General features: G+C 35.0%; 217 protein-coding genes, 2 rRNA genes, 1 other RNA gene, 1 pseudogene and 2 riboswitches (2 of these 223 cut by a window edge). Of the genes and pseudogenes, 47 read left to right on the top strand and 174 right to left on the bottom strand.

All coding sequences use genetic code 11. The features are described 5' to 3' along the window. Together MKY04_RS08720 and MKY04_RS08715 are read right to left on the bottom strand one after the other, a co-directional pair. Positions 1-551, bottom strand: the start of a protein-coding gene (locus MKY04_RS08720) for an HD-GYP domain-containing protein (RefSeq protein ID WP_126295109.1). Its footprint begins 1126 nt before the window's first position; the window shows 551 of its 1677 coding nt (coding positions 1-551); it begins with the start codon at positions 549-551; the stop codon falls past the left edge of the window. A gap of 44 nt (positions 552-595) precedes the next feature. Further along, positions 596-793 (bottom strand): helix-turn-helix transcriptional regulator, encoded by a 198-nt coding sequence (locus MKY04_RS08715; protein ID WP_126295108.1) that lies wholly within the window; start codon positions 791-793, stop codon positions 596-598. 141 nt (positions 794-934) lie between these two features. On the opposite strand from MKY04_RS08715, the gene MKY04_RS08710 reads away from it, so the two are divergent. Then, positions 935-1549, top strand: a complete 615-nt coding sequence (locus MKY04_RS08710) for a LexA family protein (protein WP_126295107.1) — start codon at positions 935-937, stop codon at positions 1547-1549. 78 nt (positions 1550-1627) lie between these two features. Here MKY04_RS08710 and MKY04_RS08705 read toward each other — a convergent pair whose 3' ends face one another. The 7 genes from MKY04_RS08705 to rpmG all read right to left on the bottom strand — a co-directional run bounded on the left by MKY04_RS08705 (position 1628) and on the right by rpmG (position 7734). Beyond that, the gene (locus MKY04_RS08705; protein ID WP_126295106.1) at positions 1628-2806 is read right to left on the bottom strand and encodes a GTP-binding protein; all 1179 of its coding nucleotides are present in this window, start codon (positions 2804-2806) and stop codon (positions 1628-1630) included. After that, positions 2799-3626, bottom strand: a complete 828-nt coding sequence (locus MKY04_RS08700) for a metal ABC transporter permease (RefSeq protein ID WP_346235651.1) — start codon at positions 3624-3626, stop codon at positions 2799-2801. The genes MKY04_RS08705 and MKY04_RS08700 overlap by 8 nt, the downstream gene beginning before the upstream one ends. Next, positions 3614-4258, bottom strand: a complete 645-nt coding sequence (locus MKY04_RS08695) for a metal ABC transporter ATP-binding protein (protein ID WP_126295105.1) — start codon at positions 4256-4258, stop codon at positions 3614-3616. The genes MKY04_RS08700 and MKY04_RS08695 overlap by 13 nt, the downstream gene beginning before the upstream one ends. Before the next feature lie 14 nt (positions 4259-4272). Then, a complete protein-coding gene (locus MKY04_RS08690; protein ID WP_126295104.1) occupies positions 4273-5382 on the bottom strand; it encodes a metal ABC transporter substrate-binding protein in 1110 nt (369 codons plus the stop codon). Between the two features lie 24 nt (positions 5383-5406). Beyond that, the gene (locus tag MKY04_RS08685; RefSeq protein ID WP_346235650.1) at positions 5407-6327 is read right to left on the bottom strand and encodes a GTP-binding protein; all 921 of its coding nucleotides are present in this window, start codon (positions 6325-6327) and stop codon (positions 5407-5409) included. 2 nt (positions 6328-6329) lie between these two features. Then, a complete protein-coding gene (locus MKY04_RS08680; RefSeq protein ID WP_126295100.1) occupies positions 6330-7523 on the bottom strand; it encodes a GTP-binding protein in 1194 nt (397 codons plus the stop codon). A gap of 61 nt (positions 7524-7584) precedes the next feature. Then, complete coding sequence (gene rpmG / locus MKY04_RS08675; RefSeq protein ID WP_126295099.1) at positions 7585-7734, bottom strand: 50S ribosomal protein L33; 150 nt, start codon at positions 7732-7734, stop codon at positions 7585-7587. 244 nt (positions 7735-7978) lie between these two features. Between rpmG and MKY04_RS08670 the strand changes: the two genes are divergently transcribed. Continuing rightward, entirely contained in the window at positions 7979-8872 is an 894-nt protein-coding gene (locus tag MKY04_RS08670) for a DMT family transporter (protein ID WP_126295097.1), read from the top strand. A 140-nt stretch (positions 8873-9012) separates the two neighbouring features. Here MKY04_RS08670 and MKY04_RS08665 read toward each other — a convergent pair whose 3' ends face one another. From MKY04_RS08665 to MKY04_RS08655, 3 genes are all read right to left on the bottom strand, one after another. After that, positions 9013-10125 (bottom strand): conserved virulence factor C family protein, encoded by a 1113-nt coding sequence (locus tag MKY04_RS08665; protein ID WP_126294462.1) that lies wholly within the window; start codon positions 10123-10125, stop codon positions 9013-9015. Positions 10126-10135: 10 nt separating this feature from the next. After that, a complete protein-coding gene (locus MKY04_RS08660; protein ID WP_126294463.1) occupies positions 10136-12022 on the bottom strand; it encodes an ABC-F family ATP-binding cassette domain-containing protein in 1887 nt (628 codons plus the stop codon). 343 nt (positions 12023-12365) lie between these two features. After that, complete coding sequence (locus MKY04_RS08655; protein WP_126294464.1) at positions 12366-12803, bottom strand: Lrp/AsnC family transcriptional regulator; 438 nt, start codon at positions 12801-12803, stop codon at positions 12366-12368. A 156-nt stretch (positions 12804-12959) separates the two neighbouring features. Between MKY04_RS08655 and MKY04_RS08650 the strand changes: the two genes are divergently transcribed. After that, entirely contained in the window at positions 12960-14012 is a 1053-nt protein-coding gene (locus tag MKY04_RS08650; RefSeq protein WP_346235649.1) for an alkene reductase, read from the top strand. Positions 14013-14142: 130 nt separating this feature from the next. On the opposite strand, the gene MKY04_RS08645 is transcribed toward MKY04_RS08650, so the two are convergent. Together MKY04_RS08645 and MKY04_RS08640 are read right to left on the bottom strand one after the other, a co-directional pair. Continuing rightward, positions 14143-14604 carry a GNAT family N-acetyltransferase gene (locus tag MKY04_RS08645; protein ID WP_346235648.1) on the bottom strand — a complete coding sequence of 154 codons (462 nt, stop codon included), beginning with the start codon at positions 14602-14604 and terminating at the stop codon, positions 14143-14145. 125 nt (positions 14605-14729) lie between these two features. Next, on the bottom strand, positions 14730-15581 hold the full coding sequence (locus tag MKY04_RS08640; RefSeq protein WP_126294467.1) for a helix-turn-helix transcriptional regulator: 852 nt from the start codon (positions 15579-15581) through the stop codon (positions 14730-14732). A 123-nt stretch (positions 15582-15704) separates the two neighbouring features. Here MKY04_RS08640 and fabF point away from each other — a divergent pair, with 123 nt between their 5' ends. Next, the gene (fabF, locus tag MKY04_RS08635) at positions 15705-16937 is read left to right on the top strand and encodes a beta-ketoacyl-ACP synthase II (protein ID WP_346235647.1); all 1233 of its coding nucleotides are present in this window, start codon (positions 15705-15707) and stop codon (positions 16935-16937) included. Between the two features lie 449 nt (positions 16938-17386). On the opposite strand, the gene MKY04_RS08630 is transcribed toward fabF, so the two are convergent. The 6 genes from MKY04_RS08630 to MKY04_RS08605 all read right to left on the bottom strand — a co-directional run bounded on the left by MKY04_RS08630 (position 17387) and on the right by MKY04_RS08605 (position 21558). Continuing rightward, on the bottom strand, positions 17387-17815 hold the full coding sequence (locus tag MKY04_RS08630; RefSeq protein ID WP_346235646.1) for an OsmC family protein: 429 nt from the start codon (positions 17813-17815) through the stop codon (positions 17387-17389). A 57-nt stretch (positions 17816-17872) separates the two neighbouring features. Then, positions 17873-18619, bottom strand: coding sequence for an amino acid ABC transporter ATP-binding protein (locus tag MKY04_RS08625; RefSeq protein ID WP_126294469.1), 747 nt, complete (start codon positions 18617-18619; stop codon positions 17873-17875). A 16-nt stretch (positions 18620-18635) separates the two neighbouring features. After that, a complete protein-coding gene (locus MKY04_RS08620; RefSeq protein WP_126294470.1) occupies positions 18636-19277 on the bottom strand; it encodes an amino acid ABC transporter permease in 642 nt (213 codons plus the stop codon). A gap of 17 nt (positions 19278-19294) precedes the next feature. Further along, on the bottom strand, positions 19295-20116 hold the full coding sequence (locus tag MKY04_RS08615; RefSeq protein WP_126294471.1) for a transporter substrate-binding domain-containing protein: 822 nt from the start codon (positions 20114-20116) through the stop codon (positions 19295-19297). Between the two features lie 18 nt (positions 20117-20134). Next, the gene (locus MKY04_RS08610; RefSeq protein ID WP_126294472.1) at positions 20135-20761 is read right to left on the bottom strand and encodes a TetR/AcrR family transcriptional regulator; all 627 of its coding nucleotides are present in this window, start codon (positions 20759-20761) and stop codon (positions 20135-20137) included. A gap of 173 nt (positions 20762-20934) precedes the next feature. After that, the gene (locus MKY04_RS08605; protein ID WP_126294473.1) at positions 20935-21558 is read right to left on the bottom strand and encodes an HD domain-containing protein; all 624 of its coding nucleotides are present in this window, start codon (positions 21556-21558) and stop codon (positions 20935-20937) included. Between the two features lie 134 nt (positions 21559-21692). Between MKY04_RS08605 and MKY04_RS08600 the strand changes: the two genes are divergently transcribed. Then, the gene (locus MKY04_RS08600) at positions 21693-22136 is read left to right on the top strand and encodes a DoxX family protein (protein ID WP_346235645.1); all 444 of its coding nucleotides are present in this window, start codon (positions 21693-21695) and stop codon (positions 22134-22136) included. A 45-nt stretch (positions 22137-22181) separates the two neighbouring features. Here the strand turns inward: MKY04_RS08600 and rbsB are convergent, their stop codons facing one another. From rbsB to MKY04_RS08550, 10 genes are all read right to left on the bottom strand, one after another. Further along, positions 22182-23105 carry a ribose ABC transporter substrate-binding protein RbsB gene (gene rbsB / locus MKY04_RS08595; protein WP_126294474.1) on the bottom strand — a complete coding sequence of 308 codons (924 nt, stop codon included), beginning with the start codon at positions 23103-23105 and terminating at the stop codon, positions 22182-22184. A 12-nt stretch (positions 23106-23117) separates the two neighbouring features. Continuing rightward, a complete protein-coding gene (gene rbsC, locus MKY04_RS08590; RefSeq protein ID WP_281274610.1) occupies positions 23118-24035 on the bottom strand; it encodes a ribose ABC transporter permease in 918 nt (305 codons plus the stop codon). 10 nt (positions 24036-24045) lie between these two features. Further along, positions 24046-25539: a sugar ABC transporter ATP-binding protein gene (locus tag MKY04_RS08585; protein ID WP_126294476.1), complete on the bottom strand. Its 1494-nt coding sequence runs from the start codon at positions 25537-25539 to the stop codon at positions 24046-24048. 56 nt (positions 25540-25595) lie between these two features. Continuing rightward, the gene (rbsD, locus tag MKY04_RS08580; protein WP_126294477.1) at positions 25596-25985 is read right to left on the bottom strand and encodes a D-ribose pyranase; all 390 of its coding nucleotides are present in this window, start codon (positions 25983-25985) and stop codon (positions 25596-25598) included. Next, positions 25982-26860, bottom strand: a complete 879-nt coding sequence (gene rbsK, locus MKY04_RS08575) for a ribokinase (RefSeq protein ID WP_126294478.1) — start codon at positions 26858-26860, stop codon at positions 25982-25984. Before rbsK ends, rbsD begins: the two co-directional genes overlap by 4 nt. After that, a complete protein-coding gene (locus MKY04_RS08570; protein ID WP_126294479.1) occupies positions 26860-27843 on the bottom strand; it encodes a LacI family DNA-binding transcriptional regulator in 984 nt (327 codons plus the stop codon). Before MKY04_RS08570 ends, rbsK begins: the two co-directional genes overlap by 1 nt. A 1025-nt stretch (positions 27844-28868) precedes the next feature. After that, positions 28869-29351, bottom strand: a complete 483-nt coding sequence (locus MKY04_RS08565) for a DUF4306 domain-containing protein (RefSeq protein ID WP_346235644.1) — start codon at positions 29349-29351, stop codon at positions 28869-28871. Positions 29352-29480: 129 nt separating this feature from the next. After that, on the bottom strand, positions 29481-29855 hold the full coding sequence (locus tag MKY04_RS08560; RefSeq protein ID WP_126294481.1) for a DUF192 domain-containing protein: 375 nt from the start codon (positions 29853-29855) through the stop codon (positions 29481-29483). 69 nt (positions 29856-29924) lie between these two features. Next, positions 29925-30644: a UDP-N-acetylmuramyl pentapeptide phosphotransferase gene (locus MKY04_RS08555; RefSeq protein WP_346235643.1), complete on the bottom strand. Its 720-nt coding sequence runs from the start codon at positions 30642-30644 to the stop codon at positions 29925-29927. A 34-nt stretch (positions 30645-30678) separates the two neighbouring features. Beyond that, on the bottom strand, positions 30679-30927 hold the full coding sequence (locus MKY04_RS08550; RefSeq protein ID WP_346235642.1) for a hypothetical protein: 249 nt from the start codon (positions 30925-30927) through the stop codon (positions 30679-30681). 1139 nt (positions 30928-32066) lie between these two features. Between MKY04_RS08550 and MKY04_RS22265 the strand changes: the two genes are divergently transcribed. Then, positions 32067-32171: a hypothetical protein gene (locus MKY04_RS22265; RefSeq protein ID WP_126294485.1), complete on the top strand. Its 105-nt coding sequence runs from the start codon at positions 32067-32069 to the stop codon at positions 32169-32171. A gap of 135 nt (positions 32172-32306) precedes the next feature. Here the strand turns inward: MKY04_RS22265 and MKY04_RS08545 are convergent, their stop codons facing one another. The 3 genes from MKY04_RS08545 to MKY04_RS08535 form a co-directional block, all read right to left on the bottom strand. Beyond that, complete coding sequence (locus MKY04_RS08545; RefSeq protein ID WP_126294486.1) at positions 32307-32600, bottom strand: DUF3784 domain-containing protein; 294 nt, start codon at positions 32598-32600, stop codon at positions 32307-32309. 158 nt (positions 32601-32758) lie between these two features. Continuing rightward, positions 32759-33859: a DUF4362 domain-containing protein gene (locus MKY04_RS08540; protein WP_346235641.1), complete on the bottom strand. Its 1101-nt coding sequence runs from the start codon at positions 33857-33859 to the stop codon at positions 32759-32761. Positions 33860-34111: 252 nt separating this feature from the next. After that, positions 34112-35785 (bottom strand): formate--tetrahydrofolate ligase, encoded by a 1674-nt coding sequence (locus tag MKY04_RS08535; protein ID WP_126294488.1) that lies wholly within the window; start codon positions 35783-35785, stop codon positions 34112-34114. Between the two features lie 183 nt (positions 35786-35968). On the opposite strand from MKY04_RS08535, the gene MKY04_RS08530 reads away from it, so the two are divergent. Further along, entirely contained in the window at positions 35969-36169 is a 201-nt protein-coding gene (locus MKY04_RS08530; protein WP_126294489.1) for a cold-shock protein, read from the top strand. Between the two features lie 135 nt (positions 36170-36304). Here the strand turns inward: MKY04_RS08530 and MKY04_RS08525 are convergent, their stop codons facing one another. From MKY04_RS08525 to MKY04_RS08510, 4 genes are all read right to left on the bottom strand, one after another. Next, the gene (locus MKY04_RS08525; RefSeq protein ID WP_346235640.1) at positions 36305-37453 is read right to left on the bottom strand and encodes a PstS family phosphate ABC transporter substrate-binding protein; all 1149 of its coding nucleotides are present in this window, start codon (positions 37451-37453) and stop codon (positions 36305-36307) included. Between the two features lie 57 nt (positions 37454-37510). Next, a complete protein-coding gene (locus MKY04_RS08520) occupies positions 37511-38278 on the bottom strand; it encodes a VOC family protein (protein WP_346235639.1) in 768 nt (255 codons plus the stop codon). Between the two features lie 18 nt (positions 38279-38296). After that, positions 38297-38818, bottom strand: coding sequence for a YbaK/EbsC family protein (locus tag MKY04_RS08515; RefSeq protein WP_346235638.1), 522 nt, complete (start codon positions 38816-38818; stop codon positions 38297-38299). Positions 38819-39015: 197 nt separating this feature from the next. Beyond that, positions 39016-40011, bottom strand: coding sequence for a zinc-dependent alcohol dehydrogenase family protein (locus MKY04_RS08510; RefSeq protein ID WP_346235637.1), 996 nt, complete (start codon positions 40009-40011; stop codon positions 39016-39018). A gap of 468 nt (positions 40012-40479) precedes the next feature. Between MKY04_RS08510 and MKY04_RS08505 the strand changes: the two genes are divergently transcribed. From MKY04_RS08505 to MKY04_RS08490, 4 genes are all read left to right on the top strand, one after another. Continuing rightward, a complete protein-coding gene (locus MKY04_RS08505; RefSeq protein WP_346235636.1) occupies positions 40480-41823 on the top strand; it encodes a spore germination protein in 1344 nt (447 codons plus the stop codon). Then, positions 41820-42935, top strand: coding sequence for a GerAB/ArcD/ProY family transporter (locus MKY04_RS08500; RefSeq protein WP_346235635.1), 1116 nt, complete (start codon positions 41820-41822; stop codon positions 42933-42935). The genes MKY04_RS08505 and MKY04_RS08500 overlap by 4 nt, the downstream gene beginning before the upstream one ends. Then, positions 42910-44037 carry a Ger(x)C family spore germination protein gene (locus MKY04_RS08495; RefSeq protein ID WP_126294496.1) on the top strand — a complete coding sequence of 376 codons (1128 nt, stop codon included), beginning with the start codon at positions 42910-42912 and terminating at the stop codon, positions 44035-44037. The genes MKY04_RS08500 and MKY04_RS08495 overlap by 26 nt, the downstream gene beginning before the upstream one ends. Positions 44038-44314: 277 nt before the next feature. Next, entirely contained in the window at positions 44315-44977 is a 663-nt protein-coding gene (locus MKY04_RS08490; protein ID WP_346235634.1) for a hypothetical protein, read from the top strand. A 130-nt stretch (positions 44978-45107) separates the two neighbouring features. Here MKY04_RS08490 and MKY04_RS08485 read toward each other — a convergent pair whose 3' ends face one another. Then, the gene (locus MKY04_RS08485; RefSeq protein ID WP_346235633.1) at positions 45108-45788 is read right to left on the bottom strand and encodes a phosphopantothenoylcysteine decarboxylase; all 681 of its coding nucleotides are present in this window, start codon (positions 45786-45788) and stop codon (positions 45108-45110) included. A gap of 37 nt (positions 45789-45825) precedes the next feature. Continuing rightward, on the bottom strand, positions 45826-46707 hold the full coding sequence (locus MKY04_RS08480) for a LysR family transcriptional regulator (RefSeq protein ID WP_346235632.1): 882 nt from the start codon (positions 46705-46707) through the stop codon (positions 45826-45828). A gap of 135 nt (positions 46708-46842) precedes the next feature. On the opposite strand from MKY04_RS08480, the gene MKY04_RS08475 reads away from it, so the two are divergent. Both MKY04_RS08475 and MKY04_RS08470 read left to right on the top strand, forming a co-directional pair. After that, positions 46843-47736, top strand: a complete 894-nt coding sequence (locus MKY04_RS08475) for a DMT family transporter (RefSeq protein ID WP_346235631.1) — start codon at positions 46843-46845, stop codon at positions 47734-47736. A 432-nt stretch (positions 47737-48168) separates the two neighbouring features. After that, positions 48169-49152, top strand: a complete 984-nt coding sequence (locus tag MKY04_RS08470; RefSeq protein ID WP_346235630.1) for an SEC-C metal-binding domain-containing protein — start codon at positions 48169-48171, stop codon at positions 49150-49152. Between the two features lie 318 nt (positions 49153-49470). Here the strand turns inward: MKY04_RS08470 and MKY04_RS08465 are convergent, their stop codons facing one another. Then, a complete protein-coding gene (locus MKY04_RS08465) occupies positions 49471-49662 on the bottom strand; it encodes a zinc-finger domain-containing protein (protein ID WP_346235629.1) in 192 nt (63 codons plus the stop codon). A gap of 167 nt (positions 49663-49829) precedes the next feature. Here MKY04_RS08465 and MKY04_RS08460 point away from each other — a divergent pair, with 167 nt between their 5' ends. After that, positions 49830-50222 (top strand): ribonuclease HI family protein, encoded by a 393-nt coding sequence (locus tag MKY04_RS08460; RefSeq protein WP_346235628.1) that lies wholly within the window; start codon positions 49830-49832, stop codon positions 50220-50222. Between the two features lie 52 nt (positions 50223-50274). On the opposite strand, the gene coaW is transcribed toward MKY04_RS08460, so the two are convergent. Both coaW and MKY04_RS08450 read right to left on the bottom strand, forming a co-directional pair. Beyond that, positions 50275-51129, bottom strand: a complete 855-nt coding sequence (coaW, locus tag MKY04_RS08455) for a type II pantothenate kinase (RefSeq protein ID WP_346235627.1) — start codon at positions 51127-51129, stop codon at positions 50275-50277. 133 nt (positions 51130-51262) lie between these two features. Next, positions 51263-52321, bottom strand: a complete 1059-nt coding sequence (locus MKY04_RS08450) for a 3'-5' exonuclease (RefSeq protein WP_346235626.1) — start codon at positions 52319-52321, stop codon at positions 51263-51265. A 279-nt stretch (positions 52322-52600) separates the two neighbouring features. On the opposite strand from MKY04_RS08450, the gene MKY04_RS08445 reads away from it, so the two are divergent. Then, complete coding sequence (locus MKY04_RS08445; protein ID WP_126294508.1) at positions 52601-53428, top strand: squalene/phytoene synthase family protein; 828 nt, start codon at positions 52601-52603, stop codon at positions 53426-53428. Between the two features lie 466 nt (positions 53429-53894). On the opposite strand, the gene MKY04_RS08440 is transcribed toward MKY04_RS08445, so the two are convergent. The 3 genes from MKY04_RS08440 to MKY04_RS08430 all read right to left on the bottom strand — a co-directional run bounded on the left by MKY04_RS08440 (position 53895) and on the right by MKY04_RS08430 (position 55908). After that, positions 53895-54029, bottom strand: a complete 135-nt coding sequence (locus MKY04_RS08440; protein ID WP_281274609.1) for a hypothetical protein — start codon at positions 54027-54029, stop codon at positions 53895-53897. A 133-nt stretch (positions 54030-54162) separates the two neighbouring features. Next, positions 54163-55488: a D-serine ammonia-lyase gene (locus tag MKY04_RS08435; protein ID WP_126294509.1), complete on the bottom strand. Its 1326-nt coding sequence runs from the start codon at positions 55486-55488 to the stop codon at positions 54163-54165. Positions 55489-55494: 6 nt separating this feature from the next. Then, entirely contained in the window at positions 55495-55908 is a 414-nt protein-coding gene (locus MKY04_RS08430) for a DUF188 domain-containing protein (RefSeq protein WP_342774111.1), read from the bottom strand. A 216-nt stretch (positions 55909-56124) separates the two neighbouring features. Between MKY04_RS08430 and gdhA the strand changes: the two genes are divergently transcribed. The 3 genes from gdhA to pepF all read left to right on the top strand — a co-directional run bounded on the left by gdhA (position 56125) and on the right by pepF (position 60576). Beyond that, positions 56125-57501 (top strand): NADP-specific glutamate dehydrogenase, encoded by a 1377-nt coding sequence (gene gdhA / locus MKY04_RS08425; RefSeq protein WP_400194480.1) that lies wholly within the window; start codon positions 56125-56127, stop codon positions 57499-57501. Between the two features lie 460 nt (positions 57502-57961). Beyond that, the gene (locus MKY04_RS08420; RefSeq protein WP_346235625.1) at positions 57962-58582 is read left to right on the top strand and encodes a YIP1 family protein; all 621 of its coding nucleotides are present in this window, start codon (positions 57962-57964) and stop codon (positions 58580-58582) included. 194 nt (positions 58583-58776) lie between these two features. Further along, positions 58777-60576, top strand: a complete 1800-nt coding sequence (pepF, locus tag MKY04_RS08415) for an oligoendopeptidase F (RefSeq protein ID WP_346235624.1) — start codon at positions 58777-58779, stop codon at positions 60574-60576. 86 nt (positions 60577-60662) lie between these two features. Here pepF and MKY04_RS08410 read toward each other — a convergent pair whose 3' ends face one another. From MKY04_RS08410 to MKY04_RS08365, 10 genes are all read right to left on the bottom strand, one after another. Next, on the bottom strand, positions 60663-61418 hold the full coding sequence (locus MKY04_RS08410) for an alpha/beta hydrolase (protein ID WP_346235623.1): 756 nt from the start codon (positions 61416-61418) through the stop codon (positions 60663-60665). 10 nt (positions 61419-61428) lie between these two features. Further along, positions 61429-62235, bottom strand: a complete 807-nt coding sequence (locus MKY04_RS08405) for an ABC transporter ATP-binding protein (RefSeq protein WP_346235622.1) — start codon at positions 62233-62235, stop codon at positions 61429-61431. Positions 62236-62245: 10 nt separating this feature from the next. Next, positions 62246-63277, bottom strand: coding sequence for an iron ABC transporter permease (locus tag MKY04_RS08400; RefSeq protein ID WP_346235621.1), 1032 nt, complete (start codon positions 63275-63277; stop codon positions 62246-62248). Further along, complete coding sequence (locus MKY04_RS08395) at positions 63270-64277, bottom strand: iron ABC transporter permease (protein WP_346235620.1); 1008 nt, start codon at positions 64275-64277, stop codon at positions 63270-63272. Before MKY04_RS08395 ends, MKY04_RS08400 begins: the two co-directional genes overlap by 8 nt. A 190-nt stretch (positions 64278-64467) precedes the next feature. Then, positions 64468-65448, bottom strand: a complete 981-nt coding sequence (locus tag MKY04_RS08390; RefSeq protein WP_126296177.1) for an ABC transporter substrate-binding protein — start codon at positions 65446-65448, stop codon at positions 64468-64470. Between the two features lie 252 nt (positions 65449-65700). Then, entirely contained in the window at positions 65701-66900 is a 1200-nt protein-coding gene (locus tag MKY04_RS08385) for an NAD(P)-dependent malic enzyme (protein ID WP_346235619.1), read from the bottom strand. 284 nt (positions 66901-67184) lie between these two features. Further along, positions 67185-68081, bottom strand: coding sequence for a stalk domain-containing protein (locus MKY04_RS08380; protein ID WP_346235618.1), 897 nt, complete (start codon positions 68079-68081; stop codon positions 67185-67187). 94 nt (positions 68082-68175) lie between these two features. Next, positions 68176-68997 carry an MBL fold metallo-hydrolase gene (locus MKY04_RS08375; protein WP_346235617.1) on the bottom strand — a complete coding sequence of 274 codons (822 nt, stop codon included), beginning with the start codon at positions 68995-68997 and terminating at the stop codon, positions 68176-68178. A gap of 229 nt (positions 68998-69226) precedes the next feature. Beyond that, a complete protein-coding gene (locus MKY04_RS08370) occupies positions 69227-70033 on the bottom strand; it encodes a sulfurtransferase (protein ID WP_126294143.1) in 807 nt (268 codons plus the stop codon). Positions 70034-70036: 3 nt separating this feature from the next. Further along, positions 70037-73657 carry a dynamin family protein gene (locus tag MKY04_RS08365; protein ID WP_346235616.1) on the bottom strand — a complete coding sequence of 1207 codons (3621 nt, stop codon included), beginning with the start codon at positions 73655-73657 and terminating at the stop codon, positions 70037-70039. A 434-nt stretch (positions 73658-74091) separates the two neighbouring features. Between MKY04_RS08365 and MKY04_RS08360 the strand changes: the two genes are divergently transcribed. The 4 genes from MKY04_RS08360 (at position 74092) to MKY04_RS08345 (ending at position 77196) form a co-directional block, all read left to right on the top strand. Further along, positions 74092-74550: a chemotaxis protein CheX gene (locus MKY04_RS08360; protein WP_126294145.1), complete on the top strand. Its 459-nt coding sequence runs from the start codon at positions 74092-74094 to the stop codon at positions 74548-74550. Positions 74551-74855: 305 nt separating this feature from the next. Beyond that, positions 74856-74978 (top strand): hypothetical protein, encoded by a 123-nt coding sequence (locus MKY04_RS08355; protein WP_281274602.1) that lies wholly within the window; start codon positions 74856-74858, stop codon positions 74976-74978. Between the two features lie 27 nt (positions 74979-75005). After that, positions 75006-75503 (top strand): cytochrome c oxidase subunit II, encoded by a 498-nt coding sequence (locus MKY04_RS08350; protein WP_126294146.1) that lies wholly within the window; start codon positions 75006-75008, stop codon positions 75501-75503. Then, positions 75484-77196, top strand: coding sequence for a b(o/a)3-type cytochrome-c oxidase subunit 1 (locus MKY04_RS08345; protein WP_185807692.1), 1713 nt, complete (start codon positions 75484-75486; stop codon positions 77194-77196). Before MKY04_RS08350 ends, MKY04_RS08345 begins: the two co-directional genes overlap by 20 nt. Positions 77197-77454: 258 nt before the next feature. Here MKY04_RS08345 and MKY04_RS08340 read toward each other — a convergent pair whose 3' ends face one another. The 9 genes from MKY04_RS08340 to MKY04_RS08300 all read right to left on the bottom strand — a co-directional run bounded on the left by MKY04_RS08340 (position 77455) and on the right by MKY04_RS08300 (position 87589). Next, the gene (locus MKY04_RS08340) at positions 77455-79356 is read right to left on the bottom strand and encodes an ATP-dependent DNA helicase (RefSeq protein ID WP_346235615.1); all 1902 of its coding nucleotides are present in this window, start codon (positions 79354-79356) and stop codon (positions 77455-77457) included. A 112-nt stretch (positions 79357-79468) separates the two neighbouring features. Further along, the gene (locus tag MKY04_RS08335) at positions 79469-80596 is read right to left on the bottom strand and encodes a THUMP domain-containing class I SAM-dependent RNA methyltransferase (RefSeq protein ID WP_126294148.1); all 1128 of its coding nucleotides are present in this window, start codon (positions 80594-80596) and stop codon (positions 79469-79471) included. Continuing rightward, entirely contained in the window at positions 80596-82335 is a 1740-nt protein-coding gene (locus MKY04_RS08330; protein ID WP_126294149.1) for a sensor domain-containing protein, read from the bottom strand. The genes MKY04_RS08335 and MKY04_RS08330 overlap by 1 nt, the downstream gene beginning before the upstream one ends. Before the next feature lie 182 nt (positions 82336-82517). After that, positions 82518-82902, bottom strand: an RNA gene (gene rnpB / locus MKY04_RS08325) — RNase P RNA component class B. A gap of 58 nt (positions 82903-82960) precedes the next feature. Beyond that, the gene (gpsB, locus tag MKY04_RS08320; protein ID WP_126294150.1) at positions 82961-83257 is read right to left on the bottom strand and encodes a cell division regulator GpsB; all 297 of its coding nucleotides are present in this window, start codon (positions 83255-83257) and stop codon (positions 82961-82963) included. A gap of 200 nt (positions 83258-83457) precedes the next feature. Then, a complete protein-coding gene (locus tag MKY04_RS08315) occupies positions 83458-84705 on the bottom strand; it encodes a ribonuclease H-like domain-containing protein (RefSeq protein WP_126294151.1) in 1248 nt (415 codons plus the stop codon). A 4-nt stretch (positions 84706-84709) separates the two neighbouring features. Then, positions 84710-86986, bottom strand: a complete 2277-nt coding sequence (locus tag MKY04_RS08310; RefSeq protein WP_126294202.1) for a DEAD/DEAH box helicase — start codon at positions 86984-86986, stop codon at positions 84710-84712. After that, a complete protein-coding gene (locus MKY04_RS08305) occupies positions 86976-87344 on the bottom strand; it encodes a YppE family protein (protein WP_126294152.1) in 369 nt (122 codons plus the stop codon). The genes MKY04_RS08310 and MKY04_RS08305 overlap by 11 nt, the downstream gene beginning before the upstream one ends. Positions 87345-87391: 47 nt before the next feature. After that, the gene (locus MKY04_RS08300) at positions 87392-87589 is read right to left on the bottom strand and encodes an endonuclease (protein WP_126294153.1); all 198 of its coding nucleotides are present in this window, start codon (positions 87587-87589) and stop codon (positions 87392-87394) included. 384 nt (positions 87590-87973) lie between these two features. Between MKY04_RS08300 and recU the strand changes: the two genes are divergently transcribed. Together recU and MKY04_RS08290 are read left to right on the top strand one after the other, a co-directional pair. Next, the gene (recU, locus tag MKY04_RS08295) at positions 87974-88609 is read left to right on the top strand and encodes a Holliday junction resolvase RecU (protein WP_126294203.1); all 636 of its coding nucleotides are present in this window, start codon (positions 87974-87976) and stop codon (positions 88607-88609) included. Between the two features lie 23 nt (positions 88610-88632). Then, entirely contained in the window at positions 88633-91266 is a 2634-nt protein-coding gene (locus MKY04_RS08290; RefSeq protein WP_346235614.1) for a PBP1A family penicillin-binding protein, read from the top strand. A 128-nt stretch (positions 91267-91394) separates the two neighbouring features. Here the strand turns inward: MKY04_RS08290 and MKY04_RS08285 are convergent, their stop codons facing one another. The 8 genes from MKY04_RS08285 to MKY04_RS08250 form a co-directional block, all read right to left on the bottom strand. Further along, positions 91395-91748, bottom strand: coding sequence for a YpoC family protein (locus MKY04_RS08285; protein WP_126294155.1), 354 nt, complete (start codon positions 91746-91748; stop codon positions 91395-91397). Continuing rightward, positions 91729-92403 carry an endonuclease III gene (gene nth, locus MKY04_RS08280; RefSeq protein WP_126294156.1) on the bottom strand — a complete coding sequence of 225 codons (675 nt, stop codon included), beginning with the start codon at positions 92401-92403 and terminating at the stop codon, positions 91729-91731. The genes MKY04_RS08285 and nth overlap by 20 nt, the downstream gene beginning before the upstream one ends. A gap of 11 nt (positions 92404-92414) precedes the next feature. Beyond that, entirely contained in the window at positions 92415-93134 is a 720-nt protein-coding gene (locus tag MKY04_RS08275; protein ID WP_126294157.1) for a DnaD domain-containing protein, read from the bottom strand. A 156-nt stretch (positions 93135-93290) separates the two neighbouring features. After that, the gene (gene asnS / locus MKY04_RS08270; RefSeq protein WP_346235613.1) at positions 93291-94586 is read right to left on the bottom strand and encodes an asparagine--tRNA ligase; all 1296 of its coding nucleotides are present in this window, start codon (positions 94584-94586) and stop codon (positions 93291-93293) included. Between the two features lie 88 nt (positions 94587-94674). Then, positions 94675-95868 (bottom strand): pyridoxal phosphate-dependent aminotransferase, encoded by a 1194-nt coding sequence (locus MKY04_RS08265; RefSeq protein ID WP_126294159.1) that lies wholly within the window; start codon positions 95866-95868, stop codon positions 94675-94677. 14 nt (positions 95869-95882) lie between these two features. Next, the gene (locus MKY04_RS08260; RefSeq protein ID WP_126294160.1) at positions 95883-96365 is read right to left on the bottom strand and encodes a DUF5590 domain-containing protein; all 483 of its coding nucleotides are present in this window, start codon (positions 96363-96365) and stop codon (positions 95883-95885) included. 27 nt (positions 96366-96392) lie between these two features. Beyond that, positions 96393-99209, bottom strand: a complete 2817-nt coding sequence (dinG, locus tag MKY04_RS08255; RefSeq protein ID WP_126294161.1) for an ATP-dependent DNA helicase DinG — start codon at positions 99207-99209, stop codon at positions 96393-96395. Positions 99210-99578: 369 nt separating this feature from the next. After that, the gene (locus tag MKY04_RS08250) at positions 99579-100856 is read right to left on the bottom strand and encodes a uracil/xanthine transporter (RefSeq protein WP_346235612.1); all 1278 of its coding nucleotides are present in this window, start codon (positions 100854-100856) and stop codon (positions 99579-99581) included. Between the two features lie 399 nt (positions 100857-101255). Between MKY04_RS08250 and MKY04_RS08245 the strand changes: the two genes are divergently transcribed. Continuing rightward, positions 101256-102569 (top strand): ISL3 family transposase, encoded by a 1314-nt coding sequence (locus MKY04_RS08245; protein WP_346235611.1) that lies wholly within the window; start codon positions 101256-101258, stop codon positions 102567-102569. A 274-nt stretch (positions 102570-102843) separates the two neighbouring features. Here MKY04_RS08245 and MKY04_RS08240 read toward each other — a convergent pair whose 3' ends face one another. The 10 genes from MKY04_RS08240 to MKY04_RS08195 form a co-directional block, all read right to left on the bottom strand. Next, complete coding sequence (locus tag MKY04_RS08240) at positions 102844-104058, bottom strand: ISL3 family transposase (protein WP_346234469.1); 1215 nt, start codon at positions 104056-104058, stop codon at positions 102844-102846. A gap of 267 nt (positions 104059-104325) precedes the next feature. Continuing rightward, complete coding sequence (panD, locus tag MKY04_RS08235) at positions 104326-104709, bottom strand: aspartate 1-decarboxylase (RefSeq protein ID WP_126294163.1); 384 nt, start codon at positions 104707-104709, stop codon at positions 104326-104328. Then, on the bottom strand, positions 104709-105563 hold the full coding sequence (panC, locus tag MKY04_RS08230; RefSeq protein ID WP_126294164.1) for a pantoate--beta-alanine ligase: 855 nt from the start codon (positions 105561-105563) through the stop codon (positions 104709-104711). Before panC ends, panD begins: the two co-directional genes overlap by 1 nt. After that, positions 105560-106399: a 3-methyl-2-oxobutanoate hydroxymethyltransferase gene (gene panB, locus MKY04_RS08225; RefSeq protein ID WP_126294165.1), complete on the bottom strand. Its 840-nt coding sequence runs from the start codon at positions 106397-106399 to the stop codon at positions 105560-105562. The genes panC and panB overlap by 4 nt, the downstream gene beginning before the upstream one ends. 632 nt (positions 106400-107031) lie before the next feature. Continuing rightward, a complete protein-coding gene (locus MKY04_RS08220; protein WP_346235610.1) occupies positions 107032-108015 on the bottom strand; it encodes a biotin--[acetyl-CoA-carboxylase] ligase in 984 nt (327 codons plus the stop codon). After that, a complete protein-coding gene (locus MKY04_RS08215; RefSeq protein ID WP_126294167.1) occupies positions 107993-109177 on the bottom strand; it encodes a CCA tRNA nucleotidyltransferase in 1185 nt (394 codons plus the stop codon). Before MKY04_RS08215 ends, MKY04_RS08220 begins: the two co-directional genes overlap by 23 nt. Further along, positions 109174-110310, bottom strand: coding sequence for an N-acetyl-alpha-D-glucosaminyl L-malate synthase BshA (gene bshA / locus MKY04_RS08210; RefSeq protein WP_126294168.1), 1137 nt, complete (start codon positions 110308-110310; stop codon positions 109174-109176). Before bshA ends, MKY04_RS08215 begins: the two co-directional genes overlap by 4 nt. A gap of 186 nt (positions 110311-110496) precedes the next feature. Further along, positions 110497-110901 carry a methylglyoxal synthase gene (gene mgsA, locus MKY04_RS08205; RefSeq protein WP_126294169.1) on the bottom strand — a complete coding sequence of 135 codons (405 nt, stop codon included), beginning with the start codon at positions 110899-110901 and terminating at the stop codon, positions 110497-110499. A 15-nt stretch (positions 110902-110916) separates the two neighbouring features. Continuing rightward, positions 110917-111714, bottom strand: coding sequence for a 4-hydroxy-tetrahydrodipicolinate reductase (gene dapB, locus MKY04_RS08200; RefSeq protein WP_126294170.1), 798 nt, complete (start codon positions 111712-111714; stop codon positions 110917-110919). Continuing rightward, on the bottom strand, positions 111711-112049 hold the full coding sequence (locus MKY04_RS08195) for a nucleotide pyrophosphohydrolase (protein WP_126294171.1): 339 nt from the start codon (positions 112047-112049) through the stop codon (positions 111711-111713). The genes dapB and MKY04_RS08195 overlap by 4 nt, the downstream gene beginning before the upstream one ends. Before the next feature lie 134 nt (positions 112050-112183). On the opposite strand from MKY04_RS08195, the gene MKY04_RS08190 reads away from it, so the two are divergent. Then, a complete protein-coding gene (locus MKY04_RS08190) occupies positions 112184-113032 on the top strand; it encodes a YitT family protein (RefSeq protein WP_126294172.1) in 849 nt (282 codons plus the stop codon). Positions 113033-113216: 184 nt separating this feature from the next. Here the strand turns inward: MKY04_RS08190 and MKY04_RS08185 are convergent, their stop codons facing one another. From MKY04_RS08185 to MKY04_RS08145, 9 genes are all read right to left on the bottom strand, one after another. Next, positions 113217-115409, bottom strand: coding sequence for a PQQ-binding-like beta-propeller repeat protein (locus MKY04_RS08185; RefSeq protein ID WP_346235609.1), 2193 nt, complete (start codon positions 115407-115409; stop codon positions 113217-113219). Between the two features lie 441 nt (positions 115410-115850). Further along, positions 115851-116525 carry a zinc metallopeptidase gene (locus tag MKY04_RS08180; RefSeq protein ID WP_346235874.1) on the bottom strand — a complete coding sequence of 225 codons (675 nt, stop codon included), beginning with the start codon at positions 116523-116525 and terminating at the stop codon, positions 115851-115853. Between the two features lie 59 nt (positions 116526-116584). Then, positions 116585-117187: a DUF1405 domain-containing protein gene (locus MKY04_RS08175; RefSeq protein WP_126294175.1), complete on the bottom strand. Its 603-nt coding sequence runs from the start codon at positions 117185-117187 to the stop codon at positions 116585-116587. Positions 117188-117459: 272 nt separating this feature from the next. Next, a complete protein-coding gene (locus MKY04_RS08170) occupies positions 117460-118251 on the bottom strand; it encodes a menaquinol-cytochrome c reductase cytochrome b/c subunit (protein ID WP_346235608.1) in 792 nt (263 codons plus the stop codon). Between the two features lie 43 nt (positions 118252-118294). Then, the gene (qcrB, locus tag MKY04_RS08165) at positions 118295-118969 is read right to left on the bottom strand and encodes a menaquinol-cytochrome c reductase cytochrome b subunit (RefSeq protein ID WP_346235607.1); all 675 of its coding nucleotides are present in this window, start codon (positions 118967-118969) and stop codon (positions 118295-118297) included. Positions 118970-118990: 21 nt separating this feature from the next. After that, the gene (locus MKY04_RS08160) at positions 118991-119494 is read right to left on the bottom strand and encodes a ubiquinol-cytochrome c reductase iron-sulfur subunit (protein ID WP_346235606.1); all 504 of its coding nucleotides are present in this window, start codon (positions 119492-119494) and stop codon (positions 118991-118993) included. A gap of 153 nt (positions 119495-119647) precedes the next feature. After that, positions 119648-120097 carry a YpiF family protein gene (locus MKY04_RS08155; RefSeq protein WP_346235605.1) on the bottom strand — a complete coding sequence of 150 codons (450 nt, stop codon included), beginning with the start codon at positions 120095-120097 and terminating at the stop codon, positions 119648-119650. A 187-nt stretch (positions 120098-120284) separates the two neighbouring features. Further along, positions 120285-120842: a ReoY family proteolytic degradation factor gene (locus MKY04_RS08150; protein ID WP_126294180.1), complete on the bottom strand. Its 558-nt coding sequence runs from the start codon at positions 120840-120842 to the stop codon at positions 120285-120287. 135 nt (positions 120843-120977) lie between these two features. Further along, positions 120978-122261, bottom strand: coding sequence for a tetratricopeptide repeat protein (locus MKY04_RS08145; RefSeq protein WP_346235604.1), 1284 nt, complete (start codon positions 122259-122261; stop codon positions 120978-120980). Positions 122262-122476: 215 nt separating this feature from the next. Between MKY04_RS08145 and MKY04_RS08140 the strand changes: the two genes are divergently transcribed. Both MKY04_RS08140 and MKY04_RS08135 read left to right on the top strand, forming a co-directional pair. Further along, a complete protein-coding gene (locus MKY04_RS08140) occupies positions 122477-122692 on the top strand; it encodes a helix-turn-helix transcriptional regulator (protein ID WP_281274604.1) in 216 nt (71 codons plus the stop codon). 19 nt (positions 122693-122711) lie between these two features. After that, complete coding sequence (locus MKY04_RS08135; protein WP_126294181.1) at positions 122712-123116, top strand: hypothetical protein; 405 nt, start codon at positions 122712-122714, stop codon at positions 123114-123116. 312 nt (positions 123117-123428) lie between these two features. On the opposite strand, the gene aroA is transcribed toward MKY04_RS08135, so the two are convergent. The 26 genes from aroA to prsW form a co-directional block, all read right to left on the bottom strand. Continuing rightward, positions 123429-124724 carry a 3-phosphoshikimate 1-carboxyvinyltransferase gene (gene aroA, locus MKY04_RS08130; RefSeq protein WP_126294182.1) on the bottom strand — a complete coding sequence of 432 codons (1296 nt, stop codon included), beginning with the start codon at positions 124722-124724 and terminating at the stop codon, positions 123429-123431. A gap of 43 nt (positions 124725-124767) precedes the next feature. Continuing rightward, on the bottom strand, positions 124768-125865 hold the full coding sequence (locus MKY04_RS08125) for a prephenate dehydrogenase (RefSeq protein WP_126294183.1): 1098 nt from the start codon (positions 125863-125865) through the stop codon (positions 124768-124770). Then, on the bottom strand, positions 125862-126962 hold the full coding sequence (gene hisC, locus MKY04_RS08120) for a histidinol-phosphate transaminase (RefSeq protein WP_126294184.1): 1101 nt from the start codon (positions 126960-126962) through the stop codon (positions 125862-125864). Before hisC ends, MKY04_RS08125 begins: the two co-directional genes overlap by 4 nt. 31 nt (positions 126963-126993) lie before the next feature. After that, the gene (aroH, locus tag MKY04_RS08115) at positions 126994-127356 is read right to left on the bottom strand and encodes a chorismate mutase (protein WP_126294185.1); all 363 of its coding nucleotides are present in this window, start codon (positions 127354-127356) and stop codon (positions 126994-126996) included. Then, the gene (gene aroB, locus MKY04_RS08110; RefSeq protein WP_126294186.1) at positions 127353-128444 is read right to left on the bottom strand and encodes a 3-dehydroquinate synthase; all 1092 of its coding nucleotides are present in this window, start codon (positions 128442-128444) and stop codon (positions 127353-127355) included. The genes aroH and aroB overlap by 4 nt, the downstream gene beginning before the upstream one ends. 1 nt (position 128445) lies before the next feature. Further along, positions 128446-129627 carry a chorismate synthase gene (gene aroC / locus MKY04_RS08105; RefSeq protein ID WP_126294187.1) on the bottom strand — a complete coding sequence of 394 codons (1182 nt, stop codon included), beginning with the start codon at positions 129625-129627 and terminating at the stop codon, positions 128446-128448. Positions 129628-129901: 274 nt separating this feature from the next. Continuing rightward, positions 129902-130672 carry a CheR family methyltransferase gene (locus MKY04_RS08100; protein ID WP_126294188.1) on the bottom strand — a complete coding sequence of 257 codons (771 nt, stop codon included), beginning with the start codon at positions 130670-130672 and terminating at the stop codon, positions 129902-129904. Between the two features lie 458 nt (positions 130673-131130). Next, on the bottom strand, positions 131131-131547 hold the full coding sequence (gene ndk / locus MKY04_RS08095; protein ID WP_126294189.1) for a nucleoside-diphosphate kinase: 417 nt from the start codon (positions 131545-131547) through the stop codon (positions 131131-131133). A 100-nt stretch (positions 131548-131647) separates the two neighbouring features. Next, positions 131648-132622 (bottom strand): heptaprenyl diphosphate synthase component II, encoded by a 975-nt coding sequence (hepT, locus tag MKY04_RS08090; protein ID WP_126294190.1) that lies wholly within the window; start codon positions 132620-132622, stop codon positions 131648-131650. Between the two features lie 18 nt (positions 132623-132640). Continuing rightward, positions 132641-133345, bottom strand: a complete 705-nt coding sequence (locus tag MKY04_RS08085) for a demethylmenaquinone methyltransferase (protein WP_126294191.1) — start codon at positions 133343-133345, stop codon at positions 132641-132643. A gap of 23 nt (positions 133346-133368) precedes the next feature. Further along, entirely contained in the window at positions 133369-134115 is a 747-nt protein-coding gene (locus tag MKY04_RS08080) for a heptaprenyl diphosphate synthase component 1 (protein WP_346235603.1), read from the bottom strand. 55 nt (positions 134116-134170) lie between these two features. Beyond that, on the bottom strand, positions 134171-134392 hold the full coding sequence (mtrB, locus tag MKY04_RS08075; RefSeq protein WP_126294193.1) for a trp RNA-binding attenuation protein MtrB: 222 nt from the start codon (positions 134390-134392) through the stop codon (positions 134171-134173). A 216-nt stretch (positions 134393-134608) separates the two neighbouring features. Then, a complete protein-coding gene (folE, locus tag MKY04_RS08070) occupies positions 134609-135178 on the bottom strand; it encodes a GTP cyclohydrolase I FolE (protein WP_126294194.1) in 570 nt (189 codons plus the stop codon). A gap of 354 nt (positions 135179-135532) precedes the next feature. After that, positions 135533-135805: an HU family DNA-binding protein gene (locus MKY04_RS08065; RefSeq protein WP_004232618.1), complete on the bottom strand. Its 273-nt coding sequence runs from the start codon at positions 135803-135805 to the stop codon at positions 135533-135535. 205 nt (positions 135806-136010) lie between these two features. After that, complete coding sequence (gene spoIVA, locus MKY04_RS08060) at positions 136011-137489, bottom strand: stage IV sporulation protein A (protein WP_126294195.1); 1479 nt, start codon at positions 137487-137489, stop codon at positions 136011-136013. Positions 137490-137852: 363 nt separating this feature from the next. Then, positions 137853-139067 carry an ISL3 family transposase gene (locus MKY04_RS08055; protein WP_346234469.1) on the bottom strand — a complete coding sequence of 405 codons (1215 nt, stop codon included), beginning with the start codon at positions 139065-139067 and terminating at the stop codon, positions 137853-137855. A gap of 202 nt (positions 139068-139269) precedes the next feature. Continuing rightward, positions 139270-139995, bottom strand: coding sequence for a hypothetical protein (locus tag MKY04_RS08050; protein WP_126294196.1), 726 nt, complete (start codon positions 139993-139995; stop codon positions 139270-139272). Between the two features lie 65 nt (positions 139996-140060). Beyond that, the gene (locus MKY04_RS08045) at positions 140061-140321 is read right to left on the bottom strand and encodes a DUF2768 domain-containing protein (RefSeq protein WP_246020280.1); all 261 of its coding nucleotides are present in this window, start codon (positions 140319-140321) and stop codon (positions 140061-140063) included. Between the two features lie 180 nt (positions 140322-140501). Then, positions 140502-141515, bottom strand: coding sequence for an NAD(P)H-dependent glycerol-3-phosphate dehydrogenase (locus tag MKY04_RS08040; protein ID WP_126294197.1), 1014 nt, complete (start codon positions 141513-141515; stop codon positions 140502-140504). 22 nt (positions 141516-141537) lie between these two features. After that, on the bottom strand, positions 141538-142848 hold the full coding sequence (der, locus tag MKY04_RS08035) for a ribosome biogenesis GTPase Der (protein WP_126294198.1): 1311 nt from the start codon (positions 142846-142848) through the stop codon (positions 141538-141540). 495 nt (positions 142849-143343) lie between these two features. Further along, on the bottom strand, positions 143344-144489 hold the full coding sequence (gene rpsA, locus MKY04_RS08030; RefSeq protein WP_126294199.1) for a 30S ribosomal protein S1: 1146 nt from the start codon (positions 144487-144489) through the stop codon (positions 143344-143346). A 123-nt stretch (positions 144490-144612) separates the two neighbouring features. Continuing rightward, complete coding sequence (cmk, locus tag MKY04_RS08025) at positions 144613-145287, bottom strand: (d)CMP kinase (RefSeq protein ID WP_126294200.1); 675 nt, start codon at positions 145285-145287, stop codon at positions 144613-144615. Between the two features lie 261 nt (positions 145288-145548). Then, positions 145549-146202 carry a flagellar brake protein gene (locus MKY04_RS08020; RefSeq protein WP_126295165.1) on the bottom strand — a complete coding sequence of 218 codons (654 nt, stop codon included), beginning with the start codon at positions 146200-146202 and terminating at the stop codon, positions 145549-145551. Between the two features lie 82 nt (positions 146203-146284). Beyond that, entirely contained in the window at positions 146285-147574 is a 1290-nt protein-coding gene (locus MKY04_RS08015; protein WP_126295166.1) for a PepSY1/2 domain-containing protein, read from the bottom strand. Positions 147575-147586: 12 nt separating this feature from the next. Beyond that, positions 147587-148399, bottom strand: a complete 813-nt coding sequence (gene sleB, locus MKY04_RS08010; RefSeq protein ID WP_126295167.1) for a spore cortex-lytic enzyme — start codon at positions 148397-148399, stop codon at positions 147587-147589. Positions 148400-148568: 169 nt separating this feature from the next. After that, positions 148569-149243, bottom strand: coding sequence for a glutamic-type intramembrane protease PrsW (prsW, locus tag MKY04_RS08005; RefSeq protein ID WP_126295168.1), 675 nt, complete (start codon positions 149241-149243; stop codon positions 148569-148571). An 83-nt stretch (positions 149244-149326) separates the two neighbouring features. Between prsW and MKY04_RS08000 the strand changes: the two genes are divergently transcribed. Together MKY04_RS08000 and MKY04_RS07995 are read left to right on the top strand one after the other, a co-directional pair. Further along, positions 149327-150298, top strand: a complete 972-nt coding sequence (locus tag MKY04_RS08000; RefSeq protein WP_126295169.1) for an asparaginase — start codon at positions 149327-149329, stop codon at positions 150296-150298. A gap of 609 nt (positions 150299-150907) precedes the next feature. Continuing rightward, positions 150908-151732 (top strand): methyl-accepting chemotaxis protein, encoded by an 825-nt coding sequence (locus MKY04_RS07995; protein ID WP_346235602.1) that lies wholly within the window; start codon positions 150908-150910, stop codon positions 151730-151732. Between the two features lie 108 nt (positions 151733-151840). Here MKY04_RS07995 and MKY04_RS07990 read toward each other — a convergent pair. Then, positions 151841-152988, bottom strand: a protein-coding gene (locus tag MKY04_RS07990; RefSeq protein WP_346234690.1) for an IS3 family transposase whose coding sequence is annotated in 2 segments (ribosomal slippage) — positions 151841-152715 and positions 152715-152988 — 1149 coding nt in all. Because the reading frame shifts where the segments join, the coding sequence is not laid out codon by codon here. Between the two features lie 386 nt (positions 152989-153374). Between MKY04_RS07990 and MKY04_RS07985 the strand changes: the two genes are divergently transcribed. Beyond that, positions 153375-154319: a polysaccharide deacetylase family protein gene (locus MKY04_RS07985; protein WP_428833903.1), complete on the top strand. Its 945-nt coding sequence runs from the start codon at positions 153375-153377 to the stop codon at positions 154317-154319. Between the two features lie 256 nt (positions 154320-154575). On the opposite strand, the gene MKY04_RS07980 is transcribed toward MKY04_RS07985, so the two are convergent. From MKY04_RS07980 to MKY04_RS07960, 5 genes are all read right to left on the bottom strand, one after another. Further along, positions 154576-155379 carry an ABC transporter ATP-binding protein gene (locus MKY04_RS07980; RefSeq protein ID WP_346235600.1) on the bottom strand — a complete coding sequence of 268 codons (804 nt, stop codon included), beginning with the start codon at positions 155377-155379 and terminating at the stop codon, positions 154576-154578. Beyond that, entirely contained in the window at positions 155379-156416 is a 1038-nt protein-coding gene (locus MKY04_RS07975; RefSeq protein ID WP_346235599.1) for a FecCD family ABC transporter permease, read from the bottom strand. Before MKY04_RS07975 ends, MKY04_RS07980 begins: the two co-directional genes overlap by 1 nt. Continuing rightward, entirely contained in the window at positions 156413-157456 is a 1044-nt protein-coding gene (locus MKY04_RS07970; protein ID WP_126295195.1) for a FecCD family ABC transporter permease, read from the bottom strand. Before MKY04_RS07970 ends, MKY04_RS07975 begins: the two co-directional genes overlap by 4 nt. Next, positions 157446-158504, bottom strand: a complete 1059-nt coding sequence (locus tag MKY04_RS07965) for an iron-siderophore ABC transporter substrate-binding protein (protein WP_126295174.1) — start codon at positions 158502-158504, stop codon at positions 157446-157448. Before MKY04_RS07965 ends, MKY04_RS07970 begins: the two co-directional genes overlap by 11 nt. A gap of 167 nt (positions 158505-158671) precedes the next feature. Beyond that, positions 158672-159133: a GNAT family N-acetyltransferase gene (locus MKY04_RS07960; protein ID WP_126295175.1), complete on the bottom strand. Its 462-nt coding sequence runs from the start codon at positions 159131-159133 to the stop codon at positions 158672-158674. A 227-nt stretch (positions 159134-159360) separates the two neighbouring features. Between MKY04_RS07960 and MKY04_RS07955 the strand changes: the two genes are divergently transcribed. Continuing rightward, a complete protein-coding gene (locus MKY04_RS07955; RefSeq protein WP_126295177.1) occupies positions 159361-159990 on the top strand; it encodes a LysE family translocator in 630 nt (209 codons plus the stop codon). Between the two features lie 311 nt (positions 159991-160301). On the opposite strand, the gene ltrA (MKY04_RS07950) is transcribed toward MKY04_RS07955, so the two are convergent. The 6 genes from ltrA (MKY04_RS07950) to MKY04_RS07925 form a co-directional block, all read right to left on the bottom strand. Further along, complete coding sequence (gene ltrA, locus MKY04_RS07950) at positions 160302-161576, bottom strand: group II intron reverse transcriptase/maturase (RefSeq protein WP_346235040.1); 1275 nt, start codon at positions 161574-161576, stop codon at positions 160302-160304. 1305 nt (positions 161577-162881) lie between these two features. Next, positions 162882-163853, bottom strand: a complete 972-nt coding sequence (locus tag MKY04_RS07945) for a YpdA family putative bacillithiol disulfide reductase (RefSeq protein ID WP_346235598.1) — start codon at positions 163851-163853, stop codon at positions 162882-162884. Between the two features lie 181 nt (positions 163854-164034). After that, entirely contained in the window at positions 164035-164790 is a 756-nt protein-coding gene (locus MKY04_RS07940) for a metallophosphoesterase (RefSeq protein ID WP_126295179.1), read from the bottom strand. Between the two features lie 226 nt (positions 164791-165016). Then, on the bottom strand, positions 165017-165631 hold the full coding sequence (locus MKY04_RS07935) for a LysM peptidoglycan-binding domain-containing protein (RefSeq protein WP_126295180.1): 615 nt from the start codon (positions 165629-165631) through the stop codon (positions 165017-165019). 117 nt (positions 165632-165748) lie between these two features. Further along, entirely contained in the window at positions 165749-167194 is a 1446-nt protein-coding gene (locus MKY04_RS07930) for a RecQ family ATP-dependent DNA helicase (protein WP_126295181.1), read from the bottom strand. Beyond that, positions 167194-168219 (bottom strand): helix-turn-helix domain-containing protein, encoded by a 1026-nt coding sequence (locus MKY04_RS07925; RefSeq protein ID WP_126295182.1) that lies wholly within the window; start codon positions 168217-168219, stop codon positions 167194-167196. Before MKY04_RS07925 ends, MKY04_RS07930 begins: the two co-directional genes overlap by 1 nt. A gap of 105 nt (positions 168220-168324) precedes the next feature. Between MKY04_RS07925 and MKY04_RS07920 the strand changes: the two genes are divergently transcribed. Further along, a complete protein-coding gene (locus MKY04_RS07920; protein ID WP_126295183.1) occupies positions 168325-168573 on the top strand; it encodes a ferredoxin in 249 nt (82 codons plus the stop codon). 422 nt (positions 168574-168995) lie between these two features. Here MKY04_RS07920 and MKY04_RS07915 read toward each other — a convergent pair whose 3' ends face one another. From MKY04_RS07915 to MKY04_RS07890, 6 genes are all read right to left on the bottom strand, one after another. After that, complete coding sequence (locus tag MKY04_RS07915) at positions 168996-169463, bottom strand: hypothetical protein (protein WP_126295184.1); 468 nt, start codon at positions 169461-169463, stop codon at positions 168996-168998. 83 nt (positions 169464-169546) lie between these two features. After that, positions 169547-169909, bottom strand: coding sequence for a DUF2294 domain-containing protein (locus tag MKY04_RS07910; protein WP_126295185.1), 363 nt, complete (start codon positions 169907-169909; stop codon positions 169547-169549). A gap of 140 nt (positions 169910-170049) precedes the next feature. Next, complete coding sequence (locus MKY04_RS07905; protein ID WP_126295186.1) at positions 170050-172671, bottom strand: DUF2309 domain-containing protein; 2622 nt, start codon at positions 172669-172671, stop codon at positions 170050-170052. Next, positions 172668-174203: an NADH dehydrogenase subunit 5 gene (locus tag MKY04_RS07900; protein ID WP_126295187.1), complete on the bottom strand. Its 1536-nt coding sequence runs from the start codon at positions 174201-174203 to the stop codon at positions 172668-172670. Before MKY04_RS07900 ends, MKY04_RS07905 begins: the two co-directional genes overlap by 4 nt. Before the next feature lie 416 nt (positions 174204-174619). Next, the gene (locus MKY04_RS07895) at positions 174620-175291 is read right to left on the bottom strand and encodes a DUF1129 family protein (RefSeq protein ID WP_126295188.1); all 672 of its coding nucleotides are present in this window, start codon (positions 175289-175291) and stop codon (positions 174620-174622) included. Then, positions 175288-175617, bottom strand: coding sequence for a PadR family transcriptional regulator (locus MKY04_RS07890; RefSeq protein WP_126295189.1), 330 nt, complete (start codon positions 175615-175617; stop codon positions 175288-175290). The genes MKY04_RS07895 and MKY04_RS07890 overlap by 4 nt, the downstream gene beginning before the upstream one ends. 223 nt (positions 175618-175840) lie before the next feature. Between MKY04_RS07890 and MKY04_RS07885 the strand changes: the two genes are divergently transcribed. Further along, positions 175841-176617, top strand: a complete 777-nt coding sequence (locus MKY04_RS07885; RefSeq protein WP_126295190.1) for an enoyl-ACP reductase FabI — start codon at positions 175841-175843, stop codon at positions 176615-176617. Between the two features lie 100 nt (positions 176618-176717). Here MKY04_RS07885 and MKY04_RS07880 read toward each other — a convergent pair whose 3' ends face one another. The 4 genes from MKY04_RS07880 to MKY04_RS07865 all read right to left on the bottom strand — a co-directional run bounded on the left by MKY04_RS07880 (position 176718) and on the right by MKY04_RS07865 (position 179514). Then, positions 176718-177326 carry an ABC-2 transporter permease gene (locus MKY04_RS07880; protein ID WP_126295191.1) on the bottom strand — a complete coding sequence of 203 codons (609 nt, stop codon included), beginning with the start codon at positions 177324-177326 and terminating at the stop codon, positions 176718-176720. Next, a complete protein-coding gene (locus tag MKY04_RS07875; RefSeq protein ID WP_126295192.1) occupies positions 177307-178188 on the bottom strand; it encodes an ABC transporter ATP-binding protein in 882 nt (293 codons plus the stop codon). The genes MKY04_RS07880 and MKY04_RS07875 overlap by 20 nt, the downstream gene beginning before the upstream one ends. Beyond that, the gene (locus MKY04_RS07870) at positions 178188-178565 is read right to left on the bottom strand and encodes a GntR family transcriptional regulator (protein WP_126295193.1); all 378 of its coding nucleotides are present in this window, start codon (positions 178563-178565) and stop codon (positions 178188-178190) included. Before MKY04_RS07870 ends, MKY04_RS07875 begins: the two co-directional genes overlap by 1 nt. 256 nt (positions 178566-178821) lie before the next feature. Continuing rightward, positions 178822-179514: a TlpA family protein disulfide reductase gene (locus tag MKY04_RS07865; RefSeq protein WP_126295194.1), complete on the bottom strand. Its 693-nt coding sequence runs from the start codon at positions 179512-179514 to the stop codon at positions 178822-178824. Between the two features lie 325 nt (positions 179515-179839). Here MKY04_RS07865 and MKY04_RS07860 point away from each other — a divergent pair, with 325 nt between their 5' ends. Next, complete coding sequence (locus MKY04_RS07860; protein ID WP_346234614.1) at positions 179840-180979, top strand: IS110 family transposase; 1140 nt, start codon at positions 179840-179842, stop codon at positions 180977-180979. Between the two features lie 269 nt (positions 180980-181248). Here the strand turns inward: MKY04_RS07860 and glnA are convergent, their stop codons facing one another. From glnA to MKY04_RS07790, 14 genes are all read right to left on the bottom strand, one after another. Then, entirely contained in the window at positions 181249-182583 is a 1335-nt protein-coding gene (gene glnA, locus MKY04_RS07855; RefSeq protein ID WP_126295435.1) for a type I glutamate--ammonia ligase, read from the bottom strand. A gap of 38 nt (positions 182584-182621) precedes the next feature. After that, positions 182622-183017 carry a MerR family transcriptional regulator gene (locus MKY04_RS07850; protein WP_126295436.1) on the bottom strand — a complete coding sequence of 132 codons (396 nt, stop codon included), beginning with the start codon at positions 183015-183017 and terminating at the stop codon, positions 182622-182624. A 289-nt stretch (positions 183018-183306) separates the two neighbouring features. After that, positions 183307-183885 carry an ECF transporter S component gene (locus MKY04_RS07845; RefSeq protein ID WP_126295437.1) on the bottom strand — a complete coding sequence of 193 codons (579 nt, stop codon included), beginning with the start codon at positions 183883-183885 and terminating at the stop codon, positions 183307-183309. Between the two features lie 257 nt (positions 183886-184142). Further along, a riboswitch (FMN riboswitch) is annotated at positions 184143-184318 on the bottom strand. A 106-nt stretch (positions 184319-184424) separates the two neighbouring features. Continuing rightward, the gene (locus MKY04_RS07840) at positions 184425-185645 is read right to left on the bottom strand and encodes a GerMN domain-containing protein (protein ID WP_126295438.1); all 1221 of its coding nucleotides are present in this window, start codon (positions 185643-185645) and stop codon (positions 184425-184427) included. Next, complete coding sequence (locus tag MKY04_RS07835) at positions 185635-186183, bottom strand: RNA polymerase sigma factor SigX (RefSeq protein ID WP_342774123.1); 549 nt, start codon at positions 186181-186183, stop codon at positions 185635-185637. Before MKY04_RS07835 ends, MKY04_RS07840 begins: the two co-directional genes overlap by 11 nt. A 255-nt stretch (positions 186184-186438) precedes the next feature. Next, positions 186439-188214 (bottom strand): ATP-binding protein, encoded by a 1776-nt coding sequence (locus tag MKY04_RS07830; protein WP_126295440.1) that lies wholly within the window; start codon positions 188212-188214, stop codon positions 186439-186441. Then, the gene (locus MKY04_RS07825) at positions 188207-188923 is read right to left on the bottom strand and encodes a response regulator transcription factor (protein ID WP_126295441.1); all 717 of its coding nucleotides are present in this window, start codon (positions 188921-188923) and stop codon (positions 188207-188209) included. The genes MKY04_RS07830 and MKY04_RS07825 overlap by 8 nt, the downstream gene beginning before the upstream one ends. A gap of 219 nt (positions 188924-189142) precedes the next feature. After that, positions 189143-190330, bottom strand: coding sequence for a c-type cytochrome biogenesis protein CcsB (gene ccsB, locus MKY04_RS07820; protein WP_126295442.1), 1188 nt, complete (start codon positions 190328-190330; stop codon positions 189143-189145). After that, the gene (locus MKY04_RS07815) at positions 190327-191988 is read right to left on the bottom strand and encodes a cytochrome c biogenesis protein ResB (RefSeq protein WP_126295443.1); all 1662 of its coding nucleotides are present in this window, start codon (positions 191986-191988) and stop codon (positions 190327-190329) included. The genes ccsB and MKY04_RS07815 overlap by 4 nt, the downstream gene beginning before the upstream one ends. Before the next feature lie 12 nt (positions 191989-192000). Then, entirely contained in the window at positions 192001-192540 is a 540-nt protein-coding gene (gene resA / locus MKY04_RS07810) for a thiol-disulfide oxidoreductase ResA (protein ID WP_126295444.1), read from the bottom strand. 113 nt (positions 192541-192653) lie between these two features. Continuing rightward, on the bottom strand, positions 192654-193388 hold the full coding sequence (locus tag MKY04_RS07805; RefSeq protein ID WP_126295445.1) for a pseudouridine synthase: 735 nt from the start codon (positions 193386-193388) through the stop codon (positions 192654-192656). A gap of 385 nt (positions 193389-193773) precedes the next feature. Beyond that, a complete protein-coding gene (locus MKY04_RS07800) occupies positions 193774-194772 on the bottom strand; it encodes a D-alanyl-D-alanine carboxypeptidase family protein (RefSeq protein WP_425462053.1) in 999 nt (332 codons plus the stop codon). 226 nt (positions 194773-194998) lie between these two features. After that, entirely contained in the window at positions 194999-195589 is a 591-nt protein-coding gene (gene scpB / locus MKY04_RS07795; RefSeq protein ID WP_126295447.1) for an SMC-Scp complex subunit ScpB, read from the bottom strand. Continuing rightward, positions 195564-196337 carry a segregation/condensation protein A gene (locus MKY04_RS07790; protein ID WP_126295448.1) on the bottom strand — a complete coding sequence of 258 codons (774 nt, stop codon included), beginning with the start codon at positions 196335-196337 and terminating at the stop codon, positions 195564-195566. The genes scpB and MKY04_RS07790 overlap by 26 nt, the downstream gene beginning before the upstream one ends. A 115-nt stretch (positions 196338-196452) precedes the next feature. Here MKY04_RS07790 and MKY04_RS07785 point away from each other — a divergent pair, with 115 nt between their 5' ends. Beyond that, a complete protein-coding gene (locus tag MKY04_RS07785; protein ID WP_126295449.1) occupies positions 196453-196956 on the top strand; it encodes a DUF309 domain-containing protein in 504 nt (167 codons plus the stop codon). Here the strand turns inward: MKY04_RS07785 and MKY04_RS07780 are convergent. The 14 genes from MKY04_RS07780 to MKY04_RS07715 all read right to left on the bottom strand — a co-directional run bounded on the left by MKY04_RS07780 (position 196953) and on the right by MKY04_RS07715 (position 211956). After that, positions 196953-197324, bottom strand: a complete 372-nt coding sequence (locus tag MKY04_RS07780; protein WP_126295456.1) for a GNAT family N-acetyltransferase — start codon at positions 197322-197324, stop codon at positions 196953-196955. The genes MKY04_RS07785 and MKY04_RS07780 overlap by 4 nt on opposite strands. A 293-nt stretch (positions 197325-197617) precedes the next feature. Next, positions 197618-198937 carry a diaminopimelate decarboxylase gene (gene lysA, locus MKY04_RS07775; RefSeq protein WP_346235597.1) on the bottom strand — a complete coding sequence of 440 codons (1320 nt, stop codon included), beginning with the start codon at positions 198935-198937 and terminating at the stop codon, positions 197618-197620. Positions 198938-199036: 99 nt separating this feature from the next. Then, on the bottom strand, positions 199037-200494 hold the full coding sequence (locus tag MKY04_RS07770) for a spore germination protein (RefSeq protein ID WP_126295451.1): 1458 nt from the start codon (positions 200492-200494) through the stop codon (positions 199037-199039). After that, complete coding sequence (locus tag MKY04_RS07765; RefSeq protein WP_126295452.1) at positions 200491-201279, bottom strand: SigF/SigG family RNA polymerase sporulation sigma factor; 789 nt, start codon at positions 201277-201279, stop codon at positions 200491-200493. Before MKY04_RS07765 ends, MKY04_RS07770 begins: the two co-directional genes overlap by 4 nt. A gap of 115 nt (positions 201280-201394) precedes the next feature. Beyond that, positions 201395-201838: an anti-sigma F factor gene (gene spoIIAB / locus MKY04_RS07760; RefSeq protein ID WP_126295453.1), complete on the bottom strand. Its 444-nt coding sequence runs from the start codon at positions 201836-201838 to the stop codon at positions 201395-201397. Next, positions 201831-202184, bottom strand: a complete 354-nt coding sequence (locus MKY04_RS07755) for an STAS domain-containing protein (protein ID WP_126295454.1) — start codon at positions 202182-202184, stop codon at positions 201831-201833. The genes spoIIAB and MKY04_RS07755 overlap by 8 nt, the downstream gene beginning before the upstream one ends. A gap of 446 nt (positions 202185-202630) precedes the next feature. Next, positions 202631-204355 carry a SulP family inorganic anion transporter gene (locus MKY04_RS07750; protein WP_126295455.1) on the bottom strand — a complete coding sequence of 575 codons (1725 nt, stop codon included), beginning with the start codon at positions 204353-204355 and terminating at the stop codon, positions 202631-202633. 250 nt (positions 204356-204605) lie between these two features. Continuing rightward, on the bottom strand, positions 204606-205880 hold the full coding sequence (ltrA, locus tag MKY04_RS07745) for a group II intron reverse transcriptase/maturase (protein ID WP_346235040.1): 1275 nt from the start codon (positions 205878-205880) through the stop codon (positions 204606-204608). A 674-nt stretch (positions 205881-206554) separates the two neighbouring features. After that, positions 206555-207859 (bottom strand): pyrimidine-nucleoside phosphorylase, encoded by a 1305-nt coding sequence (locus MKY04_RS07740; RefSeq protein WP_126295654.1) that lies wholly within the window; start codon positions 207857-207859, stop codon positions 206555-206557. A gap of 12 nt (positions 207860-207871) precedes the next feature. Next, the gene (deoB, locus tag MKY04_RS07735) at positions 207872-209050 is read right to left on the bottom strand and encodes a phosphopentomutase (RefSeq protein WP_126295655.1); all 1179 of its coding nucleotides are present in this window, start codon (positions 209048-209050) and stop codon (positions 207872-207874) included. A 179-nt stretch (positions 209051-209229) separates the two neighbouring features. Continuing rightward, positions 209230-210132 (bottom strand): site-specific tyrosine recombinase XerD, encoded by a 903-nt coding sequence (xerD, locus tag MKY04_RS07730; protein WP_126295656.1) that lies wholly within the window; start codon positions 210130-210132, stop codon positions 209230-209232. Positions 210133-210272: 140 nt separating this feature from the next. Then, complete coding sequence (locus MKY04_RS07725) at positions 210273-210728, bottom strand: Fur family transcriptional regulator (RefSeq protein ID WP_126295657.1); 456 nt, start codon at positions 210726-210728, stop codon at positions 210273-210275. 66 nt (positions 210729-210794) lie between these two features. After that, a complete protein-coding gene (locus tag MKY04_RS07720; RefSeq protein ID WP_126295658.1) occupies positions 210795-211304 on the bottom strand; it encodes a hypothetical protein in 510 nt (169 codons plus the stop codon). A 109-nt stretch (positions 211305-211413) separates the two neighbouring features. Further along, positions 211414-211956, bottom strand: coding sequence for an NUDIX hydrolase (locus MKY04_RS07715; protein ID WP_126295659.1), 543 nt, complete (start codon positions 211954-211956; stop codon positions 211414-211416). Between the two features lie 85 nt (positions 211957-212041). Between MKY04_RS07715 and MKY04_RS07710 the strand changes: the two genes are divergently transcribed. The 3 genes from MKY04_RS07710 to MKY04_RS07700 all read left to right on the top strand — a co-directional run bounded on the left by MKY04_RS07710 (position 212042) and on the right by MKY04_RS07700 (position 214500). Continuing rightward, a complete protein-coding gene (locus tag MKY04_RS07710; RefSeq protein WP_126295660.1) occupies positions 212042-212941 on the top strand; it encodes an aldo/keto reductase in 900 nt (299 codons plus the stop codon). Then, complete coding sequence (locus MKY04_RS07705) at positions 212938-213426, top strand: VanZ family protein (protein ID WP_246020447.1); 489 nt, start codon at positions 212938-212940, stop codon at positions 213424-213426. The genes MKY04_RS07710 and MKY04_RS07705 overlap by 4 nt, the downstream gene beginning before the upstream one ends. Positions 213427-213867: 441 nt before the next feature. Next, positions 213868-214500, top strand: a complete 633-nt coding sequence (locus MKY04_RS07700) for a hypothetical protein (protein WP_126295661.1) — start codon at positions 213868-213870, stop codon at positions 214498-214500. A gap of 253 nt (positions 214501-214753) precedes the next feature. Here MKY04_RS07700 and MKY04_RS07695 read toward each other — a convergent pair whose 3' ends face one another. Beyond that, on the bottom strand, positions 214754-217963 hold the full coding sequence (locus tag MKY04_RS07695; RefSeq protein ID WP_126295662.1) for a DEAD/DEAH box helicase: 3210 nt from the start codon (positions 217961-217963) through the stop codon (positions 214754-214756). Between the two features lie 471 nt (positions 217964-218434). Continuing rightward, positions 218435-218511, top strand: a riboswitch (glycine riboswitch). 530 nt (positions 218512-219041) lie between these two features. Here MKY04_RS07695 and MKY04_RS07690 point away from each other — a divergent pair. Continuing rightward, positions 219042-220391, top strand: a complete 1350-nt coding sequence (locus MKY04_RS07690) for an amino acid permease (RefSeq protein WP_126295663.1) — start codon at positions 219042-219044, stop codon at positions 220389-220391. 154 nt (positions 220392-220545) lie between these two features. Here MKY04_RS07690 and MKY04_RS07685 read toward each other — a convergent pair whose 3' ends face one another. Continuing rightward, complete coding sequence (locus tag MKY04_RS07685) at positions 220546-220794, bottom strand: YqkE family protein (protein ID WP_126295664.1); 249 nt, start codon at positions 220792-220794, stop codon at positions 220546-220548. A 254-nt stretch (positions 220795-221048) separates the two neighbouring features. Between MKY04_RS07685 and MKY04_RS07680 the strand changes: the two genes are divergently transcribed. Next, entirely contained in the window at positions 221049-222008 is a 960-nt protein-coding gene (locus MKY04_RS07680; RefSeq protein WP_126295665.1) for an alpha/beta hydrolase, read from the top strand. A gap of 228 nt (positions 222009-222236) precedes the next feature. Here the strand turns inward: MKY04_RS07680 and MKY04_RS07675 are convergent, their stop codons facing one another. Then, positions 222237-222458 carry a YneF family protein gene (locus MKY04_RS07675; RefSeq protein WP_126295666.1) on the bottom strand — a complete coding sequence of 74 codons (222 nt, stop codon included), beginning with the start codon at positions 222456-222458 and terminating at the stop codon, positions 222237-222239. 134 nt (positions 222459-222592) lie between these two features. Beyond that, positions 222593-223021, bottom strand: a complete 429-nt coding sequence (sirA, locus tag MKY04_RS07670) for a sporulation inhibitor of replication protein SirA (protein ID WP_185807795.1) — start codon at positions 223019-223021, stop codon at positions 222593-222595. Positions 223022-223252: 231 nt separating this feature from the next. Between sirA and MKY04_RS07665 the strand changes: the two genes are divergently transcribed. From MKY04_RS07665 to MKY04_RS07645, 5 genes are all read left to right on the top strand, one after another. Further along, positions 223253-223606 carry an ABC transporter permease gene (locus MKY04_RS07665; protein WP_126295668.1) on the top strand — a complete coding sequence of 118 codons (354 nt, stop codon included), beginning with the start codon at positions 223253-223255 and terminating at the stop codon, positions 223604-223606. A gap of 12 nt (positions 223607-223618) precedes the next feature. Beyond that, a complete protein-coding gene (locus tag MKY04_RS07660; RefSeq protein ID WP_126295669.1) occupies positions 223619-224269 on the top strand; it encodes a PspA/IM30 family protein in 651 nt (216 codons plus the stop codon). Between the two features lie 117 nt (positions 224270-224386). Continuing rightward, positions 224387-225070, top strand: coding sequence for a cell wall-active antibiotics response protein LiaF (liaF, locus tag MKY04_RS07655; protein WP_126295670.1), 684 nt, complete (start codon positions 224387-224389; stop codon positions 225068-225070). Then, on the top strand, positions 225067-226176 hold the full coding sequence (locus MKY04_RS07650) for a sensor histidine kinase (RefSeq protein WP_126295671.1): 1110 nt from the start codon (positions 225067-225069) through the stop codon (positions 226174-226176). Before liaF ends, MKY04_RS07650 begins: the two co-directional genes overlap by 4 nt. Positions 226177-226185: 9 nt before the next feature. Beyond that, positions 226186-226818, top strand: coding sequence for a response regulator (locus MKY04_RS07645; RefSeq protein ID WP_126295672.1), 633 nt, complete (start codon positions 226186-226188; stop codon positions 226816-226818). 239 nt (positions 226819-227057) lie between these two features. Here the strand turns inward: MKY04_RS07645 and MKY04_RS07640 are convergent, their stop codons facing one another. After that, positions 227058-227678 (bottom strand): CoA pyrophosphatase, encoded by a 621-nt coding sequence (locus MKY04_RS07640; RefSeq protein ID WP_346235596.1) that lies wholly within the window; start codon positions 227676-227678, stop codon positions 227058-227060. Positions 227679-227868: 190 nt separating this feature from the next. On the opposite strand from MKY04_RS07640, the pseudogene MKY04_RS07635 reads away from it, so the two are divergent. Next, positions 227869-228188: pseudogene (locus MKY04_RS07635) on the top strand (YbjQ family protein). A gap of 566 nt (positions 228189-228754) precedes the next feature. Here MKY04_RS07635 and rrf read toward each other — a convergent pair. Together rrf and MKY04_RS07625 are read right to left on the bottom strand one after the other, a co-directional pair. Continuing rightward, positions 228755-228870: ribosomal RNA gene (gene rrf / locus MKY04_RS07630) — 5S ribosomal RNA — on the bottom strand. A gap of 125 nt (positions 228871-228995) precedes the next feature. Continuing rightward, positions 228996-230686: ribosomal RNA gene (locus MKY04_RS07625) — 23S ribosomal RNA — on the bottom strand; it runs 1231 nt beyond the window's last position.

Raw genomic sequence — 230686 nt, 5'->3', positions numbered from 1 at the left:
ATGTCATGAAATAAAAAGCCTACTGCGATGTCATCAATATTTGAAATGCCTTCTTTCTTAGAAAATAAAGTACAAAGAGTAAAAACATCTATCATATGACGGTAAGTGTCCTCGTCAAAATCTTTTAACTTCAACAAATAATAAGAAAAAATCGGATTCTTCATATAGTTTAAAAATAAATTATTCACGTAGCTAATATCTTCTATATTTTTTAGAACCTTACCATAACGCGTTTCGCAACTTAGATAACCGAGTAGAATATCAAACTCCTCTTGTATTACTTTTAATCTATTTGTTAACTTCTTTTCTGAAGAAATAGCATTTGTATATGTTGCCTCAGCATCAAAAATAATCGGTTGTATTCTCTGTTTTTCAATACAAACTGATTGAATATTCCGATTTTCCAATTTGGAAATAATCCGATTTGTAAGAATAGCCCCTTTTTTTAGTAATACTTTATTTTCTACAATTAAATCTTTATATAGAATTTGCCCTTTTCTTAAATCTTTGATGGGACAATACTCAAAATTTTCATGTTTTATTATTTTCATATTACATCCCCCGGTTCAAAAAGCACTGTAATGGTGGAGAAAAATTAGGATGGAACCTTAATATTATCAATTTCAACACGATATAACTTAGCTAATGCATAAATGACAAGACCGTTGATCAAGTCACCGTTCTCCCATCTATTCACGGTTTGCACACTTACACCCAGCCTATCTGCAACATCTTGCTGCGTCATACCAATATTATTTCGTAAAGTAGAAAGCGATAATTGTACATCTTCCATCTTTTTAACACCTCCACTATCAGTATATTTAACTTAAAGTTAAAAATCAATCATATAGTTTGAAAAAATATACAATTATGTTTCTAATTATTTATTTTTTTAACTAATAGTTATATAATATTTACAATGGGGGTGAGTTGATTGAAAAGTGCTAGAGAAATACTTGGAGAAAACTTACAGAAGTTAATCGACTATAAGGGGATTGATCAATCTGAGTTGGCTGATTATCTTGGTGTCAGCAATGCTTCTGTATCTTATTGGATAAGCGGTGAAAAGTATCCTCGAATTGATAAAATTCAAAAGATTGCAGATTTTTTCAATGTACCAAAGTCTCATTTAACAGAAGAACAGCCGTCAAAAATACAACCAAATGTTATGAAAGTACCCATTCTCGGAACAATTAGAAATAGCAATCCAATTTTAGTGGAAGAAAATTTTTATGGATATAAATATGAACTGGTCGATTCTTTGCCTAACAGCAACGTATTCTATTTTCAAGCAAAAGAAGATTCGATGGAGCCAACGATCCCTAATAATAGTTTTGTACTTATAAAAGAACAGAAAGAGGTAAAAAATGGGGAAATTGCTGCAGTTCGTATAAACGGTAATTCAGAAATTACATTAAAACGGGTAAAATACCAAGGCAATGTATTATTCCTAATCCCGGATAACCCTAAATATGAACCAATTATTATTAATAAAGATAATCAAGTTACTATTCTTGGTAAAGCGATTAAGTATACATTGGACTTATAAAATCAATATCCATCTAATTTATATATTACATAAAAAACCTGAGTACACATCTAGTACTCAGGGAAAATCAATTAATTTTCAGTGAACAATAAATTTAGGAATTGGATCGCTGAATTTAGACCAATCTTCATTCATTTCAATATCAGTTAATAAACATTGGTCCAAATCATGCTCAATTTGTTCTTTGTCTAATTCGATTCCGATCCAAATAATCTCTGTCTGGCGATCTCCGTAGATAGGATCCCATCTATCTTTTAATGCAGGATCTTGACGCAATTCTATTTCTTGTTCTTCAGGTGATAGACTGGCTATCCATTCTCCGGCTCCTTGGATTTGAATAGAGGCACCAGCTTGAGAAATTATTCCCGGCATATTGCGTGTTGCTAACCAGAAGAACCCTTTAGCTCTTACTATTTCAGAAGGTAAATTTTCCAGCCATTCATACCATCTTTGGGGATGAAATGGACGCTTTCTTCGATATACAAATGAGGAAATACCATACTCCTCTGTTTCAGGTGTATGTTCTTGATTAAGTTCTTTGATCCATCCGGCACCTGTGCTTGCTTGATCGAAGTCAAATAATCTACGATTTAATAATATATTCGGAGAAATCAAGCCGTTACGAACAATATGCTGCTCGGCTGTTGGATTAATTTTAGTTAAAAATGCTTGGAATGTTTCTAAATATTCTGGTGTCACTAAATCTGCTTTTGTAATACATAGAATATTGGCAAATTCAAGCTGGTCAATTAATAAATCCGAGACATCGCGTTGGTCGTAAGGATCTTCCGTTTGACTCCGTTCTAATAATGTTTCCCCACTTTCATAGTCATGCCAGAAGCGATACGCATCAACAACGGTAATCATTGCATCCAAATAACAATGCGGTGTTAAATCAATGCCTGTTTCTTCATTAATGTAAGTAAAGGTTTGTGCCACTGGAATGGGTTCACTAATTCCTGTTGATTCAATTACGATTCCATCAATGTCACCTTGTTCAACTAACTTTTCAACTTCTATCATTAAGTCTTCGCGTAAAGTACAGCAGATGCACCCATTTGACAGCTCTACTAGTTTTTCAGTTGTTCTTGAGAAGCCTTGGTTTTCAATTAATTGCATATCTATATTAACTTCACTCATATCATTAACAATTACAGCCAGCTTCCTTCCTTCACGATTGTCCAACAAATGGTTTAAAATGGTTGTTTTTCCTGCGCCTAAATAACCGCTTAAAACGGTAACGGGGATTTTATTCATATTCCTCTCCAATTCTTTTAAAATATATTTCTTTTAATTTTTTATAAATTAATGATAATAAAATGCCAAAAACCATCCAAAGAGCAATGCTAGCCCCTGGTGGAGTACCTATTTTATAAGAACTTACTAAACCTAAGAACGTACAGACCATTGAAACGAAACTTGCAATGACAAAAACATAACGAAATCTCGTGGTAAGTTGGATGGCTATCGCAGCAGGCAGTATAATAATAGCTGAGACAAGGAGCATGCCAATCATTGGAATCATCATCGAAATAAAAAGACCAATGACTGCACTAAAAGAAAACGACAGGAGCTTTGTTGATATGCCTGCCACCTTTGCAACATCTTCATTAAAAATCATTGTATAAAGCGAACGTTTTGTTATTAAAAAATAAATGAATATTCCAACTGCTATAAATAGAAAAATATTAATCTGCTGCTGTGTAACAGTTACAATTGAACCGAATAAATATTGATCCATTGTTTTCGCACTGCTTGGACTAATTGACATTAAACAAAGTGCAATGGATAAGCCTGCAGCCATTAAAATTGCAATGGATACATCAGAATAGCTTTTAAAACGCATCCTTAAAAATTCGATAAATAATGCACCTATAACGACAATTAGGATGCTCATCCATTCAGGTTGGCTCCCTAGAACCAAACCTACCGCTACTCCTGCAAGCGCAATATGGCTTAATGTATCTGCTATAAGAGATTGTTTTCGCATAATAAGAAACACGCCTATAATTGGTGCAATAATGGCAATGAGCATGCCAGCTATTAAGGCTCGCTGCATAAAAGCTAATTCAAACAAGAATTTTTCCTTCTTTCAAGATGAATTATATTGTCGATATATGGGTTCAATTCGTTTATATGGTGAGTAATGATGACTACCGTTACATGAGGACACATAGTTTTTAAAGTTTCATAGAATATATGTCTCATCTTTTCATCCATACCTGTAGTTGGCTCGTCTAAAAATAAGATAGCTGGATTTGACATAAATGCTCTTGCCACACATGCAAGCTGTTTCTGTCCGCCAGATAGTTTTCCAATCTGCTGCTTCGCAACATTTCGTAATTCAAATTTATCTATTAATGCTTCGGCTCTCTTCATATTTTCTTTTGATATACGTTCGTACCATTTTAATGTTTCCCAGCATCCAGAAATAATGAATTCATAAACTGTACTTGGAAAGTCTTGTTCAATTGATGAAATTTGTTGAGGCACATAGCTTGCATTCAAGTTACGAGGCCAAAGCCGAATTCCTTTCCATGGCTTCAAAATCCCTATCAACAGCTTCATTGCAGTTGTTTTTGCTGCCCCATTTTCACCTGTTATCGCTACAAATTGACCTTGATCTATTGAAAATGAAAGATTCTCTATTACAATATTTTGCATGTATCCAAATGTCACGTTTTGTAAACCAATCCTAAACTCTGTCATGCTCTTTTCACCCTTTACTTCAAAGCCTCTTGCAGCACCTTTAAATTTTCTTCCATAATACTAATATAGCTTTCACCATTTTTTTCATCTTCTTCAGTTAAACCTTCTAGTGTATTAAGTACTGCAGTCTTTGCATTTAATTCGTTTGCAAGAGTTTCGGCAACTTTAGAAGATGCATTTTCTTCAAAGAAAATCGTATTAATGTTATGCTCAGTTGCAAATTCTTTTAATTCATTTAATTGCTTGGCACTTGGCTCATTATCAGGAGAAAGGCCAGCAATAGGAACTTGTTTTAATCCATAAGAATCTGCTAGATATCCAAAGGCTGCATGTTGGGTAATAATTTCCTTATTTTTTACATTAGCCAAAGTTTCATTATATGTTTGATCCAACTGTTTTAATTTTTCAACATAATTATTTTTATTTGTTTCATATACTTCTTTGTTTTCTGGATCTATTTTGATTAATTCATTTGCAATATTTTCAACTTCTTTTATGGCCATTTTAGGACTTAACCATAAATGGGGATCGAATTCGTGATAATGATCATGCTCTTCGTGTTCATGAGCTTCTCCCTCATGTTCATGTGCCTCCCCTTCATGTGTGTGTTCTCCATTTTCATGTTCATGAGCTTCTACTTCATGTGCATGCTCTTCACCTTCATGTTCATGAGCTTCTCCTTCGTGTGCATGCTCTTTATCTTCATGTTCATGCTCGTGTTCATGAACTTCTGCTGAGAAAGGAAGAAGGTCAATACCTTTAGAAGCATCAATAATAGTTAAATTTTTTGTATCTATTGTAGTCTCAATTTCATTGATCCAAGTTTCCATATTTTCATTGTTGAAAACTAGTGCATCAGCATTTTGAATTTGTTCCAGGTCTTTTGCTGAAGGTTCCCAGTCATGCGGTTCGACTGAAGAAGGAATAAGCATAGAAACATTAGCTTGATCTCCAACAATTTCTTTTGTGAATTCGTACATAGGATAAAAACTTGTTACAATTTCAAGTTTTTCTTCATCAACTGCTTTTTCATCAGTATTTACAGATTTATTTGTAGACTGACAGCCTGCAAATATTACCGACGAAGTCGTTAGTAAAGCAGCAGTAAATAAAATTTTTTTCATTTTTATCTCCTTTAATCATCATTTTTAGTTCTCTAATTTTTCTAGTTGCCTTTTTAACTTTTCAGCATTTAGATGCTCGCCTATTAGTACTAAGTTAGTTGGAAAGGCAATTTCTTGGTTTAAATACATTGGAACACCGTAAGCATATTGAAATAAGGTTGTTTTTACCGGTGTTTCCTTAAATCGAATAAAACCTTTGATTCTAAAAATGCTTAATGGTAAGGTTTGCAGCCATTGTTCAAATAGATTTTTCTCTATTGGCTTAGTGAATACATAGACTAAGTGATTGATATGCAAATGATTATGGACATGAAATTGCTGATGCTCTATTTCCCTTTCATGGCATGAAGATTGAATAGAACTTATTTCCATTCTTGCATGTGATGTTATTTGGTAATGTATATTTGGATGTAAATTCTCAATTTCTTCAATTACCTTGTTAAATGTTTGTTGTTGAATTAAATCGATTTTATTAATAAGCAGTAAATCTGCATATTTCACTTGTTCTTCCATTAAACATTGAATTGGTTTGCTATACTCTTGTCGATGACACCATCTTAAGCTATCTAGTACTGTAATAACGTTTTTAATTTCAATATCATTTGCTATGATCGGAGATAGGCAAGAATCAATAACATCAATTGGATGCGCTAATCCAGAACTTTCAATATAGATGACATCTGGTCTATTCGTTTTGTAGAGATTTAAAATTGTTCGTTCTAGTTGATCTTTACCTGAACAACAAATACATCCATTTGTAATCTCTTCTATTGGAAAATTAGGTGGAAGTAAATATCCATCAATTGAAACTTCCCCAACTTCATTCATTAAAATCGCTGCTTTCCTACCACTTTTTTGCTCCTGCTCTAAAAGATTTTTAAGTAAGGTTGTTTTACCACTTCCTAAAAATCCACTAAGTATAATAATTTCTATTTTTCGCTGCACGTTTATCTCAACTTCCAATCAAATGGGGTTTCAAAAGTTCGCCACTCTTTATCAAACTCTTCATCTGTTAAAAGGCAAGCATCTAACTGTTTTGTAATTTCATCTTTTGGCAAGTCGATGCCAATAATAACCAACTGTGTTTTACGATCACCAAATTCAGGATCCCAGCTGCCTCTTACTTCTGGATATTGAATAAATATTTGTTGTTGCTGCTCTTTTGGTAATGCTGCTACCCAATAAGATAAAGGAGAAATATTAACAGCCGAGCCAGCTTGGGAAAAGAGAATGGCGATATCATTATGTCTTGCGCTCCAAATAAATCCTTTAGAACGAACAATTTCAATCGGAATATTTTCTGCCCATTCTTTAAAGCGCTTTGGATGGAATGGTATAGTTCGTGTATAAGTAAAAGAGCTAATTCCGTATTCTTCAGTCTCAGGAGTATGATTTTCATATCCCGTCTCAAGTTCTTTTAGCCACCCTGCTGATTGTGAGACGCGATTAAAATCAAAGCTCCTAGTATTTAAAATTTCCTGTGGATTAATTTTTCCGTATGTAGTACGAATAAATTTCGCCTCTGGCTGTAATGTCCGTAATACTTTTTCAAGGCGCTCTAACTGCTCCTCAGTAATTAAGTCACACTTATTTAAAATAAGCACATCACAAAATTCAATTTGGTCAATTAATAAATCTGCTACATCTCGTTCATCTAATTCACCAACTGCCTCCTTACGATCTAACAAGCTCTCGCCAGACTGAAAATCTGTCCAAAATCGATTTGCATCTACAACTGTTACCATCGTATCCAACGTACAACTTGCGGTTAAATCTATTCCAAGTTCTTCATCAATATAAGAAAATGTTTGGGCGACAGGAATAGGTTCACTAATACCTGTTGATTCAATAACGATGTAGTCAATATTTCCCCGCTCAGCTAGTTTTTGTACCTCAATTAACAGATCTTCTCGTAAAGTACAGCAGATACAGCCATTTGATAGCTCTACGAATTTTTCTTCAGTTCGTGAAATACCACTCCCTTTTTCTACAAGCGAAGCGTCAATATTGATTTCACTCATATCATTTACAATGACTGCAACACGTAAATTTTGTTCATTTTGTAACACATAGTTTAAAATTGTAGTTTTCCCAGCACCAAGATATCCACTTAGCACAGTAACAGGAATTTTATTCGTCATTTATTGCAACCCCTTAATAGTAATCATTACGCTTTAAAAATACACAAAAAAATATCCTTGATTATTTCGTTTCACGGTGCAATGTAACTTTTTTTAAACGGGGTGAGTATTTTTTTAATTCTAAACGTTCTGGTGTATTGCGTTTATTCTTTGTTGTAATGTAATTTTTATCCCCTGTTTCTGTGCATGCTAACGTTATTTGAACTCGCATAATTTTACTCCTCCTAAATAGTAATGGTTACGATTTAAAATATTATCCCTATAATTTATCTTTGTCAACAATTTTTACAAATTATTTTTATTTCCTTGTTATTACTTTTATAGAAAAGTTTCCATTTTACCAAAAGTTTGTTATATTTGAATAAAGAGTTCTTTTTAAAAATTGGAAATATATAAATAATTAAACTCTGAAAGAGAATGTAATAGTCTTGTGGACAAAATAAGGTAGGAATGTTATGAATGTATCTGCAATAATTAAGTTAACAATCTCGATGGCAATTTTTGGTTCCATCGGCTTTTTTACAATCCATACAGGAATCCCAGCTCTTGAGCTCGTATTTATTCGCTGTATATGTGCAACTATTTTCTTAAGCAGCATATGGTATTTTACTGGTGGACATAAAAGAGAGATGTGGAATAAAAAAGAAGTATTTCAAACCTTGCTATGCGGGGTTTTTCTCGTATTAAACTGGGTGTTTTTATTTAAAGCGTTTGAAGAAATGGCTATTTCGATTACTATATCAATCTATAATCTAGCACCTATTTTTGTTTTATTATTAGGAACGTTCATTTTAAAGGAACGATTAACAATTCGAGGATTGCTTGCGACAATTATATGCTTTATCGGAAGTATTTTTATTGTTGGAATTGACAATTTCAAATCTATCGAACAATTTATGAACTCTGGTTTTATTTGGGCAATGCTGTCAGCAGTTTGTTATGCCTTAACAATGTTTACAAGTAAATCGTTGCATACATTATCTCCTTATGCGACTACATTCCTTCAAACATTTGTAGGGATTATTATACTGTTGCCATTCTGCGACTTTTCCCTTTTTGAAGGATTATCTACAATGAATTGGCTTTACATTTTAGGAACTGGTTTGATTCATACAGGCTTCGTGTATTATTTGTTCTTTGATAGCATACGAAATCTGCCAACAGTTATTGTCTCAGTTCTAACATTTGTGGATCCAGTAGTTGCTATATTGTTAGATACAGTTCTTTTAGATTTCAGGCCGACATTATTACAAACATTAGGGATTGGATTAATATTTGCTGGTATTGTATTAACTATAGTTAGCCCAAAGAGGCGCATAAAATTACAAGAAGATACTTTTGCCCAATAATAAAAATGAGCATTCAGAAAAGTTATTTTATGACGGATTGTTGACACAGGAGTCAGAAAACAAAAAGAGTTGTCCAGAATCTATACTTTCCGGACAACTTCTTTTTTTATATTTTTTCTTAATTGCTGTACCTAGCAGAACTATCTTTCAGTCATTTGCTTCCATACAGAGCCTTTTGCTTCTTCTCCCTGCTCAATTCGGGCGATGGCCATTTTTACTTGTAGTTTCACTTCGAATTCTGGATCATTTTCCGCTTCATGCAATGCCTCTAAACAAGCTTCTGTACCTGTTTCATATAAGTACATTGCCGCGCGCCAACGAACTAGTTTATTTTTATCTTTTAATGCTTCAATCATAGCAGGTTCAAATTCCACAAAACCTAAATCACTCATACAATCCCCTGCTGTCCGGCGAACTGCAGCACTTTTGTCTTTTAAAGCTCGGCTTAAATAAGGTACAACAGCAACATCCTCAATCATGCCTAAGTATACCGTTGCTAACCGTCTTATTGACATTTGATCATCTTCTAATGCTTTTTCAAGTAAAGGTAGATCTTCCACTTCTGGATCTGGAATTTGATCAAGCAATTGATAACGTTTTTGCCAATCCTCTGCAGCAGTAAATTGATCTAACGTTACCTTTTCACGTTCCACTGTCACTGTATTTTTTGAATTTGCAGCTTTAATAATGTCTGCTAAACGCTCCTCTGAATAGGTAGCATGAATTTCTTCTAAAACATTTTTAGCTATGTCTTCCTTTTCACCATAGCGAACACCAAAATCTACCCATTTGCGTTCTAAAATATAATTGTCATCCATTTTATCAACTTCTATGGATTGGAATGCTTGTACAAAACGATCCCCTGTTGCAATTCGGTGCTCTGACGAGGAATCAAATACTTTAATTTGAAGTGGAACGCCTCTGAACATTTGGACATGAACAAATACTTCTCCATAATGATCGATGCTCTGTGCTTCTTGCTCTGCTTTTTCACCTTTTTCACCTAATGCAATTCGAACACTTGCTAAAATGGTTTCCCAATTAAATTTTGCATTTCGTTCAATTGCCAAAAAGTCAGCAACATGATAAACACCTTTTACACCTTCAATATTTAATATTGATTGGATGACTTCTGGTGCTTCTGATGCGTTTTCTTTTGTATAATTAAAGCTTTTGCCAAATGGCAGCTCCTCATCAACGACAACCTTCATTGAATTGGGGCTTGGTGTTGGTTCGATTGTGACGATTTTCATATTATCTCTCCTATCCATTTACAATCTCATCTAAATATGACCATCTTTCAATTAATCTTTCATATTCTTTATTTAGTTCATCTAATTTTTCTGTTAAATTTTGAAGCTTCGTATAATCAGAGCCAACCGTAGAGATTTCTTCTTCTGTCAGCATAATTTCTTCTTCGACTTTCGCAATTGTATCAGAAATAGTCTCCCACTCTTTCTGTTCTTTAAACGATAGCTTTTTCTTGTCACTTTTTGGTTTTGGAGGTTTTGGCTTTTCAATCTTTATTTCCTTAGTTATTTCCTTTTGTACTGCTGCTTGTTTTTCTAAATAGTCACTGTATATATCTAAGCTTTCTTCTACATTTCCCTTTCCATCTAGTATCCACAGTTTTTTCGCGATACGATCAAGGAAGAAACGATCGTGGGAAATTGTAATGACAACACCAGGGAAATGTTCGATAAAGTCTTCCAAAACTCCTAATGTTTCAATATCTAAATCGTTCGTTGGCTCATCTAATAGAAGTACATTTGGCTGTTCCATAAGCAATTTTAATAAATGAAGTCTTTTACGTTCTCCACCAGAAAGTTTTCCAATTGGAGTTCCATGGGTATGCAGCGGGAATAAAAAACGTTCAAGCATTTGGGCGGCAGAGTAACGTACCCCTTCAGCATCTGTAATATCGTTGGAAGCTTCACGAATATATTCAATCATACGTTCGTTTTCATTCATAGCAGGCAATACTTGTTTAAAATGTGCAATTCTTACTGTAGAACCTACAATCACTTCACCAGCATCCGGTTCCAGCTCGCCTGCAAGCATATTAAGCAAGGTAGATTTGCCATAGCCATTTGCACCAATGATTCCAATTCTATCACCTTGCTGCATTAAAAAGTTAAAGTCTTTTAAAATTACACGATCACCAAAGGATTTTGACAGATGTTCGCCCTCAATTACCTTTTTACCTAGTCGAGTTGTGGCTAACGCCAATTCTAAATTCGCATCATTCGAATTACGATCTATTTTCGAATCGAGCTCTTCGAAACGTTGAATTCTTGCTTTTTGTTTCGTTGTCCGAGCTTTTGCACCACGGCGAATCCATTTTAATTCTGAACGATAACGGTTGCGTAGCTTTTCTTGAGTCGCAGCATTCATTTCTTCACGAATTGCACGTGCCTCTAAATAATCTGCGTAATTTCCCGTATGACGATACAGTGTTTGATTTGCAAGCTCATAAATATGTGTTGATATTTCATCTAAGAAATAACGATCGTGGGTGATGAAAATCACGGCACCTTTAAGACGCAACACCATTTCCTGAAGCCATTCTGTTGACTGGACATCAAGATGGTTAGTAGGCTCGTCTAGCAAATAAAGGTCGGCTGGTTCAATTAAAACCTTTGCCAATGCTACACGTTTTTGTTGGCCACCTGACAACTTCGTTACATATTGATCGTACATATCGATGCCCAGTTTTGTTAATGCTTGCTTTGCAAGTGCATTGACATCCCAAGCTTTTTCCGTATCCATTTGCTGCTGCAAACGGAATAATTTATTTTGAAGTTCTTCAGATTGTGGATTTTTTGATAGTGCCGAAACCGTATCTTCATATTGTCTATTTAGTTGAAGTATTGGAGAATCACCTGAGAATACAGCTTGTAACACAGTTTCTCCATCATTAAACGTTGGCTCCTGTGGTAAATAAGCAATACGATACTTGTTTGGATGGTCAAGCTCAATGGAATCCGCATCCTGTACCCCTGCTAAAATTGATAAAAGCGTCGATTTCCCAGTACCATTGATGCCGATTAAGCCTGCGCGTTCCCCATCATATATAGTAAATTCGATATTTTCAAAAAGCGTTTTATCGCCAACTGTCTTTGTTAAATTTGATACAATTAAATGACTCATGAAATTCCTTCTTTTCTTTATTTTGTTGTCATTCAATGTTAGTTTTGTAAAGAATTCAACTAAACATCTACAACAATAACAATGCAAGTTTTATTGATTTAATTATAATAGATTTTCTAATTTAATTATAGCAAAGCAACTGCTTTAAGAAAAATTGCCCCTCTTAATAAAAAAGTGGTAGAGAAATCTGTTTAAGTCTCTACCACTTTTTTTCAAACTGCTTCATAAATGATATCACTAATTTATATTCATAGCTCCCTTTTACCTATCTAAGCTTTCCTTGTTTGTATAATATGAACTTTAGTTTACCTCCCATACCTTTACAATCAATATTTATTATGATTTAGTTCTTTATTATAGGAACTAACTTATTATTCTCTATTGGTGATGATAGTACTATTAATGTAGTTGAATCCCCGTAGGTACCCATTTCGTTAATAGCAACTTCAAGGGAGTGAAGTGTTTCACTAACTACTTTTACTAAAAAGTTATATTGGCCACTAATTCTATGTAATTCAACTACATCATTTGACTGATTGCAGAAATCTACAAAGTTTTCACAGCTTTTCGTATGGAATAACAGAAAGGCTGATATCGGTCTGTTTATTTTTTCTGCTCTTACAATAGCCCGATAGTGGTCAATAATTCCCTTTTCCTCCATTCTTCGCACTCGCTCCGTAACCGCTGGCTGAGAGAGTGATACCTCTTTTCCAAGATCCGTCATGGAAATTCGACCTTTCTCCTGTAAAATCAAAAGAATATCTTTATCCAATTCATCCATTATCTACTCCACCTTTATTTTCTAAGTAAAATACTCAAAATAAAATAAATTTCAAACTAATAACACCATATAAACTGGATTTTTCTATATAACTCCTTCTTTTAATTATATAAAATTATCCAAGAAGTTAATACTTTTATAAAGGAGTTAGGACTCTTGGGAAAAAATGAATTATTAAATCCAACTCAGATCGGCAACTGGCACTTGAAAACAAAAATTGTGATGGCTCCTATGACACGAAGTTTTGCTAACAACAATACAGGCACTGTTGGTGAAGATATTGTCAACTACTATCGGAGAAGAGCCAAAGATGGTATTGGTCTTATTATTACAGAAGGCATTATTCCTTCTCCTAGAGGCAAAGGCACTTTCGGTGTGCCAGGGCTATATACAAATAGCCAAGTAGATTCATGGCGGAAAGTAACTGAAGCTATTCATGAAGAAGGAGGAAAAATTGTTGCACAACTTTGGCATGTAGGAAGGTTGACACATCGAGAACTAACTGGAGGATTCCCGCCACAAGCACCCTCACCTATCAAGGCAGATGGTCTTGTCCATCGATTGCGGAAGCCGTATGACACTCCTGAAGAAATGTCTTTGGAGGATATAAAGGAAGTTATTAAAGAATATATTTCTGCAGCTAGAAACGCCATGAAGGCTGGATTTGATGGAGTTGAAATACATGGGGCTCACGGTTACTTAATTGATCAATTTAATTCTGAAATTACTAATAAACGAACAGATGAGTACGGGGGGGATTTGTTGAATCGCTTATCCTTTATGAAGGAAGTATTAAAGGCTGTTATTAAGGAAGTTGGCAAAGATAAAACTATTATTAGATTTTCTGAAATTAAAGATGATATCCCAGGTTATAGATGGGCTAATCCTGAAGAGAATATAAAGGCATTTATACAAGTGTTTAATGAAGTAGGAATACAAATTATCCATCCCTCGACAAATCATTTTACTGAAAAAGTATCTAATGACATGACTTTTCATCAACTAGTTAGAAAATATTGGGATGGTATTATTATCGGAGTAGGTAATTTAAATCCAGAGATTGCTTCAAAGGCAATTAAGGAGGGTACAATTGACCTAGCTGCCTTTGGACGTTCTCTAATAGCTAATCCAGATTTCGTTCATAAAATAAAAGAAGGACGTCCTTTAAAATCCTATCAAGCAGCAATTGATTTAAAATACTTATATTAGGAGAACTTAAACAATAAGTTGGACTTTTTATCAATAGTAACTCTTGTCATAAAAGGCACTCCAAATATTGGATTCTTATCTAACATTTGGAGTGCAGTTCATCTTAGTTAACGACTTCTGATAGTTTAATTTAAAGTTTCAGCTTTAAACCTTCATGTGTTGCTTTAAAACCTATGCGTTCATAAAACCTTAACGCGTCTGGCCTTTGTTTATCAGTTGTTAATTGTATTAAATGACAACCACGTTCTTTAGCATGTTGAATTGCCCATTTAATAAGTTCGGTACCTACACCTTGTCCTCTTACAGAAGCGGATGTTCTTACTCCTTCAATAGTAGCTCTCCATCCACCTTGATGTGTTATATAAGGTGTAAAAGTAATTTGTTGTACGCCGATTACTTCATTGCCTATACAAGCTACTACTAACTCATTGTTTGGATCAGATGTAATCGCCTCGAATGCTTTTATGTAACTAGTAGGAAGTGGATGCTCATAACGCTCACGCTTACTTCCTAAAAAATCATCTGCAAGCATTGCAACAATACTCTCTAAATCTTTTTCAGTAGCTATTCTAAACTTTATTTCTCTCTCCACTAAAATTCCCCCTCTTACTGTTATGCTATCCGACTTTATACCATAAAAAAATTATAATGTTTTTATGAGACTTCATAACATTCACTTATTGCTTTCAATAGCTAGTGTGTAATGAAATTAACTTATTAATTATCAACTGAAACCCTCTTCATTAATCGCTTTAATTTATGTTCTGTATCTGTTTCCTCTACTGGTGTATAAATGCTGCACCGTAAATCCAGATCACCTTGTACTTGAAGCGATGTTAAATTAAACAACATTTTACCGGCTTTAGCATGTCTAAATTCAATTACCATCTCCGGAGCCTTACTCACCTGACTTTCTTGCCATAATTGCTGAAATTCTGAATGTGATTGACTCATTTCTTTAATAAATTGGTTGTACCATTCATCGCCTAAATAGTGACCATAATAGGTTCGAAAAATAGCAAGAAATCCTTTTGCAAAATGTTCCCAATTAACAGCTAATGTTTTTAATTCCTTTCTAGCAAACACTAATCGAATCAAATTTCTTTGACTATATGGTACTTGATCAAAATCTAAAAAAACATGAGCAGCTGCATGATTCCAGCCCACAATATGGCAATGTCGATCCGTAATAATCGTTGGACAGTATGTTAATTCAACTAATATTCGTTTTAAAGAAGGACTAAGCTCTATTTGATCCTTTTTTGTATTTGTAATTTCCGATTTCGGTTCTAACGCTAAATCATATAAGTAATCTTTTTCATCATTATTTAATTGCAAGGCTGTAGAAATACAATCAAGTACGCTTGAAGAAACTTTTATATCTCTTCCTTGTTCAAGCCATGTATACCAAGTAGTACTTACACCTGCTAATTGTGCTACCTCTTCTCTTCGCAGCCCTGGTGTCCTTCTTCGGGTTCCTGCAGGTAATCCAATGGACTCTGGCTTAATTTGGGCACGCTTCGCTTTTAAGAATGTCGACAAAGCTTCCAGCCTAGTTTTATCATTCATCTAAAAAACTCCTCATAAATTTCAATTTAACCTAGTAGTAATTATACCAGGATAAACAATCCCTTGTAATAGGATAAGAGGTCTGTAAAATACAAGTATATAAATTGATTTGGAGGGATGGAAATGGAAAGAGTAGTTATTACGGGTATGGGAGTAGTTTCCCCTATAGGCAACGATATCCAAACATTTTGGAACAATCTGATCAATGGGAAGTCTGGTATATCTACTATTGATACATTTGATGTTAGTAATCATAAGGCAAAAATTGCTGGTATCGTCCAGGATTTTGATGCTGTTGAGATTTTAGAAACGAAAGAAGTAAGACGTTTAGATCGTTTTTCCCAATTTGCTTTAGCTGCAGCTGAACAAGCTTGGACAGATTCTAAATTAGACCTTGATAGTATAGATGCAGAAAAGTTAGGAGTGTATGTAGGTTCAGGTATAGGAGGAATTGAAACCTTGATTGAAAATATTGATTTGCTTAGGCAGAAGGGGCCAAGAAGAGTCAGTCCAACTTTAGTGCCTACTATGATTTCGAATGCTGCTGCTGCACAAATTAGTATTAAATGGAATGCTATGGGCCCTTCTATGTCGCCTGTTTCTGCTTGTGCAATTGGAAATACTGCTATTGGAGAAGCTTTTAGATTAATTCGTTCTGGAGAAGCTGATGTTATGTTTGCGGGTGGAACAGAGGCAGCTATAACAGACTTATCAATAGCAAGCTTTGGTAATGCTACAGCACTTTCAATAAGAAATGATGAACCCACTAAAGCAAGTCGACCCTTTGATGAAAATCGAGATGGATTTGTTATGTCAGAAGGAGCTGGAATTCTAATCTTAGAATCTTTATCTCATGCTTTACATAGAGATGCAAAGATTTATGCAGAAGTCATTGGATATGGTGCAAGTTCAGACGCACACCATATGGTAGCTACACATCCGGAAGGTAAAGGTGCCTATCTTGCAATGAAATCAGCTTTAAAAAGTGCAAATATATCGCCCGAAGAAATTGATGTAATTAGTGCCCATGCAACTAGTACAAAAGTGGGCGACATCTCTGAAACGATGGCTATTAAGCAGTTGTTTGGAAAGCGTGCTTATCAGATTCCAGTAACAGCTAATAAGTCTATGATTGGTCATATGTTAGGGGCAGCTGGAGGAGTTGAAGCAATTGCTTTAGCAATGAGTTTGAACGAAGATGTAATTCCTCCAACAATAAATTTAGAAAATCCTGATCCATTATGTGATTTAGATTATGTACCATTTGTTGCCCGCAAAATGAAAATAAGAAATGGTCTATCAAACTCATTTGGTTTCGGAGGTCATAATTCAGCTATTGTTTTAAAGAAATACTAGTGAATGAAATTTCTCATTAAACTAACCGTTTTTTTAAAAACGGTTAGTTTTCACTTCGTCATTAGCTGACATTGAAGTTAAAAACCACAAGGCTAATAAAATTAACCATATTAACGCTGCACCTATGATAAACCTTTTCATATAGTCCTCTTCAGCCTCTGTTATCCATGTCAACGGAAACTTCACTAACTTTGATTTAAATGCCATAATTTCTTTATAGGTACCGAATTATAATCGATTTCAAATCTCTCCTTCAATAACAGTCTATTTCTTTATGTATTGGAAATATAATAAGGCTACATTACAATCAGCTAGAGCTAAGTGGTTTGTACATTGTTATTGTGAATTATTATCTCAATTATAATTTACACTATTTGGAATTTCAATTGGTAATACATTAAAAAAATGATTGAAAGAGATAATATTACAACTCCTTCAATCATTTTTCATTATACTTGCTCAGCAGGTACTTCTTCGCCATTCAAGATTAGTTTGTATGTTATTTCTGCTTTAAGTGATGCGGACACGGCGCAATACTTTTCTTCACCTAAATGAATTGCCCGCCATACTTTTTTTGGTGTGATGTTGCCATCAACTACAAATGTAAGTGTAGCAGCAGTAAAGGCTGTCGGCAATTCCTCTCGACGTTCACCGTCTACTGTTATTTCAATATTTTCGATGTCATCTAAATGTGGTTTTAAAATCATTGTAACATCAATTCCAATACAGCCTGCTAATGAGGCTAGCAGCATTTCTGTCGGTGTTGCAGCCTTTCCTTCCCCACCATAATTAGCTGTCGCATCCATCGTCATTGGATATCCAGTCGGTCCAACTGCTGTAAAGGCACGTCCACCTTGCCATTTCGCTTTAATTTGCATTTTGCTCATTTCCTTTCATAATCAGTTAACCGCTTGAAAAATATTTAAATAACTAAGTTAAAATTCTGATACTTGTTGTAAAAATTTTTGTGCTCTTTCTGTTTGAGGATGCTCAAAAAATTCAACCGGGTTAGCATCTTCCACAATGACACCATCCGCCATAAAAATAATTCTATCAGCTACTTCTTTTGCAAATTTCATTTCATGTGTGACGATGACCATTGTCATCCCCTCTTCTGCTAAGTCTTTCATTACTTTCAATACTTCACCTACCAGCTCTGGATCTAGAGCCGATGTCGGTTCGTCGAATAACATTAATTTTGGTTCCATTGCCAATGCTCGTGCGATCGCTACACGTTGTTGTTGACCACCGGATAGTTGTGAAGGATATGATTCTTTTTTTTCGGCAAGACCAACTTTTGAAAGCAAGTCCGATGCAATTTTATATGCCTCATCCTTCTTCATTTTTTTAACGATTAGAAGTGCTTCCATTACATTCTCTACAACCGTTTTATGTGGGTACAAATTAAATTGCTGGAATACCATACCCGTTTCTTGCCGAATGGCGTGTACTTCTTTTTGTAATTCTTTTCTTTGTGCTTGTGGATCGATAACATGCCCATTCACATTGACGGTGCCGCCGGTTATAGCTTCTAAACCATTAATACAGCGCAGGAAGGTACTCTTTCCAGAACCACTAGGACCGATAACAGCTACGACTTGTTGTGAAGGAATCGTTAATGAAATGTTTTTTAGTACTTCGTTATCTCCAAAGTTCTTTTGTAGATGACTAATCTCAATCACGCAATACGCCCCCCCTTTAGTAAACAGACAATCGTTTTTCAATTTTATGCAATATAAATGTAAAGAACGTACTCATTATCCAGTACATTACAGCAATTGCTAAATAAAATGGCATATACACATAATACTGGGATACTAATAATTGGGCAGAACGCATTAGTTCTGTCACTGTAATAGCAGAAACAAGCGATGTTTCTTTTAGCATACCAACGAATGTATTTCCTAATGGAGGAATTGCATAGCGTATTGCCTGTGGAATGACGATACGGCGCATAGCCTGGCGTTCAGTCATCCCTGTTGCAATTGCTGCTTCCGTTTGACCTTTTGGTACTGACTCAATAGCACCGCGGAAAGCTTCTGAAACATATGCTCCAATATTAATACTTAGTGCAATGTAGGCAGCCGTAAGTGCTCCCAACTCAATACCAAAATCCACCAAACCATAGTAGACAATTACTATTTGAACAAGCGGCGGTGTTCCACGGATGATTGAAACGTATACTCTTGCAACCATACGCAGAACGCGATTGCCCTTAATTCGAGCAATCGCGGTAATTAAGCCAATAATTAAACCAAAAAACATCGAAACCAATGTGATATTTAAAGTATAGTATGCCCCTTTTAATAAAAAAGGGAGATTTTCAATAACCAGATTCATTGTAGTTACCTGCTTCCTTATTCTGCTGGAGGCGCTTCTTCAAACCATTTCATAAAGATTTCTTCGTACGTACCGTCTTGCTTCATTTCTTCTAAAGCTTTATTTAATGCCTCAACAAGTTCTGTATTTCCTTTTTTCACTGCAACTGCTGCCTTATCTGATTTTATTGGTTCACCAACCGCTTTAATTGCATAACCATTTTGTTCAACAACAGGTTTTAAAGCATATACATTATTAATTGTTGCATCAATACGACCTGAATCTAAATCTTTTAATGTTGTAATAACATCGTCGTACGTATTAATTGTAAAATCTCCAACTTCAGGCATTAATTCCGTACGTAAATACGTTTCATCATTTGTACCTAGTCCAACACCAATTTTTTTCCCTTTAAAGTCTTCTTTTGTTTGAATATCTGTATTTGATTCTTTAACAATCACTTTCACTTGGTTTGTAATGTATGGTTCTGTAAAATCAATTTGTTTTTGACGTTCTTCTGTAATCGTAACTTGACTTACTAAAATATCGAATTTGTCTTTTTGCAAACCAGGGATAAGCCCAGAAAAATCTTGTGCAACAAATTCAGCTTCCACACCAAGGCGTTCAGCCAATTCTTTTGCAATATCCACATCAAATCCATCGTACTCTTTATTTTCATTTAGGTAGTTATATGGAGCATATGTACCCATAATTCCTACAGTGATTTTACCTTCCTCTTGGATTTGCTCAAGAGCGTTTGCTTCGTCTTTATCTGCTTCTTTTGTTGTATTAGCTCCACATGCGGCTAAAAGTAATGAAGATACTGCTGCAAGTGATAGTAGCCATTTTGCTTTTTTCATGCTGTTTTCCCTCCTGTTTTAGACACCGAAAATGCCGAAAAATTCAAATTTTACGGTCTCTTCAATGATTTCTTGTAGTGAATGATGCTGCAATACTTGGCTTGATGAAGAAGATTTAAATAGCCATCGCGATAAAACCCCTTCAAGAAGACTCATTACAAAAACAGCCTGCATCTCTGGATTGATGCGTTCATTCGTCATATGTAATTCTTTTGCTTGTTTTATATTATTAGCAAAAGCAGCTTCCATATCCGTTTTAATTGCATCAACTTTTGTTTGTAATGTAGGCTGTGAATGAATCCCCTTTAAAATAATTTGCATTAAAAACGGATTTTCTTCTGCAAATTTAAATATATGTTCAAAAATACTCATTGAGGAAACAACTGAATCTTGCACATCTACTTTTGTTGTACGATATCCAATTTGGATTGCCTCTAATATTTGAACACGTCCAGCCTCGAGCATCTCTAAGCAAATCGCCTCTTTACTTTCAAAATGCCAATAAAAAGTTCCTTGCGATACTTCAGCTTTTGCAACTATGTCAGAAATTTTCGTATTCTCAAAGCCTTTTGTTGCAAATAGTTCTAATGCAATCTGTAATAATTGCCGCTTCCTATCTTGTCTTCGCACTCGATCTTGCATCATTCACACCTCCTAACTGACTCGTCAGTTAATTAAATCCTACAAATTAACTTGAGATTAGTCAAATGTTTTTACTTAATTTTTTTGGAAATTTATATAGCCTTAGAATTTTAAAAAAACAAATTAAAAAAAGTCATCTTGAAAAAATCAAAATGACTTCTAATGTATTTGTTATTTTAGGCTCTTCCTTCAATCTCATTCTTTAATTGGCTTAAAAAGTTTTCCATAAATGCATGTCTTTCTTCAGCCATTTGCTTTCCTTTTTCTGTGGTCATTAATTCCTTTAAAAGCAAAAGCTTTTCGTAGAAATGTGTAACTGAGGCTGTACTTTTTGAACGGTATTCTTCTTCTGTCATTTTTACCCGTACTTCCTCATGATTATCATAAAGCTTGCGTCCCTTCGCCCCACCAAATGCAAACGTTCGAGCAATTCCAATAGCACCAATTGCATCTAATCTATCTGCATCTCTCACAATTTTAGCTTCAATCGTTTTAGCAGGAAGTTGATTCCCACCATTAAATGAAACACTCGAAATTATTTCACGAATATGATCCTTTTTTTCTTCAGATATATTTAATGAATCAATTAAACGATTTTCATTATCTTTATTATCTGTATACTTTTTATCACTTACATCATGTAATAATGCAGCAAGGCGAACTACTTCTTTATCTGCTGTTGGCTCCGTTTCAAGTATTGCTTCTGCATTTTGTAATACACGTTCGATATGTTGAAAATCATGGCTTGCATCATAATTTTCATAAATCTCTTTAACAGAATCTTTTATTTGTGTAATCATACTTCATCATCTCCTATTGAAATTATAAATGAAAGGATTAAGACATGAAATAAAACTTTTCTTTCAGATAAACTTATTTTCTAGAAGTGTATTATATCTGGACTAGCCACAATAAGATAATATAAAAACTTATTTTGAGAGGAGATTATAAACTGTATAAAAACGAATTTGGGGCGCTAATTATTCGCATTGTCCTTGGAAGTATATTTTTAATTCACGGATTGGCAAAGTTTCAGGAGGGGATAGCTGAAACGATAAAAAGATTCGAAAGCTACAATATTCCATATGCTGACTATGTTTCTTTTGGTATAGCAGGAGTTGAATTAATAGGCGGATTCTTTTTAATTATCGGCTTTTCAGTCCGTTTTGTATCCGCTTTACTAATTATTATAATGACCGGAGCGATTGTATTTGTTAAATTTGATGCTGGTTTTTTAAATGGATATGAATACGATGTCGCATTACTAGCAATGTCCTGCTACTTGCTATTTGGGGGCAGTCGCTTACTTGCATTAGATAAACTTTTTGTTAGAGATACTAAAAAGAAATCCAAAGTTGAATTTAAAAGGAGCTATTAAAAAAATAGCAGGCAGAGCGATATTGTTCTACCTGCTATTTGTTACTTATTGTTTAACTAACTCTAAATCTACTGGAACGAATTCTTCAACTGTTTTACCATTTAAGTAATCAACTGCAGTTTTAATTGCTGCTTTCCCAATTTCCTCGGGCTTTTGTGCAACTGAAGCTGCCATTTTACCTTCTTCGATTTTAGCTAGCGCATCATCTGTTGCATCAAAGCCAATAACGATAATATCTTTATTGGCTGCTTCGATTGCTTCAAGGGCACCTAATGCCATCTCGTCATTTTGTGCAAAGACTGCTTGAATTTCCGGGTTTGCCTGCAGCATATTTTCCATAACAGTTAAGCCTTCGCTGCGGTCAAAATTAGCAGTTAGGCTAGATACGATATCAACTTTTCCTTCGACTGCAGTTAGGAATCCTTCACCGCGATCACGTGCAGCAGAAGAACCTGCAGTTCCTTCTAGCATGGCAACTTTTGCTCCTTCACCTGCTAATTCAAGTAAATACTCCCCTGCCAATACTCCACCTGCTACGTTATCTGATGCAATATGTGAAACTACCTCTCCACTTTCAGCTGAACGGTCAACTGTAATAACAGGAATTCCCGCTGCATTTGCTGATTCAACTGCAGAGCCAATTGCTGCAGAGTCTACAGGATTAATTAAAATAATATCAACACCTTGTTGAATTAAATCTTCAACGTCAGAAGCTTGTTTAGATGCATCGTCTTGTGCATCAACAATCGAAATTTCTGAGCCTAGTTCTTTTGCATTTGCTTCTGCACCTTCACTTAAAGTAACAAAAAACGGATTGTTTAAAGTTGAGATAGAGAAGCCGATTTTAAATGATGTTTTTTCACCCGTTGCTCCTTCTTCTGCATTTTTTAAGAAAGGAGATTCCATTGAACATGCACAAAGGATGATTGTCATTAATGCTACTACTAACAATAAAGTGAGCTTTTTCATATAAAGTACTCCTTACGCTGATTTTTTACGATCCATTAAAACTGCTAACAAAATTACGATACCTTTTACTACTTGCTGCCAGAATGACGACACACCAATCAAGTTCATTCCGTTATTTAATACACCGATAATTAACGCACCGATCAGTGTTCCAAAAATCCAGCCTTTACCACCGTTTAAGCTTGTACCACCTAGTACAACTGCTGCAATTGCATCTAATTCATAAGATTCCCCTGCAGTTGGCTGAGCTGAATTTAAGCGTGAAGTTAAAATAAGCGCAGATAATGCTGCTAAAAATCCAGTAATTGCATAAACCGCTATTTTTACTCGATCTGTGTTAATTCCAGATAATTTTGCAGCTTCCTCATTTCCACCAACAGCATAGACGCGACGTCCAAATGTTGTTTTTTGTAAAATAAAGTATAGTATGAAAAATGCAATAACCATCGTTACAACAGGAACTGGGAATCCTAAAAAGTATCCTTTCCCGAATAATTGAAATGAATAATGATCACCTAAACCCGAAATTGGGCGACCTTCTGTAAATACTAAAGTTAAACCACGGTAAATTGTCATTGTTGCAAGTGTTGCGATGAATGGTGCAACCTTTCCTTTAGTAATAACGACCCCGTTAATAGCACCTAAAATTAAACCTAAAATTAAAGCGATTCCCATTGTTAGAAATGGATCCAATCCGCCTGCTAGTAAACTTGCAGCAATAGCACCTGTTAAGGCTAAAGTTGACCCAACTGACAAGTCAATTCCACCTGTTAAAATAACAAATGTCATACCGAACGCAATAATTGCACTAATTGAAACCTGTCGAAGTACATTAAATATATTGGCAATTGATAGGAAGCTAGGGTTTAATACTGAAACAATAATAATTAGCAAAAGTAACCCGAATAACGGTCCTAGCTTTGATAACATTTCTTTTGATTTAATAGACAAGTTGCTCTCCTCCTGTTGCATAATGCATAATGACTTCTTGTGTCATTTGCTCTTTATTGACTTCACCAGTTAGCTTTCCTTCTTGCATAACGATTACACGATCAGCGATGCCAATGACTTCTGGCAACTCAGATGAAATCATTAAAATTGCAACACCTGCTTCTGCTAGCTGATTGATAATATGATAGATTTCTTTTTTCGCGCCGATATCTACACCACGAGTTGGTTCATCTAATATTAAGATTTCAGGATCAGTACCTAGCCATTTCCCAATTACGACTTTTTGCTGGTTCCCACCACTTAAAGATTTAGCACTCTGTTCAGGACTTGAAGTGCGGATTTTAAGATCTTCGATATATTTCATCACCATTGAAGTTTCTTTTTCTTTATTAAGAACACCAGATGATGAGCATTTTTTAAGATTAGCTAAAGCGATATTCTCTTTTATAGAAAAATCTAAAACCAACCCTTGTGTTTTACGGTCCTCCGTAACAAAGCCGATACGATGGTTCATCGCATCAATTGGTGATTTAATCGTTGCCTTTTTCCCGTCAATGAAAATCTCACCGCTGCTAGCTTTTCGATAACCAAAAATGGTTTGTGCAACTTCTGTACGACCGGCACCCATTAAACCAGCAACAGCCAATACCTCTCCTTTTTTCAATGAAAAAGAAATATCCTTAAATAGTCCATTTACAGTTAAGTTTCGGACTTCCAGCTTTGTTTCACCAATTTGGCAATTTCGTTCTGGGAAACGTTCCCCAAGCTCCCGTCCTACCATCATTGCTACAATTTCATCAAAATTTGTTTCAGGAATATTTCGTACACCAACATACCCGCCATCTCGCAAGATTGTAATACGATCACAAATTGCAAAAATTTCTTCCATACGGTGTGAGATATAGACAAACGAAATTCCTTTTGCCTTTAATTCGCGAATCGTTTTAAATAAAGTTTCAATTTCTCGATCTGTTAATGCAGCAGTCGGTTCATCCATAACGATATATTTTGCATCACTTGCAATTGCTTTCGCGATTTCAATAATTTGTTGTTTCCCTACAGATAAATCACCAGTTCGCATTCTTGGGTTGACATCTAACCCTAATCTTAAAAGAAGTTCGTGTGCTTCTTTTTCCATTTGGCGAGTTTTTAAGATTCCAGTTTTGCCGTAAGTCAGTTCTTTACCTAAAAATAAATTCTGTGCAACAGTCAAATCTGGCAAAATATTTAACTCTTGATGAATAACGATAATTCCATATTTCTCAGCATCTTTAGGTGATTTAAAATGAACAACCTCTCCATCAACTACGACTTCCCCAGCGTCTTTTGTATAAATACCGCTTAAAATTTTCATCATTGTCGATTTCCCAGCGCCGTTTTCACCCATAAGAGCATGGATTTCACCATCTGCTAAATTAAATTGCACATTATCTAACACGACATTGCCACTAAATGATTTTGAAATACCTTTCATTTCGATCATATGAATCACCTACTTTTTTATGGTTATATTAGAAAAGCCATTCTTATAAGTTTTAATTAAAAAATAACGCCGCATTGTAAGATAACATTTGCATATGGTGTTGTTTCACCTGTTCGAATAATTAATCTTGTATTTTTCGTAAGAGCCTTAAACTCCTCATGAGATACGTATGAGATGTTTGGACATTTCATTGAAAGTTCATTTCCAACTTGCTCATTATTTGTTTTTACTTCTTCTGCAACAATGGCAGCTTCTACAACTAAGTCTTCTAAAACTACGTCTAAAATCGTAGTAAACGGCGGTTCCCCTAATCGATATGCTAAATCAATACATGGGACATTATTTGGTATTGGTAACCCACAATCTGCTATAACAATTTGATCAGTATGACCTAATTTAGCAAAATGTCCTGCTAATTCTCTGTTTAATATCCCGTGCTTTTTCATTTTTGTTCCTCCAAACGTGCATTCACTTCCTGTAGCGTCGGCATACCACCCTGTGCGCCAAATTTTTCAACTGAAAGGGATGCAGCGATATTTGCAAAATAAACTGCTTCATCAATTGAACTACCTGAAGTAATGGCATGTGCAAAAGCTCCATTAAATGTATCACCTGCACCTGTTGTATCAATGGCAGTTGTTTTGTAGCCTGCGATTCGCACGATTTCGGATCCATTATGGTAAGCAGCACCGTCGCCGCCCAAAGTCACAATAATTTTATTTGGATATTGTTTTAATACCGTTTCGTAATCTGCTCCAAACATTACTAGACATTCTGTTTCATTTGGCGTTAAGAAAGTTACCTTTTCAATCCACTCACGTTTAAAGTTTGCAGCTGGTGCTGGATTAAGTAACACAGGTATTTCAAATTGCTGGCAAATTTCTAATACATATTCAATAGTTTCTACTGGAATTTCTAGCTGCAGCATAATCAGACTACTTTTTTTGATTAATTCCATATTTTCATCAATTAAATCTTTCGTAACATCAAAATTGGCACCAGGTACAACGATAATACGGTTATCTTGATCATGCAGTAAAATATTCGCAATTCCAGTAGAGTTGCTAGTTCTTACAACACTATCTACGACAATGTTTTCATTTTCTAAATTTGACTTTAGTTCATCACCAAAGCTATCTTTCCCAACTGCACCGACCATTTGAACTTGACTTCCTAATCTTGCAACTGCAACAGCTTGATTTGCCCCTTTCCCACCAGGAATCGTTGTAAATAAATTTCCTAATACGGTTTCTCCTTGTTTAGGAAAAATATCTGTTTGAATTGCAATATCCATATTGATACTACCGATGACTGTAATCATTATGTTGACTCCTTTCGAGTTGTCTCACGAATGTATAATTGCGGATCTATACATTTGGACACATTTAATATGGTTTTTCCTTCAATTTGTTGTATTAACATTTCCGTTGCAGCTTCCCCTAATTTATAAATATTTTGGGCTACTGTAGTTAAGCTTGGAGTTACAACTTCTCCCATTTGCGTTCCATCAAATCCTACAATTTGTAGTTGTTCAGGAATCTTCTTACCTAATCGATGTGCCGCTTTTAATGCGCCAATTGCAGAGGCATCACTAAATGCAAAAATGCCATTTATGTCTGGATGACCTTGTATATATTCAAAAACGATTTGTTGTGCAGCTTCAAAATCATATGGACTTTCAATAATATGTGTTTCGATCTGCCTACCTTCTATTGCCTGTAAAAAACCATCCAGTCTAAGCTTTGTTGAGGACAATGTAGTTGGCCCGGTTAAACAAAGAATTGACGTTGCACCACTTTGTATTAAATAGTCCGTTCCAAGCTTTGATCCTTTTTGATTGTCGGTTGTGACAGTTGGAATATCCAAGTCTAGCGGGCGGTCTAGCGCTACCATCGGAATATTAAATTCGTTATTATGTTTGTCGCTGTCAATTATCGAAGTTAAAATAATTCCAGCCACGTATTTTTTAGAAAGAGTTTGCAGGTAATGCTGTTCCTTCTCTACATTTTCATCTGAATTGCATAGTATAACTGTATAACCGTATTTAAAAGCCGTATCTTCCACCGCTCTAGCCAGCTCCGGAAAGAATGGATTTTTAATATCTGGAATAATTAACCCAATAAGGTCCGACTGTTTAGTAGATAAAGATCTAGCAACCTCACTCGGGGTATAATTTAATTCTTTAATAGCACATTCTATTGCTGCACGCGATTTCTTTCCAACGTATCCGCTTTCATTTAAGTATCTAGAAACCGTTGCAACTGAAACATTTGCTTTCTTTGCTACATCACTTATATTTGCCATTTATCTATCACACTCTTTATTAGAATCATAGAGATTTTTCAAATATGGTACCGGTTACATATAATACCACAATGTGTAATCGGTTCCACATTATCAAAGATTGGTGTGACATATATTGTGTAATCGGTTCCACATATAAGGATAAAATAACTGTAATTAATATTAATACCTCAAAACATATTATAGTATGTCACATTTATAGAGTTTAGGCTATACTAAAATTTCATTTTTTATAAAAATATTTTTTAATGCTCTCAAGCAAACTATGAGAACCCTTATAAAGTCTATGTTTTTAGCTTTTTTAACAGAACTTTTTTATAAATTTTTTAAAACAATTCTACCTTACAAGATGTTTTTATGCCTACTTTACATGGAGAAACAAGGAATTTATGAGGAAGTTTAATTTCAATGGTGTGGCAGGACCGAGTTTACAATCAATTGGACCTCCATCCATGAAAAACGAAAAAGATTGTGTACAGAAGCAAGATTAAAGCTAAGATCATCTTAAAAAAACGTTAAAGATCTTTATCCTTTACATTTTTTTATAAAAAATTTCAGCTTTTTCATATCCTCTGTTTCAAATACTATTCCTTCCGAATCTAAAAATATAAAATACGGAGCACTTTTAATATTTAATTCTGGGTACGTCTTGTCTACCATTTCAATATCCATCAAAATAATCTTAAAAATCTCTTTCTCATAATGATTTGATAGGAACTTAGGTTTTTCTAAGAATGAATCACTAGGAAAAATAATTATAATTGATAATCTCCCTTATTTAGGCAAGTCTTGTGAAAATCCTTTGTTTTCGTGAAAATCCTCTTTAAGATAAGTTATAATCAAAAATAAAATAACACTCGATAAACCAATAAATACTAATTCTTTCATTTTACCCCTCCCCTTTAAATTTATCTTTACTTGCTATATTGAATATTACCCTTTCCATTGGATATAGAATAAAAAGGGATGCCTTAGCAACCCTTCATTTGAAAATTTTCACGAACCAAATTAGTTCTGAAAGTTATTTAATTTATATTAATCTGTGGACACTTAATTTTATATATATGTACTCCCACAACTATCAAACAAAATAAAACACTTACACAAGTAATCCAGAAAATAACCTTTCCACCAATTGTTACAGAATTGGATAAAAATACTGAAAATAATATTAACAAAGAACATATTAATCCCCAATAACCTATAGAGAACTTAGTTATATGACTTAAAAGATAAAATCCGATTACACTTACCATATATATAACGCTTACTATCATAATGGCTGGGAACATTGGTTGGAATTTAGACGAATAAACAAAATAATCCAGTTGGCTTATGTCCTGCCCACTTGTTATATTATGATTAAAAAAATGAGTGAATGGTGTTGAATATTCCCATTCTATTGAATTATAAGTATAAGTAATGGCGCTTCCCTCATACCAAGCGACAAATGTTGATACCATTAAAATAAACATTCCTAAGGAGAGTTGTAATATATATTTAAACAATTTTCATCCTCGCAATCATACATACTTATTTCAAGTAAATTATCTATCATACCATTATTAGTACATACTAATTTATTGCCCTATCCTTTCCTCTATAAGAAAAAATATGGACATATACAATCCGATAAATTAATCAAAGATTACATAATCCCCTTCTTTGATTCCTTTCCTTCTAAACCATCCGAAATTTACCTCAATTGCATAACGATAGAAAATTCCTGGATTGTAAATAGGACATTCTTCCACTTTGCATAGTTCCATATCTAGTATTTTGAGAATTTTACCATCTGTATCAATAAAAGCAATAGATAAAGGAATTAAAGTATTTTTCATCCAAAAACCGCCATATATTTTTTCAGAAAACACAAATAACAATCCTTCATTTTCAGGTAAATATTCAACAAACATTAAGCCCTTTTCTCTTTTTTCTTTAGTATTTGCAACTTGAACAAATAATTTGGTTTCCTTTTCTCCACCAATTATTCTTATTCTTTTTTTCACCATTTCCCTTCCCTTCGAGAAAAATAGCTATAAACAAGATCGGACTATGTTTCAAAGAATTTTATTACCAAGTTAAATAAAGCGATATTTGCTTGAGAATTGCATGATAATCAAAGTAATTGTGAACCCAACAATTAGATACCATAGTATATAGGAAGGAGCTATAAAAATTAATAACCCGAATAATATAGCTATTAAGGAGCTACTTGCAAGTGAGTGTCCACTCGTTGTTTTATTTTGAATGAAATTGTATATAGTTAATGGAAGTGCTAAAGTAAATATCGGAATATAGATCATTACAATAGACATTTTAATTAGGGAAACTGAAAGCACTGCGATGATGAAACCGATTGAATTAGTAAGAGTTCTTCCTGCAAACATTTTGCCTGAAAAGTAGCCGTAGATCAGAATTAATATAATGATTAAACTAGCACAAATTCCCATTATTTCTACAAATGAAATACCAATAATGTAAGCTGACAGTGAAAAGCAAATTAAAGAGATGCATGATAACAGCAATAGTGTAGAACTTTGCACTTTTTTAATATTCATCACATTTGTAAAACTGACAAGAAACAGTAAAGTAATTGGGATTGTTAAATACCCCAATTCAATATTGCCGCCATAAATTTGATTGATATAGCTTACCTCTAGTTTCCCGACTATTATAATTACAAGTGCAGCAGCAATATGACCAAGCAACTCCCAATTGCTTGAAAGTTTATAAGCTTCAGTAAGTTTAGTTGTAGATACAATTAAAACGATACCTATAAGTAAGGCTACATATAACAAACCTTTCCCTCCCTAAATTGGTTTATAAAATAAATTAAAACTGACCATTATAATCATCTGGGACAATTGTTCTTAAATAATTTTTTTCAGTATCTTCCATTAAATCATAAACTATTGTATAGCTCTCATTCTCTTCGATTAATGCCCAGTTACTGAAATTTTCTATAAAAACCTTTTTATCATTAGCAAGGATAATCCAGTGTTCTTCGGAAGATTTATGCTTACTAATTACTTTTATCTGTTCTGTTGTAGTTTCTAGAACATCATTATTACTTCCATTCATATAAAATAGAATGCCTAATATAATTAATAAAGTTGAAGTAACTAGGAAAATTATATTTTTTTCACTTCATTGCTCCTTTTAAATCCCATAGGAATAGCTGTACTTCTTCTACCGCTATTCACCCCTACTAGTTCAGTATAAATTTTTGTTTTTCTCTTGGTATATTTTAACAAAACCATAGATGCATAGAAAACCCATTATCTTCAAGATACTGTTACCGATTATTGAATCATCAATGGTAATTGACATAAAAAAACTTCCCAGTAATAAAAGAAAAAAACCAAATAAAAATTTCATAATTACTCCAATCTATTCCTTTGTAACTTGCACTCAAAGGCCAAAAAGCGTGGCCATTATTAGTGAAAGATATTTTATTTACTATCATTAACCTTAAATTCAATTTTCGCTTTTATTTCATACCTTTTCCCTTGTTCAGAATCCCCATCGGCTAATACATTAAAATCAGTAAATCCATTTACAACATAATGTCCCTTAGGAAATTCTTGGTTCATAATTTGTTTCATAAATTCTATGTATTTTTTTTCATCCTGTGAACTATACCCACCACTACCCATATATTCTTGACGGATTGGTTCCCCTTTAAAGAGTTTAGTAGTTATAAATGATTGGGCATAAGATAATCAATTTCGTAATTTCGAGTTGTCTCAACCATTGGAAAATAAAATGGGGAATTTGCATGAGAAATTTCAATCTCTTCTTTATCTCCTATATATTCAAGTTCCGTTATATATTTTTACCGTTTCATTGTCACTGTACTGGGCTTTTTCTGTTACAAGCCGATAAACAAAGTCTTCCTCCTTGACTACAGCATTCGTTTTTTTATTTTGTAGATACCCAAATACTCCAAATAATAAAATCACGAAAGCAAAAAGGATGCTCATTTTTTTCAGAAGATATCACTCCCTACCACATTTTAATTTTACCATAAAATACAAATTTTACCTAAACCAAACTGCTTATTTTGTATTTGGTAAATTTCACGATAAGAACAGAGGAGGAGGAAAAATGAGAGAAATAATTAATTATACATTGCTTCCATTGTTATTACTTTTTTAAATGGCTGCAGAACAAATAAACAAAGTACAGTTGAAGATATATTTATATTTAAAGGCTCATATGTGGGGGATTATAGTGAAATGAAAACCTTGCACAAACTACCAAATGGTGAATATTTGCAAGGTTTTGAACTAAAAACAATTGAAGAACCATATGGGTTATCCTGAATTTTAAAGACTTAGAGCAGAGGTGTTAGCTAAAGAGTATAAAAATAATACAAAGCAACATTTATTCAAGAATTTATAAAAAATGAAAAACTTAAAGCTCCGTCTATTTAAATACAATTTTTCAAAATACTATTTTTATTCAACCAATGTCTTATGAACATAAATAATTGTACACGCACCGTAAGCAAGGATTATAGAAGGAGTAAACGAATCCTGGTACGGAATATGGATAATGCCATTTAAGAGTAAGAAAAACCCACTATTCAAGAAGAAAAATCCTGCAATCTCTGCTAACTTATCCTTATCCCTAATCCTTGCTTGATTAAAGCCTTTTAAAATCCAAGTTTGTTTCTTGACTCCAACATAATAAGCAACAAATATAAAAAGAATAGCAACCGTTATAGAACTAACATTCAAATCAAAGTACATATTGTGCCCTCCCTATTATTATTTACGTTCACTTTTTCTTAAAGGTTTCATTAACTATCCTGATAATTTAATAGGAAATGCTGTGTTGTATTTTAATTCTCATGCATCTGCAGTAGAAGAAAAATTCAGTTAATATCTCTAGTCCTATATATAAACAATTAGTACAATTCTAGTTTCTTAATTTCCTTTACTCTTGCTCTACCTGGTTTTGAATCACTGATAGTTCCTTCTATAGTTGCTTGGATTTTATCACCTGGATTGAATTCTATTGTATTTTCCCCTACTAAGATTGTAAAATCAAAACTATAATCTTCAAAATCCATCTGTTGTAATTCTTCTTTAATCCATTGGTAGTCAAGCATCGTAAGTCCTTCTCCAATTAACAGTTCTTTGCCCTTCTTTTCTAATACATAGCCTTGTACGGTGACTTTTGGTTGTTCAGCTTGTTCCTCAGCAGATTGTTCAATGATGTAGTTTGCAATTTTAGTAAACTTCACCCCATCCTTACTGTGATCACAAGCATCCCATTGATATTCACGTTGACCACCATTTATGTGTACTCTTAAAAAATAATTGGTTGTATCCTTAGTATCACATGTCTGAGTTAAATCTTTTTCTTCTAAGTAGTTTGCAAAAACTAATCTTTTATACATTTCTTGCTTTACATCCATTGCTATATTATAGTCATGATTTATTTGTGTTCCATTTTCAACGCTAACTTTTTTCATTGTGTTTGTTAATGTATTTATTTCGTTCTCCAAATTTAATCCATATTTCAACTCAAATTCAAACAAATCTTGTTGGCTCAAGTTGTAGTTTATCTGCAAAATTTCCTGCATCCCATAAGGATCGTTAATACAGTCAACTGCTATATATGTGGTATTGATAGGATTAACCTCCTCAATCAACTTGCTACAATTATTATGCCTAATAGCTCCACTACCATATTTATCTCGTGTTGTATCATCTATTACTTCAAGAAGTTCTCCGTTATAATTTAAATCTGTTACAATTGGGTCCCCTTCAATTGTATAGTGAACAATTCTCAATTCAGAAGGAACTCCGTTTTGCATATTTTCATAGAAATTAGTCATATTTTCCAATCCTTTAATTCTTCCATGACTATTTAGAACATCAACATTCTCTAAGCCCTTCACATTAATTTCAGAGCTGCCTTCTACTGTCTCATCTTGATTAAGACAAGCAGATAGCACCACAATTAATAACGATAGAAAAATGATGCAGGATGTTTTTTTCATTAGATTGATACCTCCAGTTTCTACCAATAGAAAAGCTTTATCAATTTCCAACTCCCCATATAAACTAGACGAACAAGAATGGAATAAAGTTACAAATCCCCATGTTATCTATATACATTTCCTTACAATTTGAATTTGCATAAATTCCAAAGTTGCTAATATTAATAGTTCAACCTGTGACTTTTAATTTTAAATATAAAAAAAGAGGAGTTATGCTGAGCATACTATCCTCTTTAAAAAATTGTTCAGTTTTTAGAATAACCCGATCGTTTCCCCATTCTTATTTATATCCATTGCGAGTGCAGCAGGTTCTTTTGGAAGACCAGGCATTGTCATAATTTCTCCAGTTAAACAAACAAGGAAGCCAGCCCCCAGTTTTGGAATTATTTCTCTTACAGTAATAGTGAATCCTTCTGGACGTCCTAGCAAATGCGGCTGATCAGATAGTGAATACTGTGTTTTTGCCATACAAATTGGCAGCACATCCCAACCAAATTTCTTAATTTGAGCAATCTGTTTTTTCGCCTGCTCCGTAAATTGCACTCCTTCTCCACCATACACCTTTTGGACAATTGTAGTAATTTTTTGTTCAATCGTATTTGATACTTCATATAATGATGTAAATTGTTGAGGCTGTTCTAGTACTTCTAAAACTTGTCTTGCTAATTCAAGTCCGCCCTTGCCGCCTTCTTCCCATACATTTGTTCTTGCAATTCGAATATTATTATCTTTTGCCCAATTTAAAATTACATCAATTTCTTGTTCAGTATCGGTAATAAAACGGTTTAATGCAACGATTGGCTCAATTCCAAAGTTGCGGATGGTATCGAGGTGTTTTTCTAAGTTTGGAATTCCTTTTTTTAACGCCACCACATTTTCAGTTGATAAAGCTGATTTTTCTACTCCTCCATGCATTTTAAGAGCACGAATTGTTGTTACAACAACAACTGCACTAGGAGCAAAGCTGCCTTGACGAGCCTTTATATTCATAAATTTTTCAGCGCCTAAATCTGCACCAAATCCAGCTTCTGTTACAACAATATCTGCTAGTTTTCTTGCAGTTTGAGTTGCTATTATCGAGTTACAGCCGTGGGCAATATTTGCAAAAGGGCCGCCATGAACAAGTGCTGGTGTTCCTTCAATTGTTTGAACTAGATTTGGCTTAAAAGCATCTTTTAAAAGTACTGTTAAAGCACCCTCAACTCCTAAATCTCGAACAAATACTGGTTCCTTGGAATATGTATATCCAATAACAATATTTGCAAGTCGTTCTTTTAAATTTTCTAAGCTCGTCGCTAAACAAAATACAGCCATAATTTCGGATGCCACTGTAATATCAAATCCATCTTCGCGAGGTACTCCCTGGACAGGTCCGCCTAGACCTAAAACCACTTTACGAAGTGCTCGGTCATTTATATCCAACACGCGCTTCCAAATAATTCGTCTCGGGTCAACTTTCAGCTCATTTCCTTGATATATGTGGTTATCGATTAAAGCTGCTAGAGCATTATTAGCTGTCGTAATCGCATGAAGATCTCCAGTGAAGTGTAAATTAATATCTTCCATCGGTACAACCTGGGCATAGCCGCCACCAGTTGCCCCTCCTTTTATTCCCATTACTGGGCCTAAGGAAGGTTCACGTAAAGCAACCATTACTTTCTGTTTAAGTTGATTTAAAGCATCTGCAAGCCCCACTGTAACAGTTGATTTACCTTCTCCAGCGGGTGTTGGACTTGTTGCTGTAACGAGTACTACTTTTCCTGTTGGTTTTCCGATAATTTTAGTTGCATCTATTTTCGCTTTATATTTTCCATACTGTTCTAATGCTTCAAAAGGTATTTTAGCGGAATCTGCAATATCAGTAATTGGTTTTAATTTTGCTTTTGTTGCTATTTCCAAATCAGTCAGTGGTTTCGTAAAAGTCATTATTGTAGCCTACTTTCATTTGGTATCAATATTATTATAAGCTTAAAATGTTCCTCAAAAACGTTTTGTTGTAAACGAAAAATGTCAAAATGTTGACACTACTATAATAATAAGGTATAGTTTATTCGTAATTGTTCAAATATTCTAAAGATGCCATTTCTAATTTGGGAGGAGAACGCCTCAATGCACCAAGGAAAAGTTAAATGGTTCAATAATGAAAAAGGTTATGGTTTTATTGAATGCAACAATGGTGAAGACGTTTTCGTTCACTTTACAGGCATTAAAGAAGAAGGATTCCGAACTTTAGAAGAGGGACAACCAGTTTCATTCGACATTGTGGAAGGAAATCGTGGTCCTCAAGCTTCAAATGTAGTCAAACTATAGATAACAGGCACCAGTCATTTTTAAGGCTGGTTTTTTTATATCCATTTTTGCTATATAGGTTATAGGTTACGGTTTAATAATCAAAAACCTTAAAAGAGCCTTCCAGTAAAAGACCTTTTAAGGTATTAATAAGTTCTATTCTACTATCGGGACATAGCCAGCTCGCTCAATAAGCTGTTGTCCTTCAGGTGATAATATCCATTCAATTAGCTTCTCAACATGGGGATTCGTTGTACCTGCCGTGACAATATAAAATTCAGAAGTAATTGGATACGTTCCATTACGAATCGTTTCCTTCGAAGGCTCAACACCGTTTATTTCCAACAATTTAATTTGGTCATTTTTTACCATTTCATTTGAATAGAATCGAAATGTATAGCCAATTGCATTTTTATAATTTTTATATTGTGCTACCTCACTAATAATACCCCCCATTCCGGAAGCAATATCTTCCGTAGGTGCTTCCATAATCGGAGTATCTTCCATTAATTTTTGTAGCGCTGTTTGGGACCCACTATCTTCCGGGCGTTGAAATGCACGAATCGAATCATCATCTCCTCCTACATCCTGCCAATTTTTCACTTCTCCAGAATAAATTTTCTTAATTTGATCAATCGTCAACCCGTTAATGCTATTTTTTTGATTAACGAAAAACACAAATGCTTCTCGTCCTATAGGAGTTAGTTTTAATTCAAGTCCTTTTTGTTTTGCTCGATTTTGCTGTGAAACAGAAGGAGCTGCTGCAAAAATCATATCTACTTTTCCATTTAATAAATTCATATATGCTTCTGGTGTAGTATTCACCATCACTTCGCTATCATAAGGATTATACTCTTTTTTTGGATATGTGGCTTGCACTATTGCTGAATACAGCGGGTAAAGTGCTGTTGCACCATCAATTTTAGGTTGATCGTCTGTAAGCTTTAATGACGCTTCTTCATCTAATACTGCTACATTATTATTCTCTGAAAATGGCATGTATTGGTAAATATCTACCTCAGCGCCTACTGTTGGTATTCTATCAATATAAGCATGTTTTATAGGTGAAATTGCAGTAATAGCAATTGCAGCAATTGAAATACAAGCAAAAGTTACTTTTCTTTTCTTTGTTTTGAAAAAACCATACAATTGAAATTCAATAAATAAAAATAGAATAATAGCCAGTGCAACTATTAAACCAGTATAATAGAGTTTTCCTGTAAGTAAAAAGCTAAATAATAGTACTATTGTTACAAAACCAATAGCAAGAAATATAAAAATAGATGCCATTATTTTATCGAACATTGAAATCCCCCTCCTATATGTAAAGAGATTAAAGTGAAATTATTCAACTAAGAATCATCATCGTTTAAATTTATAGGAAGCTCCTTCAAGTTCGATTTCTTTTTGCTCTTTTGCTCCCGAAATGATAACTTCGGTAATTTGATTAATATTCGAATTTTTATCATTTGTATTTTTATAAAACCCAATGACACAATTTGGTGCTTTAAGTTTTATGTATGTTTCATTTATGTCCAAATCAAAATTAAAAAGTTCAGCCCACTCTTTTACACTTTTTAAGTTTTCAACAACATATGATACTTCTTCAATTTTCAAATTTCCTAAAGGGTGCTCTCCGATTGTTTCTTTCTTAACCAATTCATCATAACGGTCGGAATCACTACCCTCCCATTGAATTAAAAATGGGAATTCGATTTCCTGGTTTTCATTTCCAAAATGAAGTAATTTCCATTTTAATACTGATCCATCCGGACGAGTACGTGAAAATGTTTCTGGCCCGTGAACAACAAGGCCAGCATCTTTAAGTTTTTGTGCATCCGCTTCAATTGACGTTGTTCTTAAGGCAATCCGAGTAAATCCATTTTTACGATTTCGCTTTTTATATGATTCATGAAGTGTAAACGGTTCAAGGGCAGATTTCTCGAACAGCTCATCATCAAAAATTCCGATAAATTCAATATATGATAAACCAAAATAACTTAATGAATTGTACGTACCCCACATTCCATGTTTTCCACCATTAACTGTATAAAGGCCAATTTTTTTCGTTTCTTCTACTAGTTGTTCCGGTTTATCCACGAAATGAACTATATGGTCCAATAAATACATCAGAATTCCTCCTATTTGTTAGTTTGCTGCTACATTATCTTTAGACGAATTTGGTTCAGTTAGGTTTTCATCCCAGTCTTTACCAACGTCTACCCATTGAACTGCTGCAGAATATTGCTCTAATTCTTCACAAGTAAGTTCAATTGCAGAATTAACGCTTCCACAAGCAGGAAATACTGTTGCAAAACGTTTCAACGAAATGTCTAAATATACGTTTAAATCTTTAGCAAGGCCAAATGGACAAACTCCGCCTACAACATGTCCAGTTTGTTCGACTACTTCATCGGCATTTAACATTTTTGCTTTTATTTCAAATTGCTCGCGAAATTTTTTATTATCAATTTTTGCATCTCCAGCAGTTACTACTAAAAATGCATCCCCCTCTTTATTTTTAAATGATAAGGTTTTCGCAATTTTTGCTGGAATAACATTTAATGCATTTGCAGCTTGTTCCACTGTGGCACTAATTTGATCATATTCTAAAATATCTTGTTCTCGATTGAATTTTTTGAAATGTTCACGAACACTTTGGAATGACATAAAAACAAATCCTTTCTTTTTCCAACTTTAAAAACTTAATTTCGTTTTATTATACTGGAAAATTCAGAACTTTTTAAATGAAAAAGACAGATATTATATCTAACGTAAAAGTTTCTTTCTAGACAAAACAAAAAGAGAGTAGAGATGTAAAAATAATACACTCTACTCTACTTATAAAGAAGTACGTTTCCTACTCATTACCACTCATTAATTAACACGACTTTTCCAATTGCCTTGTTAGATTCCAAATAAGTATGTGCCTCACTTACTTGGTCAAAGGTAAATGTTTTTTCATCGATTAATGGATGAAGTTTCCCTTCCTCTACAAGCTTCGTTACTTCTCTTAATATTTTTCCGTGATCCTGTCTTTGATTCTTATTAATTACTTTTAATAGCATAAACGTTACGTGTAGGGATAATGACTTAGAATGGAGTGGTGACAAATCATGCGTTGAGCGTGCTGCGATTGCTAATACTGTTCCATTAATGGCTGCCGCTTGGAAAGAGCGGTCTAGGTTCTCTCCACCGACTGTATCAAATACGATATCGAACCCTTTTCCATCTGTAAATTCCTGTACATAATCCTCTACTGACTGCTCCCGATAATTAATAGCAATATCTGCACCTAAACGCTTTCCAATGGTTAACTTATTTGTAGAAGAAGCCGTTGTAAATACTTTCGCACCAGCAAGTTTTGCTAACTGAATGGCAATATGCCCTACCCCGCCTGTCGCTGCGTGAACAAGTACCGTTTGTCCCTTTTGAACATTTGCTCGATTATAAAGTGATTCCCATGCTGTAATTGTTACTAAAGGAAGCGCTGCTGCTTGCTCCATCGTTAAGTTGTTTGGTTTTCGTGCTAGAAGCTGGACATCAACAAGCATATACTCTGCAAGGGCACCACCTGTTCCTTTAAAACCTCCCGCGCAACCATAGACTTCATCACCAACTTTAAATTCTGTTACCCCTTCTCCGACCTCTGTAACAATTCCTGCTACATCTCCATGGAGCACTGCCGGAAACTCTGGTGAGACTGCCGTGACGAAACCACTACGAACTTTTATATCAATTGGATTTACACTTGTTGCTTTTACTTGAATAATAACATGCCCTGGAATAACTTCAGGCTTAGAAACTTCTGCAATTTCAAAAACTGATGAATCTCCAAACTTTTTAATAACTTGTGCCTTCATTTATTCATCACACTCCTCTATTATAATTTTATACTAGTTATATATAATTTAGAAATATTATGAATCTTAGAATTATTAAGCTGCAATGGTTCTGATTTTAAAAGGAAAGTTCACAAGCAGTTCGATTTCTTTTTCCCTTGTTATTTTCAATTTTGCCATCATAAGGTATGGTGTCCCCTCTATAATTAGGCCTTATCCATCATAATACGCACCCAGCACATTTTGTATCTTCCTAAAGACTACTTCCTTCTTCTCCATTATTTTCAAACTACGGCAAAACCAAATGTCTCCAGCAAAATTTATGACATGAGGTAAATTTCCTTATACATTCATTAAGTATTGATTAAATTATTATCGTTAAAAATACAACATAACAGAGGTTTGTCAATAAGTTACCATGGCAATGAATTGTCACATAATTATTGGATAATATAAGTAATACTCTTATTAGTGATTGGGGAATTCAATATGTCGTCATTGGAAACCATTAATTGGATAAATGAACAGTTTAAAGATACAAAAGAATTAATTCAAAAAAACTTAGAATATGAAAATAAGCACATCTTGTTATTCTATATTAAATCTCTTACTGATTTAGAGAAGCTTCAAAATTTAATTATTAAACCTTTTTTTGATATGTCGTCCGAAGAACAATTCACTTTATATTTGCAAGCTCTGCCACAGTTTCAAGAGATCCAGTCAAAAGAACAAGTTCAGCTTGAAATAATGAGTGGCAACATTTTTGTTGTAATTCAAAACGAATTCTATTTACTTGACTTTAGATTATCAAAAAACGATGAAGTCAATTCAACATCTGTAGAAACCACGATCCATGGTTCTCAATTAGCATTAAGTGATAATCTCATGACTAACATCAACGTTATCCGTTCTAATTATCACCAAGCCTCTTTATCCGTTGAATATTTCGTAAAAGGAGAAGTAAATCAACATAAAGTTGCCGTTATTTATGATAAAGAGAAAGTTAATAATGATGTATTAGATGTTATTCAACAAAGACTTCAAAACGTAGATAAACAACTTATTACTTCCACCACTCAGTTGAGTAATCTTATAAACGACAAACATTTTTCATTATTTCCTCAAATGATTATGACTGAACGACCTGACCGAATTATCTACAATTTAGCTGGTGGTAAAGTTATTCTTTTGGTCGACGGAAACCCACAAGCAGTCGCTACGCCAGTGGTATTCTTCGATTTCATGACAACGATGGAGGATAATTATCATACATTATTTATTTCACTTTTTCTTAAGATTCTTCGGTATGCAGGATTATTTCTCAGCCTTCTTCTTCCTGCTTTGTATGTCGGAGTTACTTCATTTACTCCCGAATTATTTAGAACTGAACTAGCTTTGACTGTGGCTGGAAGTCGAGTAGGCGTACCTTTCTCTTCTTTTATCGAAGTTCTCTTTATGCTTTTTTTTATGGAATTATTACTAGAGGCGAGTATTCGACTTCCAAAAGCAGTTAGTGCCACTGCGACTACGGTAGGAGGTCTAATCCTGGGAACAGCCGTTACTGAAGCTTCCCTTGCTTCCAATATTATGGTCATTATTGTTTCAGCAGTAGCCATTTCAACTTTTGTTATTCCAGTAAATGAAATGGCGTTTTCTATAAGAGTAGTTCGATTATTATTAATAATCATCACAAGTGTATTTGGTTTGGCCGGTTTAGTATTAGGTTTCTTTGTATTGATAATGTATTTAGTTAATTTAGATAGTTTTGGGGAAACTTATCTGAAGATATATACTTTATCGAAAAACAGGAAGACTACGGAGGAAAAAACTTGAGCCGATATTATTACTACTTAATATTAATAAATATGGTGGCGAATGTTATCGCTTCAGTCCCGGCGATCCTCTTACACAACCATAAAAATGGATCCGTTTCCGCCATGATACTAGCGGTAGTTGCAGGAACCATTCTTATAACAATTTATACACGTTTTTTTATCGCTTTCCCTGGCATAACATTACCTGATTTACTAAAGAAAACCACTTCCAAATGGTTTTACAATCCATTTATATTCTTTTTAGCATTAATGTGGTTTGTAGCAGGATTAATTACATTGGCAACTTTTAGTTTTCTCCTTATACGATTTCTTACGCCTGAGATGCCACTTTTTCAAATTAGCTTAACAATTATATTATCTGTCATCTTTGGGTGTCTAATGAGAACCGAACGTGTTTTATATACTATTGAATTAATATTGCTAATTTCTTTTCCATTGATTTTATATATTTTTTTCAAAGCTTATACTAGCGATAGTTTAGAATGGGACTTTGTGAAGGAAGCCGCACTATATGTAAATCAATTCCCTAATGTAAATTCATTCTCTTCATGTTTTTTCTTATTTCTAGGGGTAGTAAATCTTTTTATTTTCAACCGATTCTTCACAAAGAAACAAAATTTCAATTGGAAACATATATCATTAATTGGTTTTATATCAACCTTGACTTTATTTACTACTTATTTTATTCCTATAGGCTTTAACGGATTTGAAAACATTGATGATCTCGTTTATCCATGGATTTCAACAAGTGACTCGTTAAGGATGGAATTTTTCATGATTGAACGACTTCTGTTTGTTTTTTTATTGCTCTATTTGGGCATAGCCTTCTTAAGTATCTTGATTCACTGGCATGTCTCGTTTGAATTTTTAAAGTTTGTTTTCAATTTAGAAAAAATTAAATTTAAAGGCTTTAAAATAGGCAAGTATATCCCAATCCCTTTTTTCATTGGTGCATCTTTACTTTTAATTGGTAAACTTAATGAATATCAATTACTCCGTTATTCAAACTTTTTTTATGATACGTTAATACTTTTTTTCCCACTATTGATTATACTTTTTATCTTTATAAAAAGGAGAATGAAATATGCCAAGCAAGAAAAGCAAAACTAAATTATTCATTCTAGTAATAGTGCCCTTAATTACCCTGCTTACAGGTTGTGAATTTATGGATATCGATAAAGATGTATTTGTTTCAATGATTGGCATAGATAAGTCTGATGAAGAAGATAAACCATACAAAATAACTTTGAAATTATATGTACCGACTAGTTCTTTTAAACAGTCTCCGGAACCTCAATATACTTATATCACTAAATCTGGGGAGACTTTATCCGAGGCAATTCGCATATTAGAAACTTATTCAGACAAAGAATTAGAATTTGGACACGCGAAGCTAATCGTAATCGGAGAGGATCTTTTAAAGGAACATAAAGCATCTGAAGTAATGGATTTTTTATTAAGAAGACCGGATATTCAAATGATATCTTGGATTGCAGCTGGGAGACCTTCCGCAGAAGAAATAATCAAAATGGTGCCTCAAGGTGAAAATGCAGCTTACCCTGCTTTATTCAACTACTTTGATGATATTGGAAACGAAAGTCAATACATTGTAACAACTTATTTATTTGATTTCAGGAGAAGAATGGTGGAAGAAGGAATCGATCCGATATTGCCGATTATTGAAAAGAATACATCACACTTCAAAATAAATAAATCTCTAGTATTAGTGGATAAGAAAGAACCACACGAACTCCCCACGCTTTATACAGGAATTTTTAATATTCTATCAATGAATATACAGGTTGCTGATCTTATTATAAAAGAAGAAGACGGAGAAGGAGAAGCTTTTATTGCAAAAATTGATTCTATGAATTCAAAACATAAAGTGATTGTAAAAAACAACAATAATATTGCACTTGAAATAGAAGTACGTTTAACCGGATATATTGCAGAATCTAAACATCCATTAAAAATGAAAAATTTATCGTACTATAACAAATTACTTGAAAAAGTCGCAAAAGAGAAACTTACCGAATTTTTTTCTGAAATGACCAGTGTTGGGATTGATCCTATAGGTTTTGGTATTGATTATAAATCACGTACATTGCATAACAAACGTATGAGTAGCGAGGAATGGAAAGAAGCGTACAAAAATGCGGAAATAAAAATAATAATTCATCCGAAATTAAAGAGTACAGGGGCAATTCAATAATTATAGGGGAAAGTTCACTTTCTAAAAAAAATCAGGTCACAAATTGGGACAACCTATTCTTTTAAGCAAATTGTGCTTCGTTTTTTACTTTGTTTTGGAACAAACATTTATTAAATTAATTGCCCATTAAAACAAAAGCCATCCGAATTTTATTACTCTTACATGTCCACCTAAAGAATTTTGAACGAGTTTGAATCCATTATATTATGATTAGTTTTTTATCTTTATAAGTTTTTATTGATTGAAAAACGGAAACAATAGGAGAAGGAGTGATTCCATGAATACTTTTCTCTACTTCCTTCTATCCTTTGGATATATTTCGCTTTTCATATTTGGACTTATCCTTTCAAAAAAGAACATCTTGAATGCTACCAACTTGTTTTTGCTCGTTATTGTCGGACTTGTTTATGATAATTTAATTATTGCTCTAGGAAGATCTATTGGCGAGGGGAAATTACTCGAAGGGTTAAGTTATGCACGTTTCTGGTTACATGCTCTCTTCACCCCTTTACTCATCCTTTTCGCATGGAGTATTTGTTTTACACTAGGGTTAACCTGGGCCAAGAAGAAATTTTGGAAAATTACCTTTAGTTTCTTAACACTCGGGTTAATTCTTTACGAACTCTTTTCTTCAGTAATTGTTCTAAAACTAAAAGCCAAAAGAGAAAATGGCGTATTAACCTATGAAAGTATAGAACCGGCTAGTCCTGTCATGGTTATCTTGGTCACGCTAGTTCTCGTTATTATAGGCATCATTCTAATTAAAAACTTTCATTTCCCTTGGTTATTAATCGGAACAATCATTATGACTTTAGGCAGTGTATTAGCCATCTGGATTAGTAACTTCCCAATAATGAATGTATTAGAATTTCTACTAGTCCTTTCATTACTGTTGACAAAGCGGTTTCAAATTAGAAATTCAAAAAAGCCAAACACTTAAAGTGATAGATTTCAATTATCTTCAAAAGACTAAGAAATAATCAAAAATGAATCTTTAATCTAAAAAAAAGCTGAACTAATTGTATAAATTAGATCAGCAAAAAATAGGATATCAAAAAATTCTATTATTTTTAATCGACATTTAACATTAATAGTTCCATTAACTTTTGTGCTGTGTTTTCTTTTCCTTCAACTCGGATTACTTCCCCATTTGCTGCAATAATAAAATGAGGCTCATCTGCACCATATAATGAATTTGAGCTGTTTGCTACCATGTACTGCGCATTCGAGCTTTCCATTCGAAGCTTTGCACGGCTAATTAAATAATCAAAATCGTCCGTTGCCTCTAGTTTAAATCCAATTAATGTCGAACTCGGTGTCCATTCTTTAATTTGTCCTAATATTTTAGGCGCTTTTTTAAAATGAATAATCGGAGGCTCATCAGATGGCATTTTCCCTTTCTCTTCCATCAAATTTCCTGATTGATCATATACTTTGTCAATAATCCAATCTGACCCGGCTGCCGCCATGATGATAAAATCAATTGCTTCCTCTTTGACAATTGACTTTATTTTGCTCCCTAAATCTTCTATTCCCTCAAACATAATTGTTGTCATTAAATGCGCGTTTTCTGGAAGTTTAGCAAAAAAACCATGTAAATAAATAACTTCGGCTCCTGCTGCAAGTGCTGCTTCTGCTAAAAAACATCCCATCGTTCCTTTTGATAAATTTGTATGCCCGCGCACACGATCCCATTTTTCTAGTGTTCCACCGCTAGTTATTAATATCTTTTTTCCACTTAAAGTTTTCACATTATCACCTTTATGCTTGTATTATCCTATTAGTAGTTTACTCGACTTTAGTAACATTTTCATTAGTTGAAAGCCAACTCTGTAAAACCTCTATAAATTTCTCAGTTGCAGGAGATAGTTGATATTTTGATGCGAGTCCAATTGTACGAAAGCTTTCTTGTTGTATTGGTATTGCACGAACATTGTATGGAAGCTGATCAAAGACTAGTTGAGGCAAAATCGTAATTCCTAATTGATGCTCAACCATCGAAATTACGCCCTTTTCATCAAATAATTCAAAACGAATATTTGGTTTTACGTCATAGCGGTAAAATATCGCCAAGACATCATTTGTTCCATTATAGGATGTTAAAATAAAAGGCTCTGCTTCAACTTCTTTTATATCAATCGTATCTTTGTGATATAACGTACTTTGGGATGAAGCAATACAAAGCAGCTCATCACGAATCAACGGTAAAAATCGAAATTGCTTTGAATGTGACCGATTCAAAAATCCACAATCAATATCTCCATCACTAAGCCATTGTTCAATTTCATAGTAATCCCCTTCATGTAATTCAATTTTAATTCCAGGGTAATTTTGATCTAGTATTCGAATTATATTCGGCATCCATTTAGATGAAATACTTGAGAAAGTTCCGATTCGAACTTTCCCTTTCGTTACTCCCAAAATATTTGATGCTTCTTGTTTTAATTTTTCTTCAGCCTGAATAACAAGCCTCATTGAAGAAAGCATCGTCTGCCCTTCTGATGTTAGTTTTACTCCATTTTTACTTCGATGAACTAAAGCAAAACCAAAATCCTTTTCTAAGCTTGAAATCGCATGACTAATTGCGGACTGCGTTAAACCTAACACTTCTCCTGCTTTCGTAAAGTTCCCTAATTCCGCAACTTTACTAAAAATTTCATACTTAACCAAACTCAAGTAGCATCCACATCCATTTAACATGAAAATTTTTAATGATATTCATTATAAACATTCGTTTCACTAATCTTTCATTACATTATATATTATTTTGTACCAATAAAGATAGAAATGGGAGAGAAAAAGAAAATGCAACTAAAAGCAAATATGTTAATGGTTGTTGTCACAATGTTTTGGGGGCTGTCTTATACATTCATGGTTATAGGGCTGGAGACGTTAGAGGTATTTAATACCGTTGCGCTTCGGAGTTTTATCGCTTTTATTATAGCAGGATTAATTTTTTATAAAAAACTGATGCATATTGATAAAAAAACAATAATCTATGCTGCCATTCAAGGATTTTTTCTTGTATTTGCCATCGGATTTCCTATGTTTGGTGTTAAAACAACACCTGCTTCAAATGCAGGTTTTCTAGTTAGTTTAACTGTCGTATTAGTGCCGATTATTACTAGCTGCATCGAGAAGAAATTGCCGTCCCGTACTGTTAGTATCGCGATTATTTGTACAATGATTGGTATTAGTATTTTAACGTTAAACAGTGCGTTCATTTTTCAAATTGGTGATGTTTATTGTTTACTCACAGCTGTTGCTTATTCCATTTATATCGTACTAAACGGAAAATTTACAAGATCTGTTGACTCGCTTGCATTTGGTATATACCAAATGGGATTTGCAGCAATTATAAGCGGGATTTTTTGTTTATTGTTCGAAGCGCCAAAACTACCGACAGAATCTTCGGGATGGATTGCAGTCCTTGGGTTAGGAATTCTTTGCAGTGCATTTGGTTTTATCGGCCAAACTGTAGCTCAGCAATATACTTCAGCCACTTTAACTGGACTTATTTTTTCACTAGAACCTATTTTCGCTTCTATTTTTGCTGTAATCTTCTTGGATGAAAACATTACAATTAAACTTATTATCGGTGGATTATTTATTTTTGGCGGGAACATTATTGCACAATTTGAACAATTTAATAGTTTCCAATTCATCCATAAAAAACCACAAACAGAAAAAACAGTTTAATAAATTATATATGTATACTTAATAGTAAATAAAATTTTTATCAATTTATGAATGGTACGAAAACTTCTTGGGGAAAAGCTAGCACTAATTTGAAAGGAACGAAGCATTAAAGCTCCGTATACTACTCCTGTGGATAGTTTAAACAAAACTTCGTGGCCAACAATTTCAGTACGCGGACCACCTTAGTGAAGCGAATGCCATTCACCACAAATTCAAAATATAAGTTATCGACAGTTTTGTAGATTTTTCTATTAAACTGTTTTTTAATTCTATTTTTAGATTCTTTTACATATAAATATATATATCTGTCCGATTTTTCAAATAGTTTATAATAGACTATCATTTTTCAACTCGTTGTAAAGCCGTTATTATTATGGATGGGGTTTAATAGTAGAACAATCAAACTAGAATTCGTAAAAGGGAGTGTTGCAAATGGTAGGACGCAATGAACCATGCCCATGTGGTAGTGGCAAAAAATATAAAAAATGCTGTGAAGGAGCTCAACAGCCGACAATTAAAAAAGTATTTTTAGAGGAAATTGAACATGTTCTTCAAACTTTTTATAATAGCTACCCAGAAAGAAAAGATATAAAAGATTATTTTGAATTAGTTCAACAATGGAAACCAAGTCTAGAGCAAAATTTACAACGTGAGTTAATCGAGGCAGTTGCGTTGGACGACTTTTTTTTCCACCAACGACGTGATATTTGGACAGGATATTTAAAAAAAGTATCAAAAAAAATTATTCGACCTGCTTTAAAAGAACTAATGCAACAATGGGAATCTCCAAAAATGTTTATCGGACAAGTTGAAGCATTAGAAAATCAATATTTTAAAGCTTCTTGCACAATTACAAAATCAGAACTCTATATTCGACGTGAATCAAATAAACCAATTCCTGAAGGTATGCAAGTATTCGCATTTCTACTGCCAGATGGTTCAGGCGAGAACAATCATTATTTGGCAGTTTCTACTTTAATATTCTTACCAAATCAATATAAGCAAGCATTTGATGCATTTGCTATGGAATATGATGATAAAGTTGAAGTAGATCAATTCTTACAAAACAATCATTTTAATTTCTGGGTAAAATTAGTTGAAACAGGTTATAACGGAGAAGAATATTCTTCATTTGAAATTGATGTAATTGAACAGACGAAACAATTTTTACTAGATAAAAATATCGAAGCTGATCGCCTAGTCGAAATTTTAGAAGATTATCTAGTAGAGAAAAAACCAAAGGCGAGAAAAGCTTCAGCAATAGCAGCAGGTGCAATTCGTTTTGCTCAAGAACGCAATTTATTGCAAAATCATTCATTTACGATTAAGGAAATTGCTGAAAGCTTCGGTGTTTCTTCTAGCTCTTTAAATAAATATTACCAAGAACTATTAGAATACGATAATGTTTTAGTATAAAAATGTTAATGGCGTGAAGCGAACTATCATTCTAAATGATAAATATTTGATATCAAGAGAATCCGCTTATAGGCGGGTTCTTTTTTGTATAAACATTAAAAGCAGCCCTCTATTTAAGAGAGCTGCTCTTTCTATGGCTAACCAACCATTTTGTATATTAATCCTCATCGGATATCATTCAATTAAGCTCTATCTTGTTTCTTCATATGAAGAGGATACATTTGATGAGCACTAATAGTACATAACTATAATATCAATTTTTTATTAAAAATTCAACAGTTTTTATCAAAAATTTGATAGTTAAAATAAGGAATATAACTATTTTTCGTAGATTTTTAATAACTCTTTTCCTAAAAACTGAAGCTGTTCTCCGACAGAACATTGTTCAATGCAAAAACGGTGAGCACCTGATTTTCCGCGTTTATTACGTAAATCACTTTTTATAGGACAGTCATTGCAATAAGTGTCAGTTAATTCATCTATATCTTTAATTACAGTATTTTTATTCACAATACTCCCCCTTTAAACAACGTTTTCCTATTTTACTATTACCGTTTTTCTTTTGTCAAAGCGTATTACCTAAGTAAATGTTGTTATAGCAATTTTTTATTTACGATGCAATAAGTTATAATATGCTTAAAAAACAATTTAATTATTTCAAAAAAGAAGGGATATTTATGCTAGAAGTATACATTGATGGTGCCAGTGCAGGAAACCCTGGACCGAGTGGCATTGGAATTTTCATTAAGGGTGAGGGTCATTTATTAAAAATTAGTGAATACATAGGTGAAACAAATAATCACGTTGCAGAGTTTACTGCCCTATTGCGTGGACTTGAGGAAGCTAAGAAATTAGGGACAACTTTTGTTTCAGTTCGTTCTGATTCAAAAATAGTTGTTGCATCAGTTGAAAAAGCGTACGTTAAAAACGAACAATATAAACCATATTTAGAACAAGTTATCCAGTTAATGAAACAATTTGATTTATTTTTTATCAAGTGGATTCCAGACAATGAAAATAAAGCTGCAGATGCACTTGCAAGAGAAGCGATTTTAAAAGGGGCAAAATAAATATAAGAGAAGGCATCTAAGCATGCTTGATGCTTTAAATGCCCTCTGTGTTTTAATAAGTAATTGTAATTTTAGACTTTTCAAGTTTATTTAATAATGCTCCGATTGCTCCTGTAAAACCAGAATTTTTTAAGAAAATTGGTTTATGCTTTTTCAAAATTGTATAATTTGCAATGACTTGTTTCAAATGCTCATTATTTATTAGCGTTGAGCCAATATATATTATATGTTCCGCTTTTTTCACTTCTGCAAACTGAATGCTTAATGTTGTAATCACTTCACCTACTAAAGCTTGAACAGTTGCAAGCAAGTCATTTACTTCATGTTTTGCATCTTTCAAAATGCTTACTTTTCCAAAGTTACTTGCTGTTAGGTGCCCTTCAAGTTCAATTGGTATTTCTATCCCTTGGAAAATATCTTTTACAAACAAATCGATTAATTCACGGCTTCCAAGAGCAGCTTTAGAAGTAATCTCATCAAAGTCTGAAACACCAGTAATAATGGTTGAAAGTCCAGTTAATGTACCACCACCAATGCCGGTACCACCAACTCGTGTATGACTTTGCCCTTCCATATAGTGAATGGAAGTTCCAGTCCCTATATTTGTAATAATGCTATTTTCGATTTCATAACCATCTTTTTTTAATAAATACTGAACACCCTTTAATGTTGCTTCAAATTCAACTAAATATTGGATGGATTTCATTGTATTTAAGACTTCAAGCAATTGTTGTGTACGACCGCCTGTTAGCCCAATTTCTTCTATATGCGGGTGATTTTCTAACCAATTTTTTACCTGAGAAAAATCATTTGAAGGAAAGATTTTAAATTCCAGCTCATTTTGCTCATTTACATAAGCTAATTTTGTTAAAGTTCCCCCTGCATCAATTCCTATAACTTTTTGCATAAATGTTCTCCTTTATTTTCTCCCTCTAAACTTTAACTTTCTTAAAATAATAGTGCAATTATTTTTACTTAACTATATTAATATAAACAATGAGTAATTGACCAATAAAACGTAATTCTTTAGTTCTATTTCATTAAATAAGTATTTTTTCTCTTATTAAAAGATCTCGTTTTTTAAATTCATCTATAATCAAATTTTCATTTTTCTTTAATAAAAGATGAATCCTATTTTCATCGAATTCATTAAATTCATCAATTAAAGTAAACTCATTTAGAAGGTCCTCATTTTGCAATATGTTATGTAATGTCATAACTTCAGTTTTAGGTATTACACAATGATGAAGGCGAATAATTCGAGATAATTGTTTTAAACCGGAACGAGTAATCAGCACTTTATTTTTCAAGTTTTGAATAATATTTTCCAAAAACAGTTGAACATCATGATCTGGATAAATTTGTGTCCGCTGAATGATTTCTTTTTCCCCTTCTTCTGTTTCACGTTGTTGTTCAATAATGTCATAATGTAAATGTTTGTTTAAATTTTTAATCGATGTTATTTCGATTTCCGTAGAAGAAACATTCCCCGAAATAAATGAAATGCTTAAATTAAAGAAATCGTCCATTTGACGTAAATCACTTATAATAATGCCAAACTTATTTGTTTTTTGATTTTCAATTATTTGTGCTCCATTTGCCGCTTCAAAAATTTTATACAAACTAAAAGCATCAGCTAGCGCTCTGTGCTGTGTTTTAACTTCAATTTGATAAGCATTCAATAGACTACTAAGACTAGGTTGATCCTTTAATTGATTTGCAATCATATACTTCTGTTGAAAATCAATTATTGGATAAATAAAGCTTACATCCAGATTATTACGAATTAACTCTTCCTCTAAAACCTTTCGATCAAATTCACCAAATGCAACAAAGATTGTATCCTCGCTGCACCAATCCATAAACTTTTTCATTACTTCTTTAAACGACGCAGCTGTTATGAGTTCTTCCGTTTTAATTCCAGTTAATTTTTGTATATGTGAATTTAACTTTTTGAATTTATTCGGTTGAATAAGTTTTGAGAAACTCTCCCTTGTTCCATTAGGCAACAACTTAATAGCACCAATTTCGATAATATGTTGTTTTCCATGGATTAATGCCGCTTCAATATCAAGAAATATGTAAGTGTACTTGCGCACTCTCATTCCACCTTTAACTAAAAAACAGGCTGACCTGTTCAGTCTACTATTCTACATTGTAGCGAATATAAAGGTATTTTACACGAATATGTTATGAAAATAGTTTATCATTGTGAAAAAGAGAAAATAAATCTTATAACTGGTTTCTTTTCGTATTTGCAATGCTTAACAAAATAAATACGGTATTTAAGTAAAAATATTAAAGTTTCTATTTTTATTTTCTTGAAAATTAATGTACGATAATAACTGATGTATGTAATGAACGGAGGAAACATCTGAATGAATGACAAAGAACTCCTAAAGGATGCAATGCGGGTTTTAAAAGCAACTAGCCGTACTTTTTATATACCCATTACCTTTTTGCAAAAAGATTTAAAAACAGCTGTTGCTACTGCTTATTTAATGATGAGAGCGATTGATGAAATAGAGGATAATGAAAATCCAGAAGTAACGAATGACATTAAATTCGCAATTTTAACAGAGGTAAGTTCACTATTAAAAGAGCCTGCTTTTAATGAACAGAAATATTTAGATATACTTGAACCTATAAAACAATACATGCCGGAAGTTACGATACGTTTAGGAGATTGGATTCGTCTTATCCCTAATGGAGCGGAGAATATTGTTAAAAATGCAACAAGCGAAATGGCTGAAGGTATGGGAAAATGGGCTAGAGACAATTTCCAAGTCCATACGAAAGAAGATCTAGATGATTATACATACTATGTTGCAGGACTTGTTGGCGTAATGTTGTCAGAGCTTTGGGAATGGAATGCAGGAATTAAAACCGATCGGGAATTGGCAATTGGCTATGGTCGAGGGTTGCAAATTGTAAATATTCTTCGGAATCAACAGGAGGATATGGAAGAACGTGGTGTAAGTTTTGTTCCTGATGGTTGGACAAAAGCTGATTTATTTAAATACGCTGAAGAAAATTTAGATAAAGCAGACCGTTATATGAAAGATATTAATAAACGTTCTATTACATTATTCTGCCGTTTACCACTTGCATTAGCACATAAAACGTTGGATGCATTAAAACAAGGTAAAGAAAAGATGACGCGTGCAGAAGTAGAACAAACAGTTGAAGAAATTCAAGCCGATTAATACAACAGCTCAAATTCCTTGAAATTTCCTTTATATTCCAAATCGCATTAATGCGTATAATAATTAATAATTGAACAATACTATTAAAGATTTCACTTCAAATCCAATGACTAGGAGGGTTAACCCGATGAGTGCAGAAGATTGAACTCTGAAGGGCCATCAACTGAAATATTGCTAAAGCAAGGTTTTCTTAGGTAAATCTTAAGATACAATGCGAAAAGCGAGGCAGTGTGTCATGGAGGAATTTAAGTAAGTGTAATCAAGCCCGGAATATTATTTCCGGGTATTTTTTATAGAAATGTGACTAATCAAATAAAAAGGAAAAGTAATTTCTAAAAGCGACTACTCTGAATCAAAAACCCCAATAGATATCCCCTTTAATAAAAGGGTTTCTATTAGGGTTTATTTTTACCTGATAAAATCAGTCAGCACTTAATAGTTAGATGTTATTTTTAGCTAGAAGCTGTTATGATTTTTTATTACGGTTTTTATTTACGTTTATTTCCTCAGCAAACTCTTCACGCTTATTCGCGTTTTGATTTTGATTTTGTTGTTTTTTGTTATCTTGCGTTTTATTGTTTTTATGTTTATTGCTGCCCATTCCATTCTCACCTCCACAATTATTATTGTGAGTCATAAGATTTTTTTTATCCGTTATTCAATTTTTTGCTTATTCTAAAAAATAGCAGCACAAACCATACTAATGATTTGTACTGCTTTATGTCAGTTTATCTCTATTTTAGAGTTTTTTGTAAATACTCTATACGCTGCTCGGGCGGTACCATATCTCCCCCTGTTGACCATATCAGATGAGTTGCGTGCTCCATTTTTGCTGTTAAGTCATTTTCCGAAAGATAGTGACTGCCGTTTTTCATTAACATGATTGGACCATAAACACCAGCATGAGCAGATGGCTCCATAAAAATATGTTCCTGTTTATATATATCTTTTAAGCTATTAAATAAAAATTGATCACTAACTGTATAACATCCGCTTATAATTGGCTCCATTATTTTCCCAACAAATTTGGATGCTCGTCCAACTGCTAATCCATCCGCTTCTGTTTGATTAGATAAGCCAATGTCTGCTACAGAAATCCCATCGTGTAGCCCAGTCATCATTCCTAATAACATGCATGGTGATTGAATTGGTTCACCAAAGAATATATGAACATTTTCTCCATACAGTGCTTTTAAACCATACGCAACTCCTCCTGGGCCACCTCCTACACCGCAAGGCAAATAGACAAATAAAGGGTGATCTTTATCAACAAGTATTTTTGAATCAATTAGCTGCTTTTGTAATCTTGCAGCTGCTACTGCGTAACCTGCAAATAAGTCCTTTGAATTTTCATCATCTACAAAATGGCATTTTTCATCAAGTTCTGCCTGTTTCCTTCCTTCTTCAACCGCTTTGCTATAATCTGATGAATATTCAATTACCTCAACCCCTTTTTCCCTAAGCAATTGTTTTTTCCATTCCTTTGCATCTGCTGACATATGAACGGTAACTTGAAAGCCTAGTTTTGCTCCCATAATTCCAATACTTAACCCCAGATTCCCAGTTGAGCCGACTGCAATTTTATATTGACTATAAAATTGCTTAAATGTATCACTAGCAAGCTTTTCATAATTATCATCATATGATAAGTAACCATTATCAATTGCGAGCGCCTCTGCATATTTTAGCACTTCATAAATTCCACCTCGCGCCTTAATGGAACCAGAAATCGGCAAAGAATGGTCGCATTTTAAAATAAATTTCCCCGATATTTTAATACCTTCTAGTTCTTCTAGATGACGTTTCATATTAGAAATTTCTTTTATTTCGGACTCAATGATTCCTTGCGATTTTTCAGTTTCAGGAAACGCCGCTCTTATATAAGAAGAGAATCGCTTTAATAGTTCCTCTGCCTCTTTAGCTTCATGAATTGAAAAATCATCTTTTGGCAGAGTCAGTTGTTTTTTTGGGTTTATCCATAACACCGGTTTTAACATAGATATGTCATTTAATAAATAAAATTGATTCCTTAATTTTTCTATTTTTTGTTTTTCAATCATTTTATTTCATCCCCCTTTTTTCTCCAAAATCGCTCGTTCACAAATTTGTCGAAATTTCATTTCAAACGAAATATTATTTTTTTCCGTTCGTTTTTTTGGACCTTTTGTTCGACCTCCTGAACGTCTAATTTTTGCACTTTCAAATCGAAAAGCAAGTAATTGAGCAATGTTATCTGAAGTCATTTCTCTTCCATTTTGATCAATAACAAACGCCCCCTTCGCTAAACACATTGCTGCTAATCCGTAGTCTTGTGTGATGACAATATCGTATCTTGAAACCGCATTAACCAGCTTAAAATCAACTGAATCGGGCCCTTTCGGCACTGTAATTGTTATTGCATTCTCCCTTTCTATAGTATGTGATGTATCGCAAAACAAGATTGGTTTAATCTCATATTGAGATGATATAAACAGCGCCAAATCAACAACCGGACAAGCATCTGCATCAATTAGTAACTGTAAAATAGACCTTCACCACCTAGAAATATTTGTATAAATTTATTATATTTAAATAGTAAATTCAGCATTAATTGCAACCTTACATAAACATGTCATAAACTTGCGAGCAAAATATTTTATTGAATTGTTAGAAAAATCATAATACTATACATTCATCAACAAAAAAACGGGGGTAACATGATGACGACAGAAGTAATTAGTACAAAATCAGCTGCACAAAACTATATAGATTCAGTATTCGAACAACTTAAACAAAAAAATGCACACCAACTAGAATTCTTACAAGCTGTGGAAGAAATCTTTTTATCCTTAGTACCAGTTTTTGAAAAACATCCAGAATATATTAAACATAATATTTTATCTCGAATCGTTGAACCAGACAGAATTATCTCATTCCGAATTACGTGGCAAGACGACCAAAATAATGTCCAAGTAAATCGGGGCTATCGGGTACAGTTTAATAATGTTGTAGGCCCCTATAAAGGTGGTTTACGTTTCCACCCAACAGTAAACGAATCAATTATGAAATTTTTAGCCTTTGAACAAATTTTCAAAAACTCATTAACTGGACTGCCTATTGGTGGCGGTAAGGGAGGTTCGGATTTTGATCCAAAGGGTAAATCAGATTCAGAGATTATGCGTTTCTGCCAAGCGTTCATGACAGAATTATACCGTCATATCGGTCCTGATGTCGATGTTCCTGCTGGAGATATCGGTGTAGGTGGAAGAGAGATTGGTTACCTTTACGGACAATATAAACGAATCCGCGGTGCATATGAAGCTGGTGTTTTAACTGGCAAACAACCTCGCTATGGAGGATCTCTTGCTCGTAAGGAAGCAACTGGATATGGATTAATTTATTTTGTAGAGCAAATGCTGCAAGATGCGAAACTTTCATTTTTAAACAAAACTGTTGTTGTTTCAGGTTCTGGAAACGTTGCAATTTATGCAATCGAAAAAGCACAGCATTTTGGAGCAAAAGTTGTTGCATGCTCTGACTCAAACGGATATATTTACGATCCAGATGGCATTGACCTAAAGCTTGTTAAAGAGATTAAAGAAGTAAAAGGCGATCGTATTAAAACCTATGTAGATTACCGTTCAAATGCAACATATACAGAAGGGTGCAATAATATTTGGACTATTCCATGTGATATCGCTTTACCTTGCGCAACTCAAAATGAGATTGATGGAGAAGCAGCTCGTACATTACTCGCAAATGGCGTAAAGGTAGTTGCAGAAGGTGCAAATATGCCATCTAACTTAGAAGCAATTAATATCTTCTTAGATAATGGTGTACTTTTCGGACCTGCAAAAGCTGCAAATGCTGGTGGAGTTGCTGTATCTGCTCTAGAAATGGCACAAAATTCAGGTCGAAACTATTGGTCATTTAATGAAGTAGATGAAAAACTTCATGGCATCATGAAATCTATTTATCTCGAAAGTAAAACTGCAGCCGAAAATTATGGGCATCCTGGCAACTTAGTTGTTGGTTCAAACATTGCTGGTTTTGTAAAGGTTGCGAATGGAATGATTTCAGAAGGAGTTTATTAATAAAAAAGCTAAATTTAAATTTCAATACTGGAATGTTTGAAGGGGCTGGGACATAAGTGGATTTTTTGTAAGAATTCGCTTTTATCATTAATAAGAATTTGATATTTTTTGAAAATCGATTGGAGTGAAGGGGCGAGTGTAGCTGCCGGCTGCGCCTTTCGCTACAGAGCAATGTTTTTCTGTACCGAAAGCGAAGCGTCAGGTACAAAGCTTCCTGCGGGAACAGCCCGAGACTCGAGACCCCACAGGAGCGTAGCGACGAGGAGGCTCTGGGCCAGCCCTGGATGCGCGGTCCCGGAACGGAAATCAATTTTCCACTTAGCAAAAAAACGTCATTTTTCTCATCAAGAAAAATGGCGTCTTTTAGTTATGTCCCAGCCTCTTTTCCACTTCTATGAAGTTTACATTTTTGTTTTATAATGTTTTACTTTTATTGTAAAACCTAATAGGAGGAACTAATATGACTCAATTAGAAAGAGTAAATCCATATTTTTCTGTATGGCTTCACCCCAAAAGAACAACTCGTTATATTCTCCAAAATAAAAGCTTCTTCTTTACAATGATAATTATAAGTGTAGGTTTTATAGGAATACTATTATCACTTTTAGTTGATAGTGAGCTTTATCCTACCCTTCCTATTTGGGGTATTATATTATTAATTATTGTATTATCGCCCATTCTTGGCCTTTTATCTAATAGTTTATTTGCTTTAGAGTTATGGTTAATTGGAAAATTATTTAAAGGTATAGGTGAATATAAAGATATTTTCAAAGCAATCTCTTTATTTAACATTCCTTATGTTTTTATGATTCCTTTTTATCTTATATGGCTGTTTATCGAACCAATTAGTTTATTTTACGACTATGAAAATGGCATGTTCTTTCTTCCAACGATTGACCTAGTGCTTAATTTTATTATCACTATTTGGTGTCTTGTTATTGCTATTCCAATCGTTTCAGAAGTACATAATATACCTTATTGGAAATCCTTTTTTATCCTCCTCATCTCAAGTTTAATATTGTTATTACTGATTATTGTTCCAATTTTAATTATCATTATTTTTACTTCTGTTTTGCTATAGATTTGTTAATTGTACACAGAGGGTTCGTCCAAAATAACTTTTAGGATTGGACCTTTCCCTTTCTCAAAAGTTAGAATTTTCAATCAACAGCTATAATACTATGTAAAACTATGGTACAATTTATTTCGACCACCGGAATAAGAAAAGAGACTGATCATTAAAACTTTATTATTCCGTAAAGAAAGGGGTTTAACATGATTAAAAGAAATGAAGTGAAGATTGAAGAAACATGGGATTTAACGCATCTTTTTGCAACTGAGCAATTATTTGAGGAAGCTATTAAAACCGTTGCTGAGGAAGCTAACCTTATTGAACTAAATTTTAAAAACAAAATTACCGACGCGAAAAAGGTTCTATTAGTTTTAGCTGCTTATAAAAATTTAAATGAGAAGATGATTCCTATTGGAACATACGCAAGCTTAGCATATAGCGTCGACCAAACAGATGATGCAGCACAAATGCGTTCAGCTAAGGTCGGACAGGTTTTTGCTAAAATCAATGCTGACCTTTCCTTTATAACAAGCGAATTATTACAATTAGAAGAAGCAATTCTTATAGAAGCTAAAAATCTTTCACCTGATTTTGCTCACTACATTGAAAAGCTAATTCGTAAAAAGTCTTATCTACTCCATCCAGACGCTGAAAAAGCATTGGCAGCTTTTGGCGCTACTTTTGATGCTCCTTATGAACTATATAACACAACAAAATTAGTAGATATCCAATTCGAACAATTTGAAGTAAATGGAAAAACCTATCCATTAAGTTATAATCTGTTCGAAGGGGATTGGGAACTGGAATCCGATACAGAAATACGTCGAGCTGCTTTTGAAGCATTTTCGACTAAATTACGCCAATATCAACATACAACAGCCAAAACATATGATATGCATTTAAAAATTGAAAAAACTGAATCAGACTTACGTGGTTATAAGTCTATTTTTGATTTCTTACTTTTTAACCAAGAAGTTGATAGAGAGCTTTATAATCGCCAAATTGATTTAATTACTGCAGAATTAGCTCCTCATATGCGCCGTTACGCAAAACTTCTGCAAAAGGTTCACGGCTTAGAAAATATGACATTTGCTGATTTAAAAATATCATTAGATCCAACCTATGAACCAAGGATTTCTATCGAAGAATCACGGGCATACATGAAAAAAGGGCTTGCCGTAATGGGTGAAAACTATCAGAAAATGCTTGACCGCGCATTTGACGAACGTTGGATCGATTTTGCCCAGAATCATGGGAAATCAACCGGAGCCTTTTGTTCAAGCCCATATGGTTATCACCCTTTTATATTGATTTCGTGGACTTCTCGGATGAACGAAGTATTTGTTCTTGCTCACGAATTAGGTCATGCAGGACATTTTTACTTAGCAAATGCTGAACAAAATGTCTTTAATGCACGCCCTTCTCTTTATTTTATCGAAGCACCTTCTACAATGAATGAAATGCTGATGGCAAACTACTTATTAGAAAATTCGAACGATGCCCGTTTTAAACGATGGGTTATATCTACTATTGTGGCTCGTACGTACTATCACAATTTTGTAACCCACCTTTTAGAAGCAGCATACCAACGCAAAGTGTATGAAATAATAGATGAAGGCGGCAGTGTAAATGCATCGATTTTAAATAAATTAAAACGTTCTGTTTTACAAGACTTCTGGGGCGATGACGTGGAGATTATTGAAGGGGCAGAACTTACTTGGATGCGCCAGCCACACTACTATATGGGCTTATATCCTTATACGTATTCTGCAGGACTTACAATTGCTACTCAGGTTTCTCAACGCATTCTTCGGGAAGGCAATAGAGCTGTTGAAGATTGGGTTAACGTGTTAAAAGCAGGAGGTACAAAAACACCTATTGAGCTTGCACAAATGGCAGGGGTTGATATTACTACAGATAAACCATTGCGTGATACCATTGCATTTATCGGTTCTTTAATAGACCAATTAGAACAATTAACAGAAGAGATAGATCATATTTAATTAATATATATTTGTTTTCGCAGCTGTTCATTAAAAGCATAAACCCCAATTGTTAGATTTTAACTAGAATTGGGGTTTACTTTATTTTATCGATTTAAGCCCACTTCCGAACAAAAACGAAATGCCCTGCTTAAAGTTGTAGGCACAACCGAAGCATGATTTTCATCATCTGCAACAAATAGCCGCTTATTCATGCTTGGAATCTCTTCATAAAAATGTTTTGCATCCTCAACCATAAATCCCTCTCTTTCCCCTACAATGATAAATAGAGGAGCAAGTTCATCGAGCGAAGCGTCTTTTAGCATACGAAATAACTCCCTGTTATTCCACCAAATTGACGGACTTACTGCAATATATGTTTGGAAGGATTGGGGCTTCGTTAAAAAATTCCAAAGTACATAATAACCTGACAAAGAATGCCCATAAATGGTTTGCTTATTTTTATTTACCGGGTATTTAGTTTCGATTAACGGCTTTAATTCATCCATTAAAAAACGAGAGAAGTTTTCTGCTCCACCAAACTCATTTAAGTCATCTAATTTCCCTTTTGTACGCTCTGGAAATTGATACTTTTCACTCGGGGCAGTAAAATCGTAAAATCGTCGCTTACGCATTGTTTCCTCTTGGTGGCATATACCAACTACTATTGAATCTTCCACCCTTGTTTTTAAAGTATTTCGTGACTGTAATTTAACAACTTGTTTAGCTAATGGAAAATAAGAAAGTCCATCAAGTATATAAATAATTGAAAAACCTTCTTTTGGCTGTTCAATATCTGGAACATGAACATAAATTGTATATTGATAGTTTGTAAATTTAGAGCTTATTAAAAAATCACCCATAATTCCCCTCCTAAAGAGCTGAAACTTCATTTTTTAATATGTCGTATGTAAAGCAAACTGGCTTATTAGTTTCTTCATCATGCAGGATTTTCGCATTTATATGAAATACATTTTGTAATACTTCTTTAGTAATGACTTCATCTGCTGAGCCATGTTCGATAATTTCTCCTTGCCGCATTGCAATGAGTTCATGTGAGTAACGCGCTGCGTGGTTAATGTCATGTAGAACCATCACAATCGTACATCCGTGCAGCTCATTTAACTCCTGTACAATATTTAATACCTCAATTTGATGAGCCATGTCTAAATAAGTTGTTGGTTCATCAAGCAATAAAATATCCGTTTCTTGAGCTAATGCCATAGCCAGCCATACCCTCTGTCTTTGTCCACCTGAAAGCTGGGCTAATTCGCGACTTCGATAATCCGTCGTTTTCGTTACATCCATTGCCCATTCAATCATTTCTATGTCCTTCTTTGTTAGGCGATTGACGTTTTTTCTGTGCGGATATCTTCCGTAGGATACAAGCTCTTCAACCTTTAATTGAGACGGTGCAGATGGAGATTGTGATAAAATCGCCATTTTTTTTGCAATTTCTTTCGTAGTAAGATTCTGCATATTTTGATCCAGCAGATAAATATTTCCCCGGTCCTTTTTTAGAATACGCCCTATTGTTTTTAACAATGTTGATTTTCCACAGCCATTAGGACCAATAATTGTCGTTATTTTCCCTTCTGGAATGATTGCATTTAATCCTTCAAAAATAATTGAATTGTCGTAACCTGCTATTAAATCCTCTATACGAAAAGCTGTAGCCATAATACCCCTCCTAATCTTTTGCCTTTACGAGTAAATATAAGAAATATGGAATTCCTATTATTGATACAACAATTCCTACTGCTATTTCATCAGGAGCAAAAACGGTTTTAGCGATAAAATCACTTAGTATGAGCAGCCCCGCTCCTATAAGAGCGCTGATTGGCATAATATATTTGTGATGGATGCCAACTAGTTGTCTAGCAATATGCGGAGCCATCAACCCAATAAAACCAATGCTTCCTGATACCGAAACACATGCACTGACTAATCCAACACACGCTAATAGCAAGGTTATCTTTTCCTTTTCAACATGAATTCCTAAACTCGTCATATTATCTTCATCGAGTTGAAAATAGTCCAGCAAATAGGATTTTTTGTATATGTAAAATCCTAGAATCAGTAGCCATGGCAACATCGCAATAACAAAAATCCAATTGGCATTATAAATTGTTCCAGTCATCCAAACCGCTGCAGATTCAAAGTCCTTTTCGTTCATTTTTAAAGATAAGTACATTGAAAGAGCACCAAACCCGCTATTAATTGATATTCCTGTTAAAATTAATCTCTGCATATCAAGGTGTCCATTTTTTAATGCAAAAGAAAAAATAAGAGCTGCCGCAATTGTTCCTCCAATAAATCCAAAAAGTGGCATCATCATAATTAATAACCAGCTGCTCATATCTGAATCAAGCAGTCTTACTTGGAAGAAATACATAAAGATGACAACTGCTGCTCCTGCCCCAGCATTGATTCCCAGAATCCCGGGATCTGCAAGACCATTTCGAGTAATCCCTTGCAAGACAACACCTGCTATTCCCAAACCTACTCCAACCAATGCAGCAATCACAATGCGGGGCAATCGAAATTCAAAAATAACTAAATCAAATTCTTTATTTGAATTAATCCTCATTAACGTTTTTGCCACATCAATTACTGACATATCGAAAACACCGTTCGTAATATGTAAATAACTAGCTCCTAAAATTAATAAAAAAAGTGAAACTGAGCTCCATAAAAATAAATGATATGATCTCCTAGCCACGCTTCTCACCCCCAAATTTTCGTATTAAATATAAGAAGAATGGCACACCAATGAGAGCTGTGACAACCCCTATAGGCGTTTCAAAAGGATAATTTATAAATCGGCTAAAGCAATCACATAATGATAAGAAAAACGCTCCAAATACTGCTGCACAAGGAATAATATAACGATAATCTACTCCCACAATAAATCTCGTAATATGCGGAATAACCAGACCTACGAAAGCTATTTTCCCAACAAGTGCAACAGCAGTACCGGTTAAACAAACGACGCTAAACATGCTAATAATTTTTATTATCTTTGTTTTTTGTCCTAATCCGATAGCAATGTCTTCGCCTAGAGATGTGATTGTAATCGCCCGTGCTGAAACAATGGCTAACAAAAGTCCAAATATTCCAAATGGGATAGATAGTGTAAGCATATTCAAATCTACTGTATGTATTTTTGTGTTATACCAGGCACTGATAGTTTGTGAAACTTGGAAATACATTGCTATCGCTGTCGCAATACTACTTAAAAATGATCCAATCACCGTCCCTATAATCGCTAGTCGAACAGGAGATAAACCATTTCGAATGAGCGAACCGAACCCAAAGACGAGTCCAGCCCCTAATGCTGAACCAAGCATCGATATTAAAATCATTTGATAATTAGGGAGTCCAGGAAGAAACACGATAGCCAATGTAATAGCGAATGCTGAGCCATCATTAACACCCATTAATGAAGGAGATGCTAAAAAATTTCGAGTTATTCCCTGCATCACAGCCCCGGCAACCGCTAAAAATGAACCGACTAATAGTACAGCAATTGCTCGTGGAATTCTGTTTGTGCGAATAATTTGATGATCAATATTTGCTTTATCAAAATTCGTTATTGCTTCCCATACGGTTATAGCACTAATATCTTTTGTACCGTATAAAATAGATATCAATGTGATGATTCCAATAAAAATTGGAGAAGATATAATGATAAGTATTGGTAAATGAATTGTCTTTTTCAACGTTCACACCTTTTTCTAAAAATGATAAAATAAGCGCATTATATTTGTGTGCTCCCCATTAACGCTACACCTTACTACTCTAGAGACTCTGTGCTGCTTACCCCTTGATAATATGAAGTCCCACTGCTTTTCTAACTACATAAAAACTGGCAGTAGAGATGGCCTAAACCAGCTCAAACTGCCAGCTCTGTCATTGTAGAAGTTTTTCAGCAGCTGCGTCTAAAAATTTAACTTTTGACCATGCAGTACCACCTTGTGCCATTGGGTCGATTACATTAACAAATACTTGATTATTTTGAGCTGCTTTTATACTTGAAAAGATTGGATTGCTTTGTAGTTCTTCTAATGCCTGTGATGCTTCGGCATTTTCAGTTGTTTCAAACTGTAAAAAGATTGCATCAGGATTTACTTCTGCCAATGTTTCTAATGTAATTTCTGCTTGTGCTTTAGCAGCCTTAATCACTTCTGGCACTGGCGCACCTAAATCCTCATATAATACTGGGTTTAAATATACTCCTTCTGGGTAAATGTACATTAATCCACCACGAATACGGATAATTAAAATATTTTTATCAACTAATTGTTCACTTGCTTTCGTTTTTAAATCCGTCGCCTTTTCTTCATAATCAGCAATAATTTGCTTTGCTTCTTCATCTTTTCCCGCTAAACCAGCTAATAAAGTTAAATTATCTTTCCAGTTTGTTGAGATATGAGAATAAGGAATGGCAGTTTGGATTTTATTCATTTTTTGAAATACATCCTCACCCCATTTTGATGAACCAATAATAACGTCCGGTTTTAGTGCCAAAATAGCTTCTGCATTCGGCTCCATTTTATCTCCTATTAATTGTGCTCCAGCCAACTCTTGTTCTAAGTAGGTTGGAATAGCACCACCTACCTGCAACACACCCACAGGTTTAATACCTAACATTGCTGCATCTTCCATTGATTCTAAACTTGCTGCTGCGATATTGTTAATTTCTGCAGGAACAGAATATTCCTTATCTAAATATGTAATTGTCTGTGTAGCAGCTGATGTTGCTTCTTTTGACGTGTTTTCTGTTTTAACTTCAGTACTTGAAGAAGTGCTGCTGCCGTCTTCTGACGATCCACACCCTGCTATAGCTAATGTTAATAGTGCTGCTGCACCAAATGCCCAATATTTTTTCATGTTTACACCTCTAATTATTTTTCTTCAATGGGAATGATAATCACACTTAATTGATTATCATTCTCATTAACGTAATTATTACAAATATTTTACATAATAGAAATAGACAAAACGTCAAAAATATATGGACTTTTGCCGTTTTACGAATAAAAGAGAGATTGTTTCAAGTAATTTTGAAACAATCTCTCTTTTTTATTTATTGAGTATCTGTCCAGGAAAATTTTTTCTTTTCAATATCAAAACTATGTTTTTTTAATTCATTTTTATTGGTGATGGAAATAGATTTGATACTCCTGAATGAATTGCTGCATCTCCAACAGCTTTAGCAACTGCAACTGGCACCCGTTCATCCAATGCTTTCGGAATAATAAACTCTTCATGAAGTTCTTCATCGGATACGAGTGATGCGATGGCTTCTACCGCTGCAAGCTTCATTTCTTCGTTTATATCTGTTGCTCGGACATCTAATGCACCTCTAAATATACCAGGGAATGCCAGCATATTATTCACTTGATTTGGATAATCAGAACGGCCAGTCCCTATAATACGTACACCCCATGCTTTAGCATTTTCATAAGTAATTTCTGGATTTGGGTTTGCTATTGCGAAAACAATCGGGTCTTGGTTCATGGACTGAATATGTTGTTCAGTCAACAAGTTTGCAACCGATACACCAACAAAAACATCAGCCCCCACAAGTGCATCACTTAAACTTCCTTGTAAATTTTCCGGGTTTGTTAGGTGAGCAATTTTATCTTTTACAGGGTTCATGCCTGTTGGCCTGCCACTATATATGATTCCTGTCGAATCACACATTATGATATTTTTAAAGCCAATCTGTAGTAATAAACGTAAAATTGCAATTCCTGCTGCTCCTGCTCCATTAATGACAATTTTAGTTAGCTCTTTTTCTTTCCCTACAATCTTCATTGCATTTTTTAATCCAGCAGCTACTACAATTGCTGTACCATGTTGATCATCATGAAAAACAGGAATATTACACTCTTTGCGAAGGCGATTTTCAATTTCAAAACAACGTGGTGCGGAAATATCTTCTAAATTAATTGCACCAAATGTAGGGGAAATTGCTTTTACCGTTCTTACAATTTCATCAACGTTCTTCGTATCTAAACAAATAGGTACTGCATCAACATTGCTAATTTTTTTTAACAATAACGCTTTCCCTTCCATTACAGGTAGCGCCGCTTCTGGACCGATATCGCCCAATCCTAAAACTGCAGAACCATCTGTAACAATCGCTACAAAATTCCCCTTCATTGTATAGTCATAAACAGATGACCTATTTTTATCAATTTCAATACATGGAGCTGCGACACCCGGTGAATACGCTAAACTTAGGTCATATGTATCCATTACCGGAACTTTTGAAATAACCTCCATTTTCCCTTTGTACTGTGCGTGCATTTCAATCGATTTTTTCATTAAATCCACAAAGCCCACCCTTTCCAAACAAATTCTGTAATTTTCTCTATATTTTTGTATAATATTACTTCACTTAAATAAAGTCAATATTAAATAACGAAATTTTCTAAATTAAATGAATATTTTTTACTTAATGTATCTTTTTCTGTTAATTGTGTATATTTTCACATAGTACCAATTCCTATTTATTTCCTTTTGTGAAGGCGTTTTCAAAACTTCTTTATTATTTTAGAAAAATAAAAGACTACATACAAAAAGATGTATGTAGTCATTTTGGTTGGTAGCCAATTATTTTATTCTTCACTAATTTCGATTAATTTTTCTAAAAACTCATAAGGTACATATGTTTTATTTTCTTCCAATAAAGCTGGTGCTTCTTTAAAATATCCTAAAGCTTTATTGTAGCCATAAGCAGTTGAACCTCGTGTAATTGTAAAAGATAGATTTCCTTTGGAAATAATTGCACCGTTTCCATTAGATTCTACCTTAAATCCTAGTTGTTCTGATACAAGTCGAAGTGGAATCATTTTTTCACCGTTCACTTCATAAAAGTCATTTTCTGCAATGGCGATTGCATTCTCAATTTCTTGAGAATATTCGGTTAATATAACAATCTTTTTTGGTGTTGTTTGACCAGGGTAACTTTCTAAGACAATATCATAAAAAATAAGTACGTCTCTATTTATGATGTCTTCTTTTGATTTTTTTACCCCAGCTAAATTTTCAATAATCGTTTGATCATTAACAAAGATTTTTAAATCTTTCTTTTTGTTTAAAAGATTTTCATCAAATTGTTGCAGTTCAGCCGTTCCTTGTTGTTCTGTTTGAACAATTACTACATCTGGTGAATAGCGAGGTGGATAAATCATAAGCATGATATTATTCGCATCAACGAATGCAGTAATGTTCATTCCTTCCTTTAACTCCACTTGTTTTCCAGTGTTGTCAAATACTTTCACTGTGTCATTGAAGTAAAATCCAAATTGTTGTTCACCATTTTCAACTGCTGCAAAATAATTTCCAGATGGTTCCTCTGTTATTTTTTTAATTTCCCCTGCAACAGTAAAGTAATTTTCAACTTCTTGTTCTGCAATTGGTATGCTCTCATTATTCTCAGCATATACAGCTGGAGAAAGCATAAAACCACTTACCATTGCTGAAGTTAGAAGAAAAGGTATAGCCTTTTTCATTTCTCTTTCGCTCCTCTCAAAAACTATTCGTTTAATTAGTCGTACCAGCCTTGTAAAAGTTTCATAAAAAATTGGTTTATTTGAAAATATTGTTTTAAATTAGTTGTTTTGTATCTTTTAGTATTGAAGTAATAATATGTATTGAATCCCACTCACCAAAAGATAAATTTGTAATCGGGTATTTTCTCTTAAATAGCTGGCCTTGAATTTGTTGAACACTATTCCCTTCCTTATAAAGTGTAAGTACTTTATGTTGAAGTTCTAGTAAATACTCTAGTTTGTTCTCTAACATTCCTCGACCATCTTTAACAAAACCAGCATGACTACAGTAAAGCTCTTCAAAATTATAAGTAAGTAACCTTTTTATCGATTGTATAATTGTCGGAATACTTTCATCTCTTAAAATGACTTTAGTCTTTTGTTGAACGAATAGGTCTCCTGAAAATAATTGTCCTGTTTGTTGATTTAAGAAAGCAAGATGATCTTTTGCATGACCTGGTGTCTCGATTACTTCCCAAACAGAATTTCTCGATGAAAAGGATTTGCCAATCGGTTTTGCTTGAAACGGCTTCCTTTTACCCCAAAATACTTTTCTATACAGCGGATAATCTGGATTTGTTTCACACTCTTTTACTGACATTTCATGAATATAAATTGGAACATTACGATGTTCCTTAATAACGGATGCGCCCCCACTATGATCTTCATGGATGTGTGTAATTACTACTTGATCAATATCTGACTCGAGTAAAAATGGCTGGAATTGTTTCTTTAAGGATCTTGAACCTGTATCGATTAATACTCCGTCAACTGCAAAACAATAAACATTTAGCGAAATATTTTTAAAGGTTACTAACCAATTCGCGTACGATATTCCATTCACACTTCCTAATTCAATTGATTTTTTTAAAAGCATTGTCCCATCCCCCTTATTAATCTATAGATTATAGCAAGCGAATGATGATTCATTCATTTAAAGAGCGAATTAGAAAATCTTTTCATATTAATAAAATACGCTAAAAGAATCCGCTATCCTTCTTGTATGTGTATAGCATAGCGGAAGTAATGCGGATTCTTTATATGTTAGTAAAGAGAGTATTTTATTTTGAAGAGTCTTTATAGACGTTAGATAAAGAATAAGCTTCTTATATGTTTTCTCCAGTTTCTATATCATAATGTGCTATCCAGTCGCTGTAGCTGCCAACATATAAGCGAATCTTTTCGTAGCCAGCCTCCTCAAGAACTGCATATAACGGAGAAGCAGTTACACCTGAGCCGCAGTATACTACTATTTCTTCGTCCTTGCTTACTTTCTTTAACAATTGTTCATTTGGGTGCAATGAAGTTCCCTTAACTAATTGCTCCCAATCAAAGTTTTTTGCTGTTGGAATATGCCCTGCAATATGATCAATCGTCTCATTTTCCCCTCGATATCTTTCGGCAGCGCGTGCATCTAATAATGTTGCTTTTTCTTTGTTATCAACAATATTTTTCACATCTGAACGTGAAGCATAAATAGATTCATTCCAAGTAATTGTAATTTTTGACGGAGCAAAAGTCGGCATTTTATTTGTAACAGCAAATCCAGCTTGTTTTAGTGCATCATATCCGCCATTGACAATAAATACGTTTGGAAAGCTCGCATATTTTAGCATCCACCACGCACGAGCAGCAAAAGGCGCAGCACCTTGGTCGTAAATATATATTGTATCTTCCAATTTCAAGCCGGATTGTTCAAACAAAAGTTGTAATTGCTCTTTTAAAGGTATTGGATGACGTCCCTCGATTCTTGATAAATCCGATAAATCACGCTCCAAATCCCAATAAATTGCCCCTTGAATATGCTCTTTATCATATTCAAGCTGTCCCCATTTTTTATCTTTTAGATTGAACCGCGCATCAATAAATCTTCCATCTTTTACTTCCTTTGCATCAACAAAAACTTTAGCCATTTTTTATACCTCCGTTTTTTGCAAATCTGAATAGATTGATTTCCAAGTTGCCAATCGATCCTCTTCTTGAAGTAAAAGTCTTTCTGTTTCAATCTGATTCATTGCTTGCTTGAATAAATGTTCATTAAGATTATTCGCTTCATTTTGAATAAAGTTAATCGACCATTTTACCAGTTCTTCTTTTTGTGCATCAACATAGCTTTGTGCATCAGGCTTTGTTAGTTCTTCAAGTGCACTTTTTAGTTGTTCCTTTTCATTTTTTTCGAAAAATGCTTTCGCGTTTTTAAAATAGGACTTCACTGAAGCATATTTAGTAAATTCTTCAAACGGACCTGAGAAGTCTAGTAAATTTGGCTCATCAGGCTCGTAAGCAAGGAATGAAAAGCTCGTGTTTAATTCTTTTAATGAGCGCACCTCATCTTTAAAACGTTCAACCATTTTCTTTTGTACAAATTGTGTTAATCGGAAGTTAGTTACACGAAGCTCTTGTGCAAAATCAAACTTCAGTGCATCTAATGTCTCCTTTAATGCTTGCTCAAGTGCTGTTTGAGCCGGCATTGACGCAAAAGTTGAAGGATTGTAGCCTTCTCTAAAGAAATCAGGATAGCGGTAATATACACGCTGCATCACATAGTAAAGTAATTCATCTAATTCTTGTTTAACGTCACTTTCAAGAATACTTGTTGAAGCAGTCGTATATTTGCTTTGTATATGCTCCTCTAATTTTTTAAGTTCTGCTAGACGTTCATCTTTACGCTTTAAGTTATCTTCTGTTTGGGTAATTAAATCAGAGAAGCGTTGATGTGTTTTCTCTACTTCCTCATGAAGAGCTTGGATTGCTATTGACGTTAGTTCTTCATTTAAGAAGCAATGGAACGCCTCTTCAAAATCATGCATTCCTGATTGATAATCTTTAATTTCCTCTTTTTCACGCAAAGCAAGTAGACTTGAAACACCATATAATTTTGGGAAGCGAATGCCGAAACGTTGTAATTCATTCCGAACATAGTTTTTCACTTCTTCTTCTTCATCTGATGTTGCAGCAAGGTCAATTGCATTTACAATAAAGAACATTTTATCCAGCTCAAATGCGTCCTTCACACGACCAAGTTGAATTAAAAATTCACGATCTGCTTTTGCGAAGGCATGATTATAGTACGTAATAAATAAAATTGCATCAGCATTGCGAATATAGTCAAATGCAACACCCGTATGGCGGGCATTGATTGAATCTGCTCCCGGTGTATCAACTAGTGTGACACCCATCCTTGTTAAAGAGCAGTCATAGTAAAAGTCAATATTATCTACAAAGCACGAACGACTTTCTTCTGCAACAAAACGCTCAAATTCAGTACGACTAACGCGTATTGTTTGACCAAGTTGAGATTCATAAGTTTTAAATCCCTGTGAAAATGCACGAATAAATGACTTATGAACATTTAATCTCTCATCCATTAATTTAACCTGTAATCCTTCTTCCGCTCTTTCATATGCCTCAGATAGAGAATTAACTGTAATGCCAATAGCACTATATGAACCTTGGATATCCTCCAATAGCTGTTGTGCTGTTTTTAATTGAACATCTGCTGTTTCATGAGGATGTTCCTCACTCACTGGTCGAATTTTATTAATCGCTGCAGTTGTCGGATTTGGTGAAACCGGTAAAACTTTCGATCCCATTAATGCATTAGAAAAACTTGATTTCCCTGCACTAAATGCTCCAAATAAAGCAATAGTAAAATCTTTTTGTTTGAGTCGTTCTACTTTTTTAATTAAAAAGCTTGCAACTTCTTCAAATCCATCAATTTTCTTAACGGCATTTGCAGTTCTTATTGCCGAATGAATAACATCTTCGCCCTTTACGTTGATGCTCAATGATTCTTTCTCAGTCTCAATGAAGTCTTCGTATTTCGTTTCTTGTTTAACAATCATAGATGGATTAAAAGGACGAATTTCCTTTAGAGATTGTTCAAAGTTATCTACCCATAGATTTTGCTGAGTTTTTGCTTCATTACGAGTTTCCTTCGATGTAAACGCCATTTCCCTTTCAGAAAAATGTTTGCTTTCATCCAATTTAATAATTGATTGGATTGCTCTTACCTTTGTTGAAATGCGGTTTAATTTTTCTGTTACTGGTGCTGATAACTGGCTAGCAGCACTATTTAACACTTCAATTTGCTGATCTTTCCACTCATCTGTAGCTTCAATAAAGAAGCGTTTTGTCGCTTCAGCAACTCGATTTGCAAAGTTGAGAACAGCATCACCTGTTATAACAGCATCGGCTTTTACTTGATCTTCAATTAATGAGAATGGAGCATCGAATGGCATCTCGTCAATTTGTGCAGCACGCTCATCTGTTAATGCACCAACATCTCTTAAAGATTGCTTCATTAAGTTTTTCATATGACCAATAATTTGAGATTGTAAAATCGTTTTATATTGCTCATTTACTTCTTCTTTGCGCAGATTTTTTTCTTCTTCTGTTTTCTTTTTAGCAGTGAAAAGTCCACCTACTTTAAAGCCTTGCTGTTTACTTTCAAGATAGGAACGCAATTTTTCACGGAAATCAGCTGGAATAAGTGCAGCATTGTCCAATAAATTTTTACGTTTGTCTTTATAAGTTTCAATCCAATTTTCAACTGAAAATAAATCTGTTTGAAGCTTAAGCTTTTCATATTGCTCAAGAATATCCTCATGATTTTCCCATTCTTCAGCAGTTAAAACATCTTCAAATTCGACAAATGCATCTTGCTTCTCTTGCTCTAAATAATCTAAATGCTCACTTTGAAGTTTTTTCAATGTACTTTCAGCAGTAGCAATCAGTTGCTCTTCCCAATCGTTCATGGAATCCATAACGATTTTTTTAACCGTTGAAAAATCATTATTCGGATGATCAAAGGCTCTTAAGGAAGTAAAGAAAATTCCTTTTGGTTCAACTCCCCATGCTGCAAATGATTGATGAACCGATTGTTTAAACTCCTCAAAGGATAGCTCTTGATCGTTATGCTTATCGATTTGGTTGACAATTAAGTAAACATTCGGGTTATATTTCATTAATTGTTTTGTAAATTGAAAGTTTAATTCAGATTGGACATGATTGTAATCCATCGTATAAAAAACAATGTCTGCCAAATGTAGAGCAGATTCTGTTGACATTGCATGTGCGTCATCCGTTGAATCTACCCCTGGAGTATCCATTACAGTAACCCCTTTAGGAAGTGATGAAGCTTTGTGGCCTATCTCAATTTGAGAAACGAGCTGTCCATTTTTGCTAAGTTCCTTTACCGTTTTAAAATCATATCCTGCTTCAAATTTGACAGGTTTATCATCGTGCATATAAACGATGGCATAATCCTCTTCAGATTTATGAACCTTTACAATGTTTGCACTTGTTGGAATTGGGCTGGCTGCAAGAATGTCCTCTCCCGACAAAGCATTAATCATACTCGATTTCCCTGCTGAAAAATGTCCGGCAAAACCGATCACATATTCCTTTTGCAGCAGTTTACGAGCAAATAAATTAAGCTTTTCCATTCTTTCTGTATCATCATTTTTTTTATAAATTATGTATTGAACAGCAGATTGCTGTAATAGTTGCTGTAGTTTTTCATCAAAAGAATTCATTTAAATAAATACTCCTCTGCCTCATTTTTGTCACAATTATATATTCTATACTACCATGAATTATCAACAAAATCGGCTAAAAAATGTGAAATTTAGAGGATTTTTTTCATTTATTAATATTTGGAAAAAGTTTTATGAAAAAGAAGTTCCTAAAAGGGTGGTCAAATAAATTGAGGAATGGCTTATGAAAGAGGTTATGATTTTATTGTTTTCTTAAAAACATAAGTGCCTATACCAACATAAATAAGTAAAGCTGCAACAACAAATAAGTAAACCATTTAGTTCACTCTCCTTTTTTTTAATGAGAATCGTTTTCATTTTACTTTATTATATTAAAAAATTCAGAATGTAGTCAATTCAAATTAAATTTTTTTAATGTCTATTATGCTAATTTAATGGTAAGATGGAAAAAAGTCGAAAAAGGGTGTATGCTATTGAATAATTCCAAACATATACAAACTATTTTAAATAGTTCCATTCATTCTTTAAAAACTATACTTCCTATGGAGTTGAATATACAATCACCTTCTATGCTTTCTGAACCATACATACAAAAAGAGATAGGCGTTTTAATCGGCTTGTTCGGAGATATTAAAGGAAGGGTTATTATTGATAGTACATCTTCAACATTTAGTTCCATTGGAGAAAAAATGTTTGGCATGCCACTTGAAGGTGAAATGTTGGAATCATTTACAGGTGAGTTGGGAAATATGTTTGCAGGTAATTTATGTACACATGTTGGCGAACAATCTTTTAATGTCGATATTACTCCACCGACAGTTCTAGTTGGGAATACGAAGCTGCTTGGATTTGAAAAAGCTTTTAAACTACCGACATTAATTGATGGCATTGGCCTGCTTACAATATTATTTACTATAGATGAAGACGAATAAATTAATAATATGTTCATTTCTACATAGGGCTTATCAGAAATTTCACATCTGATTAGCCCTCTTTCATTTATCAAATATATGTTTTAATTACATTCCTCCTGCGGTACTTCATATCCTTTACGCAAGGTTTCGACTCAAAAATACCTTTGAGTCGAAACCTTTTTGTTGTTTGAATAGGGATGAATACCTTTCACATTAATTTCACATTTGAATTGTCGAACTGTGATTTTTATCACATCTTGTAGTCACTATTTCTTATATGATGGGTTCGTAAATTAATATTTGTATCTCTAGGAGGGAGAGACATGTCAAACCAAAAAAAATCTGACGACAATTTAAAAGGTACTCTTTACGCAACCTTTGGAATTGGCATCGTCATTATCGTCGTTTGGGCACTATGCTTCAATTTATTTATTGATCGTTTTTAAAAAGTATTTCAAGGAGGGGATCTCTATATGCACATACACAAGTATGAGAAATGGTGGCTTGTATTTGGAACTGGCACACTGATCGTATTTCTTCTTATTATTGGTGTCAGCGCCTTTCATGCAGGTACGCATCCAAATAATTCAAAATGGACAATTAACTATGAAAAAGTTAATGAAATTGCTCCATTTGATAACCCAGGTGTTCACAAAGTTGAGGGTAAAGACTGGGATTACGAAGTAGTATTAGTTGCTTCTGCATTCAGCTATAATCCTATGGAAATTGAAATACCCGTTGGATCAACAGTAAGATTCATTGCTACAACTACGGACGTTGTGCACGGTTTTGAGGTTGCAGGAACTAATATAAATATGATGTTGGAACCTGGCTATGTTTCAGAAAAAATTACAACCGTCGATAAAGTTGGCGAATATACAGTCGTTTGTAATGAATATTGCGGTACTGGTCATGCAATGATGTATTCTACATTAAAGGTGGTGGACTCTGATGACAACAGCAGTCACTAGTAAAGAAACAGTAAACAAAATAAATAGCTCGAATATATCTTTTACTAAAAATAATCTTTCAAAAGTTGATAAAAAAGATGCGAAACTTTCATTAGCACATATTTATGTAGCATTTACAGCCTTATTACTTGGAGGCTTAGCAGGTTTACTTCAAGTATTTGTTCGCTCAGGACAATTTAAACTTCCTTTCGGCATCGGTTATTATCAAGTTTTAACAGTCCATGGCGTGTTATTAGGTCTTATACTAACTACTTTCTTTATTATGGGTTTCCAATTTGCAGCAATTAGCCGTACAGCTGGTGCATTTTCCAACACTCAACGTAAATTAGGCTGGATTGGTTTCTGGTTGATGACCATTGGTACAATATCTGCTGCTGTAATGGTTCTGTTGAATGAAGCATCTGTACTTTATACTTTCTATGCCCCACTCCAAGCACACTGGATTTTCTATTTAGGTTTAACTTTAGTTGTTGTTGGTTCTTGGCTAGAATGTTTAGCACAAGCAATGCGCTATGCACAATGGCGTAGAGAAAATAAAGGTCAAACTTCACCATTATTAACATTTATGGTTGTTGTAAACAATTTAATGTGGTTTGTAGCAACTTTAGGTGTTGCAGCAGAGGTTTTATTCCAACTACTGCCGTGGTCTCTAGGATTCGTAGAACGTATTGATGTATTATTATCACGCACTTTATTCTGGTATTTTGGTCACGCACTTGTATACTTCTGGCTATTGCCTGCATATATGATTTGGTACGTTGTAATCCCTAAAGTTATTGGCGGTAAAATCTTTTCTGATGCACTGTCACGTCTATCATTTATGTTATTCTTAATTTTATCAGTTCCAGTCGGTATTCACCATCAGTTTACTGAACCTGGTATTGATGGCTTCTGGAAATTCTTGCAAACTGTTTTAACATTCTTTGTTGTTGTTCCATCATTAATGACTGCATTTTCAATGTTTGCCACATTTGAGTTGCGCGGTCGTGAACTTGGCGGAAAAGGTGTGCTCGGCTGGTTTAAAAATTTACCTTGGAAAGATAGCCGCTTCCTAGTTCCTTTCATCGGTATGGTTGCATTCATCCCAGGTGGCGCTGGCGGTATCGTCAACGCATCTTATCAAATGAATGAATTAATTCATAATACAATTTGGGTTACTGGTCATTTCCACTTAACCGTTGCGACAGCTGTCGTATTAACTTACTTTGGAGCAGCATACTGGTTAATTCCACATTTAACTGGACGCAAGCTAACAAACAAATTGAACAACTATGCAAATGTTACAGGAATAATGTGGGCTATAGGCATGTTTATTATGTCTGGCGCAATGCACATCGCTGGTTTACTAGGTGCACCTCGTCGTTCTGAATTTTCAACTTATGGAGGATCTGAACAAGCAACTGAATGGATCTCCTACCAAATTGCTCAAGCAGTTGGCGGTACCATTCTTTTCATTGCAATTCTGCTAATTATCGGCGTTGTTGTAAATTTACTTTGGTTTGCACCAAAAGGCGAAGAAGAATTCCCTGTTGGTGAAGTAGCAGAAGGCGCTGGAAAAACTCCAGCTATTCTTGAAAACTTCAAGGTTTGGGGTGTAATTTTAGTAGCATTGATTTTAATTGCTTACACTATTCCAATTATAGATATCATTCGCAATTCCCCACTTGGCTCAGTAGGCTATAAATTCTGGTGACAAGAAAAGCACAGCACGTTTGCTAAACGGAGAAAAATTAATTTAGAACCCTTCCTTCTTGGAGGGGTTTTTACAATTACCACATATAAACAATTTTAAAATATTCAAATTTATGATTCAATCATTTTAATCTCCTTAAAACATTCTTTTTAAATACCCCTTTGGATTGATAGTTAATCCTATCATAATAGAAGTATAGGATTTGTTTATAAGATAAAAAAGCAAAAGGTCGTCTGTATTTGACCTTTTGCTCTTAAGTTATTTAGGTTGTACTGGTAGAATATCGATAAACTCTGGAATGAGTTTACTTTCTTCTTCGTTTAAAAGTATATGAATATCACCATAGTCATTTGATGTACGAATTAGACGTCCTATTCCTTGCTGTAATCGAAGTTGCATAAATGGTAGTTCTACTTCTTCGAATGGATTTTCAGCAAAAGCTCGTTTTGCATCAAATAAAGGATCGTGTGGTGGGAATGGCAAGTCAAAAATAATTACACGGGTTAATGCTTCTTCCGGTAAATCTAACCCCTCCCACAAGTGATATGAACAAAGAGTTTTTATTGTACCATCCTGGAAGTCACGAATAATTGCTGATAACTCGCGATCCCCTTCAAAAGCGACTGTTAAACGAGCCACCATGGATAAGCTCGATTTAAACGAAAGCATCGCCTGTTTAGATTTAAATAAAATTAAAGTCTTCTGATCGTCTTTTAGCAGCTGCTCTACTTTCGCCACTTTTTGTTTTTGTTCTGATTCATGCAAGTAAATTTTCATTACCTCTTCATAATCAAATGGTGAAGGAACGCTAAAAGACTGATATTTTTTTATACCTAGACTATAAGCAATATAAGAAAAGTCTTTGTTAACAGATAATGTTGCTGATGAGAACACAATTGGAATTTTCTTTGAGAATAATTTTTCCTCAAGCACATCTGTAATTAACCTTGGCATAATTACTAAAGTTTCTTCCCCATCTGTTTCTTCCAGCCAATCTACTGCATCACCTTGAGCAATAAAAATTCGAATAGCAGCTTCATATTGTTCTAAAAATTCTTCAGCCATGTTTAATTCATATTCAGGAATCATATACAACTCAGACTCAAATACAAATTCCTCTAATAATTGCTCCACATCGGCAATTAACTGCTTGCCTAATGATAATAATCGTTGTGATTTTTGAATGGTTTTGCGATCCTCTTCAGAAGGAACAACATCATCACGAAGCTGGTCAAAAAATAATTCATGATCATCTTGTAACTTTTCCATCGCGTATAATGTTCTCTCACGAACACCATCAACCATAAGACGTTCTAATAGATTAACAATCGTATAACTTTGTACCTTTACAGTCATCGCTTTTTGTGCTGCATATTCTAAAAGATGTCCCTCATCTAAAACAATCATTGATACTTCGGGTAATAACGGCAATTGACCTTCTCGTTCACGAGACTCCTTCGTTGACAAATGTTCCATTAAAAAGTCTTGAGAACAAATAATTAAATCCGAAGATTGTCTATAATGTGCACGGTGCAACGTTAATCCACAACGATTACGCATTTCACAAACAGAACATTGCATAATGGCATTATAATTAACTTTTTGCCAATCTTCATCACTTACAGTTGGGTAATCGCTTCTTACCCCAAAGGGTTCTACTGTATTCATTGAGCCTTGACTATAAACGCCGTCTGGAATAGACATTGCTATATCATCAATCCATTCCTCCGTTACTACCTTTTCAGTCTCTTCAAATCGCTTTAAGCATAAATACTGATTACGCGATTTTGCTAAACGAACATCAATCGTTAAACCAAGGTGCTCAGTTAGTTTGTAAATATCCCCGCCTTCTTTTACAAGCTGGTCGATAAGCGTCTCATCAGCACATGCAATTAACGCTGGTCTTCCAGTATAGCGGGCATATGATATTGCAGGTAATAAATAGGCAATAGTTTTACCTGTTCCAACACCTGCTTCAGCAAATAAAACATTTTTCTCTTTTAATGCCTGCTCGATTTGATACGCCATGAAAATTTGTTCGTCGCGGCATTCGAATCCTTTTTCAGGCAATTCATCATATAAAACATCGCCCAACCAATCTCCTAGTGATTCAAAAAAAGAGCGATCTTTAGATAATTCAAATGGTAAAGACTGTCTCATTATTTTTAACTCCTTCAACTCACATGTCTATTTTATAGACATTCGAAACGGAAGGATCATCTCATCCTTCCGTTAAAAGTATTGTATTCAGTTTGTATCCGTTTCTTTCTTGTTACGATTTTTGACCCCAAAATTGATAAAGGTCAGTACGAATAAATCCATTAAACAATTTCCGTTTTTTCGTTGCTTTCTTTCCGTAAAGTGCTTCTAGGTTTTCCATCGAAGAAAGCAAATATACAGACCAAGTCGGATATTGATTCATGACTGTACCTAATTCACGAATTACTTGTTCAATTATTTCTTTTTCACCGATACGTTCTCCATATGGTGGATTTGAAATAATGACACCATCTGTTAGCTTCGTCGTAAAGTCAGTAGCTTGCATTTGTTTAAATGTAATTAAATCTGCAAATCCTGCTTCCAACGCATTGTCTTGGGCAATGGTTATCATACGATGATCGATATCTGAACCGATTATTTCAAGAGGTTGATCGTAATTAGCTAGATCATCAGCTTCATTCCGAGCTTCATCCCATATAGTTGAAGACATCCAATTCCATTGTTCCGAAATGAAATCCCTATTATATCCCGGTGCTATATTTTGTCCAATCATAGCAGCTTCCAATGGTATTGTACCAGACCCGCAGAATAAGTCGATGAACGGTCTACCTGGACTCCATTTGGAAATTTTGACCAAGGCCGCTGCAAGTGTTTCCTTCAAAGGAGCTTCTCCTTGTAATTGTCTATAGCCGCGTTTATGTAGGCCCGCTCCAGATGTATCTATAGTTAATGTAGCAACATCCTTCAAAATCGAAATTTCGATTTTAAATGTTGCACCAGATTCATCTAAAAAACCTAGACGTTTATAATGTAATTTCATACGCTCTACTATCGCCTTTTTCACGATTGCCTGACAATCCGGAACACTAAATAATTTTGATTTCACAGATTTTCCCGATACAGGAAATGCAGCATCTACAGGTAAATATTTCTCCCACTCAATTGCTTTCGTACTCTCAAATAGTTGATCAAATGTATGTGCAGGAAATTCTGCTACGACAATTTTTACTCGATCTGCAACACGCAACCATAGATTACATCTTGCAATCGCAATCTCATCCCCTTCAAAATATACTTTTCCATTTTCTACTCGAGTTTCATACCCTAAATCTTGTACTTCCTGTGCAACAATTGATTCAAGACCCATTGCAGCAGTTGCTACTAGTTGGAATTTTGTCATTACTCAATTTCTCCTTGATGTTCATATTCCCATAGTTGTAAAAATTCAATTAAGCCATCCATAGATACCGGCTTACTATAATAATACCCTTGAATATAATCACAACCCATTTCCCGTAAAATATTTAGCTGTTGTACACTTTCAACACCTTCAGCTATTACTTGCATGTTTAAACGATGTGCCATTTGAATAATCGCATCAACAACAGCTTGTTTATCATCTAAAGAAACGATATGTTGTATAAAGCTGCGATCTATTTTTAAATAATCAAGTGGAAAACGCACTAAATAACTTAAAGAAGAGTAGCCAGTTCCGAAATCATCAATGGATAGTTTAAATCCTAATTGCTTCAGTCGAACAAGCTTTCGAATCGTATCTGAATCATTATTCATTACTGTTCTTTCAGTAACTTCGATTTCAAAATTTTGTGCTGAAGTATTATTTTTCTCTAATATTTTTTGAATCGATTCTAAAAAATTTTGTTGTTGAAAGTGTATACTTGATACATTAAAAGCAATCGATATTTTTGAATATCCTGCTAATCTTAGTTTTGCCAGATCTTCACAAGCTTTCTCCAAAACAATCTCACTAATCGGTATAATAAGCCCAGTTTCCTCTGCATACGGGATAAATTCAGCTGGGGAAACGGACCCTAATTTTTCACTTTCCCAACGAACTAGAGCTTCTAATCCAACAATTTTATTTAACTGCGTACTTACTTTCGGCTGAAAATTTAATGTGAAATCACGGTTTTCAATTGCTTTTCTTAGTTCTGAATCTAGTACGATGACACGCTTTGAATCTATATTCAAATCTTCAAAATAAAATGAGAAGCCATTGCGTCCATTTTGTTTTGAGAAGTACATCGCTTTATCGGCTCGATTAACAAGATCTTCTGTTGTATCCCCATCATGAGGATAAATGCTTATTCCTATACTTGTTGAAACAAAGATTTCTTGATTATTGATGAAAACAGGCTTTTCAATTTCACGAATGACTTGTTCTGCGAATTTTGCAGCTTCTCTTGGATGGCGAATATTTGTTAACGTAATAACAAACTCATCACCACCATATCTAGCAAGTAAATCTTTTGAATTTAATAATCTTTTTATACGTTGTGCAATTTCAACTAACAGCAAATCTCCTGTTGTATGACCTAATGTATCGTTTACTTGTTTAAATCGATCCAAGTCTAAAAAAAATACTGCATGTTGAACCTTATTTGATATAATCTCGGAAGACTCGAGAAGAGAATTCATTTTCTTCAGGTATGCAAATCGATTATTTACTTCTGTTAACGAATCAGTTAATGCACGTTTTTCTAATTCACTTTCTACAATCTTTCTTTCAGATAAGTCAGTAAAAATACCACAATAGTTGGTAACGATGCCATGTTCATCTTTTATACTCATAATCGTTAGCCACTCAGGATAAATATCACCGTTTTTCCGACGGTTCCATATTTCACCTTGCCAGACACCATGATTTTGGATGCTTTTCCACATTTCATTATAAAAAGCTCGTTCATGAACGCCTGATTGCAAAATTGTAGGGTTTTTGCCAACTACCTCTTTACTTTTGTAGCCAGTAACTTTTTCAAATGCGGGATTTACGACTAAAATTTTCTTATTTACATCTGTTACCATAATTCCTTCAGATACATTTTCAAAAATTTTCATCACAACATGATTCGGATAATAACTATTCTCACTAGTTATATCTTGGTATACTTCCCTCATTTTTACTCTCCCTATCGCTAAAAGAAAGGCTCTCCAAATTGATGGAGAGCCTATCAAGATAAGCATAACGCTCTTATTGTTTATACTTACTTAAATGCCCATTCATTTCCATGGACATTATTATAGAACATTTTTTTACTTATTTTTTAAATAGAAGTTTAAGTTATTATATATCATAGAAATTCATAAGCCATGTTTTGTTCCCGAGTACTCAAACGGTTAAAAACCTCGTACAAAGCGGGTAGTAATCATCTATCTACGAAAGAAATCTTTCGTCCCTCCATCCGTTCATTTCCTTCAGGAGAGTGCCCCTACCATAATTTGGGTTTCTCACTCGTGGGGTTTACCTCGTTCCACCTTCACTGTTTCCAATGAAGCTACGTCACTGTGGCACTTTCAGGAAGTGTCAACCATATCAAAAGACTTAGGTTTTCCTTCCGCCGTCAAGGCGAGCCTTGCCTTACCTTATTTTTTCAGTAAGCACGAACACTACGGTCATCTCAGAGCCGTGTGAGCATGGACTTTCCTCTACAACTTCGTAATGAGTTGCAGCGATTACTCGAATTTGACTATGATAAAAGTATTATACTAAAAAACATTGATAAATTCAATAACCTTTAGAATTTTATTCGTATAGTTTACTTCCAAATACATGTTTTTCTAAGTTTGAAAGTCGTTTTAATATATCAAAATTAGTGTTTCCTGCTGACTGTTGTACTTGTGGTCGTCTAACAGTTGTATTTTCTAATTCTTCTTTTAAACGTTTATTTTCAGCACGCAATTCTTCAATAGTTTTTTCAAATGCGTCATAATCTTCCATAATTTGATCTAAAAACTGATCTACTTGGTCAATACTATAACCTTTTACTGATTTCTTAAATTCTTTCTCCAAAATAATTTTTGAATTTAATTTAATTTCCATTCACATCGCCCTTCCATCCGATACGTACATATTTCGATTATACCATATGAATGATTCAAAAGGGATTGAAAGCAACTTATTTTATAGATAATAGCGACATAATTTTGCAAAATATGATTTTTTTAATCATGATTCTAATACAATGTCAAAAATTGCGCTTCCCCGGGAAATTATTTTTATAATTTTCAATTAATTACTATTTATTTCCCTAGTTTTTTTTCAATCCTTGTATATCTTTTTTTCCACTCTTCTAGCTTTTTAACTTGCTGATCCTTTTTGAACAACGTACTTGAACTAGTAATTCGCAAACCTTCTTCGGCGTAAAATAACGCCTGTTTAAACTCTTTAAAGTGATGTTCATGTAAAATTGCTAACTGTTCAAGTACTTTTAGCTTTTCTCGAGACTTTAAAACCTTTAATGCCTTTTCAAAAGAATGCCTAGCCTCTTCATATCGTCTATTTCTTTTATGCTGAAAAGCTAGAAAATAATATGCAAGTCCTGCTTCTTCATCATCGAATTCATTCGTAACATTAACTAAAATTTGTTTACTTTGCTGCTGTTGTTTCAAGTCTCCATACCATTTCCCTATGTTTGTATAGGTTGTAGCAGCTTCTTTCAAATCATTTTCAAGTAGTAGATTTGTAGAATGAATATAGAGAGTTACTAGTGACAATAAGTCCCATTCATTATGATAAAGTACTTTCATTAGATTAGTCGCATCTCCACTTTTAACCGCATCTGCATAAATGATTGGTGCTAAAAAACCTGGAATATCTCCCTTTCGTTTAAATCCAAGTTTCTCTTCTTCTACTTGTGTTAATTTCATTCTTTCCAAATTATTTTTCCATATTCGTTTTGAACTGTGTAATAAATCAATTTGTTTTTGAACACGGAGTTTCGGTAAGAATTGTTGATTTAATGTCCATCTAGTTTCTAATTGAGGCCAATCGAAACTTTTGCCATTATATGAGACAACGGTTTTTGAGTGCTGCCAAAATTTTGATTCAAACAAGAGGGCAGCCTCATTAGATGGGTCTGCTAATACATATTGATTTAAAATAAAACTTTTATCCGTAGGTTCTAATAGTCCTAATAAAAATATGTTAGTCCCGACACCTTTTAATCCTGTCGTTTCTGTATCAAAGAACAGTACTTCTTCATCTATATCAATTAAATACGGATGCTCTGCACCTGTTGATTGCCATTTTTCAAGCGCCTTATAAAATAAGCCCAATTCATAATGGCCGTGCTTATATTGCAGAGGGTATTCAACCTGGCGTTTAAATAAAACACCAAAGTCATTTTCAACAACTGCTAAACCAGCCTCTTGCCATTTTGCAATATAGACTGGCTTATCTGGCTTTTGAAAGACAGGCTTTTCCTTAACATCTGTTTTCTTTTTCCCAAGCATTTGTTTCAGCTGCATTACTTTATTTTCATACGACATGACATCACTCTATTTCACTAAGTAAAATTGATAATACTTTTAATACTTTATTTTTACTTTCATTGAGACTATCCTGCGCGCCAATACAAGATGGACATCCTGTTTGGCAAGGGCAATTTCGTACATGCTTTATCGTCTGTTCAAGAATTGGAACCAGAATGTCATACACTCTTTCACTTAAGCCAATTCCACCTGGATAGCTGTCATAAACAAATAATGTTGGTTTCTCATTATGAACAGATTTTACTTGTGGTACTACTGTTAAATCATTGCGGTCACATTGTAAATATAGTGGAATAAATGAACTAATTGCATAGGCAGCCCCTGTTAACGCATCTGTTAACATTTCCTCTGACCAGTTTTCAGGCAAATCAAACGACATCCATGTGGCATTCGTATGCATTTCTAATGGTGGAATATGAATCTTGCCTGAGCCGATATTTTCATGTGTTTGGAATCTTATTTTTTTAAATATTGTTGGTATTGCAAGTAAGCTTATATCCCCATAGCTAACAGTTGCCGTTTTGTATTTTGCACTTTTATCTTCATTTAGTACTTTTAATTCAACCGCTAAGTTTGCATCTGTAAAATAATCTACATCTACTTCTCTTACATATGCCTTTTTTTCTTCCCAATCAAGCTTTTCTACTTGGAATTGGGTTCCTTGATGAAGGTAAATTGCTTCTTCATGGAGCAGCGTCATGGCACTATAAGTATCCATTTCCCCAATCACTTTCGTTCCTGCTGGAATTGATTGGTCAATAATGACGACATTTTCTTGCGAAGCAGAGCGCAAACTAATTTCATGTGCTGGGAAACGCTCGCTCATCCAATACCATTGTGAGCTCGTCTTAACTAAGACTCCCTCATCTTGTAAGAACTCCAGTAATTGCTGTACTTCAAATTCCCCATAGCCATCAGTCATCGAAAATGGCAATTCAAATGCAGCACATTTTAAATGGTCCATTAAAATAAGTATGTTTTCAGGATTAATTAACGCCTCTTCCGGTGAACTTCCCAATAAATAATTTGGATTTTGTACAACGTATTGATCCAACGCTGTTGAATTTGCGACATAAATGATTAACGCAGAATCTTGTCTTCTACCCGCTCGTCCTGCTTGCTGCCAAGCGCTTGCAATATTCCCTGGATATCCTGTCATAATACATGCCTGTAATTGGCCAATATCAACGCCTAACTCTAAAGCATTTGTACTGACAACTACTTGTATTGTGCCATTTCTTAATCCCTTTTCAATTGCCCGTCGTTCTGTTGGCAAATAGCCCCCCCGGTATCCGCGAATGGATTCATCCTTAATTTTATTCTTTGTAAGACTTTTTAAATATGTGACAAGCATTTCTACTCGTACACGTGATTTCGCAAAAACAATGGATTGAATACCAGCTTCATATAATCTGGTTGCTAAATCACGAACTTCTAAAATACTGCTCCGTCTTACTCCAAATGTTGGATGGATAATTGGTGGGTTATAGAATAGAAACGTTTTCTTGCCTACTGGGGCTCCTGAGTTAGCTATTAACTCATGCTTCGAATTCGTTAATTTTTCTGCTAGCTCTTTAGGGTTTTTAATTGTTGCAGATGTGCAAATAAAAATAGGGTCACTCCCATAAAAAGCGCAAATACGTTTCAGTCTTCGAATAACATGTGCTACGTGACTTCCAAATACACCTTTATATGTATGCAATTCATCAATCACAATATATTTTAGATTTTCAAAAAGAGATACCCATTTTGTGTGATGCGGTAATATACCAGAATGAAGCATATCAGGATTTGTCATTACAATATGCCCTGCTTTTCGAATTTTTTGCCGAATAGCAGGTGCAGTATCTCCATCATATGTGTAGCTTAAAATTTCTTCGCCCATCAGCTCGATTAATTCATTTAAGTCGGCTTTTTGATCCTGTGCCAAAGCTTTTGTTGGGAATAAATAAATAGCTCTGCTTGATGGGTCTTCTAAAATTTTTTGCAATACAGGTAAATGATAGCAAAGTGATTTCCCTGACGCCGTTGGGGTTACAGCAGTGAATGATTTCCCTTCCTGTGCAAAATCAAAAGCTTCGCGCTGATGAGTATACAGCTGCCCTATTCCTCGAGCTTCCAATGCCTTCTGAATGGAAGGATGAAGACTTTGTGGAAAAGGTGAATAATGAGCAGGCTTCGCTTCTAGTGTTTGCCAATGGATAATGTTTTGTTTTAGTTCTTCATCATATTGCCATTCTTGCAACAATTCATCAATCGTACGTTTTTTACTTAACACCATTATCACTCTCCTCCAAGTATCGCAAAAAAGTAGATAAGGTATAATGTACAGATTGTACAGACTGTATGAACCTTTTTTTGCTAGTTTCCTTATAAAAGGATTGTACAACAAATTGGTTCATCGCATCGACAGCATTATTAATTTGGATTTCATGCATATATTTTGGTCTATTTTGTTGTATCCAAGAAAGAGCATTTTGCTGCCATTCTATTAATAAAGATTGTATATAATCAGCATGAGGCTTTACTTCGTCAAAAAAGTGAGGTGTTGCGTCAAGTTCACGCTGTCTGTAAAAGCGACTAATTGACGCATCACACTCTTCTATTAAATGTTTAGTTTGTTCGATTAGTTGCATTTTTTGTTCCTCTTAATATTTTTAATCTACTTTTAGTGTACCAAAAACTAATCTAATTCACTAGTAATAGGCGAACAAGCATTCTTTACATGAACTTGCTTTTCTGCTAAGCTTACTTTTTGATAAGTTGTTCCTAATTGAGAGAAAAATAGGTCATTCATCATGGCGCGTTCATTCTCGATTTTAGCTGTTATCATACTATCAACACAGTCAATTTGCGAAATGAGCATTTGAATTTTGTTCATTGTCATTCCTCCTTTTGACTGTATAATTCATTTGAAAATGTCAAATCCCTTTTCGCATGTCAAAACTAGACAATGGTTGATAAAACAAGAAAATTTTCGCTATATTTTTATGTTAAACTTAACTTTGGAATTGGGTATTATTTTAAGAAAAGCGCAAGCGCCCGCTTAACCCGCGTCGACATGACTCACATCCTGTGAACCCCAAGTGTTGGGCCGACCAAAAACGCCACATTGTGTGGCTTTGTCGGCACTTGCACATCCATATGCGGCGGAAGGCCAGAATCGTTAAGCTTTTTCAGCTTTCAACCGAGAGGCTGGCTGGCTTGCGCTAGGTATTGATTAAAAAAGTTTTAATACTTTCTGATTAAGAAAGAAAGGGTGTTTCTGTTGATTCATTATCCTAATGGTAAACCGTATAGGCCAAAGTCAAACGAAATACCAAAAATAAAACATACAGGCATTAAAAGAGAAAAGGATGTTTCGTTTAGTAACCGGGGAAAAACACTTGAAGATGAAATAAATGAAACGAATAGTTACTATTTAAATCATCAAATTGCTATAATTCATAAGAAACCTGTTCCGGTACAAATCGTCAAAGTTGAATATCCATCCCGCAGCGCCGCGGTTATACGAGAAGCATACTTCCGCACTCCATCAACTACTGACTATAACGGTGTATGGAATGGATATTATATAGATTTTGAAGCAAAAGAAACCGAAAGCAAAACTTCTTTTCCTTTAAAAAATGTGCACCAACATCAGGTAACCCATATGGAAATGGTTACGAATCAAAAAGGAATAGCATTTACTATTGTACGATTCTCTTCATTAGATCGATATTTTGTCGTCCCTTTTTCAGTACTGCAAGAAGCGTGGACAGTTATGGAGAATGGAGGAAGAAAATCCATTCCACTAACAATTTTTGAAAGCAAAGCATATGAAATTCAGCCAGGATATAATCCACGAATTGATTATTTATCAGCAATAGAAAAAATTATCGTAAATGAGGAAGAAAGATAGTTTGTTAAAGTGAGGAGATTAATTTGACAGAGAAAAGACGTACACGTGAAGAATTAAAACGTCAACGTGAACAACAGAAGAAGTCCCAAAAAAAGCCTATCATGGCATGGATAAAAAGAATTGTAATTGCAGTTTTAATAATAGGAGTAGTTGGTTTAGTTGGAGGGGCTGGACTTTTTGCATATTATGCTAGTTCGGCACCCGAGCTTGATGAGGAATCATTAAAGGATCCAATTTCTTCAGAGTTTTATGATATGAATGGCGAACTTTTCGCTACAGTCGGTGCAGAAGACCGAACGTATGTTGAATTTGATGATATACCAGACGAAATGGTAGACGCAATTCTTGCAACTGAGGATGTTCGATTTTTCGATCACTTCGGAATCGATATTTGGCGACTAGGTAGTGCGGTAATTGCCAATGTCCGACATGGCTTTGGTTCCCAAGGTGCTAGTACGATTACACAGCAAGTAGTTAAAAACTCATTTTTGAGTAATGATAAAAAATTAAAACGTAAAGCCCAAGAAGCATGGTTAGCCATCCAGTTGGAAAAGCATTATGAAAAAGAAGAAATTTTTGAAATGTACTTTAATAAAGTGTTAATGTCAGGTACTATTTATGGTTTCGGTACAGCGTCAAAAGCTTTCTTTGGCAAAGAATTAAATGAATTAGAGTTGGATGAAATGGCATTGCTGGCTGGTATTCCACAAAGTCCAAATAACTACAATCCTTACCGTAATCCGGAAAGAGCTCAAAAACGTCGAGATTTAGTTTTAGACCTAATGGTTCAACATGGAAAAATTACTGAGGAAGAAGCAGCAGCAGCAAAAGCAATAGACGTTACATCTCGCTTACTTCCAGATGAGGAACGTCAATCAGTTGGTGGGACAAAATATAATGCATTCCTAGATGTTGTAATCAGTGAGCTTGAAAAAAATGGTGACGGAGAAGCTCTTGCTGAAGGTATTAAAGTTTATACTACATTAGACCCTAATGCTCAAACAATTGTTGAAGATACGATGAATAACTCTGCAAACTTCCCTACAGAGTCAATTCAGTCTGGTGTTTCAGTTATCGATACAAAAACAGGTGAAATTAGAGCAATTGGCGGTGGACGCAACTATGGTGCAGAACGAGGATTTAACTATGCATATGATTTAACAACTCGTTCTCCAGGTTCAACAATTAAACCGCTTTTAGATTATGGTCCAGCCATTGAAAACTTAAAATGGTCTACAGGTCAAACTACTGTTGATGAAAGAATGACCTATACTGGATCAGATAAAGTTATTACAAACTGGGATAATAAATATTTTGGCACTATTACTATTCGAGAAGCACTTTACGCATCTCGAAACGTACCAGCAGTAAAAACTTTACAAGAGGTTGGAACAGATAAAGCAAAAGAGTTTATTTCAAAATTAGGAATTAATGCAGAAAATATATATGAATCTGATGCAATTGGTGGAGGTAGTATTACATTAACACCGATTCAAATGTCCGCATCCTTTGCGGCTTTTGGTAATAATGGTATTTATAATGAACCAACAGCTATTAAACACATTGAATATCGTGATGGTTCTAAGAAAACTTATAAAACAGATCCAGTTGTTGCCATGGAAGAATATACTGCATATATGGTGACGGATATGTTACGTGATGTTTTAAGCAACAAACCAGGTGCTTCTGGTTCTGCGGCAAATGTATCTGGATTAGATATCGCTGGTAAAACTGGTACAACGAACTATGATGCAAAAGAATTTGATCAATATGATTTACCAAGCAGCAGTGTTCCTGACTCATGGTTTGCGGGATATACAACGAATTACTCCATTGCTATTTGGAGTGGGTATTCAAAACGTTCGGAGCCAATTACAACATGGGATGAACGCCGATTACCGCAAAATTTATTTAGAACAATTCTATCTCAAATTTCAACAAATGTTGAAACGGCTAATTTTACAAAACCAAATTCAGTTGTTGAAGCAACAATAGAGGTTGGAACAAATCCACTTAAGCTTGCAAGTGAGTTTACACCAAATGAATTGCGTCGAACAGAATTGTTCGTAAGAGGAACTGAACCTACTCAAGTTTCAAATGAATATGAACAAATTGAACTAGACGCACCAACTAATCTACAAGCACCTTACAACAAAGAAAGTAACTCAATTGATTTAACTTGGGAGTTTAATCAAGATCTGAAAGATACTAAGGTTTCATTTGAAGTGGCAATGACTGTTGATAACGGAGAACCGATTGTAATAGCAACAACTGAAAATAAACAAACATCCGTTCCAAACATTGAACCTGGTCGAAATTACACATTCTCAGTAACAGCTGTAGCAGAAGATGTTCGAAGTGAACCAGCAACGGTTTCAATATTTATTGAAAATACGGTTGATGAGCCTGAGATTGAAATGCCAGACGGAGAATTCGGAGAAGACTTTGATATTGGCAATGAAGGCAATGGCAATAATGGGAATGGTAATGGAAACTGGAATAACGGTAACGGTAACGGAAATGGTAATGGTAATGGCAACGGAAATGGTAATGGAAATAATAATGGCGATGAAGACTGGTTTAATCCTGAAGATGGTGGTGGAGAGATAGAATACCCTACCGATCCAAATTATCAGTCATCAACAAATGAATGGTAAAATAGTGGGAATTCAAAAAAAACACAATTCAGATTCAGTTCTGAATTGTGTTTTTTATTATAATGATTTATTTGACCTTTATACATTCTAATATTAAATAAGCCATCTCATAAGGGAGATGGCTTATTTTAGTTCGATTTAATTCTTAAACGGGCAAGACGCTTTTTCAGTTCTTTAAACAATTCATCTAATTGCCGATAGCATGCATATTGCCCTGGTCTTGCTTTAATAAATAACAATCTTTCCATGCCATTGATCGGCATTACTTCATATTGTCCGGCTACATTGATTGTTGGTTCTTCAATTTCTGAACAGTCAATAATACATTGCTCGAATAAAGCAATCCCCTTTTCCATTAGTTTTTTCGCATCGTCATTTCGTTGATCATGTGCATGGTGAATTTGTTCGCTTAAATGATTCCATTTTTCAAAATAAGGCTCAACTTTTTCTTTTTGAATCGCTTCATTTCTCGCTTTGATCAATTTTCACCAACCCCTTTTTCATGCGCTTTTGCCCTTCTCTACAATCATCTAGCAAAGGACATACATGACATTGAGGATTTTGTGCTTTGCAATGATAACGTCCGAAAAAGATTAATTGATGATGCGTTTTTGACCATTTCTCTTTCGGTGTTTTTTTCATCACTGTTTCTTCTACTTCTAATACAGAATCTTTTAAACGGCATAAACCAAGTCTTTTTGTAACTCGTTCAACATGTGTATCAACAGCTAATGCAGGTATATTAAACGCTACAGATAAAACTACATTAGCAGTTTTGCGCCCTACTCCTGGAAGTGTAACTAACTGCTCACGACTTTGTGGAATTTCCCCATGAAAATCTTTGATTAATATTTCACATAAAGCCTGAATGTTTTTTGCCTTATTTCGGTACAAACCTATTGAACGTATATCATTCTGTAATTCTTCTAAAGAGACGGCTAAATAATCCTCTGGTGTTTTATATTTTTGAAATAAATTTTTTGTTACTTTGTTTACAAGTGCATCTGTACATTGTGCTGACAATAGTGTTGCGATTGTTAATTCAAACGGGTTGTCATGGACGAGCTCACAATGTGCATTAGGAAACATCCTATCCATTTCTTCTAAGCAATGTTCCCATTGTTTTTTCGTAAGCACAGCAAAACCCCCTATTCCCTTTCTTCTAGCCAATTATAAAATGAAACTTTATGTGTATTTTCTGTTGCTGGTTTTGTTTTAGGCTGTACAGTAGTCGTTTTATTGTAAAATTGCTCTGTATGCTTCTCAACTTGTTTAATTGATGTAATGTTTTTCTTTTTCCACTCAAACAAAATGCGGTCAATGTAACGGAAGGAGAGTTTACTTGCTAAAACGGCTTCTTTTAGTGCTGCTTTAATAATAGATGGTGAATGACGATCAGCATCCAACCACATTGAAATCGTTTCAATTTCCATTGGAGACAACAGCCGGCCAAATTCCTGTTCAAATATTTTAAAAATTTCACCTTCCTCATTTTTTTGAGCTTGAATTTCTTCATTGATCGTAGAACTTTCAATGAAATCCATTATTCTTTCCCAAAGAGGATAAATAGAGTATTTTTCATATAGCTTGCCATGTATATCGACACCTTGAGTAATTTCTAAAAATCCTTTTTGCATAAGACGTTGTAGCTTTAATGTTATATCGTTCTCGTTAAAGTGTAGTCTCTGCGCGAGATCATTTGGGGTTGGAAAGTCGTTTCTTTCTGATTGAAAAGCTAACAGATGTAACAAAAGAAGCGCTTCATCATCTTGTATATTTAACTTTTTATAATGCTGAAAAAAAAGCTGAGGAATTGCAACATTCCCCTGCTCTATCCATAAATGGAGTCGCTTATTTTTTTCATTCAATGCTAAGACTCCCTTCTTTTTTAAACTAGTCTTGATGTAAGTAAAGCTTCTTAGCTAGAATACCCTTTACTCTAAAGGAAAACGTCCGCTGTTAACGGACGCTTTTTCGTTATGAAAGCGCAGCGACAAATATCAAGGCGCTTCCGCTTATTATTATTATGGATAAAGTCTATTAAGAAGTCTAGGGAATGGAATACATTCACGAACGTGCTCTGCTCCACTAATCCATGCAACAGTACGTTCCAATCCTAAACCGAATCCAGAGTGAGGAACAGATCCCTGCTTGCGTAAATCTAAATACCAAGCATACGCATCCTCATCTAGTTTATGTTCTTCTAATCGTTGTTTTAATAAATCAAAATCGTGAATTCGCTCAGAGCCGCCAATAATTTCACCATAACCTTCTGGCGCAATTAAATCTGCACATAAAACGACATCCTCACGCTCTGGATGCGGTTGCATATAAAATGGCTTAATTCCAACTGGGTAGCACGTAATAAATACAGGTTTATCAAAGCTTTCAGCTATAGCAGTTTCATGCGGCGCGCCAAAATCGTCGCCCCACTGGATGTCAGTAAATCCTTTTTCGTGTAGGAACTTAATCGCATCATCATATGAAATACGTGGGAATGGCGCTTTAATATTCTCTAATTTTGAAGTATCGCGGCCAAGACGCTCTAATTCGATTTTGCAATTTTTTAGTACAGATCGAACAATAAAGGAAACATATTGTTCTTGTACTTCTAAATTCTCTTCGAACTCAACAAAGGCCATTTCTGGCTCAATCATCCAAAACTCAATTAAGTGGCGTCGAGTTTTTGATTTTTCTGCACGGAATGTTGGACCAAAAGAAAATACTTTTCCTAAAGCCATAGCCGCGGCTTCCATATAAAGTTGACCTGATTGTGAAAGGTACGCATCCTCGTCAAAATATTTTGTATGGAATAGCTCTGAAGTTCCTTCTGGAGCAGAACCTGTCAAAATAGGCGGATCAATTTTAACAAAACCGTTATTGTTGAAAAATTCGTATGTTGCGCGAATGATTTCATTTCGAATTTTCATAATTGCGTGCTGTTTACGGGAACGCAGCCAAAGGTGACGGTTGTCCATTAAGAACTCTACACCGTGTTCTTTAGGCGTAATTGGGTAATCCACTGCTTCATGAATTACTTCGATATTTGTAACAGCAAGTTCACAGCCAAAGCTTGAACGTGTGTCCTCTTTAACAACACCTGTAATGTACATCGAAGTTTCTTGAGTTAAACCTTTTGCTGTTGCAAATAATTCTTCTCCAACTTCTTCTTTAACAATTACCCCCTGTACAAAGCCAGAGCCATCTCGTAATTGTAAAAAAGCAATTTTTCCACTTGAACGTTTGTTTGATAACCAAACACCTAATTTTACAGTTTCGCCAATATGATTTGGCATTTCTTGAATCATTATTTTTTTCATATTGTTCCTCCAACAAAGAACTAATTATAGTAGATTGTAAACAAGCTAAATTTAGCTTGTTTACAATCTATTTGTATTTAACAAAAAATTAGTCTTGCCATTTTGATTTCACATAATTGTCCATTCGTCTCACTGCTTCTTCAAGTAATTCTAAAGATGTCGCATAGCTTAGACGAATTGTTGATGGTACACCAAAGCCTGATCCAGGTACTACCGCAACATTTGCTTCAGTTAATAAAGCACTAACAAAATCATCTACAGAATCAAAGCCTGTTTTTAAAGCAGCCTCTGATACATCAGGAAGCAGATAAAATGCACCTTGTGGTTTTAATACTTTAAATCCAGGAATCGCACTTAATTTTGGATAGATTACCTCTAAACGAGATTCAAAAGCACGTCTCATCTCTTCAACAGAATCCTGTGGTCCATTATATGCTTCAATTGTTGCATATTGAGAAGTAGTTGTTGGGTTTGAAGTTGAGTGAGAGGCTAAATCCGTCATAGACTTAATAATTTCAGCATTACCTGCTGCATATCCGATACGCCATCCTGTCATAGAGTGAGATTTAGCTACACCATTTACAACAATTGTTTGCGTCTTTACTTCATCAGAAAGCTGTGCAATGGAGAAATGTTCTAGTCCATTGTATAAAAGCTTTTCATAAATTTCATCTGATACGATTAGAATATCTTTTTCAACTGCAACTGATGCCAGTTCTGTCAGTTCTTCACGAGAATAAACCATACCGGAAGGATTGCTTGGTGAATTGATAATGACAGCTTTTGTTTTATCCGTAATCGCATTGCGTAATTGTTCTGCTGTAATTTTGTAATTCTGTTCACTTGTACTTTCAACGAAAACGGGTATACCGCCTGCTAATTTTACCTGTTCAGGATAAGAAACCCAATAAGGGGCTGGAATAATTACTTCATCACCCTCGTTTAAAATAACTTGGAACAGCGTGTAAAGAACATGCTTTGCTCCTATCCCAACAATAATCTCATTTGGTTTATATGATAAATGATTATCGCGTGATAATTTGTCGATTATAGCTTGCTTTAATGCCGGAAGACCTCCAGCAGGTGTATATTTTGTAAAGCCTTTCGCCATTGATTGTGCTGCAGCATCAAGGATATTTTGTGGTGTATTAAAGTCAGGTTCACCTGCACCTAATCCGATAACATCAATACCTTGTGCCTTTAATTCTTTTGCTTTTGCAGTAATAGCTAGTGTTGAAGATGGTGTTAAAGTTTTTACACGATTTGCCAATAAATCTCTCATCAAAATCTACTCCTCTACAAGTTCAAAATGCGTTTCCACCATTGTCCATCCTCAAACAAAATATAGACATAATTTAATTTTTCGGATCCATTTTTATACGTAATTTCCCAAACTGGACCTACATCCTCAAAGCCTAATTTTGTATGAAGAATTTCTTTTACTTCCTCTTCATTATTCAAAACCGATAAAGCTTGTTCCTCCGTAATGCCGTTCTGCATAAATACTTCCTCAATTAAGTTTTCTTCTAAACTCGTTGGAACAAAAACTGCTTTTTCTTTACCATTTTCGTCTACCCCGAAAACAGTAACATACGGCTTATTACCATTATAAACATAGCTTTCCGATACCTCAGCAAGCGAACCTGATGATATTGCAAGTTCTTCTGCTTGCTTCTCGATTTTATTAAATGGAGCATCGGCTTTCCAAATTACGAGAACTGAAATAACAAGTGACAAAGATAGAATAAATACGGAAATGAAAATTATCCAGTTTTTCATTGAATCACCTTTATATAAATAACTTGATTATATTTCATTTTTGTCTACCTGCTTTCTTTCCTCATCTTTGATATTATACCAATGTTCTATCTCTAAAACCATATCTTGAAGGGGTAGTTTATGCACAGAAATGTTAGGTAATGCACGTAAAAATTCTACTCCATACGATTTCGTTTCAATTCGGCGATCAAGTACAATAAAAACTCCTTTGTCTTGGGAGGATCGAATGAGTCGTCCAAAGCCTTGTTTAAAGCGTAATATTGCCTCTGGTAATGAAAGTTCTGTAAATGCATTTCGACCTTGCTGCTGCAATATTTGCGATTTTGCTTTAAAAGTTGGTTCTTCGGGAGCAGAAAATGGCAGGCGTACAACAATAACTGAGGACAACCCCTCCCCTGGAACATCTACCCCCTCCCAAAAACTATTTGTCCCAAATAACACAGAATGACTAAACTTTTGGAAAGATTTTAATAAACGCATGCGGCTACCGCTCGTAACCCCTTGTGCAAACAGCATATAATCATGAAGAAGCTCGCTTTCTTGTATAAGTTCCACCGTTTTTCTTAACATATCTTGTGAAGTAAATAAAACAAAACAGCGACCCTCAGTTGTGCGTACGATTCTTGTAATAGCCAATGCCACGGATTCTATATAATTAGTCTGTGATACTGTTTGAATGTCTGGCATATCATTTACGATAAAAGCTCGAGCACCTTTATAGTAATGGGCAGGAGCCTGAAGCTTAAGCAATGGCACTTCATTATGAATACCTAACTGATTTGCAATAAAGCGATCATTATTTGGCACTGTTAATGTTCCAGACGTCCAAATAATGGCGTTATTTTTTCGAATCGGATCAAATAGTTGCCGAATAGTTGCTGCTAAATTAATTGGTTTTTTCAAAACACGGATACTACCTGGGACATTTCGACGATCTAACTCAATCCAAGTTGAATAGTCTTCATTTGCTTTTAGGAAAATTTCTTCCCACTCTGCTAGTTTCACTTTAAATTCTCGAACCCAGTATTCCCATTGCTCTAAAATCAATTGATGCTCTGGAGCTATTTGCTCGATATCTTTTTTGAAAATGACAGCAGCTTGTTCAGCTAAATCAATCCAACTTTGCATCACATCTGATACATTTCTTAATAATTCTTTATTTAGCGATAGTTCTGATAAAAAGGCTGTTTGCTTTGTGTCACCCATTGTATTGCGAGGGATTTCTTTAATGGAAACCAAAATTTCCTGCATTGATTTATCAAACAATTCACCCATACGAATAAAATTCTTTTCTAGTTGATGAAAAAATGATAATGGGACGCGCTGCTTCTTTAAAGCAATTTTTTGAAATACTGATAATAATTGATTGTCAGTAGACAGTCCAATTTGACCGAATAAATACTTCCAATTTGTAAAAGAAAATATCGATTCATCTCTGTTTACAGCTGCCTGAATAAATTGATGTGCTTCATCAATTACCCAGCCATCAATATGATGAAAGATTGGCTCGTGTCGCACAAGATCGGCTATTAGCATCGAATGGTTTGTCACGATGATATCGGCGTCTTTACTTTCATCAATTGCTCTCTCATAATAATCAAATCGGTTTTTCTTTTGATGTTGAGTATCTGAGCTTTTTCGAATTTTATCGATAAATAATTGTCCGCCGCCAGAAACATTTAATTCAGACAAATCACCTGTTTCTGTTTTCGTCAACCATACTAATACTTGTAAAATCGTTAAAGTCTCATCATAGGAAGAATCTTTTGATCTCATTAATTGCTCAAAGACACCGACATCTATATAATTTTTCTTCCCTTTTAGACGCGTTACGTTAATTTGGGTGCCTAAAATTTTTTCCGCCTTCGGAATCTCACTTGATAAAAGCTGCTCAAGCAAATGGGATGTATACGTACTAATACATACTTTTCCTTTATTTTGTTTTGCATAAATAATAGTTGGTATTAGGTAACCTATTGTTTTTCCAATACCCGTTGACGCTTCAATCAAAACTTCAGATTTGTTATTTAAATTTCTCCATATTGCATCCATCATTTGAAATTGTTCTGGACGTTCTTCAAAATTTGGAACCTTTTTATTTAATAAAGAAATTTTTTCATCAGTTGTAGTTGGATAGTTTAATTCCTTTTGTTCAATTTTTTTATGAGTGGATTGTTTTCTTAACGCTATTTTTTTGTAATAAATGATATTTGAATCATCCTGAACTTGATTTCTTCGCAATTGCAATGCTTCAAAAAATAATTGCGATAAATTTGTTTTTAGCTGAAATGATTTTTTATGCAGCTGCTCCAACGTTGAAAGCGGTAATGTTAACAATTCCTCCCAACATCTTTTTAGAAGAAATGCACAAGCTTTTGCATCATCATCTGCACGGTGCGCATTTTCTAATGGAATATTTAAATCTGCTGCCAAGTCCCCAAGTTTATAACTTAATGAATTGGGAAATAAAATTTTTACCAGCTCCACCGTATCAATCTTTTTGCCATTCCATTTCGGCATGCCGGCACGTTTGAATTCAGCTTGCAAAAACGATAAATCGAAATCTGTATTATGTGCTACAAAAATCGCATCTTGCAACAATTCATATATATAGTCAGCATGTGCTTCAAAAGGCAATGCATCTTTTACGTCTGCATCAGTAATATTTGTTAAATCTTGAATAAATAAAGGAATTGGTTTTCCTGGATGAATGAAAGATGTAAAAGTCTTCTCTATACACCAATCTTTCATAATTACAATTGCTATTTGAATCATTCGATCGCCAGTAGCTTGCGAATGACCCGTCGTTTCAATATCAACAATGGCATATTTTTGACTTTCCATCTTTTTTCTCAACTCACAATTTAAATAATTATAATGGAATTTTATCATATTCAAATGTAGCGGTCATGCTTTACCTAGGCTTTATAATTGATAATTTATTTAGCAATTAAATACAATTCAATTACTTCTTGTTTGTTTTTCACTAATCAGAAAAAATGCCACTATAATTTTATTTAAATTGACACGGGAATGTAAATTAAATATATGTGTTTTAATTCTGTCAAAAACGCTGCAATACAAAAATACGAAAATTAAAAACTCACTGAATTTATGCATAAAAATATAAAGCATGTATCAAATGATTGCCATGTAATCATTGATACACGCTATTTTTTTAAGTTATATCAGATTTTTCAGAAAACTAACCACTTATTCATCCCACTTTATAAATATTTCTAAACCTACAGAGATAAGAACACCCATTATAAAACCATTAGATAGTAATGGCTGAAAATATACAGGAAATATTTTAAAAAGGTCAACGTCTAAATTCATAATACAAACACCTATCAATACCGGTGCGGCTAGGCGATGTATTGTAACCGAATTAAAAATGTAGCCATTTAAACTTTTTAAAGATGTTCCAAATAATTGTAGGTAAGCCACGAATAACACTGCATTACCTACTGTAACGGGCAAAGTAGCTAATAGTGATCCTAAAAAAGGGATAATCCCCAAAACTGCCATTAGTCCGCCACCTATAATAAACGGTTTTCGATCAAAAATTCGAGTACTTTCCAAAAATCCAATTGAAGAAGCAAATGGTGCATAAGAGACAAGTCCTAATACGGCGGCAACAATTGAGTAGCTGCCTGTAAGTAAATAAGATCTATCCAAGGAACTTTGAGAAATCTTTTCTTCAAGAAGATTTGACGCAGCTTGAACAGAAGCAATCGTATTACTTAAATTAATAATACTTGCTAAAAATGTAATCGCAATAATCCCAATATTTAAATTAGGTGTACCTAACGGAAATAACGTTAAACTTAAAGAACCTTGAGTAGATATTGCTTGTTCTGTAGGAAATAGGAGTAAATATAAAATCCAACCGACAACCATTCCTATTAATATAGCAAAATTACTAATAAGATTTTTCCCTTTAATCTTAATAAAACTTACTAAAAGTACAATACCAACAGAAAATAAACTTATCGGTATATCAAGTTCACCCTCTGGAGAAACCTTTAGCATCCCGGTAAAAAATATAATTATAAGTTGAAATGTTAATAAAAATAAATATACAGTCATGACCATTGGAGTGAAAATCTTTTGTATGTAGCTTACAAGCTTAAAAGCACCTAAAATTAATACAACTGCCCCTGCTAACAACATTCCTGTTGCGATACCACCACCAATAGCTGGAAGACTCATGCCCATTGCTGAAGCCGACAAACAAAGGTTTAACAACAATCCCCACATAACCCCTGAATGCCCTTCCATTAATGGATAACGGTGTCCAATATATCCTTGTAGCATACAAGCTATTCCAGTAAAGATTAAAGAACTTCTAAGGATAGTTGCAATCTCGCTTTGTGGTAAATCAAAAGCAGTCCCAACTGAAATAGGCACAACTATCGTATTGGCAAAAATAAAAAATAACCACTGCAACGAAGCAAAGGCTGTTGTTAAATAAGATAACCGATTCAAAAGACTCCACCAGCCTTTCGCATTAATTTACAAAAATACTGGATAGATCCTTTACTAATAAAATGAATTTGATTGTTCAAAGTATATCCCCCCATCTATACTTTAATTTACCGGTTGAAAGATTTGCCCCTTACAAACTCCCACCGATACATAATAAAAAACATGGTTTCCATATTATTGGAAACCATATCCATATGGTAAAACAAATTACTAAATATTTCTATATATAATGGCTGTACAATTTATAACGTTGGTGAATGAAAATCACCTTCTCCCGAAAGTTGGAGAAGGTGATGGAATTTCACTAGCGTTATTTTCTTTTATTTTAATAATAGAAAACAAGTGAGGTTCCCTGTAGAATTAAAGTCGACCAAAACCATCATTCAGGAGGGAATTCACTTGTCATATTCTAATAGTATTAAATCCTTGATTGATATTCAAGACTTGAATATTACATTCGATGAAGATTGTGTAAAACAAGGGACTTTTAAAGGAAAAGCTTGTAAATACATCACTGGAACATTAACCTACAACCCTACTCATTGCGTAAAGTGTGGTATTGAAAACAAAAATTTTACAGTTTTTAAGAACGGAACTCAATTATCGCGAATTACTTTACCTCTTACCGGGGTAAGTCCAACCTATTTACTACTAAGAAAGCAACGCTTTATGTGTACAGAATGCAACACTAGCTTTACTGCCAAAACACCAATCGTTGAACGTAATTGTTATATTTCTAAGAATGTTAAAGTTCAAGTAATGATTAAATCTGCAGAAGCTCAATCCTTAAAATCGATCGCTAAAGATTGTTCGATTTCACCTACAACGGTTCAACGAGTCATTAATGAAGTTGCAGTGCATCTTAAACCCCATCATACTAAGCTTCCGAAGCATCTTTCTTTTGACGAATTTAAATACGCAAAAGGGGCAATGGCTTTTGAATATATCAATGTGTTGAATGGTGATATCTTGGACATTCTTAATCGTCGCGATAACTTCGCAATTAAAAATCATTTCATTGTGAATTACAGCCTAAATGACCGACGAAATGTGGAAACGGTAACGATTGATATGAATGCAGGTTATGTAAGCGTCATTAAAGAGCTGTTTCCAAAAGCGAAAATAATTATTGACCGATTTCACTTAGTTCAATTAATCAATCGATCTATGAATAAGTGCCGAATCAGTGTGATGAATCAACTAAGAACTTCAGATAACGAAGACATGAAAAAGTACCGTCGATTGAAGCGTTACTGGAAGCTAATTCTCAAAAAGAAATCGGCTCTCTCTGGCGTTGAATACAAATATTATTCGCTATTCGGACAACGTCTTGAAACAAGCATCGTTGAAGAGATTTTAGCGTATGATCCAGTGCTAAAAGCGAATTATGAGCTTTATCAAGCCCTTTTGAAAGCAATGGAAGAGAAGGACTTTAAAATGTTAGAATCTTGTTTAATAAATCCTGTTCATCCTTTAATCTCTAGCTATATGAAGACTAGTATAAAAACGTTGAAAGAGCATCTTCCGTATATACATAACAGCTTTAATTATCCTTATAACAACGGCAAAATTGAAGGGATTAACAATAAAATTAAAGTATTAAATCGTGTAGCTTATGGATATAGAAATTTTATGAATTACAAAAAGCGAATTATTTTACACTTCAAACTCAAAACAACAGAACAAAAACAACCACGCTCCCAAACAGCCTAAGGCTAGTTAAGAGCATGGTAATAATCGATTAATATCCTTCACCAACGTTATTTGACAAAGAACCTATATAATTATAAGTTATTCCTACCTAATATTTAGACTTAAGATTTACGAACGGTAGCTCATTTAAAGCTTAAAAACCTCAAAAAAGGCACTTTATTAAAGTAACCTTATTCGAGGTTTAGTTCAGAAATTATGTAAAGAGAATATTTATCAATAAAATAAAGGTTCTATGTCAAATGTTGGGGTGAAGTGATATTACACGGCACCCCGATTATCCTAAATGAACCCCAATTTTCTTATATAAATTATTTAATAAAATTTTCGCTTTAAAGTGTTCATAGCTTCTAAAACCATAAGCATTGCGCTTCAAAACTTTTGATTTATTATTAATTCCTTCTAAAAAACCATTTGAATATCCAAAACTTAAACTATTTAAAATTTCAACTTGCCAATTTTTTAGCGTTTGAATAGCCTTTAAAAATGCCGGAATATTTGCTTCTTCTACCTTTCGGTAAAAGGCTTCTAATCTTTTTTTTATTTCTATCAAATCATTTGAAGTTTTTGCCCAATCAAACCATTCGCAGTAAGCTTCTTTTAATTCATAGGCTTGCTTTAGTTCCTTCGACATTCCTATGTAACGATTTAAGTACCAACGATTCGTTTCTGTTAACTTATCAAATCGTTTATATAGTACATGACGCATTTTCTTACATTTCTTTCGATCATATGCATGCCATTCTTTTTGAACATTTCGACGTACTTCATCTAGTGCCCAGTAAATATAACGACAATAATGAAAGCGATCCGCAATAATAATCGGGCGATTTAACGCCTTCCTAACTGCTGCTTTAAAGCTTGGATTCATGTCCATAACCACAATTTCTACATCTGCACCGTATTTCATCAAGTAATCCTTAATGGTTTCTTTTCTACGATTTGGTAAAATATCAATTGGTTCATGTGTTTCCGCATTGGCAATAATTAATTGATAAGTTCCCGCATCGGTATCTGCTTTATATTCATCAATCGCGATACATTTTGGTAAATGAACCCCTTCATTTAATTGTTCCTTTACTACTTCTTTAAAGCGACGAATCACTGTTGAGCTTGATGTACCAAGTACTTCAGCTGCTTCTTTAAATGTTTTTGCCTTTATTGAACGGATTCGTACAACTTGATTCCATTCTTTCGAGAAACGTTGATATTTATCCACGAAAGGGGATTTTTCTGAAAAACGTTTCCCACATTGGCATACATAACGACGACGTTTATAAAAAAGGACGGTTAATCGTTCAAACCATTTTAAATGATTAATTTTTTGAATTCGATAATCATGGACTTTTGATGTTATATTCTTGCATGCCGGACATTGATGTTCTTTTTTTGGTATGGAAACGTGTAGAACAATACGTTCCCCCATCTCCTCCACCTTATGAACAGTTACACCTTTTAATCCTGGAATATTCATGTTAAAATTCATTTGCACGTATCACCTTTCATTGCTTGTTTCTAGACAATTCAAGTATATAGAAATCGGTGATTACGTGCTTTTTTATTTATGAATTTTTTCAAACCCCAACAAATATTATAGAGCCAAAATAAAAAGAGCAGGGGCTCATCTCCCTGCTCGCTACATAAGCATTCCGACAAATCCGTGTCGTAATGAATGCTTTGTTTGTAAAGTATATACTTTACTTGGTTTGGCACCAAAGAACATTATAACTAATTTATGAAGAAAAAGCAATAATAATTTTTATTTCACCGTTGCTTCTGGCTCGTAATGAATCATTTCTTTAATCGTATTACGCTCCCCCATTATTGCTACTGTCGGTTGATGATTTGCTGCTTCCTCATTCGTGACGTAGACATAGGAAATAATTATTACGATATCACCTTTTTGAACAAGTCTCGCAGCAGCACCATTTACACAAATAACACCACTTCCTCGTTCTCCTGCTATAATATATGTTTCAAATCTTGCACCATTATTGTTATTTACAACATGAACCTTTTCATTTGGCAGCATTCCTACAGCATCAAGAATATCTTCATCAATTGTAATGGATCCTACATAATTTAAGTCTGCCTGCGTTACTTGTGCACGGTGTATTTTACTATTCATCATCATTCTAAACATTATGCTTCCCCTTTTAATGAAAAAATAATATTATCTATTAATCTTGTTTTTCCGATATAGACTGCTGCCGCAATTAGATATTGTTTTGTTTTATCAGTAACAGGTTTTAAATCTGGATAAGCTAAAATTTGCAAATAATCGATTTTACCGGATGTATATTTTTCAATATGCTTCGTTGCAGAATCAATTGCTACCTCACTATTTTGATTTGCTTCAAATTGTTCCTTGGCAATGAGCAATGCCTCATAAATGGCTGGTGCTTCTTTGCGCTCGACCTCAGTTAAATAAACATTTCGTGAGGATTTTGCCAACCCATCTTCTTCACGTACAATTGGAACCGTACGAATTTCTAATGGGAAATTGTAATCTCTAACAAGTGTTTGTATAATAGCAACTTGTTGTGCATCCTTTTGACCAAAATATGCTCTAGTCGGTTCTACTATATGAAATAATTTTGATACTACCTGAAGAACCCCATCAAAATGTCCCGGTCTTGAGGCGCCGCATAAAATCTCCGCCTGTCTTCCTGCACGAATTTTAATGCCTCCATCTGTCGGATACATTTCCTCAATGTCCGGCGCAAAAATAATGTCTACCCCCGCTGATTCAGCAAGTTTTTTGTCACGTTCTAAATCTCGTGGATAAGATTCAAAATCTTCATTTGGTCCAAACTGTGTTGGATTGACAAAAATACTCATCACTACAACATCATTTTCAAGCCGCGCATTACTGGCTAATGTTAAATGTCCTTCATGCAAGTAGCCCATTGTTGGAACAAGCCCAATTGTTTTCCCTTCTGATTTTTCTTTTTTTATAATTAATTTTAGTTGCTCTATCGTTGTAATGACTTTCAATATTTAACGCCCCCGTAAATTTGCGCTAATGCTTCTTCCTTCATCGTGAAGCTATGTGCAATAGTTGGGAACTCTTTTTTTCTTACTGCATCTGTATATGCTTTTATGCCGCGCTCGACCTCATCACCTACAAATGCAAAGCCTTCTACAAATTTTGGGATATGATGTTTCCCAAAATGAAGTAAATCGTGGAAAACAAGCACTTGCCCATCTGCATGAGGGCCTGCTCCAATTCCTATTGTTGGTATTGTTAATTCCTTTGAAATTGCTTCCGTTAACTGGTATGGGATACATTCCAGAACGACTGCACAAGCTCCTGCAGCTTCACAAGCTTTTGCATCTTGTATTATTTTCGTTGCTTGTTCTGCCGTCTTTCCTTGTACTTTGTAGCCCCCTAGGACACCAGCTGACTGTGGCTGCAAACCTAAATGTGCCACTACTGGAATTCCTGCGCTCGTTAACTTTTTTATCGCTACGCAGACTTTACCAGCACCTTCAAGTTTTAAAGCATTTGCACCTGTTTCCTGCATTAATCTTACTGCGGTATTTAATGTGCTATTTACATCTCCGTGATAAGAACCAAACGGCATATCGACTACTACAAATGTATCCTTTGCTCCCCGCCGAACCGCTTTTGAATGGTGAATCATATCTTCAACAGTCACTGGCATTGTTGAATCATAGCCGAGAACAACCATTCCTAAAGAGTCGCCGACTAAAATCATATCGACACCCGACTCTTCTGAAAATTTAGCGGCTGGGTAATCATATGCTGTAATCATGACGATTTTTTCCCCTTGCGCCTTCATTTTCAAAAAATCACTTGTACTTTTCATCTGTTTTTCCTCCTTTTAGAAAGAAGAAAACAAAGATTAATTACGCATTAGTGAAATTTCCCGCATTTTGCTTCCAACTTCCTAAATTGGAATTTCAATAATTAGAAAAACTAAATTTTTGCCTAATAGCTAAAATCCTTGTTTTTCTTATGCGAATACCCAAAAAACTATCCTTTTCTATTCGCAAATAAAAATACCCTTCTGCTCAAAATGGACAGAAGGGTAGCGTCATACGAAAAATTACAAATTTAACGCGTGTTGTTTTCTTCCGTCCCTGTCTTTGTTTGATCAAGGCAGATCTTTTTAGTAGTTTGTAAGGTTTTTCGGTACAGTTCAATGAAATCAATTACGCCTTGGCAAACCAGCGTCCGGATTTAGGACTCGTGTTTACACGAGACAACTCCTTTACGAAATCGCATGACTCGCCGGAGGCATTATCTTCATTCAGTTGGGGTTTAGACCCCCACTGAATGAAGATTGTTGATACTGTCCTTACCGCTACTATAACAAGTTTTGAAGAAAACGTATAGTAATTTTTAGACTAATATTCTTTTTTATATTATGGCATTAACACGGTAGTAATTTTTATACTTAAAGACAAAAGTTAGGTACAAGAACCTACCGATTAAAGATCATTTTATTTCAATATCAGCAGAGTAGACATTTTTTATTTCTCCGTTTGCCAACTTGATTTCCAGAACCCCAGAATCCGTTATCCCAATGGCTTTACCTTCAATCACTTCACGTAAAGTAGTTGCTTTTATTTGCTTTCCAATTGTACCAGAGGCCTCTTCCCATAAAGTTTTTATTGGGGCAAACCCTTCATGAATATATTGATCAGAATAACGTTCCAAATTATTTAATATTGCAGCAACTAGCTGAGCACGATCAATTGACAGCCCTTCCTCAATTGAAACAGATGTGGCAATAGTTTGCAGTTCATCTGGAAACTCAGCAAGCTGCTGGTTAACATTAATGCCAATTCCGATGAGCAATGCTTGAACACGATCCATTTCTGCAATCATTTCAGTCAAAATCCCTGTACATTTTCGACCTTTAATTAAAATATCATTTGGCCACTTAATATATGGAGTGAAATTTGTATACAATGATTTCATAGCATTTACAATTGCAACAGCAGCTACTAAAGTAAATTGTGGTGCCTGATGCGGCAATACATCGGGTTTGATGATTACCGTCATCCAAATACCTTTACCTTCCGTTGATTCCCAAGGACGAGCCATTCTGCCTTTGCCAGCAGTTTGAGTTTCAGCAATAACAATTGTTCCATCAACAGCACCTTGCCGTGCTAATTCATGTGCAATCGTTTGAGTGGAAGTACATTCCTCTAAATAGTGAATCGATTGGCCAAAGCGTTTAGTGGCAAGAAATGAAGTAATTCTAGCAGGATCCACTTTATCAGGCTTCGCTGTTAATATATAACCCTTTTTCTTTATTGTATCAAATGTATAGCCTTCCTCTTGCAAGGTTTGCAGATGCTTCCATATAGCTGTTCGGGATATTCCTAATTGTTCTGCTAAATATTGGCCAGAAAGCGGCTCTCCATTAGCAAAAAGGAAACGTTTCAGTATTTCATCCTTCATTGATAAAGTCATTTAAAAACCATTCCTTCAACATTACTTCTTCATTTTTTACTGCTCCACTTAACACAGCCATCGTTGCAGCATCTAAAGCTACTTTAATCCATGGCCCACTTTTTTTGGACGACCAATTCATTAAATGGTTGCCATTAATCGCCAGCTGATCGATTGATTGGATTGGCAAACGTGCTTTTGTTTGTGCAATATGTTCTTTTTCAAAAGGTACATTGTGCTTTTGCCAAATTGCAAAGTCATAAGCTGTCTCTAGTACAAACAAATCATATGAAAAATAATCCATAACTGTCCATTTTTTAAGGAAACTATTATATGCATTTAATACATTTCGGACAAACGTTTTTTCCTTTTTCGATAATCGGTAAAAATCGAATATCGTTTGAATGTCAGTTCGATTAATTAAGCATAAATATGCCCAACCAACTTCAGACTTAGTAGTTTGAAAGTCCTTCCAATTGCTTAAAGTATTCTTAAAGTTGCCATACAAATATTTTGCCAACTGACTTTCGATTAAGGTTTTAATTCCGACAAAGGAATTTTCACTTTTCCATATTTTTGACAATTCCATTGAAATTCGTTCTCTCGCAATAAACTCGATTAAATCACTGTCTTTTTGTATGGCCTTCATCGTATTTTCTTCAATGGAAAAGCCTAGCTGTGCACTAAAGCGAATTGCCCTTAACATACGTAAGGCATCTTCTCGAAAGCGCACATTGGGGTCACCAACTGCACGAATGACACGTTTTTTTATATCATCTATACCGCCAAATAAGTCAATAATGGTCCCATCTTTGGAAACTGCCATTGCATTGATGGTAAAGTCTCGACGTTGTAAATCTTGTTCAAGGCTTCGAACAAATGTAACTTCTTCTGGTCTACGATAGTCAATGTATGTACCCTCTGTGCGAAATGTTGTTACTTCGATTGGCTGACCTTCATCTAGAACTAAAATTGTACCATGTTCGATACCTACATCAACTGTTGATGAGAAAATTTGTTTTATATCAGTAGGTAATGCACTTGTTGCTACATCGACATCATTGACTTTTTTGTTTAATAGATGGTCCCTTACTGCACCGCCCACAATGTAAGCCTCAAAACCCGCTTTTTCAATTTTATCAATTACGCGCAGTGCAACGTGCCATTCCTGACTTTTTATCATACTCGCAGTGCCACCAATCGTTCATATAGTTGTTCATAATGGTCAATAATCGGTTTTGTTAGAAATTTTGTTTGAACTGTATTAATCGCAGCTTGTCGGAAACGCATTAGTTTTTCTTCATCTGTTAATAAATCAAGAGCATAGATGGCTGCTTGATCAACATCTCCAAGTTCTGCTACATAACCGTTGACGCCATGCTCTATTACTTCCGGTATTCCTCCAATATTCGTACCGATTCCAGGTACACCACAAGCCATCGCTTCCAGCAGCACTAATCCAAACGACTCTTTTTCAGAAAGTAATAATTTCAAATCACTTATACTGAAAAGCTCTGCAACATTCTCCTGTTTTCCTAAAAATAGCACATCATTTTTTACAGAAGACAATTTTACTTGTTCCATAATACGATGCTTTTCTGGACCATCACCTACAAGCAATAATTTCGCAGGCATGTTATCCCGTATTTTCATAAAGACACTTAAAATATCAGGCAAATTTTTAATTTTACGGAAGTTTGAAACATGAATCAGTACTCGTTCGTCTTCTTTAATGCCAAATTGTTCTTTTAAATTTACTACTTCAATAGGTTTAAAAACAGATTCATCAACAAAGTTATAAACCGTTTCTATTTTTTTCGTCGTACCAATTAAGTCATAAGTTTGCTGCTTTAAAGAATTTGATACAGCGGTCACAATATCTGATTTCTCAATGCCATATTTAATGGCCTGAGCAAGTGTTGAATCTTGCCCTAAAACGGAAATATCTGTTCCATGTAAAGTTGTTACTATCCCTATATTTTCTCCGCACATTTCACGGGCAAGCACCGCACATACTGCATGTGGTATTGCGTAGTGAACATGTAGTACATCTAATTTTTCATCTTTAATCACATCCGCCATTTTACTTGCTAGTGCAATGTCATATGGCGGGTATTGAAATACTGAATAATTATTTACTTCTACCTCGTGGAAAAATACGTTCGGATAAATTTTTTTCAGTCGAAATGGTACGCTTGAGGTAATGAAATGAATTTCGTGACCTCTTTCTGCTAGCATTTTTCCTAGCTCAGTAGCAATAACCCCGGATCCTCCAACTGTTGGATAACATGTAATACCAATTTTTAACTTTCTCATCCGACGTTCATCCTCTCTTTACATTATATTTAATTACCTAAATCTTTTATTGATTGCCAATAAAATGAAAGAAGAATTAAATATGTGTAATTCATTTTGCTTTATTTTGTTCTTTGCCAAAACGAAAAGAAGCATCCGCCAGAAGTTCTCGTTATTCAGCTTAAATAAATTTTTAACTTGTTTGCGTTACTTTCTTCTTTCCTGAATTAGTCTCCAATCGACAAAACCTTCTTGTAATCCTTTAAGTAGGATTTCAGCAGTTCCCATATTGGTTGCTAAAGGAATATGATAAACATCGCATAAACGAACAAGAGCCGTTACATCTGGTTCATGAGGCTGTGCTGTCAATGGATCACGGAAGAAAAATACCATATCCATATCATTATTCGCAATCATGGAGCCAATTTGCTGATCTCCACCAAGTGGACCAGAACGGAATCTTGTCACCTCTAACCCGACTTCATCTTGAATACGCTGTCCAGTTGTACCTGTTGCAAATAGCTTATGTTGTCGTAATATCTCTTTATATGCGATTGCAAACTCAACTAGACTATCTTTTTTTCGATCATGAGCAATTAAGGCTATTTTCATTTTAAATCTCCATTCTTAAAGGATGTTTTCTAGTCCATAAACAAGTTCTTCCAATGTCATAACAGTTTCTACACAGAACATTACGCCACCCATGAATGATTCACGATTATAAGAATCGTGGCGAATTGTCAGCATTTGCCCGTCGCCGCCAAATAGTACTTCCTGATGTGCAACTAACCCAGGCAAACGTACAGAATGAATACGCATTCCTTCGAAGTCTGCTCCTCTTGCACCAACCATTGTTTCTTCTTCGAATTCATGCCCTTGTTTTCTCTCTTCTCGAACTTCTGCAATCATTTGCGCCGTTTTCTTAGCAGTACCAGATGGAGCGTCTAGCTTGCGGTCATGATGCAATTCGATAATTTCGATATTCGGCATATATTTTGCAGCTTCTTTTGCAAATTTCATCATTAAAATTGCACCGATGGCAAAGTTTGGAGCAATAATACAACCAATTTTATTTTCCTTGGCAAGGACTGTTAATTCTTCTAATTGTTCATCCGTAAAACCAGTAGTACCAACAACTGTACGAACATTATGTAACATTGCAACTTTTGTATGCTCATAAACTGACTGAGGATTTGTTAAATCAATTAATACATCTGGATTCGTTTCTGTTATTAATTGCGTAAGATCTGTAAAAATTGGAACATCTAAGTTAGGAGGAAACATTTCCAGCTCCGCTAAACTTTCTCCAACATGCTTATAATCTAAAGCAGCTACAAGTTCCATTCCATCGCGATTACAAACTGTTTTTACCGCTTCTGATCCCATCTTGCCTCTTGCACCTGCTATAGCTACTCGGATTGTCATTCTAGTTCGTCCTTTCTTGTCCAACGATCTTTATCTCTCGTTTCAAATTTATTGATTACCTTTAATAGGGCTTCGTCTAATCGGATATTTTGTGCATTTGCAAAACATACTAATACAAAGAATAGATCTCCTAACTCTTCTTCAATACTATTTTTCGATTCAGTAGCTTTTTTCTTTTTTTGACCATATACATCCTGTACTTCACGCGATAATTCCCCTAGCTCTTCTGTCATTCTTGCCAGCAATTCAAATGGAGGAAAATATCCTTCTTTAAATTGGCCAATATAATTATCTACTTTTTTCTGTAATAGTTGCAATGAAATATCATTCGACATCATACCACGCTCCTACCATCATCGTAAATAATTTAACCTATAGTTGTCAAAAGATGAAAAATGCAACATAATAAATCGTACAGTACAATGGTAGAAAAGATAATATTTTTTCACTAGAGATTGGAGGCATCTTTTTGTTTGGACTAAAAATCCGTAATATTCTTGGTATATTACTTGGCGCTGCAATCTATAGTTTCGGTTTTGTACATTTTAATATGCAAAATGAACTTGGTGAGGGCGGATTTAGTGGTATTACCCTAATTTTATATTTTACACTTCATTGGGATCCAGCTCTAATGAATTTAATTCTTAATATCCCTATGTTTATAATAGGCTGGCGACAATTTAGTCGTAAAGAATTTATATATACGATTATTGGCACTGTAGCTGTTTCAGTTTTTCTAAGAGTCTTTCAGCATTATGAAGTTGCACTTAACTTGCAAAATGATTTACTACTAGCATCTTTGTTTGCAGGGGTTTTTGTTGGTGTCGGACTAGGTATTATATTCCGTTGCGGTGGAACTACGGGTGGTGTTGATATTATTGCTCGTGTTGCACACAAGTACCTCGGCTGGAGCATGGGGCGAACTATGTTTATGTTTGATGCCTTTGTCATTACCGTATCATGGATTACTTTCTTAGACGCACGTTCAATGATGTACACACTAGTAGCAGTATATTTAGGAGCAAGAGTAATTGATATGGTTCAAGAGGGGGCTTATTCTGCAAAAGCTGCACTGATTATTTCAAATAAACCAGAAGAAATTGCCAATTATATTTCTGAAAAAATGGAGAGAGGCATTACAGTTTTTCACGGCTACGGGCATTATACGAAACAATCGAAAGATGTTTTATACTGTATCGTTGCTCGTAATGAAGTTGTTCGTTTGAAGTCCATCATCCGTTCAATTGATCCAAATGCATTTGTTTCAATTGTTGATGTAAATGATGTAACGGGTGAAGGATTTAGAATTGATGAATAAATTAAGAAGGGATCGTTCAAAAAGCCTTTTGTTCTTGATGTGGCAAAGCTAATTTGATAATTAACATCAGCACCTCCCACTCTCGAGGGAGTGCATTGTTTTATTACCGTAGAAGCTGTACATTTAAGCACCGATAGACTAAAGAAGCAGAGGCAAAGTGTTAAATGCTTTGCCTCTTCATTTTTTAGTCTTCATCTGCTTTTGTCAGCACTTCGTTGACATAACGAGCAACTGCCTCGATTTCTTCTTCTGATAAAATCGTTCCAAATGCCGGCATCGTTGTATCACCATTTTTAACTTGCTCTACTACATTATTATAGTTTTCAGAAAACACACTTTGTTGTAAATTAGGTCCATTATGACCGTTTGCCCCCATATTTCCATGGCAGGATAAACAATTGCTTTCATAAACTGATATTCCTAGTTCATACGGATCTGAAGTACTGCCGGTAGTATCTTTTTGCTCAGATTCCACTTGTTTACCCTTACTGTCTTGAGAAGCATCAATTGGCGTTCCATTCCACGTTCCGTTTAGTTTAAAAGTATATACTTTGTCTCCATGGGCAGAACCTGCTAGAGAATTACCTGCAGCAAAAATTGAAAGGTATTGTTCACCGTCAATTTCGTAAGTAACAGATGGGGCGTTTCCACCGGCATCCATTTTATAATTCCATACTTCATCACCCGTTTTAGCATTGAATGCGATAAGTCTACCATCATTGTGACCTACAAAGATTAAATCTCCTGCTGTTGCAAGAACACCTGAATATGCATTATCCTCCCATTTTACTTGCCAAGCAATTCTATTCGTTTTTACATCCATTGCTGTAATTGTTCCACGTCTTGGTGCACCACTCACTGGTACGAAAATACTTCCATGCCATTCCCCACCCTCTTCATATGCCTGTTCGTCCTGTCTAGTTAATGCACTGTAGGAATCTGTACCTAATACATAAAAGTATTCAGTTTCAGGTGAATAAGCGGAAGGCGGCCAGTTTGCACCACCAAATGCTGATGGTTTTAAAGTAACCGGTTCATCCCAAAATGGAGTAAAAATTGAACCAGTCTTCCCTTCAAAATTTTCTCCTAAATCACGTTCAATATCTTCTGCCGTAACCTCCTGCGGCACAAATGAATCTCCTACAGGGAATGGTTGTGTTGGAGAAGTTTTTTGTTCCGCAAGCTGAGGAACAGGCTTTTCTTCAATGCCAATTAAAGGCTCTCCATTTGTTCGATCCAAGAAATAAATCCATCCGGTTTTTCCTGCTTCCCCAAGAGCTTTTCTCGTTTCCCCATTAATTTCAACATCAAACAAAATGACAGGATTAGTCGGATCCAAATCCCATATATCATGATGTACTTGTTGGAAATGCCAAATATACTCGCCCGTTTCTGCATTAAGAGCTATTATGGAGTTTGCATATAAATTGTCACCCTCGCGTTTACTTCCATCTAAATCTGGTGCAGTATTTCCTGTTACAAAGTAAATGTATCCAAGCTCAGGATCAACTGCCGGCGTATTCCATATTGGAGCACCCCCATGCAGCCAGTTTTTGTCCTCATCATCTGGCCAAGTATCCCCGTTTTCTTCATACGGTGAAGGAATGGAATACCATCTCCATACTTCATGACCGTAATCTGCATCATAGGCCATAATTCGACCTCGGATTCCATATTCCCCTCCAGCAACTCCTGTATACACTTTACCGTTATAATATAATGGAGCACTTGTAATTGTATAGCCTTCTTCCCAATCAGCAACCTCAGTTTCCCACAACACTTCCCCAGTTTTTTGATCTAATGCTACTAATCTAGCATCAAGAAGCCCTGCAAAAACTTTACCATCTGCAACTGCTACCCCTCTTGTAGTCCATCCACAACAAACTGTATCAAGTTTTTGTTCAATTTCTGGTCGGTATTCCCAAATTTTTTGACCTGTTTTTGCATCTAAAGCTAATACATCGTTTTCTCCAGTAGCAATATACATAACTCCGTCAACAACAATCGGTGTTGCTTCACCAGAAAACTTCATGTCTAAACTAGCTCCTAAGCTTGTTACCCATTGAGGTTTCAAATTTTTTATTGTATCGATGTTTATTTGTTCGAGTTCTGAAAAGCGACGATTAAAATAATCTCCACCATGGGTAACCCATTCGTCTTTTGCATAACTTACATCAATATTTGGCTGTGCAGGATTAATACCATTCGTTACATTTTCTTCATTAGTTGAATCGAGCGAAAATCGCTCAGTGCCTTCTTCTATTTGATCTAGGGTAATGAAGTGTTTCGTTAATGCCCCTGCATAAAAAGCAATGCCGAGTAGAATAATTAATACGATGAAACCAAACACTAGCACCTTTGAAGAGCTACTTTTCATTGTCTCACCCCTTTAATTTATTTATGTTAAGCACTTTCTTAAGCGCTTTCATAATGAAACTTTATTTCTACATCATATTACCGACATATAAAATGTAGTATTTTTTACAGATAAAATTTTCACAGAATTTACATATTTTTTTACAAAAATAAAAAGCCAATCATTTCGATTGGTTTCTACCTGTTTTCATATATAATTGTCATTAAATTCGGTGCAGAAATAATGATGATCTTCACAGTTTTGATGAAGGAGTAAACTGTTTGACTAGTTGCTTCTAATTATTTTTAAAATGAAAAAGTGTAGATAAGTCGTTTTTGACTTTGTCTACACTCTAAAACCAATCCTATTAATTGTTTCTTTCAAACACAAGCTAAAATTTGCTAAGGCTTGCCTCCAAATTATTCAATTAAACTGATTAATATCTATTCAATCTTATTTCAATTAATCATCAGATCTCATATTTGTATAAATTAGGATTAATCGAACCAACTCAAGAACTGCAACTGCTGCTGCTGCAACATATGTCATTGCTGCTGCACTTAAAACCTTTCTTGCACTACGTTCTTCATTATTTGAAATAATCCCTAATGAAACAACCTCATTCATTGCCCGTCTTGATGCATCAAACTCAACTGGCAATGTCACAATTTGGAATAATACTCCGGCAGCAAGTAAAACAATACCAAGCAACAACATATTTGTACTAGAAGCAAAGATACCAATCATTACAAAAATCCAAGATGCATTAGATGAAATATTTGCAACAGGTACTAATTTTGAACGCAATGTTAAAAATGAATAAGCTTCTTTATGTTGAATTGCATGTCCGACTTCGTGTGCTGCAACTGCTGTACCAGCAATTGTATTATTATAATAATTATCCTCAGATAAAGCGACCGTTTTTGTAGCTGGATTATAATGGTCAGATAATACTCCTTGTGTTGGTACTACTCGTACATCCGATAATCCATGTTGATCTAATATCAAGCGTGCAACCTGGGCACCTGTCATACCTTTTGATGTTGAGACTTGTGAGAACTTTCGATAAGTACTTTTCACCTTAAATTGTGCATAAATCGGTAAAATTAAAATAATCAGAAAGTAAATAATATACATACTAAGTGACAATTACTCTCTTCCTCTCTTTTAATTACTATACTAGTAATTTTAATGTTTTATTGAAGTTTCTGCAAATATTCACGCTTATTATAAACTAGAAATGCAATAAAAATGCATACAATTGATAACCAAAATGTAAAATATCCAATATGGTCAGCATATTGTTGTAAACTTCTATAAATAGGCATTTGACCATAAACATAATCAATAATGTCATTATGCAATGTCCAAATAGCAGCTATGGCTATATGAATTGGTTTAAATCGATATTTGCTCATGTAAAGGATCCCTTCCACTGCCATAAGGAAATGAGAGCAAACTAACATCCAGCCATCTGGACCGATCGATCCATTTTCGACTAAAGTTAATAAATTCATAACTACAGCCCATAATCCATATTTTACAAGCGTAATTAAAGCTAAAGCTTCAATCAATTTGAAATGCTTTCCTAATAACCACCCCACAATTGCTAAACAGAAAAATAAACTTGCAGTAGGGCTGTCCGGAACAAAAATCAGAAACTGTGGTTCAGTGATGGATAATTGACTCGAATACCAATAGTAGCCAAAAATTGTTCCAAAAAAGTTAATGATTAAAAGTAATGTTAAAAATAATCGGCTAGTTAAAATATACCAAGCCTGTGTGAACAATATCCTCATACCTTTTCCCCTTTATATAGCATACCAAATAATAATTTATGTATTCTTTATTAAGTAAGAGCATATGTAATAAGAAAAAAATAGTAAATCTAAGAACTGAAAGCAAATCCTTTACTCTTGTGACTAAATATCCTATACTAAGAACATTATTTTCAATTTTAACTATGTAGAAAAATTATCTTTAGGTGCCGTAGGATTACTAGAAAAACTATACAGCAAAAATATTAAAAGAGAAGAGAGTCAGTTTCCCGACTCTCTATAGAAAATACGTATTATTCTTCAGCTTTTAAACTAGCAATAAACTCAGCTAAAACTTGAAGTTCTTCATCAGTACCTGCAAATTGGCCAGCAGGCATTGCACCTCGACCATTTTTGATTACTTCTGCAACCTCTTCAGCTGTTAATTCGTTACCTAATAAAGGTGGTGCAGCTGAACCACCAGCCATATCTGTTCCATGACATGCGATACAAGATTTACCTTGTTCACCAGTGAAGATTAAATAACCTTCAGCATTTTCATCGAACTCAATATCAGCAACAGGTTCTTTAATTTCACCTTGTTTTGCAGCAGCTTCCCAGTCATGGTTTACTACAGATTCCCAAGTTAAGTAAACCATTGCAGCAAGTGCCAATAGCATAAATGCAGTCGGTAATGGACGCTTAGAAGGACGGCGTTCTGGTCCTTTGTCTAAGAATGGCATTAACGCTAAAGCACCAATTGTTAAACCAGGAATAATAATTGCACCAATAACATTGTATGGACCTGATGCATAAGTGTATTTTAATAATTGGTACAAGAATAGGAAGTACCAGTCTGGTAATGGAATATATGAAGCATTGGTTGGATCTGCCGGACCTTCAAGTGGTGAAGGGTGAGCGACAGTTAATAATAAATATCCAATTAAGAAAACAGCACCAACCATCCATTCTTTTAATAAGAAATCAGGCCAGAAAGCTTCTGTTTTACCTGGATACTCGGAATAATCTTTAGGCATATTCACCATACGGTCATTAGCTTTAACGCGTGAATCGCCTACGAATTTCATCCCTTTTCCGCGATGCATAGTGTCCCCTCCTTTAGAAAAATCATAAAAAGTACGCGCTAAATCATAGCGGTCCTGAAATACCTTGTCGACGAATCATTATAAAGTGCGCTGCTAGTAATGCAAATAATGCAGCAGGTAAGAAGAATACATGAATTGCAAAGAAACGTGTTAACGTTTGTGCCCCTAAGATTGCAGAATCCCCAGCTAGTAAAATCTTAATAAGGTCACCGATAAATGGAACAGAGGCTGCAATTTCAATACCTACTTTTGTTGCAAATAATGCTTTCATGTCCCAAGGAAGTAAATATCCTGTGAAACCTAAACCTAACATTACGCAAAAGATTCCAACACCTACAATCCAGTTTAACTCACGAGGCTTTTTATAAGAACCTGTGAAGAACACACGAAGAGTATGTAAGAACATCATTACGATAACTAATGAAGCCCCCCAGTGGTGCATACCGCGAACGATTTCACCGAAAGCTACTTCGTTTTGTAAATAATAAACTGATTTCCAAGCATTCACTACGTCTGGCACATAATACATTGTTAAGAACATACCGGATAAAATCTGAATTACTGTAATGAAGAATGTTAGACCGCCGAAACAGTATACGAATGCTGAAAAATGATGTGCAGGGTTAACGTGCTCTGGCACTTCGTGGTCGGCAATATCACGCCAAATCGGAGTGATATCTAATCGCTCATCGACCCAATCATAAATTTTATTTAGCACTATTGTCTACCCCCTAACTAATTAAACTAAAGTATTTGGCATTTTTTTCCCAAGCAATAAAAATCCATCTTTTTCTGATACTTCATACTCGTCCAATGGACCTGTAGGTGGTGTTCCTGGAACGTTTTTACCTGTTTTCTCATAACGTCCACCATGACAAGCACAGAAGAATTGATTTGGGTGAGCTGAATCCCCTTCCCAGTTTACAGTACAACCTAAATGTTTACATACTGGTGAAAGAGCTACGATTGTATCACCCTCTTTATACACCCATGCTGCCTCAGTTACATCAGATTTGTACCAAGCATCTACTTGTTCGAATGTAAAATCAACTTTAATAGGCTGTTCCGTAATATCTGCAATTTTTTGGCTAGTCTGTACAAAGTCTCCAGCAGCTTTTGTTTGTAATGCTGGATCGATCGCAAAGCGAATCATTGGCATTAACATACCAGCAGCCATAAATCCACCAACACCTGTTAAAGTGTAGTTTAGAAATTGACGTCTTGAAACTCGATTATTACTCATCCTTTTCCCCCCTCTAACTAAAAGGTCAGTCCAACGGACATACTTTTACTAATAGTAATACTAGGACATATCTATGATATATCAATAAAATAGGTAGGTCAATATTGCATTCAGATGAATCGACAAGTTTGTGAACATTTCTTGAAACAATTTCTATACTTGAGTCCATTTGGAAGAAAGTATAGGAATTACTAGTTTCAACTGATCCTCAAGCACCTTTTTTTTCACTTCTCTATCCATCGATTCTAATGGGATTGACGGCAGCCAAATAACGTCAATTTCATCGCTTAAGCTTGTCCAGGAATGATCGCAAGTAATAAATAGAACATGCTTAAATCCTACCTTTTGTAGCTCTTCTTTTAGTAAAGAAACTGACAATCCACCTCTAGTCCCCTCGGTATAGGAAAAAGGTGGCATTAACATTAAACGTCCTTTAAATTGTTGTTCAATAAATGAAGTAAGAGACATTAGAAACTCTGTTGAAGAACTGCTTTGCATAATTCCTGCTTCACTGAGGTTAATTGAAAGCAATGGTACAATTGCTGTATCAATAAATTCTTTCTGTGTTTGAAATTGCTGGACATCCTTTACATTAAAAAACATTAATACTCCTCCATTTATATCAATATTTACTATTGCCAAAAAACAATAAAAATTAACATGTTAAATTTACACTCATATGTATATATTACCAACTTATCAATTTAAATTGGTTCTATTTTTAAACTTTACAAAATTATCAGAACAAACGAATCTCATTCAGTCGCTAATATCGACCGAATGAGATTGTTTAAATATTTTTTGATGTCTGTTTTAATGCTTGCAGTAAGTTGGATAGCTTATAGAATCTCTCTTTATCCCCTTTATCTAGTGCATCATCAATTTCCTTTAAAAGTTTTTCTTCTTGAAACGCTAGCATACTGTTATTTAACATTTCTTCTGCAATAAGCCGATCCTTTTCACTAATATGAAGATACTTAGGCATATAAGGATTCTCTTCTAATACAGCTAAGTATTGTTGACTCGGTGGTATATTTGGGAAGTTTAATTGAATATACATACTGTCGTTTGGATGTAACCGCAAATCATGAAATGATTTTTCTGCATCACTCGTCATAATGTTTTCCTTATAAAATCGAAAGGGTACACCGTTTGAATCGACGGATGACATAACGATTGCCCGTGGACAATAATGTGCCTCTTCTACGAAATGAATATTCTCAAGTAAATTATCATTACTTAATAAATAATTCAAAATCCAAACGCACTCTCTTCTTTTCAATTGAAAATTTTTAAGAAACCACCGAACAAACGTTTTTTTATCAATAATCGGAACGGAAGAAGTCATTAGCTATCCCTCCTTTTGTCTAGCTATGGTGGATACACCCTCTAGGTACTTCAACTCGTCAGTCAAAAAACTAAAGATTTTTCTAGGCTGAGGCTCGAAAGCAGCTGGCCTAAGACAAGCCGCCTCCGTTTTTTCTTATTCAAGAGTATAAAGCAAATCTAACCACTGCTGTTCTGTAGGCTGTAGTTCGATTAATCGGTTTACAATCGTTCTTGCTTCATTTCGTTTGCCATCTTCTATTAAGAAGTAACAATATTTCCCTAAAAACGACGGATCATCTTTAAAATCATTATATGCTAGCTTATAAATTTCGTATGCGCGTTCATACTGCTCATCTTTCGAATATGCCTCTGCAACGAATGGATATAGCGCGCTCCAATCGAAATCATCCCTTTTTAAATTTTCGTATAAATCTATAATATCCTCATATTGCTCTTCGTTTGCATAAATTGACATTAAAATTAATATTGCTTCCATATATTCTGTATCTAATGCAATTGCTTGCTGTAAATACTGTACTGCTTCCTGAGGAAGACTGTTTTTTAATGCCATCTTGCCTGCAAATAAGTAAAAAGATTTATCATACTCATCCCGTTTTAATCCTTCTTTAATAACGCTATAAGCTTTTTTATTATCTTCAATCATGGCATAGCTTTCAGCCAATAATAAATATGCACTAAAATAATCAGGATCAAGTTCTTTTAAATCTTCTAATTGTTTAATTGCTAGCTCATACTTTTCTGACTGGAAGGCTGCATAACCAGAACCAAACAGTAAATCAGGTGTAACATTTTCCTCAAGTGCTTCCATATAGTAGTCAAGTGCAGTTTCATACCCTCCACCTGAACGGTAAACCTCTGCAAGTCGCTCCGCTAAAACTACCCCCGCAACTGTTTTGCTTTTTTGATGTAATTCTTCATAAATTCGTACTGCTTCTGTGAAACGACCAGTTTCAAATAAAAGCTCTGCTTTTGCAAATTGTAATAATGGTTCATTTGGTAACAATTGTAATGCTTCATTAATACGTTGCTCGGCTACTTCGTACAAGCCTTGCATTTGATAATAATCTGCTAATAAAAGTAGACTTTGAGGGTATTCAGGCGCTTCTGAATCTATACTCATTAGCAATGAAAGAGCTTCATCTTCATCACCTAATTCAATTAATACGGATGCTCGATCAATTGACAACTGTGCTTCATCAGGAAAAAGGAATTGTAGATGTGAATAAACACGGTTTGCTTCATTTAAAAAACCAAACTGCATGAATAAATCCGCAATTTCGTATTGAACTTCGGGTTGTTCGTTTAACAGAAAGGATTCTAATAAATTATTAATTTGCTGCAAGTCTCCATTTTGAATAGCTTGTATCATTTCATTTGTTGTATTTGTCAAATTGCTCACCTTTTTATTCAGAGTCATTACTATGCTACATGAGTTAACTAGCAAAAAACAAGGAAAAGGAACTGTTTTATTCAAATTAGAAGAGAGTTAATTACAGTAACAATCAGAAAAAATTTTTTCATCATTTATAGATAACCATTAAAAATAAATGTAAAGCAAACTTGATATACTGTAAAATCAATTTTACTATAAGTAAAGAATAGTTAACCTACAATAGGTGGTGTAATTTAATTTTGGATGTAAAAAATATTGTTTTATCAAATCGACTTCATGTTTTAAGGGCAGAACATAAAATGACCCAAAAGGATTTAGCTGAAAAAGTTGGTGTTAGTCGGCAAACTATTATTTCTATTGAAAAAGGAAATTATACTCCTTCACTTTTGCTAGCCTATCAAATTGCAAAAACTTTTGGTAAAACGATTGAAGAAGTATTTACTTTTGAGGAATAAAAATATAGGAGGAAGTAAGATGATAAATAGAAACAGAACATTTGGGTATGTAGTAATTTTAGTAGTAGGTGGATTGTTGTTTGTTCCTTCAATAATATTAGAAAAAATCGATTCTTTTTGGGGAGGATTAGGTGCCGCATTAGGAATTCTTGCGATCGTACGTTTGCTGCAAGTAGCTCGTATAAACAAAAATAAGAATTATGCTAAAAAATGGAGCACTAATAATAATGACGAAAGAATTATCCATATTTCAACTGAAGCCCGCTCGAGAACTTTCTATTTTACTGTAATTATTGAAGGAATACTAATCGTATTATTCACTGCACTAAATATGATGGAACTTGTTAAGGTTTTAATTTGTTTAATTACGGGACAGTTAATGATTTATTGCTTCATGTTCTATGCTCTTAGAAGTAAATATTAATCTCTCAATACTACTGTAACATTAAAATGGTCATTTAAAACTTTTGGCTAATTATTATATGCATGTAAGATGGCTCTAGTTTCCTACTTGAGCTGAAGCCATCTTTTTTAAACTCCAGTTTCAACACCGTTTCAAAAATACCTTCATTCATTTTGATTTAAATTTCCTCCTTTCTTTTTAAGGAATTTGGTTTTGTGAAAATAAAAAAGACCCCAAACAGATTCACTATTTGAAGTATCTATTTGGGATGCTTTTTCTGCACTTTTGATATTTTTCTTAATAAAATAATGGTTAACTATAGACGATTTGAATTTATTTTATCAAAAGCTCCTCCACATGTTCAAAAAAAGTTGGATATGAAACTGCAATACATTCTGCATCATCAATTTCAATAGGTGAAGAAGAGATTAAAGCAGCGATGGCAGACATCATACCGATCCGATGATCTCCGTATGTTTTTAAATTAGCTCCACGTAAATTTGTCGGACCCTGAATAATCATACCATCATTAGTTGCTTCAATATTCGCACCTAGCTTTTTCAATTCAGTTACAACTGCAGTAATACGGTCAGTTTCCTTTACTTTTAGTTCTTCTGCATTACGAATGACAGTCGTCCCTTCTGCTTGAGTGGCTAAAAGTGCAATAATCGGAATTTCATCAATTAGTCGAGGGATAATATCCCCTTCTATTGTAATTGCCTGAAGCTGAGATGACTTAATTGAAATTGTTGCAGTTGGCTCTGATGCATTTTCGTCTTCAACTTGAACAGACATGTCTGCTCCCATTTTTTCAAGAACTTCAATTATTCCAGCTCGTGTAGGATTTACTCCAACATTTTTCATTTCGATACTACTATTCGGAACGATTGCACCTGCAACTAAAAAGAATGCAGCTGATGAAATATCACCTGGAACATCAACATGGGTCGCTTTAAGTTGTTGCCCGCCCTTAAATGATACAACTCCATCTTGAACGTCAATAATTGCTCCAAATTGCCTTAACATACGTTCTGTATGATCTCGAGATACCTCTTGTTCCCTAACAATTGTTGTCCCTTCTGCTCGAAGACCTGCAAGTAAAATTGCTGATTTTACTTGAGCACTTGCAACAGGCATCGTATAATCAATCGCAGTTAATTGGGTGCCTTGAATTGCTAACGGGGTAAACTGTCCATTGTCACGACCAGAAATTTTAGCTCCCATTAATCGGAGTGGATCTGCTACTCGACGCATTGGACGTCTTCCTATCGACGCATCGCCTGTCATTACGGTATGTAATTTTGTACCTGATAAAATACCGAGCATTAACCTTGTTGTAGTACCTGAATTTCCTGTATAAAGGACCTCTTTAGGCTCTTCCCAAGAATCCATTCCAGCACTATTAATTGTTACGTTTGTTCCGTCCACTTCAATTTCTACTCCAAGTTTACGAAAACAGTCGATTGTACTTAAACAATCATCTCCTAGGAGAAAACCACTTACTGTCGTTTTTCCCTTCGCTATCGAACCGAACATTACTGAGCGATGTGAAATGGATTTATCGCCTGGAACAGTAATCGTTCCTTGCAGGCTAACATTTTTATAATCTAATTTTTTTGCAGAAGACATTTGGCAAGTTCTCCTTTCAAAAAGCAAAACCCTTTTGAAATATTTATGAGATATACATTTCAAAATTTGTACGCTTGCTAATACAATTTTTAGCTTTTTCACGATCATCGGCATTTTGGAAGCTTATCACTAATATACCGAAAACATCTTCTCGCGCCTCGACAACGCGAATATTTGTAATACTAATTTTTTCTTCAGCTAAATATCTAGTTATTTGAGAGATTACACCAGGATAATCTGGAATATCTACATATAAATCGTAAGTAGTATAGAATGCCCCCGTTGTAATTGGCAGTTCATCACGAACTTGTTTTGCAACCGCAAAATATTGCTCTATAGACTCTTCATCATTATTTAATAATAGAGTCTTTACACGATTCATTTCATTGAGCCAGGAATCTAATTGTCCAATCAATTCTTGACGATTTTGCTGGACAATATCCTTCCACATAATCGGGTTAGAGGAAGCAATTCGTGTAATATCGCGGAAACCACCTGCAGCAAGCAATCTTGTCATCGGATGTTGCTTCTGCTCAATATCTAGTTGATGTACGAGTGATGCTGCAACAATATGAGGGAAGTGGCTGACAACAGCCGTCATATGATCATGTTCAATTGCATCAACCTTCACAACTTTTGCTAGCGTAAATTTTAATAGTTGTTCAAGTTCGTTTACTTTTTGTTCATCTTCATCTTTCAATGGCGTCAACATATAATAAGCATTTTCAAATAAATGAGGTTTAGCTGCACGAACCCCACTTTTATGAGAGCCTGCCATTGGATGACCGCCAATAAACGAAATACCATACTCTCGAAGTTCAACAGCCTTTTCCATGATCAACCCTTTTGTGCTTCCTGTATCTGTCACAATAACATCCTTTTTTAAAGGCCATTGCTTTAATCGCTCCAACCATTCAAGGGTTGCATTTACGGGAGTACCAAATATAATGACATCGGCTATGCTTGCTGTTTTAATGACATCATCAACAATTTCATCAACAATATTCAATGATTCAGCAAGTTCTCTCGTTTTTTCAAATATATCGTAGCCGAATACTTTCGTATTAGGGGCTTTTTGACAAGAAAGTGCGATTGAGCCCCCGATTAAACCAAGTCCAATGACAAAGACGTTCCGTGTCATGCAAATACTCCTTGCTCAGTTAACACTTCTTCTAGTAATGCTAAGAACTTGCTATTTTGTTCTTCTGTGCCGATTGTTACACGGATGAATCCAGGAGAACTTAATGCATTACCACTTCGAATAATAAAGCCGCGTTTCAACATTTCTTGGAAAACAACATCACTATCAGCTTTTACCTCAAATAATATAAAGTTTGTTTGTGAAGGATAGTATTTTAAGCCGTGTTTCTCACAAAACTCAACATATTGTTTTCTACCAATTTCATTTTTCTCTTTACATTCTTTTATAAATTGTTGATCTTGAAGAGCAATGATTGCAACCTTATGGCTTAATACCGTGTTATTAAATGGCGGACGAACTGGATCAAGCTTCGCAATTACTTCTTCTTGCGCCACTGCATAGCCAACTCGGAATGAAGCTAAACCGTATGCTTTTGAAAACGTACGCATAATAATAACATTTGAATATTCATTTATATAATGTAGCGTATCTTTGTATTCCGGTGCATCGATATATTCAAAATAAGCTTCATCTAGTACAACTAGCACTTCAGAAGGCACTTTCTTTAAGAAATTTTGAAGCTCATCATCGCTAACAATAGTTCCTGTTGGATTATTTGGATTACATACCCATACAACAGATGTATTTTCATCGATAGCCTCCAACAATGCATCTAAGTCGTGTTTCCCATCAGTTAAAGGTACTTTGCGCACTTCAGCACCTTCGATTTCAGCATTATGGCTATATTGTGAGAAAGAAGGGTCCGCCATAACAGTATTTACTCCAGGATATAGCAATGCACGAGTAACAATCGCGATTAAATCGTCGGATCCATTACCGAATAGTAATTGCGACTCCTTAACCCCAAGATGGTTAGCTACTGCAGTACGAAGAGATTGCGCATACCCGTCAGGATAAATAGCGTGATTTGTAGAATCAGATTGTAAGAACTCTTTTACTTTTGGTGAGTAACCATATGGATTTTCATTTGATGCAAGTTTTATAACTTCATCTAATCCAAACTCCTTTTTTACTTCTTCGATTGGTTTCCCTGGTTGGTATGCTTTCATTCCATTAATTTGTTGTTTCCATTTCACGTTCAACATCTCCTCTTAAACCGGTAATCTATTATTTTATTAGGTCAGGGCGCAAGCTTACTGCGTTGTTTAAATAAACATGATGTATATCCTTCTGATGAACATCTGTGTTGACATGCATTAATACACGAATACAAAGCGGCAATGCTCCTGGTACATTCATTTCATGCATACACATTGTCGGTACATACTGCCAGCCTTCAAGCGAACGCACCGCTTTAGCTGGAAAAGCAGAAGTAATATCTGGAGTAGTAGAAATCAATACGGAAATGATATTATCTGGCAAGATATTATTTGCTTTCGCTATTTCCTGTACTAATTTAGCAGTTTCTTCTAAGACAAGTTCAGATTGATCTAGTTCGATTGTTGTTGCTCCTCTTACGCCACGAATCATTTGCATACCTCCATAAGTAGTGATCGATATTCGATATCTACTTCTCTACATTCTGATAGTTCTATTGGCTGAACAAATGGTTCTCCAATTTTATTTAATAAAACAAATTTTAACTCGCCATACTCAGCTTTTTTATCTTTCAATAAAAACTGCTGTAATGTTTCAAATGAATACTTTAAAACTTCATGAAATGGATATCCATTTTTATATGCAAAAGATAAGAAAGCTCTTGTAAATTCACGGCTTATTTGACCATATCGTTCGCTTAAAAGTAAAGCGTAGACCATCCCAATCATGACTGCTTCACCGTGTGCTAGGCCACCATAGCCAGCAGCTGCTTCTAGTGCATGACCATATGTATGGCCAAAATTCAAATATTTTCTAACAGATTGTTCAGTTTCGTCTTGTGCAACAATATTAGCTTTCACTTCAATTCCTGCTTTTAAATGAAGAGCAAGCTGCCCACTTTCGATATTTGTGATTGATGGACTTGCCATCAATTGCATTAGCCAATTTTCATTTGAAATAAGCGCATGTTTTATTACTTCAGCCATACCAGAACGTACTTCACGTTTGCTAAGAGATTGTAAAAACATTGTATCGTAAATCACAGCTTCTGGTTGATAAAATGCACCTACTAAATTTTTTCCTAGCGGGTGATTAATAGCTGTTTTTCCTCCAACTGCTGAATCATGAGCTAAAATAGTTGTAGGAATTTGAATAAATGGGATGCCACGCATGAAGGTAGCTGCTGCAAATCCAGTTAAGTCTCCGACTGCACCGCCTCCGAAAGCAAATAAAAATGACTTGCGTGTACAATCTTTTTCGATTAAAAATGTATGTGCATTTTGATAATTTTCAAAGCTCTTACACGCTTCACCACTAGGCATGATAAAAACTTCAAATGAATAAGGGAAATGCTTTTTAAAATAATCACCTTGTGCATTCCATACATTTTCATCTGTAAAAACTATTAATTTATCTGCTTTTTTTAGCATCGCATCAAAAGAATCGAATGCTGTATGGAGTATATTGCTACCAATAATCACTTCATAACGATGAGACGCCGTATTTACTGGTATTCTCATTTTAATACTCCTTTGCGTATTTGCGCATTTCATCTATTTGGGCTTTTAGCTGCGGCAGTTGGTCGCTATGGTATTGGTCTATAATTGCACTTGCAATTTCCCAAGCAATTACGTTTTCAGCTACTATAGATGCAGCAGGTACTGCGCAGCTGTCAGAGCGTTCAACACTTGCTTTAAACGGCTCCTTCGTTTCAATATCCACACTTTGTAATGGTTTGTAAAGGGTAGGAATTGGTTTCATTACCCCACGTACAACGATTGGCATTCCTGTTGACATTCCACCTTCTAATCCCCCTAGGCGGTTTGTAGCACGAGTATAGCCATTTTCTTTATCCCATAATATTTCATCATGTACTTCCGAGCCTTTTCGACGAGCCATTTCAAAGCCGATTCCAAACTCCACACCTTTAAATGCATTAATTGATAGCATCGCTTGAGCGAGTCGTCCGTCAAGTTTTCTATCATAATGAACGTAAGAACCGATACCCGCTGGAAGCCCTTCAACAATTACTTCTACAACGCCACCTATTGAATCGCCAGCTTTTTTTGCTTCATCAATTGCCTGCACCATCTTTTCAGAAGCGGACTCGTCAACACAATAGCAAGGATCCTGTTCAACTATTGCTCTAATTTCATCTATTGATTTTCCCTCAATTTTTGATGTATCAGCTTTGATTCCGTAAATTTCAGTAACGTGCGAAACAATAGTGATGCCTAGTTCATTTAATAAAGCTTTTGCAACAGAACCTACTGCAACTCGAACAGTCGTTTCACGTGCACTTGAACGTTCTAAAACATTACGCAAATCTCGATGGCCGTATTTCATTCCGCCGACTAAGTCTGCATGACCGGGTCTAGGTCTAGAAATTTGGCGTTTAATTTCATTTGGATCCACGTCTTCTGGCAATGGATCTGCACCCATTATTTTTGTCCAATGCTTCCAATCGTCATTTTTTACGACTAATGCTACAGGGGAACCTAACGTTTTTCCGTGACGCACACCACCAACAATCTCGACAGTGTCAGTTTCAATTTGCATACGTCTTCCACGGCCATGTCCGCCTTGGCGACGTTTTAAGTCATAATTAATTTTTTCTGCTGATATTGGTAGAAGAGACGGCAACCCTTCGATAATTGTAGTTAATTGAGGTCCATGAGACTCTCCTGCAGTAAGGTAACGCATAAAACACTTTCTCCCTTCAACTCGCTAAAGTATGTATTTTTTACTATAACACATTATAAATTAAAAAACAGCGTCATTTTTGAACTATTTCTCTATAGTACCGAATATTCTGACACACTATTTTTCACTTTTTCAAAAACAATTAAATTAAATGTATACTACCATACTAACGTAATTTCATGTAGAAAAATACGCTTCTCGCTAAATATACGAAAAGCGTTTGTTATTCTAGAAAATATCCATAATTATTTAATTGCTTTGCAAACAATTTTCGCTATTTTTTTCGGTAAAAAAATGTATCTTCCACTTCAAATCCATAACGCTGAGGATTAAATATTTGTTCGGTTGAGCCTACAAATAGTATTCCTCCTGGTCGCAACGATTTACTAAAATTCTCATATATTTGATCTTTAGCTTCTTCTGTAAAGTAGATCATGACATTACGACAAACGATTAAATCAAAATTCGATTCATACTGATCTTTTAGTAAATTATGCTTTTTAAAAGTAACTGTTCTTTTTATCTCATCCTTTACTTTATAGAAAGGTCCTTCTTGCATGAAATACTTGCCCTTAATATCAGAAGGAACTTCAGCAAGGGAGCGCTCTGGGTACAATCCTAGCTTTGCTTTTTGAAGAACATTTTCATCTAAATCAGTAGCCAGCACCTGGATTTGTGATAGGGGTACATGATGGGATAATACCATCGCAAGTGAATAAGGTTCTTCACCCGTTGAACATGCAGCACTCCATATTTTTAAGCGGCGATTTGATTGAAGAAGCATCGGGAAAATTTTATTTTGCAACACTTCCCAACGCTTTGAATTTCGGTAAAATTCAGAAACATTAATCGTCATTCGATCTAAAAATTCATTCATTAAATCACGATCTTTTTCAAGTGCATGCAAAAAATCAACAAAATTGCGATAACCTCTTTTTTCATAAAGAGATGTTAAACGTCGCTTCATTTGGGCTTCTTTATATAGTGCGAGATCGATTCCTGTTTTTTTCTTTATTCCATCTATAAATTGTTCGTAATCAGACATTTATCTATCTTTCCCCTCAACTATCTTAAATTTATTATAGCGGAATTTATAGAAATTCGAAACCTATCATTTCACCATAATTTGGGTGATTTTATCCTATATTCTAATATCGAAATGCTAGTTCGTCTTATTCTATTTCTTTTATTGGGGAAGTACTTATTAGAATTTAAAAAAGGTATGTTAATGTTGAGCTGGCTAAGCACACAAGCCGCAGAGCCACGTTGTGCCTCTACGACTTGTCTTTGTGCTTTGTGTAAGACCAGCTCACAGTTATATTATGCTTCTAATACTTCTTAAATAGTACGCAGCTTACAGTGGTAGGCTGCGTCTTCTTAGTTTAGTTAGACTTGCTGGAAAAAAATATCTAGTTAATGAACAATATCTATAATAAAAAAGTAACTATCACCATTAGCAATAGTTACTTTAAAAGTTATTTTTAAAAAATGAACTAGTTTAAATTAAACTAAATCTGCGCCAAACCATAAGTTAATTTCACGTTGTGCAGAAGCTTCTGAGTCAGAACCGTGGATTACGTTTTCAGAAATTGTTACAGCATAGTCACCACGGATTGTACCTGGTTGAGATTCTTCTGGTTTTGTAGCACCCATCATGATACGTGCAAGTTTAATTACATTTTCGCCTTCCCAAACCATTGCAAATACAGGACCAGAAGTAATGAAGTCAACTAATTCACCGAAGAATGGGCGCTCTTTATGCTCAGCATAGTGCTCTTCAGCTAATTCGCGAGGCACCATCATTAATTTTGCACCTTTCATTTCGAATCCACGACGTTCAAAACGATCGATAATATCACCAATTACTTGACGTTTTACTCCATCAGGTTTTACCATAATAAATGTTTTTTCGATTGCCATAAATTAACACTCCCTAAAATTATATAAGGTTTTTCACCTACCGATAAATATTACCAAAATAACACCCATACATCAACTCTCATAGTTTATTCCTATAATCCTAAAATTTACGCTTCCCAATAAATAATGCTACATCACGCAATTTTTTCTTCATTGGATGATCCGGTAAAGCGTCTACTTCTTTTAGAGCTTTTCTTAAATAACCATTGCTAATGGCAATTGATTGCTTAATGGCATCAGAATTTCTCACAACATTTAACATTTCTAATCGTTGTTGTTCTGTTACTTGTCCCTTCGATGCTTGAGCGATAAAATGCTTGATTGTAGGATGGTCTTTTAATAATAGGATTGGCAACGTTATATTTCCTTGCAGCAAGTCACTTCCGGCAGGTTTTCCGAGCTCTTTATCAGTTGAGGTAAAGTCTAAAATATCATCGACTATTTGATAGCTCATGCCGACAAAATAGCCAAATTGTTTTAAATGTCTTACATTTTTCTCGTCTACACCAGAAACAACTGCCCCAAGTTCACAGCTAGATTCAATTAGCAAGGCAGTTTTTCGCTTTATTCGACGAAAATAATCTTTTAAATTTTGGTTATTACGAAACTTATCTTCTATTTGAATCACTTCGCCATTACAAATTTCAACCATCGTTTTGGCCAAAATTTGATGGACTTTTTTGTTTTCGATAGATGTAACATACTCTAAAGCACGCGCAAAAATAAAGTCGCCCGTGTACATGGCAACTCTATTATTCCATTGTGATTTAACAGTATGTCTACCTCTTCTCAAATCTGAATCATCAATAACATCATCATGTACGAGTGATGCCATATGAATTAATTCTAACGGCACAGCAATATTCTTTATGTTTTCAATGTTATATTGCCCAAATTTTGCACTAATTAAAACAAAGACAGGGCGAATTCGTTTACCGCCCGCTTGTAATAAATGGAGAGAGGCATCATTTATCAAGTGCGAAGACGAGTTTAACGCTTTTTCTAATTCTTTTTCGATGATGTCTATATCCGCTTTTAAATCGGAATAGAGTATTTTTAACTTCATCTTTTCCACGCGTGAAACCTTCTCCCCCTAGTTTTCTTTTTTAAATCCCATATGCATCGCAGCAGCTCCACCACTATATCCTTTGTAAGATACATTGTGAAAATCTGCATCTTCGAACATTTTTGCAAGTTTTTTCATGCCAGGGAAATCATTCGCGGATTCCTGCAGCCAAGAATATTCTTTATAGCTTTTCGCAAATATTTTTCCAAATAACGGCATAATATAATTAAAGTAAAAACGAAAAAGTTGTCGATATACCGGAATTTCAGATTGAGAAGTCTCCAAGCATACTGCCATGCCGCCCGGTTTTAACACACGGTTCATTTCACGTAGTACTTGCATATAATCTGGAACATTCCTTAAACCAAAACCAATTGTCACATAATCAAAAGTATTGTCTTCAAATGGAAGCTCCATCGCATTTCCATGAATAAGCTCGATTTGTGGGAATGGTTTTACTTTTTCTTCACCAACTTTAAGCATGTTTTTACTGAAATCAAGACCTTTTACTTCACCCTTTTCTCCTGTAGCCTTCGCTAATGCAACTGTCCAATCAGCAGTGCCGCAGCAGACGTCAAGACATTTAGAACCAGGCTTTACGTTCATTCTTTTCATCGTATCTTCACGCCATTTAACATGTAACTGAAAGCTTATAACGGAATTCATTTTATCGTAGCTTTCAGAAATATGTTCAAAAACCTCATGTACGTGCTCTTCTTTTGATTTTGCCATTTTTTCAGAACCTTTCTATGCCACTAACTACACTCTACTTGATGTCTTATGTATCGTTTTAATTCGTCATTTAAAGTTGACGAATGAAGATATTCATGAAGTAAATCTTGTAGCATATCTATTTTTTCTACTAGTAATTGTTCTAAAGTTTTTTCTTCGTTTGAAACACTCTCAATCATCTTTTTCATAATTGAGGAATTATGTCCATTCTGAAGGTTGCGAACTTCTTTTTTTAGTTGAAGCAACAATAAGCCTGTATGCATAAGTGAACTATATTGTTCGAAATTAAAAACTAGATAAAATCGTCTAATTAACTCTGTTTGAATTACAGAAATCGTATTAAACCATTGTTCTAATGAATTTTGATTGGATTCATATACTTTTATTTGATGCTCGCAGCGGTTTACAATTCCTTCTGAAAGTTCTCTTATCAACGTGATATTACCCAAATGGGCTAATATTTCATAGTAACGGCCGCTATAATAATCTCCGGATAAAACTGTAAGCTGCTGCTCTTTACTCGTTGCATTTTTCTCATTTATTTTATCATGTTCATAAAGCGATGCATGTACAATTCCGACTGTAATTGCACTTTTATCGATATGTTCATTCCATTCTTCGCCGTTTAAAAAAGGCAATAATAAGTAAAACAATTGATTTTCATTTATCACCGGTGCTCCAGTATATTGCAGTAATGTTCTATGACGAACATGCATGAAAATATTTGTTTTTAACTGTTCAATTGATCCTTGAATGTATGTTGCATCCATAGATATTACTCCATTCCACTATTTGCATCTTATGATTGTTTACCAATCAAATTAATTATTTCTTAGAACCGCTTTCAATAACACCGTGTGCAGAAAAGATTTTTGCTTTCCCTCTAATTTTCATTGCAGATGTATGTTCAGTAAATTGCGCAATCATTACTTCTCCAGCATCCAACTTTTCAGAATGGTGGAATTTTGTATCTGTACCACGTGTTAAACCGATTACATGCACACCGTCTTCTTGTGCTTCAATGATAATATAATCTGGTTGAGTCATCGTATCTTTTCTCCTTAAAATCAAATTCGCCTTGGCGTATTTGTGACTGTCGCTAAAGCTTTCGTCACAGTCAAAACATTTGCGCCCAGATTTTATCGAGCTTGCTTGATAAATTTCCTCTTAAAAATCTGTGACATCCACCGGAGGCATAACTTCATTCAACAGAATGAAGTTAAAACATTTTCTTGTACATCATATCATAATAAATAGTCTTATTTAAGACATTTGAATTAATGAAATTACTTCTCGACGTAAAACATCATCGTTTTCATAATTTCCACGAGCTGCAGATGTAATTGTTTTTGAACCTGGCTTTTTAAGTCCGCGCATTGTCATGCACATATGCTCAGCTTCAACAACTACATAAACTCCATGCGGTTGCAGCATCTCCATTATGGAATCGGCAACAGTCGACGTGATACGTTCTTGTAGTTGTGGTCTACGAGCAACCGATTCAACACAACGACCTAATTTACTTAATCCTGCTACTCTACCGTCTTTAGGTATGTATGCAACATGAGCTTTCCCATAAAAAGGTACTAGGTGGTGCTCACACATTGAATAAAAAGGTATATCTTTAACAAGTACAACTTCTTCATGCTCTTCATGAAATACAGTACTGAAAAATTCCCTTGGATCTTCATTAATTCCACTAAACATTTCCTCATACATTTTTGAAACCCTCTTAGGTGTATCAATTAAGCCTTCACGATTTACATCTTCTCCAACCGCTTCTAATATCATTTTCACGGCTTCCTCTATTTTTTTTAAATTTACTTCAGACATTATTATATCCTCCTAAACCACTTTCACTACATTATCAAATTGAATCGTAGCACATACTGACTCTAATCGCAAAAAGGGTTTCATTACTTTTAAAAAAATTTGTTTAAATACAATTTAAATTAATATCTTTTCTAGAATGATTTTTGAAAAAGCATTTGCTCGTGAGCATCGTTGTAAAAACTAGTGCATCGGTGACCATCTCTTGCTTCTTTACTTGTCAGTTAATCTTTGAAGTTGTTTTGTTATAAATTAGATTAGGCATATCTTCTATGTAATTTGGGTTTATAAGTATGTAAAAAAGAGCAGTCATCATGCTTGTCCATGACGACTGCTCTATGTAACTGCTAGATGCTTTTATTTCACAGCATCTTTAAGAGCTTTACCTGGTTTAAAAGCAGGTACTTTGCTTGCAGCGATTTCGATTTCTTTACCAGTTTGTGGGTTGCGGCCTTTACGAGCAGCGCGCTCACGTACTTCAAAGTTACCAAAACCAATTAATTGTACTTTGTCACCCTTTGCAAGAGCATCTTGAATTGTATCAAATACAGCTTCAACTGCTTTAGAAGCATCTTTCTTAGAAAGACCTGCAGCTTCAGCAACAGAGTTTACTAATTCTGTTTTATTCACACCATTCACCTCCTCTCAAAGGGTCATGAACCTAAATCATGTAAAAAGAGTAACATATAGAAAACCTTGGTGCAACTGTATTTATCCATGTTTTTCGATATATAATACTATTTTTTATAAAAAAACATAAATAACAGGACTTTTCACCTGGAAAATGAAAAGCCCTGTTATTATTTTGTGCCATATTTTACGAAATTATACAATACTAGATAATGAACGTAACCAAACCACGTTCACCTTCATTAACCATTCTTTCGATAGTTTGGCGCATTCTTTTTTTTGCATTTAATGGTACTGCATTCATTTTATAGCGAATGCCTTCTTTTAACACTTCGTGTAACGTTGTACCAAATAGTTGTGTTTCCCATAATTGCTCCCGATCATGATTATAGGCATACTGTAAATCTTTTAAAAGTTGTTGGCTATAAAATTCAGTACCGATTAATGGTGCAAACTCAGTTTCCATATCTACGCGAATAATGTGATACGATGGCGCTGAAGCTTTCATACGAACTCCGTAGAAATTATTTTGTTTAATAATTTCTGGTTCACTTGGCTCAAACTCTTCCATTGTAGGTAGAGTAACACCATAGCCATGTTCCCTTGCCTCTTCAATTGCTTCTCGGAAGCGTCTATGTGCTTGCTTTGCCTCAGCTGCTTCTTTAATGAACAGCAACCAATCTTTTTTCGTATCAATTGGGGAATCCAACCATTCATTGCAAACAGCTTTATAAATTTCCGGTTTTAGCGTAATACGGACTGTTGCAATTCCTAAACCAGCATCGACTCTTTCAATTTCACTATCTTTTACAAAATCAATTTCACGTAATTGTGCGGCTGCTTGGGAAACATCACGAATTTTTGTTACAGAATTCAGCACATTCCCTACAGCATCTGAAAGAGTTAAATTTAATGGATGCATGTGATCTAATACATCAAGCCAATCTGGTTTTTCTACTTCAATATCCTCAATTGGAAACTCATAAAGTGCTTCTTGTAAAATGTACTCCATATCATTTCGAGACATTTGATCGATCGCAACAGGAATAACTGGAACACTGTATTTTTCAAGCAATTCATTACGTAATGTTTGTGTATTACTATGACTTGGCATTTGGCAATTTAATACGATAACAAAAGGCTTGCCAATTTGTTTTAACTCGTTAACAATTTGTTCTTCAGCTACTTCTGCAGCAACTCGGTTAATGCCATTTACTGAACCATCCGTTGTAACAACTATCCCAATATTTGCATGGTCGCGAATAACTTTATCAGTTCCGATTTTTGCTGCTTCTTGGAATGGAATAGCATCTGTACTCCACGGTGAATTTACATAGCGTGGTCCATTTTCATCTTCATACCCTTTTACCCCATCAATAATATAACCGACACAATCTGCAAAACGAATGCGGAATGGTATCTCGCTTTCCCCAATCGTAATCTCAGTCCCTTGAGCAGGAACAAATTTTGGTTCAGCTGTCATAATAACTGGGCCTGGTGAGCTCTGTGGCAGCTCGTCCAGTGCTCTTTTACGGTCTTCTTCATCTACGATATTTGGGAGCACAATTGACTCCATCATTTTTTTCACAAGAGTAGACTTACCAACCCTAACAGGCCCTACGACACCAATATATACGTCACCATTCGTTCTTTCTGCTATTTGATGAAAGATTTCTTCGCCTATTGTAGCTCCTCCTTTACGTAATTCAGTCTATGTGCGATATTCACCAAATATGAAATACCTTGTACGAAAATTTATAAAAATATATGCACATAATCAGATAAGTATTATCCTGTCACTTTCGACAAAGATGTCCACACAAGGACAGTACTTTAATTAGTGTTTTATATATAGTAGATGTATTTGAGCGGGCTAAGGGCCAACACGATGTTGGTCATGGGAGTGATGTCTCATGGATGCGACGTCTTCCCTCCCCTCACAAGCCGCGAAAGCCATGTTGTACATGTCCTACTCGAATATCAGGATTAATCTAAAAGTGGTTCTATGTCAAATGTTGGGGTGAAGTGATATTACACGGCACCCCGATTATCCTAAATGAACCCCAATTTTCTTATATAAATTATTTAATAAAATTTTCGCTTTAAAGTGTTCATAGCTTCTAAAACCATAAGCATTGCGCTTCAAAACTTTTGATTTATTATTAATTCCTTCTAAAAAACCATTTGAATATCCAAAACTTAAACTATTTAAAATTTCAACTTGCCAATTTTTTAGCGTTTGAATAGCCTTTAAAAATGCCGGAATATTTGCTTCTTCTACCTTTCGGTAAAAGGCTTCTAATCTTTTTTTTATTTCTATCAAATCATTTGAAGTTTTTGCCCAATCAAACCATTCGCAGTAAGCTTCTTTTAATTCATAGGCTTGCTTTAGTTCCTTCGACATTCCTATGTAACGATTTAAGTACCAACGATTCGTTTCTGTTAACTTATCAAATCGTTTATATAGTACGTGACGCATTTTCTTACATTTCTTTCGATCATATGCATGCCATTCTTTTTGAACATTTCGACGTACTTCATCTAGTGCCCAGTAAATATAACGACAATAATGAAAGCGATCCGCAATAATAATCGGGCGATTTAACGCCTTCCTAACTGCTGCTTTAAAGCTTGGATTCATGTCCATAACCACAATTTCTACATCTGCACCGTATTTCATCAAGTAATCCTTAATGGTTTCTTTTCTACGATTTGGTAAAATATCAATTGGTTCATGTGTTTCCGCATTGGCAATAATTAATTGATAAGTTCCCGCATCGGTATCTGCTTTATATTCATCAATCGCGATACATTTTGGTAAATGAACCCCTTCATTTAATTGTTCCTTTACTACTTCTTTAAAGCGACGAATCACTGTTGAGCTTGATGTACCAAGTACTTCAGCTGCTTCTTTAAATGTTTTTGCCTTTATTGAACGGATTCGTACAACTTGATTCCATTCTTTCGAGAAACGTTGATATTTATCCACGAAAGGGGATTTTTCTGAAAAACGTTTCCCACATTGGCATACATAACGACGACGTTTATAAAAAAGGACGGTTAATCGTTCAAACCATTTTAAATGATTAATTTTTTGAATTCGATAATCATGGACTTTTGATGTTATATTCTTGCATGCTGGACATTGATGTTCTTTTTTTGGTATGGAAACGTGTAGAACAATACGTTCCCCCATCTCCTCCACCTTATGAACAGTTACACCTTTTAATCCTGGAATATTCATGTTAAAATTCATTTGCACGTATCACCTTTCATTGCTTGTTTCTCGACAATTCAAGTATATAGAAATCGGTGATTACGTGCTTTTTTATTTATGAAATTTTTTCAAACCCCAACAAATATTATAGAGCCCTAAAAGTAAAATACTTCTGTTTAAATTATGATTTACAAAACTAAAAAACCCTAGTAAGTATTTAAACTCACTAGGGCAAAATATTTTAATTTTATTTTTCTTCTTTAGATGGTTCATACATAAAAATAGGATCATTATTATCATCCACTGTATATGGCAATGAGTAAGCAGGGACAACAGGATATGCTTCGATTAAATAGTTTCGAATATCCTCGCCAGGAGTAGGTGTCAAATTATTTTCCTTTAAAAAAATATTTAAATCGATCGAGTAATCGACATAAATGTCTCCTTCTGTCGAAACAACTAATGGAAGTTCATTATTTGTATATGGACTCGGTACAGTTAAGTCATTTTTATATCCGATTTTCTCGAAATCAATTGAGTAGACATAATCCGCAATTTGTTCTTTAAATGTAGGATATTGTGTTCCGATAAACCGAATATTTAATTCTCGAATTTTCTCTGCTGAGCGTAAATCTACTAGCTTTACTGTCGGGTTTTCCTCAGCATCCCAAATAATATATTGGAATATACCACCCTTTTCAAAAGAGTTGGCAGGTGGGTTGGCCATATATTTTGGTACTAGTTTTTCAAAGTCAATCGGGTACTTTATAAAAATATCTGTTTCCATATCTCGAGTTTTGATTGGTAGTACACCTGTTTCAGCTTGAAATTCTTCAACTGCTTTTTGAACTGCGGCTAATTGAACATCATCTGGAATTTCGTTACCTGCCATCTCTTCCTCAGGAAATAGACATCCAGATAATAGGACTGTTGTTAAAGCGAATATGAAAATCAAGCCCCATTTTCTTTTCATTTATTTTTTCACCTCATTAAATGCCCACGTTTATATTTATCTACTTTATATTTATTGCAAGAAAGTTAATTTGGCCATGTAAAGACAACAAGAACCATTAGTATTGAACCAATTGTAAATAAGGCGAAGGCAATTAGTCGTATAATGAACGATAAAAATCCGTTTTTTACCCATTTGCGTACTGCTGAAACGATTAGAACTGATATTAACATTGCTCCTATTGAATAAAAAGAAACCCACATAACATCTAAAGCATGCATACTAGCAAGTGGTCCTCTTGCTGATGCGAGTACTAATTGTTCCATTGAAAATAATGGATTTTGCAAATCAAAAACCACCTTTCAAACTCCGTTATGTATAAGAAAGCGCAAGAACCCAATTTAAAGTATTGATGTGATTCGAGGGGCTGGGCGCTGGTCAAAATTTAATACTTTTCCATTCAGTAACAATAGGAGGTACAAGTTCATACCTCCTCTTTTTTCTTGCAAGCTAAAAATGTTTCTACTTTAAAGTAAATTATCAATTTCTCGCTTTTTCATTCGAATCATTAATTCATCTACTGCGACTTTTGGTTCTTTATGATTAAATAGAACATTGTAAAGTTCTGTTGTTATCGGCATAGGGACATCATATTTTTCTGATAATTGATATGCCGCCTTTGTTGTTCTTACTCCCTCTACAACCATTCCCATTTGCTCAAGAACCTCGTCTAATTTCAACCCTTTGCCAAGCATATTGCCTGCTCTCCAGTTGCGAGAATGGACACTTGTACACGTAACGATTAAATCACCCATTCCTGTTAAACCTGAGAAAGTAAATGGGTTTCCACCCATTTTTACACCTAAACGCGAAATCTCCGCTAAACCTCTTGTAATTAGAGCTGCTTTAGCATTATCTCCATAATTTAAACCATCTGAAATTCCTGCAGCTAATGCAATGACATTTTTTAATGCTCCGCCAAGCTCAACTCCAACAACATCATTATTTGTATAAACACGGAAATAACCATTCATAAATAAATCTTGTACTTTTTCCGCAGCCTTTAAATTTTCACAAGCCGCAGTAATTGTAGTTGGGTGGCCCTGTACAACCTCTTCTGCATGGCTAGGACCTGATAAAACAACGATATCCTCAATGACATCAGGTGAAAGACTTTGTTCCAATATTTCTGAAATACGTAATAAAGAATCAGGTTCTATTCCTTTTGATACATGAACAAATAAGATTTTCTTATCTAGAAAGCTCATCATTTTTTCACATACTTCTCGAATAGCCTTTGTAGGTACTGCCACAACAATGGTCTTTGAATGATGGACTGCCTCTTCTAAGTTGCTTGTAGCTACAAGTAGATTAGGCAATTTTATGTCTGGCAAATACCTATTATTTGTTCGTTGTTCATTAATTTCTTCTGCCTGGTCTTCACGATGTGTCCAAACTAAAGTATTATGTCCGTTCTCAGCTAAAACAATTGCTAAAGCTGTTCCCCAGGACCCTGCACCTAATACCGTTACATTTTCCACTTAAATTTCCCCCTTAATTCGATTATTCACGAGCTCGCGCAATTAAACGAATTGGCGTACCTTCAAAATCAAACGTTTCACGAATACGATTCTCGAGGAAACGTTCATAAGAGAAATGCATTAGTTCAGGATCGTTTACAAATGTAACGAAAGTAGGTGGTTTAACTGCAACTTGTGTTGTGTAGTAAATACGCAAACGTCGACCTTTGTCTGTCGGAGCAGGGTTTCGGGCGATGGCATCTTCAATGACCTCATTTAAAATTGATGATTGAATACGCATTGCATGGTTTTCACTTACACGCTGTACAATTGATAAAATCTGATGTACCCGTTGTTTTGTTTTAGCTGAAACAAAAATAATCGGGGCATAATCTAAAAATAAAAAATGCTCTCTTATTTGTTGTGTATAATGGTTCATTGTCTTTTCATCTTTTTCAACTGCATCCCATTTATTCACAACGATAATAACGGCTTTTCCAGCTTCATGAGCATACCCAGCTATTTTTTTATCTTGCTCTTGAATACCTTCTTCTCCATTTAATACAACTAAGACAACATCGGAACGTTCAATCGCTCTCAATGCTCTTAATACAGAATACTTTTCAGTGGATTCATAAACTTTCCCTTTTTTCCGCATTCCGGCTGTATCAATGATGACATATTCTTGTCCATCATAGGAATATGGAGTATCGATTGCGTCGCGAGTTGTACCCGCAACATCACTTACAATTACACGTTCTTGTCCTAGAAACGCATTTACTAACGAAGATTTCCCAACATTCGGACGACCAATTAAACAGAACTTTATCGTATCATCAGAATATTGAGGCTCGCCTTCTTTTGGAAAATGCTTTGCACATTCATCCAGCAAATCCCCCAGCCCTAAACCATGAGAACCTGATATAGGGAATGGATCTCCAAATCCTAATGAATAGAAATCATACATCATTTCGCGCATATCCGGATTATCAATTTTATTTACAGCAAGCACAACAGGTTTCTTTGTTTTATATAAGATTTTTGCTACTTGTTCATCCGCTAATGTTACACCTTCCCGTCCATTTGTCATAAAGATAATGACATCAGCTTCTTCAATAGCAATCTCTGCTTGCGCACGAATTTGCTCTAAAAATGGTTCATCTCCTATTTCGATTCCACCTGTATCAATAATGTTAAATTCATGTGTTAACCAATCTGCCGAACTATAGATGCGGTCACGTGTTACACCTGGAATATCTTCCACGATTGATACGCGTTCTCCAACAATACGATTAAATATTGTTGATTTTCCAACGTTCGGACGACCTACGATGGCGATTACTGGTTTTGTCATCTGTACTTCATCCTTCCAAATTCTTATCTTTTGTATTATACACGAAATTGCAATTTATATCATATTTTCACTTCATATTCGGTATTTCATGCGTTTTAGTGTTCACAATATTGATGAACAAATAAAAAACCCATGCTTTTTATAAGCATAAATGACTCAAAACTCGTATAAGGCCTAAAATTGTATAGCTAGGGGATAACATAATATTGGTCTTGGGAGTGATGTCGCATGGACGTGACGTTCTCGCTCCACACACAAGCCGCAGAGCTACATTGTGTCTCTATGATTTGTCTTTGGGACCAACACGACGTTGGTCTTGGTGACAATCCACACGATGCAATGTTTTTGTCACCATCATTGTGTAAGGCCCGCTCATGATAGAGCGTTGCTTGTTTACTGCTGTAAGACTATAAAAAATTTATGAAAAAAACAAAGACAAACTCAATCTAAACTTGAGTTTGTCTTCATAAGCTTGTATTTATGCAAGTATTTATATTAGTTATTCGTAAAACCTTTTAGTTTATCTCCAATAACATCACTGAATGAAAATCCCGTGTTTTCTTCTGGCAATTCATAATCGAACTCTTCTTCCTTCTCAGGATTGTTTTGAAGTTCTTTTATACTAAGTGAAAGACGTTTGTCTTCTGCATTGACATCTAAAACCTTTACTTCAACTTGCTGTCCTTCTTTTAATACTTCATGAGGCGTATTAATATGCTTGTGCGAAATTTGTGAAATATGCACTAAACCTTCAATGTTAGGGAATACTTCAACGAAGGCACCGAAAGAAACTAAGCGTTTTACAGTTCCTGTTAGCACCGATCCTTTTGAAACACGATCTTCAATGTTTGACCAAGGACCTGGTAATGTGTCTTTTATTGATAAAGAAATTCGTTCATTTTCAGGGTCAACTGATAATACTTTCACTTTTACAGACTGCCCTTCAGAAAGAACTGTACTAACATCTTCCACATGCTCATGTGATACTTGCGAAATATGAACTAGTCCATCAACTCCACCGATATCTACAAATGCCCCAAACGGTGCAAGTCGCTGAACAGTACCATCTAGTACATCTCCGGCGTGGATTTCTTCAAAGATTTTTTTCTTATTATTTGTTTTTTGTTCTTCAATTACAGCACGGTGAGATAAAATTAAGCGGCCTTTCTCTTTATCCAATTCTGTAATTTTAAATGACAATGTTTTTCCTTTATAATCTTCAAAATCTTCAACAAAATAATCTTCCACTAATGATGCAGGAACGAAGCCACGTACGCCTAAATCAACAACTAGGCCACCTTTCACAACATCCTTTACTTCTGCTTCAAAAATTTCACCTGAGGCAAATTGTGCTTCGAGCTTATCCCATGCTCTAAGCGCGTCAACTTTGCGTTTTGATAAAACAAAGTTTTCCTCCTCCACTTTCGTGATCATTAGTTCTAGCTCATCACCAACTGAAACAACGTCAGACGCTTTTTCAATATGCAAGCTAGAAAGTTCACTGATTGGGACAATACCATCGAAAGGTGCACCTTCTATAGTAACTGTTACTGCTTTGTCATCAACTTGTGCAGCAACACCCTTCACAATATCTCCTTCACGAAATTCTTGGTTTGATCCTAAGTTCATTTCTTCAGACATATGTAACCCTCCTTCGCATCTTCCAATTTCTATTTTATTCGAAATTGTTCACAAAAACAAAAAATTTTCCTTTAATATCAAAAATTTCATATTATTTTGATGAAAACGCTAAAAAAGAACAGCTTATATCATCTTTTGATTAGCTAATTGCAAAATTTCATTTGCAGCTTCTTCAATTGATAAGTTTGTTGTATCAAGGTAAATTGCATCTTCCGCCTGGATTAGCGGAGATGCTTCTCTCTCGCTATCTAATTTATCACGGAGTGCAATTTCTTCCTGCAGCTTTTCAATCGTTGAAGGAATCCCTCGTTTTTCATTATCGATAAACCTTCTTCTTGCTCTTTCTTCTACAGAAGCTGACATAAATATTTTAAGCTCTGCATCTTTTAATACATGTGTTGCAATATCTCGTCCATCCATCACAATTCCGCCGTTTGCAGCAAGCTCTTGCTGTTTTGCAACTAGAATTTCACGAATATTAGCATGAGCAGCAACCTGACTTACATTTGCTGTTACTTCATTAGAACGGATCGCTTGCGTAACTTCTTCTCCGTCTATAAATACAAGTTGTCCATTTTGAGAAGGTTTTAAAATAATTGAAGTATTCAATACCATTTTTTCTAAAGATTCTGCATCACTTAATTCTATGTCCTGTTTCAGCGCTTTATACGTAACAGCTCGATACATTGCTCCAGTATCGATATATGTGAAGCCTAAATTTTCTGCTACAATTTTAGCAATCGTACTTTTCCCTGCACCTGCTGGGCCATCGATTGCGATTTGAATTTTTTTAACCATGAAAAATCCCTACTTTCCTTGCACATTGTACCATACTTGACCGCTAATTGCTGTTATGAACGATAATAAAAAAGGAGCCGTCCGAAAGTAATTTTTTGGACGACTCCTTGCTCAAAAGGCAGTAATTTAACGCAACAATAGTAAACCTATTCCTTCTATGACGACAATACAGGTTAAGAATATCGTAGAACTTTAAGCATACACTTATTTACTGCAATAAGGGGGAAATCCAGAAAAATTTACCTACTAAACATCCCTTATTCATCTTATTGCATCAATTTTTCGTCGTATCATTAGCTGGCGTTCAAAGCAAAAGCGTACAATATATTGCTTATCAATATCATCCGTATCTACAAATTGAATTGAAGCAAATTTACGGTTGTCCTTTTCAAAAATTCGAATAACGGTCGCTTCCGTCTTTACATATTGGATATCACCATTTGAAAATGGCAATACAATTGTTAAGAGTATTTGATCCCCATCTTTAAACGGGGGATCAGATTTTAAAATAAGCGCAATACCACCAGCGCTTATATCTTCAGTGATAAATTGATAATAATTATTTTTGAATTCAACTGATACATCTACTGGAGTGCTAACTCGCACAAATTCACGTCTTTGAATTTTTACGAATTCTTCTTCAGGCGGACATGATAGCATAATCGTTGGAATGTTTCCCATTTTACGTCCTAATACTTCAGTATTAAACGCATATGTTATCTTATCACCCGTAATAAATGTAGCACGGAATTGAGCACCATCCACTAAAAAAGCGGTCTTTTTTGTAACTGTATTTATTGGATAATCAATAAATAGAATATTGCCATCCTGCTCGACAACTTTACAATGAAAAAATTCTACACGGTCTGTATAAGTTGGTTCTAAAGTTAATGGAGTCCCGATTTTTAGTTCCATAAGTCTCGCCTCGCACAATAATGATACATTTATTATTGCACGAAACGTTTGTTTTTTCTATACGTATAACATTTTTTTGAAATTAAGCCATATATTCTACTTTTACAACGTCATGAGTTTCAGCATCTACTACGATTCTAAATGTATCATCTATACCATTGTCAAAATGTGCGATTACTTGATAGCATTTTCTTAATTGTAATGCCTCATTTTCTGTGTAAATTAATTTTTCATCTTCTACTAAAGTTCCTGGTCGGAAGAATGTTTCCCAATCAATTGGAATTACTTTTTGGTTTTCATCTATGTTTTCTTTTTGAACGTATTCCATTGCATTTAGCCCAAGTAGCTCCCCACTATCTTTAGATAGTTTTAATTGAACGCCATCTGGATACACAAGTGCTTTATCCTCTCCGGCAACTCTCGCTAATGCGATATGCCAAGCTTCATGATTTTCACGCATTTCAACAATTTGCAAATCATTATAACCAGCTCGTTTTAAAAGTTTATTTGAAATATCTTTTATTTGCTGCTGATTAACATTTCTTTCTTCTGAAATAGGTCGTTCAGATAAAAATGATAATATGTGGCCGCCCTTTACTGTAATATCTGCATACCCAATGCGGCTTCCTTTGACAAATTGGATATGATAGAAAGGATAAGGTGCATCATCTTTACTTGTCGATACAGTATAGGTTGCGTCTTTTACTCCAGGTACAATTAACTCTAATTTTTCAATTGCTTCATCCTTTGTAATTTCTTTATCATTTAGATTTTTTAAATCCCTTTTCTTTTGCCAATCCGATTCACTTGCAGTTAAAGGAAAATCCGTTTCAGAGTAAGATTTTAGGTTTGAGGCAACATTTTTAAATGGAGAATCCTTAGTTTCTTTAGTGGCAACCTGAGACCATTTTGAAAAATCCCCATCATTTTGATAGAAGTTTGATGTCGCCACAGTCCATTCATCAGATAGTGTCTCTAAATTTTTATGGACACCTTCCATTTTTTTATGCCACGTCTCATAATTCCCACTATCGGCAGTAGCTTTTGCTTCTTGACCTATTTTGCCGACATATCGCAGCCATTCATTTGTTATTTCGTTGTTTAACGGCAAACTGCTAATGGAAGAGCGGAACTCATTACTTGTTCGCCAAATGTTATCAAGTTCTTTCTCAAGGGCTTGTTGATCCTGAAACAATAACGATTGAGAAACAGACTGTTGAAGTGTCGATAATTTTTCTGATGCATTTGTTAAAGAATTTGTATATTGCCCATAAATTGCCTGTTCAAGCTGATCATTTCTTTGTTTTGAATCGTATGCATATAATCCAAGAGCTAATACTGCAATTGAAAGTAAATAGATAGCACTTTTCATGTTGTCCCTCCTTTAATAGCAGAAAATATGTTCACCGATTTGTTTAATTTGTGGTCTCGACCAAATCCATGCACTCGTCGCAGTATCTGGGTTAAAGTAGTACAATGCATTTTCAGATGGATCCCAACCATTCATAGCATCCAGTACTGCTTGTTTTGCTCTTTCGTTTGGTGTTAACCAAATTTGCCCATCTGCAACCGCTGTAAAAGCTCTTGGTTGGAAAATAATTTCAGAAATAGTGTTTGGAAAATCTGGTGACTCAAGACGATTCAATATAACAGCAGCAACTGCGACTTGTCCTTCATAAGGTTCACCACGTGCTTCCCCGTAAACTGCATTTGCCATTAATTGCAAATCACGTTCCGTATATTTTGGAGGCAATTGAACGGTAGAATTATTATTAGTACCTTGACCACCGCCACCTCCACCACCTCCTCCGCCGGCTTTTGTTTGATTAGCGAGAGGTGTTCCACCATAATGAGTAAATCGGTTGCCTTGTGAAATTTGTTGCATAACCCAATCTCTATGATATTGACTTGCATTTACTAATTTTTCTTTTGTGCCTGTTCCAACAACTCCATCAACATCAAGACCATATTTTTCTTGGAAATTTCTTACTGCCCAATAAGTTCCATAACCAAAAATACCGTCAATTTTACCTTTATAGAAGCCAATCCACTGCAACCTTGCCTGCAATTCGATGACATCATCTCCAAATGCACCTCTTTCAATCACTTGACTTGAAAATGCTAAAGTTTCATTTTGTTTTACTACAGCAAAAGTTCCAAACAATAAAATGATTGACATAAAGATACTTCTTACCATTTATTTCACTCCTTTCTCATAGCATGTAAAAAACAAAAACTTTTATACGTTAGTCATTTAGAAAAACATAACTTGTACAAAATAGTGCAAGTTCATGCCTTTTGTTATGAGGATTACCTTGTAAAATAAAAAAGCTTTTATTTTCACAAAAGATGAAAATAAAAGCTTTTTAAATTTTATTTTGCTCAAACAAATGCTGAACTAAATGTTGATGGGCTAATTTTACTTTTCGCAATGCAAACCACCATAAAAAAAGCATAAATGGAGCAATTAAGTATACCCAATATCCTTTAAAAGTTAAAATAGAGTTGTAAATAAGATGGAGCAAGATTGGAGCAAACAATGATAATAGTAAATATTCTATTTCTTTATCATTCTTTGCAAATTTACTTTTCCCATAATAATAGCCCATTACAACACCGAATAAGGCATGACTTGAGACTGGCAAAACAGCCCTTATAAATGCCGTATTAATGCCGAAAGATAATAAATACAAGACATTCTCAACTGTTGCAAATCCTAATGAAACACTTGCACCATAGAGTATTCCATCATATGGATCATCGAATTCAATATGCTTAAAGATCACTACAAATATTACTAGCCATTTAAAAAATTCCTCGAGTCCACTTGAAAATAGGACATCTCTTATAAAAGAATTTGAAAATGTACCTTCAGCTTGTAGTACATGTTGAATAAACATAATCGGGAAAGTGATTAGAGCACCATATATAAATGATTGAAATAAAGTTTTTCTTGGTTCAGTTGACATTTGATTGCGCAAATAAAAATAACTTAAAAGCGCTAAGCCTGGGGCAACCGCTGCAGATAATAAAATAAACATTGGTTACGATCCTTTCGTAACAGAATTAATGTTATTATAACATTAATATAGGTAAGAGAAGATTGTTTAAAGGAGATTTTATAATGAAAAAAAGTATTTTATTAATTCATACTGGCGGAACGATTTCAATGAAAATGAACGACGACGCTGGTGCAGTCATTCCGAATGAAAAAAATGCGATTCTTGGTATAAGCGAACAACTTTCACAATTCGCAAATATAAAAGAAATTGAAGCGTTCAATTTACCATCGCCTCATATTACACCGAAAGAAATGCTTGAATTACGAAACATTATTGTAAATTATACAAATGAAAATACAGTCGATGGAATTGTGATTACACACGGAACAGATACTTTAGAAGAAACAGCATACTTTTTAGATTTAACAACTCAAAATGATTTTCCAATCGTATTGACTGGAGCAATGCGCTCTTCTAATGAATTAGGCGCGGATGGTGTTTATAATTTAGTTGAGGCGGTTCGAGTGGCATGTAGTCCAGAAGCAAGAAATAAAGGCGTCTTGGTTGTCATGAATGATGAAATTCATCAAGCATTTAATATTACGAAGACCTCTACTTCAAGTGTTAATACTTTCCAAAGTCCTCAATACGGTCCAATTGGTTTAATAACTAAAAAAATGGTACATATTCACCAGTCCCCTGTAAGAAGAAGGTATGTTGAAGTGCAATCGATTGAAAAACGTGTTGCATTGTTAAAAGTTTATGCAGGTATGGAAGGGGATATTTTAGAGGCTATTTACAATTTGCATTATGATGGTGTTGTATTAGAAGGCTTAGGCCAAGGAAATGTTCCACCGGCAGTTGTTTCAGGAATCAAAAAAATGCTTGAAGCTAATATTCCAATTATTCTAGTATCTCGTTGTTTTAATGGCATTGCAGAAGGCATTTATGGCTATGAAGGCGGTGGCAAAAGCTTAGAAGAGCTTGGTGTTATTTTTGCCACAGGTATAAGCGGACAAAAAGCGCGTTTAAAGCTGCTTATTGGTTTAAACCAACAAAATAACCCAATTGATCTAAAGGAATTTTTTAATTAAATGGGCATGTTTTTGGGAAAAGCGCTCATAAATTCTTGAAAATCGCACATAAAGATTAGGAAACCGCTCATAAACTTCGGAAAAGCGCTCATAAAGTGTAGAAAACCGCACATAAAACCGGTTCTTACCCACTATATACACTATAATCAAACAAAAAATCTGCTCACTTTTTAAAAATGAGCAGATTTCTTTTTTTAGACAGCCTCTATAGTTTCCTACAAGCAATTATTTTTTCATACAAAATGATTTGTACTTAAAACCACCTTATGTGAATGTAATGCCGCAAGTAACAATGAATCCTTTAAATGATACATATCAATTTTATTTGCCCAGTTGCTTTTTGGAATTGCTAATCCCCTTGTACAACGGCCTTCCTTAATATTCAGATTAGAAGACATCAGCCTATTTAGAAATATCTTTGGATATAAAAATCCTCCAATTGGATGCTTAACTTTTAAATTGATTAAGCATGTCAAAGGTAAATAAAGAGATTAGAAAACTCTAAAAATATTCATTTTTTTGCTCAGGTGTCTATTGACCGGGAAAGTTTACAATTTTTGATAGAAGTATAATATAATATTCTAAAAGAAACAAAGGGATGTGGTTCTAATGAATCCAAAACTAAAAGCAGTTGTTGACGCAATAGATATATACCAACTAACCTATCCGGAAGATGCCTGTATACTTATTTTTGATACCGAGAAAGTCGTTGGTTATAAAGCAGGGAAAAAAGTTGATTTAAAAATTACTATTGGCGAAACAGTGGAACAACATAAAAATACAACGAGTATACGTGCATTAAGAAGCGGAAAACCTCTTCGCGAGGAACGTGGACCTGAACTATTTGGTTTTTCTTATATCGCATCAGCTGTTCCTATTTTCGATAGAGGACAAGTGATTGGTGTGTGCACGGGCGTTATTTCTAATGATAGCATAAATGAATTACGCCTCGTATCAAACGAGTTATCTGCCTCTGTTGCTGATATGTCCGGGACAACAGAAGAGTTAACCATTGCAAGTGCAAACGTTTCAAAACAACTAGAGGAACTTTCTCAGTTGGCAGAAACTGCAACACATGACATTCAACAAATTAACTCCATTGTCACAACCGTAAAAGATATTGCACAAAAATCAAAAATTTTAGGGCTTAATGCCTCAATCGAAGCAGCACGCTCTGGTGTACATGGAAGAGGCTTTGCTATCGTAGCCAATGAAATTCAAAAAATGGCTCAAGGTAGTACCGAAAGCGCCGACACAATTACTAAAGAACTAAATAATATTAAACAATCAATTGAATATATTAATAACTCGACATCACAAATTTCTTCATTCACGCAGGAATTTACTGCTAACATGCAACATATGAGCTATACGTATACAAATCTCAACAACGTCGGTAAAAAACTAATGAAGCTGAGTAATATAAAAGAATAAAACTTGTTGTTAAATCAATTTAATGTTTATTAAACCACCATTTTATAAACAAAAAAACTAGTTACCTAAAGGTACTGACCATCATTTTTGAGACAATAAGAAAACACCCTACTTTACAGTTAGTTGACGGTATTTTACCGGCGATTGGCTGTTTAGTTTCGTTTGAATACGGATATTGTTATAATAATTTATATAGTTTTCGACGATTTGGATCACATGCGCATTCGTTGTGCGATTGATTCCGTCGAGATAGAACGTTTCAGACTTTAGCGAGGAGTGAAACGTTTCAATTGGAGAATTATCAGCGGGCGTGCCTTTACGAGACATGCTCATGGTAATTCTTTTTTCTTTTACTGCCTTTTGATAGTCATAGGACGTATATACAGAACCTTGATCGCTATGCAGGATACAGCCTTCAGGTAATTCTGGTAGCTGATTTAATGTATCTAAAACAAACTCTGTATCTTGAGTAAATCCGATTGTACGCGCTACAATCTCGCCATTAAAGACATCTAGAATACTTGAAAGATACATCATTGATTGACCAAAAGGCAAGTAGGTAATATCTGTTACTAACTTTTCAAATGGTGCTTCCGCTGTAAATTCACGATTTAATAAATTCGGTGCGACGTATGCTGGTTGTCCAGTGCTTTTACGTTTCTTCACTTTTACTCGACACTGCCAATTATATTTTTGCATTACTTTTTGTACTGTATTTTCACTTATCGGTTCTCCATAAATGCTTGTGATTTTTCGGTATCCGTATCGATATTTATGAAGTTTACACAACTCACCAATTCTCTTATCCCGAATATCTTTCTTTGTTTCAACGTTAGTATTCTTTTTCCAACGATAATAAGATGATCTACCTACCCCCAAGTGGTCACAGATTTCACCAATTGTCATGACTTCTTTTAGTTCTTCTACCAATTGCACAACTATTCTTGGCACCACTTCCTTTCCAATTCTGCGTACTTTTTTAAAACTTCAATTTGTTGCTTTAAATAACGATTCTCAGCCTTTAATTTAGCTGTTTCATTTTCATATTCTGGTCCTTTACCAAAGGTATATTGCTTTCCAACTGGCTGTTCAAGGCGATGAAGTTCTCCATTTCGATACCACTTCATCCACGTTTTTAGTTGTGTATAATTTCGAATATTCAATTCTTCTAAAACTTGATTAACAGGTATTCCTGCTAACCTCATTTCGATTGCTTTCATTTTAATTTCTACTGGATAACTAACTCTTGTTCCCATAGAAAAAACACCTCCACGTTGGATTTATAGGTTTAATACCCGTTTTTCAACGAAAGGTGTTTTTATTTGTCTCATTTTTTTAGGTCAGTGCGAAAGTCAACGCTTTGGTAGCTAGTTTTTTATTGTTTTTGTCTATTTACTCATTGATCTTATATAAAACGTAATGAGTATGATGATTAAAATGCAATAATAATTGGTTACGCCTGTGGTTTTCTTTACACTGTTCCTTCTTAGCCCACAACTATATCGTTGGAGAGGAATTCGATAATTAATTTAATTGATGGGAATAAATCTTATAAATTATTCTCTACATTATTGAAACATAATTCCTAAATAAGTGGGGAAAATTAAGATTTAAAGAGCTACGGAATTTAGAAGGAGAAAAAATAATGCGAAAATATCTTTGTTATCCTATATTGATTCTAGTGCTGACATTTGGACCATATAAAGCAATAGCAGAAGATACTAATAATTTTGCTAATATCACTACTACTTCACAAATGAAGAAGGATGACCTTTATAAAAAAATTCAAATGTTTAATGAACAGCATAAAATTAAACCGATTGATGCAAAAATTGATAGAGTGTGGAAAGCAATTCCAGGATACAATGGGCTAGAAGTAAATATTGAAGCCAGTTATAAAAAAATGAAGAAGGATGGAAAATTTAACAAAAACAAAATTGTTTATAAAGAAATTCCACCAAATATCCATTTAGAAGATTTAAATTCCGAACCAATTTATAGAGGCAATCCTCAAAAGCCAATGGTCGCATTCTTAATTAATGTGGCTTGGGGGAACGAATATATTCCAGGAATCCTCAAAGTTTTAAAGGAACATAAAATTAAGGCAACATTTTTCTTAGACGGTAGCTGGACGAAAAAGAACCCTGATTTAGCTAAGATGATTAAGGAAGCAGGCCATGAAATTGGAAACCATGCATATAGCCATCCGGATCTCCAGCAACGGTCTATGGCAGAGACAACTGAGGAATTGAAAAAAACAAATGATGTTATTGAAGAAATTTTAGGTATAAAACCGAAGTGGTTTGCTCCCCCAAGTGGAAGTTTTAATAAGACAACGATTCAGGTTGCTGAGCAGCTTAATATGAAAACAATTCTTTGGACAGTCGATACAGTAGATTGGAGAAAGCCTTCAACTTCGAAAATGGTTAGCCGAATCGTATCAAAAGTAGAGAATGGATCAATGGTCTTGATGCATCCGACAAAGCCAACCGCTGAAGGAATGGAAGCCATGATAACAGGTATTAAAGAAAAGGGATATCAATTAGGGACTGTCAGCGAACTTATGAGTGAAAAACGAATCGATTAGTTATTAATTTAACAACAGTAAAAAAGTTTTTCCTGAAGTAAGTTGTATCCTATTGTTATATCTACTTCCTTTAGACATTAGGAAAACTTCAGGATTCGGCTTTTTAAAATAATTGTACTATTATCTGAATTTTTTCACCTTACTTAGACTTAAACGAAGCTAAAACAAAAAACAAAGGAGCTGTCCTCGAAGTATGTATAACAAACTTCAGGGACAGCTTTCTTTTTTGAAAATGCTTTGTTAATTTATGAATATATCAATCTTTTACATGATAACGTCCTTTTGGAATTACTAATGGTGTATCTGACACTGGATCAGGAATAACAACACAATTTAAATCGAAAACTGATTTTACCAATTCGCTTGTTAGAACTTCTGTTGGTTTTCCTTCTGCTACAAGTTTTCCGTTTTTCACAGCAAAAATATAGTCCGCATATCGCGCTGATAAATTTATATCGTGTAATACCATCACAATTGTTGTACCATACTTACGATTTAAATTTGTTAGCAAGTCCAATATTTCTACCTGATACGTTATATCTAAAAAGGTCGTAGGTTCATCAAGAAGTAAAATATCTGTTTGCTGTGCTAGTGCCATAGCAATCCAAACTCGCTGCCTTTGACCACCTGAAAGCTCATCAATATCATGATTCGCAAATTCTGTAATATTCATAAATTCCATCGCTTCTTCGACAGCTTCATAATCTTTTTTCGACCATCCACTAAACAAAGATTGATGTGGAAATCTTCCTCGCCCGACTAAATCTGTGACTGTAATCCCATCCGGAACGATAGGAGACTGCGGAAGAAGTCCTAACATACGTGCCAATTGCTTTGGTGGGTATTTGTTAATCGCTTTCCCATCAAGTGTCACATCACCTTCAGTTGGCTTGATCAGTTTAGCCATCGTTTTTAAAAGAGTCGACTTTCCACAACCATTTGACCCTATAATGACGCTAATTTTATTTTTTGGAATCTCAATATCAATTCCATGTATAATTGTTTTATCATCATAGCCAGATACAAGACGGTCAGCTCGAAAAACATGTGTGTTGCTCATTATAATTCTCCTTTTCGGTTCATTCGAATCAGCAGATAAATTAAATATGGTGCTCCGAGCAGCCCCGTAATCACCCCTACCGGGAATCGATATTCAAATGCAAACTGTCCTATTAAATCTGCAAATAATACAAGGTTAGCACCAACTAGACCTGCCGGGAGAATATTTGACGCGCTAGCACCTACTAATCGATTGGCAATCGGTCCTGCTAAAAAGGATACAAAGGCAATTGGTCCGGTTGTTGATGTAGCAATAGCAATGATAATTACGGAACTTACGATTAAAGTAATTCTCAATTTATCAGTAGCTACACCAAGGGACGTTGCCATCTGATCTCCCAATTCCAACATGCTTAATTGTTTACCAAGGGTTAGCAGTATAGGTGTGAATACAACAACAATTAATATTAAGGGAAGTGCTTCACTCATTTTTGAGCCATTTAAACTACCGCTTAACCATCTTAGTGCTACAGCAATATCTTGTTGGGAACTTTTAAGAATCAAGTACGAAATAACTGCATCTAACATCGCCTGCATTCCAATTCCGATAATGATTAGGCGACCAATTGAAAAAGATCGCCCCCGGGATAATACGTACATGACGATGACAGTAATTAATCCCCCACCGACTGCTGCTATCGATACAACTGTATTACTTGAATGCAATACAATAATACAAAATACAGCGGCCACACTCGAACCGGATGTAATACCTAAAATATTAGGATTGGCCAAAGGGTTGCGTAACATTGTTTGGAAAATATAACCAGACACTCCGAAGGCAAATCCTGCAAATAAGCCTGTAATCATTCGGGGAAGCCGTATTGTATTGATAGCAAAATTAGCTCCTGCAATATCTTCACCCATTAATGTACGAACAACTACATTCACTGGATAAATCGTATTCCCTAATAAAAGCATCGCACAACAAAGAATGATTGCTATAATACTTAATATAGTAGTAATAAATATCCAGCGTCTTCTTCTTTGCCGCATTCCTTTTACGATAAAATTCGCATCGTCCAATTGATTTCTCATAATGACCTCACCTTCGATTTCTTAGCTAGTAAGATGAGGATTGGTGCACCAATAAAAGCTGTTACAATACCGACTTCTAGTTCTCCAGGACTTCCAAGCAATCTACCAAATACATCAGAAATAGTTAGAATAATAGCCCCAGCTAAAGCTGACATCGGAACTAAAAAACGCAAATCCGGTCCAATCACTAAACGCATCGCATGGGTGGCCAAGAGGCCGATAAAGCCTATTGGACCGGCTAAAGCAGTTGTTACGCCACATAAAATAACGCCTGCGCAAATTGCAAATACTCGCAGTACACCCGGTCGTACTCCGAGACCAGTTGCAACATCATCACCTAGTGCTAATGCATTTAATGCTGGTGCGGATATAAAGGCAATCAATACCCCAATTAATAAAAAGGGGATGAAAATGGCGACGGAATCCCATGACCCAGAGCCGACACTACCGACTTGCCAATATCTAAATTGATCCATCGCATATTGGCTTGGAATCATTATGGCTGTTACAAGTGAAGAAAGAGCTGCAGTAGTTGCAGCTCCAGCTAATACTAATTTAATTGGCGTTGCACCACCACGCCCCATAGAGCCTATTCCAAATACGAAAACTGCTGTAACAGCAGCTCCGATTAAAGCTAACCAAATGTACTGGCTTGCAGTTGTAATATTAAAAAATGTAATACCGCATACTACAAACAAAGCTGCACCTGTATTAACACCTAAAATACTAGGGTCAGCTAATGGATTACGGGTCACAGTTTGCATCAGGACACCCGCAATTCCTAGCGCTACACCACAGCACAAACTAAAAATCGTACGTGAAATTCGCTTTTGCACCACGTTTGCACCGTAAGAGTCTTGGTTTTGATAAAATAACCCATCCATTAATTCTTGGAAACTGACCACCCGAGCCCCTAATACTAGAGAAGCAATGATAGCAACGATTAATAAGATAAATCCTACTATTAAAATGAGGGAAAAATGCTTCGGTACATGTAAATCTAGTTTCTTTTTATTAGATTCGCCGGTACTATTCTTCAATTTTATCAATTGCCCCACCAATTAATTCTAAATATTCATCAATTGTATAAGCGATTGAAAGTGGGTTTGGAGTTCCAGCTGCAACTAATGGCGTATCACTGGTAATAAACGCAACTGAACCTCTTTCAACTGCTGGAATTTTCCCAAGTAAAGGATCCGCTTTAATCGTTTCGTAAAGTGCATCATCACCATAACCAACGATAATATCTGCATCAAATAAAGCTTCAACATTTTCAGCACTCAATTTTAATGAATAGCTCGATGGATCTGTAATAAGTTCAGTAACACTTTCTGGATACGTCAACCCTAATTCTTCTAAAAATGATACTCGAGAATCAATTGGAGTATAAATATGTAATTGAGATAAATCATCTGCTGAGAAATTAACCCACACTACCTTTTTCCCTTCGATTTGAGGGTAAGCACTTAATTTTTCATCAATTAAACTTTCGATATCTTTAATTAATTGTTCTCCTTCCTCTTTCATACCCATACCTTGCGCATTAAGTTCAACTTGCTCGCGCCATGTAGTAGCCCATGGTGCAGTCGGATAAGCTACAACTGGAGCAATTTGAGTTAATGTTTCGTAATCTTCTGCTGTGATGCCAGAGTATGCAGCAAGAATGACGTCCGGATTTGCATCCGAAATCGCTTCAAAATCTAAACCATCTGTATCTTGGAAAACATTCGGGTCAGTTGCTCCTAGTTCATCTAACTTTTCTTTTGTCCATGGTAATAAACCGCTATCATCCTGAACACCAAAGTTTGCAGCTGAAAAACCTACTGGTACTACACCCAGAGCTAAAGCGACATCTTGATTTCCCCATTGTATCGTCACAACTCGCTCTGGCTTAGCTTCGATAACAGCCTCCCCTAGAGCATGTTTAATTGTAATTGGATATTGGGAATCTGTTTCAGTTTCAGTTGAAGTTGCTGGCTCTTTTTCTACTTCCTCTTCTTTTGAAGACTGACCAGAGCAGCCTACTAAAGCAAAAATGGTAATTATCGTTAGCGTCAACATTAGTAAAAATGATTTTTTATTTTGCATATGTACCCTACCTATCTAAAGTTTTTGACATAACTCATTCGATTGCAAACAAAAAACAATCGATAATGATTATCATTACCGATTAATTTAAACCAATTTTAACAAACTGTCAATAATTTTGAAAATTTACCAACTAAATTACAAGATTACGATTTGCAAATAGCTTTTTAAGATGATAATACCTTCGTCATAAAAACACTATTGGGATCCTCTTTGTAATCTGAAAATGGATTACAATATTCAAACCCAAAGCTTTCGTAGAGCCTTCTAGCAGGTTCAAATGCATTCATTGAGCCTGTTTCTAAACTTAATCTAGTATAACCACGTCTCTTAGCTTCCTCAATTATGTGTTCAAGCATTCTTTTTGCAACACCTTTTCTTAAATGAGAGGTTGCTGTTCGCATTGATTTAATTTCCCCGTGTTGACGATCAAGTTCTTTAAGTGCTCCACAACCAAGTAATTCACTCCCCTCCCATGCACTCCATAAGGTAATCTCTGGTCCTTTTAATTGCTCAAGATTAAGTGCATGTATACTTTCAGGCGGAGAATTTAATGCCATTCCTAAAAGATGTTCCTTTATTAATTCAGTTATTTCGGGACCAGTCAAATCATCAATTTTAATATCCATATTGAATTAATACCTCTCTTTTTAAAAGTTTGAGTGTAAACAGCAGATAAAACTTTTCTTTCTTCGGTTGTTTTATCTCTTCAACAAACGGCTCAAAAATCCCTTGTTGAATAATGAATGATTTAATTGAGAGCAAATAAAATTCATATTCAATTAACTCCACATTTTCTATATAATTTAAATACATTCCAGAAGATTGTATCATTATGAGAAAGGTGAAAACAAAAATGGAAAACTTTTATCTATTTGTTCTAATGTGTATTTTACTAATTATATTACCAGGACCCGATACTGCCATTGTTACAAAAAATACTCTTACTGTTGGAAGACTTGGCGGTCTTAAAACAGCTTTAGGCAGTTGTTGTGGGCTTATTATCCATACCTCTGCTGCAGTATTAGGACTGTCTGCCATCATTGTGAAATCCGCTTTATTATTTTCTTTCTTTAAATACGTTGGTGCTGTTTATTTAATTTATCTAGGAGTTAAAACATTATGGTCATTGAGAACACAAAAAGAGGCAACAACCGATGATGACAATGGACTAAATCAGCTTGATAATAAATCTTGTTTTAAACAAGGGTTTCTTACAAATATCCTAAATCCTAAAGTTGCTGTATTTTTCTTAACCTTTTTACCTCAGTTTGTAGACCAAGGAAACGATACATTTATCCCATTTCTTATAATGGGAATCACTTATACTATACTAACTGTCATTTGGTTTTTACTGTATGTCTATTTAATTACTCAGATTAGTGCTTTTATGAAGAAACCTAAATCACAAAATATTATCGAAGGTCTTACAGGTTCAATATTGATAGGTTTTGGTATAAAACTTGCGTTAGAAAAGTCTCATTAAAAGCTTTGCAATATTTAAGAAAAGGCGGAGTATAGAGAACACAAAGAAAGATATAAATCTTATGTTTTTTATACTCTCAAATAATACTTTTTCAATTGATAAAATATCCACATCTGATTGTCATGGGTGTTGTTTTGTTTAAATAATTTCATTTCAAAGCCTCTTTTCTTCTCAACACACCTTCATACCAAATAAATTTTTCATAATATTTTAGTAACAAGAAACGTAATCGAGTAGAGGAAAAATAAGTTGACTTATTTTCGCCCCTCTCACAACACCGTACGTACGGGTCTCGTATACGGCGTTTCAATTTATATCACAGTGTGAACTTCTAAGTAACGTTCTAAAGCAGAGGGTATTCCCCTCTGCTTTAGTCTTTTATTAGAGATTGCTCTATGAACAACTTTCGATAATCCGATAAATCGATAACCTTTCCTACAGAATGTTAAGCCTTTGGCTTCTTCTTCGGGTATACCTAATTGGATTAGCGACCTTATCTGTCTTCTTGGTACCTTCCATTGTTTCCAAATGATTACCCTTATTCTTGAGCGTAGTTTCTTATCAATTTTACGCATAGCCGTTTTCATGTTTGCAGTTCTAAAATAATTTACCCAACCAAATATTACTTGTTTTAGTTTCAGTATTCGGTAGTCTAACGGAATGCTCCAGTTTCGTTTTGTTAGTTGTCGAAGTTTCCTTTTAAATTTCTGTACTGAAATTGGATGTGGTCGGACTTGATATTTCTTATCTTTTGAATCGTAGTAATATCCAAACCCCAAAAATTTCAAGTCTTTTGGACGAGCGATTTTACTCTTTTCTGTATTGACAATCAACCCTAATTTCTTTTCTATAAATTTCACGACTGATTCCATTACTCTGTTTGCAGCTTTCTCACTCTTCACAAAGATAAGAACGTCATCCGCATATCTCACGAATTGGAGTCCTCTATTTTCTAGTTCCTTGTCCAGTTCATTCAACATTATGTTACTTAGCAGTGGGCTAAGGTTTCCTCCTTGTGGGGTTCCAATCGGTGTTTCTTCATATTTCCCCTTTACCATGACCCCACTGACCAAGTATTTTCTTATTAAAGAAATGACATCTCCATCATCGATTGTTTTGGATATAATTCGCATGAGTTTATCATGGTTGACTGTGTCGAAAAATCTTTCAAGGTCAATGTCCACTATCCAATCATATCCATCGTTCAGAAATTCGAGGCTTTTTATGATTGCCATCTCACAACTTCTATTTGGTCTAAAACCGTAACTGTATTCACTGAACTCTTTTTCAAATATCGGACTGAGTACTTGATGAATTGCCTGTTGAACTACCCTATCCACTACTGTTGGTATTCCCAGTTTGCGCATCTTTCCATTTTCTTTTGGGATTTCCACTCGTAAGGCAGCTTGTGGTTGGTATTTTTTGGTTCTGATGCGCTGACGTAGCTCATCCTTGTTCTCTTTCAGATACTTTTTAAGTTCATCAACCGTTATTCCGTCGACTCCACCTGCACCTTTATTTTTATAGACACGTAAGTAGGCTTCATTCATATTTTGATTGCTTAGAATCTTTTCTAATAGTTGCACACTCGTTTCTCCTTTCCTCTTACGTAGTAAGTAATATCTCCATTTTGGTTATCATTTGAGATACGCTCATACTTTCACCATTAACACATTCGGAGTCCGTTACTTACGCATTTGTGGCGTTGAAACACTATAAATTGTTCAGCCCTTCATGACCAAAGGTCATTACTATGGCTTCTGCTGACTTCTTGCGACTAACCGTTTTCGACTGTAACTATGTACATCCGCAAGACCTCCCAGGGTAAGACAACTATCTTTCCTCTTTTACTCGCCTGATTTACTCTGCAAAGTTACGCACATCTTTTGGACTTTAACTTGTTATGGAGTCTTATCCCTTTGTAGAGCCTTGGTATCAGATTTCTGTTCGTCGAGCCAAGATTTTATTCCACGCTTCCTCCAGCCCTTATCTCGCGATAAGTACCTTGCGCTTCCTTAGTGGTTGGTCGATGTGTACCTCCACAGTGGACTTTCACCACCTAGATAGTTGCCATGCCTGGCACACATAAAAAAGCAAGCAACTAAATTTTAGTCGCCTGCTCACTTAACATTATTTCTTTATATTATGTGATTTTACAATGGAAATGAATAGTTTAAAGGATTTAATCCGAGGTCTTCATTTAATAACCCTTGTAACCAATTCAATTTCATCAATTTTAATTATATAATGGTTATCTTTTATAGTTGTATAAGCAAAAAGATATAAAAACTTCAAAAACAAGAACATATGTGCTATGATTTGTGTAATAGTTTGGAAACTCAAGGGTGGTTGGCTCACTCCCCGGGAAAGGGGATGACGCCCGTGACAGTATTTGAAGCATTAATGTTTGCAATAACATTCGCAACATTGATTGTATCAATACTATCAGAAAACCATAAAAAATAACCCATCCTTGAGTTAACGGCTCAGATGGGTTACCCCTATTAAACAGCCAACCCCTTTAGGGACCAACTATTATGCTTGACTACTTGATGTTGTAGCATCGGGTAGTCTTTTTTAAGTTACGTTCTTATTACCTTAATTATACATAATTTTTGTAGTTTTACAAGAATACATCTTATCCAAAACATTTCGTTAAGGATTCCCCTTTTGTACGCCTCACTTTGAGCAGAATAATAGGCATTTGGAAGCGAAATTATTTTCCCTTGCCCAGGCTCTGTTCCTTTTCTCCCCAGTTAATTTCAGTCCCAGAATGTTGAATACCGTATATATTTCACAAACTTATCATTCTAAAATAATAGTCATCTTTAAGTAAAAAAACAATAATGTAAAAAAGAAGTAGTTCCATGAAAGAGACTACTTCTTATGTTTTATTTCCCTTGTTTTTCAACTATATTTTTTGCAATGAAACCTCCATGAAACTTCCCATTTTCAATAAAAATTTCATTGGCATTATTGCCTGCAGCGAGTACTCCGGCAATATATAAATTTTCTACGTTTGTTTCCATTGTTTCCGGATCATAAGTTGGGCGTCCTGTATCCTCATCAATAGTTACACCCATTGCACGAATAAATGTATGATCTGGGTGATATCCAGTCATGGCAAAAACAAAATCATTTTTAATTACGACTTCCTTGCCTCCTATATTTAATACAACATCATTGTCGTGTATTTCTTTCACTGTTGAATTAAAGTGCATCGTAATTTCTTCATTTCGCACAAGTGCTGCAAATTCCGGCAAAATCCATGGCTTAATGCTAGAAGAATAGTCGCTGCCTCGATAGCAAACAGTTACCCGTGCTCCTGCTTTATTTAATTCCAAAGCAGCGTCTACTGCTGAGTTTTTTCCGCCAATAACTAACACATCTGTATCAAAAAACGGATGTGCTTCTTTAAAATAATGATACACTTTCGGTAAATTTTCACCTGGAATGTTCATATAGTTCGGTTGGTCATAGTAACCCGTAGCAACGACAACATAAGGTGTTTCATATATTGCTTTATCAGTAGTAACTGTAAAAAAGCCGTTTTGCTCTTTTATTACAGACTCTACTTTTTCAAAACGATTGACATGGACATTTTTCAATTTAACGACTTCACGGTAATAAACAAGCGCCTGATTACGATGAGGTTTTCGTTCTTCCGTAATAAATGGCACATCACCAATGCCCAATTTTTCACTTGTACTAAAGAACGTTTGATGTGTAGGATAATTATAAATGGCATTTACAATATTCCCTTTTTCTATAACAATCGGCTTTAATCCTATATTTTGCAATTCAATTGCTGCTGATAAACCACAAGGTCCTCCACCAACAATAACAGCATCTACTTTTTGCATCCTAAAACATCTCCTTAAAACCTTAACTACTAAATATTATACTGCTACTTATTTGCCAATTGTTTTAATCTGCTCAAAAAAGCAGGCATCCTGCTTATTCTAGAAGTTCCTACCCCCACTGAGAAGAAGGCACTTTGCTTTTAGTTGAAGACCACAACTCGAAGGGCACTTTAAAAACTTTTCATTTAGTAAAATTCAAGTCAATCATGTGACATTGGGGTTTTGCGCCTAATCTCATTGGCAGCAATGTTGTTCCATAACCATTACTAATTATAGTTGCAACACCATCATTCATCTTAAATGAACCATGTGGATGTATCCCAAATTTACCTAGCCTTATTTGACCTCCATGCAAATGTCCTCCTAGCATTACGTCTGCATGATATTGTTGCCGCACCTTGTAAAATACTTGCGGATTATGAGAAATAAATACGATATAATCCTCTTCATTTGTTTTTTCAAATGCCATATCGAATTGTGCATTTTTAGTAGAAGTATCATCGATTGCACTTAACCAAATTTTATTATGAGAGTTTGGCAATGTTAATGCGTCATTTTCAATGATGTGCACATCCAGTTCACTAAAAATGCGGCGAAGCCTTTGCTCTCCCACTTCACGATCATTGTTTCCCCAAACAAAATAAATAGGACCCAATTTCTTTAGTAAATTTATATTTTGGTAAATACGCTCTATTGGTGTACGTTTATCAGCAAAGTCTCCGCCAATAATCACTGCATGTATTGGTCTATCTATTCGTTTTATCATTTGCTCGTCAATTTTACGTACATGAACGTCTGAAATGAAAAAAAACCTCACTTGTTCATTGTCACCAGCTAATTCAATGCTATGATGGAGCAAATTGTTTTCAAAAGCTTGCTTAATCATAAATAGGACTAAGCCAATGCAAATGACTAGAACGAAAAGCAAAACTATCATTCATATGTTCCTCCGTTCTAAAGAAGAAAAGCGCAAGTTCCTGCCCCTACTCCTGTATCTGCGCTTTCGCCCCACATTTTATCCATAAAGCAAGTTTTATTATTTCCTTAACAAACAAAAAGACGAGGCGGAAAAACAGATACCGTCGTCTTTTTAGTATTTCATTCGCAATTAATGCAAATGAGTACATATAAATTTAGTATATGAAATAACAAAACAAATTACACTAATTAGGTATTATTAGTGATTGTCCAACCGAAATGCTATCAGAATTTAAATTATTTGCAGCTTTAATTTTTTCAACACCGCTTGCATCATTATAATACTTCAATGCAATGCGGAATAAATTCTCATTGGGTTGTACAGTATGTACTTGTCCATTTGCTTGCTGCTCTTGCTGTTGCTCCTGCTCTGACTGCTGTTGTTGATTATCTTGTTCTTTATTTGCATCTTTAGCATCAGTTTGTGTTTCAGCTTGAACTGTTTTTTCTTCTTCAGTTATTTCTTTATCTTCAGCTTCCACATCAGAGTCAATTACTGCCTCGTCCTTTTCTTTGCTATTAGCCGACACAATATTATTTGTTTGCAATTCAACAACAGTTCCATCCTCTTCATTTTCAGCTACTTCAGGTTCATTAGGATTATAGAAGAATGATACATAAACTAATATCATAATAGGAATACCAAGTAGTAAAAATAATAATATCGTCATTAATGGATTTTTTCGTTTTTTCTTTTTAACACTACGGCGTGAACGTGACATTCTCGAGTTTTGTTGTTCTTCGAATTCTATTAATTGACGATGTTCTTCAATTTTTTCTCTATAATCTTCATTACTCATGAGTACCACCTCCAACACTATCTTTACTAATTATGACGAAATTTCTCTAAAAAGTAAATGATGGTAAGAGATATTTCCATAGATTTTTGCCTTAAATTAACTCAATTCGACAAAATATTACAAATTTCCTATAAGTAACTTCTCAATACGCTTTTGCCAAGACATTTCATCATGCCCTAGTTCTACTTGTTGGCGCGGGTTTATAATTTCTTGAAGTGAAATTCCGCAAGCTGAACAACAATTATCGGGATTTTTTTCTAAATTTTGACCAAAATATTGAACAAGCATTTTTCGCATACATTGACTCGTTTTAACAATTCGCATCACCTCATTAACCTCTTGAAGTTTTTCATTTTTCATGTTTTGAAGAACATTTTTCACTTCATTAGTAGAAAGTTGATTCATCCAATAATTAAGTACTCGAAAGCCAGTTTCAGATATTTCCCCGTTATTAATCATATTACTCGGAGGTTCATTCCTTACTTTGTAATTGTCATAGATTTCAATATGTACCTCATTAGGCAACTCATCAATTCCAATAAACCTTGCAAAGTCCTCATCACCTTCTGCATAAAGAAGAATAGCTACGGCATCTTTTCCATCGCGGCCAGCTCGTCCTATTTCCTGCATATAATTCGCCATATTCGAAGGAATGGACTCATGTATTACTTGCCGTACATTTTGTTTATGAACACCCATTCCAAAAGCATTTGTTGCAACAATCCATTCAAGAGAACCGTTAATAAATTGCTGCTGTATAAACTGACGATCTAAAGTATCTTTCCCGCCATGATAGGCTGCTGCAGAGAGTCCTGCTTGCAACATTTTTTCGCTTATCATTTCTGTTTTTGTACGTGATTGTGTGTAAATAATCCCTGGACCTTCAGTTTCAGTTGTATGTCTTAAAATCCAATCAATTTTATCCTCTCGATCATAAAACATAAATTTAGTCAAATGTATGTTCGGTCGATCAACTGAATGAATGTATTCAAAAGGCTCCTTCATTTTTAGGTAGTCTTTTATATCACCAACTACCTTATCTGTTGCAGTTGCAGATAAAGCTAAAATAGGCGGTCTATTGTCATTTCCTACTACTTCTCCAATACGCAAATAATCTGGTCGGAAATCAAACCCCCATTGTGAGATACAATGTGCTTCATCTACTACAATTAATGAAAGTTCCATAGTGTTTAATTTTTGAAGTACTTGCTGCTGCATAAGCATTTCTGGTGAAATAAAAATAAAGCGATAGTGATGTAAGGCTTGTACAACATTTCTTTTTTGATGTGCATTTAAAAATGAATTTAGTGCAACAACTCGCTTTTCTTTAAATTGCTTTAATTGATCGACTTGATCCTGCATAAGTGACAATAGAGGTGAAATGATTAAAACCGGTTTATTAAATATGTAACCGGGAAGCTGATAGCAAAGGGATTTCCCCATACCAGTTGGAAGTAAAGCTAAAACGTCATTTCCCATAAGGATTTGTTCAATAACTTCTTTTTGCCCAGGTCGAAAGGAAGTATAACCAAAATATTTTTCTAATAATGCTTCTAGCTGCACTATAAATCCCCCCTTGCTAGTACGAGCCGCAATTGAAAATAAGTTAAATGAGGCAATACTTCATGCAATACTTTAAGTTTTTTCGTATTATAGTCTTCTATCGCATTTAAAACTAACTGTACATCCCGTCCGCTTATAAATTGCTCAATAGAGAAATGAGGCTCATTCATTGCGAGTTCAACAATATGATCTTCAATTGTACTAATTTTTAGTCCGCGTATTTTACTAATTTGTTCTATTGAATAACCCTGTAAAAAAAGCTGTGTACTTTGAAATGCTGAGCCGGTTAATGGAATGTTAATACGAACGTTTTGTGCAACATTATTTAATAAAGGATACTGCTCAGCTTGAGAGGTAATGCTATTTAGCCAACTATGTAAACCTGCAATATATAGCAGTTGAATATCCATCTCGGATACCTTTTCAATGAAGCTTAATTGCTGCCAAGTAAACCCGGCAACCTCATACCCTGCTAAACGATTTATAATAATGCTCTTAACTTTCTCTTCAATATGAGTATTTTCTAAACTATGAATCATCTCAGCCATTAATTGTTCATGAATTGTTCCTTCTTGAAAATTGTTTATTAACAAGAAATTTTTTACCCATTGCTGAATCACCTCATCTTTTTGAATAGGAATAAACGACATCTGCCCTGCCTTTTTATGTGAAAGACTTTGTATTATTAATGATAGTCGTGCAAAAAAAACATGCTCGTTTCCTCGATAATGCCATCCATCGAATGGTAAATTTCCTATGTCCTCAATATGATTATTCATAAGCTCATAAGAACCTGCTTCATCAGTCCTTATAAACTGTTTTTCTATTAATAAAGAAATCTCTTCATCATATTTTTTTCTTGATAGTTTTGGCAAGATTCCAAAAAAATGATGCAATTGATATATCCCTACATCTTGAATTGTTTGTCCTGAACGTTTCCCCCTCAATAAATGGAATGGTGCAGAAATAGTACGTTCCTGGTTCAACTTGTGGAAAATTTGCATAAGAATCTGTTGGAAAATCAAAATCAAATCCTCCGTTTTCGTAGTATTTATGTTGAAAAGTAATTTAAACAGATTTAGAATAGAAAAGAAGCTTAATGGAGCGCACGTAAAAAAGGAGAGATAATCATGCCAAAATATACTATTGTAGATAAAGATACATGTATCGCATGTGGCGCTTGTGGTGCTGCAGCCCCAGATATTTACGATTATGATGATGAAGGTATTGCCTTCGTTATTTTAGATGATAACATGGGTACTACAGAAGTTCCAGAGGATCTATTAGAAGATATGCAGGATGCATTTGAAGGCTGCCCTACTGATTCAATTAAAGTTGCAGATGAATCATTTGATGGCGATCCTTTAAAGTATGAATAATTTATGTGAGGTTGAAGCAAAGGGCCACTTTTGTGACAACCTCATTTTTTATTTCGGTAAAAGCACAGAAAATGTCTCCGACAAAAAGGGACGTCTCAAAATGCTGTGAGACGTCCCCTTTTTTGCAGCGAAAGGCAAACCATTAGTCCTTCTCAATTTGTACCGAAAGCGAAGCGATAGGTACAATTTTTCTACAACGAGGGCAAAGCGACAAGTTTAAAAACTTGATATAAAATAAAGAAAACTGTCCTAGAAGTTTGTCATACATACTTCTAGGACAGCAGACTTTTCCTAATTCGAAGTAAATTAAGAATTATTTCCAATCTATTCTATCATCAATAAAATTTATTTTGCTTCACAAATAGAGTTTATAGTAAAACATCTAATGAGAAAGATTTCCTCATTAAATAAAATAGGTTAATTTAGAAATATGTTTCGCTTTCCCTATCAATAATTAATTCAGTAATTTTTACATCTGATGGTATTAAAGGATGTTGACGAATGACGCTGACAGTATTTTGCGATCCAACTGATAGCACATTCCCATCTAACCATTCACTTAAATTATTTCCAGAAAATTCAGGCTTGCAATTTTCAAAAAGATAATTTAGAATTTGAATCTTCTCTAATGATTCCTTTTCTTGAATAACTTTACTTAGTGTAGTTAGTGAACTCTTTTGTTGATCTTCTTTAGGAGTTATTACAACTATCTCTTGAATATTGTGCTGATAAAGAGCAATAATGATATCCCTCATTATATCATCAAAAGGTGACATAACAGGACTATCGTATTGTAAAACAATACTATTTTCCTTTTGTTTTATTAAATTGTCTATTTCTATATCAGCACAAGTTATATATAATGCTTTTATATTTTCAGCTTTATTCATCAAATTCACTCCATACAATGATTGAATTCTACTTAATTATTAAACTTTAACTGACCATTTATTAAATAAATTAAATACAATCGTCATAACTTGCTTTGTAAATCATCCGAAAGTTTAAAGACCATAATTCGTTCTCCAGTTTTCGTGCTTAAATCGGTATAAAAGCTAACTACTTCTTCACCTGTTATCTCTAATAGTATTTCTTTTAGTTCGTCTACACCTGATTCCACTAAATTGTTTCGATTTATTTTTACTGATAACAATCCTTCTTTATCTTGGCACACAGAATACTCTGCAGGAGTTAATATTCCTTTTAGGACTACAATTACCATATCGCGTAAAATATCTGATTTAACAGATACAGAGCCGCGTCCAAGATAATTTTTCTCCCAGTGAGTTAAGGCTTTACTTATTTCCGCTTCAATAGATCCTTTTGATTTTTCCATAATGACTTCCTTTCATCCTGTTCCACATATCGTTGTTACACATATTTTTTAAAATTTTTTCTTCACCTTTAATCAACATAACCTAAAAAATACTTCTTCATTAATTAAATAAGTTGTAATTTTTGCTACAGACAATTTAGTTAATGCCAACTTTTCCAATTCCCTTCTGGATCAATAGAAGCAAGTCGAATCCATCCATTACGAACCTTTTGAAGAAATGTTTGATTTTGATCAAATAGTCGTTCCACATGCTCTTTTGGTGCTTCAATCACTACTAGCAGTCTTAGTGGATCATGATACCCCTCTTGATCTGACTGCATTACCGACTGCCAAGGAAGACCACTTAATAGGTCACTTGCATTGCCCTGCATAACCCCAATTCCAGCAGTAGCTGTTTGGGTTGTTTTATTTCCACTTCCATAATAATGAGGAACAACAGTGGAAGCGTAATATTGCAGATTAATCCATTGAGCAACTGTTGTAGGGCCAGAAATAATATTTCCGAGTATCGTGCCGTCTTCATCCTTGTGCCAGTTATAGCTGTGTAGAAAAGTTCTTCCATCTAAATTATAGTTTCGAGTAAGCTCCCGATTTCCAATAATAAAAGCTGCATTACGCGCCAGCCCCCATTCTGGCCGTACTTCACTCCAATCCTCTCCCAAGCGTTGCGCTTCTGCCTTAGGATTCTTGGAACTAATTATACTACTAGGTAATTTTACAATTCTTTCAGTAGTAGCTTGGTTGCTCACCTCTGGCAATACTGCTTGGATGCAGTCAAATGCCTCCTTTGCCTTATTTGAAAGTTCAGGAACATATATCCACTGTAGCTCATCCATTGTTGTAATATGCTCCGCAGCTGCAAAGACGGTCTCTTTTGGAATACAAATTCCATCCTCATTGAGAGCTTTTCTAACCTCTGGAAGGTTACACAAAGTTGCCAATACTCTGGCATTAAATCCACTAGATGCCCCCCCACATGCACCACAATCTAATGCAGATGCATATAAATTGTTCGTACTGTGACTGCCATGACCACAAATCACTACTAAAGGCGCAAAATCTTCTATCAAGCCCATCATGTTCAATGCTTGCCGAGTATAATGAACTTTCTCTTCTTCAGTGAACCCAATAGGCAACTCTGTTTCTGAGGTTTGTATACGATTAAGTGATAATTGTGTAGATGGTTTGCGAAGCCATGCTTCTTTAGTTTTTCGGAATAGAATACCTGTACCTCTTGGAAAAAAACTACGAGCTATTGTTTGTAAACTTAACCATGCACCAGTTATTTCAGGCAATATCAAACTTGAAGACATATTGTATTTCATCTTTTTGAATGTGTTGCTTAGTAAACTAACCGTTTGCTGACGTTGTTGATATGATTTGAAATTAGGCTCTGACGAAAATTCATTCACTCTAAATTGTGGTTTAAACAAAATAGGCAAGGATGGATGACTGTGTCTGCTACCTAGTTGACATGTTTCAATCGGTAAACCGAAAAAGCCAGCTGTTCCAAAGGTCTCAAATGGACCTGCTTCTTCAAGCTTACGACGAAAAGGCTCTGAACGCACATCGATACAAAATGCAAATTGGGCCAATGTTGGCTTTACATTTTCTTCTGCATTGCGCGACTTTGAACTAATGATATTCATCAACTGTGCTTCGTAAGTATGTTCCCATGCCTCAAGCAAAATACGATTACGAACAATTTGATCAAAATCATAGGCTAAAGTCAATCTAGCTTTGATTTCTTTTTGAGATAACTGTAACCAAGTTTTGATAGGCAAGTTGCCCCAATTAGCCCAGGATACAATCAATGATTCTAAAAGTTCTATGTTATCTTCAGTTTTTTTCTGTGGTAAAGGAAGATAAGGTTTGACAAGTGCGTACTCCATACAAATTCGGACTGCTAAGTACTCTGTTAGCAAGTTCATATCCTTATCGTATTGCTGTGAGCGCCAAAGCATCATTCCTGCCCATCCTGGTAAAGCGAGTAAATGGGCTTCTAAATAATCTTGAATCTCTAAAAAAGAAATTTCTAAGCCCAGCAATGCTTCCATTAAAGCTTGATCGGCCTCTCGTGGTAAATCATTTAATCTCTTACGTATACTAGAACTTACAGCTGGATCATAATGGACTAGGCTCCTCCATGAAGAATAAAAACCTTTTTCCCGATTTGGCATAGACCAAGCAGCCTGAGATTCATCCAAAAATAATTTACACCACTTTATCATTTGTCCATTAAGAATTTGGGTTATTTTATCGCTGCTTTCTTTATCTATTCGTTTACTATATGTTTGGACTGTATGTTTTTTGGGAATTTCATATTTTAAACGTAGTAGTTCCTTTGCTATTCTCCTCAGCTCAGTTTTTGGTGAGTATTCGAATGTTTGTTTATCTTGAAAAAGAGCCGCTCGACAGTATTGAATTGCAGCTCCACCAGGTAAATCGAGTGACTTCATATCAAGCCATTGTTGAAGTCTAATTTCAATAAATTCTTGATTAATTTCTCCCCGTTTAAATGCAGACTCTAACACAGAATGACTAGGATAAATATCTATATCACTAATAATTTTAAGTCGTCGTGCAACTTCTTCGAACGATTGCTGCTCCATATCTGCCCAGGGGTTGTGTGCAGCGAATTTCGTTATTGGTCCTACTGGCATAATCACTTTACTTGCGGATTTCACAAAATCATTAATATCTAAATCAACATTACTAGGACTTTTTTCTAAACTTAGAGCTTTCACAAATGTTGTGTTCAACGTAACTTACCTCCTTGAGAAAACATTTGTGTCAAATAACTTGGATGACTTTCGATGACATCATTATGAGGCTCCCCTAACCGTACAAGCCAAAGATAAATAATTGCATAAAATCTAGATAAATGTTTGCGTGTTAGCAAAATAGCTACTACACTAGCGAACAGCAACATTAGTACTATCAATATGGCTGCAATGAATGGTGACTGTATACTTTTTTGAACTGTTCCATCTAAGACACTATGTAAAAGATGATGGATGAAAAAATATACACTGCCTCCCCCTACTAATATGAAAAATCCTGCTACGCGCCCAGTTCTGCTCAAGCCAAATGCCACAAGTTGTATCCAAGCTAAAGATACTGACCATCCCAAAATAAAGGCACTTACTAATTGGTAAACCTCTTCAGGAGAAGTAAGCCAGTATCCAATCCCTACTAGAATACCTACTAGACTTCCTGTAATAATCGTTAATAATGACAATGGTTTTTTCGTATTAAAGCTAGACACATTATTTTGAAATACTGAACCGGCTTGTAAAAAAAGCGTAGACTTAAATAAACCGTGCAACACCGCATGAATAATGGCTGCTAAAAAAGCACCTAATGCACATTGGATTAACATAAATCCCATTTGTGCAATCGTAGAACCAACGAGCTGTCTTTTATAATCAACTTGAACCAACATAATTCCAGTACCTATTAACACGGAAATACTAGAAAATACTAATAAAATAATTTGTACTAAATTCCCTTGAAAAATAGGAGCAAAAAGTGTTAACACTATTCCACCAGCGTTGACAATGCCCGCATGCATAATTGCAGAAATCGGGGTTGGGGCAACTACTGAATCTAATAACCACCGTTGAAACGGAAACTGTGCAGCTGGAATTACAACAGCCACTATTATCAGCAAACTAATGCATGTTCTCTCCCATGAATCAAGCTGTAAAAGACTTTCTGAAGTAAGTACATTCGATAACTGCCAATGATTCGTTGCTTGAGTTAGCCAGACAATTGCAATCGTTAATATTCCCCAACTGAATGCAAATAATAGACCACAAGTCTTTGCTGCATTTCTTGCTACTTCCCATTGCTTTTTTAATCCTATAAGCAAAGTTAGCCCTAGTAGTGTAGCTCCCCAACAAAGCAATAACAATCGAAGATCATTACTAAGCCAAGCAACTGAGTCAGCGATTGTAGTAAATGTCAACAAAGCAAAATATTTTCGATAAGAGCTGTCTCCAAGTAAATAATGAATACAAAAACGCTGAACTATTAAGCTGACAGTTAGTACAAAAAAAGCTACTAGCCACGTTAAGGCATTAAAATGTAACGGACCAACAACTATCGGTTCATTATTAAAAAAAAGTGCTAGTAAGGCAACAAAAGGCGGCAAAGCGCTTAAACCAACATGTATATGAGTAAAAGATAAGGGAGTCTTTGAATATAAAAGGATTAAACAGCTCATTGCAGAAATTGCAAGGAGTATTAAAAATACCACTGGTAATAAACCAGAATCCAAGGAATTTAACATTTATCTTTCCCCACTGAAAATTGTTGAATGTAAGTAGCTGACATATCGAACATATAATTCATATCTCCCTGCTTCATAACTAATCATTCCTTTCTAAAAGGTTATTTTTTAAAAGAAAAAAACCGACAATTTCTAAAGTTATGGCATATATAGCCAATAAACTTTGAAAATTGTCGGTTTACTTTTAACTAACCTAAGCTAGGTTTTTTAAATAGTCTACCCTTTATATACATAGCTTTTTCAAGTTTTCTACTTCGCTTTTTTAAATAGTCAATATCAAATTATTAACTATTGTACTAAAGTTAGTATAAAACTAGATAAAATTTATTTATGATTTTAAATTCTAATATTTAGAAAACATTCTGTCAAGTTCAATGTAATTGGACTCTTCCAAATAATGATAAAAACATCATCAGTTATTTTGCTTCACGTGATTTTTTTAAGATGTAAGCAGCTAACAAAAAGAAACAGCCAAGACCAAACCCAGTATATTCGTTTATTTGAACAATTGGTCCAAACGGTTCAAGTGAAATATTTATGAAGAGTACAATCGCCCATATAGAACCAATTAAAATGCCTAGACTCCATAATACGCTTCCCTTGTTTTTTGCACGATTGAATGCATTCTTCTTTAACATTACAAAAACAAAATATACTATAAGAAATAAACTTCCCGCAACACATAATGCAGTAATAGCTGCAGTTCCAATATGAATGGTCTGTTCTTCTTTTGAAATTAGTGGCAAAAATCCCCATGCAACTAAAAACCATCCAAATAAAGTTAAAACATTTTCAAACGCGAATTCTAAAACTTCCTTCATGGATTCTTTAGGCAATGATTCAATAATTTCTTCTGCAAGTTGTTGAGGAGATTTGCCAAACACCTGTTCAGCAGTTTTCCCTTCCTTCTGCGCTTCCAATAGGTGATCAAGCATCTCTAATAAAATCTCTTCAGTGGCACGTTCTTTTCGAAACAAATTTGACCGAATATAAACTAGTAAATTTTCATAGTAGTTTTCATTTTCCGGTAGTAGTAGTTTTCGTTTCTCATTATTTTGTTTAATAAGCTCTTTCACTGTTAACGTCATCTTTCATCACTCCCTAGGATATTTGAGATTGGCGTTGCTATTTGATTCCATTCTTTGCGAATTATTTCCAGTGCCTGTTTTCCTTCCTCTGTTATGCCATAATACTTTCGATTGGGCCCAGTTTGAGACGGTCTCATTTCTCCAACGATGAATTTATTTTTCTGCAATCTTAACAATACTGGATAGATTGTTCCTTCACTTACATCCTCTAATCCTTCTGACTGCAACTTTTTTGATAATTCATAGCCATAAACTTCTTCCTCTTCAATTATTGCAAGAACACAACCATCTAAAATACCTTTTAGTAGTTGGCTTCGAATAGACACTCCTTATCCCCCTTTCAAGTTTTACATTATAGTAAATTAAAATCTATCTTGTTATACAAAGTAGTTAGTTATACTATATTGCATAACAATATAGCTGTCAACTATTTTGTTATGCAAGATACTACTATATAGACATTGATTTTTATATTGTGAACTGTTAAACTCATAATTAGTAGTTGGTACTAATAACTGATATTATTTTAATAGAAGAGAGGTTTGTTAAATGGACTTATTACAAATAAAAGATAAAACAATTGTAGTTATGGGAGTAGCAAATGAACGAAGCATTGCTTGGGGAATTGCAAAAAAACTTTTAGAAGTCGGCGCGAACGTTATTTTTACATATCGCAAAGAGCGTTCAAAAAGTAAAATTGAAAAACTTTTAGCAGACTATACAGAGCACACGACTGCTACCATTGAATGTGATGTAAATAGTGATCAAAGCATTGCAAAAGCATTTACTCAAATTGGGGAACAATTTGGCACTATCCACGGAATTGTTCACTCTGTTGCATTTGCACATGCAGAAGATTTAAAAAATCGTTTTGTAGAAACGACACGCGAAGGCTATGCCTTTGCACAAGATACTAGTGCATATTCATTAGTAGCAGTAGCTAAGGCTGCACTTCCTTACATGACTGAAGGTGGTTCAATTGTAACAATGAGTTACTTAGGTGCTCAACGTGTTCTTGATGGCTACAATGTAATGGGTGTTGCAAAAGCTGCACTTGAAGCTGCAATGCGTTATCTTGCAGCTGATCTTGGTGCGGAAGGCATTCGCGTTAATGCTATCTCAGCTGGTGCTATTCGTACATTAGCAGCTAAAGGCGTTCCAAGCTTTAATACAATTCTGCATAAAATCGAAGAAACAGCACCTTTAAAACGTAATACAAACCAAGAAGAAGTGGCAGATATGACACTTGTTATGTTAAGTCATCTATCTAGAGGCGTAACAGGAGAAACAATTTACATCGACTCAGGTTACAATATCATGGGATAAAAAGTTTTAAAAATAGTAAAAGGGCACTACAATTGTGTAATGCCCTTTTGTAATTTTTATAGCTTTTCTAATAGTAAATAATATGTGTATATTACTTAATTTAAAAAACTTTTTTACTATAAATTCGAATGGAAAACAGCCATGAAATAATATAGAGGAGCATTACCGAAAAAATAATCAGTAAATACATTTGAGTATTACTGAAAGATAACATAATTTGAATTAAATCTCTTATCCTATCATTTAAATCGACAATAAATGTATTAACAATAACCATATAAATAACAAAAGAAACACCAAATCCAATCAATAAATACTGACTTTTAAAAAAATATGAAAATGGAAAAGCGAGTGATATAAATATACCAACAATACTAATAGTGATTAAAATTTGTTCCCGTTGAAGTATTTCTTTATGAATAACCAAATTCCCAATAAAAATTGTAAACAAGACTAGTAAAGTAAAAACGCACGCACTAATATATTTTGAACTAACAATCTCTTTTCGTGTATACGGCAATGAATTTAATAAAAGATTGATTGAAGATTTTTCATCAAATGCAAAAGCATTCATAATGACTACGACACAAAAAACTATAGATACCCAAGTTACAGAAGAACCTGATAATAAATAGATTATTAATAAAGGCAGCATAATTAATAGTGTATTTTTCTGTAATAAAATGTCTTTACGAACGAGATTCAACATTTTCTTCTCTTCCCTTCTTTGTATACAGCATTATATCTTCAAGTGTCGGTTTCTCCATAATAATTGCTTCTCCGAAAATATCCTCAATTCGTTTTTTATTTGCCGTCAAAGCTTCAAATCCATGATTAGATTTTCTAATAGCGATAAATTCGCGTTCAGTGTCGCGGTCTAATAGATTCGTTCCGCCTTTCACAATTGCATATTCTTCCTCAATTTTATAATACTCCTTCGTAAAAATATGTTCTCCGTTGTGAATAAACGCTATATAATCAGCTATCCGATCTAAATCTGTTGTAATATGTGTTGAAAAAAAGATGGTTCTTTCACCATTTTGCATAAGGTCATGGAGAATATCTAGTAGTTCCCTACGATATATTGGATCTAATCCTGATGTTGGTTCATCCATGATAATTAGTTCAGCATGATGTGACAGCGCAATAGTCAAAGATGCCTTCATCATCATTCCCTTTGAAAGGTGTTTTATTTTCTTGTTTAATGGTAGTTCAAATTTTTCTACGTAATGATTAAAAAGCTCATCGTCCCACTTTTTATAAGCAGGTTTAACAAGTTTCTTCATTTCATTTAATGTTATATTTTCATAAAAAATATTTTCATCAAATACAAAGCCGATTCGTTGCTTTATTTCTTTCTCGTGCTTTTTGTAATCCAATCCAAAAATTGAAATGGATCCACTATCTGGTTGTAACAAATTTAAAATCAACTTGATTGTAGTGGACTTCCCTACTCCATTACCACCAATGAATCCAGTAATAAACCCTTTCTTAACCGATATATTTAAATCTTTCAGTTGAAATCCTTTAAATACTTTATTTACATCTTTTAGTTCAATTACATTTTCCATCATACGTCCTCCTTATATAACATCGTAAGAAGCTCCTTTAATTCCGCTAATTCAATACCTATTTCTTTACTATTTTGTATGGCTGCAATTAACTGTTCTTCTATCACTTTCAATTTCCGTTCCCGAATCATTTCATTATTTTGTTCAGAAATGAATGAACCTTTTCCAACTACTGAGTAAATAAAACCGTTTTTTTCTAATTCCTCATAGGCACGCTTTGTTGTTATAACACTTATGTCTAAATCCTTCGCTAGTTGTCTCATTGAAGGTAAAGATTGTCCAGCCTGCAGCTCATTCGTCAAAATTTGTTTTTTTATCTGAGAATAAATTTGCTCATAAATTGGTTCCTTTGAATTATTAGAAATGATAATTTGCATGCAAATACCTCTTTTGCAATATTGTATATATACTATATATACAATATACACACATTGTGAATGATTTACAAATATTTTTTCAAAAAATTGGTTCAATGATTTTATAATTTTGATACTTTACAATTTCTACAAACGGATATTACTTGCTATGCTAGTTGTTATCAAAATAAAAAAGACATATGTCCTTTACAGAACATATATCACCTTTGAATTATATTAAGCTTATTAATAAACTCAATTTTCTTTACCTACAAAATTATTTTACACCTAATTTTTCCTCCAGCATTTCTTCTGTTACAGGTCCGATTATTTGTTCAACCAAAAATCCTTCTTCATTAACAATCATACTTGTTGGGAGTGTCAAAATTTCATAGTTAATTGAAACTTGCCCCTTTTTATCTAGTAAAATAGGCATCGTCAAATGGAAATCGTTAGCAAACTTTCGAATTGGTTCAATTCCACCTTCTTGATCCGTTAAATTGACCGCAAGAATAACGGCATTGTTATCTTCTGCATGCTGTTCATAATAATTTTGTAAAATCGGCATTTCTTCAGTACAAGGTGGACACCATGTTGCCCAAAAGTTTATTAAAATTTTCTTTCCAAGGTAATCCGAGAGTTTCAATGTTTTCCCGTCCAACGTCATTAATTCGAAATCTGGAGCTGGTATATTTAAAGCCGATACTTCAGGCTGCTGTTCCATATGTTCATGATCGTGACTATATAGCACAGATTCATCAATATCAACATAGAAACTCCCCGCATCACCCTGATTATCTTCTACTTGTCCTACTGATGTATGTATTTCTTTCTCTTTTATTACTGGTTGATTTACTTCATTCAGGGCTTCTCCACCATTTTCTTCTTTGTGGAAATTTGAGATGATGCTCCATACAATCGCTAATAATAAAACTGCTGATAATCCAATAGACGTCAAGTATCTTATCACCCTCGACTCTCCTAACCTCTTTTTCTATAATATATGAATAAAAAAATGAGAGATGATGTAATTTGCAAAAATAAACAATCATGAGTTTTTTACACCCAACCCTGGCATGAAAATAAGTACCTTCGGTTCATAATGGTAATGACACAAACAGGATGTAAGACGTGGCTTTTTTTGGTGGCTTTGACCCTGTAAAATAAACTGTTTGAGTGAATTTGGTGTTCAACCCTTTGTTAGCTCCACTTGATAGTAGGATGACTACGTACAGAAAAATGCTTATCTTCAAATTCACTCACTGTTTGTGATCTTAATGAATCGGAGTGATTTCATGGAAGTATTTATTGAGAAGTGTGCAGGTTTAGACGTACATTCAGAAACGATTGTAGCTTGTGTTATTAAAGGTAATCATGAAGACGAAATGTATATAGAGACCGAAACATTTCCAACACTCACAAAAGATTTATTTAGGCTTTTAAAATGGTTAGAGGGACATGAAGTTACACATATTGCAATGGAAAGTACGGGTGTGTATTGGAAACCTGTATTTAACATCTTAGAAGATTTCTTTGATATCACGTTAGCTAATGCCCAGCGAATTAAAAATGTACCCGGAAGAAAAACAGATGTTTCAGATGCAGAATGGATAGCGAAGTTATTACGTCATGGTTTGATAGAAAAGAGCTTTGTTCCCCCTGTAAATATTCGTGAACTCCGAGATTTAACGAGACTACGTAAAAAGTGGATTAGTCATTTAGTTTCAGAGAAAAATCGAATCCAAAAGGTATTAGAATGTTCAAATGTCAAACTAAGTACAGTAATCTCGGATGTATTTGGTGTATCAGGTCGAAAACTATTAAATCGATTAATTGAACAAGGCTATGTCGACGAAACGGATGTAGAAAAAGATATTCATGGGAAGTTGATTCCGAAAAAGCAATGGATTACAGATTCCTTATTTGGAACAATAAATGAGCATCAAATCTTCTTGATTCGTCAGTCCTGGCAACATATTCAATACTTAGAAACCTTAATTTCAGAAATCGAAGAACGGGTGGATCAACTACTTCAAAATTATCAAGAAGAACTACAGTTGTTAATTACCATACCAGGAATAAGTAAAGATACTGCAGCTGTAATTATTGCAGAAATAGGAGTAGAAATGGAACAGTTCCCGACATCTCAACATCTTGCATCATGGGCAGGAGTTTCACCAGGGAATCACGAAAGTGCTGGGAAAAGGAAGAGTACACGTACAGTGAAAGGAAATCCTCATATAAAATCCGCTATGTGTGAAGCAGCGTGGGCTGTTTCAAGAAGTCGAAATCGATGGCTGGCAAACAAATATTGGTCATTAGCAGCACGAAGAGGAAAGAAAAAAGCACTCGTTGCGATCTCGCATCGAATGCTTCGGGTTATTTACTCCATGTTATTAAACAAGGAGCCTTATAAAGAACCCCAAATGTCATAACTTAACCAAAACCAAAAAGTAATATACAAAGTTACCCCACAACAGGTAGCTCTGCTTTCTTATTGGCTTTTTTCGGTCAATTTAAGAATAAACATATTTGATTAATAGTATTCAAAGACCGAAGGGATTAATTATTTTCACAGAAAAAATCTTATCTCTATAGCAACTATATTTTTGCCTTCGAAATTTGAGTTCTTTAATACAAATAAAAAAGCTTAGGGAAATTCCCTAAGCCTAAAAGTATCAACTCAATTAGTTCAAAACTAATCTTAGTACATTTTAATGTACTGATCGCGTTCCCATGGATGAACAGCCGTACGGAACATATCATATTCAATTTCTTTCGCTTCTTTGAAGTTAGAATAAATGTGTTCTCCAAGTGCAGATTTGATTACCTCGTCTTCTTCTAAGTAAGCAAGAGCTTCAAGTAAAGAGCCTGGTAAACTATCAATGCCATTTTCTTTTAGTTCTGCAGAATTCATAACATAGATGTTACGATCTACTGGTGCTGGCGGTGTTAAACCATTTCGGATGCCATCTAAACCTGCTTCTAAAAGAACAGCTAAAGCTAAATATGGGTTAGCTGATGGGTCAACTGAACGTAATTCGATACGTGTAGATAGACCACGAGAAGCCGGGATACGGATTAATGGTGAACGATTGCGAGCTGACCAAGCAATGTAACATGGTGCTTCGTATCCAGGTACTAAACGTTTGTAAGAGTTTACTAATGGGTTAGTAACTGCAGTGAACGCTTTTGCGTGTTTCATGATACCAGCCATAAATTGACGTGCTGTTTCTGATAATTGTAAATCTGCGCTTTCATCAAAGAATACGTTTTTGTTGCCGCTGAATAATGAAAGGTTTGCGTGCATACCAGATCCATTTACACCGAATAATGGTTTTGGCATGAATGTAGCATGTAAACCATGTTTACGCGCAATTGTTTTAACAACTAATTTAAATGTTTGAATGTTATCACATGCTTCAACAGCATTTGCATATTTGAAGTCAATTTCATGTTGTCCTGGTGCTACCTCATGGTGAGAAGCTTCGATTTCAAAGCCCATTTCTTCAAGTTCTAATACGATATCACGGCGGCAGTTTTCACCAAGGTCTGTTGGTGCTAAGTCGAAGTAACCACCGTCGTCATTTAATTCTAAAGTAGGGTTGCCTTTTTCATCTAATTTGAATAAGAAGAATTCTGGTTCTGGCCCTAGGTTAAAGCTTGTAAATCCAAGCTCTTCCATATTTGCTAGAACTCGTTTTAAGTTTGAACGTGGGTCGCCAGCGAATGGTGTACCATCTGGGTTTACGATATCACAAATAAGGCGTGCAACTTTCCCTTTCTCAGCTGTCCATGGGAAAATTACGAAAGTATCTAAATCTGGTTGTAAATACATATCAGATTCTTCGATACGAACGAAACCTTCGATTGATGAACCGTCGAACATCATTTTATTATCTAATGCTTTATCTAATTGACTTAATGGAATTTCTACGTTTTTAATTGTACCTAGAATATCCGTAAATTGTAGACGGATATATTTAACGCCTTTATCTTTCACAATTTGTTTAATGTCTTCTTTTGTATACTTAGCCATCTTTTATCCACACTCCTATTATTTAAAGTTAATATAATCTACTCGCCCTTCATTTGAAAAAAGCGAGATAAATCCCCTTGTCTTAGTGACGCCTTTTGCATAATTTGTGCCTGTTGCATTTCCTCACGTAATATTGCCCGGAGTTCAGAATCTGAAATCGATAATTTGTTAGAAGATTTGACATTGTTGTTTTTTCTCATATCAAATACTTTTTTTATCCCTGCCATGTTAATTCCTTGGTCAAGTAGTTCGCGAATTTCTAACAATGCATCTACATCATCTAATGAAAACATTCTGCGATTCCCCTCTGATCTAGCAGGTTCGATTAATTTATGTTCTTCGTAATATCGAATTTGTCTCGCAGTCAACTCCGTTAATTGCATTACCATGCTAATAGGGAGTAACGGCATTGCTCTTCGAAACTCTCGACTCATCGACATCTCCTCCCTTTCATAGCATTATTTTAAACTACGTAACTTATAATAGCAATACCATGTTAGAAAAAATAACATACGGAATTTAGATTTTATTTATCGCAAATTTAGATAAGATAAAATAACAGCATTTTATAGAATTTTCGTTACAATAAACAGAAAATTTAAACTTCCTCTCCTTCTACCTTTTTAAAAATTCTGTCAAATAGCCCATTTGGCAGTTTACTTCACAAAAAAAGCTGTTCTCTAAGTCTATTTACGACTTAAAGAACAGCTTAATTTTAATTATCTACAACAAATATTGCGCTCTTTGATTTTCGATCCATACTTTCATCGTACGGAAAAGTAAAACTGCTACAACCATTAGCATAATTCCTTTAATTATATTAAATGGTAAAATACCTAACACTATCGTTTCTTTCATATCAAACGTACCCCAACCAAGGAAATAAGTGTACATTGGTAAAAAGGCAATATAGTTCAGCAGACTCATACCTACTGACATTGTGATAGTACCTATAATTAATCCACTGATTAATCCTTTCAATGAAGGAAGCTTCTTATAAACATAATATACGGGTAAAATAAACAGAATTCCTGTTGCGAAATTTGCCAGATGTCCTACTGGTACTCCAGTTGGTGTTCCAGAAAAAATCCAATCTAAAATGTTTTTAAATAATTCTACTAGAATACCAGCCATCGGTCCCATCGTAATTGCTGCTATTAAAGCAGGTACATCACTAAAGTCAATTTGCAAAAACACTGGGAACCATGGCAACGGGAAGTTTAGCAGCATTAAAATGAAAGAAATGCTGCTTAGCATCGCAATGGTTACAAAGGAACGCAGCTTAAGCTTTTGATTTTTCATACCAATTTCTCCTCTTTGCTGATTCAACTTAGCAAGAAGAAAGGACAGTCATTTTTTCGTTCTCAATGAAAAATCCCTTACGCTAATAATAAGCATAAGGGAGAAATAGGCACATTGAAATAAAATTCCGAAAAACTGTACGTTAAAGAAGAGCACCATAAAAAGAATACTCAAATAAAAGTATTGCCAATACAAAATAGTATTGTCGATACTTAAACGTACAAATTTCGCAATACATTACGAAACAAAGACTGTACCTTCACCTTCTCCCATCCAGACTATACTGTCGGCTTTGGAATCACACCAAATCCTGCACACTAAAATAAGCGGCTCGCGGGCTGAAGTAGCTTTTATAAAATCCCTCAATCAATTCCAGGAGATTTAAGCTTCTATTACCGCCGGTCGGGAATTACACCCTGCCCCGAAGATGAATCATTATTAAATTTTATTATAGCTCTTATTATAGATTTAAAATAATCCCATGTAAAGAACATTGCTTAAAACAAAATGGCGCTGTTAATGTCTCATTTTCAATATTATTATTGAAGTACTAGTGCATAATCAATTTCATTTGCTCCTACCGGCATTGGTAATGGATTCGTTAAATCAAAACCTTGCCATTCTGTTTGCAATACGTTTTCGAACTGTACTTGCATATTAAAGCTAGAAGCGGTAAGGAGTATGCCTTCAATCATTTGCATTGCTTGCACTTGATCAAAAGCCATCAAATCTAATTGTTGTGTAAAATTGACTGTTGCAATATCTCCTTCTACACGTACTTCATAATCAATGTTTGGTAAAATTACCGATTGATACACATCATTTGTTTCATCTTTCATTGCATTAATTGCTTCCTCAACTGTTGCAAATGTAGCTCTGAAGTTTGGCGCCAAATATTGTGAACCATCCGGCTGAGTATATTCAAAATAATTATACTGTGTTTGTTCATTTTTCATTTCTAGCGGTGTGCTCGGTTCACCAACTTGACTAAATTCAAAAGGTGCTCCTTCTTCGTTGAAAAATGCAATTTCATCATAATAGTAACTAAATGTATCAACTAAGGATGCGTTATATAGTGAGTATGCTGCAGAAGCAATGTCATATGATTGACTATTTGGTAAAGTATGAACCACTTGGTTGTTTTGCTCAGTTATTTCTCCCACGTAAGGGTGATAATCGACAAATCCAATTGCTTCTTCATTAAATAACGGTGCATATTGATTATAAAGCTGAACTCCTGTAGGTTTAGTATTATCAAAGTCCTCTTCTATTTTTTCATTTGGAATTAAAACTGTTACCGGAATACTATCTGCTGCATCGCTTGATAAGCCCAGCTTAAAGACTGTCTTGCCTTCAATATCTTCAGGATATACTGCTGTTTTAAGATCTACTGCTTCAGTTGAAAAAACATTTAACGAACTTCTTTGGACATCAGATGATTCCGAAAATTCTTCAGCACTGTCCTCTAACTTCTCGGTTGATTCGATAGTTTTACTTTCTTCACCTGAATTACTAGATTCCATTTGTTGCCCTGTCATAGAAGGGATAACTATTGCTAATAAGCATAATGCAGCAACCGAAATTAATATAGGAACCCAATAAAACTTTTTCGTTTTTGTTTTTTTATTAAGAAGCAATTCATCAACACCTTCATCCTTTAACCGTTGAAGCACATCATCTTTGGAGCGATGATCATGAATCTTTGGTGCATTTGAAAGTAATTGTTCGATCTTGTCGTCGTCCCATTTCTCATGACTCATTATGATTTGCCTCCTTTTCAACTGAAGTTGTTAATAGATCACGAAGCTGCTTGATTGCCCGATGCTGAGTAGTTTTAACTTTACCTTCCGACCATTTTAAAATTTCTGCCGTCTCTGCAATAGATAATTCTTGAAAATATCGCATAATGATAACCATTTTTTGATCACCGGTACACTTATCAAGTGCATCGAGTAATTGTTTCATATCATCATTCATTTCAATTAAAGTTTCGGGTGATTTAAGCGGGGAAACAAGCTGTTCTGTTTCCCAATTAAATGCATCAAAAGAGTGTGATGTATGTACTGCATTTTTTCTAAAATAATCAATCGCCACGTTTTTTGCTATTGCAAAAAGCCAGGTTTTTTCAGAACTTCTTCCCTGAAAACGATCATAGGATTTCAATACTCTTACATACACCTCATGTGATAAATCTTCTGCTACCATACGATTTTTTACTAAATATATTAAAAACTGAAAGACATCCTGATGGTAGGCATCATACAAACGATGGAAAATGGATTCTTTCATCCATGCCACCCCCGTTCTTACTTATTTTGTCGTATTAAATTGAAAAAAGTTTCATCAAGATTCATTTTTACATAACAAAAGCGCGACAGAATTGTTTTTTAGGACTGCGCCTACATAACTGTCGCTAAAGCTTTCATCACAAATAATTACCATTAAGGATGGTGATGTTTGTCGTTACCACGTCTTAGAGTACTTAATAAAGAACTATAGGGGCTTTTCAGAAAATTTTTGTTTCTGGAGAGCCCCCTTATTAATTGTAATTTCTTATAAAGGTAAATAGAAAGTAAATGTTGTTCCTTCACCAGCAATGCTGTCAACTCGAATATTTCCTTTGTGAGCTTCTACAATGTTTTTAGCAATTGCTAAACCTAGCCCAGTCCCGCCTTTTGAACGTGTTCGGGCTTTATCGGCCTTATAAAAGCGTTCAAATACAAAAGGCAAATCTTCCTTAGGGATGCCTTCGCCGGTATCTGCTACTTGAATTTTAGCATACGAAAGTTCTTGTTCTAGAGAAACTGTTACACTGCCTTCTTTGGATGTATGGCGGATCGCATTGTCAATTAGATTTGTTAGTACTTGTTCAATACGGTCTTCATCTAAGCTGACTTCCACATCTTCTGATAATGTCGTCTTAAATTGCAGCTGAACTTGACTTTCCTTTGCCACTTGAGCAAATTTCTGAGTAATCCGTTCTAAAACATGCACCATTGGAACATTTTCTTTGTATAAAGTTGTATAACCTGATTCCATTCTTGCTAAATCAAGCAAATCCTTTACAAGTCTTCCCATGCGCTGTGATTCATCATATATAATGCGAATCATCTCATTACGATCCTCTTCAGAAGTGACGACGTCATCAAGCAATGCCTCTGAATATCCTTGCAGCATCGAAATAGGTGTACGAAGCTCGTGTGAAACATTCGCAATAAAATCAGAGCGTAGTTTATCTAATCGTAATTGTTCGGTCATATCTCGTATAACTGCAATTGCACCACGAATCGATTGTTCACTATTTTTTAACGGGCTTATCGTAATTCGATAATAAAAACCGTTCATCTCAATATCTTCTTCTAATTTATCTTCAAAATTCAAAACATGATCTAACATATGATATATTTCTGCCGGAATAGGACTAGCCCCTTCGGATTTATTTCCTAAAAACCATTTTTGCAGTAATTTCTCAGCAGGTGGGTTACTTAACAAAATCGTTCCATCCCGATTAAATGTAATAACACTATCTGTCATCGAGGTTAAAACACTTGCAAGCTGTTCTTTTTCTTGATTAATTACTTCTAAATGGTGCTTTAATTGTCTACCCATTTGATTAAACGCAACTGCCAATTGTCCAATTTCATCGTTTTGCGTAGTTGGCAGAGTTTCATCAAATTTCCCCTTTGCTAATTCAAAAGCATGTTCCCGCATTTTTCGCAGCGGCCAAGTAATTCGTGATGAAAGGAAAAATGCAAAGAATGTTGTTAGTACAAAGGCGATAAATGCTGATAAAAAGACAATTTTAGTCGTCTCTTGTGATGTTTCATGGAGAGCTATCGGGTTTTGGTAAATAAAAATTGACCCATGAACTTCATTATCACTTTTTAATGGGTAGCTCAATACAATATAATTTTCCATTTTTTCTTCTTCAGTTTGAGATGGTAAAATCATTTCCTTAATAATTGGTATATCTAGTTCATAAATTTTAGAAAAGGCTTTGTTTTTTATAATGTTATCTTGTATTTTTTCATTGTTAGTTCCAGTTTGAAAAGCAGACACTACTTCTCGGTCTTGCGATACTATAAATGCATTTGTATCATCTGGAAGCATTTCTTGTATAATTTCATCTGTCAACTGTTCAAGATCATAATTATCAACAATGCTGGCAATTGTTGAGGCGGTTTGTCGTAACGATTGCTCAGCCTGTTCCTTATGATAATTTTCAAGAAACTCTAACATTAAAATTGTACAGACAAATAATACAAATGAAACGAGAAGCAATATGGTTACCCATAGCTTCCCGACAATACTTCTCCATATTTTAATCATTGATAACCTCAAATTTATAACCAACGCCCCAAACAGTTACAATCATTTTTGCTGCATTTTCTGAAACACGATTAAGCTTTTCACGTAAACGTTTCACGTGTGTATCCACTGTTCTAAGGTCACCAAAGAAGTCATAATGCCATACTTCTTTTAATAATTGTTCACGGTCAAACACTTTATCAGGTGCTTTTGCTAAGAAATAGAGTAATTCATATTCTTTTGGTGTTAAATTTACTTCTGTTCCATCAGCTGTTACACGATGTGCATCATGATCAATTGTTAGATGCGGGAATACAACTAAATCCTTTGAAGTAGACGGACTTGAAACAGGTGAAAACGCAGAAGAACGTCGCAAAATTGCCTTTACACGCAACACTACTTCACGAGGACTGAATGGTTTAACTATATAATCATCTGCACCAAGCTCAAACCCTTGTACACGATTTGCTTCTTCACCTTTAGCAGTTAACAATATAATTGGAGTTGCCTTTTTTTCTCTTAGCTCTTCGCATACTTGAAGACCATCTTTTTCTGGCATCATAATATCTAATAAGATACAATGATAATCGTTTTCCAATGCTTTTGAGAGTGCAACCTCACCATTTTCAGCTTCATCTACTTCATAACCTTCACGTTCTAGATACATTTTTAATAAACGGCGAATACGATCTTCATCATCTACTACCAATACAGAAATATTTTCAGACATAGGTTTTACCCCTCTCATACTTTCTCTACTATCATTGTACAATTTCATGTGAAAAATTAAAAGGAGATATAGTTAAAACTTCCTTTAAAGGGTAGTATTTTACTTATTAGGTCTTTGAGGCTTTTTAAGCTGGTTTCTTCTACAGTTAGAAGTCTCTATTCTACTTATTAAAGAAAGTTCTTCCCAATTAACGAGAAGAACTTTCATAAAGTTTTCATATTATGCGTAAGAATGTAAGCCTGCGATTACTAAATTAACTACGATTAAGTTGAAAAGAATGATTGCAAAGCCTATTAATGCAAGCCAAGCTGATTTTCTGCCTTCCCATCCTTTTGATAATCGTAAATGTAAGAATGCTGCGTAAAATAACCATGTAATAAGCGCCCATACTTCTTTTGGATCCCAGCCCCAGAAACGCCCCCATGCTTCTTGCGCCCAAATCATCGCAAATACAAGGGCCCCTAAACTAAATACCGGGAATCCAATCAGCACTGAACGATAGCCAACTTCATCCAGCAAAGATAAATTTACTTTTTGAACAAGTGGATGCAACATTTCGATGATACGTTTACGTGTAATAAGTCGAATTAATAAATAAAGAACAGTTCCGACAATAAATGACCAAAATACAGTTGTTAATTTTTTAGCATTAATAACTGGTGGCATTTCAACTAATGGTTCCATTACATCGTCAGTCAGCAATGTATATTCATTCATACCAAAAACAGCAGGCATATTGTATGTGATTTTTTGTTCTAATCCCTCTTTGTTCACATAATTAAACACCGCTTCGTAGCCCATACTTCTAAACACTACAGTAATCAACACAAATCCTACTACTAGAACAAGGAAATAAAGCACTCCCTCTAGGCAGAAACGACCTTTTCCTTTGATTTTAGGATCTACATCTTTTAATAAATAAAGTAAACCTGCCACAGCACTAATAGCTAAAATTGATTGACCTAGTGCAGCAGTAATTACATGAATTGTCAACCAATGACTTTGTAAAGAAGGCACAAGCGGATTCACTTCATTTGGAAACATAGCTGCATATGCAATTATTAAAATTGCAATTGGCAATGCAACTAGTCCAAGTGCTGCAATTCTATACATAAAGTAAATTAAGATAAACGCTCCGATGATAAACATCCCGAATGCAGTTGTAAATTCAAACATATTACTTACAGGTGCATGTCCTGTATAAATCCAACGAGTTATAAAATAGCCTAATTGTGCAATTAATCCGATAATCGTTACAGTAATTGCTAAGCTGCCCCATTTTTCTGCACGCTTCGCTGCTCCATCTGGTTTTGAGCTTTTAATTGCCCCACCAAATAATAGAGTTGCAACTAAATATGCAACAAAAGCAGCATATAAAAGATAGCCGCTTATTTGAATTAAACTCATAAGGTGTTGTCACCTTCCTTTTCATTTTGCTCGCTTCCGGCCGCTTCATCCAGCTGGTCGATATATTTAGGCAAACTTACATGTTCAGTTAATGCATTTAAATCTTTCTTTATACTAAACCAATTTTTGTTTGTATGTGCTGCTAGTCGAATTGTACCGTCTTGTAATTGCTCTACCCAAATACGGCGGTGATTCCAATAAGAGCCAATCGCAACACCTAACATAAAGATAATGCCGCCAACAATTAAAATCGGGATTGTTTTATCCTTATGGACAGTTAAGCCAGACATATTTCTTGTTTCAACACTTTTAAATTGCATTTTATATTTATTTTCACCATTTGGTTCAATTGTTTGTCTGATAGCAACAAAACTCATTTCCCCATCCGGTGTTTCAGGTGTTGTCATTTTAAATATAAATGCAGGATTATTAGGAGTAGGTGTCGCTGTTTGTGGCACACCGTCCTTAAAACCTGAGAAACCAGGATAATAGCCTAACAAGGAAATTTTTGTCTTATCATCAATTACATATTCATCTTGAGGATTTGTTAAATCAATACTTACTTCACCTAAAGATTCACCAGTTTCTTTATTTGTTAAATTAAAGATCATTGTTTTTATTTCGTTTAAACGGAAATCCATTTGATAAAATGAATAGCCTTCATGCTGTAATGGATGATTTACCCTAATTGAATATTCTTTTACTAATTCTAAATTCTCAGCTTGGCCAGCAACTGCGTCATCTGATTGTTTATATAACTTAACGTCTGTCTGATAGTTTTTAGCGACAACGTTAACACCTTGCTGTACCTGTGATTCTGTTGGATCATTATCATGCAATTCTAGAATGAACTTTTCATTTTCAAGAAAATAGCCTTCCATTCCCGGAACCGCTCGAGTTTCACCTTCACGAATCCATATTGATTCATCAATATAGAAGCCAGGTAACATTCGCAGCATGACCCCCAGCAAGAAGATTATTAAACCTAGATGGTTTATGTATGGGCCGTAACGTGCGAAGCGTCCGCGCTCTGCTAAAATAGCGCTTCCTTCCCGACGTACGTTGTATTTTAACTTCTTCATTTTATCTTCAATTAAATCAAGTGTTTTAGAAGCGTCTCCATCAGTAATAGGACCCTCTGCGACAATGCGTTGACGTTTCATAAAACTTTCATGTCGTTTTACACGTTGATTTTTTAAAGATTTATGAAGCGGAATCCCTCTATCAATACTTGCTACAATAATAGAGATACCGAGCAATCCGACTAATATTTGGAACCACCATGAACTATAAATATCAGCAAACCCTAATGAATAGTAAAGTTTCCCTAAGGAACCATATGTTTCTTCATAGTAAGTTGCTTTATCTGCAATAGATGAAACGTTTACATAAAATTCCTGCGGGAAAATAGTTCCAATTGAAGCAGCTACTAGGTTAATAATAATTAAAGAAACACCGACTTTTACACTTGAAAAGAAATTCCAAATTTTATCGATAAGCGACTTATTGCGTGTTTTCGAACGAATTGCAATTCCATCATAGCGCATATCTACAACTTTGCTTTTTTGTTCTTGTTCTGTTAATGGTCGACCGCATTTTTCACACAGCTTCGTTCCTGCTGGATTTTCATGACCACAAGCACAAATAATTTTTTCCATCATGAATTACTCCTATTCCGGCTTAATTGATTCCATATATGAAGCGATCTGTGTTTCGTTCATTTCACCAGTAATAATTTTTTCAACTTTACCTTCAGGGTTGATTAATATTGTTGCAGGTAGTAAATCTACGTTATATGCTGTCATCACACTTTTTGTACTATCAATTGCTACTGGAAAGTGAACATCTAAGCTCTCGATAAATTTTTTAACTTCAAAGTCAGTTTGTGAGATATTGATTGCCAATACCTCTACACCTTGTTCCTTATAAATTGCATATTGATTAGACATTGCTGGCATCTCTTTTTTACATGGTTCACACCAAGTTCCCCAGAAATTTAAAAAGACCCCTTTACCTTCATAGTCAGACAGACGATGCTTAAGATTATTATCATATAAATCAACTAGTTCAAAATTTGGTGCTTCGTCTCCAACTTTTAATAATTCTGTTTTATCTTTAGTTGCTGTGTTGTAAATTGTATAGGCAATTGCAGCAACAAGTACGATGAGAATGACTCCACGCGTAATTGAGCGTTTCTTTTTCTTATCCATCTGTCGGTTCCCCCCCGAATAACTATACAACCTTTTTTATTATAGCAAACTTCATTTTTGCTTTTTCGCTAGAATTTGACTGAATTATGAACGTTTTCACTGCACATTTAGTGTTAATCAATTTTACCAGTTTGAGCCAATACGCGCAGTTTTTTCACCTCGTGCTTTGTCAATTCACGATACTCTCCTGTTTTTAATCCTGATAAATCTAGGAATGCAAAGCGTTCTCGTTTAAGCTTTACCACAGGTGTACCAATTGCTTCAAACATTCGACGAACTTGACGATTACGCCCTTCATGAATTGTAATCTCACAAATTGCTTTTCCTGCTTTTTCGTCGAATGAGGTCATACTTACCTTCGCAGGTGCAGTTTTCCCATCTTCGAGTTTAATTCCTCGTTGTAATTTTTTTAGCCCTTCAATTGTAGGTACACCTTTTACACGTGCGATATAAGTTTTATCGATTTTAAATTTAGGATGGGTAAGTTGATAAGCAAATTCTCCATCATTTGTTAACAATAAAAGCCCGGAAGTATCATAATCTAGTCGCCCTACTGGAAAAATACGTTGATGAACGTGTTTTTTAAAAATATCCGTAACAGTTTTTCGTCCTTTATCATCAGTTACCGCAGAAATTACGCCGCGTGGTTTGTACAATAAAAAGTAGACTTTGTCCTCTTTTTCAAGTTTTACTCCGTTTACTTCTACCGTATCTGAGTCTGAAACTTTAATTCCTAGCTCTTTTACGACTTTTCCATTGACTTTTACTTTGCCTTCTAATATTAATTGTTCTGCTTTACGCCTAGATGCAACTCCTGCATAGGCAATTACTTTTTGTAATCTTTCCATCATGATCACTCCGTTAAATTCTGATTTTCGTAAAAAATTGTAATAGTTATATCAGTTAGCATCTGCGATTTGTCCTACCGCTATGCCTTTAGTATTGTGCTGACGTTTGGGACACTTACTAAATAAAATATTTCACTTTCACCTTGCACACTTGACTAAATAGTTTTTCGTGGTTGGCACTTTTATTTTGCCAAAGTATAAACTTAATAAAAAAATACGCAAATTTCGACATCAATCTGTTGAAAATTATGTCATATTCGGTTGTATTATTAAAGAAAAATAACTTATTTTACAAGTTATTTAATTTTTTTGTAAAGGACAAAAAATAAGAACTGCCAATGTATGCAGTCCCTACTACTTTAAATATGGTATGCAATAAATTTCTTTAATCTATTTTTATGTCTACTCTTGTTGAATAAATACTTTCATTATTTAACATCACATGCCATATTCCAAACTCGTTTTGCTTTCTAGAGAGGTGCAATACATTTTGCAGTTCTTTTTCTTCATCTTTTGTAAGCAATAATGTAATTGGTTTACTTAGTACAACCTTTTTATTATTAGCGGCCTTATACTCACCTTTTTCTGCAATTGTCACAAGATCATATTCCGTAAAAACTTTATTTGCAAGGCCCCTATGTACTTCCCAATCATTCGCCTCATTTAAGGTAACGACAATTACTTTTTTTTGTCCCTGCTCGAAGTAGGTTGCAAGCGTGCGGCCAGCTACCTTCGTAAAACCGGTTTTACCAGCAACAGCGCCCACTTGTTCACGTAGAAGACGATGTTTATTTTGCCAAGTAACACCATTCTTTGTTGAGCTTTTATAATTAATCGTTGAAGAGATTTTCTTAAATGCATCATTTTGCAGGGCAATCCTTAACATTTGAGCTGTATCATAAGCTGAAGAAAGATGTAAATCATTATGCAGTCCCGATGGATTTGTGAAGTATGTGTCATTTAATCCATAAAGATATGCCTTTTCATTCATTAAGTCTGCGAAACCTTCTATTGAATTGCCTGTATGTTCTGCTAAAGCGTATGCGGCATCATTCCCAGAACGCAGCATTAATCCATATAACAATGTTTCTACTGTTACCTTTTCGCCGGGCTCCAAATAAATTGATGATCCTTCAGCTAATGCAGCTTTCCTCGAAATAACTATTTCCTCATCTAAGTCATTATTCTCAATTGCGATAAGAGCTGTCCATATTTTTGTCAAACTTGCAATCGGCATGCGATCATGCACATTATTTCCCATTAAAAGTCGACCAGTATCTGCATCAATCACAGCATAAGAAGCATTAGCCGCTTGTACAATCGATAAGGAAACGACAAAAGAACATACAACCGATAAAAAGATTTTTACAAATTTATTCAACAAGCCACTCCTTTTTACTGAATAAGAAAGTATAAATTTTTTGAATAATATCTATACGCCACTCCTTAAGAAGTTACACCCTTTTTTGAAAAATAGAGAGTTAAATTTTTTGCGTTTACGGTTGTACGACAATCAAATCTGAACTTCCGAATTACGCGAACTAAGCTTGTCTGCGGATGCTATTGGATATGTTTTTAATTGACGCGTTTCCAAAGGATACTTATTTTTCCTATTGTTCATCACTAAATGCTTCTTGGAATTTCGTCATAAATAAATCTGTTTCTTCATTTTCATCAATTTGATCTCCTTCAGGTAATGGAGGAAGTTCTTTAATATCTTTTAAACCAAAGTAATTTAAAAACTCTTTTGTTGTGCCATAAAGAATTGCACGACCAGTTCCTTCTGCTCTCCCTACTTCTTGTATAAGTGCACGTGAAACCAAAGTTTGAATAGGACGTTCACTCTTTACGCCACGTAAATCTTCAATTTCTGCTCTTGTAATTGGCTGCTTATACGCAATAATGGCCAATACTTCTAATGAGGCTGTCGATAATACATGGCTATTTGGATTTTCAACTAATTTTTTGATACAGTCAGCCATTTCCGGCTTTGTTGTAATCTGGTATGTACCTGCTAATGTTTTTAATGTGATGCCTCTTTCATCCGTTTCGTTGTAATTAGTTTCAAGTTCGCTTAAGGCAGCCTCAATTTCCATCATATCAACCTCTAGCAATTGTGATAGTTGTTTTGCAGTTAGTCCATCATCTCCAACTACAAATAACAGCGCCTCAATCTTACTCATTAAATTGTTCAAGGTCATCGAGGATGTCCCCCTTCTGTAATGTAACAGTTAAATCTTCGAAGTTTTTTTCTTGCTCTACATTAACAACCTGGCGTTTCATTAATTCCAACAATGATAAAAACGTCACAATAATTGTTGCTTTATCTTCATAAGGAAAAAGTTCGGAAAAATAGGATTTGCCGCCGTTTAGTTTTAATGAATCGACTACTGCAATCATTTGCTCTTTAACAGAAATTTCCTGTCGCGCAATTCTTGTAGATAATGTCTTTTTTAGCTGCTTGCGACGAAGCATTTTTTGGAATGCACTTAACATATCGTACACGTTGACGTTCATATCAAATAATACCAATTGTTCATCTGGCATAAAGCCTGATAAATCACTCGGTGGACGTGTAAATACTTGAGCACGCTCGGATTCTAAATTTTTTAGTTCAGTTGCAGCTTCCTTATATTTTTTATATTCGATAAGTTTTGTAACAAGCTCTTCACGTGGATCGGGAGCGTCTACTTCAAATTCAGCATCTTCTATTTCTCCTTCATGAATTGGAAGAAGCATTCGGCTTTTAATTGCCAATAACGTAGCTGCCATAACAAGGTATTCGCTCGCCTCATTTAACTCTAGCTCTTTCATTGCATGTATATGATCAATATATTGTGCTGTTAATTCAGCCATTGGAATATCATATATATCGATTTCCAAACGATGAATTAAATGCAATAATAAATCAAGAGGTCCAGTAAAGGCTTCTAATTTTACTTCATACATGTGTCAACCACCTGACATTGTTGTTCATCATTTAGACTAATAGCTTTCAAAATAGCTTTGGGTAAGTCTTTATGTACTTTTATTCTAAATTTAGTATAGAGGAAAGAGGATTGTAATGCATCCATTGTTTCATCCATTGTATGTAGATTACTGTACATACTTTAACGGCAATCAAGATTATTTTGAATGCCACGAAGTATTAGAAGAATATTGGAAATTAATATCTCCTGGCGACAAGGCTCATCCACTGGTAGGATATGTCCAATTAGCTACCGGCATGTATCATTGGCGAAGAAACAATACGGCTGGTGCTATGAAAATATTGAAAAAAGCAACGAATAATTTTTCAAACAATCATTCATCACCGTTTTTCGAATTTCTTGATTACGATGAACTATATAATCATTGTGAAACAAGCATAATCTCGATTGAAAAAGGTGAGAAGTTCAAACCTTTTAGTCTAACTTTTACAAATGAAGATTTTGCTGCTTTAGTTAATCAAAAAATTGGAGAGCTTCCAACAATTCCATATGACTATCTTCTTAATAAACATATGCTTCGCGATCGTACAGATATTCTTGAAGCACGCAATGAAAAAAGAAGAAGAGGCGGACGTTAGTTTGAATCGTCTGCCTCTTCTAATATAGGTAAACATTTTTTTATAAAAGGCTCCGTTTCTTCGTTCGCCTTTAATGCTTTAAATTGACCTGACTTTAAAAGTTCCTTCAGCATAGCGATTGCTACACCTTCTCCACGATAAGAAGGCACTACTGTAATATGTTGAATTGTTGCACTCGAGTCTTCTTCAAGCACACCTACAATTCCTATATATTCTTCATCTTTTTTCCATAAAAATAAATGCCAATTGTCTTCTTGTTCATATGCATTAATTGTTTCCATTAATCGCTTTACATCCTTCTCTTGCGGCATGAACGAAAGCAGACCCATTGCTATTTTTTCTAAAGACTTTTTATAGCGTATTAACATGAATAACATTCCCTCATTTTCTTTCGGTACAACATCCTTAAATATCCTACACGATTTAAGCGCTAGAAGCAAATTTACCGCCATTTTTTTACAATTACTAACTTTGGCTGCTCATTCTTCCTCTTTTGCAAAAAACTGTATAGGCCATATGTTACCGTGAATTCGGAAAACTTTTATTGACCCTTCTAATCTAAAGACGTGTTTGGGATAATGATGAATATATAAATACATGCCCAAATTAAACTTATGGATAATAATATACTAAGAAGCCACCATTTCGATATTTTCATTAATTACTCACCCTTTTTAAGAGACAGCGGGAGATCATTTTGAACAATATTTTCATAGCTTTCTCTGTTAATTGCCAACTGATGTTGACCTGATTCTACAAACACAACTGCTGGTCTAGGAATACGGTTATAATTTGAAGCCATTGAATAGCCGTATGCTCCAGTACAGAAAACAGCTAAAATATCACCTGATTCCGCTTGTTGTAAAGGTGCATCGATAATCAATTTATCACCAGACTCACAAAGCTTCCCTGCAACAGTATATGTAGTTGTTTTTTGTTCATTTACTTTGTTAGCTATAACAGCTTCATACTTTGCATCATAAAGAGCAGGGCGAATATTATCACTCATACCGCCATCTACTGCTATGTACTCACGTATATTTGGAACCGTTTTGTGCGAACCAATTGTATATAAAGTTGTTCCAGCATCTCCAACAAGAGAACGACCTGGTTCAATCCAAATTTCCGGCATGGACAAGTTTAATTCAACCGCATGTGACTGAACAGTTTTAATCATTTCTTCTACATAGTCTTGTGGTTCAAGTGGTTTATCTTCTTCAGTATAGCGAATACCAAATCCACCACCTAAATTTAAAACCGTACATTCAAATTTAAATTGATCTTTCCATTCGCTAATTTTTTTCATCAACTTTTTAGCGGCTAAGCTAAAACCGTCTGTTTCAAATATTTGGGAACCAATATGACAATGTAATCCTAATAACTGTAAATATTCATGATCTCTTACCTCGTTAAATGCTTGATCCGCCTGACCACTATTTAAGTCAAAACCAAATTTCGAATCAGCTTGACCCGTTGTAATAAAATCATGTGTATGTGCTTCCACTCCAGGAGTAACACGGAGTAAAATACGCATACTTTGTTTTTTTGTCTCTGAAATTTCTTTTAACAGTTGAATTTCATAAAAATTATCAACTACAATACATCCGATGTTTGAATCAAATGCTAATATCAGCTCAGCATATGATTTATTATTGCCATGAAAATGAATTCTTTCTGCTGGGAATCCAGATTGTATTGCAGTATATAATTCTCCACCTGAAACAACATCAAGAGAAAGATTTTCTTCATGTGCAAGTTGATAAATTGCAATACACGAAAAAGCTTTTGATGCATATGCGACTTCAGCTTTTACACCTAATTTATGAAATGTTTCAATAAAACCGCGAGCTCGTCGTCTAATTAATTCAAGATCATAAACGAAAAGTGGAGTCCCATATTCTTTTGCAAGCTCTGTTGCATCAACTCCACCAATCGTTAGATGACCATTTTCATTTATACTTTGAGTTCCATATAAGTGCATTGTATCTCCTCCGTATGCAACGAAAAAGAATTCTTTTTCGTATTTCTATTACCTTATGATGAACTTTATCATAGGAATTAGACCTGTGCAACGGCTGTTTTATGAGCGTTTTCTATCTCTTGCACCAACAATATATGGCCTAAGTGCATCATCCGCCATTGGAAACCGAATCATAACACGCAAAAATGCCTTTGGAAAAAACGGAACAAGTGGCCACATATAGGGTACTTGCATTGGTCGAAGCGCACATAAATAAGAGAAGATTATAAACACTGCTATAAAAAATCCGCTTACGCCGGCTATTACAGTAGATAGCAGTACAATTATTTGGAAGTATTTAACTACAACACCCAATTCATATGTTGGAATAGCGAATGTGAAAATTGCAGTTACGGCAGAATACAGTACAATCTCTGCTGAAAATAATCCGACATCAATTGCTATTTGCCCGATGATAATACCTGCAACTAAACCCATTGCAGTAGATAATGGAGTAGGCGTATGAATTGCTGCAATTCTTAAATATTCCAAGCCTAATTGAGCAATAATAATTTGCAAAATTAAAGGTATGGTTGACTCTTCTTTAGCACCAATAAATGACAATGCTTCCGGTAAATATTCATCATGGGTGGCTAATAGGTACCATATTGGAAGCAATGTCATTGCAAAGAATGCTGCTAAATATCGGAGCAACCGGACTGTAGATCCAATAAGTGGCGCCTGTCGATATTCTTCAGCATGTTGTAATAAATGAAAAAAGGAAATTGGCAAAACAATAACAGAAGGTGACGTATCTACAACAATTGCAATATGCCCTTCTAGTAAATGTGCTGCAATAATATCTGGTCGTTCAGAATATCTGACAAAAGGTAATGGATGGTATCGTTGTTTAAACAGCCATTCCTCAAGCGATTTATCTGCCATTGTCAGTCCGTCATGTTTAATTTCATCTAACCTTTTTTTAACCCACTTTAAATGTTTTTTATTTACTAATTCCTTCATATATACTATTGCAACATCTGTTTTTCCAAGTGATGTTATTTTATGAAGTTCAAAGCGCAGCTGTGGATCACGAATACGTCGGCGAATTAATCCCGCATTTATTAAAATGTTTTCCGCAAACCCATCCCGTGATCCTCGGATTACTTTTTCATTATCTGGCTCATCAGGCTGACGACCAGGATAATTTCTTAACTCCAATAAATAGCCATGCCCGTGTAAAGTAATAACTCCCACTGGTCCACTTAAAACACCTAATAAAAATTCATCGCGATCTTTTGGTTCAGATTTACCATAAAAATTAAAGCGATGATTAAAATATTCATCTTCGTGTTCAATATCAATTTCAAATTCATCATCTTCATCTTCAAAGAAAAGTGGTGTAAGTTGAATCGTGGCCGTGTTTCCATCTACAAGTCCACTCATATATACCAATAAAATAGGTAAGCTTTTTACATGTAATTCTTTTATACAAACATCAAACGATTCATCCTTACCAAGTTTACTGTATAAAAAATCTTTTGCTTCATCTATGGATGCAAAAATTTTATTACTCATTTATTCACCGTCTTTTTAGTAGTTCGTGTTGAATTTGTATCCATCCATTGCTTTAACTGTGCTAATATTTTCTTTTCCAACCGTGATACTTGTACCTGTGATATTCCCAATCTTTCTGCAATATCGGTTTGCGTCAAATCTAGGTAATATCTCAAATAAATAATTGCTTGTTCTCTCTTATCAAGCTTTGTGAGAACTTCCTTTAATGGAATGTACTGAAATGGCAATTCGGATTTTTCATCCTTCATTTGATCCATTAAGGTGATGGAGTCACCTTCAGACTCAAAAAGCTGTTCATGCAACGATGCCGGATCACGCATGGCATCAGTTGCAACAAGCACCTCATCCTTTGTTACACCCAAAATATCTGCAAGCTCTGAAATGGAAGGCGGCTTTTCGTTTGTTTTTAAAAATTCATCTGTTGCATGACGAATTTTATAGTTTAATTCCCTTATCGAACGACTGACCTTTACCATGCCGTCATCCCGTAAAAAACGTTGAATTTCTCCAATAATCATCGGTACGGCATAGGTTGAAAACTTAACGTCATACGATAAATCGAATTTATCTACAGATTTCATTAATCCTATACAACCAATTTGGAATAAATCCTCAAGCTCTACTCCCCTGGAAGCAAAGCGTTGAACAATCGACCAAACGAGCCGGGTATTGCCTTCAATCATTTGTTTCCTTGCTTCAACATCACCAGCTTGAGCTTTTTCAATAAGCTCTCGCATCTCCTCCTGTGTTAACAAAACATTGGACGGCTGTTCGATTGTCCTCATCCCCCTCGTTTCTACCAAATACGAATGTATTTGCGCCCAGTTAATAATTATCAATTAATACGCTTGGCATGTATTTAATTGCATAAAAACACTTGGTCTTACGAAATAGACTATTCTATGAAATTTGAGGCATCTTTACCGAGTAAAATTTTTTTGAAAAGGTTACAACTGTTCCAACATTCGGTTCAGATTCAACCTGCAAATTGTCTGCGAAACTTTCCATAATGGTAAAGCCCATTCCAGAACGTTCCATTTCTGCTTTTGATGTAAATAGTGGTTCCATCGCCTTTTTGACATCAAAAATTCCTTTTCCGTTGTCTTTAACAGCAACAGAAATAATGTCTCCTTCCCGTACAGCATGAACAGTAACTAACCCTTTTCCATCTTCGTCATACCCATGAATAATTGCGTTGGATACAGCTTCTGAAACGATTGTTTTAAACTCTGACAGCTCGTCAATCGTAGGATCAAGTTGAGCAACAAAACTTGTTATCGCCATTCTCGCCAAACTCTCATTTTCACTTAGTGCAACAAATGAAAGCGTCATTTCGTTATCCATTCACAATCCCCCTTGCATGTAAAATTGCATCTGCTTCTGTACCCTCCAACATAAATGAGGCTAAACCAGAAAATTGAAATATTTTTTTCATTGTATTAGATGGATTTAGTATAATGGTTTGTCCATTTACTGCCCTCAACTCTCTCATTCGTCCTAAAATCAAACCAACTCCTGAACTATCCATAAAGTTGAGTCTTTCCAGATTCCAAATAATTGTGTTTAAGTTGCCTTGTAAAATCGTTTTTGAAATGTGTGTACGAATTTTTTCTGTTTCATGATGATCTAGTTCACCATATAATCTGATTACTGCAATGTCGTTTAAGTACATATCAATTTCGTAATTCATTTTGTAGTTCGCCTCCTCTTAGTTCGCTAAATTCCACATTAATTTGTCAGAAACCTTTCAACTGACAATAGTAGAACTAATTCGCTGAAACTAGTGAAAATACGACAAAGGGAAATCAAAAAGATCTCATGGTTTTAAATGCAATTAGAGCTTGTTTGAAAAAGGAATGAACATGAGTTAGCCTAAGCTGGGATACTATTCTAAAAGCTGGCCTCCATTTTACAAACCTTCTAGTAAGAGGAGCACTTAAAAAATTATCTCCCCTCCTTCATGACTTTATTTAAACAAATATAGTATGGAAAAATTGACCGTATTTTAAACATAAAAAAAGGTTGCAACACCAACTTTTGGTCACAACCTCTTCTCTATTTACACTTTTCTAAATATAACCAAAGTTATTAAAACATATACAAAAAAGGTACATTTAGATGTACCTTTTACGAACTTTAACTTATATGGCTGTTTGCAAACTCCTGACATTCTTTAAATGCGTAGTGTTTACAACCGATACATGCATTTTGATTGACACAACTAATAGCACGGTTAATCGCTTCACCAGTATGGGGGTAAAAGTTTTGTTCCCCTATTTCATCTGTAAGTCCATATTGTTTCAATGCGATTTTCAAAGTTGGTTTGGCACCTGTAACTAAAAGTGTACAGCCTTTACCTTTTATATCTTGAATTACATTCCGTAGATATTCCTCCCCGGTGGTATCTATAAATGGAACTTTTCCTAATCGTAAAATCAGGACGGCAGGTTTTGTGTGAATTGACGATAATATACATTGTTCAAACGTTTGAGCTACTCCAAAGAATAAAGGTCCTTCTACAGTATAAATATTGACTTGTGGACAATCGTGAGTTGGCTTTACAACGTGAGGCAGAACTTTTCCACGATTGCTATCATGATCCGGTAAAACCTTTGATACGCTTAACATTTCGCTCATTCGTTTTGCGAATAAAATAACTGCTAATATCAAACCTACTTCTACAGCAGTTGTTAAACTTGTAAAAACAGTAAGTAAAAATGTAATAACTAAAACAATAGAATCCCCTGATTTTAATTTTAATATATGTACGAAATGTTTTCTTTCACTCATATTCCAAGCTACCATCATTAAAACGGGTGCTAATGCGGCTAAAGGAATGTGTATTGCAAGAGGTGCAAACAGAATTAATGTAAGCAACACAAACAAGCCATGAACAACACCTGATAAAGGTGACACTGCACCAGATTTTATATTAGTTGCAGTTCTTGCAATCGCTCCTGTTGCAGGTATCCCTCCAAAGAATGGCGTAATAATATTAGCGATTCCTTGACCAATTAATTCCCTATTACTATTATGTTTGCTATTTGTCATTCCATCTGCTACTACAGCTGAAAGTAAGGATTCAATTCCTCCCAACATGGCGATGACAAATGCAGGTCCTATTAACATAGTTATTTTCTCTAATGTAATGTCAGGTACTCCAAATTCCGGTAATTTATTTGGAATTGCTCCATAAGTAGAACCAATCGTTGCAACATCTCCAGCGAAAAAAACAGCTGCTGCTACAGCTGAAACAATAATTCCTACAAGGGCGCCGGGAACCTTCGGGAGCTTTTTCGGAGTTAGGATCATTACAGTAAAGCAGGTAAGCGCCGTTAAAATACTAAATACATTTACAGTATTTAAATGTCCGCCAATTTCTTTCATATTATCGATAAATTTTTCGTGTTGCTCAATTCCTTGTAAACCTAGAAAATTAGCAATTTGTCCGGTGAAAATAATTACCGCAATGCCTGCGGTAAAACCAATTGTTACAGGCCTTGGAATATATTTAATTAATACACCTAGTTTAAATATACCCATTAATAAGAGCATGATCCCTGCCATCAACCCAGCAAGCAATAAATTTTCATATCCATATGAAATAACTATACCTAATAAAATTGGAACGAAAGCACCTGTTGGACCACCAATTTGGTACTTAGAACCACCTAATAAAGAAATTAAAATCCCGGCAATTATTGCGGTGTATATTCCATACTCAGGTTTAACACCCGATGCAATTGCAAACGACATTGCTAATGGAACAGCTACAATCCCAACAATAATCCCTGATAATAGATCTTTCTTAAAAGAATTTAACGAATATCCTTCAAATCTCCCAGTCCAAAACTTAAACATACTATCCCTTCTTTTAGTAGATTTATAAAATTGTAGAAATTATCACAATTTTATCACATTTATAGAAAATAGAAAGATGAAATTATTAATATATGGAATATATAATTAATTATTTTACGATTAAATTAAAATTATTTATTAAAGTTATAGATTACTTCTGATTCAAAATCGAGTAGAGGAAAAATAAGTTGACTTATTTTCGCCCCTCTCACAACACCGTACGTACGGGTCTCGTATACGGCGTTTCAATTTATATCACAGTGTGAACTTCTAAGTAACGTTCTAAAGCAGAGGGTATTCCCCTCTGCTTTAGTCTTTTATTAGAGATTGCTCTATGAACAACTTTCGATAATCCGATAAATCGATAACCTTTCCTACAGAATGTTAAGCCTTTGGCTTCTTCTTCGGGTATACCTAATTGGATTAGCGACCTTATCTGTCTTCTTGGTACCTTCCATTGTTTCCAAATGATTACCCTTATTCTTGAGCGTAGTTTCTTATCAATTTTACGCATAGCCGTTTTCATGTTTGCAGTTCTAAAATAATTTACCCAACCAAATATTACTTGTTTTAGTTTCAGTATTCGGTAGTCTAACGGAATGCTCCAGTTTCGTTTTGTTAGTTGTCGAAGTTTCCTTTTAAATTTCTGTACTGAAATTGGATGTGGTCGGACTTGATATTTCTTATCTTTTGAATCGTAGTAATATCCAAACCCCAAAAATTTCAAGTCTTTTGGACGAGCGATTTTACTCTTTTCTGTATTGACAATCAACCCTAATTTCTTTTCTATAAATTTCACGACTGATTCCATTACTCTGTTTGCAGCTTTCTCACTCTTCACAAAGATAAGAACGTCATCCGCATATCTCACGAATTGGAGTCCTCTATTTTCTAGTTCCTTGTCCAGTTCATTCAACATTATGTTACTTAGCAGTGGGCTAAGGTTTCCTCCTTGTGGGGTTCCAATCGGTGTTTCTTCATATTTCCCCTTTACCATGACCCCACTGACCAAGTATTTTCTTATTAAAGAAATGACATCTCCATCATCGATTGTTTTGGATATAATTCGCATGAGTTTATCATGGTTGACTGTGTCGAAAAATCTTTCAAGGTCAATGTCCACTATCCAATCATATCCATCGTTCAGAAATTCGAGGCTTTTTATGATTGCCATCTCACAACTTCTATTTGGTCTAAAACCGTAACTGTATTCACTGAACTCTTTTTCAAATATCGGACTGAGTACTTGATGAATTGCCTGTTGAACTACCCTATCCACTACTGTTGGTATTCCCAGTTTGCGCATCTTTCCATTTTCTTTTGGGATTTCCACTCGTAAGGCAGCTTGTGGTTGGTATTTTTTGGTTCTGATGCGCTGACGTAGCTCATCCTTGTTCTCTTTCAGATACTTTTTAAGTTCATCAACCGTTATTCCGTCGACTCCACCTGCACCTTTATTTTTATAGACACGTAAGTAGGCTTCATTCATATTTTGATTGCTTAGAATCTTTTCTAATAGTTGCACACTCGTTTCTCCTTTCCTCTTACGTAGTAAGTAATATCTCCATTTTGGTTATCATTTGAGATACGCTCATACTTTCACCATTAACACATTCGGAGTCCGTTACTTACGCATTTGTGGCGTTGAAACACTATAAATTGTTCAGCCCTTCATGACCAAAGGTCATTACTATGGCTTCTGCTGACTTCTTGCGACTAACCGTTTTCGACTGTAACTATGTACATCCGCAAGACCTCCCAGGGTAAGACAACTATCTTTCCTCTTTTACTCGCCTGATTTACTCTGCAAAGTTACGCACATCTTTTGGACTTTAACTTGTTATGGAGTCTTATCCCTTTGTAGAGCCTTGGTATCAGATTTCTGTTCGTCGAGCCAAGATTTTATTCCACGCTTCCTCCAGCCCTTATCTCGCGATAAGTACCTTGCGCTTCCTTAGTGGTTGGTCGATGTGTACCTCCACAGTGGACTTTCACCACCTAGATAGTTGCCATGCCTGGCACACATAAAAAAAAAAAAGCATGTTTTTAACAAACACGCTGCTTAAATAAATATTCATGAATAATAGCAAATCTTTTCCAACATTTTATATTCTTCCGCTTATATAATATAAAAAGTTAGCAGCGTATTTTTCAATATGCGCCACTAACTTTGAACTTCAAATATATTTAACCATTCCTTTATCCTGCAATTACTTCTTTAATTAAAGTTGGAGCTTCCACTTTATCTTGAACAATTTCAATATGTTTGTAAAGTTTATCTACCACTTCTGAAACATCTTCCCTATTTGCATGAATCGTAACAAGAGTTTCACCCTCTTGAACGGCATCTCCCACTTTTTTATGAAGAACAAGACCTACAGATAAATCGATAGTAGATTCTTTTGTAGCACGGCCTGCACCTAGCAACATTGCAGCCACCCCAATATCATCAGCTTCGATTTTAGCAACATAACCAGATTTTTTTGCAGGTAATTCAATTTGATATTTTGCTTGTGGTAGTAGTGAAGGATTGTCTACTACTGAAGCATCTCCGCCTTGTGCAGTGACAAACTTCTTAAACACTTCTAATGCTTGGCCGTTTGCAATGACTTCTTCCAGTTTTACACGGGCCTCGTCTATTGAATTTGCTTTTCCACCTAACACGACCATTTGAGAACCTAATGTATAGCATAGCTCCATTAAATCTTCAGGTCCATTCCCCTTTAATGTATCAATAGCTTCCTTTACCTCTAAAGCATTGCCAATTGCAAAGCCTAATGGTTGACTCATGTCCGAAATAATTGCCATCGTATTTCGACCAACATTATTGCCGATTTGCACCATGGCATGGGCTAAACTTTTAGCATCTTCAAATGTTTTCATAAATGCCCCATCGCCTGTTTTGACATCTAACACAATAGCGTCAGCTCCAGCAGCAATTTTTTTCGACATAATGGAGCTTGCAATTAAAGGAATACTCGGAACTGTTCCTGTTACATCACGCAAAGCATAAAGTTTTTTATCAGCAGGAGTTAAATTGCCACTTTGGCCAATTACCGCTGTGCCAATATCGTTTACTTGTTTTGTAAACTGTTCATTGGATAATTCAACATGAAACCCTTTAATAGACTCTAATTTATCGATTGTGCCACCAGTATGACCTAATCCACGACCACTCATTTTGGCAACAGGGACACCACAAGCAGCAACCATTGCAGCAAGTGATAAAGTTGTCGTATCTCCTACACCCCCGGTTGAGTGTTTGTCAACCTTGATTCCCTGAATTCCTGATAAATCAATTTGATCTCCCGATTCAACCATTGCCATTGTTAAATCAGCTCTTTCACGATCATTCATATCTTGGAAATAAATAGCCATCATTAAACTACTTACTTGATAATCGGGAATCGTACCTTCTGTATAGCCATTAACAAAAAAACGAATCTCTTCAGTTGTTAGTTCTTCACCATTTCGTTTTTTTTCAATAATATCAACCATTCTCATTATGTTGTCCCCCTATTTCAAGTTAGATAAAAAACTTGTACCAAATGGTGGTGCAGTTACATTAAAGTTTTCCGCAATCGTTGCTGCAATATCCGCAAATGTTTCACGTAGTGGTAGTTCACTGCCTTTTTTAAATCTTGGTGAATAAACAAGCAATGGAACATATTCACGTGTATGGTCTGTTCCAGGAAATGTTGGATCATTTCCATGGTCTGCAGTTATAATTAATAAATCTTCTTCATCTAGTGCAGTTAACACTTCTGGCAAGCGACGGTCAAATTCTTCAAGCGCTTCTCCATAACCGATTGGATCGCGGCGATGTCCATAGTTGGCATCAAAGTCAACTAAATTTAAGAAACTGATGCCATTAAATTCACGTTTTACTACTTCCGCAAATCGATCCATTCCGTCCATATTATTTTTTGTACGAATCGCCTCAGTAACACCTTCTCCATTATAAATATCTGAAATTTTACCGATTGCAATTACATCATATTCAGCATCTTTTAATTCATTCATTGTTGTTCGACCAAAAGGCTTTAGTGCGTAATCATGTCTGTTTGAAGTTCGTGTAAAATTACCTGGCGTGCCAATAAAAGGCCGCGCAATAACTCGACCAACTAAAAACTCAGGTTCAAGTGTAATTTCCCGAGCAATCTCACAGATTTTATAAAGTTCTTCCAACGGTACAATTTCTTCATGTGCAGCAATTTGTAGAACCGGATCAGCAGATGTATAGACGATGATTGCACCTGTTTCCATATGCTCTTTTCCTAATTCCTCAATAATTTCGGTACCACTAGCAGGCTTATTACCAATTACTTTTCTGCCCGTTTTAGCTTCTAATTGTTCAATTAATTCATTTGGAAACCCTTCAGGATAAACTTTAAACGGTTTATCAATATTTAACCCCATAATTTCCCAATGCCCAGTCATCGTATCTTTCCCTACAGATGCTTCTTGCATTTTTCCATAGAATGCTCTCGGTTCTTCGACTTTAGCAATGCCCTTTAATTCACGTATATTTGATAGACCAAGCAACTGCATATTAGGCATTGTTAATCCATTCATTTCTTGTGCGATATGCCCTAGTGTATCTGCACCTTCATCTCCAAATTTGTGTGAATCAGGTGCTTCTCCAATCCCTACAGAATCAAGAACAACTACATGTATTTTTTTAAAAGGTTTCATAAATACGTCCTCCTCTTTCAACTATATATTAACTAAATTACCATAAGAAATAAAGGTCAGACATCTAACCATTTTAATAAAATTTTTAAGCGCTTACTTTTCAACATACTTTTAGAGCAGCTTGATTCATTTTAAATTTTTATTTTCCTTCTTTTTGCTTTTTATACTTGTTCGGATGCTTACGCTCTTGGATGGAATTGTTTATATACTTCTGATAATCTCGTTTTACTAATATGTGTATAAATTTGAGTTGTAGAAATGTCTGCATGCCCTAACATTTCTTGTACTGCACGAAGATCTGCACCATTTTCAATTAAATGTGTAGCAAAACTATGTCTTAAAGTATGTGGTGTTATTTCTTTTTTGATGTTGGCTTTTGCAGCATGCTCTTTTAATAATTTCCAACATCCTTGCCGAGTTAAACGTTTTCCTCGTTGATTAATAAAAAAAGCATCTGTTTTTGGATACTTCCCTTGCAATTTTGCTCTGGCATTTTGCAAATAGTTTTCGCAAGCTCTAATTGCAGTCTTTCCAAGTGGAATAATCCGTTCTTTGCCTCCTTTACCAAATACCCGAACAAATCCCATTGTTAAATGAACGTCATTTAGATTTAGACCGATGCATTCGCTTATTCGCATCCCTGAACCATATAAAAGTTCAAGCATCGCAGCATCACGCACCCCCTGTGGTTTCATCTGGTCTGGTGCTGAAATTAACAAGTCAATTTCTTCAATTGATAAAACTTTAGGAAGTTTTTGTTCTATCTGCGGCATTTCTAAATGAACAGTTGGGTCATTTTCTGTAATTTTTTCACGCAACAAAAATTGATGAAATGAACGAATTGAAGAAATATGACGTGCAATTGTTCTTGATGAAATTCCTTGTCCGCGAAGGTTTTCTAAATGAAAAAGAATATGAGAACGTTCTACTTCATTCAAATTCGTTAATCCTTGATTGTTATGTATATGTTCAACATAGCTTTCTAAATCCCGTCGATATGAAGCCAACGTATTATGTGAAAGCTGTCTTTCAACCTGTAAAAAATGAAGATAATCTAAAATGGCTTCTTTTGCATCGTTCATCATTATCACCTGTCCTTCATATTTCCAATGATAGTTTTTTTCAAGAAAGTGTACAAGTATCCACTAACAGTCCGTATTTTGTGGACAAAAAAGAAAAAATGTACAACTCGCCAAATTTGCGAATCGTACATCCTTTCAAGTTATTTTTCTTCATTTTCCTTATCGTGACAACGATGGCATATTCCGTGGAATGTTAATCTATGATCTTTAATAATAAAATTCCAACGTTTTTCTACAACTGCTTCAACATCATCCAACAAATCTTCCTGAATTTCGTCAACTGCACCACATTCAATACAAACAAGATGATGATGGAAATGTTTTGCACCTTCTTGTCGAAGATCATACCGTGATACGCCATCCCCGAAATTAATTTTATCGACAATTTTTAGTTCAGTTAATAATTCTAATGTTCGATAAACGGTAGCTAAACCAATTTCCGGTGCTTTATCTTTTACTAGTAAATATACATCTTCAGCACTTAAGTGGTCTTCTTCATGTTCTAATAGTACCGCAACTGTCGCTTCACGCTGAGGCGTCAGTTTGTAGCCAGCACTATGTAGTTGCTTTTTTATACGATCAATACGGCTTTCCATAAGACGCCCTCCTAAACTCATTCCATTATACCAAATGAGTAAAACTTATTACAAGAGAGGGATTAATTATAAAATGTAAGAAATTGCAAAGATCTCTCCTACACAAATAATAGTAAGAGTTATGATAATGGTAACGAATAATTTTTGAGAAAATAAATTTTTACGAGTAGTACCAATTTTTTTCGTTGAATTAACTGAGCATAAGATAAAGAGTAAAAAACAATAAATTAATTGAAATGGGAACCACCAAACACTATAAGTTATCAAAGATTCTTGTTGAGTTAGTAGAAAAACAGAACTAAACCCAAAAAACGTTATCTTTACTGCAACGATAAATTTTGCTAATACGTGCAAAAAAGGATGCGTTGCAAAAAATAATACAAGGACAACCCAAGCAGCAAGCGGCAAAATCGTATTCCAAATTGATATGTCTGTTAAATCAAGAACTCTCGGATCAATATACTCTATTAACTTCATTGACTTGTCCAAAGAAAAAATTTGAAAACAAACTACACCGCTTACGAAGCTAATTGCTAGAATTACTGCATATTGAATAAATAGAACAGAACGAAACATAAGCATTCTCCTTTCGTTGATACAGCTTATGCTCGTCCTCTATCAATATACCCTTAATCTATGTTCGAATTTCGGTATAATCTATCAAATTTTCGTTGACAAAATTTTATTATTTTTGAGATAATCTCATCCATAATACTGCAAATGCAGTTTTTGCATCATAAATTCGTTGATCCTTTACCATTTCTTCTGCTTCCTCTATTGTAACTTCTAAAAGCTCGACAAACTCATCTTCATCAAGCTCTGCTTTTTCTTCTATTTTATACAAATTTTCTGCAACAAATAAATGTATAATTTCATCTGCAAAGCCAGGGGATGTAGAAAAGCTTTGTAAATAAGTTAACTTATGACAGCCATAACCTGTTTCTTCTTCTAATTCTCTTCTTGCAGTAACAGCAGGCTCTTCTCCAGGCTCTAATTTTCCAGCAGGTATTTCTATAATTGAACGTTCCAGCGCCTTTCGATATTGTTCAACAAGTACAATTTTCCCTTCATCCGTAATGGCAATAATTGCAACGGCCCCTGGGTGATTAATTATTTCTCGTTTTCCCTCTTTGCCATTTGGCAATATTACATCTTCTACTTTTAAAGAGATTACCTTCCCTTTAAATAGCTGTTTTGAATGAGTGGTTTTTTCTTCAAATTTTTTCATTTATAAAATGCCCTCACTTGTAGAGTTTATTAGTTTCATTGTACCATTAGTTATAGAATTTGTTTGGAAGAAAGTAGGGGAAAAAATGAAAAAAAGAACACTTGGAAAAAGTTCAATTCAAATTACAGAAATAAGTTTTGGCTGTATGTCGCTGCCGACAGATATAAATGAGTCAAAACTAATTGTAGAAGCAGCGATAGAAAATGGCATAAATTATTTTGACACTGCTGATTTGTATGATAAAGGTATAAATGAAGAAATTGTCGGCGAAATTTTAAAACCACATCGTCAACAAGTAATAATTGCAACAAAGGTGGGAAATCGCTGGAATGAAAATGAGGATGGCTGGCACTGGGACCCCTCCCCTGCACATATAGAAAGTGGACTTAAAGAGAGCCTTCGTCGGTTAAAAACAGATTATATTGATGTTTATCAACTTCACGGCGGTACAATAGAAGACCCTTGGGATGAAATTATTGATACATTTGAACGATTAAAAAGGGAAGGGCTTATTCGTGAATATGGCATTTCGTCCATTCGACCAAATGTTTTCAAACCTTTTTTACAAAATAGCAATGCAGTTTCTAATATGATGCAATATAGTATTTTAGATCGCCGTGCAGAGGAATGGTTTGATCTTATTGATAATACTGGAGCATCGGTTGTAACACGCGGTTCAATTGCTAAAGGAATCCTGACAAATGATTGGAATAATAGATTAACAAAATTAGAAAAATATATGAATTATTCAAAAGCAGAATTAGCAAACGTGTTAACCAATTTACAAAATGAATTTGGCGATATCCACGCGCTTGCACTTGCGTTTAACTTAAGCCACCCGGTAATTGCTTCTACTGTTATTGGAGCGCGTTCAAAACAGCAGCTTATTGAAAATATAAAGGCATACGAAAAAGCACAAACGATTGATAACATTACATTAGTAAATGACATAACAAAACGAGATGTGTACACAGAACATCGATGAAGAAATATATTTTTCTAATTATTGGCGTTCTACTCGTGTTAACTTATTTATCAAATATGCCCTATCAACAGCAAACGATTATTCCAGAATTAAGAGAAGTACTTAAGGAGCAGCCTTTTTATGAATTATTAAGTAAAATCGAAGTAACATATTGGGGAAAGACCATTTCAGTTGAAACACGAGGATATTATTATTTTGTAGAATTTTTAATTAGAAAAGGGTTCCATTTTGTTGGATATGGTTTCATCTCCATAGTATTTTACTTGTTTTATCGAAGGTTCAAGCGTAAATATCCTGTAATTTATGCTGTATTCACGACATTTATCATCGCTTGTTTAGATGAACTACATCAACGATACATAGCAGGTAGAACAGGCGTATTTGATGATGTCCTTTTAGATACAGCTGGAGCAATTATATTTGTTTTTTTATTTAAAATAGGTTTGACCATATTTCAAAAAGTAGGGAAAAGGAAAAAACATTAAACAATAATTGTTTAAAACAATTCATCACTTACTAGAGATTTATTAATTCGAGTAGTGATATTTGCACAACCTACTACCTATGTATAACAATAAGCAATACATTTAATAATCCAATCAAAAATTCTGAGCCTTACTACATAAAAATGATTAATAAGGCTCAGAATTTTTTTATTTTGAGGGATAATAAACTATTCAAGCTCAGCACAATGGCTCAATGATTCATTGCATTTAGTATTAAGCATATCAATTATCTATTACAAATAATGATTTATTATAAAAATCGACAGTATACAACTCTTCCTCTCACATCTTCTTTCTCATTCAGCTTTATTACAATGTAATTATTTTCCACGTTTTTCATATTATTGAACGAATAGCATAGATTATCAGTGGTTTATTATTATATAATTTAGCTATCAATGTTTAGGAGGAACCAGTTAAATGAAGAAAAGGTTCATTGGATTTTTTAGTACCGTTTTATTTGGTACGTTGTTATTAGTAGGATGCGGCTCAAAAGAAGCTGATACTACTCAGGAGGAACAAGAACAAGAGGTCGAAGCGCCAACAAATGAGGGCAGCGAACAACAACAATCAAGTGAAGACGAGACTATTGAAACTTCTCAATCAAGTGTAAATGAAGAAAATAATGAAGTGATAAGCACAAGTTTCGAGGGTGTTTCTTTTAATATCCCTAACTATGCTGAAAAATTGGATTTAGGCGAACAGCAATTACCAGTTGATGCTTATATGCTTGACTCTTCCACTGGCACTAGTTTCAATATTGTATTAGAGCCATTAGCGGAACCTTTAAGTCTAGAAGAATATATGAAATATGCAACCGCAAATACAGGTTTTGAATATTTAAGTGATGAATATTACACTTCAAATGACATTGAATGGAATGAAGTAGTGAGTTTAAATCACACTGAACAAGGTACCCTTAAATTAAATCAAAGAACTTTTATAATTGATAATCAAGTCTTTATCTTCACATATGCAAGTACACCTGAAAGTTACGACCAACTTCTTCAAGACTTCAATGCCATTACCGAATCTGTAAAGGTAAGTAATTAATTATTTTAAGAGAACTAACAGAAACCATTTTGAAACAATGGAAAAAATGGTTTCTGTTTTTCTTTATTTAGTCACTTCCTACATTACTTAAAAAACATGATGATCTTGTTTCTTTAATTAAAAGCAGGATAGGGTTTCTAACTTTCTTGATGAATAGTTAAATCTGAACTACCCCCTAATTGTTAGGCAATTAACAATCGGAGATGCAGTTCAATTTACCGTAACATCTTGTCCTTCTTTTATAAATAATTAATCATATCATCAAAATTTCACGAATATCCTCTTCAGTCAATGCAGCTGAAGTATTTTCTTCTTCATTCAAAATGTCTGAAATAAGGTTTTTCTTTTTTTCTTGTAGTGCATTTATTCTTTCCTCTATCGTACCCCGAGCAACAAGCTTAATTACTTGGACTGTATTTTTTTGGCCTATTCGATATGCACGATCTGCTGCTTGTGCCTCTACTGCCGGATTCCACCAAAGATCATATAAAATAACAGTATCCGCACCCGTAAGGTTGAGACCTGTACCTCCTGCTTTTAAGGAAATCAAAAACAAATCCCGCTCCCCATCATTAAATCGATTACAAAGATCTAGTCGCTTTTCAGAAGGGGTATTTCCATCAAGATAGAAATAGGTGTGACCGCGCATTGTCAACTCTCTCCCAATCAGCTCTAGCATTTTTGTAAATTGAGAGAATATTAACACCCTTCTGCCAGAAAGCCTTGATTCCTCAACTAATCGCAGTAATTGTTCAAATTTTGCTGAGCTTCCACTATACCCTTCGATGAACAAAGAGGGGTGACAACATATTTGCCTTAATCTTGTCAGACCAGCTAATATTCGAATACGATTTTTCTGATACGTTTCTTTATCGAGATGTTTCAATGTATCATGTCGGAGCTTTGCTAATAAAGCCAAATAGAGCTTTTTCTGTTCAGGTAACAGCTCTGATAATTCGAGAAACTCCTGTTTTTGAGGCAATTCAGTAAGGACATCCGCCTTTACACGACGAAGTAAAAATGGACGAACCCTTCTAGCAATTGCTTTTCTTGTCAAATGGCTGTATTCCTCCAGCCCTTGAAATAAGTGCGGAAAGACTACATGATAAATAGACCACAATTCCTCAAGTGAATTTTCAATTGGAGTTCCTGTTAAACCAAAGCGATTTTTTGCTTGAATTTTTTTAACAGCTCTTGAAGTTTGGGTAATCGGATTTTTAAATGCTTGTGCCTCATCAAAGAAAACCGTATGAAAGATTTGTTTCTCATACCATTTCAAATCGCGTCGCAGTAATGGATAAGACGTAATGATTACATCAATGTCTTCTAAACTTTGTTGTATCTTTTGACGTTCTGCTTGATTCCCATCAATAACAATTGCTTGAAGCTCTGGAGCAAACGTCATTATTTCTTGCAGCCAGTTATATGTTAAAGATGAAGGACAAACAATTAATACTGGATGCTTGTCACGGCGAATCGTAGATAATTCAGAAACAATAAAAGCAATACTTTGCAATGTTTTCCCAAGCCCCATATCATCTGCTAAAACTCCGCCGACCCCATAAGTTGCAAGGGCCTTCATCCATTTATAGCCTTGTTTTTGGTACTCTCTTAAAATGTCATTTAACTGTTCAGGTACCACAAAATCTAAATTCTTTGGTTCTAATAGTTGATGTACAAACTGTTGGAATGATTCCTCTACAGTAAAAATTTGTTCATCCTCTAGTAAATCAAGAAATCTTAAACTTTCTTTAATTGGCATATTTAATGTAGCCTCATAATGATCATCCTGTATCGGTATTGCATTTAGAAAACGATGTATTTCTTCCATTTCCTTTGTCTCAAGTGATAAAAGTGAGCCATTTGGGAGACGATAATATTTCTGCTTTAATTGTAGTGCAGCAAGTATCTCCTTAATTTGTTTGTCAGGAATTCCATCCATTTCAAATTTAAATTCAAGCCAATCGGTTCGTTCTTTTGGAACTTTTATTCGGATTCTCGGAGTTGCATTTTCTCTCATGATGCGAGTTCGGACAGCGGTTGTTGCATATATTTGTGCAAGTTGCTGAAGATTTGGAAGTTGATGATATAAAAAATCATACTCCAATTCTTCATTTTGCATATAATAGCCGCCTTCTGTAATTGTAAAACCGCTTTGTTCCATTAGCTCAAGGATTTCATTTTCTTTTTCAAGATCTCGTATAATCATTGGTCCTTTTGGAATGTCACGACTTTCTAATGGTTGTATTACTATATTTTCATAATGAAATTCAAGGCCAGCAAGAAGCCTATTTTTTAAACGGTCTAGATAAATTTTTGCAACTAATGGAGTTCGCATAAAGTTTTGAGTTAATTCATCTGAAACTTGAACAGTGCCAATCCTTTTCAAGCCAGGTACCACTTTTTTTAGAAAAAAGTCAATTTGTTCGTGTTGAATAGGAATTTGAGCTGCACTTAATCCTTGAAGCATTTGCTTCAATTGCATCAAACGTTCAAAATCTTGTCCTTCTAACTGAAATATTTCCCCATTTTTAATAACTGAATGATAGGCACTTAGAGGAATTAATTGATCTAATCCCTTTACAGTTAATCGATAGTTATTTACCTTACCCTTCTCCAAATAGAAGTGAAGTGGAGGAGGACCAACCTGAATGTGAAGGCCATGAAGGATTTGATTATTTTCCTCTTCAAGCTTAATGAATGGCACTTTTGTAAGCATTGGAAGTAAACTTAGCCATGCTGTGGGAGAGATGAGTAAAGTTTGATTTCGATTTGTATACTCATGTCGATTAGGTATTGCCTCAATATAAGCTTTTTCATCTAGAACAACATGAATGAGCTGATGAATTAATGCATCGGTTTCCTCTGTAAAACAATGTAGGTTCGGATCATACTCCAATACAGAAAATATGTTACTCGATTTCCCTTCGCTTACATCCTGAAGAAACTCTCGAATCATTGGTACCTGCGTTTGAGCAATCTCTAGTTCAATACCAAACAAATATTCATCAGTCGCAATTAAAATCGGTTTTAACGTAAAGTGAACATCAATTATCTCTCGCTTTTCAAAGTGAAGCTGGTGACCGCTTGTCTGTCTCTTACTTTCTGAAAAGAGTGTCATAAAGGTATCTGTAAAATTGTGATTGTTAGATGGTTGAACTTGAGAAGTAATGTTTCCTTGTTTCTTATGCTCATAAATAGCAATCAATACAGCAGCAGTATGTTGGCAACAATATTTAAAATTTGGTAAAGAAGGACAGGTACAGGCCGTCTTGATGCCACCAGAATCTTCTTTTCTAATTGTGACATGATAGTCTTCTGTTCCATGAACTATCGCTTTACAAAACTCTTCGTTATGTTGGAGTAATGACACTTTCCCCGCACGATAAAAAGAGTCTCCTCTTTTAAAGGAGACAGTACCGCACATTTCTTTAATGATTTTCTGGTTCAGTTTTATGTTCATGTTTGACTGCTCCTTTTCGTTGTATAGGGGAGTAATTGATTTATAATTTCAGTAATGGTCCTAACTATATTTTATCACGGTTTAATTAAGCCTTCGAGAAAAGCAATAAGAAAAAAGAAGGTTTGTAAGAGAAATTCGCCAATCTTATAGATCATTTTCCTTATATGCGTAAAATGCTTTATAACCTTTCACCGATATTCTTGTAGTAAATTTTCAGCAACCTCATCATTATTTTGATTCATATTTTTTTAATCCCTTTAATGCTAGATTTCACTTACATTTATCTATTAGGAACAGAAATTTGCTTTCCTAGGATAATAAATTACTATCAAAGTCTTGCTTATCTTTTACAACACTGATACTATTTTTAAATATTACAAAACAATTAAGTGAGTAGATTATGCATCTATTGGTTATGGTTTTGTTTTGTATCAATACAATAGCGGTGATTGCTATGGGGGCACTATAGCAGGAGCAATTTCTGGAGAGATCGCATTTTGCGACGCCGAAGGGTTCACAATCTCAGGCAAAAGGACAGAAAAGTAACAGATAAATTTATGCCTTAAAATTACGCCTTTGCGTAATTGCATCCGGATTTCGGACTCGTCTAAACATGAGTCAACTTCTTTATGTAATCCGTGACATCTGTCAGAGGCTTTATCATCATTCAGTTTTTACTGAATGAAAGTAAATTTGTTATTTTTTTATTGTCTAATGAGATGGGCTCGTACCATCTCATTTTTTATTTTTTTAAGTCTTAGTTAACTGTCATTTTTTGATTCATTCATTACAGAAGTTATTTAACTCTCTGCATAATCGATTAACATTAGAGGAAATTGATTTTGCAGCTTTAGATTTTGAATTGTACCAGTACATTTAAAATTTGACATCACTAAAGACTTATCTTCATTCAACTGGCTTATAATAACATTGAAATTGTACTTCATGGCCGACGCTTCGCCATCAAGCCGGTCTTTGCTTGCGTACACTAAAACTTAATGAATGAAGATGAATTAGAAGAGCCTGAATGGACCCCCTTTCCGTTCAACCGCAAAACAAAATTTTAGGGGGCATTCAAGTGGAACAACAAGAATTAAAACGAGATTTAAAAAACAGACATGTGCAATTGATCGCAATAGGCGGAACAATTGGGACTGGGTTATTTTTAGGATCTGGAGCGGCAATTGAAAAAGCAGGTCCCTCTATACTACTCGTTTATTTAATTATTGGGACTGCATTATTTTTTGTCATGCGTGCTTTAGGTGAATTATTGTTATCAAATGCTGGCTACCAATCATTCACTGATTTTGCAGTAGATTATGTTGGACCATGGGCAGGCTTTGTCACAGGATGGACATATTGGTTTTGTTGGATTATGACAGCAATGGCCGATATTATAGCCGTTGGTGTCTACGTTCGGTATTGGTTCGATATACCTCAATGGATACCTGCATTAGTATGTTTGGTGCTTTTACTTGGCTTAAATTTGCTAACAGTAAAACTGTTTGGTGAATTAGAATTTTGGTTTGCATTAATCAAAGTAATTACCATTATTGCATTAATTATTATTGGGATAATAATGATTATAATCGGATTCGAAACAAACAGTGGTACAGTTTCTGCAGCAAATCTGTGGAATCATGGTGGAATTTTCCCTAATGGCTTTACCGGCTTTTTATTTGCATTCCAAATGGTTGTTTTTTCATTTGTTGGTGTTGAATTAGTTGGCGTTTCTGCTGCTGAAACATCAAATCCACAAAAAAACATACCGTCTGCAATTAATAAAATTCCAGTTCGAATATTACTGTTTTATGTAGGGGCTATTTTTGTTATTTTATGTATTAATCCTTGGACTTCATTAAGTGCAAGCAGCAGTCCATTTGTACAAGTATTTTCTCTAGTTGGCATACCCGTTGCAGCTGGTATTATTAATTTTGTCGTACTAACATCTGCTGCATCTGCTTGTAACAGTGGATTGTTTTCAACTAGCCGTATTATGTTTAATTTAAGTAAAAATAAACAAGGCTCCTCAACATTTTCAAAATTAAATAAAAACCATGTACCAAGTAATGCATTGATTGTTTCAACAATCGTTATTTCAATTGGTGCGTTGTTAAGTTATGTGATTCCTGATACTGCATTTAGTATTGTCACTACAATTAGTGCAATTTGTTTTATCTGGGTATGGAGCATTATTTTAATCTCACATATCCGTTATAAGAAAATGCGTCGAGATTTACATGAAAAATCAACATTTAAAGCTCCATTTACACCATTTATTAATTATGTGGTACTAGTACTTTTTGCAGCAATTTTAGTCATTATGTTTATTTCTGCAGAAACGAGAACCGCTTTATTATTAACGCCTATTTGGTTTATTATATTATTAATTACGTACAGGTATAGAAAAAGCGCAAGGCAATCTTAATTGATTGCTTTGCCCTTTTTTCTTATCTGCATAAGCCAAGTTTTCTAATGCTTGGCGGAATTATTGCCAATTTTGGCGGATATTTTGCTGAAATTGGCGGATAAATTGACCATTTCGGCGGATAAAATTTGGATTGTTTTTTCAAAGTAAATTTTTAAAACTTTGAACCTTTATCTCCATATTTCTCAAGCAATTCTTCAAAACTCATATTTTTCTCTCGTTGCTTACGTTCAAAAGCTAATCTTGCTTGTCTTTCCTCTTCTTTTGCTTGTTCTTCAGCTACTAGACTCTGCTTTGCGGCTTTGAGTTTTGCTAGAATATCTCCATCCAGCTGATCCTTTAATGTAAGTGCATCATCGCTCGTTGATGCTTGGCTATTTAATTGTTTTTTCTTTTTTGACATCATGTATCACCTACTCAAAATTAATCATTCTTAATTAGTTTATCATGATTTGCAAAAACTCTCTTGAAAAACAGTTTGTATTATGAACTTAACTCATTCTAAAGACGTAATATAAGAATAATCACTGCACTTCGACAGTATCATAATCACTCTCTCCTCTCTATCTTCTATAACTACCTTAAAATCAATTTAATGGCGAAGTGAATAGTCCGAAGGTGAAATTTCAATACTAAAAATGAATCGAGGTGTTTTTAATGAAACGAAAATTTTTCTGGCTATCAAGTATTATTACAACTATTCTTTCATCGGCAACTGCAATTTTTGGCTTCGTTGCGACAAATCGCCTTATGTATATTAAAAATAAAGATGCTAATTTTATTTATGATCGTGAATTAAAAGCACAACGTTTTGATGAAGCATGGTTCCATAATTGTCCGAAAGAAGAGTTAAGTATTGATTCCCCAAACGGATATCCTATAAAAGGTATTTTCTTTATGCCTCTTCAAACCAAAAATACAATTATCATTTGTCATGGTGTAACAGAAAACAAAATTAATTCTGTAAAATATGCACGTATGTTTGAGCGGCTCGGTTTCAACTCATTTGTTTTCGATCATAGACGCCATGGTGAATCAGGCGGGAAAACGACAAGCTATGGCTATTATGAAAAATTTGATATTGCAGCAGTTGTCAAAACCGTTAAATCAATTGTCGGTGAAGATGCGATAGTCGGTATTCATGGTGAGTCGATGGGTGCAGCGAGTATGATCTTATATGCTGGGTTAATTGAAGACGGTGCTCACTTTTATATTGCAGACTGTGGATTTTCGAATTTTGCAGAGCTAATTTCTTATATTGTAAAAAAGGAAACAATACTACGAACAAAACTCCCCTTACATTTAGCTGATATTTTCCTACGATTACGAGATGGCTATTCCTTAAAAAGTGTGACGCCAAAAGAGGCTATAAATAATATTAAATCACCGATGTTGTTTATTCATAGTTTAGAAGATGATTTTATACTTCCTTATATGACAAAGGAAATGTTTGAAGTAAAAAGCGAACCAAAGATGCTAAAGCTTTTCGAAAAAGGTGCACATGCTCAATCGTTTAATCAAAATACAGTTGAATATGAAAATACAGTGTCCGAGTTTTTACAAAGATATATTTTTACAGATGAATCAAGCTCCCCTGCTGAAAAGGAAATATCATAAAGAAAAGGCCTTAGCATGCAATCGATTAAAGCTTAAGCGCATATCTAATCGATATGGCTAACTATTTTCCCCTAACCAGAAGGGGACTTTTATCAATATGATCCTCGAGGAGCTTGATATCTTATGCTAAACATTAAAGAAAGAGCGCTCCCTGGCAGGAACGCTCTTTCATTTTACCTTAAAAAAGTAAAACAACAGTTTGACCTATGTAAACTGTTGTTATGATTATTATTTACTTTGTAATTTGTTCATTTGAGCCATCATTTGACGAACTTGTTTTTCAGATGGTTTACGACCCATTTGAGCCATCATTACACGAATCATTTGTTCATTAATTGGTGGGTTTTCTTTTAAATATTTCATCATATATTGACGTGCTAAATAAAAACCAAGTGCAACGCCCCCAGCTAGAGCGACTATTACAATAATAATCCAAATCCAAGTTTCCATTGTGCCTACCTCCTCCACTTGCGAATTACTCCGAGATAAACTCTCCATGAAGGATTATACACTATTAACTGCATTGTTACTAGCTTTTCAATAGTTTTTTCTAGCAACAACACTTTTTTATAATAATTTTTAATTTAATAAGAAGCGTGTTTTATTGGTTTTAACCACCCACACTCTGATTCCTCTTTATTAAATGCAAGAAATGAATCATTCATTTGACTTAAGCTATGGAATAAATCTAGGTCCAACATACGCGATCCCTCGCAAATTGCTTCAATATAGTATGTGTAAACTTTTATTTTAAGCCCACCTTTTAATTGGTGTTCAAAACTTAAATAATCATCTACCCGTTCGATTGTTGGAAAACTTTTTTGTAAATGTTCATATATAATTCCTTGTACCAAATATCCTTCAATTGGTTCACAGAGATAGCTTAGCTGCTTGCTAATGGAGGACTCGAGAGTTTGCTCTTTTGCCGATACCATTTCAAGAAGCAATCTTTCTCTCCCAAATATAAAAGATTGGTACTGTTTTTTAATATTAAATATTGAATACGTTCTCATAGTTTGTCCTCCTCTCTTTAACCACATTATAATAGAACTCATTTAAAATTTTTGTCAGTTAGTGTCATGGTGCTCCTTCTATTTTTGTCAAAATACCATGAAAAGCTAAATTCATACAGTTTTCCTAGAAGTGTTCAGACTCAAGACCTAGTTCAAAATGCAATTGTAGGCTGTTTTAAGAAATTAAGTTGAGAGATAACATAAAGGTACAAACGAAAGGAGCAAAAGTAAATGAAAAAATTATTAATCTTATTGGTAGGAGTCATAGCAGCTATTGTTGCACTTTGTATGACAGGACCACTAATTGGGCTTGCTTTTTCAGCATTACTTATTTACTTAGGAATGCATTATTACGTTAAAGCAAAATCAGTCTTTACGAAAGTTTTATGGGTTGTAATTGGTTTAATTGGTGTATTTTCTGCCATTTCAAACGTTCCAGCTTTAGTCGGTCTTGCAGCATTAATTCTTCTATATGTCCTTTATAAAAAATGGAACAACGAAGAAGTATCATTTAGCACTTTAAAAGTTAAAGAAAATGACCCGTTTACTAACTTTGAAAATGAATGGGCAAAACTAACAAAATAAGGGGAGATTAACATGACAAGTTTATTAAAAAGATTTAAGTATTCAATAGAGGCGGATTTACATGAATTATTTGATAAAAAAGAGAGCAAAAATCCAATCGCAATGTTAAATCAATATATTCGCGAAGCCGAGAAACAAACTGAGCAAACTGGGAAATTACTTCAAAGACATTCTCAATTGAAAGAACAATTACAACTCGAATTAAAAGAAACAACGAATATGCTGGAAAAAAGAACAACCCAGCTTCAGCTCGCGCAACAAAGTGGTGAGGAAGATTTAATACAATTCGCATTACAAGAGGTTGAAAATTACAATACTCGTCAATTAACGCTTACCAACAGTATCGAGCATATAAATAAAGAGTTAATTCAACTAGAAAATAAATTTGAAACAATGAAACATAAAATTAAAGATATGAAAGTTCGTCAATTACAACTGATGGGTAAAGAAAACGTCAGCAGAGCTCACCATAAAATGGATCACATTTTACAGTCAAACAACGAAACAAACTTTGATGAGCTATCTTCTTATATTGACAATATTGCAAATAAAATAGAAAAAGATTACAAAAAAACTCAATTAGAGGCTAGATTAACTCAATTAGAAAATAAAAATACAACAATAGCTTTAAAAGAAGAAAACCAATCTAACGAAACACATTAATCATGTTATAATTACCAATTAGGAGAAGGCTTTATATAAAGGTCTTCTCCTATGGTGTTGTAAATAAATAGATTTTGCCCTTCATCTATGACAAACTTGTGAAAAGGAGAAACCATTTTGAACAGATTTAGTACGAACCAACTAACTTTAATCACAATTGTCGTATTATTAATTGTGTTCATGGAGCTCACAATTTTTAATAATGGTGGCGCCTTTTTACTTATTATTGGGGCGCTTTCACTCTATTATAGTTTTTCAAAAAAAATGAAAAGCTTATTTTGGACTGGATGTTTTTTTATTTTTTTAGCAATCTTAACAGTATGGAGCCTACGTTTGCTCATTGTTTGTGTTCTTATTTATATATTATATAAACATATAACAAAGGAACAAAAAATTGTTACGATTGATACTCAATCTTTTGAAACTGGCACTATTAGAAAAAATAATTTAATTGGCAGCTCATCTACACCCCTTGAAAATTACAAATGGCAAGATGTTAATATTCAGCAATTTATTGGTGATATTACAATTGATGTAACCGAAACAATTCTACCCGCTGGCACTTCTGTTATTACAGTTCGCCAGTCTATTGGTAAAGTGACAATTATTTTACCGTATGAAGTACCTTTCCGTCTTCAATATTCAACTGTTCTTGGTGAAGCGAAACTTTTAGGAAATTCCTCTAAACGTTTATTGAATGAACAGCTTATTTATGAAGATGGAAATCCAGACGACGTAAAACGAAACCTTGTCATCCATGTGGCAACTTGGCTTGGTGATGTGGAGGTGATTCGAAAATGATTTCTTTCGTCTTTCGCACCTTCACTATATTTCTGCTACTAAGTGGAATGATGTTTAGCTTTATCTTTTTATTTTTTGGTGAACCTAACGAAGATAACTGGAGTATATTATGGGAGCAGCAATATGAGCAATTACCTTTATTTGTAATCGTTATTATAATGCTATTATTCGTTGCTATTATTATAAGTATTTGGGTAAGTATTGCTGCAAAAACCAGAGAAAATGCTGCAACACGCTATGTGAAAAAATTAGTAGAACCCGACTTTTCATTAAAGAAAAAACATGTTCCACATGCTCTAAAAAAGGCTCTCCTCCAAACGAATAACTTAATTGAAACACAAAGGAAAAGCTTGCAGCGTTTATCAAATGAAAAAGCAGAAGCAAGCGATAAAATAATTCAAGAACGAATTGTTGCCGAACGTCAAAGACTTGCTCGTGAGTTACATGATTCAGTGTCGCAGCAGCTTTTTGCAGCATCTATGCTGCTATCCTCAGTAACTGAACAAGAAAATGAACAGGATCGTTCAAAAAATACATTAATGCAGGTTGAAAAAATTGTGCAACAAGCGCAATTAGAAATGCGTGCATTATTATTGCATCTACGACCTATTGCATTGCGAAACAATACCCTCGCACAAGGTTTGAGGGAGTTAATACTTGAACTTCAACAGAAGGTCTATTTTAATATTGACTATCAAATAGAAGAGATTGAGTTATCGAAGGCAGAGGAAGATCATTTATTCCGTATTGCCCAAGAAGCACTATCCAATACTTTACGCCATGCAAAGGCATCAGAAGTAGAGTTGTTATTAATTAATAGAAATAATTTTGCAATATTGCGTGTTCAAGATAACGGCAAAGGATTTAAAATAGAAGATGATAAATCCACTTCATATGGCTTGAAAAATATTGCAGAACGTGCAGTTGAAATAGGCTGTACGTATAAAATCGTTTCAGTGCCAGGTGAAGGAACAATTGTAGAGGTAAAAGTACCATTAACAAATAATTCTAATTCTACTGATATGAAAAATGAGCAGTTAAAAGAATCGGTAGAGGGTACAAAGTTGGAGTTAAATAGAACAAATTCTAATGAGGAATCTCATTGAGGTGATAAGATGATAAAAGTACTAATTGCGGATGATCATGAAATGGTACGGATTGGGGTTTCCGCCTATCTTTCTGCCCAGCAGGATATTGAAGTTGTTGGTGAAGCGGAAAACGGTGCTGAAGCCGTTGAGCAAGCACTTGCTTTAAAACCAGATATTATATTAATGGATAATGTTATGCCTGTTATGAATGGTGCTGAGGCAACTGCGCAAATTTTAAAAAAGTGGCCTGAAGCAAAAATTATGATGGTTACAAGTTTTCTAGATGATGATAAAGTATATCCTGCACTTGAAGCAGGTGCCATCAGTTATATTTTAAAGACATCCAACGCAAAACAAATTGCAGAAGCGATTCGGAAAACTGTTAACGGTGAGACAGTGTTAGAGCCTGAGGTTACAACGAAAATGGTAAGCAGAATGCGCAATGGAAATAGCTCCTCCCCTCACGAGCAACTAACAGAAAGAGAAATGGAAGTTCTCCTATTAGTTGCACAAGGGAAAACAAATCAAGAAATTGCAGATGAATTATTCATCGCCTTAAAAACAGTAAAAACTCATGTCAGTAATATTTTAGCTAAACTAGAAGTTCAAGATCGAACACAGGCCGTTGTCTATGCATTTCAAAATGGACTTGTGAAATAGAATAAGTAATTCTTAGAGTATTACAGAAAGATCTGTTTATCTTGATATGAACTTTCCCTAAATGAAAAGGCGTATTCGGCATACCGAATATGCTTTTTATTTAGGGAGCAGATAAATAAAATTCCACTCTCGTATTAACTCTTCAATCTTTAAATTTTTAGCGTCAATTCTAATAATGGATGGTTGCATAGGATGTCTCATAAAGATAATTTATATCTCCTAGCTAGCATGATGATTAGTCACTTTTTAATAACTTCTATGAAATGTTTTAAGATTCTAGCTGTTAATCCCCAAATTGTATATTTCTCATAATCATAAAACCATTCTTCCATTACGCGAGCTCCCCATTGATACTGTTCACCATTCATAATTTTTTCAAATGGAAAGTCTGATGAAGGCATTGGCTGGACAGATACCAAATGCATATACGGTTTATAGTTTAATAGCCATTCAACTGGCACTGTAAATACCTCTTCCACTTCTTCTTTGTTGTATGAATGAATCATCTGATTATAATCAATGGTTGCTATAAACGGGTAAACGACAAACGCTGGAGAAGCAATATAGGGACTTAATTCTCCAATAATAGTAACCTTTTTTGGATCAACACCTAATTCCTCATAAGTTTCTCGTAAAGCGGCATCCATTGGAGATGCATCGGTTGAGTCAATTCGACCACCAGGAAAGCTAATATCCCCTGGCTGTTTTCTCATATTAAAAGAACGTACCTCAAAAAGGACATGCCATTCTCCTTCTACTTGAACTAATGGAATCAAAACAGCAGAACGAAAAGCCGTTTCCTCCCCTATAAATAGGGATTGGTTTTGATTGAGCTGTAATTTTAGTCTATCTAAGAACATTAATCTTTTTCACCTCAATAATTTGTTATTTTAATGGTATCATTAAAAGTTCTATGGATAAAGAATATCCAAAGTAATCCTAAATGAATTAATACGGCTTTGAAATCCTCAAAAGTAAGAAGTAATATATCCCTACTATAATAAGTAAAATAACTATGTATTAATTACTTCAGTTAAAGGTGGGGTCCCTATTATTATCGTTACTACCGAAAATATTACTAACTATAAAGTGACAGAAGTTTTAGGTCCAGTATTTGGATTAACCGTAAGAGCAAGAGGAATTGGGAAAGATATTGTCGCATCATTAAAAGGGCTAGTTGGCGGTGAAATCAGTCAATATACAGAAATGCTTGAAGATGCTAGAAAACAAGCTATCGATCGTATGGTAAAAAACGCTGCTGAAATGGGTGCTAACGCAATTATTATGATGCGCTTGATTCAGGTGAAATCGGACAAAATATGAGTGAAATTATCGCTTATGGAACAGCCGTTATGGTAGAAAAGGAATAACTTCGATGAAATAGATTCCACAGTATCCACGCCTTAATTCTTTTTCCTTTAATTATCTAATCATGGATTATATACTCTTCAAAGCAAAACACGGCAAGCAAGTACCAAAAGGCAAATTGCAAACTAAAGAGTGCGACTTAAAGTAGTGCTTTTAATGTCTATCGATTATTCTACTCACAAGAGACATTCCCCAACCGTTGTCCGTTGGGGCTTATATTTTCTATATAAAAAACCGCTGAATCTCAGCGGTTTCATTTGCGAAGCGACGTCCTACTCTCACAGGGGGTGCCCACAACTTCCATCGGCGCTATCTCGAAGCGCGATAACACATCGGATTCCTGCGTCAACTTCGTCAGTGCGGTGCTCACGTACTGTGTACGCTGCGCTCCCCTCTTCCTCGTTTCCTTGAACTCCTCGGTTCTCGCGCTTCTCGAATCAATTCTTATTTATTATTTCTTAGTATTCTTTTTTCAATTTTAATATGCGCCGACCAAACCTTCGGTTTTTGGTAGTTGGGGGCTTCCTTTTCTACATAAAAAAACCGCTGAATCTCAGCGGTTTCATTTGCGAAGCGACGTCCTACTCTCACAGGGGGAAGCCCCCAACTACCATCGGCGCTAAAGAGCTTAACTTCCGTGTTCGGTATGGGAACGGGTGTGACCTCTTTGCCATCATCACTTCACTTGCACATGGATGTGCTGGCTTCGCCGTTGCAACAGGATGTTGCGCTCTTAGGCGAAGTTCCTTTATTAAATTGAGAGTTCGTTCTCTCAAAACTGGATAAAGACATTGAATACGTTCAAAATTTTGGTTAAGTCCTCGATCGATTAGTATTCGTCAGCTCCATGTGTCGCCACACTTCCACCTCGAACCTATCTACCTCATCGTCTTTGAGGGATCTTACTTACTTGCGTAATGGGAAATCTCATCTTGAGGGGGGCTTCATGCTTAGATGCTTTCAGCACTTATCCCGTCCACACATAGCTACCCAGCGATGCCTTTGGCAAGACAACTGGTACACCAGCGGTGTGTCCATCCCGGTCCTCTCGTACTAAGGACAGCTCCTCTCAAATTTCCTACGCCCACGACGGATAGGGACCGAACTGTCTCACGACGTTCTGAACCCAGCTCGCGTACCGCTTTAATGGGCGAACAGCCCAACCCTTGGGACCGACTACAGCCCCAGGATGCGATGAGCCGACATCGAGGTGCCAAACCTCCCCGTCGATGTGGACTCTTGGGGGAGATAAGCCTGTTATCCCCGGGGTAGCTTTTATCCGTTGAGCGATGGCCCTTCCATGCGGAACCACCGGATCACTAAGCCCGTCTTTCGACCCTGCTCGACTTGTAGGTCTCGCAGTCAAGCTCCCTTGTGCCTTTACACTCTACGAATGATTTCCAACCATTCTGAGGGAACCTTTGGGCGCCTCCGTTACCTTTTAGGAGGCGACCGCCCCAGTCAAACTGTCCACCTGACACTGTCTCCTACCCCGCTAAGGGGTATGGGTTAGAATTTCAACACAACCAGGGTAGTATCCCACCGACGCCTCCCTCGAAGCTGGCGCTCCGAGTTCTCTGGCTCCTACCTATCCTGTACAAGTTGTGCCAAAATTCAATATCAAGCTACAGTAAAGCTCCACGGGGTCTTTCCGTCCTGTCGCGGGTAACCTGCATCTTCACAGGTACTATAATTTCACCGAGTCTCTCGTTGAGACAGTGCCCAGATCGTTACGCCTTTCGTGCGGGTCGGAACTTACCCGACAAGGAATTTCGCTACCTTAGGACCGTTATAGTTACGGCCGCCGTTTACTGGGGCTTCAATTCAGAGCTTCGTGATGCCACTAACCCCTCCTCTTAACCTTCCAGCACCGGGCAGGCGTCAGCCCCTATACGTCACCTTACGGTTTTGCAGAGACCTGTGTTTTTGCTAAACAGTCGCCTGGGCCTATTCACTGCGGCTCTCTCACGAGAGCACCCCTTCTCCCGAAGTTACGGGGTCATTTTGCCGAGTTCCTTAACGAGAGTTCTCTCGCACACCTTAGGATTCTCTCCTCGACTACCTGTGTCGGTTTGCGGTACGGGCACCTCCCGCCTCGCTAGAGGCTTTTCTTGGCAGCGTGAAATCAGGTACTTCGCTCATACGAACTCCCCATCACAGCTTGGCGTATTAGGAAGCGGATTTGCCTACTTCCACGCCTTACTGCTTGGGCGCGCATAACCAACAGCGCGCTTACCCTATCCTACTGCGTCCCCCCATTACTCAAACGGCGGGGAGGTGGTACAGGAATATCAACCTGTTGTCCATCGTCTACGCCTGTCGGCCTCGACTTAGGTCCCGACTAACCCTGAGCGGACGAGCCTTCCTCAGGAAACCTTAGTCATACGGTGGATGGGATTCTCACCCATCTTTCGCTACTCATACCGGCATTCTCACTTCTAAGCGCTCCACCAGTCCTTCCGGTCTGACTTCAACGCACTTAGAACGCTCTCCTACCACT

The organism is Lysinibacillus telephonicus (assembly GCF_039654155.1).
GTDB lineage: Bacteria > Bacillota > Bacilli > Bacillales_A > Planococcaceae > Ureibacillus > Ureibacillus telephonicus.
The sequence above is the reverse complement of the archived record's forward strand: the minus strand, read 5'-3'. Positions and strand labels throughout refer to the sequence as shown.

What these genes read in the sequence shown, in the direction of transcription:
- glnA (WP_126295435.1), bottom strand. Translation starts at nt 182,583, where the DNA reads ATGGCTAAGTATACAAAAGAAGACATTAAACAAATTGTGAAAGATAAA.
- MKY04_RS07965 (WP_126295174.1), bottom strand. Translation starts at nt 158,504, where the DNA reads ATGCAAAATAAAAAATCATTTTTACTAATGTTGACGCTAACGATAATT.
- MKY04_RS08215 (WP_126294167.1), bottom strand. Translation starts at nt 109,177, where the DNA reads ATGATAAAAAGTCAGGAATGGCACGTTGCACTGCGCGTAATTGATAAA.
- MKY04_RS08125 (WP_126294183.1), bottom strand. Translation starts at nt 125,865, where the DNA reads ATGACACGGAACGTCTTTGTCATTGGACTTGGTTTAATCGGGGGCTCA.
- MKY04_RS08495 (WP_126294496.1), top strand. Translation starts at nt 42,910, where the DNA reads ATGCCAAGCAAGAAAAGCAAAACTAAATTATTCATTCTAGTAATAGTG.
- rbsC (WP_281274610.1), bottom strand. Translation starts at nt 24,035, where the DNA reads ATGTTATCAAAGCTAGGACCGTTATTCGGGTTACTTTTGCTAATTATT.
- rbsB (WP_126294474.1), bottom strand. Translation starts at nt 23,105, where the DNA reads ATGAAAAAGCTCACTTTATTGTTAGTAGTAGCATTAATGACAATCATC.
- MKY04_RS08370 (WP_126294143.1), bottom strand. Translation starts at nt 70,033, where the DNA reads ATGGCTAAAGTTTTTGTTGATGCAAAGGAAGTAAAAGATGGAAGATTT.
- resA (WP_126295444.1), bottom strand. Translation starts at nt 192,540, where the DNA reads ATGGATAAGAAAAAGAAACGCTCAATTACGCGTGGAGTCATTCTCATC.
- MKY04_RS07840 (WP_126295438.1), bottom strand. Translation starts at nt 185,645, where the DNA reads ATGAGTCATGAGAAATGGGACGACGACAAGATCGAACAATTACTTTCA.
- rpsA (WP_126294199.1), bottom strand. Translation starts at nt 144,489, where the DNA reads ATGTCTGAAGAAATGAACTTAGGATCAAACCAAGAATTTCGTGAAGGA.
- MKY04_RS07935 (WP_126295180.1), bottom strand. Translation starts at nt 165,631, where the DNA reads ATGAGTAATGAAGATTATAGAGAAAAAATTGAAGAACATCGTCAATTA.
- MKY04_RS08015 (WP_126295166.1), bottom strand. Translation starts at nt 147,574, where the DNA reads ATGAAAAGTGCTATCTATTTACTTTCAATTGCAGTATTAGCTCTTGGA.
- aroC (WP_126294187.1), bottom strand. Translation starts at nt 129,627, where the DNA reads ATGCGTTACCTTACTGCAGGAGAGTCTCATGGACCTCAATTAACTACA.
- MKY04_RS08135 (WP_126294181.1), top strand. Translation starts at nt 122,712, where the DNA reads ATGATAAATAGAAACAGAACATTTGGGTATGTAGTAATTTTAGTAGTA.
- rbsK (WP_126294478.1), bottom strand. Translation starts at nt 26,860, where the DNA reads ATGATTACAGTCATCGGTAGTATCAATATGGATATTGCAATTCAAACA.
- fabF (WP_346235647.1), top strand. Translation starts at nt 15,705, where the DNA reads ATGGAAAGAGTAGTTATTACGGGTATGGGAGTAGTTTCCCCTATAGGC.
- MKY04_RS08260 (WP_126294160.1), bottom strand. Translation starts at nt 96,365, where the DNA reads ATGAAAAACTGGATAATTTTCATTTCCGTATTTATTCTATCTTTGTCA.
- panB (WP_126294165.1), bottom strand. Translation starts at nt 106,399, where the DNA reads ATGAAAAGTACAAGTGATTTTTTGAAAATGAAGGCGCAAGGGGAAAAA.
- coaW (WP_346235627.1), bottom strand. Translation starts at nt 51,129, where the DNA reads ATGCAAAAAGTTATAGGAATTGATGCAGGGGGAACTTTAACAAAATTA.
- asnS (WP_346235613.1), bottom strand. Translation starts at nt 94,586, where the DNA reads ATGAAAAAAATAATGATTCAAGAAATGCCAAATCATATTGGCGAAACT.
- MKY04_RS07825 (WP_126295441.1), bottom strand. Translation starts at nt 188,923, where the DNA reads ATGTCTGAAAATATTTCTGTATTGGTAGTAGATGATGAAGATCGTATT.
- MKY04_RS08505 (WP_346235636.1), top strand. Translation starts at nt 40,480, where the DNA reads ATGTCGTCATTGGAAACCATTAATTGGATAAATGAACAGTTTAAAGAT.
- MKY04_RS08145 (WP_346235604.1), bottom strand. Translation starts at nt 122,261, where the DNA reads ATGACTCTGAATAAAAAGGTGAGCAATTTGACAAATACAACAAATGAA.
- MKY04_RS08100 (WP_126294188.1), bottom strand. Translation starts at nt 130,672, where the DNA reads ATGTCTGATTACGAACAATTTATAGATGGAATAAAGAAAAAAACAGGA.
- MKY04_RS08715 (WP_126295108.1), bottom strand. Translation starts at nt 793, where the DNA reads ATGGAAGATGTACAATTATCGCTTTCTACTTTACGAAATAATATTGGT.
- MKY04_RS08080 (WP_346235603.1), bottom strand. Translation starts at nt 134,115, where the DNA reads ATGGATGCAACATACATTCAAGGATCAATTGAACAGTTAAAAACAAAT.
- MKY04_RS08265 (WP_126294159.1), bottom strand. Translation starts at nt 95,868, where the DNA reads ATGAGAGATTTATTGGCAAATCGTGTAAAAACTTTAACACCATCTTCA.
- MKY04_RS08355 (WP_281274602.1), top strand. Translation starts at nt 74,856, where the DNA reads ATGTCAAACCAAAAAAAATCTGACGACAATTTAAAAGGTACTCTTTAC.
- MKY04_RS08390 (WP_126296177.1), bottom strand. Translation starts at nt 65,448, where the DNA reads ATGAAAAAATATTGGGCATTTGGTGCAGCAGCACTATTAACATTAGCT.
- MKY04_RS07750 (WP_126295455.1), bottom strand. Translation starts at nt 204,355, where the DNA reads ATGTTTAAGTTTTGGACTGGGAGATTTGAAGGATATTCGTTAAATTCT.
- MKY04_RS08510 (WP_346235637.1), bottom strand. Translation starts at nt 40,011, where the DNA reads ATGAAGGCACAAGTTATTAAAAAGTTTGGAGATTCATCAGTTTTTGAA.
- MKY04_RS08515 (WP_346235638.1), bottom strand. Translation starts at nt 38,818, where the DNA reads ATGTCATTCCAAAGTGTTCGTGAACATTTCAAAAAATTCAATCGAGAA.
- MKY04_RS08540 (WP_346235641.1), bottom strand. Translation starts at nt 33,859, where the DNA reads ATGAAAAAAACATCCTGCATCATTTTTCTATCGTTATTAATTGTGGTG.
- MKY04_RS08705 (WP_126295106.1), bottom strand. Translation starts at nt 2,806, where the DNA reads ATGAATAAAATCCCCGTTACCGTTTTAAGCGGTTATTTAGGCGCAGGA.
- MKY04_RS08175 (WP_126294175.1), bottom strand. Translation starts at nt 117,187, where the DNA reads ATGAGGATATTGTTCACACAGGCTTGGTATATTTTAACTAGCCGATTA.
- scpB (WP_126295447.1), bottom strand. Translation starts at nt 195,589, where the DNA reads ATGACCTTGAACAATTTAATGAGTAAGATTGAGGCGCTGTTATTTGTA.
- xerD (WP_126295656.1), bottom strand. Translation starts at nt 210,132, where the DNA reads ATGAACGATGCAAAAGAAGCCATTTTAGATTATCTTCATTTTTTACAG.
- MKY04_RS08550 (WP_346235642.1), bottom strand. Translation starts at nt 30,927, where the DNA reads ATGAATGGAAGTAATAATGATGTTCTAGAAACTACAACAGAACAGATA.
- MKY04_RS08380 (WP_346235618.1), bottom strand. Translation starts at nt 68,081, where the DNA reads ATGAAAAAGGCTATACCTTTTCTTCTAACTTCAGCAATGGTAAGTGGT.
- MKY04_RS08155 (WP_346235605.1), bottom strand. Translation starts at nt 120,097, where the DNA reads ATGTTTTTTAATGTAAAGGATGTCCAGCAATTTCAAACACAGAAAGAA.
- dapB (WP_126294170.1), bottom strand. Translation starts at nt 111,714, where the DNA reads ATGACAATCCGAGTAGCTATAGCAGGTGCAAGAGGCAAGATGGGATCA.
- folE (WP_126294194.1), bottom strand. Translation starts at nt 135,178, where the DNA reads ATGTCTGAAGTAAATTTAAAAAAAATAGAGGAAGCCGTGAAAATGATA.
- MKY04_RS08630 (WP_346235646.1), bottom strand. Translation starts at nt 17,815, where the DNA reads ATGCAAATTAAAGCGAAATGGCAAGGTGGACGTGCCTTTACAGCAGTT.
- MKY04_RS07780 (WP_126295456.1), bottom strand. Translation starts at nt 197,324, where the DNA reads ATGTTAATACGCTATAAAAAGTCTTTAGAAAAAATAGCAATGGGTCTG.
- sirA (WP_185807795.1), bottom strand. Translation starts at nt 223,021, where the DNA reads ATGAGAACGTATTCAATATTTAATATTAAAAAACAGTACCAATCTTTT.
- MKY04_RS08520 (WP_346235639.1), bottom strand. Translation starts at nt 38,278, where the DNA reads ATGTATTTATTGGACCATATAGTTCATTTCGTGGATAAACCGGAACAA.
- MKY04_RS08530 (WP_126294489.1), top strand. Translation starts at nt 35,969, where the DNA reads ATGCACCAAGGAAAAGTTAAATGGTTCAATAATGAAAAAGGTTATGGT.
- MKY04_RS08220 (WP_346235610.1), bottom strand. Translation starts at nt 108,015, where the DNA reads ATGACTTTATCAATGAAGGATGAAATACTGAAACGTTTCCTTTTTGCT.
- ndk (WP_126294189.1), bottom strand. Translation starts at nt 131,547, where the DNA reads ATGGCAATCGAAAAAACATTTATTATGGTAAAACCTGATGGAGTAAAA.
- MKY04_RS07875 (WP_126295192.1), bottom strand. Translation starts at nt 178,188, where the DNA reads ATGGAAAATGTAATTGAACTAAAAGATGTAAATAAAGTATTTAAAGGA.
- rbsD (WP_126294477.1), bottom strand. Translation starts at nt 25,985, where the DNA reads ATGAAAAAGCACGGGATATTAAACAGAGAATTAGCAGGACATTTTGCT.
- MKY04_RS07680 (WP_126295665.1), top strand. Translation starts at nt 221,049, where the DNA reads ATGAAACGAAAATTTTTCTGGCTATCAAGTATTATTACAACTATTCTT.
- MKY04_RS08180 (WP_346235874.1), bottom strand. Translation starts at nt 116,525, where the DNA reads ATGTATATTATTTACTTTCTGATTATTTTAATTTTACCGATTTATGCA.
- MKY04_RS08560 (WP_126294481.1), bottom strand. Translation starts at nt 29,855, where the DNA reads ATGGTGAAAAAAAGAATAAGAATAATTGGTGGAGAAAAGGAAACCAAA.
- MKY04_RS07845 (WP_126295437.1), bottom strand. Translation starts at nt 183,885, where the DNA reads ATGAAAAATCAAAAGCTTAAGCTGCGTTCCTTTGTAACCATTGCGATG.
- aroA (WP_126294182.1), bottom strand. Translation starts at nt 124,724, where the DNA reads ATGTCTTCTGCAAAAAAATTAGATTATAAAAATGTTAGCCTGCAAGGA.
- MKY04_RS07725 (WP_126295657.1), bottom strand. Translation starts at nt 210,728, where the DNA reads ATGGAAAGCCGTATTGATCGTATAAAAAAGCAACTACATAGTGCTGGC.
- deoB (WP_126295655.1), bottom strand. Translation starts at nt 209,050, where the DNA reads ATGAAACCTTTTAAAAAAATACATGTAGTTGTTCTTGATTCTGTAGGG.
- MKY04_RS08640 (WP_126294467.1), bottom strand. Translation starts at nt 15,581, where the DNA reads ATGAATGATAAAACTAGGCTGGAAGCTTTGTCGACATTCTTAAAAGCG.
- panD (WP_126294163.1), bottom strand. Translation starts at nt 104,709, where the DNA reads ATGTTTAGAATGATGATGAATAGTAAAATACACCGTGCACAAGTAACG.
- MKY04_RS07665 (WP_126295668.1), top strand. Translation starts at nt 223,253, where the DNA reads ATGAAAAAATTATTAATCTTATTGGTAGGAGTCATAGCAGCTATTGTT.
- MKY04_RS08405 (WP_346235622.1), bottom strand. Translation starts at nt 62,235, where the DNA reads ATGGCTACAGCTTTTCGTATAGAGGATTTAATAGCAGGTTACGACAAT.
- MKY04_RS07830 (WP_126295440.1), bottom strand. Translation starts at nt 188,214, where the DNA reads ATGATTAAAATATGGAGAAGTATTGTCGGGAAGCTATGGGTAACCATA.
- MKY04_RS08660 (WP_126294463.1), bottom strand. Translation starts at nt 12,022, where the DNA reads ATGAGTCATTTAATTGTATCAAATTTAACAAAGACAGTTGGCGATAAA.
- MKY04_RS07945 (WP_346235598.1), bottom strand. Translation starts at nt 163,853, where the DNA reads ATGCAAAAAGTAGATGCTGTTATTGTTGGTGGAGGACCTTGTGGTTTA.
- sleB (WP_126295167.1), bottom strand. Translation starts at nt 148,399, where the DNA reads ATGGTAAGAAGTATCTTTATGTCAATCATTTTATTGTTTGGAACTTTT.
- MKY04_RS07850 (WP_126295436.1), bottom strand. Translation starts at nt 183,017, where the DNA reads ATGAGTCGAGAGTTTCGAAGAGCAATGCCGTTACTCCCTATTAGCATG.
- MKY04_RS07805 (WP_126295445.1), bottom strand. Translation starts at nt 193,388, where the DNA reads ATGGAAAGATTACAAAAAGTAATTGCCTATGCAGGAGTTGCATCTAGG.
- spoIIAB (WP_126295453.1), bottom strand. Translation starts at nt 201,838, where the DNA reads ATGGATAACGAAATGACGCTTTCATTTGTTGCACTAAGTGAAAATGAG.
- MKY04_RS07660 (WP_126295669.1), top strand. Translation starts at nt 223,619, where the DNA reads ATGACAAGTTTATTAAAAAGATTTAAGTATTCAATAGAGGCGGATTTA.
- MKY04_RS08525 (WP_346235640.1), bottom strand. Translation starts at nt 37,453, where the DNA reads ATGTTCGATAAAATAATGGCATCTATTTTTATATTTCTTGCTATTGGT.
- MKY04_RS08340 (WP_346235615.1), bottom strand. Translation starts at nt 79,356, where the DNA reads ATGAGACAGTCTTTACCATTTGAATTATCTAAAGATCGCTCTTTTTTT.
- MKY04_RS08050 (WP_126294196.1), bottom strand. Translation starts at nt 139,995, where the DNA reads ATGAAAAGAAAATGGGGCTTGATTTTCATATTCGCTTTAACAACAGTC.
- MKY04_RS08160 (WP_346235606.1), bottom strand. Translation starts at nt 119,494, where the DNA reads ATGAGTAATAATCGAGTTTCAAGACGTCAATTTCTAAACTACACTTTA.
- MKY04_RS08670 (WP_126295097.1), top strand. Translation starts at nt 7,979, where the DNA reads ATGAATGTATCTGCAATAATTAAGTTAACAATCTCGATGGCAATTTTT.
- MKY04_RS07640 (WP_346235596.1), bottom strand. Translation starts at nt 227,678, where the DNA reads ATGTTCTTAGATAGACTAAAATTACAGCTCAATCAAAACCAATCCCTA.
- MKY04_RS07960 (WP_126295175.1), bottom strand. Translation starts at nt 159,133, where the DNA reads ATGGATATTAAAATTGATGATTTGACTGGTCCCGAAATAACTGAATTA.
- MKY04_RS08195 (WP_126294171.1), bottom strand. Translation starts at nt 112,049, where the DNA reads ATGTCGAATGATATTTCATTGCAACTATTACAGAAAAAAGTAGATAAT.
- MKY04_RS08300 (WP_126294153.1), bottom strand. Translation starts at nt 87,589, where the DNA reads ATGAACAAAATTCAAATGCTCATTTCGCAAATTGACTGTGTTGATAGT.
- MKY04_RS07700 (WP_126295661.1), top strand. Translation starts at nt 213,868, where the DNA reads ATGAAGAAAAGGTTCATTGGATTTTTTAGTACCGTTTTATTTGGTACG.
- MKY04_RS07790 (WP_126295448.1), bottom strand. Translation starts at nt 196,337, where the DNA reads ATGTATGAAGTAAAATTAGAAGCCTTTACTGGACCTCTTGATTTATTA.
- MKY04_RS07920 (WP_126295183.1), top strand. Translation starts at nt 168,325, where the DNA reads ATGCCAAAATATACTATTGTAGATAAAGATACATGTATCGCATGTGGC.
- aroB (WP_126294186.1), bottom strand. Translation starts at nt 128,444, where the DNA reads ATGAGAATACCAGTAAATACGGCGTCTCATCGTTATGAAGTGATTATT.
- MKY04_RS08330 (WP_126294149.1), bottom strand. Translation starts at nt 82,335, where the DNA reads ATGAGGGAAGTATACCAAGATATAACTAGTGAGAATAGTTATTATCCG.
- MKY04_RS07910 (WP_126295185.1), bottom strand. Translation starts at nt 169,909, where the DNA reads ATGGAAAAATCAAAAGGATCTATTGAAGCGGAAATAAGTAAAGCCTTA.
- MKY04_RS08620 (WP_126294470.1), bottom strand. Translation starts at nt 19,277, where the DNA reads ATGAATCTGGTTATTGAAAATCTCCCTTTTTTATTAAAAGGGGCATAC.
- MKY04_RS08475 (WP_346235631.1), top strand. Translation starts at nt 46,843, where the DNA reads ATGCAACTAAAAGCAAATATGTTAATGGTTGTTGTCACAATGTTTTGG.
- MKY04_RS07915 (WP_126295184.1), bottom strand. Translation starts at nt 169,463, where the DNA reads ATGAATAAAGCTGAAAATATAAAAGCATTATATATAACTTGTGCTGAT.
- MKY04_RS08365 (WP_346235616.1), bottom strand. Translation starts at nt 73,657, where the DNA reads ATGAATTCTTTTGATGAAAAACTACAGCAACTATTACAGCAATCTGCT.
- MKY04_RS08470 (WP_346235630.1), top strand. Translation starts at nt 48,169, where the DNA reads ATGGTAGGACGCAATGAACCATGCCCATGTGGTAGTGGCAAAAAATAT.
- MKY04_RS08445 (WP_126294508.1), top strand. Translation starts at nt 52,601, where the DNA reads ATGAATGACAAAGAACTCCTAAAGGATGCAATGCGGGTTTTAAAAGCA.
- MKY04_RS08335 (WP_126294148.1), bottom strand. Translation starts at nt 80,596, where the DNA reads ATGACAAAATTCCAACTAGTAGCAACTGCTGCAATGGGTCTTGAATCA.
- MKY04_RS08490 (WP_346235634.1), top strand. Translation starts at nt 44,315, where the DNA reads ATGAATACTTTTCTCTACTTCCTTCTATCCTTTGGATATATTTCGCTT.
- MKY04_RS07880 (WP_126295191.1), bottom strand. Translation starts at nt 177,326, where the DNA reads ATGTTGAATCTCGTTCGTAAAGACATTTTATTACAGAAAAATACACTA.
- MKY04_RS07940 (WP_126295179.1), bottom strand. Translation starts at nt 164,790, where the DNA reads ATGATAGTTTTGCTTTTCGTTCTAGTCATTTGCATTGGCTTAGTCCTA.
- MKY04_RS08420 (WP_346235625.1), top strand. Translation starts at nt 57,962, where the DNA reads ATGACTCAATTAGAAAGAGTAAATCCATATTTTTCTGTATGGCTTCAC.
- pepF (WP_346235624.1), top strand. Translation starts at nt 58,777, where the DNA reads ATGATTAAAAGAAATGAAGTGAAGATTGAAGAAACATGGGATTTAACG.
- MKY04_RS08440 (WP_281274609.1), bottom strand. Translation starts at nt 54,029, where the DNA reads ATGGGCAGCAATAAACATAAAAACAATAAAACGCAAGATAACAAAAAA.
- MKY04_RS07720 (WP_126295658.1), bottom strand. Translation starts at nt 211,304, where the DNA reads ATGTTTCGTTCTGTTCTATTTATTCAATATGCAGTAATTCTAGCAATT.
- der (WP_126294198.1), bottom strand. Translation starts at nt 142,848, where the DNA reads ATGACAAAACCAGTAATCGCCATCGTAGGTCGTCCGAACGTTGGAAAA.
- mtrB (WP_126294193.1), bottom strand. Translation starts at nt 134,392, where the DNA reads ATGACTCAACCAGATTATATTATCATTGAAGCACAAGAAGACGGTGTG.
- MKY04_RS07705 (WP_246020447.1), top strand. Translation starts at nt 212,938, where the DNA reads ATGAAGAAATATATTTTTCTAATTATTGGCGTTCTACTCGTGTTAACT.
- MKY04_RS08545 (WP_126294486.1), bottom strand. Translation starts at nt 32,600, where the DNA reads ATGTACTTTGATTTGAATGTTAGTTCTATAACGGTTGCTATTCTTTTT.
- MKY04_RS08610 (WP_126294472.1), bottom strand. Translation starts at nt 20,761, where the DNA reads ATGATGCAAGATCGAGTGCGAAGACAAGATAGGAAGCGGCAATTATTA.
- MKY04_RS07885 (WP_126295190.1), top strand. Translation starts at nt 175,841, where the DNA reads ATGGACTTATTACAAATAAAAGATAAAACAATTGTAGTTATGGGAGTA.
- MKY04_RS08695 (WP_126295105.1), bottom strand. Translation starts at nt 4,258, where the DNA reads ATGACAGAGTTTAGGATTGGTTTACAAAACGTGACATTTGGATACATG.
- MKY04_RS08435 (WP_126294509.1), bottom strand. Translation starts at nt 55,488, where the DNA reads ATGATTGAAAAACAAAAAATAGAAAAATTAAGGAATCAATTTTATTTA.
- MKY04_RS08665 (WP_126294462.1), bottom strand. Translation starts at nt 10,125, where the DNA reads ATGAAAATCGTCACAATCGAACCAACACCAAGCCCCAATTCAATGAAG.
- MKY04_RS07675 (WP_126295666.1), bottom strand. Translation starts at nt 222,458, where the DNA reads ATGGAAACTTGGATTTGGATTATTATTGTAATAGTCGCTCTAGCTGGG.
- MKY04_RS08305 (WP_126294152.1), bottom strand. Translation starts at nt 87,344, where the DNA reads ATGCAACTAATCGAACAAACTAAACATTTAATAGAAGAGTGTGATGCG.
- MKY04_RS07785 (WP_126295449.1), top strand. Translation starts at nt 196,453, where the DNA reads ATGCATCCATTGTTTCATCCATTGTATGTAGATTACTGTACATACTTT.
- MKY04_RS07740 (WP_126295654.1), bottom strand. Translation starts at nt 207,859, where the DNA reads ATGAGAATGGTTGATATTATTGAAAAAAAACGAAATGGTGAAGAACTA.
- cmk (WP_126294200.1), bottom strand. Translation starts at nt 145,287, where the DNA reads ATGGTTAAAAAAATTCAAATCGCAATCGATGGCCCAGCAGGTGCAGGG.
- MKY04_RS08460 (WP_346235628.1), top strand. Translation starts at nt 49,830, where the DNA reads ATGCTAGAAGTATACATTGATGGTGCCAGTGCAGGAAACCCTGGACCG.
- MKY04_RS08585 (WP_126294476.1), bottom strand. Translation starts at nt 25,539, where the DNA reads ATGATCGAAATGAAAGGTATTTCAAAATCATTTAGTGGCAATGTCGTG.
- MKY04_RS08615 (WP_126294471.1), bottom strand. Translation starts at nt 20,116, where the DNA reads ATGAAAAAAGCAAAATGGCTACTATCACTTGCAGCAGTATCTTCATTA.
- mgsA (WP_126294169.1), bottom strand. Translation starts at nt 110,901, where the DNA reads ATGAAAATAGCCTTAATTGCTCATGATCGAAAAAAAGATAGTCTAGTT.
- MKY04_RS07710 (WP_126295660.1), top strand. Translation starts at nt 212,042, where the DNA reads ATGAAAAAAAGAACACTTGGAAAAAGTTCAATTCAAATTACAGAAATA.
- MKY04_RS07755 (WP_126295454.1), bottom strand. Translation starts at nt 202,184, where the DNA reads ATGAATTACGAAATTGATATGTACTTAAACGACATTGCAGTAATCAGA.
- MKY04_RS08315 (WP_126294151.1), bottom strand. Translation starts at nt 84,705, where the DNA reads ATGTCGTATGAAAATAAAGTAATGCAGCTGAAACAAATGCTTGGGAAA.
- MKY04_RS08410 (WP_346235623.1), bottom strand. Translation starts at nt 61,418, where the DNA reads ATGGGTGATTTTTTAATAAGCTCTAAATTTACAAACTATCAATATACA.
- MKY04_RS07645 (WP_126295672.1), top strand. Translation starts at nt 226,186, where the DNA reads ATGATAAAAGTACTAATTGCGGATGATCATGAAATGGTACGGATTGGG.
- MKY04_RS07980 (WP_346235600.1), bottom strand. Translation starts at nt 155,379, where the DNA reads ATGAGCAACACACATGTTTTTCGAGCTGACCGTCTTGTATCTGGCTAT.
- MKY04_RS07685 (WP_126295664.1), bottom strand. Translation starts at nt 220,794, where the DNA reads ATGTCAAAAAAGAAAAAACAATTAAATAGCCAAGCATCAACGAGCGAT.
- MKY04_RS08170 (WP_346235608.1), bottom strand. Translation starts at nt 118,251, where the DNA reads ATGCATCGCGGAAAAGGGATGAAATTCGTAGGCGATTCACGCGTTAAA.
- MKY04_RS07815 (WP_126295443.1), bottom strand. Translation starts at nt 191,988, where the DNA reads ATGGAAAAAATTATTTGTGCTTGTGGTCATGAAAATCCAGCAGGAACG.
- MKY04_RS08345 (WP_185807692.1), top strand. Translation starts at nt 75,484, where the DNA reads ATGACAACAGCAGTCACTAGTAAAGAAACAGTAAACAAAATAAATAGC.
- MKY04_RS07650 (WP_126295671.1), top strand. Translation starts at nt 225,067, where the DNA reads ATGATTTCTTTCGTCTTTCGCACCTTCACTATATTTCTGCTACTAAGT.
- MKY04_RS08000 (WP_126295169.1), top strand. Translation starts at nt 149,327, where the DNA reads ATGAAAAAAAGTATTTTATTAATTCATACTGGCGGAACGATTTCAATG.
- MKY04_RS08185 (WP_346235609.1), bottom strand. Translation starts at nt 115,409, where the DNA reads ATGAAAAGTAGCTCTTCAAAGGTGCTAGTGTTTGGTTTCATCGTATTA.
- MKY04_RS07770 (WP_126295451.1), bottom strand. Translation starts at nt 200,494, where the DNA reads ATGAGTAATAAAATTTTTGCATCCATAGATGAAGCAAAAGATTTTTTA.
- MKY04_RS07860 (WP_346234614.1), top strand. Translation starts at nt 179,840, where the DNA reads ATGGAAGTATTTATTGAGAAGTGTGCAGGTTTAGACGTACATTCAGAA.
- bshA (WP_126294168.1), bottom strand. Translation starts at nt 110,310, where the DNA reads ATGAGAAAGTTAAAAATTGGTATTACATGTTATCCAACAGTTGGAGGA.
- MKY04_RS07870 (WP_126295193.1), bottom strand. Translation starts at nt 178,565, where the DNA reads ATGCAAATTATCATTTCTAATAATTCAAAGGAACCAATTTATGAGCAA.
- ccsB (WP_126295442.1), bottom strand. Translation starts at nt 190,330, where the DNA reads ATGAGTTTAATTCAAATAAGCGGCTATCTTTTATATGCTGCTTTTGTT.
- gdhA (WP_400194480.1), top strand. Translation starts at nt 56,125, where the DNA reads ATGATGACGACAGAAGTAATTAGTACAAAATCAGCTGCACAAAACTAT.
- MKY04_RS08150 (WP_126294180.1), bottom strand. Translation starts at nt 120,842, where the DNA reads ATGACTTCTTCCGTTCCGATTATTGATAAAAAAACGTTTGTTCGGTGG.
- MKY04_RS07695 (WP_126295662.1), bottom strand. Translation starts at nt 217,963, where the DNA reads ATGAACATAAAACTGAACCAGAAAATCATTAAAGAAATGTGCGGTACT.
- MKY04_RS08690 (WP_126295104.1), bottom strand. Translation starts at nt 5,382, where the DNA reads ATGAAAAAAATTTTATTTACTGCTGCTTTACTAACGACTTCGTCGGTA.
- MKY04_RS08655 (WP_126294464.1), bottom strand. Translation starts at nt 12,803, where the DNA reads ATGGATGAATTGGATAAAGATATTCTTTTGATTTTACAGGAGAAAGGT.
- MKY04_RS08535 (WP_126294488.1), bottom strand. Translation starts at nt 35,785, where the DNA reads ATGACTTTTACGAAACCACTGACTGATTTGGAAATAGCAACAAAAGCA.
- MKY04_RS08085 (WP_126294191.1), bottom strand. Translation starts at nt 133,345, where the DNA reads ATGGCAAAATCAAAAGAAGAGCACGTACATGAGGTTTTTGAACATATT.
- MKY04_RS07975 (WP_346235599.1), bottom strand. Translation starts at nt 156,416, where the DNA reads ATGAGAAATCAATTGGACGATGCGAATTTTATCGTAAAAGGAATGCGG.
- gpsB (WP_126294150.1), bottom strand. Translation starts at nt 83,257, where the DNA reads ATGGAAATTAAATTAAATTCAAAAATTATTTTGGAGAAAGAATTTAAG.
- MKY04_RS07900 (WP_126295187.1), bottom strand. Translation starts at nt 174,203, where the DNA reads ATGTTAAATTCCTTGGATTCTGGTTTATTACCAGTGGTATTTTTAATA.
- aroH (WP_126294185.1), bottom strand. Translation starts at nt 127,356, where the DNA reads ATGATTCGTGGCGTAAGAGGAGCAACAACAATCGAACTAGATCAATCT.
- MKY04_RS07715 (WP_126295659.1), bottom strand. Translation starts at nt 211,956, where the DNA reads ATGAAAAAATTTGAAGAAAAAACCACTCATTCAAAACAGCTATTTAAA.
- MKY04_RS08350 (WP_126294146.1), top strand. Translation starts at nt 75,006, where the DNA reads ATGCACATACACAAGTATGAGAAATGGTGGCTTGTATTTGGAACTGGC.
- MKY04_RS07765 (WP_126295452.1), bottom strand. Translation starts at nt 201,279, where the DNA reads ATGAGGACAATCGAACAGCCGTCCAATGTTTTGTTAACACAGGAGGAG.
- rpmG (WP_126295099.1), bottom strand. Translation starts at nt 7,734, where the DNA reads ATGCGAGTTCAAATAACGTTAGCATGCACAGAAACAGGGGATAAAAAT.
- lysA (WP_346235597.1), bottom strand. Translation starts at nt 198,937, where the DNA reads ATGCACTTATATGGAACTCAAAGTATAAATGAAAATGGTCATCTAACG.
- MKY04_RS07895 (WP_126295188.1), bottom strand. Translation starts at nt 175,291, where the DNA reads ATGACGTTAACAGTGAAAGAGCTTATTAAACAAAATAATGAGAAACGA.
- dinG (WP_126294161.1), bottom strand. Translation starts at nt 99,209, where the DNA reads ATGGAAAGTCAAAAATATGCCATTGTTGATATTGAAACGACGGGTCAT.
- MKY04_RS08605 (WP_126294473.1), bottom strand. Translation starts at nt 21,558, where the DNA reads ATGATTACACAAATAAAAGATTCTGTTAAAGAGATTTATGAAAATTAT.
- MKY04_RS08375 (WP_346235617.1), bottom strand. Translation starts at nt 68,997, where the DNA reads ATGCTTTTAAAAAAATCAATTGAATTAGGAAGTGTGAATGGAATATCG.
- MKY04_RS07995 (WP_346235602.1), top strand. Translation starts at nt 150,908, where the DNA reads ATGAATCCAAAACTAAAAGCAGTTGTTGACGCAATAGATATATACCAA.
- prsW (WP_126295168.1), bottom strand. Translation starts at nt 149,243, where the DNA reads ATGTTTATTTTATTATCTGCAGCGGTTGCCCCAGGCTTAGCGCTTTTA.
- MKY04_RS08680 (WP_126295100.1), bottom strand. Translation starts at nt 7,523, where the DNA reads ATGACGAATAAAATTCCTGTTACTGTGCTAAGTGGATATCTTGGTGCT.
- MKY04_RS07955 (WP_126295177.1), top strand. Translation starts at nt 159,361, where the DNA reads ATGGAAAACTTTTATCTATTTGTTCTAATGTGTATTTTACTAATTATA.
- MKY04_RS08020 (WP_126295165.1), bottom strand. Translation starts at nt 146,202, where the DNA reads ATGGAACTAAAAATCGGGACTCCATTAACTTTAGAACCAACTTATACA.
- MKY04_RS08570 (WP_126294479.1), bottom strand. Translation starts at nt 27,843, where the DNA reads ATGGCAAATATAAGTGATGTAGCAAAGAAAGCAAATGTTTCAGTTGCA.